The organism is Pantoea sp. RIT413 (assembly GCF_003057675.2).
Classification (GTDB): domain Bacteria; phylum Pseudomonadota; class Gammaproteobacteria; order Enterobacterales; family Enterobacteriaceae; genus Pantoea; species Pantoea eucrina.
Map to the genome: position 1 here is coordinate 1 of NZ_QBJB02000004.1, position 230,686 is coordinate 230,686.

Annotated in this window: 193 protein-coding genes, 2 tRNA genes, 2 pseudogenes, 1 riboswitch and 1 other annotated feature (1 of these 199 cut by a window edge); of the genes and pseudogenes, 84 read left to right on the forward strand and 113 right to left on the reverse strand. The window is 56.4% G+C overall.

Annotated features, from left to right (window positions below):
* Window positions 1-124: 124 nt before the first annotated feature.
* Window positions 125-1,000: a hypothetical protein gene (locus tag DBY66_RS07260; protein WP_108569554.1), complete on the reverse strand. Its 876-nt coding sequence runs from the start codon at window positions 998-1,000 to the stop codon at window positions 125-127.
* 182 nt (window positions 1,001-1,182) lie between these two features.
* On the opposite strand from DBY66_RS07260, the gene DBY66_RS07265 reads away from it, so the two are divergent.
* The 3 genes from DBY66_RS07265 to DBY66_RS07275 are packed head-to-tail and all read left to right on the forward strand — an operon-like array spanning window position 1,183 to window position 4,133.
* Window positions 1,183-1,842 (forward strand): TetR family transcriptional regulator, encoded by a 660-nt coding sequence (locus DBY66_RS07265; RefSeq protein ID WP_104085360.1) that lies wholly within the window; start codon window positions 1,183-1,185, stop codon window positions 1,840-1,842.
* A gap of 60 nt (window positions 1,843-1,902) precedes the next feature.
* On the forward strand, window positions 1,903-3,285 hold the full coding sequence (locus DBY66_RS07270; RefSeq protein ID WP_094112142.1) for a D-arabinono-1,4-lactone oxidase: 1,383 nt from the start codon (window positions 1,903-1,905) through the stop codon (window positions 3,283-3,285).
* A 20-nt stretch (window positions 3,286-3,305) separates the two neighbouring features.
* Window positions 3,306-4,133: a glycosyltransferase family 8 protein gene (locus tag DBY66_RS07275; RefSeq protein ID WP_108569553.1), complete on the forward strand. Its 828-nt coding sequence runs from the start codon at window positions 3,306-3,308 to the stop codon at window positions 4,131-4,133.
* 241 nt (window positions 4,134-4,374) lie between these two features.
* On the opposite strand, the gene DBY66_RS07280 is transcribed toward DBY66_RS07275, so the two are convergent.
* Window positions 4,375-5,397: an LLM class flavin-dependent oxidoreductase gene (locus DBY66_RS07280; RefSeq protein ID WP_039385272.1), complete on the reverse strand. Its 1,023-nt coding sequence runs from the start codon at window positions 5,395-5,397 to the stop codon at window positions 4,375-4,377.
* A 216-nt stretch (window positions 5,398-5,613) separates the two neighbouring features.
* On the opposite strand from DBY66_RS07280, the gene DBY66_RS07285 reads away from it, so the two are divergent.
* Together DBY66_RS07285 and DBY66_RS07290 are read left to right on the forward strand one after the other, a co-directional pair.
* Entirely contained in the window at window positions 5,614-6,399 is a 786-nt protein-coding gene (locus DBY66_RS07285) for a PhnD/SsuA/transferrin family substrate-binding protein (RefSeq protein WP_039385276.1), read from the forward strand.
* Window positions 6,400-6,467: 68 nt separating this feature from the next.
* Window positions 6,468-7,535, forward strand: a complete 1,068-nt coding sequence (locus tag DBY66_RS07290) for a LacI family DNA-binding transcriptional regulator (protein WP_039385279.1) — start codon at window positions 6,468-6,470, stop codon at window positions 7,533-7,535.
* Between the two features lie 36 nt (window positions 7,536-7,571).
* Here the strand turns inward: DBY66_RS07290 and DBY66_RS07295 are convergent, their stop codons facing one another.
* The 3 genes from DBY66_RS07295 to dacD form a co-directional block, all read right to left on the reverse strand.
* On the reverse strand, window positions 7,572-7,892 hold the full coding sequence (locus tag DBY66_RS07295) for a DUF496 family protein (protein WP_039385998.1): 321 nt from the start codon (window positions 7,890-7,892) through the stop codon (window positions 7,572-7,574).
* Between the two features lie 171 nt (window positions 7,893-8,063).
* Window positions 8,064-9,122, reverse strand: coding sequence for an FUSC family protein (locus DBY66_RS07300; protein ID WP_039385281.1), 1,059 nt, complete (start codon window positions 9,120-9,122; stop codon window positions 8,064-8,066).
* A gap of 174 nt (window positions 9,123-9,296) precedes the next feature.
* Window positions 9,297-10,463 (reverse strand): serine-type D-Ala-D-Ala carboxypeptidase DacD, encoded by a 1,167-nt coding sequence (dacD, locus tag DBY66_RS07305; protein WP_175540440.1) that lies wholly within the window; start codon window positions 10,461-10,463, stop codon window positions 9,297-9,299.
* A 198-nt stretch (window positions 10,464-10,661) separates the two neighbouring features.
* Between dacD and sbcB the strand changes: the two genes are divergently transcribed.
* Complete coding sequence (sbcB, locus tag DBY66_RS07310; protein WP_108569552.1) at window positions 10,662-12,083, forward strand: exodeoxyribonuclease I; 1,422 nt, start codon at window positions 10,662-10,664, stop codon at window positions 12,081-12,083.
* 63 nt (window positions 12,084-12,146) lie between these two features.
* Here sbcB and DBY66_RS07315 read toward each other — a convergent pair whose 3' ends face one another.
* The 3 genes from DBY66_RS07315 to DBY66_RS07325 form a co-directional block, all read right to left on the reverse strand.
* Complete coding sequence (locus DBY66_RS07315) at window positions 12,147-14,687, reverse strand: autotransporter outer membrane beta-barrel domain-containing protein (protein WP_158531830.1); 2,541 nt, start codon at window positions 14,685-14,687, stop codon at window positions 12,147-12,149.
* A 1,203-nt stretch (window positions 14,688-15,890) separates the two neighbouring features.
* The gene (locus tag DBY66_RS07320) at window positions 15,891-17,249 is read right to left on the reverse strand and encodes an APC family permease (protein WP_104085170.1); all 1,359 of its coding nucleotides are present in this window, start codon (window positions 17,247-17,249) and stop codon (window positions 15,891-15,893) included.
* Window positions 17,250-17,619: 370 nt separating this feature from the next.
* Window positions 17,620-19,035 (reverse strand): glutamine synthetase family protein, encoded by a 1,416-nt coding sequence (locus DBY66_RS07325; RefSeq protein ID WP_039385294.1) that lies wholly within the window; start codon window positions 19,033-19,035, stop codon window positions 17,620-17,622.
* Window positions 19,036-19,244: 209 nt separating this feature from the next.
* Between DBY66_RS07325 and puuD the strand changes: the two genes are divergently transcribed.
* Both puuD and DBY66_RS07335 read left to right on the forward strand, forming a co-directional pair.
* A complete protein-coding gene (gene puuD, locus DBY66_RS07330) occupies window positions 19,245-20,006 on the forward strand; it encodes a gamma-glutamyl-gamma-aminobutyrate hydrolase (protein WP_108569609.1) in 762 nt (253 codons plus the stop codon).
* Window positions 20,007-20,016: 10 nt separating this feature from the next.
* Window positions 20,017-21,294 carry an FAD-binding oxidoreductase gene (locus DBY66_RS07335; protein ID WP_108569550.1) on the forward strand — a complete coding sequence of 426 codons (1,278 nt, stop codon included), beginning with the start codon at window positions 20,017-20,019 and terminating at the stop codon, window positions 21,292-21,294.
* Window positions 21,295-21,327: 33 nt separating this feature from the next.
* Here DBY66_RS07335 and DBY66_RS07340 read toward each other — a convergent pair whose 3' ends face one another.
* Entirely contained in the window at window positions 21,328-22,155 is an 828-nt protein-coding gene (locus DBY66_RS07340; RefSeq protein WP_039385302.1) for an SDR family oxidoreductase, read from the reverse strand.
* Between the two features lie 181 nt (window positions 22,156-22,336).
* Here DBY66_RS07340 and hisL point away from each other — a divergent pair, with 181 nt between their 5' ends.
* The 13 genes from hisL (at window position 22,337) to DBY66_RS07405 (ending at window position 32,901) form a co-directional block, all read left to right on the forward strand.
* Window positions 22,337-22,384 (forward strand): his operon leader peptide, encoded by a 48-nt coding sequence (gene hisL, locus DBY66_RS07345; protein WP_100396937.1) that lies wholly within the window; start codon window positions 22,337-22,339, stop codon window positions 22,382-22,384.
* Window positions 22,360-22,481, forward strand: a sequence feature (His leader region). Its footprint overlaps the gene before it by 25 nt.
* A gap of 55 nt (window positions 22,482-22,536) precedes the next feature.
* Entirely contained in the window at window positions 22,537-23,436 is a 900-nt protein-coding gene (gene hisG, locus DBY66_RS07350) for an ATP phosphoribosyltransferase (protein ID WP_039385304.1), read from the forward strand.
* A gap of 3 nt (window positions 23,437-23,439) precedes the next feature.
* On the forward strand, window positions 23,440-24,747 hold the full coding sequence (gene hisD / locus DBY66_RS07355; RefSeq protein WP_108569549.1) for a histidinol dehydrogenase: 1,308 nt from the start codon (window positions 23,440-23,442) through the stop codon (window positions 24,745-24,747).
* On the forward strand, window positions 24,744-25,820 hold the full coding sequence (gene hisC / locus DBY66_RS07360) for a histidinol-phosphate transaminase (RefSeq protein WP_108569548.1): 1,077 nt from the start codon (window positions 24,744-24,746) through the stop codon (window positions 25,818-25,820). Before hisD ends, hisC begins: the two co-directional genes overlap by 4 nt.
* Window positions 25,817-26,884, forward strand: coding sequence for a bifunctional histidinol-phosphatase/imidazoleglycerol-phosphate dehydratase HisB (hisB, locus tag DBY66_RS07365; protein ID WP_039385309.1), 1,068 nt, complete (start codon window positions 25,817-25,819; stop codon window positions 26,882-26,884). Before hisC ends, hisB begins: the two co-directional genes overlap by 4 nt.
* Entirely contained in the window at window positions 26,884-27,474 is a 591-nt protein-coding gene (hisH, locus tag DBY66_RS07370) for an imidazole glycerol phosphate synthase subunit HisH (RefSeq protein WP_039385312.1), read from the forward strand. Before hisB ends, hisH begins: the two co-directional genes overlap by 1 nt.
* Window positions 27,474-28,211: a 1-(5-phosphoribosyl)-5-[(5-phosphoribosylamino)methylideneamino]imidazole-4-carboxamide isomerase gene (hisA, locus tag DBY66_RS07375; RefSeq protein ID WP_039385314.1), complete on the forward strand. Its 738-nt coding sequence runs from the start codon at window positions 27,474-27,476 to the stop codon at window positions 28,209-28,211. The genes hisH and hisA overlap by 1 nt, the downstream gene beginning before the upstream one ends.
* Window positions 28,193-28,969, forward strand: a complete 777-nt coding sequence (gene hisF / locus DBY66_RS07380) for an imidazole glycerol phosphate synthase subunit HisF (protein WP_108569547.1) — start codon at window positions 28,193-28,195, stop codon at window positions 28,967-28,969. Before hisA ends, hisF begins: the two co-directional genes overlap by 19 nt.
* Window positions 28,963-29,574, forward strand: coding sequence for a bifunctional phosphoribosyl-AMP cyclohydrolase/phosphoribosyl-ATP diphosphatase HisIE (hisIE, locus tag DBY66_RS07385; RefSeq protein WP_071667989.1), 612 nt, complete (start codon window positions 28,963-28,965; stop codon window positions 29,572-29,574). Before hisF ends, hisIE begins: the two co-directional genes overlap by 7 nt.
* 439 nt (window positions 29,575-30,013) lie before the next feature.
* The gene (locus tag DBY66_RS07390) at window positions 30,014-30,349 is read left to right on the forward strand and encodes a helix-turn-helix domain-containing protein (protein ID WP_039385326.1); all 336 of its coding nucleotides are present in this window, start codon (window positions 30,014-30,016) and stop codon (window positions 30,347-30,349) included.
* Window positions 30,336-30,812 carry a YbaK/prolyl-tRNA synthetase associated domain-containing protein gene (locus tag DBY66_RS07395; RefSeq protein WP_039385330.1) on the forward strand — a complete coding sequence of 159 codons (477 nt, stop codon included), beginning with the start codon at window positions 30,336-30,338 and terminating at the stop codon, window positions 30,810-30,812. The genes DBY66_RS07390 and DBY66_RS07395 overlap by 14 nt, the downstream gene beginning before the upstream one ends.
* 64 nt (window positions 30,813-30,876) lie before the next feature.
* Window positions 30,877-31,674 carry an ABC transporter substrate-binding protein gene (locus DBY66_RS07400; protein WP_039385333.1) on the forward strand — a complete coding sequence of 266 codons (798 nt, stop codon included), beginning with the start codon at window positions 30,877-30,879 and terminating at the stop codon, window positions 31,672-31,674.
* A 111-nt stretch (window positions 31,675-31,785) separates the two neighbouring features.
* Complete coding sequence (locus DBY66_RS07405) at window positions 31,786-32,901, forward strand: succinylglutamate desuccinylase/aspartoacylase family protein (protein WP_039385336.1); 1,116 nt, start codon at window positions 31,786-31,788, stop codon at window positions 32,899-32,901.
* A gap of 39 nt (window positions 32,902-32,940) precedes the next feature.
* Here the strand turns inward: DBY66_RS07405 and wzzB are convergent, their stop codons facing one another.
* The 24 genes from wzzB to wbaP all read right to left on the reverse strand — a co-directional run bounded on the left by wzzB (window position 32,941) and on the right by wbaP (window position 60,808).
* Window positions 32,941-33,948, reverse strand: a complete 1,008-nt coding sequence (wzzB, locus tag DBY66_RS07410; protein ID WP_108569546.1) for an LPS O-antigen chain length determinant protein WzzB — start codon at window positions 33,946-33,948, stop codon at window positions 32,941-32,943.
* A 68-nt stretch (window positions 33,949-34,016) separates the two neighbouring features.
* A complete protein-coding gene (gene gndA, locus DBY66_RS07415; RefSeq protein ID WP_039385340.1) occupies window positions 34,017-35,426 on the reverse strand; it encodes an NADP-dependent phosphogluconate dehydrogenase in 1,410 nt (469 codons plus the stop codon).
* Window positions 35,427-35,526: 100 nt separating this feature from the next.
* On the reverse strand, window positions 35,527-36,609 hold the full coding sequence (locus tag DBY66_RS07420) for a glycosyltransferase family 4 protein (protein WP_108569545.1): 1,083 nt from the start codon (window positions 36,607-36,609) through the stop codon (window positions 35,527-35,529).
* Window positions 36,609-37,364: a glycosyltransferase family 2 protein gene (locus tag DBY66_RS07425; protein WP_108569544.1), complete on the reverse strand. Its 756-nt coding sequence runs from the start codon at window positions 37,362-37,364 to the stop codon at window positions 36,609-36,611. The genes DBY66_RS07420 and DBY66_RS07425 overlap by 1 nt, the downstream gene beginning before the upstream one ends.
* Window positions 37,365-37,367: 3 nt before the next feature.
* Window positions 37,368-38,435 (reverse strand): EpsG family protein, encoded by a 1,068-nt coding sequence (locus tag DBY66_RS07430; RefSeq protein WP_108569543.1) that lies wholly within the window; start codon window positions 38,433-38,435, stop codon window positions 37,368-37,370.
* Between the two features lie 10 nt (window positions 38,436-38,445).
* Window positions 38,446-39,444 (reverse strand): stealth conserved region 3 domain-containing protein, encoded by a 999-nt coding sequence (locus DBY66_RS07435; RefSeq protein WP_108569542.1) that lies wholly within the window; start codon window positions 39,442-39,444, stop codon window positions 38,446-38,448.
* The gene (locus DBY66_RS07440; RefSeq protein WP_108569541.1) at window positions 39,437-40,651 is read right to left on the reverse strand and encodes a flippase; all 1,215 of its coding nucleotides are present in this window, start codon (window positions 40,649-40,651) and stop codon (window positions 39,437-39,439) included. Before DBY66_RS07440 ends, DBY66_RS07435 begins: the two co-directional genes overlap by 8 nt.
* Window positions 40,648-41,685 carry a glycoside hydrolase family 99-like domain-containing protein gene (locus DBY66_RS07445; protein ID WP_108569540.1) on the reverse strand — a complete coding sequence of 346 codons (1,038 nt, stop codon included), beginning with the start codon at window positions 41,683-41,685 and terminating at the stop codon, window positions 40,648-40,650. The genes DBY66_RS07440 and DBY66_RS07445 overlap by 4 nt, the downstream gene beginning before the upstream one ends.
* Before the next feature lies 1 nt (window position 41,686).
* Window positions 41,687-42,244, reverse strand: a complete 558-nt coding sequence (gene rfbC / locus DBY66_RS07450; RefSeq protein WP_108569539.1) for a dTDP-4-dehydrorhamnose 3,5-epimerase — start codon at window positions 42,242-42,244, stop codon at window positions 41,687-41,689.
* Between the two features lie 5 nt (window positions 42,245-42,249).
* On the reverse strand, window positions 42,250-43,125 hold the full coding sequence (gene rfbA / locus DBY66_RS07455; RefSeq protein ID WP_108569538.1) for a glucose-1-phosphate thymidylyltransferase RfbA: 876 nt from the start codon (window positions 43,123-43,125) through the stop codon (window positions 42,250-42,252).
* A gap of 46 nt (window positions 43,126-43,171) precedes the next feature.
* The gene (rfbD, locus tag DBY66_RS07460; protein WP_108569537.1) at window positions 43,172-44,059 is read right to left on the reverse strand and encodes a dTDP-4-dehydrorhamnose reductase; all 888 of its coding nucleotides are present in this window, start codon (window positions 44,057-44,059) and stop codon (window positions 43,172-43,174) included.
* Complete coding sequence (gene rfbB / locus DBY66_RS07465) at window positions 44,059-45,144, reverse strand: dTDP-glucose 4,6-dehydratase (protein WP_108569536.1); 1,086 nt, start codon at window positions 45,142-45,144, stop codon at window positions 44,059-44,061. The genes rfbD and rfbB overlap by 1 nt, the downstream gene beginning before the upstream one ends.
* 429 nt (window positions 45,145-45,573) lie before the next feature.
* The gene (gene galE, locus DBY66_RS07470) at window positions 45,574-46,587 is read right to left on the reverse strand and encodes a UDP-glucose 4-epimerase GalE (protein ID WP_039385367.1); all 1,014 of its coding nucleotides are present in this window, start codon (window positions 46,585-46,587) and stop codon (window positions 45,574-45,576) included.
* Window positions 46,588-46,631: 44 nt separating this feature from the next.
* Window positions 46,632-47,528 (reverse strand): UTP--glucose-1-phosphate uridylyltransferase GalF, encoded by an 897-nt coding sequence (gene galF, locus DBY66_RS07475; protein WP_065648921.1) that lies wholly within the window; start codon window positions 47,526-47,528, stop codon window positions 46,632-46,634.
* A 380-nt stretch (window positions 47,529-47,908) separates the two neighbouring features.
* Window positions 47,909-49,132, reverse strand: coding sequence for a glycosyltransferase (locus tag DBY66_RS07480; RefSeq protein WP_039385372.1), 1,224 nt, complete (start codon window positions 49,130-49,132; stop codon window positions 47,909-47,911).
* A 3-nt stretch (window positions 49,133-49,135) separates the two neighbouring features.
* Window positions 49,136-49,420, reverse strand: a complete 285-nt coding sequence (locus tag DBY66_RS07485) for a hypothetical protein (RefSeq protein ID WP_108569535.1) — start codon at window positions 49,418-49,420, stop codon at window positions 49,136-49,138.
* Window positions 49,421-49,920: 500 nt separating this feature from the next.
* The gene (locus DBY66_RS07495) at window positions 49,921-52,131 is read right to left on the reverse strand and encodes a phage tailspike protein (protein WP_108569533.1); all 2,211 of its coding nucleotides are present in this window, start codon (window positions 52,129-52,131) and stop codon (window positions 49,921-49,923) included.
* A gap of 58 nt (window positions 52,132-52,189) precedes the next feature.
* Window positions 52,190-53,224: a glycosyltransferase gene (locus DBY66_RS07500; RefSeq protein WP_108569532.1), complete on the reverse strand. Its 1,035-nt coding sequence runs from the start codon at window positions 53,222-53,224 to the stop codon at window positions 52,190-52,192.
* 75 nt (window positions 53,225-53,299) lie between these two features.
* Complete coding sequence (locus tag DBY66_RS07505) at window positions 53,300-54,052, reverse strand: glycosyltransferase family 2 protein (RefSeq protein WP_104085192.1); 753 nt, start codon at window positions 54,050-54,052, stop codon at window positions 53,300-53,302.
* Window positions 54,053-54,117: 65 nt separating this feature from the next.
* A complete protein-coding gene (locus DBY66_RS07510) occupies window positions 54,118-55,035 on the reverse strand; it encodes a glycosyltransferase family 2 protein (protein ID WP_094111749.1) in 918 nt (305 codons plus the stop codon).
* A gap of 275 nt (window positions 55,036-55,310) precedes the next feature.
* Window positions 55,311-57,488, reverse strand: coding sequence for a tyrosine-protein kinase Wzc (wzc, locus tag DBY66_RS07515; RefSeq protein ID WP_039385383.1), 2,178 nt, complete (start codon window positions 57,486-57,488; stop codon window positions 55,311-55,313).
* Between the two features lie 12 nt (window positions 57,489-57,500).
* Window positions 57,501-57,935, reverse strand: coding sequence for a protein-tyrosine-phosphatase (locus tag DBY66_RS07520; RefSeq protein WP_039385385.1), 435 nt, complete (start codon window positions 57,933-57,935; stop codon window positions 57,501-57,503).
* Between the two features lie 9 nt (window positions 57,936-57,944).
* The gene (locus DBY66_RS07525; RefSeq protein WP_175540437.1) at window positions 57,945-59,075 is read right to left on the reverse strand and encodes a polysaccharide export protein; all 1,131 of its coding nucleotides are present in this window, start codon (window positions 59,073-59,075) and stop codon (window positions 57,945-57,947) included.
* A 299-nt stretch (window positions 59,076-59,374) separates the two neighbouring features.
* Complete coding sequence (gene wbaP, locus DBY66_RS07530) at window positions 59,375-60,808, reverse strand: undecaprenyl-phosphate galactose phosphotransferase WbaP (RefSeq protein WP_039385388.1); 1,434 nt, start codon at window positions 60,806-60,808, stop codon at window positions 59,375-59,377.
* Window positions 60,809-61,591: 783 nt separating this feature from the next.
* Between wbaP and DBY66_RS07535 the strand changes: the two genes are divergently transcribed.
* Window positions 61,592-63,160, forward strand: a complete 1,569-nt coding sequence (locus DBY66_RS07535) for a TerC family protein (RefSeq protein ID WP_108569531.1) — start codon at window positions 61,592-61,594, stop codon at window positions 63,158-63,160.
* A gap of 611 nt (window positions 63,161-63,771) precedes the next feature.
* Here the strand turns inward: DBY66_RS07535 and asmA are convergent.
* The 3 genes from asmA to udk all read right to left on the reverse strand — a co-directional run bounded on the left by asmA (window position 63,772) and on the right by udk (window position 66,934).
* Window positions 63,772-65,568, reverse strand: coding sequence for an outer membrane assembly protein AsmA (gene asmA, locus DBY66_RS07540; protein WP_108569530.1), 1,797 nt, complete (start codon window positions 65,566-65,568; stop codon window positions 63,772-63,774).
* 59 nt (window positions 65,569-65,627) lie between these two features.
* A complete protein-coding gene (gene dcd, locus DBY66_RS07545) occupies window positions 65,628-66,209 on the reverse strand; it encodes a dCTP deaminase (protein ID WP_039385394.1) in 582 nt (193 codons plus the stop codon).
* A gap of 86 nt (window positions 66,210-66,295) precedes the next feature.
* Window positions 66,296-66,934, reverse strand: coding sequence for a uridine kinase (udk, locus tag DBY66_RS07550; RefSeq protein WP_039385396.1), 639 nt, complete (start codon window positions 66,932-66,934; stop codon window positions 66,296-66,298).
* 233 nt (window positions 66,935-67,167) lie between these two features.
* Here udk and DBY66_RS07555 point away from each other — a divergent pair, with 233 nt between their 5' ends.
* From DBY66_RS07555 to yegD, 3 genes are all read left to right on the forward strand, one after another.
* Entirely contained in the window at window positions 67,168-67,779 is a 612-nt protein-coding gene (locus DBY66_RS07555) for a phosphatase PAP2 family protein (RefSeq protein ID WP_039385398.1), read from the forward strand.
* Between the two features lie 118 nt (window positions 67,780-67,897).
* Window positions 67,898-70,462 (forward strand): diguanylate cyclase, encoded by a 2,565-nt coding sequence (locus DBY66_RS07560; RefSeq protein ID WP_104085195.1) that lies wholly within the window; start codon window positions 67,898-67,900, stop codon window positions 70,460-70,462.
* 71 nt (window positions 70,463-70,533) lie between these two features.
* Window positions 70,534-71,886, forward strand: coding sequence for a molecular chaperone (gene yegD / locus DBY66_RS07565; RefSeq protein WP_104085196.1), 1,353 nt, complete (start codon window positions 70,534-70,536; stop codon window positions 71,884-71,886).
* Between the two features lie 43 nt (window positions 71,887-71,929).
* Here yegD and DBY66_RS07570 read toward each other — a convergent pair whose 3' ends face one another.
* Window positions 71,930-73,264 carry a carbohydrate porin gene (locus DBY66_RS07570; protein ID WP_108569529.1) on the reverse strand — a complete coding sequence of 445 codons (1,335 nt, stop codon included), beginning with the start codon at window positions 73,262-73,264 and terminating at the stop codon, window positions 71,930-71,932.
* 213 nt (window positions 73,265-73,477) lie between these two features.
* The gene (locus tag DBY66_RS07575; RefSeq protein ID WP_039385402.1) at window positions 73,478-74,440 is read right to left on the reverse strand and encodes an aldo/keto reductase; all 963 of its coding nucleotides are present in this window, start codon (window positions 74,438-74,440) and stop codon (window positions 73,478-73,480) included.
* A 245-nt stretch (window positions 74,441-74,685) separates the two neighbouring features.
* Between DBY66_RS07575 and DBY66_RS07580 the strand changes: the two genes are divergently transcribed.
* The 8 genes from DBY66_RS07580 to yegS all read left to right on the forward strand — a co-directional run bounded on the left by DBY66_RS07580 (window position 74,686) and on the right by yegS (window position 88,614).
* The gene (locus DBY66_RS07580) at window positions 74,686-75,891 is read left to right on the forward strand and encodes an MdtA/MuxA family multidrug efflux RND transporter periplasmic adaptor subunit (protein WP_094111744.1); all 1,206 of its coding nucleotides are present in this window, start codon (window positions 74,686-74,688) and stop codon (window positions 75,889-75,891) included.
* Window positions 75,891-79,013, forward strand: coding sequence for an MdtB/MuxB family multidrug efflux RND transporter permease subunit (locus tag DBY66_RS07585; protein ID WP_039385406.1), 3,123 nt, complete (start codon window positions 75,891-75,893; stop codon window positions 79,011-79,013). The genes DBY66_RS07580 and DBY66_RS07585 overlap by 1 nt, the downstream gene beginning before the upstream one ends.
* Complete coding sequence (gene mdtC / locus DBY66_RS07590) at window positions 79,010-82,087, forward strand: multidrug efflux RND transporter permease subunit MdtC (RefSeq protein WP_039385407.1); 3,078 nt, start codon at window positions 79,010-79,012, stop codon at window positions 82,085-82,087. Before DBY66_RS07585 ends, mdtC begins: the two co-directional genes overlap by 4 nt.
* A 395-nt stretch (window positions 82,088-82,482) precedes the next feature.
* Window positions 82,483-83,880 (forward strand): multidrug transporter subunit MdtD, encoded by a 1,398-nt coding sequence (gene mdtD, locus DBY66_RS07595; RefSeq protein WP_039385408.1) that lies wholly within the window; start codon window positions 82,483-82,485, stop codon window positions 83,878-83,880.
* The gene (baeS, locus tag DBY66_RS07600; RefSeq protein ID WP_039385410.1) at window positions 83,880-85,262 is read left to right on the forward strand and encodes a two-component system sensor histidine kinase BaeS; all 1,383 of its coding nucleotides are present in this window, start codon (window positions 83,880-83,882) and stop codon (window positions 85,260-85,262) included. Before mdtD ends, baeS begins: the two co-directional genes overlap by 1 nt.
* Before the next feature lie 9 nt (window positions 85,263-85,271).
* The gene (gene baeR, locus DBY66_RS07605) at window positions 85,272-85,979 is read left to right on the forward strand and encodes a two-component system response regulator BaeR (RefSeq protein WP_039385412.1); all 708 of its coding nucleotides are present in this window, start codon (window positions 85,272-85,274) and stop codon (window positions 85,977-85,979) included.
* Between the two features lie 136 nt (window positions 85,980-86,115).
* The gene (gene yegQ / locus DBY66_RS07610) at window positions 86,116-87,486 is read left to right on the forward strand and encodes a tRNA 5-hydroxyuridine modification protein YegQ (protein ID WP_039385414.1); all 1,371 of its coding nucleotides are present in this window, start codon (window positions 86,116-86,118) and stop codon (window positions 87,484-87,486) included.
* Window positions 87,487-87,714: 228 nt separating this feature from the next.
* Window positions 87,715-88,614 (forward strand): lipid kinase YegS, encoded by a 900-nt coding sequence (gene yegS, locus DBY66_RS07615; RefSeq protein ID WP_094111873.1) that lies wholly within the window; start codon window positions 87,715-87,717, stop codon window positions 88,612-88,614.
* 74 nt (window positions 88,615-88,688) lie between these two features.
* Here the strand turns inward: yegS and DBY66_RS07620 are convergent, their stop codons facing one another.
* Window positions 88,689-89,810: a Gfo/Idh/MocA family oxidoreductase gene (locus tag DBY66_RS07620; RefSeq protein ID WP_039385417.1), complete on the reverse strand. Its 1,122-nt coding sequence runs from the start codon at window positions 89,808-89,810 to the stop codon at window positions 88,689-88,691.
* A 264-nt stretch (window positions 89,811-90,074) separates the two neighbouring features.
* Between DBY66_RS07620 and DBY66_RS07625 the strand changes: the two genes are divergently transcribed.
* A tRNA-Asn gene (locus DBY66_RS07625) sits at window positions 90,075-90,150 on the forward strand.
* 58 nt (window positions 90,151-90,208) lie between these two features.
* Here the strand turns inward: DBY66_RS07625 and thiD are convergent.
* Window positions 90,209-91,009 (reverse strand): bifunctional hydroxymethylpyrimidine kinase/phosphomethylpyrimidine kinase, encoded by an 801-nt coding sequence (thiD, locus tag DBY66_RS07630; protein ID WP_108569608.1) that lies wholly within the window; start codon window positions 91,007-91,009, stop codon window positions 90,209-90,211.
* Between the two features lie 69 nt (window positions 91,010-91,078).
* Window positions 91,079-91,175, reverse strand: a riboswitch (TPP riboswitch).
* 190 nt (window positions 91,176-91,365) lie between these two features.
* Here thiD and DBY66_RS07635 point away from each other — a divergent pair.
* Window positions 91,366-91,569 (forward strand): hypothetical protein, encoded by a 204-nt coding sequence (locus tag DBY66_RS07635; protein WP_104085202.1) that lies wholly within the window; start codon window positions 91,366-91,368, stop codon window positions 91,567-91,569.
* A gap of 57 nt (window positions 91,570-91,626) precedes the next feature.
* Here DBY66_RS07635 and ahpF read toward each other — a convergent pair whose 3' ends face one another.
* Both ahpF and ahpC read right to left on the reverse strand, forming a co-directional pair.
* Window positions 91,627-93,195, reverse strand: coding sequence for an alkyl hydroperoxide reductase subunit F (gene ahpF / locus DBY66_RS07640; protein WP_071668018.1), 1,569 nt, complete (start codon window positions 93,193-93,195; stop codon window positions 91,627-91,629).
* 71 nt (window positions 93,196-93,266) lie between these two features.
* Window positions 93,267-93,830, reverse strand: coding sequence for an alkyl hydroperoxide reductase subunit C (gene ahpC / locus DBY66_RS07645; protein WP_039385421.1), 564 nt, complete (start codon window positions 93,828-93,830; stop codon window positions 93,267-93,269).
* Window positions 93,831-94,091: 261 nt separating this feature from the next.
* On the opposite strand from ahpC, the gene DBY66_RS07650 reads away from it, so the two are divergent.
* Window positions 94,092-94,538, forward strand: coding sequence for a GNAT family N-acetyltransferase (locus DBY66_RS07650; protein WP_108569607.1), 447 nt, complete (start codon window positions 94,092-94,094; stop codon window positions 94,536-94,538).
* 1 nt (window position 94,539) lies between these two features.
* Here the strand turns inward: DBY66_RS07650 and apbC are convergent, their stop codons facing one another.
* Entirely contained in the window at window positions 94,540-95,652 is a 1,113-nt protein-coding gene (apbC, locus tag DBY66_RS07655) for an iron-sulfur cluster carrier protein ApbC (protein ID WP_094111871.1), read from the reverse strand.
* Window positions 95,653-95,814: 162 nt separating this feature from the next.
* Between apbC and metG the strand changes: the two genes are divergently transcribed.
* The 6 genes from metG (at window position 95,815) to sanA (ending at window position 102,814) form a co-directional block, all read left to right on the forward strand.
* The gene (metG, locus tag DBY66_RS07660) at window positions 95,815-97,848 is read left to right on the forward strand and encodes a methionine--tRNA ligase (RefSeq protein WP_108569528.1); all 2,034 of its coding nucleotides are present in this window, start codon (window positions 95,815-95,817) and stop codon (window positions 97,846-97,848) included.
* Between the two features lie 167 nt (window positions 97,849-98,015).
* Window positions 98,016-98,402, forward strand: coding sequence for a CidA/LrgA family protein (locus DBY66_RS07665; protein ID WP_039385425.1), 387 nt, complete (start codon window positions 98,016-98,018; stop codon window positions 98,400-98,402).
* The gene (locus tag DBY66_RS07670) at window positions 98,395-99,087 is read left to right on the forward strand and encodes a CidB/LrgB family autolysis modulator (protein ID WP_108569527.1); all 693 of its coding nucleotides are present in this window, start codon (window positions 98,395-98,397) and stop codon (window positions 99,085-99,087) included. Before DBY66_RS07665 ends, DBY66_RS07670 begins: the two co-directional genes overlap by 8 nt.
* Before the next feature lie 124 nt (window positions 99,088-99,211).
* Complete coding sequence (cdd, locus tag DBY66_RS07675; protein WP_039386013.1) at window positions 99,212-100,108, forward strand: cytidine deaminase; 897 nt, start codon at window positions 99,212-99,214, stop codon at window positions 100,106-100,108.
* 157 nt (window positions 100,109-100,265) lie between these two features.
* A complete protein-coding gene (locus DBY66_RS07680) occupies window positions 100,266-101,963 on the forward strand; it encodes an NAD-dependent malic enzyme (RefSeq protein WP_108569526.1) in 1,698 nt (565 codons plus the stop codon).
* 131 nt (window positions 101,964-102,094) lie between these two features.
* Window positions 102,095-102,814 carry an outer membrane permeability protein SanA gene (gene sanA, locus DBY66_RS07685; RefSeq protein WP_094111868.1) on the forward strand — a complete coding sequence of 240 codons (720 nt, stop codon included), beginning with the start codon at window positions 102,095-102,097 and terminating at the stop codon, window positions 102,812-102,814.
* 67 nt (window positions 102,815-102,881) lie between these two features.
* Here the strand turns inward: sanA and mglC are convergent, their stop codons facing one another.
* From mglC to folE, 6 genes are all read right to left on the reverse strand, one after another.
* Window positions 102,882-103,892 (reverse strand): galactose/methyl galactoside ABC transporter permease MglC, encoded by a 1,011-nt coding sequence (mglC, locus tag DBY66_RS07690; RefSeq protein WP_039385433.1) that lies wholly within the window; start codon window positions 103,890-103,892, stop codon window positions 102,882-102,884.
* A gap of 18 nt (window positions 103,893-103,910) precedes the next feature.
* A complete protein-coding gene (gene mglA / locus DBY66_RS07695) occupies window positions 103,911-105,431 on the reverse strand; it encodes a galactose/methyl galactoside ABC transporter ATP-binding protein MglA (RefSeq protein WP_071668024.1) in 1,521 nt (506 codons plus the stop codon).
* A 69-nt stretch (window positions 105,432-105,500) separates the two neighbouring features.
* A complete protein-coding gene (gene mglB, locus DBY66_RS07700; protein ID WP_071668025.1) occupies window positions 105,501-106,496 on the reverse strand; it encodes a galactose/glucose ABC transporter substrate-binding protein MglB in 996 nt (331 codons plus the stop codon).
* A 307-nt stretch (window positions 106,497-106,803) separates the two neighbouring features.
* On the reverse strand, window positions 106,804-107,844 hold the full coding sequence (galS, locus tag DBY66_RS07705) for an HTH-type transcriptional regulator GalS (RefSeq protein WP_039385437.1): 1,041 nt from the start codon (window positions 107,842-107,844) through the stop codon (window positions 106,804-106,806).
* A 141-nt stretch (window positions 107,845-107,985) separates the two neighbouring features.
* Window positions 107,986-109,146 carry a DUF418 domain-containing protein YeiB gene (gene yeiB, locus DBY66_RS07710; RefSeq protein WP_108569525.1) on the reverse strand — a complete coding sequence of 387 codons (1,161 nt, stop codon included), beginning with the start codon at window positions 109,144-109,146 and terminating at the stop codon, window positions 107,986-107,988.
* Between the two features lie 47 nt (window positions 109,147-109,193).
* Window positions 109,194-109,859 (reverse strand): GTP cyclohydrolase I FolE, encoded by a 666-nt coding sequence (gene folE / locus DBY66_RS07715; protein WP_039385439.1) that lies wholly within the window; start codon window positions 109,857-109,859, stop codon window positions 109,194-109,196.
* A 305-nt stretch (window positions 109,860-110,164) separates the two neighbouring features.
* Between folE and DBY66_RS07720 the strand changes: the two genes are divergently transcribed.
* Genes DBY66_RS07720 through fghA form a run of 3 tightly spaced genes read left to right on the forward strand, consistent with a single transcriptional unit; the run spans window position 110,165 to window position 113,119 of the window.
* The gene (locus DBY66_RS07720; RefSeq protein ID WP_039385440.1) at window positions 110,165-111,091 is read left to right on the forward strand and encodes a LysR family transcriptional regulator; all 927 of its coding nucleotides are present in this window, start codon (window positions 110,165-110,167) and stop codon (window positions 111,089-111,091) included.
* A gap of 49 nt (window positions 111,092-111,140) precedes the next feature.
* The gene (locus DBY66_RS07725) at window positions 111,141-112,265 is read left to right on the forward strand and encodes an S-(hydroxymethyl)glutathione dehydrogenase/class III alcohol dehydrogenase (RefSeq protein ID WP_039385441.1); all 1,125 of its coding nucleotides are present in this window, start codon (window positions 111,141-111,143) and stop codon (window positions 112,263-112,265) included.
* Between the two features lie 11 nt (window positions 112,266-112,276).
* Entirely contained in the window at window positions 112,277-113,119 is an 843-nt protein-coding gene (gene fghA, locus DBY66_RS07730; protein ID WP_104085208.1) for an S-formylglutathione hydrolase, read from the forward strand.
* A gap of 55 nt (window positions 113,120-113,174) precedes the next feature.
* Here the strand turns inward: fghA and DBY66_RS07735 are convergent, their stop codons facing one another.
* The 5 genes from DBY66_RS07735 to DBY66_RS07755 form a co-directional block, all read right to left on the reverse strand.
* Complete coding sequence (locus DBY66_RS07735) at window positions 113,175-113,963, reverse strand: ABC transporter ATP-binding protein (RefSeq protein ID WP_094111860.1); 789 nt, start codon at window positions 113,961-113,963, stop codon at window positions 113,175-113,177.
* Window positions 113,963-115,042, reverse strand: coding sequence for an iron ABC transporter permease (locus DBY66_RS07740; RefSeq protein ID WP_039385458.1), 1,080 nt, complete (start codon window positions 115,040-115,042; stop codon window positions 113,963-113,965). The genes DBY66_RS07735 and DBY66_RS07740 overlap by 1 nt, the downstream gene beginning before the upstream one ends.
* Window positions 115,043-115,478: 436 nt before the next feature.
* Window positions 115,479-116,945 carry an amino acid permease gene (locus DBY66_RS07745; protein WP_071668031.1) on the reverse strand — a complete coding sequence of 489 codons (1,467 nt, stop codon included), beginning with the start codon at window positions 116,943-116,945 and terminating at the stop codon, window positions 115,479-115,481.
* A 132-nt stretch (window positions 116,946-117,077) separates the two neighbouring features.
* Window positions 117,078-117,944, reverse strand: a complete 867-nt coding sequence (yieE, locus tag DBY66_RS07750; protein WP_108569524.1) for a DNA-binding transcriptional regulator YeiE — start codon at window positions 117,942-117,944, stop codon at window positions 117,078-117,080.
* A gap of 9 nt (window positions 117,945-117,953) precedes the next feature.
* Window positions 117,954-118,331 carry a YkvA family protein gene (locus DBY66_RS07755; protein ID WP_039385465.1) on the reverse strand — a complete coding sequence of 126 codons (378 nt, stop codon included), beginning with the start codon at window positions 118,329-118,331 and terminating at the stop codon, window positions 117,954-117,956.
* Window positions 118,332-118,434: 103 nt separating this feature from the next.
* Between DBY66_RS07755 and DBY66_RS07760 the strand changes: the two genes are divergently transcribed.
* Together DBY66_RS07760 and nfo are read left to right on the forward strand one after the other, a co-directional pair.
* Window positions 118,435-119,475 carry a YeiH family putative sulfate export transporter gene (locus tag DBY66_RS07760; RefSeq protein WP_108569523.1) on the forward strand — a complete coding sequence of 347 codons (1,041 nt, stop codon included), beginning with the start codon at window positions 118,435-118,437 and terminating at the stop codon, window positions 119,473-119,475.
* Window positions 119,476-119,531: 56 nt separating this feature from the next.
* Window positions 119,532-120,380: a deoxyribonuclease IV gene (nfo, locus tag DBY66_RS07765; protein ID WP_071668034.1), complete on the forward strand. Its 849-nt coding sequence runs from the start codon at window positions 119,532-119,534 to the stop codon at window positions 120,378-120,380.
* Between the two features lie 48 nt (window positions 120,381-120,428).
* On the opposite strand, the gene fruA is transcribed toward nfo, so the two are convergent.
* From fruA to DBY66_RS07785, 4 genes are all read right to left on the reverse strand, one after another.
* Window positions 120,429-122,132 (reverse strand): PTS fructose transporter subunit IIBC, encoded by a 1,704-nt coding sequence (gene fruA / locus DBY66_RS07770; protein WP_108569522.1) that lies wholly within the window; start codon window positions 122,130-122,132, stop codon window positions 120,429-120,431.
* 19 nt (window positions 122,133-122,151) lie between these two features.
* Window positions 122,152-123,090 (reverse strand): 1-phosphofructokinase, encoded by a 939-nt coding sequence (gene fruK, locus DBY66_RS07775; RefSeq protein WP_039385473.1) that lies wholly within the window; start codon window positions 123,088-123,090, stop codon window positions 122,152-122,154.
* On the reverse strand, window positions 123,087-124,217 hold the full coding sequence (fruB, locus tag DBY66_RS07780) for a fused PTS fructose transporter subunit IIA/HPr protein (protein WP_094111138.1): 1,131 nt from the start codon (window positions 124,215-124,217) through the stop codon (window positions 123,087-123,089). The genes fruK and fruB overlap by 4 nt, the downstream gene beginning before the upstream one ends.
* Before the next feature lie 274 nt (window positions 124,218-124,491).
* Window positions 124,492-124,746, reverse strand: a complete 255-nt coding sequence (locus DBY66_RS07785) for a YkgJ family cysteine cluster protein (RefSeq protein WP_071668037.1) — start codon at window positions 124,744-124,746, stop codon at window positions 124,492-124,494.
* 150 nt (window positions 124,747-124,896) lie between these two features.
* Here DBY66_RS07785 and yeiP point away from each other — a divergent pair, with 150 nt between their 5' ends.
* The 9 genes from yeiP to yejF all read left to right on the forward strand — a co-directional run bounded on the left by yeiP (window position 124,897) and on the right by yejF (window position 135,669).
* On the forward strand, window positions 124,897-125,469 hold the full coding sequence (yeiP, locus tag DBY66_RS07790; protein WP_065648868.1) for an elongation factor P-like protein YeiP: 573 nt from the start codon (window positions 124,897-124,899) through the stop codon (window positions 125,467-125,469).
* A gap of 121 nt (window positions 125,470-125,590) precedes the next feature.
* Window positions 125,591-126,565 carry a GTP-binding protein gene (locus DBY66_RS07795; protein ID WP_108569521.1) on the forward strand — a complete coding sequence of 325 codons (975 nt, stop codon included), beginning with the start codon at window positions 125,591-125,593 and terminating at the stop codon, window positions 126,563-126,565.
* A 46-nt stretch (window positions 126,566-126,611) separates the two neighbouring features.
* Window positions 126,612-127,319: a phosphatase PAP2 family protein gene (locus DBY66_RS07800; protein ID WP_071668039.1), complete on the forward strand. Its 708-nt coding sequence runs from the start codon at window positions 126,612-126,614 to the stop codon at window positions 127,317-127,319.
* A gap of 514 nt (window positions 127,320-127,833) precedes the next feature.
* Window positions 127,834-128,409, forward strand: a complete 576-nt coding sequence (mepS, locus tag DBY66_RS07805) for a bifunctional murein DD-endopeptidase/murein LD-carboxypeptidase (RefSeq protein WP_071668040.1) — start codon at window positions 127,834-127,836, stop codon at window positions 128,407-128,409.
* 208 nt (window positions 128,410-128,617) lie between these two features.
* Window positions 128,618-130,183: a cyclic di-GMP phosphodiesterase gene (locus DBY66_RS07810; RefSeq protein ID WP_108569520.1), complete on the forward strand. Its 1,566-nt coding sequence runs from the start codon at window positions 128,618-128,620 to the stop codon at window positions 130,181-130,183.
* Between the two features lie 62 nt (window positions 130,184-130,245).
* Window positions 130,246-132,048, forward strand: coding sequence for an extracellular solute-binding protein (locus tag DBY66_RS07815; RefSeq protein WP_108569519.1), 1,803 nt, complete (start codon window positions 130,246-130,248; stop codon window positions 132,046-132,048).
* Between the two features lie 10 nt (window positions 132,049-132,058).
* Entirely contained in the window at window positions 132,059-133,066 is a 1,008-nt protein-coding gene (gene yejB / locus DBY66_RS07820; protein ID WP_108569518.1) for a microcin C ABC transporter permease YejB, read from the forward strand.
* Window positions 133,066-134,088: a microcin C ABC transporter permease gene (locus DBY66_RS07825; RefSeq protein ID WP_108569517.1), complete on the forward strand. Its 1,023-nt coding sequence runs from the start codon at window positions 133,066-133,068 to the stop codon at window positions 134,086-134,088. The genes yejB and DBY66_RS07825 overlap by 1 nt, the downstream gene beginning before the upstream one ends.
* Complete coding sequence (gene yejF / locus DBY66_RS07830; RefSeq protein ID WP_104085216.1) at window positions 134,089-135,669, forward strand: microcin C ABC transporter ATP-binding protein YejF; 1,581 nt, start codon at window positions 134,089-134,091, stop codon at window positions 135,667-135,669. It abuts the gene before it with no gap.
* A gap of 10 nt (window positions 135,670-135,679) precedes the next feature.
* Here the strand turns inward: yejF and DBY66_RS07835 are convergent, their stop codons facing one another.
* From DBY66_RS07835 to rsuA, 3 genes are all read right to left on the reverse strand, one after another.
* Entirely contained in the window at window positions 135,680-136,006 is a 327-nt protein-coding gene (locus DBY66_RS07835; protein WP_071668046.1) for a hypothetical protein, read from the reverse strand.
* A gap of 370 nt (window positions 136,007-136,376) precedes the next feature.
* A complete protein-coding gene (locus DBY66_RS07840) occupies window positions 136,377-137,570 on the reverse strand; it encodes a Bcr/CflA family multidrug efflux MFS transporter (RefSeq protein WP_039385496.1) in 1,194 nt (397 codons plus the stop codon).
* An 11-nt stretch (window positions 137,571-137,581) separates the two neighbouring features.
* Window positions 137,582-138,304 carry a 16S rRNA pseudouridine(516) synthase RsuA gene (gene rsuA / locus DBY66_RS07845; RefSeq protein WP_039385498.1) on the reverse strand — a complete coding sequence of 241 codons (723 nt, stop codon included), beginning with the start codon at window positions 138,302-138,304 and terminating at the stop codon, window positions 137,582-137,584.
* 192 nt (window positions 138,305-138,496) lie between these two features.
* Between rsuA and DBY66_RS07850 the strand changes: the two genes are divergently transcribed.
* On the forward strand, window positions 138,497-140,251 hold the full coding sequence (locus DBY66_RS07850; RefSeq protein ID WP_108569606.1) for a DEAD/DEAH box helicase: 1,755 nt from the start codon (window positions 138,497-138,499) through the stop codon (window positions 140,249-140,251).
* A 130-nt stretch (window positions 140,252-140,381) separates the two neighbouring features.
* Window positions 140,382-140,666 carry a 50S ribosomal protein L25 gene (gene rplY / locus DBY66_RS07855; protein ID WP_039386023.1) on the forward strand — a complete coding sequence of 95 codons (285 nt, stop codon included), beginning with the start codon at window positions 140,382-140,384 and terminating at the stop codon, window positions 140,664-140,666.
* 56 nt (window positions 140,667-140,722) lie between these two features.
* Here rplY and yejK read toward each other — a convergent pair whose 3' ends face one another.
* Window positions 140,723-141,727 (reverse strand): nucleoid-associated protein YejK, encoded by a 1,005-nt coding sequence (gene yejK, locus DBY66_RS07860; protein ID WP_108569516.1) that lies wholly within the window; start codon window positions 141,725-141,727, stop codon window positions 140,723-140,725.
* 158 nt (window positions 141,728-141,885) lie between these two features.
* On the opposite strand from yejK, the gene DBY66_RS07865 reads away from it, so the two are divergent.
* The 4 genes from DBY66_RS07865 (at window position 141,886) to DBY66_RS07880 (ending at window position 144,488) form a co-directional block, all read left to right on the forward strand.
* Entirely contained in the window at window positions 141,886-142,113 is a 228-nt protein-coding gene (locus DBY66_RS07865; RefSeq protein WP_039385503.1) for a YejL family protein, read from the forward strand.
* A 22-nt stretch (window positions 142,114-142,135) separates the two neighbouring features.
* Window positions 142,136-143,887, forward strand: coding sequence for an LPS biosynthesis-modulating metalloenzyme YejM (yejM, locus tag DBY66_RS07870; RefSeq protein WP_071668047.1), 1,752 nt, complete (start codon window positions 142,136-142,138; stop codon window positions 143,885-143,887).
* Window positions 143,888-143,959: 72 nt separating this feature from the next.
* Window positions 143,960-144,036, forward strand: a tRNA-Pro gene (locus DBY66_RS07875).
* Window positions 144,037-144,284: 248 nt separating this feature from the next.
* On the forward strand, window positions 144,285-144,488 hold the full coding sequence (locus DBY66_RS07880) for a hypothetical protein (protein WP_039385513.1): 204 nt from the start codon (window positions 144,285-144,287) through the stop codon (window positions 144,486-144,488).
* Between the two features lie 70 nt (window positions 144,489-144,558).
* Here DBY66_RS07880 and DBY66_RS07885 read toward each other — a convergent pair whose 3' ends face one another.
* The 3 genes from DBY66_RS07885 to apbE form a co-directional block, all read right to left on the reverse strand.
* Window positions 144,559-146,211: a multidrug ABC transporter permease/ATP-binding protein gene (locus DBY66_RS07885; protein WP_108569515.1), complete on the reverse strand. Its 1,653-nt coding sequence runs from the start codon at window positions 146,209-146,211 to the stop codon at window positions 144,559-144,561.
* 86 nt (window positions 146,212-146,297) lie between these two features.
* Window positions 146,298-146,939 carry a DNA oxidative demethylase AlkB gene (gene alkB, locus DBY66_RS07890; protein ID WP_039385509.1) on the reverse strand — a complete coding sequence of 214 codons (642 nt, stop codon included), beginning with the start codon at window positions 146,937-146,939 and terminating at the stop codon, window positions 146,298-146,300.
* 12 nt (window positions 146,940-146,951) lie between these two features.
* The gene (gene apbE / locus DBY66_RS07895; RefSeq protein WP_104085362.1) at window positions 146,952-147,983 is read right to left on the reverse strand and encodes an FAD:protein FMN transferase ApbE; all 1,032 of its coding nucleotides are present in this window, start codon (window positions 147,981-147,983) and stop codon (window positions 146,952-146,954) included.
* A 137-nt stretch (window positions 147,984-148,120) separates the two neighbouring features.
* On the opposite strand from apbE, the gene DBY66_RS17925 reads away from it, so the two are divergent.
* Both DBY66_RS17925 and DBY66_RS17930 read left to right on the forward strand, forming a co-directional pair.
* Window positions 148,121-148,237, forward strand: a complete 117-nt coding sequence (locus DBY66_RS17925) for a response regulator (RefSeq protein WP_190289134.1) — start codon at window positions 148,121-148,123, stop codon at window positions 148,235-148,237.
* A 145-nt stretch (window positions 148,238-148,382) separates the two neighbouring features.
* Complete coding sequence (locus tag DBY66_RS17930) at window positions 148,383-148,544, forward strand: hypothetical protein (RefSeq protein ID WP_166714014.1); 162 nt, start codon at window positions 148,383-148,385, stop codon at window positions 148,542-148,544.
* 91 nt (window positions 148,545-148,635) lie between these two features.
* On the opposite strand, the gene ompC is transcribed toward DBY66_RS17930, so the two are convergent.
* The 4 genes from ompC to DBY66_RS07915 all read right to left on the reverse strand — a co-directional run bounded on the left by ompC (window position 148,636) and on the right by DBY66_RS07915 (window position 155,280).
* Window positions 148,636-149,739, reverse strand: coding sequence for a porin OmpC (gene ompC, locus DBY66_RS07900; RefSeq protein ID WP_039385507.1), 1,104 nt, complete (start codon window positions 149,737-149,739; stop codon window positions 148,636-148,638).
* A gap of 448 nt (window positions 149,740-150,187) precedes the next feature.
* A complete protein-coding gene (locus tag DBY66_RS07905) occupies window positions 150,188-151,333 on the reverse strand; it encodes an HlyD family efflux transporter periplasmic adaptor subunit (protein WP_071668050.1) in 1,146 nt (381 codons plus the stop codon).
* Window positions 151,320-153,452, reverse strand: coding sequence for a type I secretion system permease/ATPase (locus DBY66_RS07910; protein WP_108569514.1), 2,133 nt, complete (start codon window positions 153,450-153,452; stop codon window positions 151,320-151,322). Before DBY66_RS07910 ends, DBY66_RS07905 begins: the two co-directional genes overlap by 14 nt.
* 52 nt (window positions 153,453-153,504) lie before the next feature.
* Window positions 153,505-155,280, reverse strand: a complete 1,776-nt coding sequence (locus DBY66_RS07915; protein WP_108569513.1) for an Ig-like domain-containing protein — start codon at window positions 155,278-155,280, stop codon at window positions 153,505-153,507.
* Window positions 155,281-155,841: 561 nt separating this feature from the next.
* Between DBY66_RS07915 and DBY66_RS07920 the strand changes: the two genes are divergently transcribed.
* From DBY66_RS07920 to rcsB, 3 genes are read left to right on the forward strand one after another with little or no spacing between them, the layout of a single operon-like run.
* Window positions 155,842-156,996: an MFS transporter gene (locus DBY66_RS07920; protein WP_039385523.1), complete on the forward strand. Its 1,155-nt coding sequence runs from the start codon at window positions 155,842-155,844 to the stop codon at window positions 156,994-156,996.
* 22 nt (window positions 156,997-157,018) lie between these two features.
* Window positions 157,019-159,673, forward strand: a complete 2,655-nt coding sequence (gene rcsD, locus DBY66_RS07925) for a phosphotransferase RcsD (protein WP_108569512.1) — start codon at window positions 157,019-157,021, stop codon at window positions 159,671-159,673.
* A 1-nt stretch (window position 159,674) separates the two neighbouring features.
* Window positions 159,675-160,325: a response regulator transcription factor RcsB gene (gene rcsB, locus DBY66_RS07930; RefSeq protein WP_033750421.1), complete on the forward strand. Its 651-nt coding sequence runs from the start codon at window positions 159,675-159,677 to the stop codon at window positions 160,323-160,325.
* A 46-nt stretch (window positions 160,326-160,371) separates the two neighbouring features.
* On the opposite strand, the gene rcsC is transcribed toward rcsB, so the two are convergent.
* Together rcsC and gyrA are read right to left on the reverse strand one after the other, a co-directional pair.
* Window positions 160,372-163,224 (reverse strand): two-component system sensor histidine kinase RcsC, encoded by a 2,853-nt coding sequence (rcsC, locus tag DBY66_RS07935; RefSeq protein ID WP_108569511.1) that lies wholly within the window; start codon window positions 163,222-163,224, stop codon window positions 160,372-160,374.
* A gap of 166 nt (window positions 163,225-163,390) precedes the next feature.
* A complete protein-coding gene (gene gyrA, locus DBY66_RS07940; RefSeq protein ID WP_039385529.1) occupies window positions 163,391-166,030 on the reverse strand; it encodes a DNA topoisomerase (ATP-hydrolyzing) subunit A in 2,640 nt (879 codons plus the stop codon).
* Window positions 166,031-166,206: 176 nt separating this feature from the next.
* On the opposite strand from gyrA, the gene ubiG reads away from it, so the two are divergent.
* The 4 genes from ubiG (at window position 166,207) to yfaE (ending at window position 171,101) form a co-directional block, all read left to right on the forward strand.
* Window positions 166,207-166,953: a bifunctional 2-polyprenyl-6-hydroxyphenol methylase/3-demethylubiquinol 3-O-methyltransferase UbiG gene (gene ubiG / locus DBY66_RS07945; protein ID WP_039385530.1), complete on the forward strand. Its 747-nt coding sequence runs from the start codon at window positions 166,207-166,209 to the stop codon at window positions 166,951-166,953.
* Window positions 166,954-167,358: 405 nt separating this feature from the next.
* Window positions 167,359-169,644 carry a class 1a ribonucleoside-diphosphate reductase subunit alpha gene (gene nrdA / locus DBY66_RS07950; protein ID WP_039385532.1) on the forward strand — a complete coding sequence of 762 codons (2,286 nt, stop codon included), beginning with the start codon at window positions 167,359-167,361 and terminating at the stop codon, window positions 169,642-169,644.
* 63 nt (window positions 169,645-169,707) lie between these two features.
* A complete protein-coding gene (nrdB, locus tag DBY66_RS07955) occupies window positions 169,708-170,838 on the forward strand; it encodes a class Ia ribonucleoside-diphosphate reductase subunit beta (protein WP_039385534.1) in 1,131 nt (376 codons plus the stop codon).
* Window positions 170,839-170,840: 2 nt separating this feature from the next.
* A complete protein-coding gene (yfaE, locus tag DBY66_RS07960) occupies window positions 170,841-171,101 on the forward strand; it encodes a class I ribonucleotide reductase maintenance protein YfaE (RefSeq protein ID WP_039385536.1) in 261 nt (86 codons plus the stop codon).
* A 352-nt stretch (window positions 171,102-171,453) separates the two neighbouring features.
* Here yfaE and DBY66_RS07965 read toward each other — a convergent pair whose 3' ends face one another.
* Both DBY66_RS07965 and elaB read right to left on the reverse strand, forming a co-directional pair.
* Window positions 171,454-172,650 carry a nicotinamide mononucleotide deamidase-related protein YfaY gene (locus tag DBY66_RS07965; RefSeq protein ID WP_108569510.1) on the reverse strand — a complete coding sequence of 399 codons (1,197 nt, stop codon included), beginning with the start codon at window positions 172,648-172,650 and terminating at the stop codon, window positions 171,454-171,456.
* A gap of 153 nt (window positions 172,651-172,803) precedes the next feature.
* Window positions 172,804-173,124 (reverse strand): stress response protein ElaB, encoded by a 321-nt coding sequence (elaB, locus tag DBY66_RS07970; RefSeq protein WP_039385541.1) that lies wholly within the window; start codon window positions 173,122-173,124, stop codon window positions 172,804-172,806.
* A gap of 288 nt (window positions 173,125-173,412) precedes the next feature.
* Between elaB and DBY66_RS07975 the strand changes: the two genes are divergently transcribed.
* Window positions 173,413-175,071, forward strand: a complete 1,659-nt coding sequence (locus DBY66_RS07975) for a glucan biosynthesis protein (protein WP_108569509.1) — start codon at window positions 173,413-173,415, stop codon at window positions 175,069-175,071.
* A gap of 29 nt (window positions 175,072-175,100) precedes the next feature.
* Here DBY66_RS07975 and DBY66_RS07980 read toward each other — a convergent pair whose 3' ends face one another.
* The 15 genes from DBY66_RS07980 to lrhA form a co-directional block, all read right to left on the reverse strand.
* On the reverse strand, window positions 175,101-175,553 hold the full coding sequence (locus tag DBY66_RS07980) for a GNAT family N-acetyltransferase (RefSeq protein WP_039385547.1): 453 nt from the start codon (window positions 175,551-175,553) through the stop codon (window positions 175,101-175,103).
* A 135-nt stretch (window positions 175,554-175,688) separates the two neighbouring features.
* On the reverse strand, window positions 175,689-177,146 hold the full coding sequence (gene nuoN / locus DBY66_RS07985; RefSeq protein WP_039385550.1) for an NADH-quinone oxidoreductase subunit NuoN: 1,458 nt from the start codon (window positions 177,144-177,146) through the stop codon (window positions 175,689-175,691).
* A 6-nt stretch (window positions 177,147-177,152) separates the two neighbouring features.
* Window positions 177,153-178,673: an NADH-quinone oxidoreductase subunit M gene (gene nuoM, locus DBY66_RS07990; RefSeq protein ID WP_039385553.1), complete on the reverse strand. Its 1,521-nt coding sequence runs from the start codon at window positions 178,671-178,673 to the stop codon at window positions 177,153-177,155.
* A gap of 224 nt (window positions 178,674-178,897) precedes the next feature.
* Window positions 178,898-180,733, reverse strand: a complete 1,836-nt coding sequence (nuoL, locus tag DBY66_RS07995; protein WP_094111123.1) for an NADH-quinone oxidoreductase subunit L — start codon at window positions 180,731-180,733, stop codon at window positions 178,898-178,900.
* On the reverse strand, window positions 180,730-181,032 hold the full coding sequence (gene nuoK / locus DBY66_RS08000; protein ID WP_013509877.1) for an NADH-quinone oxidoreductase subunit NuoK: 303 nt from the start codon (window positions 181,030-181,032) through the stop codon (window positions 180,730-180,732). The genes nuoL and nuoK overlap by 4 nt, the downstream gene beginning before the upstream one ends.
* Entirely contained in the window at window positions 181,029-181,580 is a 552-nt protein-coding gene (nuoJ, locus tag DBY66_RS08005) for an NADH-quinone oxidoreductase subunit J (protein ID WP_039385563.1), read from the reverse strand. The genes nuoK and nuoJ overlap by 4 nt, the downstream gene beginning before the upstream one ends.
* A gap of 10 nt (window positions 181,581-181,590) precedes the next feature.
* Window positions 181,591-182,133: an NADH-quinone oxidoreductase subunit NuoI gene (nuoI, locus tag DBY66_RS08010; RefSeq protein WP_039385566.1), complete on the reverse strand. Its 543-nt coding sequence runs from the start codon at window positions 182,131-182,133 to the stop codon at window positions 181,591-181,593.
* 11 nt (window positions 182,134-182,144) lie between these two features.
* Complete coding sequence (nuoH, locus tag DBY66_RS08015; RefSeq protein WP_039385568.1) at window positions 182,145-183,122, reverse strand: NADH-quinone oxidoreductase subunit NuoH; 978 nt, start codon at window positions 183,120-183,122, stop codon at window positions 182,145-182,147.
* Window positions 183,119-185,842 carry an NADH-quinone oxidoreductase subunit NuoG gene (gene nuoG / locus DBY66_RS08020; RefSeq protein ID WP_108569508.1) on the reverse strand — a complete coding sequence of 908 codons (2,724 nt, stop codon included), beginning with the start codon at window positions 185,840-185,842 and terminating at the stop codon, window positions 183,119-183,121. The genes nuoH and nuoG overlap by 4 nt, the downstream gene beginning before the upstream one ends.
* A 112-nt stretch (window positions 185,843-185,954) precedes the next feature.
* Entirely contained in the window at window positions 185,955-187,295 is a 1,341-nt protein-coding gene (gene nuoF, locus DBY66_RS08025; RefSeq protein WP_039385572.1) for an NADH-quinone oxidoreductase subunit NuoF, read from the reverse strand.
* A complete protein-coding gene (nuoE, locus tag DBY66_RS08030; protein ID WP_039379025.1) occupies window positions 187,295-187,810 on the reverse strand; it encodes an NADH-quinone oxidoreductase subunit NuoE in 516 nt (171 codons plus the stop codon). Before nuoE ends, nuoF begins: the two co-directional genes overlap by 1 nt.
* 2 nt (window positions 187,811-187,812) lie before the next feature.
* On the reverse strand, window positions 187,813-189,612 hold the full coding sequence (gene nuoC / locus DBY66_RS08035) for an NADH-quinone oxidoreductase subunit C/D (protein WP_039379028.1): 1,800 nt from the start codon (window positions 189,610-189,612) through the stop codon (window positions 187,813-187,815).
* A gap of 116 nt (window positions 189,613-189,728) precedes the next feature.
* Window positions 189,729-190,406, reverse strand: a complete 678-nt coding sequence (locus DBY66_RS08040; RefSeq protein ID WP_039379030.1) for an NADH-quinone oxidoreductase subunit B — start codon at window positions 190,404-190,406, stop codon at window positions 189,729-189,731.
* Window positions 190,407-190,421: 15 nt separating this feature from the next.
* Complete coding sequence (locus DBY66_RS08045; RefSeq protein ID WP_108569507.1) at window positions 190,422-190,865, reverse strand: NADH-quinone oxidoreductase subunit A; 444 nt, start codon at window positions 190,863-190,865, stop codon at window positions 190,422-190,424.
* Window positions 190,866-191,513: 648 nt separating this feature from the next.
* Window positions 191,514-192,437: a transcriptional regulator LrhA gene (gene lrhA / locus DBY66_RS08050; RefSeq protein WP_039379035.1), complete on the reverse strand. Its 924-nt coding sequence runs from the start codon at window positions 192,435-192,437 to the stop codon at window positions 191,514-191,516.
* A gap of 960 nt (window positions 192,438-193,397) precedes the next feature.
* Between lrhA and DBY66_RS08055 the strand changes: the two genes are divergently transcribed.
* On the forward strand, window positions 193,398-194,615 hold the full coding sequence (locus tag DBY66_RS08055; RefSeq protein WP_039379037.1) for a pyridoxal phosphate-dependent aminotransferase: 1,218 nt from the start codon (window positions 193,398-193,400) through the stop codon (window positions 194,613-194,615).
* Window positions 194,616-194,735: 120 nt separating this feature from the next.
* Window positions 194,736-195,335, forward strand: a complete 600-nt coding sequence (gene yfbR / locus DBY66_RS08060; protein WP_039379039.1) for a 5'-deoxynucleotidase — start codon at window positions 194,736-194,738, stop codon at window positions 195,333-195,335.
* Between the two features lie 15 nt (window positions 195,336-195,350).
* On the opposite strand, the gene DBY66_RS08065 is transcribed toward yfbR, so the two are convergent.
* The gene (locus DBY66_RS08065) at window positions 195,351-196,010 is read right to left on the reverse strand and encodes a sugar phosphatase (RefSeq protein WP_071668057.1); all 660 of its coding nucleotides are present in this window, start codon (window positions 196,008-196,010) and stop codon (window positions 195,351-195,353) included.
* A 28-nt stretch (window positions 196,011-196,038) separates the two neighbouring features.
* Window positions 196,039-196,494 carry a terminus macrodomain insulation protein YfbV gene (gene yfbV, locus DBY66_RS08070; protein WP_186368972.1) on the reverse strand — a complete coding sequence of 152 codons (456 nt, stop codon included), beginning with the start codon at window positions 196,492-196,494 and terminating at the stop codon, window positions 196,039-196,041.
* Window positions 196,495-196,829: 335 nt separating this feature from the next.
* On the opposite strand from yfbV, the gene ackA reads away from it, so the two are divergent.
* Window positions 196,830-198,032, forward strand: coding sequence for an acetate kinase (gene ackA, locus DBY66_RS08075; protein WP_108569506.1), 1,203 nt, complete (start codon window positions 196,830-196,832; stop codon window positions 198,030-198,032).
* A 71-nt stretch (window positions 198,033-198,103) separates the two neighbouring features.
* Window positions 198,104-200,248, forward strand: coding sequence for a phosphate acetyltransferase (pta, locus tag DBY66_RS08080; protein ID WP_169713301.1), 2,145 nt, complete (start codon window positions 198,104-198,106; stop codon window positions 200,246-200,248).
* 78 nt (window positions 200,249-200,326) lie between these two features.
* On the opposite strand, the gene yfcD is transcribed toward pta, so the two are convergent.
* Window positions 200,327-200,872 carry an NUDIX hydrolase YfcD gene (yfcD, locus tag DBY66_RS08085; protein ID WP_039379079.1) on the reverse strand — a complete coding sequence of 182 codons (546 nt, stop codon included), beginning with the start codon at window positions 200,870-200,872 and terminating at the stop codon, window positions 200,327-200,329.
* A gap of 328 nt (window positions 200,873-201,200) precedes the next feature.
* Between yfcD and DBY66_RS08090 the strand changes: the two genes are divergently transcribed.
* A complete protein-coding gene (locus tag DBY66_RS08090; protein ID WP_039379083.1) occupies window positions 201,201-202,112 on the forward strand; it encodes a TIGR01777 family oxidoreductase in 912 nt (303 codons plus the stop codon).
* 13 nt (window positions 202,113-202,125) lie between these two features.
* Here the strand turns inward: DBY66_RS08090 and DBY66_RS08095 are convergent.
* The 4 genes and pseudogenes from DBY66_RS08095 to dalD all read right to left on the reverse strand — a co-directional run.
* Window positions 202,126-202,359: pseudogene (locus DBY66_RS08095) on the reverse strand (SDR family oxidoreductase); the annotation flags it as partial.
* Window positions 202,360-202,594: 235 nt separating this feature from the next.
* Window positions 202,595-203,874: pseudogene (locus DBY66_RS08100) on the reverse strand (MFS transporter).
* 27 nt (window positions 203,875-203,901) lie between these two features.
* Window positions 203,902-205,371, reverse strand: a complete 1,470-nt coding sequence (gene xylB, locus DBY66_RS08105; protein ID WP_108569505.1) for a xylulokinase — start codon at window positions 205,369-205,371, stop codon at window positions 203,902-203,904.
* A gap of 10 nt (window positions 205,372-205,381) precedes the next feature.
* Window positions 205,382-206,776 carry a D-arabinitol 4-dehydrogenase gene (gene dalD, locus DBY66_RS08110; protein ID WP_108569605.1) on the reverse strand — a complete coding sequence of 465 codons (1,395 nt, stop codon included), beginning with the start codon at window positions 206,774-206,776 and terminating at the stop codon, window positions 205,382-205,384.
* A gap of 196 nt (window positions 206,777-206,972) precedes the next feature.
* Between dalD and DBY66_RS08115 the strand changes: the two genes are divergently transcribed.
* Window positions 206,973-207,920 (forward strand): sugar-binding transcriptional regulator, encoded by a 948-nt coding sequence (locus DBY66_RS08115; RefSeq protein WP_108569504.1) that lies wholly within the window; start codon window positions 206,973-206,975, stop codon window positions 207,918-207,920.
* 103 nt (window positions 207,921-208,023) lie between these two features.
* On the opposite strand, the gene hisP is transcribed toward DBY66_RS08115, so the two are convergent.
* The 15 genes from hisP to DBY66_RS08190 all read right to left on the reverse strand — a co-directional run bounded on the left by hisP (window position 208,024) and on the right by DBY66_RS08190 (window position 222,274).
* Complete coding sequence (gene hisP / locus DBY66_RS08120) at window positions 208,024-208,797, reverse strand: histidine ABC transporter ATP-binding protein HisP (protein ID WP_039379092.1); 774 nt, start codon at window positions 208,795-208,797, stop codon at window positions 208,024-208,026.
* Between the two features lie 8 nt (window positions 208,798-208,805).
* Window positions 208,806-209,522: an ABC transporter permease gene (locus DBY66_RS08125; protein WP_039379094.1), complete on the reverse strand. Its 717-nt coding sequence runs from the start codon at window positions 209,520-209,522 to the stop codon at window positions 208,806-208,808.
* On the reverse strand, window positions 209,519-210,205 hold the full coding sequence (locus tag DBY66_RS08130; RefSeq protein WP_039379095.1) for a histidine ABC transporter permease HisQ: 687 nt from the start codon (window positions 210,203-210,205) through the stop codon (window positions 209,519-209,521). Before DBY66_RS08130 ends, DBY66_RS08125 begins: the two co-directional genes overlap by 4 nt.
* Before the next feature lie 196 nt (window positions 210,206-210,401).
* Entirely contained in the window at window positions 210,402-211,184 is a 783-nt protein-coding gene (gene argT / locus DBY66_RS08135; RefSeq protein ID WP_039379096.1) for a lysine/arginine/ornithine ABC transporter substrate-binding protein ArgT, read from the reverse strand.
* A gap of 274 nt (window positions 211,185-211,458) precedes the next feature.
* Window positions 211,459-212,028, reverse strand: coding sequence for a UbiX family flavin prenyltransferase (locus tag DBY66_RS08140; protein ID WP_039379099.1), 570 nt, complete (start codon window positions 212,026-212,028; stop codon window positions 211,459-211,461).
* Window positions 212,029-212,164: 136 nt separating this feature from the next.
* Window positions 212,165-213,682 (reverse strand): amidophosphoribosyltransferase, encoded by a 1,518-nt coding sequence (gene purF / locus DBY66_RS08145; RefSeq protein WP_108569503.1) that lies wholly within the window; start codon window positions 213,680-213,682, stop codon window positions 212,165-212,167.
* A 36-nt stretch (window positions 213,683-213,718) separates the two neighbouring features.
* On the reverse strand, window positions 213,719-214,204 hold the full coding sequence (gene cvpA, locus DBY66_RS08150; RefSeq protein ID WP_039379104.1) for a colicin V production protein: 486 nt from the start codon (window positions 214,202-214,204) through the stop codon (window positions 213,719-213,721).
* 249 nt (window positions 214,205-214,453) lie between these two features.
* Complete coding sequence (gene dedD / locus DBY66_RS08155) at window positions 214,454-215,215, reverse strand: cell division protein DedD (protein WP_108569502.1); 762 nt, start codon at window positions 215,213-215,215, stop codon at window positions 214,454-214,456.
* Entirely contained in the window at window positions 215,205-216,473 is a 1,269-nt protein-coding gene (gene folC / locus DBY66_RS08160; RefSeq protein WP_039379108.1) for a bifunctional tetrahydrofolate synthase/dihydrofolate synthase, read from the reverse strand. The genes dedD and folC overlap by 11 nt, the downstream gene beginning before the upstream one ends.
* Window positions 216,474-216,644: 171 nt before the next feature.
* Entirely contained in the window at window positions 216,645-217,553 is a 909-nt protein-coding gene (gene accD / locus DBY66_RS08165; RefSeq protein ID WP_039379111.1) for an acetyl-CoA carboxylase, carboxyltransferase subunit beta, read from the reverse strand.
* A gap of 132 nt (window positions 217,554-217,685) precedes the next feature.
* Complete coding sequence (locus DBY66_RS08170; protein WP_039379114.1) at window positions 217,686-218,348, reverse strand: DedA family protein; 663 nt, start codon at window positions 218,346-218,348, stop codon at window positions 217,686-217,688.
* A 34-nt stretch (window positions 218,349-218,382) separates the two neighbouring features.
* Window positions 218,383-219,189 (reverse strand): tRNA pseudouridine(38-40) synthase TruA, encoded by an 807-nt coding sequence (truA, locus tag DBY66_RS08175; protein WP_108569501.1) that lies wholly within the window; start codon window positions 219,187-219,189, stop codon window positions 218,383-218,385.
* Window positions 219,189-220,199, reverse strand: coding sequence for an aspartate-semialdehyde dehydrogenase (locus DBY66_RS08180; RefSeq protein ID WP_065648816.1), 1,011 nt, complete (start codon window positions 220,197-220,199; stop codon window positions 219,189-219,191). The genes truA and DBY66_RS08180 overlap by 1 nt, the downstream gene beginning before the upstream one ends.
* 92 nt (window positions 220,200-220,291) lie before the next feature.
* Window positions 220,292-221,443: a 4-phosphoerythronate dehydrogenase PdxB gene (gene pdxB, locus DBY66_RS08185; RefSeq protein ID WP_108569500.1), complete on the reverse strand. Its 1,152-nt coding sequence runs from the start codon at window positions 221,441-221,443 to the stop codon at window positions 220,292-220,294.
* Between the two features lie 57 nt (window positions 221,444-221,500).
* Entirely contained in the window at window positions 221,501-222,274 is a 774-nt protein-coding gene (locus DBY66_RS08190) for a helix-turn-helix transcriptional regulator (RefSeq protein ID WP_104085237.1), read from the reverse strand.
* A gap of 93 nt (window positions 222,275-222,367) precedes the next feature.
* On the opposite strand from DBY66_RS08190, the gene DBY66_RS08195 reads away from it, so the two are divergent.
* On the forward strand, window positions 222,368-223,258 hold the full coding sequence (locus DBY66_RS08195; RefSeq protein ID WP_108569499.1) for a DMT family transporter: 891 nt from the start codon (window positions 222,368-222,370) through the stop codon (window positions 223,256-223,258).
* Here the strand turns inward: DBY66_RS08195 and DBY66_RS08200 are convergent.
* Window positions 223,245-224,621 carry a sensor histidine kinase gene (locus DBY66_RS08200; protein ID WP_108569498.1) on the reverse strand — a complete coding sequence of 459 codons (1,377 nt, stop codon included), beginning with the start codon at window positions 224,619-224,621 and terminating at the stop codon, window positions 223,245-223,247. The two genes, DBY66_RS08195 and DBY66_RS08200, sit on opposite strands and share 14 nt — an antisense overlap.
* Window positions 224,612-225,283 (reverse strand): transcriptional regulator TctD, encoded by a 672-nt coding sequence (tctD, locus tag DBY66_RS08205; RefSeq protein ID WP_104085240.1) that lies wholly within the window; start codon window positions 225,281-225,283, stop codon window positions 224,612-224,614. The genes DBY66_RS08200 and tctD overlap by 10 nt, the downstream gene beginning before the upstream one ends.
* 120 nt (window positions 225,284-225,403) lie before the next feature.
* On the opposite strand from tctD, the gene DBY66_RS08210 reads away from it, so the two are divergent.
* The 4 genes from DBY66_RS08210 to flk all read left to right on the forward strand — a co-directional run bounded on the left by DBY66_RS08210 (window position 225,404) and on the right by flk (window position 229,496).
* A complete protein-coding gene (locus tag DBY66_RS08210; protein ID WP_108569497.1) occupies window positions 225,404-226,381 on the forward strand; it encodes a tripartite tricarboxylate transporter substrate binding protein in 978 nt (325 codons plus the stop codon).
* A gap of 11 nt (window positions 226,382-226,392) precedes the next feature.
* Window positions 226,393-226,824, forward strand: a complete 432-nt coding sequence (locus DBY66_RS08215; protein WP_108569496.1) for a tripartite tricarboxylate transporter TctB family protein — start codon at window positions 226,393-226,395, stop codon at window positions 226,822-226,824.
* A 12-nt stretch (window positions 226,825-226,836) separates the two neighbouring features.
* Complete coding sequence (locus DBY66_RS08220; protein WP_108569495.1) at window positions 226,837-228,345, forward strand: tripartite tricarboxylate transporter permease; 1,509 nt, start codon at window positions 226,837-226,839, stop codon at window positions 228,343-228,345.
* A 119-nt stretch (window positions 228,346-228,464) separates the two neighbouring features.
* Complete coding sequence (gene flk, locus DBY66_RS08225) at window positions 228,465-229,496, forward strand: flagella biosynthesis regulator Flk (RefSeq protein ID WP_108569494.1); 1,032 nt, start codon at window positions 228,465-228,467, stop codon at window positions 229,494-229,496.
* Between the two features lies 1 nt (window position 229,497).
* Here the strand turns inward: flk and DBY66_RS08230 are convergent, their stop codons facing one another.
* Window positions 229,498-229,941 carry a rhodanese-like domain-containing protein gene (locus DBY66_RS08230; RefSeq protein ID WP_108569493.1) on the reverse strand — a complete coding sequence of 148 codons (444 nt, stop codon included), beginning with the start codon at window positions 229,939-229,941 and terminating at the stop codon, window positions 229,498-229,500.
* Between the two features lie 86 nt (window positions 229,942-230,027).
* Between DBY66_RS08230 and DBY66_RS08235 the strand changes: the two genes are divergently transcribed.
* Window positions 230,028-230,686: the 5' portion of a PLP-dependent aminotransferase family protein gene (locus tag DBY66_RS08235; RefSeq protein ID WP_108569492.1), read on the forward strand. Its footprint extends 778 nt past the window's final position; 659 of the gene's 1,437 nt are visible here — the first part of the coding sequence; the start codon lies at window positions 230,028-230,030; its stop codon lies beyond the right edge, outside the window.

Genomic DNA, 230,686 nt, shown 5'->3' on the forward strand with positions numbered 1-230,686 from the left:
GAATTAGAAAAGCCCGCTCAGGGAAACCTGAGCGGGCTTTTTGCTATGTTGCGTTTTGATGTGGTACTGGCTGGTAGTGTATCAGGCTGGCCAGAAGGGTCAGGCTTTGGTAGCAATGGAAGAGTTAACTCACTTTAACCGACAGGTCTTTGTGGTTTCGCATATTGTGATAAAGAGTTGTATTGCTTTCGGTATCTCCTTCAAGCGTGGAATATTGACTCAACGTGTCGCTGTCTGAATATATACTCGAAGAATATCCTGTAGCAGGACCGAGATCAGACTCAGAATTTTTTCGAAATTCGATAAAAGAAACTATATCATTGCTTGTTATGCTTTTTTCTAAGGTATTTATCTTTGGTTCTGGTTCATTGCTAACAGAAGGTTTAGTATTATTATTCATTCCTGATAATTCATCATATTCACGTTTTAACCTATCTGTATTCTCTTCAGTTGTAATTAATTTTATCTGAGGAGGCACATTACTAAGAATCGAAAAAATATCCTTCGCATTCAAATTAGCTTCATGAATATCTGTAAGATTAATTTCTCCTGATGGCATAAGAAGATCATTATCCCTGCTGAGCCCTAATTTTTCTCTGAGCATGATCGATGAACAGAGAGCAGTAAAATTGCTGTCAGGTACAAAACCCTCTGCTTTTTCGCTTCCTCTGGATACGATAATCTGCATTGCGTTATACCGGCTATCAGGCCTTAACGTAATATCCATTTTATTGAGATGTAGCTCTATTTTTTCCATATTTTGCAGTGAATCTGGCGTAACTTTTCTATCACGAAGTTCGGTTCTGAGTTGAGCTATCACTGACTTATAGACTTCCTCCTTTTCTCTTCTGACTCCGCCAAATGTAAAAATATCAACAACACGCTCCAGCATACTTTTTGGCCGGGTAACATCTTTCATATTCAATTCACTGCCGATGCCCATCGCATAGGCGCTAAGCCGGGAAGCTTCTTTGGTACTGATTAAAGAGGGAACTGACATAATTTCTCCTGAACTGCGTCTAAAAAACAGCCCTATAGTAAAAATGATCTCCTCTCTGCGCGCTCTCTAAATTCGCTCCTTACGGCCTGAAATTCACCGCTGGCTTCGCGCCACACGTACTGCTGTCCGGGCTGGAGTATGCCTGTGTTATCATGGGGTTTTTAATCAACGCTGTGAGAACCATGTCTGAGACCCCCGGTAAACGCAAAAACGATCCGGAAGGATTAAAGCGCCGTATCATTGCGGCTGCGCTCTCTGTTTTCGCCGAATATGGCCTGCCGGGCGCGCGCATGGAGCAGATTGCAGCGCTGGCGCAGACCACGAAACGCATGGTGGTTTATCACTTCACCAGCAAAGAAGCGCTCTACATTGAGGTGCTGGAGCAGGTGTATCGCGCCATGCGCGAGCATGAAACCAGCCTGCAGCTTGCCACACTCGAACCGGAACAGGCGATGATCAAACTGGTTGAGGCGAGCTTTGATTATCATGTGGCGCACCCGGACTTTATGCGGCTGGTCTGCAGCGAGAACCTGCTGCGCGGGCGCTATATCATGCAGTCTGAGCGGATCAAAACGCTTAACCGCAGCGCGCTCGATCTGCTTGAAGCGATACTGACGCGTGGCCAGCAGCAGGGGCTGTTTTACCGCGACCTTAACAGCGTGGATGTGCACCGCCTGATCAGCAGTATCTGCGTGCATCATGTGTCGAACCGCTACACCTTTCATACGCTGTTCACGCCTGACGACAGCGAAGCGGAAACCATCCGCCGCAACCGCCAGCTGGCTGTGGCGGCAACGCTGCGTTACATTCGCCAGGCCCCGTCGTCTGCGGGTTCGCTGTGATGGTCTACGCTTGATCTCATCAACGGGACCGTCACAGACCTGAGACTAAGGAACACTGAAGTGAACAAAGATGCCCTTCTCTATCCGTTACGCAACACCCAGGATACTGAACATGATACGGCCCTGTGGAACTGGGCGCAGAACTCTGTCGTGGGCCAGCGTCAGCAGCTGCATCAGCCGCAAACGGAAGCTGAGCTACAGCAGCTGCTGCGCGATACGCGCGGAAAAGTGCGTCTGGTCGGCAGCCGGCTGTCGCCAGGCCGGATGCTCTGCGTGCAGCCTGATGACCTGCTGCTCGACCTGAGCGCCTTTACCGGCGTGGTGGCTGAAGATGACAATTCCATCACTTTTGCAGCCGGTACGCTGCTGCAGGAAGTTTACGACACCTTAACCGCACGCGATCGCATGCTCGCCTCTTCGCCGGGCGTGATTGCCGTTCAGACGCTGGCCGGCGCGCTGGCGACCGGCACCCACGGTCAGGGTTTACAGCAGAGTTCACTGGCCGATGAAGCGCTGCGCATCCGTATGGTGCTGGCTGATGGCAGCGTACGCGAGTTTACGCGCGGTGAGCCCGAGTTTCCGGCAGCGCAGGTTGCACTGGGTTCGCTTGGCGTCGTGACGGCGGTTACGCTGCGCACCCAGCCGTTTCGCTTATTTACCTGCTACAAGTTTGCCGTCAGTGCCGATGGACTGGAGCAGGATCTGCTGAAGTGGAATAGCGACTATGAGCTGAGCAAAGCCTGGTGGTTTGTCGATGACAACCTGATGCACGTCTGGAACGCTGAACAGGCAAGCGATGAGGATACGCAGGCCTGGCACGCCAACGGACGTCAGGTGATTGAGCATGGCGATAACGCCGACAGCAGCCTGAACCATACGATCGATCAGACGCTGGCGCAAATGCACCGCGATACGCAAATCCACGGTAAAGGCGGTAAACAGTTCCGCACCGTCACCCGGTTCCGCGATTTCACCGATGTCAGCGGCGATATTTATCAGCTTTTTTGTCGCGGTATTGCGGTGCCGCAGATCAACGTAGAAATTGCCGTGCCGCTCGATAGAACGCCGCAGGTTATCAGCAAAATCAAAGCCTGGTACGCTGAGCATCAGCCGCATATGCACTATCCGATTATCCTGCGCTGCACCGGCGCCTCGGAGGGCTGGCTGAGCCCGTCACATCAGCAGCCCTCCTGCTTCTTTGGCTTTGTAGTCTACTACGCGGATGATGGCTCGCTGTCGCAGGAGGGCCTGCATTTTCTGACGGAGGTGGAGAAGCTGCTGGCTGCCGAAGGCGGACGTCCGCACTGGGGGAAATATTACGATCCGCAGCGCTATCAGTGGCGCGATATCTATCCACAGTGGGATGCGTTCCGCGCGGTGCGTGAGACGCTGGATCCTGCCCGTCGTTTCAGTAACGACTATACCACCGCGCTTTTTGACTGATGTTTGTACAGGGAGAGAGTATGTTCGCCTGGGTAACGCTGCTGACGCAGCCCGATTATGTTATTGGCGTGAAAGCGCTGCACCGTTCGCTTCAGCGCAGTGAAACCCGCTGGCCGCTGGTTGTGATGGTAACGGATGCAATCGATGCTGACACGCGCGCTGCGCTGCAGACTGCGGGCTGCGTGATCCATCCGGTCGCACCGCTGATGCCTGACAGCGCGCTGGAGCAGCACTACGCCTCGGCACAGTTTGGCGAGGTGTGGAGTAAACTACGCGCGTGGGAGCTGACCGACTATGAGCGCGTGGTCTTTCTGGATGCCGATATGCTGGTCCTGCAGAATATGGATGAGCTGTTTACGCTGGATATGGGTAAGTATGCGCTGGCCGCCTGCCACGCCTGCCGCTGTAATCCAAACCAGATTGCGAGCTATCCGGCCAGCTGGCAGCCGGAAAACTGTCACTATACCTGGCATGACCGGGGTGAAACGGCGCCCGCCACGCTTGATGCTTATCTCAATGGCGGTTTCCTGGTGCTGAAACCGGATAACGCTGTGTTCAGCTGGCTGCAGCAGAAAGTGCAGGAGATTGACGATCTTAAGCGCTATCCCTTCTCCGAGCAGGATCTGCTGAATGAGGTGTTTGCCGGACGCTGGCTGCCGCTCTCTTATATCTATAACGCGCTGAAGACGCTGCCATTTCAGCACAGCGCTATGTGGCAGCAGGATAAGGTTAAAAACCTGCACTATATCCTCGCCAAGCCGTGGAAGCGCGATCTCAATCAGCCAGAAGAAGAGCGCGACCGCTATTATGCGCTGGACAAGCTGTGGTGGGAGCGCGGTACCGCATAGCGGCGCCGGTTTTCATCGGCGGCCAGGGCGCCATGAATGGCGCCCCTACAATGATGGTGTACCGTAGGGGCCGCATTTATGCGGCCCTGGTTTTATACGCGGTCAGGGCGCCATGAATGGCGCCCCTGTAATGGCGGTAAGGGCCGCATTATTGCGGCCCTGATTTTACGCGGCCAGGGCGCCATGAATGATAATGCAACGTAGGGGCCGCATTTATGCGGCCCTGGTTTCAAACGGCCGGTTAACGCCAGCCGAGCGCCGGGGCGACGTGGGTGAGGATGCTGTCGATAACGTGCGCGCAGTAATCAACGCCGAGCTGATTTGGAATTGTCAGCAGCAGCGTATCTGCCTCTGCGATGCCTTCATCTTCTGCCAGCATCTTTATCAGGCGATCCGGCTCGGCTGCATAGCTGCGGCCGAAGATGGCGCGCGTCTTCTCATCCAGAAAACCGACTGAATCCTGATCCTGACCACCGCGGCCAAAATAGGCGCGATCGGTATCATTCATCAGCGCAAAAATACTGCGGCTCACCGACACGCGCGGCGTGCGCTGATGGCCTGCGGCAGCCCAGGCTGCACGGTAGGCACGGATCTGCTGCGCCTGCTGCACATGGAAGGGTTCGCCGGTTTCATCATCTTTCAGGGTAGAACTCTGCAGGTTCATCCCCTGCTCTGCGGCCCAGACGGCAGTGGCGTTTGAGCCGGAGCCCCACCAGATACGCTCGCGCAGCCCTTCAGAGAACGGCTCCAGGCGCAGCAGCCCTGGCGGGTTCGGGAACATCGGCTGCGGATTTGGCTTTGCAAACCCCTCACCGCGCAGCACGTCCAGCAGCGCCTCGGTATGCCGGCGTCCCATATCTGCATCGCTCTCGCCGGCGCGGGGATCAAAGCCAAAGTAGCGATAACCCTCAATCACCTGCTCCGGTGAACCGCGGCTCAGTCCGAGCTGCAGACGGCCGTTAGAGATCAGATCGGCTGCGCCCGCATCTTCTGCCATATAGAGCGGATTTTCATAACGCATATCGATAACGCCAGTCCCGATTTCAATGCGGCGGGTTTTCGCCCCCACCGCCGCCAGCAGCGGAAACGGCGAACTCAGCTGACGGGCAAAATGGTGGACGCGGAAGTAGGCGCCGTCGGCCCCCAGCTCTTCTGCCGCCACCGCAAGGTCGATAGACTGCAGCAGCACATCCTGCGCCGAACGGGTGGCAGAATGGGGTGACGGCGTCCAGTGACCAAATGAGAGAAAGCCAATTTTTTTCATGTTTCAGTGCTCCCCGCCGGCGACAGGACCGCCTGGCGTTACGTGTGCATAAATCGATAAACAAAGGGTACGCCAGCGCGGCAGGCAGTGATAGCCAATAGTTTTCGTGCGCATCTTCAACTTTTTTGTACAACCGCAGCCACCCTCTCGCTTATCAATCTCAGCTATCCTTAAACACTGATTTGCCGAACAGGCTGATGCACTCAGGGATGCCCTATGCACCTTATCTCTTTACCTATGTATGACATCGACAGCGCGACGACGGCGGCGACAACCAGCGCGCTGCTGAAACTGCTGGCAAAACGCGATGTGACAGCAGAGGTGGTCGCCCCGGACGATCTGCTTACCCACTGGCGCGACGACAATCTGCTGCTGAGCCAGACCTGCGGCTATGCGCTGGTCAGTCAGCTGCCGGAGGTACAGCTGGTTGGTACGATGCAGTCGTGCGCAGCGGGCTGCCAGGATCTGCGTTATCGCAGCTGGCTGGTGGTGCGCCAGGCGGAGAACGCCCGCATGCTGGAAGATTTTCGCGGACGCCGTGCCGTATGCAACAGCGCTGACTCACACTCCGGTTACAACGCCCTGCGCTATGCGATCGCACCGCTTGCAGAGAACGGTAAATTTTTTGCCGAAACGCACTTCAGCGGCAGCCATCAGCAGTCGCTGGCGGCGCTGCGCCGCAATGAAGCGGATATCGCCGCCATTGACTGCATTACCTGGGCGCTGCTGCAGAAGTATCAGCCGCAGGCGCTGGCCGATGTGACAATTATTGGCGAGACGCCGCTCTGCCCGGCCCTGCCGCTTATTACCTCTTCCCGCACCGATAGCCTGCTGCTGGAAAAACTGCGCAGCGCCTTATTTGAACTGGCCAACGTTGAGGATTTTAAACCGCTGATGCAGGCTAACCTGCTGGCCGGTTTCTCCGTGCCCCGCCGCAGCTACTATGATGAGGTGCTCGCGTGGGAGCAGCAGGCGGCAGCCATGGGCGTTACCCGGCTCTGAACAACGCGGGAACAGGTGACTAACGGGAAAATTTGTTACACTCGCCGCAGTCAATTCAGGAGAATGTAATGACCGCGCGCTCTGTAACGCTGGATGATGTCGCCCGCCTGGCCGGCGTCTCTTATCAAACGGTTTCCCGGGTACTGAACCATTCGTCGCAGGTCTCGGCACGCACGCGCGCCCGGGTAGAGGCGGCGATGGCAGAACTCAGCTACGTACCCAACCGGGTGGCGCAGCAGCTGGCGGGAAAGGCAACGCGCACGCTGGGACTGGCCACCAGCGATCTGGCGCTGATGGCGCCGGCGCAGATCGCCTCTGCGATTCAGCAGCGGGCCGCGGCGGCGGGATATCACCTGGTGATCGCCATGGCTAACGCGCAGAGCGCCGCATCCGATACGGTCAATGAGCTGCTGGCGCAGCGCGTTGATGCCCTGCTGATTAACCTGCCGCTGGATGCCGCACAGGCGGCGCAGATTCAGCAGCAGTGCGGCAGTAAACCCGCCCTGTTTCTTGATGTCGAAACCTGCGCGCCGGTGCCGCAGTGTCAGTATCAGAGTAGCTGCGGGGCGCGGCAGGCTGTGGATCATCTGGTGGCGCTGGGGCATCGTGAAATTGGCGTGCTGAACGGTCCGGCGCGCTCAGCCTCTGCCCGCGCACGTTTTGCGGACTGGCAGCGGGCGCTGGCACAGCATCAGCTGCAGCCTTATTGTGTTCTGGAGGGTGACTGGAGCGCGGCGTCCGGCTATCAGGCACTGCTCACCCTGCTGCCGGATCGGCTGCCGCAGGCGCTGTTGGTGGCTAACGATCAGATGGCGCTGGGTGCGATGCGCGCGCTACACCAGCACGGCGTGGCGATCCCGGCGGATATCTCGCTGATTGGTTACGATGACACCGCAGAGAGCGCCTGGTATCAGCCACCGCTGACCACCATCCGGCAGGATCTGCAGCAGCTTGGGCGTATCAGCGTGGACCGGATCCTGGCGCAGCTGGCCGGAGAGACGCTGCCTGCGCCGTTGCTCGAGACCGGGCTGATTCTGCGCGAAACCACGGCCGCTCCGCAGCAGGATGGCCTGGATAACAGCGAAATTGCCCGCCAGCTGCAGGTCCTGGCGCAGGCATTAAAAAGGTCGCCATAATGGCGACCTCGTCACAGTGAAACCTTACTGCCGCACTTAGTGTCCTTTCGGCTCACCCATGCTTTTCAGTTTTTTCGACAGGTCGCGACGCTCTTTCGACAGATCGGCGTTTTTAATGATGTACTCATCCACGCGATCTTCATAGTCCACGCGCATAGAGGCGATAATCTCCTGGATCGCCTCCACGCTCATGCCGGGTTTGATATATTCACTCAGGTTATCCAGCAGCAACACACGTTTCTGGTTATCACGGATTTTCTTTTCGTTATCGTGAATTTCGCGCTGCAGTTTGTTTTTACGACGAAACATACGCACAAACTCCAGCACGTCCTGAAATGATTGCTTGGCATTTTCCATGTTGGCACCTTTCTTAAGGCCTGCAGCAGCAGGCGGAATAGTCATATAACGTCAAGAGTTGTAGCTTAGCGGCTGTTGAGCCGGGTTAGCAATTCTCACAGCAAATTTCAGACTGGCTCTTATCTTAGCGCAAAGAAAGGGCGATTCGCACTAAGTGGTTGCCGGAGAAAACTATTTACGCAGCGCCAGCCGGACCAGATCGGTCATGCGCTCCAGCTGCCGCGCCTGCTCCAGGCTCAGCCAGACGTAGCCGTAAATCGCCGTGGTTTCAAGCTGCGCGCTGCCGCTGGCGATCAGCGCCTCCAGCTCCTGCACTATCTCCTCCAGGGCGTGGCTGTTTGCGATAACCTGTTCCGTCTCGCCTTTTTGCAGCAGCAGCGCCAGCGCGTTCAGCGTCTCTTCAGTCATCTGCTGGGTACGCCGCAGCGCAGGTGCACTGAGCAGCAGCAGATGACTCTCGCGTGAGGCCCACCAGGCTTCAATCTGCATCTGCATGGTATTGACCATGTTACGGTTGATGGTCTGGATCGCTTCAAACACCGATTTTGGAATACGCGTCTCTTTACTGGCGGGCTCAAGCAGCGCGCGCATTCTGATCACGCTGCTGAGCAGCTTCTGAAAGCGCGTATTGAGACGCGGCTTCTCGACCAGATTAGGGGAAAAGCCGGCGTGATGGATCTTTGCCATGCTGACAAACGCATCTGAAAGCTGTATACGCCAGTGGATATAGGCGCGCTGCGCCCAGATGGCACTGAACAGCAGCGCCATCAGCGAGCCTAAAATCACATCGCCGCCGCGCCACAGCGCCACGGTGAAATCACCGGCTGGCGCCCCTACTACCACGCCGAGCGTGATGCCAATCAGCAGCGCCATGTAGGGATGTTTGCCCAGCGTCAGATAGCCACAGACAATCATTACCGCAAAGCACCAGACCAGCATCAGCGGCAGCGAGATCAGCTCCAGCTTCAGCGCAATCAGTCCGGAAATCAGCCCGGCAAAGGTTCCGCTGATGCGCTGAATCACGCGCGGCAGCACGTTTCCCCAGGTTGAGATAGGTCCCATTACCACCACCAGCGTAATCAGTGGCCAGGTACCTTCGGGAATATTTGTCAGCCTGACAAACAGAAAGCAGAGCACAAAGGCGATTGCGATACGCACGCCGTGTACGGCGCGGTAGTGGCGGTAGAACCAGAATTCAATCGACGAGACAGGCTTGTCAGCGCGTAACATGGTGATCCGGAAACGGGAAAAATTTGCGCGCTATGTTACCCTGGCATGGCAGCTGGCTTCAGCCCCTGCCGCCGCTTTTTCCCGCTTTTTTTCTATCCGTACGTATCAGGTAACCGTGGCGTTACATTCTGCTTTCAATAAAGAAACGCAGCGATAACGCCACGGTTAAACCTGTCAGAGTTTACGCTTCACGTAGTCGCTGATACGGGTAAGAATGCCCGCCTCTTCAACCGTCTGCAGCGCATAGAGCGGATAGCTCGCCAGCTGTTTGTCTTTATCCAGTACCTGAATCTCACCAATCTGCTCGCCCGCTTTCAGCGGCGCGGTAAGATCTTTGCGATCGATAACATATTTCGCCATCACGTTAGCCACTTCGCTGCGCGGCAGAGACAGATAGATATCCTGCGTGGTGCCTACCTCGACTTTATGCGGATTGCCGTACCAGACGTTTTCGTTGCCGATCTTCTTACCGGCATGGAACAGCTGCACGGTATCGAAGTTGCTCTGCCCCCACGTCAGCAGCTTGCGCGCCTGCTCTTCGCGTCCTTTGGAACTTTTGCCGCCCATGATCACCGCAATCAGCCGGTGACGCCCTTCAACACTGGAGGCAACGATATTGAACCCGGCGCTCTCGGTATGCCCGGTTTTCATGCCGTCGACATGCAGATGCTGATCCCACAGCAGGCCGTTACGGTTGTTCTGCGTAATGCCGTTGTAGCTCAGGGTCTTTTCGCTGTACATGGCGTAAAAGTCCTGCTCGCCATTAATAATGGCGCGCGACAGCACCGCCAGATCGCGCGCTGTGGTGTGCTGGCCCGGCGCATCGAGGCCGTGCACGGTTTCAAAATGGGTATGCGTCAGACCGAGCTTCTGTACATAGTGGTTCATCATGGTGACAAAACTTTCCTGGCTGCCGGCGACATAGTCTGCCAGCGCCACGCAGGCGTCGTTGCCGGAGTCGATAATGACCCCGCGCATCAGATCGCGTACCGTGACTTTATCGCCTGGCTTGAGGAACATCAGCGAAGAGCCTTTAAACACCGGATTTCCGGCCGCCCAGGCATCTTTGCCTACGGTGACAACATCATCCCGGGTAATTTTCCCCTGATCGACGGCGCGATCAACCACATAGCCGGTCATCAGTTTAGTCAGGCTGGCGGGATTACGCTCCGCATCCGGATTGCCGGCAGTGAGGATCTGCCCGGTGGTAGCGTCCATTAATACCCATGATGCGGCATCAATACCCGGCGCCGTCACGGGAAACGCCAGGCTGTCATCCGCCTGCGCTATTGATGCCACAAACACTAATCCAGAAAGAGTTACCCACACACGCCTTTTCAACACATCGTCCTCAGTTTAAAAATGAATTTACCGCCGCACGTTGTACGGCAAATAGCGCTTTGATATCTGAATAAATTGAAAAAAAGTATGTCCCGTACAGAAAAAACTCAGGTCCGCCCGCAGTACAGCGGATGAGGGTTGTACTGACTGAAACGCCCGACTATTCTGTGGGTTGATTTTTCAATCCAGGATAACGCCGTGCCCGCCTCTGAGTTCACCTTTCTGTTCCATGATTATGAAACCTTCGGGAAGAGCCCGTCGCTGGATCGTCCGGCCCAGTTTGCCGGCCTGCGCACCGATGCCGACTTTAACCCGATGGGTGAACCGCAGGTGTTCTACTGTCAGCCTGCAGATGACTATCTGCCGCAGCCGGAAGCGGTGATGATCACTGGCATTACGCCGCAGGTTGCGCGCGCGCGCGGCGTTACGGAAGCGGAGTTTGCTGCACGTATCCACGCGCTGTTTACCCAGCCCAATACCTGCGTGATCGGCTATAACAACGTGCGCTTTGACGACGAAGTCACGCGCAACATCTTCTACCGCAACTTTTTTGATCCCTACGGCTGGAGCTGGCAGAACGGCAATTCGCGCTGGGATCTGCTGGATGTGATGCGCGCCTGCTATGCGCTGCGCCCGGAAGGGATTGTCTGGCCGGAAAATGATGAGGGCTTTCCCAGCTTTAAGCTGGAGCATCTCACGCAAGCCAACGGCGTGGCGCACGAACAGGCGCACGATGCGATGTCGGATGTATGGGCGACGCTGGCGATGGCAAAACTGGTCAAAGAGAAGCAGCCAAAGCTGTATGCATTTCTGTTTGCGCATCGTAATAAGCAGAAGCTGATGACCCTGATTGATATTCCGCAGATGAAGCCGCTGGTTCACGTCTCCGGTATGTTTGGCGCCGCGCGGGGCAATACCAGCTGGATCGTGCCGCTGGCGTGGCATCCTGATAATAAAAATGCGCTGATTGTGGCGGACCTGGCGGGTGATATGACGCCGCTGCTGGAACTGGAGCCGGACGCGCTGCGCGAGCGCCTCTATACGCGGCAGAGCGAACTGGGCGATGCGGCTCCGGTGCCGATCAAGCTGGTGCACATCAATAAGTGCCCGGTGCTGGCCCCGGCCAGTACGCTGCGCCCGGAGGATGCGGAGCGGCTCGGGATCGATCGCCAGCACTGTCTGGCGAACCTCGCCCTGCTGCGCCAGCACGTCGACGTACGCGAAAAAGTGGTGACGCTGTTTGCTGAAGCGGAGCCGTTTACGCCGTCGGAGGATGTTGATGCGCAGCTCTATGACGGCTTCTTCAGCGATGCCGATCGCGCCGGCATGAATATTCTGCGTCAGACGGCGCCGCAGAACCTGCCCGCGCTGGATCTTACGTTTAACGACGCGCGCGTCAATCCGCTGCTGTTCCGCTACCGGGCGCGTAATTTCCCCGGCACCCTCGACGATCGCGAGCAGCAGCGCTGGCTGCAGCATCGCCGCGAAGCGTTAAATCCAGAGCGGGTACAGGCGTTTCTTCTGGAGCTGGAGTCGCTCGCCAGCCTGCACGAAGAGGATGCGGATAAGATGGCGCAGCTGAAAGCGCTCTATCACTACGCTCAGGCGCTGGTCTCCTGAGGAGAGGCGCTGCGGCGGCAGGGTGTTGCCTGCCGCCGCAGGCCCGTATCAGGCCGCACAGGCTCAGAACCGGTAACTGATGCTTATCGCTGCCGCCGTATCTGACCAGCCTTTGTCGCCCACCTGCTGTCCGATGGTGCCTTTTACGCCAAAGCCGCCGCCCAGCGCCCCGTCTATTCCCACGCGCGCCTCCGCGATGTTGCGGCTGCCGCTCTGCGAAACGCTGACCCCATCCATCTGCACCGCATACTCGCGCGTGTTGTGGATCCAGTTCACCTCCGCGAACAGCCCGAACTGGCGTCCGGTGTTATCGTCCAGCTGCGAGTGACCTTTCATGAACGCCTTCATTCCCAGACTGCTGCTTATGTTATCCTGGCCTGAACCCTGCACCAGCGTACCGTTGCGCTCGGTATGATCATCCGCCTTAATTCCTGACCAGCTCACCCGCGCCTGCGGCTGCAGAAAGAATGCCGTGCGCGCTTCTTCGCCTAGCGGGATCACGTAGCCGGTGGAGAGTGAGGCGCTCAGCCCTGCTGACCGGTATGATTCGCCCGCCTCATCTTCGCCATTTACGCTGTTGTTAAACCGGCTGTACTGCAGCGTGCTGTCTGCCCACAGGCCCTTTTCGTCCGTGCCCTGCGCGAACCAGGTCCCGTAAAGGCCGGTAGTGTACCCGTTAACCTGCCCCCGGGCCCGGTAGCCGGTGATGGTTGATGCGGTGTTGCTTTTGCTGTTGCCGTAGCCCGCCATCAGACCAAAACGCGCCGTTTCCGTCGCCGCCACATCACCGCCCAGCATCGTCACGCTGCTGTTAGCGCGGGTTGAAAGCTGTCCGCCGCCCGCGTTCAGGCGGTTATGATCGCCCGATGTGCGCAGCCACAGCGAAGTATGCTTCTCTTCCCCCGTGACCGGATCAAGGTACCAGGTGCCCTGGCGGTCGTTCATGCGTGTGTCGAACAGCGTCGAAGCCGTGGCCAGGTTTGCCGCATAGGCGCCCCCCTCCGGACGCAGCACCATGACGCCTTTGCCGCTGCCGTCGCTACCGCTGCTGCCCCCGCTGCCACTGCCGTTATCACCACCGCTGTTATCACCGCTGCCGCCATCACCATCACCGCCACCATTATCGCCACCGCTGCCGTTGCCCTCTTCTTCATCCGGAATAATGGGAAGCCCGGTTTCAAGATCCGTACGGTTGGTGAGATACCAGTCCCGGTTCCCGCGCACCAGACGGTAGTCGTAGGCGCCCGCCACGATGCGGCCCTCTTGCGTAAAGGCGCTGCTGTCCGCGCTGCCCTCTACCTCAATCAACGTAATACCGTTCAGCGTCTCTGCGCCGCTACCGCCCAGATTATTCACCCGGACCCGGGTAGTGCCGGTTACATCACCGGTCACGACCAGCCGATCTGAAGTGGCGCTGTCGTCGCCCAGTTCAGTACCAAACAGCAGCAGGCCGTTATAGCCGGTGTAGTTGCCGTTTACGGTCAGCACCGCACCGGCGCTGCTCCCGGCAAGGTTGATGGTACCGGCGTTGATGATGTCGCCCAGCGTCCGGCTAAAGCCGTTAAGGTCAATAAGACCGGTGCTGTTGTTTGTCAGGGTGTCAGTGTGAAGCTGCGTACCGCTGCCGGTAATCAGCACGGTGCCGTCGTTAACGAAAGTGCCTGACGTAAAGCCAGCACCCTCTTCAAGCTGCAGGATGCCGGCGTTGTCATACTGGCCGGAGAGACGCATGCTGCTGCCTGCGCCACTCAGCAGCATAGTGCCGCCGTTCGTCACGCGCCGGGTGGTAACTGCTGCGCCGCCAGTGACGCTGAAGTCAGCATTGCTGGTCAGCCCGTCTGCGAGCGTGAGCGTGGTCCCGGTATCTCTGAGCATGACCCGGCCATTATTAGTCAGCGCAGCTGCAGTGATTTTTGCGCCGGATGCCGCCTCAACAGCGCCCACATTTGTAAACGGTCCGGTAATATTAAGCGTTGTATTCTCGCCAGCCACTGACAGCCGTCCGCTGCCTGTATATCCTGCATTCATATTCACAACGGTTGGTGATGCTGAACCGCTTACGATGACGGTGCCGTCGTTGGTTACCTGCCCCAGATCCTGGCTTAGGCCATTCAGGTCCAGCGTACCTGTGCCTGACAGGCGATAGCGGGAGTTTCTGCTTAAGGCGTTGGCCGCTCCCGCGCGCAGCACTCCGCCGGTTACAGAGGTGGTGCCTGAATAGCTGTTCTGATTAGCCAAAGTAGTGGTGCCGGATAACACGGCGACATCCCCGTTGCCTGTGAGAGCATGGGTAAAAACATAATCTGAACCGGTGTGATCAAATACCACGCCTGCACGCGATGATGACGTTGAAGCCAGGGCAATTGAACGGGTTAAACGGGTATTGATCACGCCTGGCCCATTTATTCCATTTGTGGCATCACCAATCTGGAGGGTTGCCGGGGCTGAGCCTGAGCCTCCGGTTAAGCTGAAGGTATTTGCCGTCAGAGTGCCGCCTCCGGCAAGCAGCAGGCGCCCCCCGGTCTGAACCATATTGCCCGTCAGATCGGCTAATCCACCGTTCAGAACCTGCAGGTTGGTTCCAGTGGCAATCAGGTCAGCCACCTGCAGAGTTGAGTTCGCGCCGTTGACGCTTATTAAACTCCCGTTCGCTATTATATTTTTTGGAGGGGCATTACTACTGGTCCCCGCCCGTATATCGAGCAGACCGCCATTGTCTATATTAATAGTACTGTTTGTTAACCGCTGGTCATCCACGAGTATGCTTGAATGCATCCTCAGGTATGAACCTTTACCAGAAACGTTAATTGTGCTGCCGTCACTGATTAAACCGTTTATTTGCGCAACATTGCCTGTTGCACCATCCAGTATATTGAGCACCGATCCCTTATCTAATGAATAATTATTATCGAAATTATACAAGTTAAAGTGTGAACCGCTGCCTCTGGCCGTCACGGTGCCATAGATCTCACTTCGCTGTAGATAGAGACGGCCGCCATTGCTCACCAGCACTGAACCTGCGCCCGGCGCGCTGCTGTCACCGAGGCTCATGTCAAAAGAAGTGAGATGAGTAGTCGCGCCAGTCAGCAAAAACGTGCCAAACCGGCCTACTCTGATAATGTCTGAAAGGCTGGAAAACGATCCATCAGAGAGGGTTGCCGTTCCCGTGGCTAAAATACCAATATTGCCTGAACAGCCTCCCGATGGCTGACAGGTGAGAGATGAATCGCCTGAGTTAGAAACCTGAGCCCGGGAGACAGGCACGCTGCAGAGAGCAGCCCCGAGGATGAATTGACAGCCTGTCGCTGTAACGAGCCTGAGAAGCGCCATTTAATATTCCTTTTAAAAGGACACAGAGAGTAATATTGATAATTATTCAATCCTGCTAAATAAAGCACAATCAATTTAGTCAAAAAATAAAGCAACTTTACATAAGTCAGCTTATGAATTAGCAGAAGCACGCGGGCAGATATTCTTATTGATATTTTTTTATCTTATTAAGTTGTGAATAAAATAAAAAACTGTGATTTATTCGCGAAAAGGTGTTAGCAGACTTCATTACGCGGCTCAGTGGCTTAATAAAGCTGTGTGGCGTGTTATCGACGATGTAGCAGTGAGCGTTAGGTTTCACCATCGCCCGGCCCGCCGGGATAGTGGCGTCATTATGCTGCTGCTGAGGGACGAGTAATGATGAACAAAGAGTTGGAAGCACAGAGAGGAAACGGCAGGCGCAGGTAACGGATATCAGGAGGCAGGTACTGCAGAGAGCAGACCGGGTGCGCATCGCTGCGCACCCGGTCACGAACATCACACTTCTTCGCTGAACTGCGGGACCGGATTACGGAAAGTACGGGTTACGAACGCCAGGTAGATGATACCAATTGCGCCCCATACCAGACCCAGCACCATGGAAGTCTCTTCGAGATTGATCCAGAGTGCACCCACCGTCAGCGCGCCCATCACAGGCAGCACCAGATAGTTGAGATGGTCTTTCAGCGTCTTGTTACGCTTCTCACGGATCCAGAACTGCGCGATCACAGAGAGGTTAACAAAGGTAAACGCGACCAGCGCACCAAAGTTGATCAGCGCCGTAGCGGTCACCAGATCAAAGTTGATAGCCAGCAGTGCCACCGCGCCGACCAGCAGTACGTTCAGTGACGGCGTGCGATATTTTGGATGCACGAAGCCAAAGATACGCTGCGGGAAGACGCCATCGCGGCCCATCACGTACATCAGACGTGAAACGCCTGCGTGTGCTGCCATGCCTGACGCCAGCACGGTCACCACGGAGAAGATCAGGATCCCGATCTGCAGCGCTTTACCGGCCACAAACAGCATGATTTCAGGCTGTGACGAGTCCGGATTCTGGAAACGCGAGATATCCGGGAAGTAGAGCTGCAGGAAGTAGGAGACCGCGATAAAGATCACACCACCAATCAGCGCCGTCAGGAAAATGGCGCGCGGAATGGTGCGTTCAGCATCTTTGGTCTCTTCCGACAGCGAGCTGATGCCGTCAAAGCCGAGGAACGAGAAGCAGAGAATCGTCGCACCGGTGATCATCGGCACCACCTGAGCATGCTCAGACCAGAACGGCTTCGTGCTCACCAGCGTACCGGAGCCAATACCGTGCGCCACACCGTAAACCACCATACCGGTGATCACGGCCATGACTACAACCTGCAGCACCACGATGACGCTGTTAAAGTTGGCCACGGTTTTGATACCACGCAGGTTGGAGATGGTCATAAAGGCCACCAGCAGCACAACGAAAATCCACGACGGAATGCCCGGCACCAGCGACTCAAAGTAGCTTTTTGCCAGCAGGATGTTGATCATCGGCATGAACAGATAGTCCAGCAGCGATGACCAGCCCACCATAAAGCCGACGTGCGGACTGATGGCTTTCTGAGCGTAGGTATAAGCGGAGCCCGCAGATGGGAAGCGGCGTACCAGCTTACCGTAACTCACAGCCGTAAACAGAATCGCAATCAGGGCGAAAGCATAGGCGGTGGCGACGTGGCCGTCGGTTAAACCTGACACAATGCCGAAGGTATCAAACAGGGTCATTGGCTGCATATACGCCAGGCCCATCATGACGACCGGAAGCAGGGTCAGAGTTTTTTTCAGATGTGCACGCTGAGGTGCGGCAGAGGTATTAAGCGACATTGTTCAGACCCCCTACAGCAGCAACTGATGTCAGTTGTACCACAGGGATACTGCGCAACGTGCTGCAGTGAGAAGTGATATTAGTGTTTGCGATTGTCGCCGCGCCGTAATCATCACGAAAGCGAGAACCAGCCAGTGCTGGTGCAATTGTAAACAGTCCCATCTTTGTTCCTCAAATCTCACGCAGAAGCGTGTTTCGGTGTCTATCTATCCGGATACGTGTCCGGCCTCGGTTATGTATGTATTAAAAACATTATGCAAAAAAATAACCGACGCTCAATGCGTCGGCTATGTTCTGTCTTTTGCAGGGGGCATATTTTGCCCCAACTTATACCATCGACACAAGACGTTAACGCAATTCTTCTGTACGTCAGGCGTTCTTTAGCATCCAGTCAATCTCTGTAGCGGTAATCAATCGCTCAAACTCGCGCAGCTCACACTGCTTGCAGCTATGCCACACGCGGCTGAAACGCTCTCCCAGCAGCTTCTGCAGCGGGTAGCTGCTCTCAAACTCATAGAGTGCGTCGCTCTGGCGAATCGGCAGTGCCAGCCCTTCCGCCGCATGTCCGTTTCCGGTCACCGCATGAGGTAAAGGTAGCTGATTATCCAGACCGTGCAAAATACCGGCAAGAATTGTTGACACGACCAGATAGGGATTTGCATCCGCACCCGCTACACGATACTCCACGCGATGGTTCTCTTTGTCGCCGCACGGAATGCGCAGCGCCACGGTGCGATTGTTATGTCCCCACGACGCCTGCAGCGGCACAAACGACTCTGGCGAGAAGCGCCGGTAAGCATTGACGTTGGGCGCCAGCAGCGCCATTGACGCCGGCATCAGGTCAATCATGCCCGCCAGCGCGCGCTTCAGCAGCGGCGAGTTGCTGCCATCATCGAGAGAGAAAGCGTTATGATCCGCCGCGTCGAGCATGCTGATATGTACGTGCATACCGCTGCCGGCATACTCTTCATAGGGCTTCGCCATAAACGTGGCGGTCATACCGTGATTTTCCGCTACCTGTCGCACCAGCCGCTTCAGCAGAACCGCGTCATCACACGCTTTGAGAATATCCTGCGTGTGATGCAGATTGATCTCAAACTGCCCCGGCGAGGCTTCTGCCAGTGCCCCATCGGCCGGGATCCCCTGCCGCTGCGCCAGCGCGTCGATATCGCGCAGCACGTCAGCAAAATGGTCGAGATTATCCACGGAGTAAACCTGACAGTGCATGTTGCGCTCTGCGCTGCCCGGCGAGCACGGTGGCTGAATAAAGCCGCCGGCGTCACGTTGCTTATCAACCAGATAGAACTCCAGCTCTACCGCTACCACCGGAAACAGCCCGCGATTGCGCAGCTGCTGCCACAGCCGGTTCAGCACGTTTCGGGGTTCAACGTCAAAGGGAGTGCCATCTTGGTTGCACATCGTCAGCAGCAGCTGGGCAATGCGTTGCGGATCGGAAGCAGAAGGGATAAGCGTGCCAGGAACAGGAATACAGAGGTTGTCGGGTTCGCCAAGTGCCTGTCCGAGACCGGCTTCCTCAACGGTGTTGCCGAGAATATCCATGGCAAAAACAGAGGCGGGAAAGTAACACCCTTTTTCCAGCTTTGGCAGCGCGGCAACCGGAATGCGCTTACCGCGAAAAACACCATTTAAATCATTTAACAGGATATCGACATACTGCGTTTCGGGATGGCGTTCCAGCCAGGTTTTCACCTCCAGCTGGAACGCGCTTGTTCGCTTCTCTTCACTGTGCCGCGTGAAATCTTCTACTTCCACGATATTCGTCATATACCACCCGCCAGTTACCGTTAATGAGGTTTGCGCGATGCTTTAATTCCGAACTACAGCTCTAACATAGCGCCAACACAAATAGTGTGCAAATGTAACAATCTGGTTTGCAGTTCGGCGCGGGCAGATTAGATTGAGAATAACAGGCTCGCTTAAACGCCTGCCTGAATTTGCCGGCAGAGCGTCAGCACTCTCAGCGTGGTAACCCGATGATAACAGATGCTGTAAAACCGCTGATCGGAATAGTGATGTGCCAGAACATGGCCGGTCCCCACCCCGCTCAGACGCTGCACAATAAATATCCGGATGCGGTGGTCGCGGCCGGTGGCGTACCGCTGCCGCTGCCGCATCAGCTGCTGCAGGCACCAAAGCTGCTGGCGCAAAGCATGGCGCTGCTGGACGGCCTGCTGCTGCCCGGCAGCCCCAGCAATATTGAACCCTGGCACTATGGCGAAGCGGGCAGTGAAGCGCACAGCGATCCGGGGCGCGATCGCCTGGCCTTTGCGGCCATTACCTGGGCCACCAGCCGGCAGATGCCGCTGCTGGGTATCTGTCGTGGCCTGCAGGAGCTGGTGGTCGCCAATGGCGGCGCGCTCTATCGTCAGCTGCATCAGGTTGACGGGTTTCAGGATCACCGTGAAGACCCCGCCCGGCCGCTGTCGCAACAGTACGCTGCGGCGCATCTGGTCACGCCGGAACCGGGCGGGCTGCTGAGTCAGCTGCCTGACTGCCAGGCCCCCTTCGCCGTTAACTCACTGCATGCGCAGGGCGTACGCACGCCGGGTCCGCAGCTGCGCATAGAAGCACGCGCCGCAGATGGCGTGATTGAGGCGGTGAGCCTGCGTCATCACCCTTTTGCGCTGGCGGTACAGTGGCATCCGGAGTGGCAGTCTGAGCAGAACCCGGTTTCACGCCAGCTGTTTGCTGCTTTTATTCAGGCCGCCAGCGATTATCACCAGGCACGACCCTGAGGAGGATGTGATGCACCATGTGGAGAGCTATTACGCAGCCAGCGCTAATCCGCACGCCCCCTGGCCTGCGCTGCAGGAGAGTATTCAGTGCGACGTCTGTATTATCGGCGGCGGCTTTACCGGTCTCTCCTCGGCGCTGTTTCTGACCGAAGCGGGCTACGACGTGGTCGTGCTGGAGGCGGCCACCATCGGCTTTGGTGCCAGCGGACGTAACGGCGGTCAGGTGGTTAATTCCTATAGCCGCGACGTGGATGTGATCGAGCAGCGCTACGGTAAAGATACCGCCGCGATGCTCGGCAGCATGATGTTTGAGGGTGCCGATATTATCCGCGACCGTATCGATCGCTACGCCATCAGCTGCGACTACCGGCCGGGCGGTATTTTCGCTGCCCTCAACCCGCGGCAGATGGGCCACCTGCATCGTCAGCAGGCGAGCTGGGCGCGCTACGGCAATCAGAGCCTGGAGCTGCTGGATGAGCGCGGCATCCGGCGGGAAATCGCTACCGATCGCTATGTCGGCGGTCTGCTGGATAAGCGCGGTGCGCATCTGCATCCGCTGAACCTGGCGCTGGGAGAAGCGGAGGCGATCCGCCGCCACGGCGGGCGTATTTATGAACACTCCGCCGCCCTCGCCGTGCACTACGGCGCACCGCACCGCATTACCACCGCGCACGGGGAGGTGCATGCTACCTTTGTGATCTTTGCCGGCAACGCCTATCTGCCGGCGCAGCTGGAGCCGCGCCTGAGCCGCAAAAGCATGCCGTGCGGCTCGCAGATTGTGACCACTGAACCGCTGAGCCGCGACCAGGCGCTCGGGCTGCTGCCTAACAACTACTGCGTGGAAGATTGTAACTATCTGCTCGATTACTTTCGTCTTACCGCGGATAACCGTCTGCTGTATGGCGGAGGCGTGGTATATGGCGCGCGCGAACCAGCTGACATTGACGCTCTGATCCTGCCCAAGCTGCAGCGCACATTTCCGCAGCTGCGCAATATCAAAATCAGCCACCGCTGGAGCGGTAATTTTCTGCTGACGCTGTCGCGGATGCCGCAGTTTGGTCAGCTGGAGCGGAACGCCTATTTTATGCAGGGCGACAGCGGCCATGGCGTAACCTGCACGCATCTCGCCGGCAGGCTGATTGCCGAGGTGCTGCGCGGTCAGGCGGAGCGGTTTGATGCCTTTGCCCGGCTGCCGCATCTGCCATTCCCTGGCGGACGCCGGTTTAAAGTTCCTCTGACGGCAATGGGCGCCGTATGGTATGCGCTGCGCGATCGGCTGGGCGTCTGAGCCGCAGCGGGAGACGCAGATCTCCCGCCGGGTTTATGCCAGCGGCATGCGTGCCGGATCGGGGTAGCGATACTCAAAGCCGAGCTCATCGCAGATTTTTGTGCCATCAATCAGTTTGCCGGTCGGGCGGCCGGACTGCGCACTGAACGTGGGCGGCACCAGGCCCAGCTTCTTTGTCACGTCAGGATAAAACGTATCCCGCGACGGATGATGCGGCGCGCAGAGGTTGTAGGTGTGCCCGCCTTTTGGCCGCTGCAGCAGCAGCATAATCGCCTCTACCACATCATCCAGATGCACCAGGTTCACGCCGTGACTGCCCTGTTCCAGCCCGGTTTTCCCGGCCAGAAAGCGACCAGGATGGCGATCCGGCCCCACCAGACCGGCGAGCCGCAGAATATCCACGCTGGTGCCCGGCAGGCCGTGCAGCCAGTGCTCCAGCTCGACCAGTGTTTTGCCGGCGACTGTCTCCGGCTGGAGCGCGCTCTGCTCTTTCATGATCCCCTCACCTGCGCCGTAGACCGAGGTGGAGCTGGTGAAAATAATGCGCGGCACCCGGCTTGCCAGCGCCGTGTCCACCACGTTTTGTACCGCCTGCATATAGGCGTCAGCCCCCTGCACGGTGCGGCTGGCCGGCAGCGTAACCACCAGCGCATCCACCTGCATCAGCGCCTCAAGTTCGTCAGCATCACACTCAATTTCCGGCGTCAGTTTCAGCTGATACGCCTCAATGCCGCAGCGCCGCGCGGCTTCAACGCCATCCGGCGTGGTTTTTGTGCCGGTCACTTCCCAGCCCCGCGCCGTCAGCGCCATTGCCAGCGGCATCCCCAGCCAGCCCAGACCCGTAATCGCGACTCGTTTCATCTCTGCTCCTGCTGTTGCGCGCCATCGTTATCTCATCTTAGAGCGGCGCCGCCCGGCAAACCAGCGCAAAGTGTTGCGGAAGGTTCCGTAAACTGACGTTAAAAAAGGGTTGCCAAGCCGCGCCATCTTCGCTAGGTTAATCAGCACGCAAATGAATACTCATTCAGCAACGGAATTTATTATGACACGCGTTCAGTTCAACCATCATCACCACCATCACCCTGACTAGTCTTTCAGGCGATGTGTGCTGGGAGACGTTCAGGATCTTCCAGTGGTGCGAGCGCAAAGAGAGCCCCCGGAAGATCATCTTCCGGGGGTTTTTTTTATGGGCGAACGCAAACGTAACACGTTCAGACAGGATCAAATAAGAGGACAGGAACCATGTTAGATAACACCCGTTTACGCATAGCTATGCAGAAATCTGGCCGTTTAAGTGATGAATCACGCGAACTGCTGGCGCGCTGCGGCATCAAAATCAACCTTCAGCAGCAGCGTCTGATTGCGTTTGCGGAGAACATGCCTATCGATATCCTGCGCGTGCGCGATGACGATATTCCCGGTCTGGTGATGGATGGCGTGGTCGATCTCGGCATTGTCGGTGAGAACGTGCTGGAAGAGGAGCTGCTGACCCGCCGCTCACAGGGTGAGGATCCGCGCTACTTTACGCTGCGTCGTCTGGATTTCGGCGGCTGCCGCCTGTCGCTGGCGATGCCGGTAGATGCCGACTACACCGGTCCGCAGTGCCTGAACAACGCCCGTATCGCCACCTCCTATCCACATCTGCTGAAACAGTATCTCGACAAACAGGGTATCCCGTTTAAATCCTGCCTGCTGAATGGTTCAGTAGAAGTCGCGCCGCGCGCAGGCCTGGCTGATGCGATCTGCGATCTGGTCTCTACCGGCGCCACGCTGGAGGCCAACGGCCTGCGTGAGGTCGAGGTGATCTACCGCTCCAAAGCGGTACTGATCCAGCGCGACGGCGAGCTGCCGGCTGCCAAGCAGGCGCTGGTCGACACCATGATGACGCGCATCCAGGGCGTGATCAAAGCGCGCGAATCAAAATATATCATGCTGCACGCGCCGAGCGAGCGGCTGGAAGAGGTTATCGCCCTGCTGCCTGGCGCCGAGCGCCCTACCGTGCTGCCGCTGGCGGGCGAAGTGAGCCGCGTGGCGATGCACATGGTCAGCAGCGAGACGCTGTTCTGGGAAACCATGGAAAAACTGAAAGCGCTGGGCGCCAGCTCGATCCTGGTGCTGCCGATTGAAAAAATGCTGGAGTAACCGATGAGCACCCTGATGACCCCAATCAGCTGGCAGCAGTGCGACGCCGCACAGCAGCAGGCGCTGCTGCAGCGTCCGGCCATTGCCGCTTCTGCCACCGTCAGCGCCACCGTGCAGAACGTGCTGGCGGAAGTGAAATCGCGCGGCGACGCGGCACTGCGCGACTTCAGCGCGCAGTTTGATAAGGCGCAGGTCAGCCAGCTGCGCGTCTCTGCGGCAGAGATGCAGGCCGCCAGCGCACGCCTGAGCGACGAGCTTAAACAGGCGATGGCGGTTGCCGTGCGCAATATTGAGACCTTCCACAACGCCCAGATTCTGGCCACGGTGGATGTCGAAACGCAGCCCGGCGTGCGCTGTCAGCAGATTACGCGGCCGGTGCAGTCGGTAGGCCTCTATATTCCGGGCGGCTCTGCGCCGCTCTTTTCCACCGTGCTGATGCTGGCAACGCCGGCGCGCATCGCTGGCTGCGGCCGCGTAGTGCTCTGCTCGCCGCCACCGGTTGCCGATGAAATTCTCTATGCCGCACAGCTGTGCGGCGTGCAGGAGGTGTTTCAGGTCGGCGGCGCGCAGGCGATTGCTGCTCTGGCTTTCGGCACCGAATCGGTGCCGAAAGTGGACAAAATCTTTGGCCCGGGCAACGCCTGGGTGACGGAAGCGAAGCGTCAGGTCAGCCAGCGGCTCGACGGCGCGGCTATCGATATGCCTGCCGGCCCCTCTGAAGTACTGGTGATCGCTGATGAAGGGGCGACGCCCGCGTTTGTCGCCTCTGACCTGCTGTCGCAGGCGGAACACGGTCCTGACTCTCAGGTGATCCTGCTGACGCCGTCGCAGAGGCTGGCCGAAGAGGTGGCACAGGCCGTTGAGGCGCAGCTGGCCGCACTGCCGCGCGCCGCCACCGCGCGTCAGGCGCTGGCGAGCAGCCGCCTGATCGTGGCGCAGGATCTGGCGCAGTGCGTGGCGATTTCAAACCAGTATGGTCCGGAGCACCTGATCATTCAGACGCGCCAGCCGCGCGATCTGGTCGATGCTATCACCAGTGCCGGTTCGGTATTTCTCGGCGACTGGTCACCGGAATCTGCCGGTGACTACGCCTCGGGCACTAACCACGTCCTGCCAACCTATGGCTATACCGCCACCAGTTCCAGCCTCGGACTGGCAGATTTCCAGAAGCGGATGACGGTGCAGGAACTGACGCCGCAGGGCTTTATGAACCTGGCCGCCACCATTGAAACCCTGGCCGCCGCCGAGCAGCTTGATGCGCACAAAAACGCCGTTACCCTGCGCGTTGCCGCCCTGAAGGAGCAAGCATGAGCACTGAAATTGAAACGTTAGCGCGTGCTAACGTCCGCGCCCTGACGCCCTACCAGTCAGCGCGTCGCCTGGGTGGCAACGGAGATGTCTGGCTGAACGCTAACGAATTTCCGCTGCCGGTGCCGTTTGAGCTGTCACAGCAGACGCTGAATCGCTATCCGGAGTGCCAGCCGCGGCTGGTGATTGAGCGCTATGCCGCCTACGCCGGTTTAACCCCGGAGCAGGTTCTGGTCAGCCGCGGCGCTGATGAGGGCATCGAGTTGCTGATGCGCGCGTTCTGCGAGCCGGGCAAAGATGCCATTCTGTTCTGTCCGCCGACATATGGTATGTACAGCGTCAGCGCCGAAACCATCGGTATTGAGTACCGTACCGTGCCGGCGCTGGACAACTGGCAGCTTAACCTGCCGGCCATTGCCGGTAAGCTCGATGGCGTAAAAGTGGTTTACCTCTGCAGCCCGAACAATCCGACCGGTAACCTGATCAATCAGGATGATATCCGGGCGCTGCTGGACATGACCGCCGGTAAAGCGCTGGTGGTAGCAGACGAGGCGTATATTGAGTTCTGCCCGGCCGCAACGCTTGCGGCGTGGCTGCAGGCGTATCCGCATCTGGTGATCCTGCGCACGCTCTCAAAGGCGTTCGCGCTGGCGGGTCTGCGCTGCGGTTTCACCCTGGCTAACAAGCCGGTTATCGATCTGCTGATGAAGGTGATCGCACCTTATCCGCTGGCCACGCCGGTCGCTGACGTTGCGGCGCAGGCGCTGAGCGAGGCGGGCATTGCGCTGATGCGTCAGCATGTCGCTGAACTCAACGCGAACCGCGCATGGCTGTATGAACAGCTTCCGCAGCTGCCCGTGGTGGAGCAGGTGTTTCCGAGCGAGACCAACTACATTCTCGCGCGCTTCACCGACTCGCCAGCCGTGTTTAAATCGCTGTGGGATCGGGGCATTATTCTGCGTGACCAGAACAAAAATCCCGGTCTTGCCGGATGCCTGCGCATCTCAATTGGTACCCGAACCGAGTGCGAGCGCCTGATCGCCGCGCTGCAAGCCTTTTCCGTGGAGCAAGCATGAGCCAGAAGATCCTTTTTATTGACCGTGACGGCACGCTGATTGCCGAGCCGCCGTCTGACTTTCAGGTAGATCGCCTGGATAAGCTGGCGCTGGAGAAAGATGTGATCCCCGCGCTGCTGGCGCTGCAGGAAGCGGGCTACCAGCTGGTGATGATCACCAATCAGGATGGTCTGGGTACCGAAAGCTTCCCGCAGGCCGATTTCGATGCGCCGCATACGCTGATGATGCAGATCTTTACCTCGCAGGGAATCAACTTCAGCGATGTGCTGATCTGCCCTCACCTGCCCGCCGATAACTGCGACTGCCGTAAACCCAAAACCCGGCTGGTTGAGGCGTGGCTGGCAGAGGGCGCGCTGGATAAAACCAGCAGCTATGTGATTGGCGACCGTCAGACCGATCTGCAGCTGGCGGAAAACATGGGCATTCAGGGCCTGCGCTACGGCGCCGAAGGCGAGAGCTGGGCCTCCATTCAGGCGCAGCTCACCAAACGCGACCGCTATGCGCTGGTCAACCGCAACACCAAAGAGACGCAGATCAAAGTGGAAGTGTGGCTCGACCGTGAAGGCGGCAGCAAAATCAACACCGGCGTCGGCTTTTTTGACCACATGCTGGACCAGATCGCGGTACACGGCGGCTTTCGCATGAATATCGACGTCAAAGGCGACCTCTATATTGACGATCACCACACGGTGGAGGATACCGGCCTGGCGCTGGGCGAAGCGCTGCTCAGGGCGCTGGGCGACAAGCGCGGCATTGGCCGTTTCGGCTTTGTGCTGCCGATGGATGAGTGTCTGGCGCGCTGCGCGCTCGATATCTCCGGCCGGCCGCATCTTGAATACAAAGCGGAGTTCAGCTACCAGCGCGTAGGCGATCTCAGCACTGAGATGGTCGAGCACTTCTTCCGCTCGCTCTCCTACGCCATGATGAGCACGCTGCACCTGAAAACCAAAGGCCGTAACGATCACCACCGCGTGGAGAGTTTGTTCAAAGCCTTTGGCCGCACGCTGCGCCAGGCGATCCGCGTCGAGGGGAATACCCTGCCGAGCTCAAAAGGAGTGCTGTGATGAACGTGGTCATTCTCGACACCGGCTGCGCCAACCTCTCGTCGGTCAGATGGGCGATTGAGCGCCTCGGCTATACGCCTGAAGTGAGCCGCGATGCCGATGTGGTACTGCGCGCCGATAAACTGCTGCTGCCGGGCGTCGGCACCGCACAGGCGGCGATGAACCAGCTGGCAGAGCGCGAGCTGATTGATCTGATCAAAGCCTGTACGCAGCCGGTGCTGGGGATCTGCCTCGGTATGCAGCTGCTGGGACGCGGCAGCGATGAGAATGGCGGCATCAGCACGCTGGGTATCGTTGATGAGCCGGTGGCGCTGATGGATACGCAGGGCCTGCCGCTGCCGCACATGGGCTGGAATCAGATCACCGCCAAAGCGGGACACCATCTGTTCCGCGATATTCCGGATGGCAGCTACTTCTACTTTGTGCACAGCTACGCGATGCCGGTTAACGCCGCCACGATTGCGCAGTGTGACTACGGCCTGCCTTTTACCGCCGCACTGCAGAAAGATAACTTCTTTGGCGTGCAGTTTCACCCCGAGCGCTCCGGCAAAGCGGGCGCGCAGCTGCTGAAAAACTTTCTGGAGATGTAATGATTATCCCCGCGTTAGATTTGATTGATGGCAAGGTGGTGCGCCTGCATCAGGGTGACTACGGTCAGCAGCGCGACTACGGCAGCGATCCGCTGCCGCGCCTGCAGGAGTATGAACGCCAGGGCGCCGGTGTGCTGCACCTGGTGGATTTGACCGGTGCAAAAGATCCGGCTAAGCGCCAGATCCCGCTGCTGACCACGCTGCTGCGCGGCGTCAGCGTACCGGTGCAGGTTGGCGGCGGCATTCGCCAGCGTGATGATGTGGCCGCCCTGCTTGCCGCCGGGGCCACGCGCGTGGTGGTCGGCTCAACGGCAGTCAAACAGCCGGAAGAAGTGAAAAGCTGGTTCAGCGAATTCGGTGCCGACGCCATCGTGCTGGCGCTGGATGTGCGCATCGACGCGGCTAACCGTAAAGAAGTGGCGATCAGCGGCTGGCAGGAAGCGGCGGGCGTTACGCTGGAAGAGGTGATTAGCTGGTATCAGCCGGTGGGCCTGAAGCATGTGCTCTGCACTGACATTTCACGCGACGGCACGCTGAGCGGCTCTAACGTAGCGCTGTATAAAGAGGTGTCTGCTGCTTTTCCGGACATCGCCTTTCAGAGTTCCGGCGGCATCGGCTCGCTGGCGGATATCGCCGCGCTGCGCGGCAGCGGTGCGCAGGGTGTGATCGTCGGTCGTGCCCTGCTGGAAGATAAATTTACGGTAGCGGAGGCGATTTCATGCTGGCAAAACGGATAATCCCCTGTCTGGACGTGCGTGACGGACAGGTTGTAAAAGGCGTGCAGTTCCGCAATCACGAAATCATCGGCGACATTGTGCCGCTGGCGCAGCGCTACGCGCAGGAAGGGGCCGACGAGCTGGTGTTTTATGACATCACCGCCTCATCGGATGGCCGCGTGGTCGACAAAAGCTGGGTCTCCCGCGTAGCGGAAGTGATCGACATTCCGTTCTGCGTCGCGGGCGGCATCAGAAGCGAGGAGGATGCCGCGCGCATTCTGCAGTTTGGCGCTGACAAAATATCTGTCAACTCCCCGGCGCTGGCCGATCCGACGCTGATCACCCGTCTCGCCGACCGTTTTGGCGTGCAGTGCATAGTAGTGGGTATCGATACCTGGTTTGATGAGGCGAGCGGTAAATATCACGTTAACCAGTATACCGGTGATGAAGCGCGTACCCGGGTAACGCAGTGGGAAACCCTTGACTGGGTGCGGGAAGTGCAGAAGCTCGGCGCGGGCGAGATCGTGCTGAATATGATGAATCAGGATGGCGTACGTAACGGCTACGATCTGGTTCAGCTGCAGAAGGTCCGCGAAGTGTGCAACGTGCCGCTAATCGCGTCCGGCGGTGCCGGCACCATGCCGCACTTCCTTGACGCCTTTACGCAGGCAAACGTTGATGGTGCCCTGGCGGCGTCGGTGTTTCATAAGCAGATTATTAATATCAGTGAGCTGAAAAACTTTCTGATCGACAACGGTGTGGAGATTCGCGCGTGTTAACAGCAGACCAACTGGCCCGCCTGGACTGGGTCAAAACCGCGGGCATGATGCCCGTTATCGTGCAGCACAACGTCTCCGGCGAAGTGCTGATGCACGGTTATATGAATGAGGCGGCGCTGGAAAAAACGCTGGCGGAAGGCAACGTCACCTTTTTCTCGCGCACCAAAGAGCGGCTCTGGACCAAAGGCGAATCCTCCGGCCACTTTCTGCAAGTGGTGAGCATTACGCCAGACTGTGATAACGATACGCTGCTGGTGCTGGCGAACCCCATCGGACCGACGTGCCATCTTGGCACCTCCAGCTGCTTCTCGCCTGCCGCCCCGGAGTGGACGTTCCTCTATCAACTGGAGCAGCTGCTGGCGTCGCGGAAAGATGCCGATCCTGCCAGCTCCTATACCGCCAGCCTCTACGCCAGCGGCACCAAGCGTATTGCGCAGAAGGTTGGCGAAGAGGGCGTGGAGACCGCGCTGGCGGCCACGGTGAACGATCGTCATGAACTGACCAACGAAGCCTCCGACCTGCTCTATCACCTGATGGTGCTGCTGCAGGACCAGGATCTGGATTTAAGCGCGATCGTTAACAATTTGCGCGTCCGTCATAAGTAACCAATTGTGCAACATGCTGCTCAAAATTAGTAACCAGGAATTATTGTGAGCAGCATTCTTCTCAAAAAAAGTAAATCCAGCTAATATTGAGCAATATATTGCTCAAAGAGGGCTGGTTATGCTGACCTTACAACTTTGCCTTGACGGAGTCTGGCATGATGCTGCCATGCTCAATGTTAAAGCCCCCCAGCCTGGTCGTGGCAGCGAAGCATTACTGGCTTATGACTTTACCTATGCAATAGTACAACTGGCATCTGATTGCACAACGTCTGAACTATCTGGTCTCTGAGAAAAGGTTACTGGAGGCGCTACGTATACTAGCGAAAAAGCTGACTGGTCTTAAGGTGCGCCTGGCGCAACGCGGTGTGCCTGCGTCAATTCTCGAAATGCCCGGCGTTGGCTTCAATTTTCTGGATGAGCGCATCGCAGGGTGGAAATTATGATGAAAACCATGACGCCGTTTGAACGTGAAGCGTTATTCCTGGCGTTATTACGTCAGTCGATTGAAGAAAAAGCCAGCCACGGCAAGTTACTTATGCAACTCCGCAAACAGGTGCTGGGATTTTCACAGGATCGCTATGCGGCGCTGGCTGGCATCAGCCGGCGTACCCTGTCAGATATCGAACAGGATAAAGAGAGCGTAACCCTGAATGTGCTGAATCGCGCTTTCAGGCCGCTGGGGCTGGAAATGGGTTTGTTGCCACAACAATCTCACATGCGGCAAACGCTGATTGCGCTGCTGGCTCAACAGGGCGCATCCCATGACCACCCATGAAAAACTTATCGCCCTGCTCGACCAGCACGGCGCTCAATATCGCCTGCTGGAGCATGCAGCGAACGGGAAGTGTGAAGCAGTGGCGGCTTTGCGAGGTACAGAGGTGGGCCAGGGTGCGAAAGCGCTGGTGTGCCATGTCAAAGGTAACGGTATCAAGCAATATGTACTGGCGGTGCTGCCGGCCGATCGGCAGGCGGACCTGAGTAAAGTGGCGGCTGCGGTGGGTGGACGTCGTGCCTCGCTGGCCTCCCCGGCAGAAGTGGATGCCCTGACCGCCTGTGTATTTGGGGCGATTCCACCGTTTAGCTTTCATGAAGATTTACGGCTGGTAGTCGATCCGCTGTTGTTTGAACGCTATGGCGAAATCGCGTTTAATGCCGGAGTGCTGGAGAGATCCGTAGTGCTGAATATTAACGATTACCAGCGGCTGCATAATGGTAACGTGATGAAAATAATCCTCTAATTGCCATCCGCCACCGCGGGGGGTACTCTCGGAATACCCGCTTTTACAACAGAAGAACCCGTTTATGGCACACTCCCGTTTTACCGCGCGTCTGCGCAATACCGCAGCGCTGGCGCTGCTGGCTGGCTGCGCTTTTGGCGCGCAGGCAAAGATTGATCAGGTGCGTTTCGCGGTTGATCCGACCTATCCGCCGTTTGAGTCCAAAACCCCGCAGGGCAAGCTGGTGGGGTTTGATATCGATCTGGGCAACGCGCTGTGCGCGCAGATGCAGGCCAAATGCGTCTGGGTGGAAAGCCAGTTTGACGGCATGATCCCGGCGCTGAAGGCGCGCAAGTTTGACGCTATCCTCTCCGATATGGGCGTGACCGAAGAGCGCCTGAAGCAGATCGACTTTACCGAACCGATGTATGACACGCACGTGCAGCTGATAGCGCGTAAAGGCTCCGGCCTGCTGCCGACCGCAGAGTCGCTGAAGGGCAAAAGCGTGGGCGTGGAACAGGGTACGGTGCAGGAGCGTTATGCGCGCGCTAAATGGCAGCCGCACGGCGTCAATGTGGTGCCGTATGGCGACCAGGCTCAGGTGGAAAGCGACCTCATCTCCGGCCGTCTGGACGCGGTGTTTACCGACGCTGCGCAGGCGGCTATCGGTTTTCTGAAACATCCACAGGGGAAAGATTTTGCGCTGGCCGGCCCGATTGTGCAGGACCCGCTGATTGGCCCTGGCACCGCTATCGGCCTGCGTAAAGGCGACACTGAACTCAAAGCGGCGCTCAACGGCGCGTTTGATGAGCTGAAGAAAAACGGCACATTTGACACTATCCAGAAGCGCTACTTCGCGACAGATATCTCTGTCCAGCCGTGAATCTCCGGCGGCGCGTTTGCCGCCGCTTTTTTAACGGAACTATACTCTGTTCAGTCACCTTAACAGGCATGCGCGCTACTGCAGCCTCAGAAACAGGACACCGGCCGCCCTATGCAACAACAACATCATCCATTACTGAGCGCCTCGCTGGGCACCCAGCGAGAGATAGTCAGCTTTCATTTCGGTACCGACTCGCAAAAGCGCGTCTATATTCAGGCCGCCCTGCATGGCGATGAGCTGCCAGGTATGGCGGTTGCCTGGTATCTTAAACAGAAGCTGCTGGCGCTGGAGTCCGCCGGCAAGCTGAAAGCGAAAATCACGCTGGTCCCGGTAGCCAATCCGCTGGCGCTGGGTCAGCACTGGCACGGCACGCATCTGGGGCGTTTTCATACTCTCTCTGGCCAGGATTTTAACCGGCGCTTTCCGGCGCTGGGTGAGAAGCTGGCCGCTGAACTGGCGGGGTCTTTGACGCAGAGTGAATATGAAAACAGACGCCTGATCCGCGATGCCATCGACCTTTACTACCGCGATCAGATAGCCAGAACCGAGCTGGAGTCGCAGCGCTATACCCTGATGCGTATGGCAAGTCAGGCCGATCTGATGATCGACCTGCACTGCGACTGGGATGCGCTGCCGCATCTCTATACAACGCCTCACGCCTGGTCTGAAGTGGAACCGCTGGCGCGCTGGCTCGGCAGTGAGGTGCAGCTGCTGGCGCAGATTTCCGGCGGTGAGCCGTTCGACGAAGCGTGCTGCGAACCCTGGCTGACGCTGGCAAAACGCTTTGGCGATGACTACCCGATGCCGCGCGGTCTGCTGCCGGTGACGCTGGAGCTGCGCGGCGTCGCCGATGTCTCTGCGGAACAGGCGGAAAAAGATGCCGATGCAATCATTAATGCGCTCACCGAAAGCGGCTATATCAGCGGCGATCCGGGCGTCTCTCCTGCCCTGCGCCATCCGCCCACGCCGCTGGCGGGCTGTGAATATATTCATGCGCCCTACTCCGGCCTGCTGCTGAACCGGCGTAAGCTGGGTGAGTGGATTAAACCGGGGGAAGTGGTGGCAGAAGTGATCGATCCGGTCAGCGACCACATTACGCCGCTGGTTGCTGAGTATGGCGGCGTGCTCTACGCCAGAAACCTGACCAAATTTGTCACGTCCGGAATGCTGGCGGTGCGGCTGGCGGGGGAAAGTGCGGGACGCAGCGGTGAGCTGCTGGTGATGTGACGGCATAAAAAAACCGGCTCAGGGGCCGGTTTTTTTATTTTAGTGACGACTGCGGTAGTTGCTGACGATGCTGCGGCCAACCACGATAGCCGAACCCAGCACGCCGCCCAGGATCAGGGCTAACAATACGGTAAGGGTCTTTTTCGGACTGTCGCGGCGAATCGGCAGGTCAGCTTCAGCGATATAGCGGAACGACTGCAGGTTGTCTGCCTTGATGGTGACGTGCGTAATAGAGAGCAGCGCGCGCTCGGCACTGTAATAGTCATCATCAAAATCGAGCGGCTTGGTCGCTTCATTGGTTACCATCGCCCGTAACGGTTCACTGCCCAGCAGATAGAGCGTGTCATCAGAGAGATACTCTGCCTGACTCAGCTGTGATTTTGCGAGGCCGGCCGCTTCCGCCACCTTCAGCGCCTGATTAATCACATCAAGACGATGCTGTTTTTTGTTAATGGCGATCTGCTTGTGCGCATCCAGAATTTCTTTCAGCTCTTTGGCTTTTACGCCCAGGCTATGTTTTAGATCCTGACCATAATCGCTGACGACTTCATTATTTACAGTCGTAAGATACTTTTTCAGCTGCGCCTGCGCTTCTTTTGCGCTCTGCGCGACAAAAGAGATAGTCAGCGCATCATTACTGCCTTTATTCACCTGGTTGATTTTTAATGTTTCAGGCTCTTCCTGATTTGCCAGGGCGCCAGCGAGCGCATTCATTGAGGCGCTAAAGCGGCCAAATAGCTGGTTTTGCAGATCGGTAACTGACGGTTTTTCCTGGATGTTTTGCGCATAAAGCACGCTCAGCGTGGCGTTATAGCTGGCAACCTGTCCCGCTGAAGGCTGCGTAACAATGGCCTCAGACGTCCATTTTTCCTTCGCCACGCTTAAATAGACAATGCTTAACAACATCGTCACTACCATCGTCACAATAATTATCCATTTGCCTTTCCACAGCTGGACAATTATGTCGAGCAAATCTATTTCATCATTATTGTTTGAAGCCAGAACGCCCGGATCGTTATTCAGTCCGGGCTTATTGTTTGCATTCATAAATTCATTACTCGCCAATCATTATCAGCATAAAAAAACACCTCCCGGACGGGAGGTGTTAAGGATAGTTACTCTAACCACTCGGTGTGGAATACACCTTCTTTATCGGTACGCTTGTAGGTATGCGCACCAAAGTAGTCGCGCTGCGCCTGAATCAGGTTAGCAGGCAGCACCGCTGAACGGTAGCTGTCATAGTACGCGATAGCTGCGGAGAAGGTCGGGGTCGGGATGCCGTTCTGTACTGCATAAGCCACTACATCGCGTAGCGCCTGCTGATACTGGTCAGCGATATCTTTGAAGTATGGCGCTAACAGCAGGTTGGCGATATTGGCATCGGCAGCATAGGCGTCAGTAATTTTCTGCAGGAACTGTGCACGAATGATGCAGCCGGCACGGAAAATTTTCGCGATTTCACCATACTGCAGATCCCAGCTGTACTGCTCTGATGCCGCACGCAGCTGTGAGAAGCCCTGCGCATAGGAGACAATTTTGCCCAGGTAGAGTGCGCGACGCACTTTCTCAACGAACTCCGCTTTATCACCGCTTACTGCCTGCGCCTGTGGACCGCTCAGGACTTTGGAGGCAGCAACGCGCTGCGTTTTCAGTGAAGAGAGGTAGCGGGCAAATACAGATTCAGTGATCAGCGACAGCGGCTCACCCAGATCCAGCGAGCTCTGACTGGTCCACTTACCGGTGCCTTTGTTTGCTGCTTCATCCAGAATCACATCAACCAGGTAGTTACCCTCTTCATCTTTCTTGGTGAAGATATCTTTGGTGATGTCAATCAGGTAGCTGCTCAGCTCGCCGTTGTTCCAGTCGGTGAAGGTTTCAGCCAGCTCTTCATTGCTCAGACCCAGCGCACCTTTCAGCAGCGCATAAGCTTCAGCAATCAGCTGCATATCGCCATATTCGATACCGTTATGCACCATCTTCACATAGTGACCAGCGCCGTTCGGGCCGATATATGCTACGCAGGCGTCGCCATCTTCTGCACGGGCAGCAATCTTATCGAAGATAGGAGCAACCAGTTCATACGCTTCTTTCTGACCGCCAGGCATGATAGAAGGACCTTTCAGCGCGCCCTCTTCACCGCCGGAGACGCCGGTACCGATGAAGTTAAAGCCCTGCTCGCTGAGCTCCTGATTACGACGGATGGTGTCTTTGTAGAAGGTGTTACCGCCATCAATCAGAATGTCGCCTTTATCCAGATGTGGCGTCAGCGATGCGATAGTTTTATCTGTCGCTTCACCCGCCTGCACCATCAGCAGAATACGACGCGGTTTTTCCAGCGACTCAACAAACTCTTCTACGGTGTAAAACGGAGCAAGTTTCTTACCCGGATTCTCAGCAATGACTTCATCGGTCTTTTCGCGTGAGCGGTTGAAGATAGAAACGGTGTAACCACGGCTTTCGATGTTGAGAGCCAGGTTACGGCCCATTACTGCCATCCCTACTACGCCGATCTGTTGCTTAGACATTTTGACTCCTTAAGTCTTAATGAATAGTTTTAATTCTTAAAAACTATTCGATACACGCTAAATCAATATATCATATACGAACACAGAAATTATACACTTACTATTTATTAGCTTCTGAAACCAGACACTTCCATTTATCGAAAATTGGATCCAAATTAAAATCAGCCGATCTGATTTTAGACAATGAAGAATACTCAACTCTTAAAGGCTTACTTTGCATCAACTGCTCTAATTTTAATTGGTAGCCTTTAATATCATTATCTTGTATCAAAACCCCGTACTTACCATTTTCTAAAATCTCTCCCGGACCTGTGGGGCAATCAAATGATATACATGGTAAACCACATTCCATTGCTTCAGTGAGGACCATGCCAAAACCTTCAAATCTCGAGCTAAAGGCAAAGATAGAATAATCAGGATATATTTTTTCCAGATTATCAACACTACCCATCAGCTTGACGTTTTCAAGGCCATAGCTTTGAATTTTATCTTCAAGCTCATTTTTATAATTGCCAACCCCATAAATATGCAATTGCCATCCCGCAACGTTTTTATTGGCTTGGCTAAATATATCAATAAGCCGGTCAAAACCTTTTTGATATTCTAATCTTCCAACAGCAATAATTTTCTTCTCATCAAGAGATGTGCATTTTTCTGCGGTAAAACTTAGCGGGTTAGGTAAAAAGCAAACATTATCAAGATATTTTGAGAATAATAACACGTCATTTTTATTAACACATACGACTTTTTTAAACTTCCTATAAATAAAATTTCTTATTAGTTGCACCTTTTTCCCATAATAAGAATAATGAACATGCTCTATGACAACGCAATTACGAAAAAACGCAAAAGGATATAATAAAAAAGCAAGAGGGAACGTATTAATGATAAACACGCCCTCTTTATATTTCAGCATATTACGATACAAGCGGAATAATGATTTGATATGAGAAAAAAATCTGGTAAGACTCTTTGGCTTACCTGAATATGGCTTATTATTTATAAAGCTTAAATTTACCCCCGCATCGAGAGTATAATTTATAACATTATTAGTATTATACAGAGAAACTATATTAACTTCGAAATCATCTTTAGAAAATTTATTTGCGAGTAGGGAATTGACTCGTTCAATCCCACCAATAAAAGTAACATCGGCAATCAAAAGTGTAACTTTTTTATTCATTATTTTCTGCCTCTGTATTTACGCTGTTTCATCAATCCGTTTACTATGTAGCAACATAAATAATAAACGCGCTTAAAGTAGTTTGATTCGAATCTCGACAAGACCTTCCACTGACGAAATATCTCTTTAAATTTATTAGCAGAAATAGATTTTTCAGAAATTCTGTATGTAGCGAGCACTTCATTAACATTGTAAGCACATACTTTTTTGTTTTGTAGTAAGTTTAGCCACAAGTAATAATCTTCTTTAGCTGTATTAGGAAAAAGCACTTCCTGGAAAAATTTTTTATCCAGCATTACTGTTAAGCATCCAATAGAGCATGTTTTTAACAGATCATTATAGCTAATTTTAGCGGGAGCTAAAAAACATCCTTTTACCCTTCCATCAACGAGAACATTATAGTTGCAAAAAGAAAAATGACACTGCCTGGCAATCATAAAAGATAACTGTCGCTTTAGTTTATTTTTATGCCATAAGTCATCACTATCTAAAAAAGAAACAAATCTTCCAGCAGTTTTCTCAAGACAAGAATTTCTTGCGCCGGCAGCTCCCTTAGCAAATGAATTTTCAATTAATTTTATTCTGGAATCTTTAAATGAATTGACTATACTTTTCGTATTATCAGTTGATGAATCATCACAAATTAACAGCTCCCAATGAGTATAGCTTTGTTCAATAACAGATTGTATAGAATCCATTATGGTTTTCTCAGCATTAAATGCTGGCATTACTATTGAAATCAATTCATTTTTCATATTTTACTGGAATATAGTTTGGTAAGGGGAGATACCAATGCCGCCTTCGTCGTTATTTATACTTACCTGAACAGTGCGTATATAAAACGCAGTTAATAATATAATTACAAATAAAACAAACGACTGCTTAATCACTTTGCTTTTAAAGCCGGATAAAATATAAGGTCCCACCATAAAGCTTACAAAGATAAAAACATCAGCAACGCGACTAAAAATATGTATATTGATTGATATTAAATTAGCTCCGACTGCAGCCAGACTTAGCCAACTTAATATATTATTTTTCTTATAGCTTATTTGCAATCGCTTTGCAAAAAAGAGGTAGCATGCTGGCAGGAAAGTTTTTATAAAAACACCTACTCCGCTTCCTAGTTCAGGCTTTTCTATAAAATAGCTAGTTAAATAAAAACCATATTTAGATTGTTGTATAAATGGTATGTTTAAAATATTAATTATTTCATTAGATAGTATGAATGAGCATACTAAAAGAGGAAGTGCAAGCTTTAAACTAACTCTTATACCCATTATAGATACGAGGTATACAGGAAGCATTAGCAACATAGAAACATGGAAAAAACTAGCAATTATAATAGTTAAAAAGCATATGGTTTTTTTTCCATCTACATATTGGGTTACTCCCCAAGCTATTATAGCAACTCCAATTGCCTGTCTGATTAAGGACATTGAAGGCAAGTAAAAAAGGCAAACAAAAATATAAAATGCGAAGAAAGCATTTTCTTTTTTTATTGCCATAAAACTGAATAACAAAATTATAAAGCTTGTTATTACCATGACCCATTGTGGGCTAGCATTAAGATACATTACGATAAAATTAATTATGTAGTAACCGTATTCAGTCGCTACATAACCGAGCCTAACGGACTCAACCATCCTTATGTATCTATAATAATCTGTACCGACACCATATCTGACGGCTGCAGGAACCCACAAAATGAGAAATATGATAAGGAGAAAAAAAAATGAAAACTCACTTTTCGAATTTTGATAGCAAAAAGCAAAAACTGCTGAGAAAAGCAATACCAATATATATATAGAGTAGGTTTCTAACATTCATCAACCATTATTTCTCAAACTTCGATTTATGAGGAAGTTTTTTGGAAAAGACAGAATCCAAACCTTTAGTAATTAATTCAAAGTTGTTTACATCACCATCATTTATCACTATCAGCTTAAGCTTTTTATTATTGATTGCTTTTTCAAACTGTTCTAGGCTATGAGTACTTATATCCATATAAACAGAATCTAACAATGTATTTTTAACTATAAAAGAACCATTTACTAATTGCCAATATCTAAATAAATATTGATTTACATCACCTAAGCTTCTAAATCTTGAAGCGTTTGTTCGCTTTAGTAATCCTTCTTCAGCTTCCCATACTTCTTTGAAAGTTTTTTTAACATATGGCGCGGGTAGGTGGGTATCTTTAATACCAACAAAACTTGGCCACATTAACAAACATAAAGTTCTTAATAAATTCGCACCGTAACGAACATTAATCCATTTAAAGAAGTTATTTTTCAAAACCTGATTTTTTTTAAAATTTTTGTTAATTGCTTCTAGGTTATTTAAAATAATATGAGATAAACCACCGGGAGTAACAGCATTAAGTATAGCACAATCTTTCGGACGCCCTTTTTCGAAGAAATAATCTTCTTCTATTTTATTAATTATAAAAAAATCGTCATTGAAATATACAAAATGCTCACTTAACCCATCAATAAGATGAAGATTGTTTTCGATAACATGCGAATTGAAAGTTGGCAGATACTTTTTATCAATGTAATCCTCATGCTTGACGATATTCAACTTCTCATGGCTTTTATTTAACCATTCTGGCAAATGACCATACGTTACAAAGTGAATTTTCCTTACCCAAGGAGCAAATTCCTCTACTCCTCTAAACCAATACTTTAGTAATTGATTGTCTCTGTATCTTAAAATTCTAGCATCTGCACTTTCATTATCATTCACATAGCTTTTAAAATCATGTTGCCATCGTTCATCATCAGCATTAACCCATGTGATAACAAAATCTATTCCTTCTTCCAGATTATTCATATTGCCTTCTGATATATTTAAGTAGTGTGTAAGCCATTATCGTTACTAAAATAAACTCAGTTATTATAACCGATGCCAACATGCCGATTAGACCATACTGTATGGTAAGGAGAGGAGTATATAAGCAATGTAAAACAGCCCCAAGGCAATATATTTTCAGCAAACTCTTTTCTTTACCAACCGTAATTAATCCCCATTGCGCGATGACAATTGAAACAGACACTATGAAAATTAAAACTGAGCTCCACTTAAATAGCGTACCAGAATAAGAAAACCTTTCTCCAAAATATAAAATTGCAACATCTTTCCCTGCAAAAAAAACCACTAGAGAAATAGCAAAGGAAAATAAAATGAACATCCCGCCATATTTTTTAAGCTTTTCTCCTATGGGTTTACTATCTTTATTTATTCGCGGGAATATAACTTGCTGAATCGGAATAAATAAAGCCTGAACTGCACCCCGAAGCCGGTCAGCAGCTGAATAAATCGCTACTGAGCGCGCATCGTAAAAATGCCCGACCAGTATTACATTAAAAGTCGTATAAAAGCTAATGGCTATTTGAGAGATAAATATATGCGACCCTGACTTTAATTCAATCAAGCTATGCCTGAGAGAAAAACCTGTATATTTTACCAACTTTCTTTTACTTATTATGCAAAGACTAATTAAGCCCATAGAAAAATATGCCAGAGAAAAAGCTAGTGCGGCATACTCAATATCATCAGGCCCTTTCACAGCAAAGATTAGCATTAAAAAGGATATCACTTTTGACAAAATTGATATCCAGGTAATACCTCGCATTAATTCCATCCCCTGAAATAGATAAAGAGGAAATGAAACACTGCCTACAACAGCCAGAAAAAGGATAAAGCATACTGTTTTAATATGTTGATACATTGGTACAAACATTACTATCACGATTAATGAAATAAAACATAAACTTAAAAGAACAAGTTTTGCATTAATTGTATTTGTAAATGTTTTGCTAAGCTCATCGTGGCTTGATGCTTGTGCTATTTTCTTAGTAGAACTTAAGTTGAACCCGTAATCAGTAATAATTATAAAATACTGGATTAATGCCTGCCCTAAAATCAAATGACCATATGGAACTTCACCTAGCGTTCTTACTAAATATGGAAGCGTAACCAAGGGGAATAAATAATTAACCCCTTGGACTAAAAAAAGATAAAACAAATTCTTTTTCATTTTAGATATTTACTTAAAATTTTAAGCGCTTCTTCTCCATTTATGCTGTCTGGCTCAACAATATTCCCTTCCGCCCACTCATTCCAAGACTTTAAAAAAACATATTCTTGTTTATTATTAAAAATCATTGCCGCTCGCACATTTTCTTCAAAGGTAACCATATTAAAATTGTCATAAAACACGCCCAGCTTACCATGGCGGATGGTTGTATCCCAACCAGAAAAAATTATTGGTATTTCTTTATCTGTAGATGGCGTACGATTCCATAGTGGAATTATCATCTTTTTATAATCATATTTAATTGGCCCTAAAAAGGAAAGTCGATGTTTTCGAACAAGCTTTTCAACCACGCGCTGCAAAAAATTCCTATTTTTATACATTACCCTTGAGTCAAGGCAAGCGTTTAACTTTTCAGCATGTTGATCATCAGTTTTTGTAAAATCGCCAATAAAATACACTCCATCAAATCCATTTTTTTTAGCTAACTCTTGCCAACAGTCAATAAAAATATTTAGATCAGGTATTTTTTGAGGATCAAATATAGTAACAACAGGTCTATTATTATCTTTTAAATAGTACTCATTTTTAAAATGAGGTAACGCATAAGAAAAAAAATCCTGATAATCTTTTTCACCTAAATATTTTTGCTCTTTCAGCAAAATACCTTTAGTTTTATTAAACCAACTATGATTAGCCCATCCTATGCAATATTTAACTTTAATACTATCTTTTAATATATTTTCTAATGGCTTCTGAAGTATGGTTTCCCCTTCTCCAAACCAGTATGTCCAGATACAGAAAGCCTCTACACCACTTTTGCTAGCTAGCTCATACTGTTGCTCCATTACTTTACTATTATCCAATGAATAGTATCCCAATGGCTCAACTGGCTTTTTTATCTCCTGGTTTTTAAAGTAAGTCTTAGCTTTTTTTAACGCCGTCCACTCTGTAAAACCAGGCCCCCACCATTCATTATTTTCTTTTATTTCGTGAAATTGCGGGAGATAATAAGCAATTATTTTTTTATTTGACATCTTAACCCCACAATTCCATTTTTGTGTAACTTTCAAATGACATATTTTCATTATCTTTGGCAGAGAGCATCACGTTTCCGTTTTCAAACCATTTTATCCCTAAATCACTATCATCCCAGGATATTCCATGCTCTGCATTAGCATTATAAAAATTAGTTGCTTTATAAACAAATTCTGCACTTTCGCTGATTACCTGAAAACCATGTGCAAATCCTTCAGGTATCCACAGTTGCTTTTTATTTTCAGCAGAAAGCATTACCCCCACCCACTTACCATAAGTTTTGGAGTTCTTCCTGATATCCACAGCAACATCAAAAACTTCTCCGGCAACACATCTAACCAGCTTACCCTGCGCATAAGGGGCCGCCTGGAAATGTAATCCTCTGACAACGCCTTTAACAGATCTGGAGTGATTATCCTGAACAAAATTAATTTCTTTACCTACAATCTCATTGAAAATTTTTTGATTAAAACTCTCCATAAAAAACCCGCGTTCGTCACCAAACACTTTAGGCTCCAGGATAAGCACATCTTCAATTTCAGTTTTGATTACATTCATCTTATTTATACACTTTTAATCATTTTAAGAAGATATTGCCCATAGCTATTTTTTGACAATGGCTTAGCAAGTTTTTCCACCTGATTTTTATCTATAAAACCGCTGCGGTATGCAATTTCTTCAGGACATGCCACTTTCAAACCCTGTCGCTGTTCAATTGTCTGGATAAAATTACTTGCTTCGATCAGACTCTGATGCGTTCCCGTGTCCAGCCATGCAAAGCCTCTTCCCATCATCGCAACCGAAAGTTTACCTTGTTGCATGTAAAGATTATTGATATCTGTAATTTCCAGCTCACCGCGAGGTGATGGCTTAAGGCTCCTGGCCAGTCTGACAACGTCGTTGTCGTAAAAATAGAGACCCGTTACTGCATAATTGCTTTTTGGCGTTTTCGGTTTTTCTTCAAGAGAAATAGCTTTATCATTCTCATCAAACTCAACAACGCCATAACGTTCCGGGTCGTTGACATGGTAAGCAAATACGGTTGCTCCTGAAGTTTGATCAACCGCTTTCATTAGCTCTTTTGGAAGGTCGTGTCCGTAAAATATGTTATCGCCCAGAACTAAGGCACAACTGTCATCGCCAATGAACTCTTCACCAATGATAAATGCCTGTGCAAGACCATCCGGGTTCTCCTGCACCTTGTATTGAAGCTTCAATCCCCATTGACTGCCATCGCCCAGTAGCTGTTCAAAGCGCGGTGTATCCTGCGGGGTGCTGATAATCAATATCTCTCTGATATCGGCCAGCATCAGTGTAGTAAGCGGATAGTAAATCATAGGCTTGTCATAGACAGGCAACAACTGTTTACTCACGGCCATTGTTACGGGATACAGACGCGTGCCAGAGCCGCCAGCGAGGATAATACCTTTACGAGCCATATTTTTTCTCAGAGTATTGATGTGATCTGTTTAATGAATACGTATCTTACGTAAGAATCTCTTGAATAACGTAGCGTACGCCATCCTGCCAGGGGGGCATATTCAAACCAAAACTTTTTTCAAGCCTTGATAAATCTAAGCGAGAATTGAGTGGCCGTTTTGCCGGAGTGATATATTCAGCAGTTTTGATGGGAATTAATTTCCTGATTTTAAGCCCGGTGCTATATTTTTCTGACTCTGTAAAAATTAATGATGCATAATCAAACCAGGACGTTTCACCGGCTGCAGCGAGGTTATATATTCCACTCAGTTCCGGATTAGCCTGAATCATGCGTAATGCATGAGCCGTAATGTCAGCAATAAGCGCAGCGCCAGTAGGTGCTCCAATTTGATCGTTGATGATGTTGAGTGCTTCTTTTTCACTGCCCAGTCGCAACATCGTTTTAATAAAGTTATTGCTTCGTGACGCATATACCCAGCTGGTGCGAAAAATCAGGTATTGTATATCTGCTGCAGTTATAGCCTGCTCACCGGATAGTTTTGTTTTACCATATACATTACGTGGTTCAGGTTTGTCGCTCTCTCGCCACCGGTTCTGCCCTTCTCCTGAATAGACATAATCAGTAGAGTAGTGAATCAGAATAGCATCAAGCTTTTTCGCTTCTTCAGCCATGACTTTAACACTGATACTGTTGATCAGTTCAGCGAGATCGGGTTCAGATTCAGCTTTATCAACTGCAGTATAAGCAGCAGCATTGACAATGATATCGGGACGCAGGTTTTGTATGCTTTTGCGAATTTCTTCCGGTTGCGTCAAATCACCACACCACTCAGTTGAACGGGTGCTTAATGCAGTGATTTTTCCCAGTGGCGCAAGTGCACGTTGCAGCTCCCAGCCTACCTGTCCGGTTTTACCAAAGAGAAGGATGTGCATTAGTTGCGATCCTTATAGTTCTCTGACAACCATTCGCGATAGTTCCCGCTTTTAACGTTATCAACCCACTCGCTGTTCGCCAGATACCACGCCACCGTTTTCCTGATGCCACTCTCAAACGTCTCTGCCGGTTTCCAGTGAAGCTCGCGGGTAATCTTACTGGCATCGATTGCATAGCGCCTGTCGTGACCCGGACGATCGGTGACGTAGCTAATCTGATCTCTGTACGAGCCTGCTTTAGGCATCAGCTCATCCAGCAGCTGACAGATGGTCAATACCACATCGATATTTTTCTTTTCGTTATAACCACCGATGTTATAGGTTTCCCCCACTTTGCCCGCCGTTACTACGGTGTAAAGCGCGCGCGCATGATCTTCTACATAGAGCCAGTCACGGATCTGATCGCCTTTGCCGTATACCGGGAGCGTTTTACCTTCAAGCGCATTGAGAATAACCAGCGGAATAAGCTTTTCCGGGAAGTGATAAGGGCCGTAATTGTTTGAGCAGTTGGTTACCAGTACTGGCAGGCCATAGGTGCGCTGCCAGGCGCGGACCAGATGGTCACTGGAGGCTTTAGACGCAGAGTAAGGACTGCTTGGCGCATACGGAGTGGTTTCAGTAAACAGCGGCAGCGGTGCATCCTGTTGCCATTCGTCCGGATGCGGCAGATCCCCGTAAACTTCGTCAGTCGAAATATGGTGAAAGCGGAAAGCCGCTTTGCATTCTGCGCTCAGCGCGTTCCAGTACTGACGCGCAGCTTCAAGCAGCGTGTAAGTTCCGACGACATTGGTTTCGATAAACGCTGCTGGACCGGTAATTGAGCGGTCAACATGACTTTCAGCCGCGAGGTGCATGACCGCATCTGGCTGATGTTTTGCAAAGATAGCTGCCATTGCCTGTGCATCACAGATATCGGCCTGCTCAAAAGCGTAACGCGCTGAATCTGCCACGGTGACCAGCGACTCCAGATTGCCGGCATAGGTCAGCTTGTCGACGTTGACGACAGAATCCTGCGTAGCATCAATGATGTGACGCACTACGGCAGAACCAATAAAGCCTGCACCGCCTGTAACTAATATTTTCACGCTTGTCGTCTCTCCTGGCCGATCCTGAAAAAAACCACGCTACCGCCCCTGGCTTACAGCTACCAGAATACTCATACGCTTTTGCTTTCAGCGCAGCCGGCAAAAAGCACAGAACATATTTAACAAATGTCGATTGTTAAGGCGCAGTTTAAAAATAGTGATTCGATTTTCGTATGTTGATACACGAGTTACAAGCGTTAAAGAGTTAGTTTGTCAGGTGGCTGAATAAAAATTAGGCCAGAACGCGTTAACAGACTATTTATTAAACAGCTTTTTTACTGCATGTTAATAAAAATATGCACCGAGTTCAGCTCCGGGCTTTGAGCATCTATGAAACGCAAAATGGGATAACCGCTGAGTTGGTCTTAACCCGCAGTTACCCCATTCATAAGTCTCTGTTAACTGTATATGCCTTACCGGCTTATAGAGTTATCTGAATCCATTCGGATTCTTCGACTGCCAGTTCCACGTATCGCGCATCATCGCGTCGATGCCGCGCGTGACGCGCCAGTCGAGTTCATTGTTCGCCAGCGTTGCATCTGCCCAGAAGGCGGGCAGGTCGCCGTCGCGGCGCGGTTTGAACTCAAACGGGATCGCTTTGCCGGAAGCCGCTTCGAACGCTTTGATCATCTCCAGCACGGAGAAGCCAACGCCACCGCCGAGGTTGTAGGCTTTATAGCCCTCAACCTTGCTGAGGTGATCCAGCGCTTTCAGGTGCCCTTCTGCCAGATCGACAACATGAATATAGTCGCGCTGTGCAGTGCCGTCTGGCGTCTCATAGTCGTTACCGAATACGCCGAGCTTGTCGAGACGGCCAATCGCCACCTGCGCAATGTACGGCAGCAGGTTGTTCGGAATGCCGGTCGGGTCTTCGCCAATCTCGCCAGACTCATGCGCGCCTACCGGATTAAAGTAGCGCAGCGCGATGGCTTTGAATTTGGGTTCCGCTTTGGCGAAATCGCGCATCACAAACTCGGTCATCAGCTTGGAGGTGCCATAAGGACTGGTGGTGCCGCCAATCGGCGTGGTTTCCACATAAGGAACCGGGGCGTCAGCACCATATACGGTGGCTGATGAACTGAAGATAAAGTTCCAGACGCCCGCGTCACGCATCTCTTCCAGCAGGACCACGGTGCCGGCTACGTTGTTTTCGTAGTATTCCAGCGGCTTACGCGTGGATTCCCCAACGGCTTTCAGCGCAGCGAAGTGGATCACAGCAGAGATGCTGTGGCTGGCAAACAGATCGCGCAGGCAGGCGCGGTCGCGGATATCGCCTTCAACGAATACCGCTTTTTTACCCGCCAGTTTTTCAACGCGGTTAATCGCTTCGCGTGATGCATTGCAAAGGTTATCCAGAACTACCACGTCGTCACCGCGCTCCAGCAGCGCCAGTACCGTATGGGATCCGATATACCCTGCCCCGCCCGTTACCAAAATAGCCATGTCTACTCCTTGGAAACCGCGCAGGCTGCGCGGTATGGGAATGCTTACTTATCCAGAATCTTATGAATCGCTTCGCGGAAGTCGCGGCCCTGTGCGTTGCTGCGCAGGCCATAGGAGACAAACGCCTGCATGTAGCCGAGTTTACGGCCGCAGTCGAAGCTGGTACCGGTCAGCAGCTGGGCATCAACCGGTTTGGTTTTGCTCAGCGACGCGATGGCGTCAGTCAGCTGGATACGGCCCCATGCGCCTGGCTCGGTTTTCTCAAGCTCAGCCCAGATGTCTGCAGACAGAACATAGCGACCTACTGCCGTCAGGTCAGAGTTCAGCTCAGCGGCATGCTCCGGCTTTTCAACGATGCTGGTGATCGTACTGATATCGCCCGGGTTGTCGATAGGCTGCTCGGTGGTCAGCACGCCATACTCAGAGAGATCTTCATTCGGCATATGTTTTGCCAGAACCTGGCTGCGGCCGGTCTCTTCAAAACGCGCAACCATGGCGGCCAGGTTATAGCGCAGGTGATCGGCAGTAGAGTCATCCAGCAGTACGTCTGGCAGCACAACTACAAACGGGTTGTCGCCAATCATCGGACGCGCGCAAAGTACGGAGTGACCCAGACCCAGCGGATCGGCCTGACGAACGTTCATGATGGTAACGCCTGGCGGGCAGATAGACTGCACTTCGCTCAGCAGCTGACGCTTAACGCGCGCTTCCAGCAGGGCTTCCAGCTCGTAGGTTGTATCGAAGTGGTTTTCCACCGCATTTTTGGAAGCATGGGTGACCAGCACAATCTCCTTGATGCCTGCCGCCACGCACTCGTCAACGATATACTGGATCATTGGTTTGTCGACGATAGGCAGCATCTCTTTTGGAATGGCTTTAGTCGCAGGGAGCATATGCATACCGAGGCCCGCAACCGGGATTACTGCTTTAAGCTTGGTCATATTTGTTCCATTTTATGAAGTGTAGACATGCATCGATTATGCAGGAATGGCCGCTCGGGCAAGTATAATCTTTATCTGAAAAGCCGACACTAACTCTCTGTCACAGCATCAAAAATTAGTTATTTCAGGCGATGAGCAGCGGTAATTTTTCGGGCAAATTCAAGCGCTAAAGGCGGTGAAAAGCGTGACGTAAATAACATTCGGGCATGGGGTTGAGACCGTCGTTTTTCAGAATGATACGACGTGCATAGGATGGTCAGACAATAAACAGGGGCGCCGTGAAGAGCGCCCCTGCCGGTTGGATTCTGAGCCAGCGCGCAGGTGACCGGCATTGTCATGCAAATGACCCTGCCGATAGCCTGCCCGGACGTTCATTCTGCTTACACCATCTGCTCCAGAATTTTCGCCAGTTCCCCGTAGGCAATGTGCTGGTTAAACTCTGTTTCCACTTTATGACGCGCGGCAGCGACTACCGGTGCCACATCTATGTCCCCGCGCGACAGACGCAGCAGCGTGGCAGCCAGCTCGTCAGCATCGTTCTCAGAGACCAGCCAGCCGCTGACGTTGTTCTGGATCAGCTCCGGAATGCCGCTGTGGTAGGTGGATACCACCGGCAGCCCTACCGCCATGGCTTCCATCAGCGCTACGGGGATCCCTTCCATATCACCGTCGGCGGCCGTTTTTGAAGGCAGGAGAAAAATGTCAGCGTCGTTGAGCGCCTGGCGGATCTCCTCCTGCGGCTTAAAGCCCGGCATGCTGACCATCTCTTTCAGGCCGGCACGGGCGATATGTTCGCGCATCATCCCTTCCTGCTCGCCATTGCCGATAATGGTGAATTCAAACTGGCCGCCTTTGTCGCGCAGAATTTCACTGGCTTTGACCGCAACGTCCAGCCCTTTTTTCTCGGTCAGGCGCGCCACAGAGACGATGCGCAGCGGCTGGTGAAACGCTTCGCGCGGCCGGAAGTTAAATTTCTCCGGCTCAATGCCCATGCGCGTCACGTGCACTTTTTCGCGCGGACAGCCCATCTCAATCAGCTTGTTCTCCCACAGGTGACTGATAGGCAGCATCAGCTCGCTCTGCTTAAACAGATTGACGTAATCCTGCTTGTGCTCTTCCAGAATATGGCGACGTGAGATATCAGCGCCGTGGAATACGGTTGCCTGCTTGCCTTTCAGCACGCCCAGTTCGCGCAGCTTGTTAGCCAGCGCGCCGGCGTAGCCAAAATGCACCAGAAAGACATCGGCGGTGAAGGTCTGTTTCGCATTAGCGACAATCGCCGGCAGCAGCAGCTTCTTCGCCTGTGCACCGTAGCGGCCCACGTTAAGCGATTTGATCAGCGCCGGTTTGGCAATCTTCGGCAGCATCAGGCCGATACGCTGCGTGAGCTTGTCGAGGTTCGATACCTTCTCTTCCGGCAGCAGATAGTGTGTTTTTGCCGCCAGGTTATAGTCGTCGAACGCGGCGTGACGGTTGATCATATCACCCGGAAACACCGAGATGATTTCAACGTCATAGCCGGCATCAATAAAGTGAGTTACCTGGTTGAGGACAAACGTCTCAGAGGCAACCGGAAAACGCATGGTGAAAAAGGTTAACTTCATCACTTACCCCAGTACAGTCAGAAGTTCTTCGGTGATGCGGTTGCCTGTTTCACGCGCCTGCGCGACCGCGGTATTTACGTTAAGTTTTACATTGCCGTCGTCAGCCAGCACGCTCTTACGCTTTACGCGAGCCATCAGGCTCCGGGGCGTTTTCTGCTGCTGATAACAGCAGGCCGGATCGCTATCCTGCTCTGCGTACGCTGCCTGCAGTAAGTCAGTCATCCCGTGCAAAATTGCGCCATCACCGCCATTCCCGCAGGTATGATTACCCGCCAATAAAATCCTCATACAAACTCCAGATGTATTTTTGTAATTCTTACAAGCCGCCGCTTCTGTCCTGAGCAGCAAAGTGAACTCTGGCAAAAAAAACTGCAATGGGACAACGCCCGAAAAGTAATGCCAACTGCCTGTTATCTAACCTAAAGCTTCTTACGTGATTTCAGGGGCGCATAAATGCGCCCCCTACATCAGCCCGCAGGGGCGGCATGCATGCCGCCCTGGGTCAGCCGATTCCGCATCCAGGGGCGCATAAATGCGCCCCCTACATTTCCCGTAGGGGCGGCATTCATGCCGCCCTGGGTCAGCCAATTTCGCATCCAGGGGCGCATAAATGCGCCCCCTACATATCGCGTAGGGGCGGCATTGATGCCGCCCTGGGTCAGCCGATCCGGCATCCAGGGGCGCATAAATGCGCCCCCTACATCAGTCCGCAGGGGCGGCATTCATGCCGCCCTGGGTCAGCCGGTCCCGCATCCAGGGGCGCATAAATGCGCCCCTGGAGCGTTTATTTATCCCTTAAGGGCGAAATAAGGCATCGCAACCTGCTCGCCGTTGATCACTACCGACACAAACCCTTTTGGCTGACGCGTATCCACCTGCTCCGGTTTCAGCTCGCGTGACGCCATCAGCAGATCGCCCTGCTCATTGCCGCCGATGCCCGCTTTACCGTTATGCAGACTAAAGCGCTGCGGCGCCTGCTGGCTGCCGTTGCCTGGCGTGCCTTTGACCATCGTGGCGTCAACGCGCGCGCAGCGTCCGGTCATAAAGCGATCTTTGGCGGTGCTTTTTATCAGCACCACGGTGGCCGGCGTCCAGCCTGCCAGTCTGACCCAGACTTTGGTATCGGTGTCGGAACGTGCCACCAGCCGCACTTCCAGCACCGGGGAGCTGCCTTCGGCTGACCAGCTCGCCTCCGCTTTCTGCGTTTTGCGCTGCAGCTGGATCACCGCCCGTCCGCCGGTCTGCTTGCCGCCGGTCACCTCCATCATCGGCGCATTATCGGTGCCGGGGCTGAACTGTGACTGGCCAAACAGCTCAATCTCCCAGCTGTCGCCCACGTCCGGCGAGTAGAAGTTGCCCAGCTCAAACCACGTCGCCTGGTTGGTGTTATTACTGAGGCGGAAGCGCGAGGTGATGTAGTTATATTTAAGGCTGCCGTCGATGGCGACGCCATAAGACTCCACGCGGGTAGAGCCCATCTCCCAGATGCTCAGCCAGCGCTCACCCTGCAGCGAGTTGTCGATCCAGCTGCCTGACTGCAGATTCGTCTGGCGCATATTGAGACGTGAGTTGCGCGCATTAAGCGGGTTTTTGCAATCCTCCAGGCTCAGCGCGTCGATAATCCACTGTCCGTTAGAGATATCGCCAGGATGCTCGCTGTGCTCAATCCAGCCGTTATGAATAATCGACTGGCTGCAGCGCGGCAGGTTCAGCACCATCCCGCCGGTACAGCGCTGGGCGTTAAAGTTAGAGAGCTCTATCGCCGTGCTGTGATCCCAGGCGCCCGCTTTCTGACCTGACCAGCCCGCTTTGATAACATCGCCGGTGCAGGTATCGGCATACCACTGGTCAATTTTGCAGTCGAGCGTATCGAGCAGGCTGATTGAGGTGCCTCCCACGCGGTTGAAGCGCAGGCAGGCGCCGCGAAAGAACTGGCCGCCCGGACAGGTATTGCTGAACAGTCCCTGCCGGTTGGGCCGCTTGTCATTCTGGCCGTTGAAGTTGAGGTTGGAGATCTCAGTCCAGCGCGCTTTGACTTTAAACACAAAGTCGGAGCGGCCATCAGAGACCAGCGTGGTCGCCGGAAAATAGCCAAAGTTAACCATCGCGCCGGAGATACGGAAAAAGCGCTGCTCCTCCTCGCCGAAGTCACAGCCGGTGACAAAGAACTTACCGGCCGGAAACTGCACGCAGATTGGCTGACTGTTATCGAGCGACCACTGATACATCGCTTTGATGGCCGGCGCCGCATCCGTTTTGCCGTCGGCGATAGCGCCGAATTCAAACAGCGTCAGGCGGTTAAAATCTTCCACCACGCGCCGCCAGTAAAAACCGCTGCCGCTGAAGATGACGCCATCATCATCGCGCGCGTCGCCGTACGTCCCGACAAATTCACCGCCACCCACTTCCAGCCCTTCATGCCAGCTCTTGAGCTTGATCTTGGCGCCGGCAAACAGCGGGCGGGTTTTACGCAGCTCCTCAACGGAGGGGATCTCGCCAATCAGCTGATAGCCGTTTGGCTGGGCCAGACGCTGGCTGAAATTATTCTGGCCGGGGCGTGAGACATCGGTGATGGAGAAGAGCGTGTTTCCTTCGCTGTCTTCCACCGCCATGGAGTGCGCCGGATTGGCAATCAGCGCAGCGTTATCATGAATAAACTGCGCAAAATTACCTTTGTTCAGCGCGATCGGCTGGCTGATTTGCGCCACTTTACCGCTGGCGTCGCGCAGATACACCGGTATCTGATTGCCTTTCTGGCTGGCGTCGCTGCCCGCTTTACCGATCCACAGCCTGCCTTCAAAGTTCTGCCAGAACTGCGGCGGCATGGTATAGACATTTTCCGGCGTAAGGATGGGCACATCGCCCTGCGGCACGCTGGCCGGATCGACCGGCTTCAGCGCGGGCTGGCCGCTTTTCGCCGCATAGCTGGAAAACGCGCTTACGGAAAGCGCGGTGACAATGGAGGAGGCGGCTGCCTGCAACACTTCTCTTCTTTTCATGCTGATAATCCCGTGGTCAAAGTCAGTGTGTCCCGGCAGGCATAAAAAGGCGTGACGCTTATACCAGCGCCAGCCAGCTCTGTTTGATCTGATTACCGTCAAACTTGAGTGCGGTCTCTTTTGTCTTATCGCTCATAGCAAAGAACAGGGCGTCATCGCTGGCAAGCTGTTCCATCCGCGCCAGAAAAGCGGCTTTATCGTTCATCGGCACCAGGAAACCATCTGCGCCGTGGTTGATGATCTCCTGCGGGCCGGTCGGGCAGTCATAGGCAACCACCGGCAGGGACCAGGATTTCGCCTCCAGCAGCACCAGCGGCAGCCCTTCATAGCGCGACGTCATCAGCGCCATATCGCTGTCGCGGTAGTAGTCATTGATGTTGCTGACCTTGCCGACAAAGTTCACGCTGTTGGTAATGCCGAGTGCGGCCGCCTGCTCATGCAGCTGCTGGCGCAGCTCGCCATCGCCGGCAATCGCCAGCGTCCACTCCGGATGCTTTTTGCTGAAATCTGCCCAGATATCCAGCAGCAGATCGAACCCTTTCTGGTGATCAAGCCGCCCGACCGCCAGCGCCTGGCGACTGCGCTGACGCCGTTCAAAGTCTTTGTACACCACCGGATTGGGGATCTGCTGACTGCGGATATGCCAGCGGCTGAAGACCTGCTGATCTTTATCCGTCAGGACAATCACGCGATCGTGGTAGCGCAGCAGCAGCCACTTCATGAGTTTGATCGGCTTACTGAAAGAGTTGATAGCGATATGCTCGCAGGCGTAGGACTTAAAGGTTTTTTTCTTCAGCATCATCAGGTTCCAGAACGCAAACATGACGCTCAGACGGCCCATACTGATGAGAAAAACGCTGTCGAAGCCTTCCTGATGGATACGTGCTACTACGCTTTTAATCGGGTTGCTGTGGCCTTCAAAACTGACGATCTCTTTTACATGTGTAAAGGGGTAAAAGGTTTCGCCATGGCCCTCAAGGGAGTAAACAGTGACGGCGTGCTCTTCACCGAGGCACTCTGACATGAAGTTACAGATGTTCTCGGTGCCCGCATAGGAGTAGGCATCTTTGATCACCAAAACGACTTTTTTCATTTAACGCTTTCCACCTCAAAAATAGTGAACGTAAAACCCCTACTGGCTGCATGACTGCACGCAAACATGCGGATTTCAGCGATGCTTCAGGGCGAAAAGGACGCCATTCACCATATACCAGGTGTAATAGTAATAGACTTTTAATGGGTTGTTTTTGTAGATAATTCTTAATAATTCCAGGTGCCATTTCGCCGCTTTATTTTTGTTGCGCGACAGCGAATCACCCAGCTCGTAATAGTTCACCAGCGTTTTGCGGATCACCCGCGCCTGTTTGTAGCGGGAGAAGAGCTCATACAGGAAAAGAAAGTCTTCATGCCCTTTGCGCTGGAAGAAGATCCCCTGCGGCGGACGACGGAAGCAGACGGATGAAAAGCAGACGCGATACTGCTTCTTCACGAAATTATCCTGCTGCAGGTACGGTTTGCCCCAGGTGATATCGTGTTCGGCGCTCTGCGTTTTATAGTGGTAGTGGGTAATAACGAAGTCATCACCGGCGGCAATGGCGGCAGCCTGCTCAGCCAGCTTCTCAGCGTGCCACTCATCATCGCTGTCGAGAAACGCGATGATCTCTTCGCTGGCAGCACGCAGTCCGACGTTGCGCGTTTCTGCTGCGCCCTGGTTAACCTCATTGCTGAGGATAGTAATGCGCGCATCCTGGCAGTGCTCACGCACCAGGGCCAGAGAGTCATCCGTGGAGGTGTCGTTAACCAGATAGAGATGCCAGTCGCTGTAGGTCTGTTTAACAATCGACTCTACCGCGCGCAGTACCGTTTTACGTGCGTTATACATCGGCATCACAATACCGATGGTGCCAACATGATTTGTCATTTTTATTGCCCGGAGTGTCAGGAACCAAAAAAATTGCTCCCGCGCAGGGAGCAAGTGAATGTGTGTCAGGAGACCGCTTTTCTGCCGCCAAACCGCGATTTCACCTTATCCTTCAGGCGATTCATAAAGTAGGCGCGGTTGTCGCGGTTGGTCAGGAAAAAGTAGCGGGCAAAGCTCAGGCTCGCCTGCAGCGATTTACCGTCCATCTTGTAGCGCAGCGGCAGTTTAAATGCCTTATAGGTATGGACGTCTCGCGTCGTCAGATGCGGCTTCATGCTATCCAGCCAGAAGTAGGAGTATTTCACCGACTCCCCTTTATGCTTAGAGCCAAATTTGGTCACCAGGTGATAGGTTGCCAGCGGTTTGGCAATCATCACAAACTCGTAGCCCATGCGATCGGCGCGGATGCAGAAATCGTAATCCTGATGGCGGATGTAGCGCGTATCGAACTGGATTTTCAGCGCATCCTCGCGCTTCAGCACGATGGTACTGGTCTGGATAAAGCCGTAGCAGCCAAACAGATATTCAGCGACGGTCTCATTTTTGCCCGGCGCCTGCATCGGCATCACTTTCAGAAAGTGGCCATCCTGGTGGATATTGACCTGGCTGAAAATGACGTAGCGTGACCGCCCCTGCGCTTCCAGACGCGCAATGGTGTCGCGTACCTCTGCAAGTTTGTTCGGGTGCCACTCATCATCCGCATCGAGGAAGCTGATAAAGTCGCCTTCAGCCAGTTCAATACCTTTGTTACGGGCGCCGGCGCCGTTGAGTTTGACCTCAGAGAGCTCCAGCTTAATTGTCAGCTCCTGATAGCGCTCACCCTGCACCACCTGCGCCAGCTCGGCCGCATCAGCTGATTTGTCATCCACAATGATGACTTCAAAATTACGATAGCTTTGCGCTTTAACGCAGTCGAGCGTGGTGATAATCGATTTCGACGCGTTATACGCCGGAATAACGATTGAGAAGCGAATGTCCTGCATTGCCAGCACCTCTTAAACAGCTGTTCCAGATCCAACGGTAGCGCGAGCAGGCCATGGAAAGAAATCGGTTTTATTCCGAAAAATCATACCGTTATTACTCTTTCTTCTGAGGATGCCGCGTACCATTACGGAAATACCAAAGATTGTGCTGTGTGTCTGTTTTGCGGTGCAACACGCACCAAAAAGGGGTGAGCCCGAAAAGGCCCTGCCCTGCTGTAAGCCGCTATTCTTCACCATAAAAACGGGGCGGATAAACCGCCCCGTGAAGGTGTTATTTAGCTTTTGGCTTCTTTGCCGTATTCGTAGTTGTAGTAGTCGTAGCCATAACCGTAGGCGTTTGACGCTTTGCGTACCACGGCGTTGAGGATCACGCCCTTGATCTCGATGCCGTTCTGCGCAAAGCGCTTGTAGCTGACATCCAGTTCTTTCGTGGTGTTGGTCTCAAAGCGTGCAACCATCAGCGACGTTCCAGCCAGCTTACCAATGATGGATGCATCGGTAACCGCCAGAATTGGTGGGGTATCGATCAGCACCAGATCATAGTTCTTGCTCGCCCACTCCAGCAGCTCACCCATACGACGATGCATCAGCAGTTCAGACGGGTTAGGTGGCACCTGACCGCGTGGCAGGAAATCAAAGCCGTAGACGCCGCGCTGAATCATCGCCGGAGAGAACTCAGTCTTGCCGGAAAGGACGTTAGAGAGGCCCTGCTTGTTATCCGCACCCAGCAGCTCATGGGTATAGCCGCGACGCATATCACCATCGATAAACAGTACGCGCTGACCCGCTTTGGCGACCAGGGTTGCCAGGTTGGCACAGACAAAGGTTTTACCAATGCCCGGGCTGGCGCCGGTGATCATCAGGATGTTGTTCTTCGCTTCCATCATCGCAAAGTGCAGGCTGGTACGCAGGCTGCGAATCGCTTCGATGGAGAGGTCAGTCGGGTTACCCAGCGCCAGCAGCGTATTGTGCGGATCGCTCTTCTCTTTGTGACCGCGACGCGCCAGGGCTTCGGTATCTTTCTTGCGCTGCCACTCAGAGAGCGGGACGCTGGCGTAGACGTTCATGCCCAGCTCTTCCAGCTGCTCAGGATTGTCGATACCGTGATGGAACAGCGCTTTCAGCAGCACCAGACCAACCGAGAGCACCAGACCGAGAATCAGACCAGCCAGTACAATCAGCGTTTTCTTCGGTGCAACCGGGCTACCGGCCGTTTCAGCGTTATCGATGATACGCACATCACCTACGGTGCTCGCCTTGCTGATCCCCAGCTCCTGCTGACGGTTCAGCAGCTGCATGTAGATCTCCTGACCGGACTGTACGTCACGCGTCAGTCGCAGGATCTCCTGCTGCGTCTGCGGCATAGAGGAGATGCGCTTGTTCAGCTGAGCCTGCTCCGCTTCCAGCGTTTTGCGTTTATCCAGCAGCGCGCGGTAGGTCGGGTGATCTTTGGTAAACAGCTGCGATACTTCCGCTTCACGGAAGGTCAGCTCGTTCAGCTGGCTCTGCACGCTGACAGAGGTATCCAGAGCGGATTTGGCTTCCAGCGACATATCCACTGACGCGTTCTGACGACGGAAGGTGTTCAGCTTATCTTCCGCATCATCCAGCTTGGCGCGCACCTGAGGCAGCTGATTGCGCAGGAACTGCAGGCTCTTTTCCGCCTGTTCAGATTTACGCTCAACGTTCTGCAGCAGGTAGTTGTTGACGATCTGGTTCAGGACACGACTCGCCTGCTCCGGATCTTCATCACGATACTCAAGGCCCAGTACGCCGGTGCTTTTGCCTTTATCGGCTACGGTCAGCGCGCCCAGAACGGTTTTAATCGCCTGCAGGTCGGTCAGTTTCGTGACGCTGAAGGTCGTGCCTTCATCCGCCTGAATACCGCTGACCAGCATAGTGACTTCGCCATGCTGCTCCAGCTGACCCACGCGGCCCTTGAACAGCTCGTCGCCGTCGCTGCTTACGGTATAGGTATCTGCACCGGTTACTTCCAGCTCAACGGTACGCTTATCGATGCTGCGCGGGATTTCCAGGCGTGAGATAGCGATCTGGCCTGGCTTGTTACCCATCAGGCGCGACAGGCCTTTACCGATAACCGGGAAGTAGTGCTGCTGCACCACGCTGTCCAGGCCCAGGTCCTGAACGGTTTTACCGATAACCATACGGGATTCAAGGATCTGAATCTCGGTATCGGATGCCGGCATGGCTGGCAGAACGTCGGTCAGGTCGTTCAGCACCGAAGCGGTGTTCTTCTGCTCAACCTGAACCATGGCGTCTGCGCTATAGATTGGCGTCGCAAACAGTGTGTAGAGCGTTGCCACCAGCATAAAGAAGGCGGTAACGGCAACAATGATCCAGCGGTGATCAACCAGCTGTCCCACAAGATGCGCCAGATCCCATCCATTCGAATCTTCTTTTGGCGCGGTCATGACCTTGTTTTTAATATTCATGGATAATCCCAACTATCGGCTTAATACGTTGACCCATTTCTGGGTTGCGTTGTCCAGTAACCCGTACACAGCGTCGAAGGCCTCACGGCTCTTTCGGTACGGGTCCGCAATTTCCTGTTGATTAAGCCAGTGCCCCAGCAGCATCGTTTTTCCGCGCGCGGCGGGATCGATGCGGTTGACCTGCTCAATGTGGCGCTTCTCCATCACCAGAATCAGGTCGAAGTCACGGCACATCTCTGCCGTTAACTGCTGCGCCTGATGTCCGTCGAGCGAGAGGCCATGTTCAGCGGCAACCTCACTGGCCATCTTATCGGCCGGGTACCCTTCCAGGGCACCCAGGCCCGCCGAGGCCACGCGCGTTTGCGGCAGTGCACGCTTCAGCAGCCGCTCGGCGGTTGGCGAACGGCAGATGTTACCCACACAGACCACTAACACTGACTTAATCATGGTAAAACCTTAGTTCGACCAGTTGCGGAAGCGCAGCGCTGACGAGCTTGCATCGTCGATACCTACGATGGTCGGCAGCAGTCCGGAGATAACGCGGTTCCAGCGGGTAATCGGTGTCGCGGTGACGTAGACGATGTCATACGGTTCCAGCTGGAACTCCGTACCCATCACCATTGACGCCGCATCCTTGGTATTCAACTGATAGATGTTGGCGATTTTGGTGCGGTTCGCGCCGCGAATCGGACGGATAACGAACACGCCGGTTGCATCAGAGGTGGTCTGATCCATACCCTGCGCGTTGCCCAGTGCTTCTGCCAGCGTCATGCCGCTGCGATCCATCTTCAGCGTAGCCTGCTGACGCACTTCACCCATCACAAAGACTTTCAGGTCGTCATTACGCGGAACGTAAAGAATGTCGCCCGGATAGAGCAGATGGTTCTGGCTGAGGTCGCCATTTTGCATCAGCGCCTGCAGCGAAATCCGCTGCTCGCGGCCGTTATGCGTCAGCACGACGTTGCGCCAGTCAGCATCAGCGGCCAGGCCGCCCGCGGCGTTGACCGCATCCAGCACGGTAAGCGGCACGTTGGTAATCGGCTGCTGACCGGAAGTGGTCACCGACCCGGTGATATACGCTTTCTGCGAGCGGAAAGCCGCCAGGTTGACATCTACCTGCGGGCTTTCAATGTACTGCGCCAGACGACGCGCAATCTCCGCACGCACTTCCGTTACGGTGCGACCCGCAACGCGTACCTTGCCGATGTACGGATAGAAAATCGTGCCGTCAGCCTGTACCCAGTTGCCGGTGTCGCTGGCGCTGCGATACTGGCCGGCCGGGGTCGTCAGTTCCGGGTGATCCCAGACGGTGACATTCAGCACGTCGCCCACGCCGATGCGGTATTCGTAGCTCTGAATCTCGTTCTGCAGCTGTGGGTTAGCCTGTGCAACCAGTGGCTTAGGACGCATCTGTTCAACCAGACGAGGAGTCATCGGGAAGACGTTTACGTATTTATCGATGTCAAAGTTGCTATCCTGTTGCTCAATGACATCTTTTCCGCTGGTCGTAAGGTGCGAACCTGGTTCAATGGTGCACCCGGAGAGAAAAGTTGCGGATACCAGTAAAGGTATCAATTTAGTTTTCATTATCATCTGGTTATTCGCTATCAGTTAATGATTGATAGAGGCGAAAACGCCGCTGTGTAAGCGTCTTACAAAAATTTAATTTAACGGGTTAAACACTGAAACTGTGGGTCATTATCATTGCTCCCTTGGTTTTTATGTTGTCACCGTGCCCCCGGACGACATCAATTAAAGCGGAATAGTGCAGCTCAACAACCTCTCCGCTTTAATCAGGCTCGATAATGGCAGTGTTCAGATAACAAGACTCCCAGCACCGGCAGTTATTCAGCGAGAGAGATACCCTCCCCCGCCTTCGCTGTCTATCAATATGCGCCGTCGCGCTTAAGCACTACGCCGACTGTCTTAAACAGAATCGCGATGTCATTCCACAGCGACCAGTTTTTGACATACCACGAGTCGAAATAGACGCGTGTTTCGTAGTCAACGTCGTTACGACCGCTGACCTGCCACAATCCCGTCATGCCTGGCTTCGCCATCAGGTAGTAATCTACATCCCCGGCATAACGGCAGAGTTCATCTTCAATCACCGGACGCGGCCCGACAAGGCTCATGTCACCACGCACCACGTTCCACAGCTGCGGCAGCTCATCCAGACTGGTTTTACGGATAAAATGGCCGACTTTGGTAATACGCGGGTCGTTTTTCAGTTTGAAATCTTTATCCCACTCCGCTCGCGCAACCGGATCGGTGCGCAGCACCTCCTCCAGCACTTCTTTGGAGTTAATCACCATTGAGCGGAACTTCAGGCATTTAAACTTACGTCCGTTCATACCGACGCGTTCGTGACCGTAAATCGGCGGTCCGCCATCGCGGCCAACCATAAAGCCGAGGACCAGCAGCGCCGGCGACAGCGCCACGATAATACCGAGCGCACCAACGATATCGAACGCGCGCTTGAGGAAGCGCGAGGTACGCTTCGCCAGGTTATTGTTTACACGCAGAATCATCACTTCGTGGCTGAAGATATAGGCCATATCCGTACCATAGAGCGGTACACCACGCAGCGTCGGAATAACGGAGACTGAACGGCAATTGTGCATAGCCAGGTTTTTCAGCCACAGATCGCGATGCTGACTCTGCTCAGACTCAACCGCAACGATAAACTGCGTTTCGCTGTTGGTTAACTGCCAGAGCTCAGCTTCGTTATGCAGTACCGGTACGCCGGAAATGCTGGCCTGCGGACAGCTGCCGTCGACATCAAAGAAGGCGATAACGTCAAAGCCCATCACCTCTTCACTCTGCAGCGCCTGCCAGGCTTCCTGTGCGTTACGGCTGCTGCCAATGATGATGGTCTGCTTTTTCCACATACCAAAATGGTTCAGTACCCGTTTGGAAACGGCACGCGCCACCGGGATCAGGATCAGCGCCAGAATCCAGGTGAGTACCCAGACAAAGCGCGACATCTGCCACTGCGATAATGCAGAAATAGACAAATCGATAACCGAGAAAATAAACACGGTACGAAATATCTCTTTCAGCTCAAACCAGAAAGGTTTGCGGTAAGTGTAATGGCGCAGACGAACCCAGAACCAGCCCGTACAGATAATTGACAGACAGATGTGAGTAGCAATTTTTAAATTGAGATCTTTTTCAGAGATATCAGCCAGTGGCGAGTCAGATAATGAATTAATCAGGGCGAGTGCAATAAACAACGCCGCGTTAAAACAAATTAAATCTGAGCACGCCAGTAAAAATTTGGTCAGAAGACTTTTATATGTAAATTCGTTATCGCGCATATTTAACTCTTTTATTTTATTTCCCTAATCCCTAACGCTACAGGCCTGTGTAATAAATGAGCGATACTCAGTCGGAGCCTGTTGAGCAAACTGCGGCGAACTCCCCGGTATTTAGGTCAATTCTCTATTGCTTTTCGCCAGAAAATTGTGATAAATACCAACGGATTAGTCTGAGTTCCATTGCCGCTACACCAGACAGTTCATTTCCTGTTTAAGCCGGTTCAGGCACGCTACCGCCCCTGGCTGTCGCTGCCAATACCGCCTGCTCATCCTGTTTTGCGCTTTTTTAACCATTTTTCCAGGATAACTCCTGGCAGGATCGTGCAGGTTCACAATTCACAACTTTAAAATGCATTACCCTGCGCTATTAACCAGATTGGCGCAGACATTTACTGACACGTTGCTATACTAGTTATTACTGGCTTGTTTACAAGTAGGGCCCGTGCCCCCTGTGCTATTTTAGGAAAAAGACTACCAGCCATTAGTAATGACGCCACATCTGCCGCGCAATCAGCGGTGAAAATTCAGAATTATTCGGATATACGATTGGTAAAATGTACGCGGCAAACCTCACCACCTGGCATAACAATTAATTGTGCGCGACGCCCCTCCTCCTGCATTCTTAATCCATACATTTTGCTTATTTTGCCTGCTGCACTCTGAACATTTTCCCGATTGACACGTATAACCTTATACCAGCAGGGTCGGCAGGGTTTTGCCCTGTTTCCGGCCATTCACTATCATCAGATTAAACCCATTTTGAGACATTACGGTGACATGAGTATGTGGGAGTGGATCCTTGATCCGTCGCTCTGGGCGGGATTAGTAACGCTAATCATTCTGGAGCTGGTGCTGGGCATTGATAACCTGGTGTTTATTGCCATTCTGGTCGAAAAGCTGCCGCCGCTGCTGCGCGACCGGGCGCGCGTGATTGGCCTGATGCTGGCGCTGCTGACCCGCCTCGGGCTGCTGGCCTCGCTTTCATGGCTGGTCACGCTGACACAGCCTCTGCTCACCCTCTGGCAGCATAGCTTCAGCGCACGCGATCTGCTGCTGCTGCTGGGCGGTATTTTCCTGCTCTATAAAGCGACCACTGAGCTAAATGCGCGACTCGAAGGGGGTGACGATGAGGGTGGTCAAAATAAGAACGGCGCTAAATTCTGGCCGGTGGTGGCGCAGATCGTGGTGCTGGATGCCATTTTCTCCCTCGACGCTGTCATCACAGCAGTGGGCATGGTCAATGAGCTGCCGGTAATGATGGCCGCGGTCACCATCGCTATTCTGCTTATGCTGCTCGCCAGCAAGCCGCTGACGCGTTTTGTGAATAGTCATCCCACGATTGTGATCCTCTGCCTGAGCTTTCTGCTGATGATTGGCTTCAGCCTGGTTGCAGAGGGGTTTGGCTTTGTTATTCCCAAAGGGTATCTCTACGCCGCTATCGGTTTCTCTATTCTGATTGAAATGCTCAATCAGCTGGCGAGCTTTAATCGCCGCCGCTTTTTGTCAGCCGGCCGTCCGCTACGCCAGCGCACGGCCGAAGCGGTCCTGCGCATTCTGCGCGGAGAGGCGCAGCGTGCTGAACTGGATGCGGATACGGCCTCGCTGCTGAGCCACAGCGATGAAGGCGCTCTGTTTAATCGTCAGGAGCGGCTGATGATCGCCCGGGTGCTGGGGCTGGCGCAGCGGCAGATCAACACCATTATGACCTCCCGGCACGATGTGGAATCGGTTGATTTAAGTGAAGCGCCTGAAGAGATTATGGCGAAGCTCGATCGCAATCAGCACACGCGTATTCTGGTGACGGAAAATGGCCGCGATCCGCTGGGTGTGGTGCACGTTATCGATCTGCTGCATCAGTCGCTGCACAGTGATTCCCTTGACCTGCGCGCGCTGATCCGTCAGCCGCTGGTGTTTCCGGAACGGGTAACGCTGCTGCAGGCGCTGGAGCAGTTTCGCCAGGCGCGCACGCATTTTGCCTTTATTGTCGATGAGTTTGGCTCCGTCGAAGGCGTGGTGACGCTGAGCGACGTGATGGAGACGATCGCCGGTAATCTGCCTAATGAAGGAGAGGAGCTGGATGCGCGCTACGATATTGAACCCGGCCCGCAGGGAGGCTGGATCGCAAACGGGCATATGCCGCTGGACGATCTGGCGCTTTATGTCGCGCTGCCGGTAAATGATAAACGCGATTATCACACGCTGGCCGGCCTGCTGATGGACACGCTGCAGCATGTCCCCGAAGAGGGTGAAGAGCTGCGGATAGGAGATTACCTGCTGCGCGCGCTGCAGGTGGAGAATCATCGGGTACAGAAAGTGGAAATTATGCCGCATCCTTTATCAGAAGCGCCGTAGACAGCGCCCCATTCGGGATCCACAACGCGGCATCCGGGCGCCGTAAACGGCGCCCCTACAAAACGTAGGGGGCGCATTTATGCGCCCCTGGTGTATTTATGTGTCTCTGGCGTGTTCGCGCCCCAGTCGCAATCCACACCCCGGCATCCGGGCGCCATAAATGACGCCCCTACAACCCCGTAGGGGGCGCATTTATGCGCCCCTGGCGTGTTGATGCGCCCCTGGCGTTTTTATGCGCCCCTGCCGTATTCGCGTCCCAGTCAGAATCCGCAACCCGGCATCCGGGCGCCGTAAACGACGCCCCTACAAAACCGTAGGGGGCGCATTTATGCGCCCCTGGTGTGTTGATGTGCCCCTGGCGTGTTCGCGCCCCAGTCAGAATCCGCAACCCGGCATCCGGGCGCCGTAAACGGCGCCCCTACAAAACCGTAGGGGGCGCATTTATGCGCCCCTGGCATGTTCGCGCCCCGGTCAGAATCCGCAACCCGGCACCCGGGACCCATAAATGGCGCCCCTACAAAACCGTAGGGGGCGCATTTATGCGCCCCTGGCGTGTTTATGCGACCCAGCCGTGTTGATGCGCCCCTGGTGGTTAACGCGCACCTGCCGTATTAATGCGCTCCTGACGGGTGGCGATCGAGCCATTGATTAAGACGCGATTTCGCTTCGCTCTGCAGCTGCTGGCGCACAACATCATCTATCGGCAGCGAATATTGCAGTTTGTCCCAGCGACCATACATACGGAGCGGAATGGGCTGCTGATTCAGGACTTTTGCCAGACGCTCGTCCCCTTTCCAGCCGCGCAGCATCATATTGATGGTGACATCCAGCTGCTGTTGCACAACGTCAACGGTTCCGCGCGTCTGAAGCGCCAGCTGGCTGCTGCCGCCCTGCAGATCGGTAAACGCTACTTTTCCCTGCTGCAGGCTGATATGGCCCGCCAGCTGCTGTATGCCCTGGCTATCAGGCTGATCGTTGGTGACCTCACTACTGGCGCGCGCGACGGCGCGGCGTACCATCTGTTGCAGATTAAGCTGCGTAAGCTGCAGATTGGTGGCCTCAAGATCGGCACTGCCCTGCCAGTTCTGCTTCGCCTCTTCTACACTCAGCCCGGCTCCACTCACCTTACCCTGCAGCGATAGCGTCCCCTCAAGCGCAGCGGGCAGCGCCAGCGCTTTCAGCAGAGGGGCAATCGCAATATTCTCCAGTTCAGGCTGAAACGCAGCCCGGGTAACCGGCTGCCGGATATCAATCTGACCCGGCAGCGAGAAATGACCGTCACCCAGCCGGCCCTGTAACCGGCTGAGCGTCATCAGACCCTGCTGATTGCTGGCGTCGATCTGCAGGTTACTGAGCGTCAGCCCGCGCCACTGGCTCTGGTCCGCCTTCAGGGCAAGCTGCAGATCGAGCGTATTAAGCGGTGAATCGGCGTTATTGCGCAGTACCGGTTCCGCAATGACCGGCGGCTGCACCGGCGCGGCCTGCACGGTCCCGCTGCCGCTGCTGACCGGGGTACTGACGGCGAGGTTATCGATGTTTAGCGAGGTTGCATGCAGCGCCAGGCGCAGCTGCTGCGGCATTGCAATGCGTCCTTCCGCGCTGCCCTGCAGCGTACTGTCATTGGCGGTAAGCTGCATATCGGCCAGTGAGAACTGCTGTTTATCGGCATTCCATATCGCTTTTCCGCTCAGCGCGCCTTTAATTCCCTGCACCGGCAGGTTCGCGCCATCCAGCGCATAATCAAGCTGCGCCAGCTCGCCGCTGACCTGATGCGGATAGCGTGAGACATCCATCTCGCCCTGCAGGGCAACGCTGAGGTTGCGCTGGTTACGCGACAGGCGCGTGCTCAGCTCAATGTGGTTCTGTTTGCGGCTGTCCTGATCCAGGCTCAGATTAAGATTGCGGAAGTTGTACTCTTCTCCGCCCGGCTGCTGCCAGATAAGCAGGCTATCAGCCACGCGAAGTTTCGCAATGGCCAGGCTCCAGCTCTGTGAGGCGGCTAATGCCGGCTCGCTGTCGCCAGGCCCGATGGGGGCGCCGCCAGGCTTCTGCGGCGCGCTCTCCGGCGTGGCGCGGATAATCGCGTTTTTCAGCATTACCTGACTGACGCTGAGCTGATGCGTGAGCAGCGGCCAGAGGTCGACGTCCAGCCGCATATTTTCGGCGGTCACCAGCGGCTGGCTGGCACCGGGTGCGGTGAGGCTCATACGTCCGGAAAGAATGCTGAGCTGAGGCCAGACGTGCCAGCGCAAATCGCTGCCCGTGACCAGCTGATAACCACTGCGCTGCTCTACCTGTTTTACCATGTAGGCGCGAAAGTCATTGGGGTTAACCAGTAGTACCAGTGCGGCCATCCCTGCCACCACTACCACTAACAGGATGGCCAGCGTGGTTATCAATCTTCTCATTGCATCCTCAATGTGATGATCCGCGCCTCGTCAGCCCTGCCCGGGCGCGGGTACAGCGATTAATCTTTATCGATACGGCTGGCGTCAGCACCCTGCTGACCGCGATATTTTGCATCTTCACGCCGGTTATAGGGACGTGCGGCCGGGCCCGACAGCGGTTCAAAGCTCAGCGCTCCAATCAGCATACCGGGACGCAGCGCCAGCGGCAGCTTGCCGGAGTTGTAAAACTCCAGCACGATACGCCCCTGCCAGCCCGGATCGATGCGGTGTGCCGTAACGTGAACCATTAACCCTAGTCGTGCCAGGGAAGAACGTCCATCCAGCCAGCCAACCAGATCGTCCGGAATGGTCACCGACTCCAGCGTCACCGCCAGCGCCAGCTCACCCGGATGCAGGAAAAACGCTTCGCCATCCGGTAATACAATCTCGTCACTCATCACCCGATCCAGCGCGGCGCTTACCGCCTGCTTGGGTCCGCTCAGATCGATAAAGGCGGCAGTATGGCCGCTGAAGGTACGAAACCCGTTACCCAGCCGCACATCTACCGTGGCGCCGTTAATGCGTTCCACCGGCGGACGCGGCTCAATGGCCAGCTTGCCGCTGTCGAGCCAGGCTTCAATATCGCGATCGCATAATCTCATCGCAGTAACTCCCTAATTAAAGTGTAGCGAAAGGCCGCCAGCACGGTGACAGCCCTGACGCATTCGATCCATGCCGAAACAGCGTATTAAAGATACTGATTAATTTTCGCTTTGAGAATATCGATAGCGATACGGTTCTTACCGCCGCGCGGCACAATAATGTCGGCGTACTGTTTGGAAGGCTCGATAAACTGCAGGAACATCGGACGGACCGTTTTCTGATACTGATTCATGACGGAATCCATAGAGCGACCGCGTTCATTCACGTCGCGCTTCATGCGGCGCATCAGACAGATATCCAGCGGGGTGTCGACAAAAATAGAGAAGTTCATCTCCTGACGCAGGCGCGCGTCAGTGAGCAGCAGAATGCCCTCAAGGATAATCACTTTTTTTGGCTTCAGATGAATGCTTTCGCTGGTGCGGGTATGTTCAACGTAGCTGTAAACCGGCAGATCGATATCCTGTCCTGACTTGATCGCACGCAGATGCTGCAGCAGCAGATCGTGATCCATCGCGCTCGGATGGTCATAGTTGGTTTTTACCCTCTCTTCCATGGTGAGGTGGCTTTGATCTTTATAGTAGGCATCTTCGGGGATCACACCGATATGCTCGTCACCGACCTGGTCACGGATTTCACGAAAGAGCGTGCTGGCAATAAGGCTTTTTCCGGATGCAGATGCACCTGCGATGCCAACGATCACGCACTGATGGGACTTGTCAGTCATACTTTTTTGAGACCTGATAACTGGGAGCACGCCTCTGCCGAAGCAGCAACGGGCCAAATGAGAGGGTTTGGTGGCGGCAATTATAGGTATTTCGCCGGTTTGACGCCAGAGTAAATGCGGCGGCGCCCTTTTTCAGAAAATCTCCTTTTGGCAGGCAGCCGCTGAACCGATAGACTGTCGGGCTGCCCGCGCCCGGTTTGTGCGGGTCGCCCGTTAGCCCTGCAAGGAAAAATATGAGCTGGAGAACACTGACCTATTTTGGCGACAGCATGCTGCTGATCCCCACCGCGGTGATCATCGCCCTGGTGCTGCCGTGGAAAAGCAGCAGTCAGCGTACCGTCTGGTACTGGCTGCTGGCGTTTGGTCTCGCCGGGCTGCTGGTCAGCCTGTCTAAAATTATGTTTCTTGGCTTTGGCATCGGCAGCGCACGCTTTAACTTCACCGGCTTCAGCGGCCACAGCGCGATGTCCTCCACGCTCTGGCCGGTAATGATGTGGCTGATCTCCGGGCGCTGGTCCACTTTCTGGCGCGCCGTGACGATCGCCATCGGGTATGCGATCCCGCTGATGGTGGGTTTCTCCCGCCTGGTTATTCATGCGCACTCCGTCAGTGAAGTGCTGGCGGGCCTGCTGCTCGGTTTTACCCTGAGCAGCGCGTTTCTCATCAGCCAGCGCCGCACGGTATTGAAAGGCTTTAGCGCCCTGCAGGTTGGCGTCGCCTTCCTGGTGCCGCTGCTGCTGATGGGTCACGGGCGCGTCGCCACCACGCAGCAGTTCCTGGAGCGTCTGTCGGTCAAGCTCGCCGGACTGGAAAAACCGTTTAAGCGTGCCGACCTTTTTCGCTGACAGCGCCATGACTTAAGCCAATTCAGCGTAAAGATCCTGTCTGAATGTGCTAGCATGCAGGGCAGAAACTGACTGGCGTATTTTCCCCATACCGGGTTGCGCGCTGCTGGACTGGTACATGATTGTTGAGATAGTCACCGCGCAGGATAAATCGCCAGGCCGCTGGCTGACTGCCGTTACGCTGAGCATACTGGCTTTTCTGCTTACGCTGTTTTGTCTGGAGCTGATTGTGGTCAGCGGTCGTATTTCGCCGCTGTGGTACTCAACGGCGCTGATGACCGGCGTCGTTTTCCGCGCGCCGCTAAAACATATTCCGCTGCTGCTGGCGGGCTGCGTCGCGGGCACCGCGCTGGCAAATCTGCTGGTTATTGGTCCCGCGCTCAGCAATGCTAAATTTGCCCTTCTGAATCTGATACAGGCGCTGCTGGCCGGCGGCATGCTGCGTCTGCTGCTGAACCGCCGCGCGCCGCTGAACGCCCTGCCCGACTGGATCCGCTTTGCGCTCTGCGCCGGCCTGCTGGCTCCTCTGCTGGGCGGGCTGATTGCGATCTGGCTGCTGCAGGTGGATCAGCAGGCGCTGCTTCCCTTCTTCTCCACCTGGGTGATTTCGGAAGTGATCGGCGTGCTGGCGTTTGGTCCGGTGGTACTGCTGTGGCCCGCTAAGCCGCTGCGTGAACTGATCGCGCCGGGCCGCCAGCTGGAGACCCTGCTGACGCTGCTGGTTACCCTGCTCGCCAGCTATCTCTCCCTGCGCTTTCTGCCGTGGCCGTTTACCTTTATCGTGGTGATCCTGTTCTGGTGTGCGGTCCGGCTGCCAAAATTTGAAGCGTTCCTGCTCTGCTTTATTAATGCCAGTTTCATTTCGCTGCTGCTGGCGCTGGACTGGGTCAACCCGGTACAGAGTGGCGCTTCGCCCGGTCTGGTCTCTGCCTGGCTGCCCTTTCTGCTGGTGCTGCTGCCCAGCCATGTCATGGCGCTGATCATGGACGCCTTCCGGCGCGAGAAAAACCATATCACCGAGAGTGAAGCGCGCTTCCGCAATGCGATGGAGTACTCTGCTATCGGTATGGCGCTGGTCGGCACCAACGGAAAGTGGCAGCAGGTGAACCAGTCACTTTGCCGTACGCTGGGTTATCGCGCCTATGAACTGACGCAGCTGACCTTCCAGGAGATCACCCATCCGGACGATCTGCACAGCGATCTGCAGCTGATGGAGCGTCTGCTGGCGGGCGACCTGATGTCCTATACCTTTGAAAAGCGCTATTTTCGCAAAGATGGCGAGATCGTCTGGTCGCGTCTGACCGTCTCTATGGTGCGCGACGCGCAGCAGCAGCCGCTCTATTTTATCGCGCAGATTGTCGATATCTCCGAGCTGCGGCAGAGCGAGCAGCGCAACCGCCAGCTGATGGAGCGCATTACGCTGGCCAATGAAGCGGGCGGCATCGGCGTCTGGGAGTGGAACCTGAAAACCGGGGAGATGCTCTGGGACAAGCGCATGTATGAGTTGTTTGCACTGGATCCGCAGCAGAAACCCACGTATGACCTCTGGCTGCATCTGGTCGATCCTGCCGAGCGCGAAAGCCTGGCGCTGATTGTGCAGCAGGCGATTGAGCGCCGCTCGGCCTTTCATCTTGAGTATCGTCTCAACCTGCCGCACGGCGTACAGTTTATTCGCTCAGAAGCGAATCGTATCCTGAGCCAGGATGGACAGATCGAGCGCATGCTCGGGATCTGCCAGGATATCACCTCACTGCGTACCCTTAATGACGCGCTGTTCCAGGAAAAAGAGCGTATGGCGATCACCCTGGATTCGATTGGCGAAGCGGTGATCAGCACCGACGATGAGATGTGCGTGACCTTTATGAACCCCGTTGCTGAAAGCCTGAGCGGCTGGCCGCAGGAGCAGGCGGCCGGCACGCCGCTTGGCGAGCTGCTGAATATCACGCGCGGCGCTGACGGCCCGCGCATCGACAATCTGCTGCTCTGTACGCTGCCGGATGAAAAAATCTCTCCGGCGCTGGATGAGGGGCTGGTGCTGCATACGCTGGCAGGCGCGCAGATAGAGATCCACTACAGTATTACGCCGCTGAAAACCCTGGCCGGCAGCACCATTGGGGTGGTGATGGTCATTCAGGATGTCAGCGAGTCGCGCCAGATAATGAAGCGTCTGAGCTATAGCGCGTCACACGACATGCTGACGCAGCTGCCTAACCGGCCCAGCTTTGAAGATCGGCTGAAACGGCTGGTGAATGATGCGGCCGTCACCGGCACGCCGCATGTGCTGGTGTTTATCGACCTGGATAAATTTAAAGCGGTTAACGATACCGCCGGCCATGCGGCGGGGGACGCGCTGCTGCGCGAGCTGGCGGTGCTGATGCAGCAGCAGCTGCGCAGCAGCGATATGCTGGCGCGCCTCGGCGGCGATGAGTTTGGCATCCTGCTGCCGCACTGCGAGGTCGATCAGATCCGCGATCTGGTGCAGGGCATCGTGAATGTCGTCAATAACTATACATTTTACTGGAAAACGCATCCTTACCAGGTGGGTGCCAGCGCCGGCATCACGCAGATTGATGCGCGCAACTGCCTCAGCAATGTGGTGATGTCGCAGGCCGATGTCGCCTGCTACAGCGCCAAACATGCCGGGCGCGGTCAGTATCAGGTTTATCAGGATGCAGAGAGATAAAGCACTGCATATTGCCAGCATGACCAGCCTGCGCTAAAGTCGCCCCCTTTTTTTCTGGCATGGGGCATAAGATGTATATCGGTTTTGACTACGGCACAGCGAACTGCGCTATTGCAGTAAGCGATAACGGCACGCCGCGGATGCTGGCGCTGGAAAATGACCAGCCGCTGCTGCCCTCAATGATCTGCGCCCCGGTGCGCGAGGCGATCAGCGAATGGCTGCATCGCCACCATCAGGTGCCCACGCCCGCGAGCGAAAACACCGCCCTGCTGCAGCGCGCGCTGCGCTACAACCGCGAAGAAGATATCGAGATAACCCCTGGCAGCGTGCAGTTTGGCCTGACCGCGCTGCAGCAATATATGACAGAGCCGGAAGATGTCTGGTTCGTCAAATCACCGAAATCCTTTTTGGGCGCCTCTGGCCTGAAGCCGCAGCAGATCGCATTTTTTGAAGATCTGGTGTGCGCCATGATGCTGCATATCCGCCAGCAGGGTGAAGCGCAGCTCGGGCAGCAGATCAACCAGGCGGTTATCGGTCGCCCGGTCAACTTTCAGGGGCTGGGCGGTGACGATGCCAACCAGCAGGCGCAGGGGATCCTGCTGCGTGCGGCACAGCGCGCCGGCTTTCGTGACGTTGAGTTTCAGTTTGAGCCGGTGGCCGCCGGGCTGGACTTTGAAGCCACGCTGGACAAAGAGACGCGCGTGCTTGTGGTCGATATCGGCGGCGGCACCACCGACTGCTCCATGCTGCTGATGGGGCCGGAGTGGCGTCAGAAAGCTGACCGCCACGCCAGCCTGCTGGGGCACAGCGGCTGCCGCGTCGGCGGCAACGATCTCGATATCATGCTGGCGTTTAAAACGCTGATGCCGCTGCTGGGTCTGGGCGGCAGCACCCGCAAGGGCACGGCGCTCCCCGCCCTGCCGTGGTGGAACGCTGTCGCAATTAACGACGTTCCGGCACAGAGCGAGTTCTACTCCGCCGCCTGCGGTAAGCTGCTGCAGGATCTGGTGCGCGATGCAGAAGAGGGAAACCGCGTGGCGCATCTGCTCAAAGTATGGCAGCAGAAGCTAAGCTACCGGCTTGTACGCGCGGCTGAAGAGAGCAAAATTGCGCTCTCAGCGCAGGCGGAAACGGATGCGTCGCTGGCGTTTATTGCGCAGTCGCTGCAGGCGGAGATCAGCGCGACGCAGCTGGAAGAGGCGATCAGCCAGCCGCTGGAGCGGATGCTGGAGCAGGTACAGCTGGCGCTGACCACCAGCGAGACCCGACCGGACGTGATCTATCTTACTGGCGGCAGCGCACGCTCGCCGCTGCTGCGTGCGGCGCTGCAGCAGGCGCTGCCCGATACCCCGATTGCCGGCGGCGACGACTTTGGTTCGGTGACCGCCGGACTGGCGCGCTGGGCAGAGGTGATGTTCCGCTAGCGGATCGTAACAGGAGGCGCAGCCTGCGCCTCCTCCCTGCCCGTCAGAAGTTGATATTGGCTGAGATGCCGCCGACAAAGGCATCTTTTACCTCTCCGACCGCGCCCGGCGCCACGACATACTGCAGGTTAGGCCGCAGCTGCAGCCACTTCGCCAGCTGCGCATTGTAGTAAATCTCATAGTTGTATTCCGATCCCGCCTGCAGCGGCAGATAAGCCGGGCTGTCAAAGCGCGTTTCACCACTGGCTGCGTTCTGCTGGCGCAGGGCGCGGCTGTAGGCGCTGTTAACGTGAATACGCGCGGCACCAATACCGATTTCATCCTGCGGACGCGCATCAAGCGGCCCCTTCCAGGTAAAACTGATGGACTGATAATTATCGGTTTTCGACGTCTTACGATCGTTCATGACCGCCTGCACCGTTACCCCCAGTCCGCGGCTGGCGTCTCCGCCCTGCGCGGTCAGCTGCTGCTGCAGCAGCAGGTAGCCGCCATAAGCGTGATCCTGACGCTGATAGCCCCCATCCCGCCAGCTGCCGTAATTATCCCCGTTTACGGATGAGTAGTAATAGCCGAGTCGATAGTTGCCCGGCAGCCCCGCTGCGCCCAGGGTCGGTTTCCAGCCCAGCTCGACCGGCACCAGATTGCCTTCTGAATGACGGGTATCCAGGCGGAAACCGTCGCCGCGATCGTAGTTGGCGCGATTCTGGTTGTAAAAGCCGACCTGGAAGAAGAGTTCGGGCGTGATATTCGCTTTCAGGCGTCCGCCCCACTGTGAAACCGGCCAGTTAAACCAGCGGTCGCCGCGCCAGTTGCCTGCCTGACCACTGCCAAAGGCAAGGTTCTGAAACCTGCTGTCGAGGCTGTCAAAATCTTCTCCCACGGTGACCCGTCCGGCCTTGAGATTAACCCGGTTGTCAAACAGCCCTTTGCTCAGCCAGAACTGTGTCAGACGCCACGTCTGGCCGCGGCCATAGACCTCCTGCACGGAGGAGAGCATGCCGGTGCGGCGATCGGCTACCTGATCGGAGATGTTACGCCCGTCGCGATTAGTGACGGTGACCTGGAACTGCGCATCCTGCCAGTCGAGCAGCTTTTGCAGATCGAGATTCGCGCCAAACGCCCACTGATCGCTGTAGCGCATTGAGGTGTGGCTGTCTGCTCCGCCGCCAAGATTGGCGGCGCTCTCCATGGTGTAATTTACGTCAAACTTCACGCCGGCACTCTCCAGCTGCGTGCGGCTGCCGTTCCAGTCGCCCAGCATCCAGGGCGAATCGTAGCTGAATGCATCTGCCGCGACGGCGGCAGAACTGAACATAGCCAGCATCAGCGTGCCCGCAGCCAGCTGCGGCAGCGGGTGCAAAGCAAAAATTTTTTTCATCGTTGTTATCTTCTGCAAAGTTATAAGGAAAACCGCGCAGAGGATAGTGCCGGGCAGCAGCAGGGTTTTGCAATTTCGTGTGGATTTACGCCTGCTCAGTCAGTGGATTAGCGCATTTGTGATGAATATCTAAGATTTAAACATTCAAAGTGTGACAGTGACTATTGATTGCTCTGTATCAATATACGAGGTGCCGCAGCACCCCGGGCGGGATCAGAGGTGACTGGCGCGCGCCAGCTCCTCAATTTCCTGTTTGCTCAGCTCCAGCTGGGTGGCTTTTACCAGCTCATCCAGCTGCGCCAGCGATGTTGCGCTGACAATCGGCGCGGTAATGCTGGGACGCGCAATCTGCCACGCCAGCGCCACCTGCGTGGCTGACGCATCGTGTGAGGCAGCGATATCCTCCAGCGCCTCAATAATGCGGCTGCCGCGCTCATTGAGATATTTTTCCACTATCGCCTGACCGCGCGGGCTTTTACCCGCATCCTGCGGCTTTTTATATTTGCCGCTGAGAAAGCCGCTCGCCAGCGAGTAGTAGTTGATCACGCCAAGACCGTTTTTCACCGCCACCTGCTCCAGGCCGTTCTCATACCCTTCGCGATCGTAAAGGTTATATTCCGGCTGCAGCGTTTCATAGCGCGCCAGCCCCTCTTTGCTGCTGACATCCAGCGCCTCCTGCAGACGCGCTGCGGAGTAATTTGAGGCGCCGATAGCGCGTACCTTGCCCTCTTTGATCAGGGAATCAAACGCTTTCAGGGTATCTGCCAGCGGCGTCTGCTCATCATCGCGATGCGCCTGATAGAGATCGATCACGTCCGTCTGCAGCCGGCGCAGGGAATCCTCTATCGCCTGGCGGATATACGCAGGCTTCAGCCCGGTTTTTTCCGGCGACAGCTCCATGCCGACTTTAGTCGCCAGCACGATGCGATCGCGTTTGCCGCTCTGCTTTAACCATTTGCCGATGATCGCTTCCGATTCACCTCCCTGATTACCCGGCACCCAGCGGGAATAGACATCCGCGGTATCGATAAAAAACAGGCCATTTTCGACCAGCGCATCCAGCAGTGAAAAGGAGGTCTTCTCATCGACTGTCCAGCCAAAAACGTTACCACCAAAAGTCAGGCGCGGAACGGTAATACCGCTGTCGCCCAGCTGACGGGTTGCAGGTTGTTTCATTGCGCTCTCCCTGGTTAAACGAGATAGGTTTGTCTTTAAGCGTAGCAAATGAAAAAGTCGCACCGGGGTCTATTCATGCCAGAATAGTGTCAGAACCGGGAAATCCTTTACGCCGCGCTGAGCAGATATTCTTAATTCCTTCAATTTTCGCCTGGCGCAGGCGGCTACACTTATTTTCGTTTGCGCTGTCCGGATGTCGGGCAAGCGTATCAGGAAAGCGACATGGCTGGAGAGCACGCAGAGTAATGAAGAGTCGAACCAAAACAGGTCTGTTAATTCTTATCGCGCTGGCGGTAGCGGCTGGCGGTTATTACGCCTGGCACTCGCGCGCCACGCCAGCACAGCCGGCGCAGGCTAAAGAGAAGCGCGGTGGAGCAAACCGGCCAGCCGCGCCGGTACAGGCGGCAACGGCTGAACTGCAAAGCGTGCCCTACTATCTGAACGGCCTCGGCACCGTCACCGCTGCAAATACGGTTACGGTGCGCAGCCGCGTTGAGGGGCAGCTGATGGCGCTGCATTTTACGGAAGGCGAGCAGGTGGCTGCCGGCACGCTGCTGGCTGAGATCGACCCGCGCCCGTATCAGGTTGCTCTCACGCAGGCGCAGGGCCAGCTGGCCCGGGATCAGGCCACGCTGGCGAATGCCCGCCGCGATCTCAGCCGCTATGAGAAGCTGTCGAAAACGTCCCTGGTATCGCAGCAGGATCTCGACACCCAGCGCGCGCTGGTGAGCGAGACGCTGGGCACCATTAAAGCGGATGAGGGCAACGTTGCGAGCGCGCAGCTGAATCTGACCTACAGCCGCATCACCGCGCCGATTGCCGGACGTATAGGGTTACGCAAGGTCGACATCGGCAACTACATTACCACCGGCGACACCGATGGCCTGGTCGTGATCACCCAGACGCATCCGATTGATGTGGTATTCAGCGTGGCTGAGAGCTATATCAGCCAGATCCTGAAAGCGCAGAAAAGCGGTCAGCCGCTGGTGGTGGAGGCCTGGGATCGCAGCAACACCACGCTGCTGACGCAGGGCACGCTGCTGAGCCTGGACAACCAGATCGATACCACTACCGGCACCATTAAGCTGAAAGCACGCTTCAGCAATGAAGATGATACCCTGTTTCCCAACCAGTTTGTTAACGCACGTCTGAAAGCAGATACGCTGCAGAACGCCGTGACTATTCCGGCCGCCGCGCTGCAGATGAGCAATGAGGGCCACTTTGTCTGGGTAGTTAACAGCGAAAACAAGGTCAGCAAGAAACGCGTCACCGCCGGACTGCAGGATAGCCAGAAAGTGGTGATCAGTGCCGGACTGGAAGCGGGCGAGCGGGTCATCACCGACGGCATCGATCGCCTCACTGACGGCGCAACGGTTGACGTCGTGGCGCCACAGAGTACGGCAACAGAGACCACGCGTGCCGCGCAGCCAGCCCGGGGAGAGCGTCAATAATGCAGGTGCTGCCTCCTGACGCTGGCGGCGGTCCGTCACGTCAGTTCATTTTACGCCCGGTCGCCACCACGCTGCTGATGATTGCGATTCTGCTGGCGGGCCTGCTTGGCTACCGCTTTCTGCCGGTATCCGCCCTGCCGGAAGTGGACTACCCCACTATTCAGGTTGTCACGCTCTATCCCGGAGCCAGTCCGGATGTGGTCACCTCGTCGATTACCGCACCGCTGGAACGCCAGTTTGGCCAGATGTCCGGGCTGAAACAGATGGCATCGCAAAGTTCCGGCGGCGCCTCGGTGATCACGCTGCAGTTTCAGCTGTCGCTGGCGCTGGATGTGGCGGAGCAGGAGGTTCAGGCGGCGATAAACTCCGCCACTAACCTGCTGCCTGGCGATCTGCCTAATCCGCCCGCCTACAGCAAAGTCAACCCGGCCGATCCGCCTATCATGACGCTGGCGGTCACCACGACCAGCCTGCCGCTGACGCAGGTGCAGGATATGGTGGAAACGCGCGTGGCGCAGAAGATTGCGCAGGTCTCCGGCGTAGGCCTGGTTACCCTTTCCGGCGGACAGCGTCCGGCGGTGCGGGTCAAAATGAATGCGCAGGCGCTGGCAGCGTTAGGACTGACCAGCGAAGATGTGCGCACGGCTATCAGCAACGCCAACGTCAACTCAGCGAAAGGCAGCCTTGATGGCCCGGCGCGATCTATCACGCTGTCAGCAAACGATCAGATGACATCGGCTGAGGATTACCGCCGCCTGATTATCAGCTACAGCAACGGCGCGCCGGTGCGACTGGGCGACGTTGCGACCATCGAATCGGGCGCAGAGAACAGCTGGCTGGGTGCCTGGGCTAACCGCCAGCAGGCGATTGTGCTGAACGTCCAGCGTCAGCCCGGCGCCAATATTATCAACACCGCTGATAATATCCGGGCGCTGCTGCCATCGCTTACCGCCACGCTGCCCAAATCGGTCGACATGAAACTGCTGACCGATCGAACGACCAATATTCGCGCCTCGGTATCTGATACGCAGCATGAGCTGATGCTGGCCATGGCGCTCGTGGTCATGATCATCTACCTGTTTCTGCGCAACGTACCGGCTACGATCATTCCTGCCGTGGCGGTACCGCTTTCGCTGATTGGTACGTTTGCGGCCATCTATTTTATGGGCTTCTCGATCAACAACCTCACGCTGATGGCGCTGACTATCGCCACCGGCTTTGTGGTGGATGACGCCATTGTAGTGATCGAGAATATTTCACGCTATATCGAGAAAGGCGAGAAGCCGCTCACCGCCGCGCTGAAAGGGGCGGGAGAGATCGGTTTTACCATTATCTCGCTCACCTTTTCGCTGATTGCGGTGCTGATCCCGCTGCTGTTTATGGGCGATGTGATTGGCCGGCTGTTTCGTGAGTTCGCCGTCACGCTGGCTATCGCCATTCTGATCTCAGCCGTGGTGTCGCTGACGCTGACGCCGATGATGTGCGCGCGCATGCTGAGCGCGGAGTCGCTGCGCCGGCAGAACCGCTTCTCACGCGCCAGCGAGGCGCTGTTTGAGCGGGTCATTGCCGGTTACGGGCGTGGACTGACGCGCGTGCTGCAGCATCCGTGGCTGACGCTCAGCGTGGCGCTCGGCACGCTGCTGATGACGGTGCTGCTGTGGGTGGCGATCCCGAAAGGCTTCTTCCCGCAGCAGGATAACGGCATTATTCAGGGCACCCTGCAGGCGCCGCAGTCGGTCTCTTACGCCAGCATGGCGCAGCGCACGCGCGATGTTGCCTCAGCGGTGATGAAGGATCCGGCGGTTGAAAGCCTGACCTCTTTTGTCGGGGTGGATGGCACCAATCCTGCGCTTAACAGCGCCCGGCTGCAGATCAACCTCAAGCCGCTGGATGAGCGCGACGACCGCATTCCGGTGGTGCAGGCGCGGCTGCAGCAGGCGGTGGCGCAGATCCCGGGCGTCTCGCTCTGGCTGCAGCCGGTGCAGGATCTCACCATTGAGACGCAGAGCAGCCGTACCCCCTATCAGTTTACGCTGCAGTCTGGCTCGCTTGACGCCCTGAGCAGCTGGGTCCCGGCGCTGATCGGCCAGCTGGAAAAGGCACCGCAGCTGCGCAACGTCAGCAGCGACTGGCAGGATCAGGGGCTGGAAGCGTATGTGCGCGTTGACCGCGACAGCGCCAGCCGGCTCGGGATCACCATGGCTGACGTCGATAATGCGCTGTATAACGCGTTTGGTCAGCGGCTGATCTCAACGATTTACACGCAGGCAAACCAGTATCGCGTGGTGCTGGAGCAGCATAATGCGCAGACGCCGGGACTGGCGAGCCTGGAGGGGATCCGGCTTAAAAGCAGCGACGGCGGCAGCGTACCGCTCAGCGCTATCGCCAGCACAGAGGAGCGGCATACCGCTCTCAGTATTAATCATCTCGATCAGTTCCCGTCCGCAACCTTCTCTTTTGACGTGGCCGATGGCTATTCACTTGAGGAAGCGCTGCAGGCCATTACCGCCGCAGAAGGGGCGCTGGGTATGCCGGCGGATATCGTCACGCAGTTCCAGGGCAGTACGCTGGCGTTTGAAGCCGCGCTGAGCAGCACCGTCTGGCTGATTGTGGCGGCCGTGGTCGCAATGTATATCGTTCTTGGCGTGCTGTATGAGAGTTTTATTCATCCGATTACCATTCTCTCTACCCTGCCCACCGCGGGCGTCGGCGCGCTGCTGGCGCTGATGCTGAGCGGTAACGAACTCGATATCATCGCCATTATCGGCATCATTCTGCTGATCGGTATTGTAAAGAAAAACGCCATTATGATGATTGACTTTGCGCTGGCGGCGGAGCGTGAACAGGGCATGGCGCCGCGTGACGCTATCTATCAGGCCTGCCTGCTGCGCTTTCGCCCGATCCTGATGACCACGCTGGCGGCGCTGCTGGGCGCGCTGCCGCTGATGCTCAGCACCGGCGTCGGCGCTGAGCTGCGCCATCCGCTCGGCATCGCCATGGTGGGCGGCCTGATCCTCAGCCAGATCCTGACGCTGTTTACCACGCCGGTCATCTATCTGCTGTTTGATCGCCTGGCGCACGCTACCCGCAGGCGCTTCGGTCGTCCGGAGGCGCAGTCGTGAAGTTTTTTGCCCTCTTCATTCACCGCCCGGTCGCCACCATCCTGCTGACGCTGGCGATTGCGCTGGCGGGGATGCTTGGTTTTCGTCTGCTGCCGGTCGCCCCGCTACCGCAGCTCGACTTTCCGGTAATTATGATTTCGGCCTCGCTGCCGGGTGCCTCACCGGAAACCATGGCCGCCTCGGTGGCCACGCCGCTGGAGCGCTCGCTGGGGCGCATTGCCGGCGTCAGTGAAATGACCTCGACGAACTCACTGGGCAGCACGCGCATCATTCTGGTGTTTGATTTTGACCGCGATATTAACGGTGCCGCGCGCGATGTGCAGGCCGCGATTAATGCGGCGCAGAGCCTGCTGCCGTCGGGCATGCCGAGCCGGCCTTCTTATCGAAAAGCGAACCCCTCGGATGCGCCGATTATGATCCTGACGGTGACCTCGGACGACTATAATCCGGGTCAGCTCTATGATTACGCTTCGACGCAGCTGGCGCAAAAACTGTCGCAGATTGAGGGCGTCGGCGACGTCACGGTAGGCGGCAGTTCGCTGCCCGCCGTGCGCGTCGATCTCAATCCGCAGGCGCTGTTTAATCAGGGCGTGTCGCTGGATGCGGTACGCAGCGCCATCAGCAACGCTAACCAGCGGCGACCGCAGGGCGCAATCGACGATCGCCAGCAGCGCTGGCAGCTGCGTACCAATGATGAACTGCAGAGCGCCAGCGCCTATCAGCCGCTGGTGGTGCACTATAACAACGGTGCGGCGGTTCGCCTGAGCGATGTCGCCAGCGTGCAGGATTCGGTGCAGGATGTGCGTAACGCCGGGATGACCAACGGCAAGCCGGCGGTGCTGCTGGTGATCCGTAAGTCGCCGGACGCCAATATTATCGATACTGTGGATCGCATTCGCGCTGAGCTGCCGGTGCTGCACGATTTCATTCCGGCGGCGATCGATCTGCAGATTGCCCAGGATCGCTCACCGACTATCCGCGCTTCGCTGCATGAAGTCGAGCAGTCGCTGGTGATTGCCGTGGTGCTGGTGATTCTGGTGGTGTTTCTGTTCCTGCGCGACGGCCGGGCCACGCTCATTCCTGCTGCGGCGGTGCCGGTCTCACTGATTGGCACCTTTGCTGCCATGTATCTGTGCGGCTTCAGTCTTAACAACCTGTCGCTGATGGCGCTAACCATCGCCACCGGGTTTGTGGTGGATGATGCGATTGTGGTGCTGGAGAATATCGCCCGCCACGTTGAGGCTGGCATGAAGCCGCTGCAGGCGGCGCTGACCGGTGTCCGCGAAGTGGGCTTTACCGTGCTGTCGATGAGCCTGTCGCTGATTGCGGTGTTTCTGCCGCTGCTGATGATTGGCGGCATTATCGGACGCTTCTTTTCGGAATTTGCCATTACGCTGTCGGTGGCGATTCTGATCTCGCTGTTTATCTCCGTCACGCTGACGCCGATGATGTGCGCGTATCTGCTGAAGCCGCAACCGGCACAGCCTGCCGCGCCCGGGCTGTTCAGCCGGCTGCTGCAGCGGACGCAGGATGGCTATGCCCGCTCGCTGCGCTGGGTGTTACGCCACGCCATCTGGGTACTGCTGCTGCTGGGCGGCACGGTAGCGATGACCGTCTGGCTGTTTATTACGATACCCAAAACCTTTATGCCGGAACAGGATACCGGTCGCCTGAGCGGTTTTCTGTCTGCCGATCAGAGCATCTCGTTTCAGGCGATGCGCGGCAAGCTGGAAGATTTTATGAATATCATCAAAATGGATCCGGCGGTGGATAATGTCACCGGCTTTACCGGCGGCCTCGGCACCAACAGCGGCCTGATGTTTGTGGCGCTGAAGCCTCTCTCTGAGCGCAGCGAAAGCGCCCAGCAGGTGATCGCCCGCCTGCGCACCAAACTGGCTAAGGAGCCGGGGGCCAGCCTCTATCTCAACGCCGTACAGGATATTCGCGTCGGCGGACGGGAGTCGAACGCCAGCTATCAGTACAGCCTGCTGTCGGATAACCTTGCCGATTTGCGTGAGTGGGAACCCAAAATCCGTAAGGCCTTCTCTGCCCTGCCGCAGCTCACTGACGTTAACTCCGACCAGCAGGATAAAGGCAGCGAAATGGCTATTACATACGATCGTGAAAGCATGGCGCGCCTCGGCATAGACGTTTCAGCCGCCAACGATCTGCTGAACAACGCCTTTGGCCAGCGTCAGATCTCAACCATTTATCAGCCGCTGAATCAGTACAAAGTGGTGATGGAGGTGGATCCGCGCTATACCCAGGACATCAGCGCGCTCGACCAGATGTTTGTGGTCAGCAGCGACGGCAAAGCGATTCCGCTGAGCGGTTTTGCCCACTGGCAGCCCGCTAACGCACCGCTCTCCGTCAACCATGAGGGGCTTTCTGCAGCGACAACCATTTCGTTTAATTTGCCGGAAGGCGTGTCACTGTCGCAGGCCTCCGCGGCGATCGATCGCGCCATGACGGTGCTGGGGGTGCCCTCCAGCGTGCGCGGCAGCTTTGCCGGTACCGCGCAGGTGTTTCAGCAGTCGCAGTCCAGCCAGCTCTGGCTGATGCTGGCAGCCATCGCAGCGGTCTATATCGTGCTGGGCATTCTGTATGAGAGCTATGTGCATCCGCTCACGATTCTGTCGACGCTGCCGTCGGCCGGAACCGGCGCGCTGCTGGCGCTTAAATTGTTTGATACGCCGTTCAGCCTGATTGCGCTGATTGGCATTTTGCTGCTGATAGGGATTGTGAAAAAGAACGCCATCATGATGGTCGACTTTGCGCTGGAGGCGGAACGACAGCAGCAGCTGAGCCCGCGCGAGGCGATTTTCCAGGCGTGTCAGCTGCGTTTTCGCCCGATTCTGATGACCACGCTGGCCGCGCTGTTTGGCGCCCTGCCACTGGTGCTGACCAGCGGCGACGGTGCTGAACTGCGGCAGCCGCTGGGCATCACCATCGCCGGCGGCCTGGTGGTAAGCCAGCTGCTGACGCTCTACACCACGCCGGTGGTCTATCTGCTGATGGATAAATTACGCCGCCGCAAAGCCGTCACAGAGCCAGCAACCACCCGAATTTCGTAGGGGGCGCATTAATGCGCCCCGGGAAAACAACGCACACGAAACCCGGGCGCCATTAATGGCGCCCCTACAGGGGGACGTGCCTTCTGGTTTCCGTAGGGGGCGCATTTATGCGCCCCTGGCAAACGAACGCACATGAAACCAGGGCGCCATTAATGCCGCCCCTGTGGGGGTTTTGCAGGGGGCGCCTTCATGCGCCCCGGGGCAACTGAACGCGCACGGAACCAGGGCGCCATTAATGGCGCCCCTACGGGAGTTTTGTAGGGGGCGCATTTATGCGCCCCTGGGCAAACAACGCGCACGAGCCCAGGGCACCATTAATGGCGCCCCTGCGGGGACGATTGCTGCATTAATGCACCCCGGGGTAAACAAACGCGCCTTATGCTGGAGGAGAGAAGATGAACAAACCTGCCACCACGGTACGCTGGCAGCTGTGGATTGTGGCGTTTGGCTTTTTTATGCAAACGCTGGATACCACCATTGTCAATACCGCGCTGCCCTCAATGGCGCGCGATCTCGGCGTCAGCCCGCTGCATATGCATTCCGTTATCGTCTCTTACGTTCTGACGGTTGCGGTGATGCTGCCGCTGAGCGGCTGGCTGGCTGACCGTTTTGGCGTGCGTAACATCTTTTTCAGCGCGATTGTGCTGTTCAGCGTCGGATCGCTGTTCTGCGCGCTGGCTGCCACGCTTAACCAGCTGGTAGTGGCGCGCGTGGTTCAGGGTATCGGTGGCGCAATGATGGTGCCGGTGGGCCGCTTAACGGTCATGAAAATTGTGCCGCGCGAGCAATATATGTCCGCCATGACCTTTGTTACCCTGCCGGGCCAGATTGGCCCGCTGCTCGGTCCGGCCCTCGGCGGCGTGCTGGTTGAGTACGCCAGCTGGCACTGGATTTTCCTTATCAATATTCCGGTCGGCATTATTGGCGCTGTCGCCACGCTGATGCTGATGCCGAACTACACCATGCAGACGCGCCGGTTTGATTTTGCCGGTTTTCTGCTGCTGGCGGCCGGCATGGCGGCGCTGACGCTGGCGCTGGATGGCGGCGGCAATGGCGCGCTGCTGCCCGGCTTCCTGATTCTGGCGGGCGTGCTGTCGCTGCTGTTTTATCTGATGCACGGCCGCCACAACGACAACGCGCTGTTCAGCCTGCGACTGTTTGATAACCGCCTCTATTCGATTGGTCTGCTGGGCAGCTTTACCGGGCGCATCGGCAGCGGCATGCTGCCGTTTATGACGCCGGTATTTCTGCAGGTAGGTCTGGGTTTTACGCCGTTTCACGCCGGGTTAATGATGATCCCGATGGTGCTGGGAAATATGGGCATCAAGCGGGTGGTGGTGCGCATTGTTAACCTGTTTGGCTATCGCCGCGTACTGGTGGGAAGCACGCTCGCGCTGGCGCTGGTCGTGGCGCTGTTTGCCGTGGTCGCGCTGGCTGGCTGGATCTGGCTCCTGCCGCTGGTATTACTGCTGCTCGGCATGGTCAATGCCCTGCGCTTTTCCGCTATGAATACCCTGACGCTGAAAGATCTGCCGGACGATCTCGCCTCCGGCGGCAACAGCTTACTGTCGATGATTATGCAATTGTCGATGAGTATCGGCGTCACGCTGGCGGGTCTGCTGCTCGGCGCTTTTGGCCAGCAGGCTGCCGCGGGCAGCGACATGGCGCAGCAGACGTTTGCCTGGACCTGGCTCTGCATGGTGGTCGTCATCGCCCTGCCGGCGCTGGTGTTCTGGCGGGTACCGGAAGCACTCAGTAAAAATGTTGATCTCAGAACCAGGAGTAAAAAGTGATGGCGCGTTTCCGGCCCGGCATTGGCGCCAAACTCTTTATGGCGATTTTTGGCACCTGCATGCTGGTCATCATTACTATGCACTGGGGCGTACGGCTCAGCTTTGAGCATGGCTTTGTTGACTACATCAAAAAAGGCAACGAACAGCGGCTGACGCTGCTGAGTGATGCGCTGGCAGATCAGTATGAGCAGCACGGCAGCTGGGATTTTCTGCGCCAGAACGATCGGCTGATCTTCACCATTCTGCGCTCGCTGGAGCAGAACCCAGGCAGCCACAATCCGCTGCCGCCGCACGGCTGGCGCACGCAGTTCTGGATCATCGATCAGCAATATAAGGTGCTGTCAGGCCCGCGCGCCCCGATTCCGCCAAAAGGGCCGCGGCGTAACATCACCACCAGCAGCGGTAAAATTGTCGGCTGGGTAATTGCCTCTCCGGCGGAAAACCTGACGCGCAGCACCGACATCAATTTTGACCGGCAGCAGCGCCAGACCAACTGGATGATCGTCACACTCTCCACTCTGCTGGCGGCGCTGGTCACCTGGCTGCTGGCACGCGGCCTGCTGGCGCCGGTTAAACGGCTGGTAGAGGGCACCCATCAGCTGGCTGCGGGAAAATTTGCTACCCGGGTTGAGGTGGATAGCGGTGATGAAATCGGTCAGCTGGCGCGCGACTTTAATCAGCTGGCGCAGTCGCTGGAGAAAAATGAGAGTAATCGCCGCGCGTTCATGGCGGATATCTCCCATGAGCTGCGCACGCCGCTGGCGATCCTGCGTGGTGAACTGGAAGCGATTCAGGATGGCGTCCGGCAAGTCACGCCCGAGGCGATAAGTTCGCTGCAGAGTGAAGTGGTGGTACTGACCAAGCTGGTGGATGACCTGCATCAGCTTTCGCTCTCCGATGCGGGCGCCCTCGCCTATCGTAAACAGCCGCTGGATCTGGTTAACCTGCTGGAGGTGATCGCCGGCAGCTTTGCCGGACGCTATCGCACGCACCAGCTGACGCTGCAGCTGCAGCTGCCTGCTGAAGCCAGCAGCTTTGGCGATCCTGACCGCCTGATGCAGCTGTTTACGAATCTGCTGGAAAACAGCCTGCGCTATACCCATCCCGGCGGCGAGGTCCGCATCACCATGCGGCAGCAGGAGAATCAGTGGCTGCTCTGTATTGATGACAGCGCGCCCGGCGTAGCGGCGGCGCAGCGGGCGCAGCTGTTTGAGCGCTTTTTCCGTGCGGAAAACTCCCGCAATCGCGCCAGCGGAGGGTCCGGCCTGGGACTGGCTATCTGTAAAAATATCGTCGAGGCGCACGGCGGCACGATTTCTGCGGAGCACTCTGATTTAGGTGGCGTGCAAATCAGGCTAAACTTGCCCTATGTTCCCCAGTAGAAAGCCCGTATGAGCCCGGAAAATAGCGATCCACTAATTCTTGTTGTTGAAGATGAACCCAAACTGGCGCAGCTGATGATCGATTATCTGCAGGCGTCAAACTACCGCACGCACCATATTGCCAATGGCGGCGAGGTACAGGCCTGGCTGCAGCACACTACGCCAGCGCTGATGCTGCTCGATCTGATGCTGCCAGGCTGCGACGGCATGACGCTGTGCCGCGAGATACGCCGCCACTCCGATCTGCCGATTATTATGGTCACCGCCCGTACCGAAGAGATTGATCGCCTGCTGGGGCTGGAAACCGGCGCGGATGACTATATCTGTAAGCCATTCAGCCCGCGCGAAGTGGTGGCGCGGGTGAAAACCATTCTGCGCCGCGCGCGTAAATCGCCGGAAGAGACGCAGCAGGCGTCGCTGCTGCTGATTGATGAGGGCCGCTTTCAGGCCAGCTGGCGTACTGCGCCGCTGGAGCTGACGCCGGCGGAGTTCCGCCTGCTGAAAACATTGTCGCTGGAGCCAGGCAAAGTCTTTTCCCGCGAGCAGCTGCTCAATCAGCTTTATGATGATTACCGCGTGGTAACTGACCGTACCATAGACAGCCATATCAAGAATCTGCGCCGCAAGCTTGAGGCGCTGGATGCCGATCAGCCGTTTATTCGTGCGGTATATGGCATCGGCTATCGCTGGGAAGCGGATATGTGCCGGCTGGCATAGCCTGTTATTGATCCCGATCAATTTACTTCACTCCGCACCCTGCCTACAATTTCCGCCTCTTTTGCAGAGCCGCACGCCGCGGCTTCTGCTGTGGCCATCCGCGATGGTCAGCTGACCTGACATCAGTGAGTCTTCCATGTTTAAACCTGAACTGCTCTCCCCGGCGGGAACGCTGAAAAATATGCGCTACGCCTTTGCCTACGGCGCTGACGCCGTTTATGCCGGCCAGCCGCGCTATAGTCTGCGCGTCCGCAATAATGAATTTACGCATGACAATCTGGCACAGGGGATCGCCGAAGCGCACGCGCTGGGTAAAAAGTTCTATGTGGTGGTCAATATCGCGCCGCATAACGCCAAACTGAAAACCTTTATTCGCGACCTTACACCGGTGGTGGCGATGCAGCCCGACGCGCTGATCATGTCCGATCCGGGACTGATTATGCTGGTGCGCGAGGCGTTTCCGGCGATGCCGATCCACCTTTCCGTGCAGGCCAACGCCGTCAACTGGGCCACGGTGAAATTCTGGCAGCAGATGGGGCTGACGCGCGTCATTCTGTCACGCGAGCTGTCGCTGGAGGAGATTGCGGAGATCCGCACGCAGGTGCCGGAGATGGAGCTGGAGATTTTTGTCCACGGCGCGCTCTGCATGGCCTACTCCGGTCGCTGCCTGCTCTCCGGCTATCTCAACAAGCGCGATCCAAACCAGGGCACCTGTACCAACGCCTGCCGCTGGTCGTATAAGGTCTCAGAAGGCCAGCAGGATGAGGTCGGCAATATTACCGGTATCCATGAACCGGCAGAGCAGCAGGCTCCCGTGCCCGGCCACAACGCGCCAACCGACCGGTTGTTTCTGCTGGAAGAGAAGATGAAACCGGGCGAGGTGATGAGCGCGTTTGAAGATGAGCACGGTACCTACATCATGAACTCAAAAGATTTGCGTGCGGTGGCGCATGTGGAACGGCTGAGCGCAATGGGCATTCATTCGCTGAAAATTGAAGGGCGTACCAAATCGTTCTACTACTGCGCGCGCACCGCGCAGGTCTATCGCCGCGCGATTGACGACGCCGCAGCGGGTAAACCTTTTGATACCTCACTGCTCGCCACGCTGGAAGGTCTGGCGCATCGTGGCTATACCGAGGGTTTCCTGCGGCGTCACACCCACGACAGCTACCAGAACTATGAGCAGGGCTTTTCCGTTTCTGAACGTCAGCAGTTTGTGGGCGAATTTACCGGCGAGCGGCGCGGCGACCGGGCGCAGATTGCGGTGAAAAACAAATTCCTGCAGGGCGATGTGGCAGAGATCATGACGCCGCAGGGCAACCTGACCTGCACGCTGGAGGCGATGGAAAACGATCGCGGCGAGGCGGTCACCGTCGCTCCTGGCGACGGTCATCGGGTCTGGATCCCGGTGCCGGCAGAGGTGGATCTCCGCTTTGCGCTGCTGCTGCGCAACCTCACTGAAGGCAATACCACCAGCGATCCGCACGGCAAAAATCGCACAAAATGAAAAAAAGGCGGCGAAGTTAGAACAGGATCACAGACGGTCACAGCGCCGCGCTTTAGAATCCCGCCTGCTGCTAATGAGTAACAATATCCAGCGTGCACGACCAGGAACCACCTCATTTACCCGCCCGGCTCCCCCGCGCGGGTTTTCTTTTTTCAGCGCCTGCCGATAAAGTTCCCGCCGCAGCTATGCTATAACCACATCCCTGTCTCACGTTTCAAGGAACTGAAGATGCACACTACACCGCTCACGCTGCTGATCCTGAATGGAAAAGGCGCCGGCAATGAAGATCTGCGCGCGGCCGTTAATACGCTGCGCGAAGAGGGCTTTAATCTGGCCGTGCGCGTCACCTGGGAAAAAGGTGATGGCGATCGCTATGTACAGGAAGCGGTTGCTCTGCAGGCGGAAACCGTTGTTGCAGGCGGCGGCGACGGCACCATTAATGAGATTGCCACCGCGCTGGCCGCTATACCCGAGGCCTCACGTCCGGTACTCGGCATTCTGCCGCTCGGCACCGCCAACGATTTTGCCACCAGCGTGGGCATTCCGGCGGAGATGGAGCCGGCGCTGCGCCTTGCCGTGGTGGGTAAAGCCACCGCTATCGATCTGGCGCGGGTGAATGGCGACCGCTACTTTATCAATATGGCGACCGGCGGCTTTGGTACGCGTATTACCACTGAAACGCCGGAGAAACTGAAATCCGCGCTGGGTGGCGTCTCCTACTTTATTCACGGCCTGATGCGCGTGGATGCGCTCAAACCTGACAGCTGTGAAATCAGCGGGCCTGGCTTCAGCTGGCAGGGTGATGCGCTGGTTATCGGTATCGGTAACGGTCGTCAGGCGGGTGGCGGGCAGCGCCTCTGCCCCGATGCGCTGATCAACGATGGTCAGCTTAACCTCAGCATTGTTACCGCGCAGGAGCTGCTGCCAACGCTGCTGCATTCGCTGACGCGCGATGATGAGAACCCCAATATTGTGTCGGCTCAGCTCGACTCGCTGACTATTCGTTCGCCGCATGAGATGACGTTTAATCTGGACGGTGAGCCGCTGAGCGGCAGCGAGTTTACTATCGACGTGCTGCCAGGCGCGCTCAGCTGTCGCCTGCCGCCCCAGTGCGCGCTGCTGGCCTGACGCCGCACGCATCGCCGGGTGCGCTTTGATACGCACCCGGTGGTTTGCCGGGCAAAACGGCTTAACCTCCCGTGTTACACCTTCATCCAGCGCCGCTCAGCTGCCGAAACTGCGATGGCTTCCAGCACTTTCTGTACCTGTAACCCTTCGGCAAAGTCTGGCCACATGCGATCGCCTGCCGCAATGCCGTTGATCAGATCGCGGATCTCCACGGTTTTCTGATCGTTAAACCCGATACCGTGCCCGGCGGAGACGCAGAAGCTGGCGTAGTCGGGATGCGCCGGTCCGGTGAGCAGCGTTTTAAAGCCCTGCCGTCCGGCTGGTTCGTCGTGGATATAGAGCGCCAGCTCGGCCATACGCTCCTGGGTATAGCGCAGCGTACCCCGGGTGCCGGTGACCACATAGGTCAGCCCCATCTTGCTGCCACAGGCAATACGTGAAGTCTCAATCACGCCGTGCGCGCCATTGCTGAAGCGCAGCAGCGCGCTGGCCTGATCCTCATTCTCGACCGGCAGCAGACGCGCAGGATTTTTAGGGTCGGGGCGCTGCGCGATTACCGTCATCATGTCGCCACTGACCTCCTCAATGTCGCCCACCAGATAGTGCGCCATATTGACGATGTGCGCGGCCAGATCGCCGAGTGCGCCCAGCCCTGCCAGTTTTTTCTGACAGTGCCAGTCCAGCGGCGTCTGCGGGCTGGCGAGGTAATCTTCATTATGCGTGCCGTAAAAGTGCACCACTTCACCAATCTCGCCGCGCGCGATGATCTCCCGCGCCAGCTGGCTGGTCGGATTTTTCATGTAATTAAAACCCACCAGCGTTTTTACACCCGCCCGCTCTGCCGCCTGCACCATCTCCTCTGCATCCGCCACGCTCAGCGACAGCGGCTTTTCCGAGTAGACATGTTTGCCGTGGCGGATCGCCTCCAGCGCCATCTCTTTATGCAGGAAGTTGGGCGCGCAGATATCGACAACGTCGATCTGCGGATCGCTGACCAGCTCGCGCCAGTCGCCGGTGGAGCGGGCGAAGCCAAACGTGGCCGCCTGCTTTGCCGCCAGTGCCGGATCGACTTCAGCCAGCATCTCCCGCACGATCTCACCTTTCAGGGCAAACACCGTGGGCGCCTGCGCATAGGCGATAGCGTGACACCGCCCGATATATCCGCTGCCGATCATTCCTATTCTGACTCTGTTCATGCTGCACCCGTGAAAAGTGGAGGAGGTTTCGCGGAATATATGTTTCATTTTTTGGCGCCACAATGGCGAAATGAAATATCTGTGATCATTGATGTGGAGCACACGACAAAATCAACAAATCCCGCTGTAATTTTGCAGTACTTTGGTGATATTCCTCACATTAAGTCAGGCAGTGGCGGTTTATTCAGCAGTCAGTAAAAATTTTGCAAAAGGGCTTTGACACGCAGCAGGCTGCCCGATATTATGCGCCCCGTTCCACACAATTCCTCTGTAGTTCAGTCGGTAGAACGGCGGACTGTTAATCCGTATGTCACTGGTTCGAGTCCAGTCAGAGGAGCCAGATTCTTAAAAAAAGCAGCCTGTAAGGCTGCTTTTTTTATGCCTGCGTGTTATCCGCCCTACCACCAGTGATGAAAGTGGTGCACCGGCCCGATGCCCTTTCCTGCCTCCAGCGAATCGGCCTGCAGTAGCGCCTGCTGCAGCCAGCCTTTTGCCGCCGTCACCGTATCAGCCCAGCTCTCATGACGCGGCCGCAGCGCTGCCAGCGCCGCCGAGAGGGTACAGCCGGTGCCGTGAGTATGGCGCGTCGCTACGCGCGGGGCCGTAAAGCGGAAACGTCCGCTGCGGGTAATCAGCCAGTCCGGGCTTTCCGCATCCTCCAGATGTCCCCCTTTCATCAGCACCGCGGCACAGCCGAGATCGAGCAGCCCCTCCCCCTGCTGCTGCATGGTGCGCTCATCGCGGGCAGGTGTTATTTCCAGCAGCGCCGCGGCTTCCGGCAGATTAGGCGTGATCAGCGAAACCTGCGGCAGCAGCCGCTCACGCATCGCCGCCACCGCCTCTGGCGCCAGCAGCGCATCGCCGCTTTTGGCAATCATTACCGTATCCAGCACCACAAACGGCAGCCGCGCGCGCGCCAGTTTCTCTGCCACCACCGCCACAATAGCGCTCTCTGCCAGCATGCCGATTTTTGCCGTATCGATACGGATATCGCTCAGCACCGAATCCAGCTGGGCGGCGACAAACGCCGGTGAAATGTAACAGACCGACTGTACGCCACAGGTGTTTTGCGCCACCAGCGCGGTAATAACGCTGGTGCCGTAGGCGCTGAGCGCAGAAAAGGTTTTGAGATCGGCCTGAATGCCCGCGCCGCCGCTGGGATCGGTGCCGGCAATGGTCAGGGCATTTATACGGGGCAAGCCGCGCGGTAAAACAGAGGAAGGGTGGGTCATCATAGCGCTCCTGTCAGGCGTACAGGAAGGCGAATGCGCGCAGGCATCTGACTTCCCTACGCTGGCATTATCCAGATCAGGTAATACGGGTATTTCTCAGCCTTCACAAAGAAGGGCACCCCGAGTCATGGTGTCTGTTACGACACACCGGCAGCTTAGGGGAAGCGATCGCACGAAGCAAGCCGCAGAGAGCAGAAAGCTTGATCTGCGCGGTAGCAGAAGCAGACAGACCGCTGGAGTGACCGGTTTATTGATACAGCGCAAGCCGCGACAACGCGGCAGCATGCTTAATCTGCTGCCGGATCACCCTGCCGGATATCACCATGCTTAACCTGCTGCGCCATCTTATTCCGCACGCTCACCGCTGGCATCAGATTACCATCAGCCGCCACGGCGTCCTGAATCCTGCCGGACGTTACTGTCAGGCTACCTTTATCACCGCGCGCTGTCGCAGCTGTGGTGTGCAGCTGCATAAGCTCTACTACCGCGACCTCAGCGATAGCGAAGCGCGCCGCTGGCTCGGCTGATTTAGCGCAAAAAAAAGCCCCGCAGCAAGGTGCGGGGCGCGGGCCGGACAGCGAGATTTACTGTGCTGGCTGGGTGCGGATCAGATAATCAAAGGCGCTGAGTGACGCTTTAGCGCCCTCGCCGCTGGCGATGATAATCTGCTTATACGGCACTGTGGTGCAGTCGCCGGCGGCAAATACACCTTTCAGGCTGGTTTCGCACTTCGCATCGATAATCACTTCACCCATGCGGTTGCGCTCTACCGCGCCTTCAAGGAAGCCGGTATTAGGCAGCAGACCAATCTGAACAAAGATGCCGCTCAGCGCCAGCTCGTGCGTAGTCTGGGTGGTGCGATCCAGATACGCCAGCCCGGTGACTTTGCTGCCGTCGCCTTTAACTTCGGTGGTCTGGGCGTTAAGGATCACGTCGACGTTTTTCAGGCTGCGCAGTTTATCCTGCAGCACTTTGTCAGCGCGCATTTCACCGGCAAACTCCAGCAGCGTAACGTGCTCAACAATACCGGCCAGATCGATGGCCGCTTCCACGCCGGAGTTACCGCCGCCGATAACCGCGGTACGCTTGCCTTTAAACAGCGGGCCGTCGCAGTGCGGGCAATAGGTCACGCCTTTGGTGCGATACTGATCTTCGCCCGGTACGCCCATGTTGCGCCAGCGCGCGCCGGTGGCGATGATGATGCTGCGTGATTTCAGCACCGCGCCGGAAGCGGTTTCAATGGCGTGCAATCCCCCTTCCTGCGCGGCGGGAATCAGTTTAATAGCGCTCTGTGTGTCAATCACATCTACCGCGTAATCATCGACGTGCGCGCGCAGTGAACCCGCCAGCTTCGCCCCTTCTGTTTTTGGTACAGAGATGTAGTTTTCAATATCTACCGTATCCAGTACCTGACCACCAAAACGCTCGCCCATCAGGCCGGTGCGAATACCTTTACGCGCGGAGTAGATAGCCGCTGCGGCGCCTGCCGGACCGCTGCCGATAATCAGGACTTCATAAGCATCACGCTTATTCAGCTCTTCTGCCGCACGCTTGTCAGCGTTGGTATCAACTTTTCCGACGATTTCGGCCAGGCTCATGCGGCCCTGTCCAAACTCTTTGCCGTTCAGATAGACGGCCGGCACGCCCATGACGTTGCGCTCGGTAATTTCATTCTGGAACACGCCACCATCAATGGCGGTGTGGCTGATACGCGGATTCAGTACCGCCATCAGGTTCAGCGCCTGCACCACATCCGGGCAGTTATGGCAGGAGAGCGAGTAGTAGGTTTCAAAGTGCAGATCGGTATCAAGTGACATCACCTGATCCAGCAGACTCTGCGCCTCTTTAGAGGGGTGTCCACCGGTCTGGAGTAGCGCCAGCACCAGTGACGTAAATTCATGACCCATCGGCGAGCCGGCAAAGCGCGGACCGCTCTGGCTGCCTGGGTTGGTGATCAGAAACGACGGTTTGCGTACCGGACGATCGTTCTCTTCACGGAAGCTGACTTTGTCAGAGAGCGCGGCAATATCTGCTAACAGCGTACGGATCTCAGCAGATTTGGTGCCCTCATCCAGGGTAGCAATCAACTCAACCGGTTTCGTTAGTTTCTCAAGGTAAGCCTTAAGCTGGGTTTTTAAATTGGTGTCGAGCATAGTGAGTTCCTGTGAAGAAAATCGGGTGCCGCAGCACCCGATAAAAAAGAGACCGAATGGCGTCAGGTAACTTAGATTTTACCGACCAGGTCCAGTGACGGAGCCAGCGTGGCGTCGCCCTCTTTCCATTTAGCCGGGCAAACTTCGCCTGGGTGAGAAGCCACGTACTGTGCAGCTTTCACTTTGCGCAGCAGGTCAGAGGCATCGCGGCCAATACCTTCAGCAGTGATTTCGATCGCCTGAATGATGCCTTCCGGGTCAACGATGAACGTACCGCGATCGGCCAGACCTTCTGCCTCACGCATAATTTCAAAGTTGCGGGTCAGCGCGCCGGTTGGATCGCCGATCATGGCATACTGAATCTTACCGATGGTCTCGGAAGAACCGTGCCAGGCTTTGTGGGTAAAGTGCGTGTCAGTAGAAACGGAGTAGATATCTACGCCCAGTTTCTGGAACTCTTCGTAGTGGTCTGCAACGTCACCCAGTTCGGTCGGGCATACGAAGGTGAAGTCAGCCGGGTAGAAGAAGAAAACACTCCATTTACCTTCAACGTCTTTCTCGGTTACGTCGATGAATTCGCCGTTTTTGAACGCTGCGTTTTTGAACGGTTTAATTTTGGTGTTAATGATTGACATAGTGACCTCCGTTAAAAAGATGTGATGCAGGCTACAGTTTTTTCAGGCCAGGTGCTAATACGCAGACGTTATCAATCAGATAAACAAAAGCTATCAATGCAGCGAGACCAGATCCGGTGCGGCTTGCCGCGGCATTCTACACAGAAAAGCGGCGGCGATAACAGGCTTTCTCAGAATGCGGCTAAACTGCTATTTTTTTTACAGGCTGGCACGCATGACCGCGTGCCATAAGCGATGCTTGCGATTCAGGAGACCCCGCACGTGAATATCCGACCTTTTCAGGAGAGCGATCGCCCGTTTCTGCGCACGCTGTTTCTCGCCGCGCGCCGGCACAGCTGGACGTGGCTCAGCGGTGATGCGTGGCAGCTGGAGGATTTTGATGCGGTGATTCTGGGTGAAACGGTGCTGGTAGCGGAGATCGGCGGCGAACGCGCGGGTTTTGCCGGTATCCTTGATAACGACAATTTTCTGCACAGCCTCTATGTTGACCCGGCGTATCAGGGTCAGGGTGTGGGCAGCGCGCTGCTGCAGCAGGTTACAGCACGCTTTACCTCAACCGGCGCGCTGAAATGTCTGGCTGCGAACCGGGCCGCGCTGGCGTTCTACCAGCATCACGGCTGGCAGCGCGTCGCCAGCGGCGAAGGCGAACAGGGTACCTATGTGCTGATGCACTATCCGCTGGCGGGGCGCGCCAGCGAAACGGCGTGAGCTACACCGCCCGGAAGGCGATATCGCCCGGGATCACCTCACCCTGCCAGTAAAGCTGAGCGGCTACGCGCCCCGCCAGCTGGCGATAGAGGGCGGTAAACTCGCTCTCTGGCCGGCGGATCACTGTAGGCGTCCCGTCATCCAGGTCTTCCCGCAGGTGAATATGCAGCGGCAGCTGTGCCAGCAGGCGGGTGTGGTAATCCTGTACCAGCCGCTCAGCGCCGCCGGTGCCGAAAACAGGCTCATGATGGCCACACTCACTGCAGATATGCATGCTCATGTTCTCCACCACCCCCAGCACCGGCACCGCCACTTTTTCAAACATCACGATGCCTTTGCGCGCGTCCAGCAGCGCGATATCCTGCGGGGTGGTCACCACCACGGCGCCGGTGACGGGTACGCTCTGCGCCAGCGTCAGCTGGATATCGCCGGTGCCGGGCGGCATATCGAGAACCAGATAGTCGAGGTCGGGCCACAGCGTCTCGTTGAGCAGCTGCAGCAGCGCCTTGCTCGCCATCGGTCCGCGCCACACCATCGCATTATCGTCCGTAACCAGATAGCCAATTGAGTTGGTCGCGAGCCCGTGCGCCATAATCGGTGCCATGTGCGTGCCGTCAGGCGATGTCGGACGCTCCGCTTCCGTTCCCAGCATATTCGGAATGGAGGGACCGTAAATATCCGCATCCAGCAGCCCCACGCGCGCCCCTTCGGCGGCCAGCGCCAGCGCCATGTTAACCGCCGTACTCGACTTGCCGACGCCGCCTTTGCCGGAGCTGACCGCAATGATATTTTTCACGCCGTTCACGCCCGGCTGATTTTTTACCCGCTTCAGGGTGGCGATATCGTGACGCAGACGCCAGTCGATGGCGCGCGCCTGCGTCAGCCGCAGCAGCTCCGCGCTGACCTGCGCTTTGAGATCCTCAAACGCGCTGCGCCAGATAAACGGCATAACCAGCTCGATATGCAGTTTTTCATCCAGCAGCGCCACGTGCCGCAGCGCTTTCAGCGTAGTGAGATTCTGCTGCAGCGTGGGGTGCGTAAATGCGCTCAGCACGCCGCTGACCACGGCACGCAACGCTTCAGGTGAATGATAATCCCGGGATTGTGTGCTCATCCCCTCTCCTTATTTCATCATGACGCCAGAATGTAGCGGTATAAGGTCAATCATATCAGAGCAGCGCGAAAAAGAGCGCGACGCGCCTCCTGTGTTTACGCCGGAGGGTGCTTCGGTTAACATCTAACCCCGATTTTTCATTAACGGAAAGCTACGCAAATCATGACTCAAGTCGCTAAAAAATTACTGGTAACGTGCGCCCTGCCGTACGCAAACGGCTCTATCCATCTTGGTCACATGCTGGAACACATCCAGGCTGATGTATGGGTCCGTTACCAGCGAATGCGTGGCAACCAGGTTTACTTCATCTGCGCAGACGATGCGCACGGCACGCCGATTATGCTGAAAGCACAGCAGCTGGGCATCACGCCGGAGCAGATGATCGCCGAGATGAAGCAGGAGCATGAAACTGACTTCGCCGGCTTCAATATCAGCTATGACAACTATCACTCAACGCATGCCGATGAGAATCGTCAGCTGGCTGAGGTGATCTACACGCGCCTGAATGAAAATGGCTTTATTAAGAAGCGCACCATTTCGCAGCTCTACGATCCGGAAAAAGGGATGTTCCTGCCCGATCGCTTTGTGAAAGGCACCTGCCCGAAATGTAAAGCGGCCGATCAGTATGGCGATAACTGCGAAGTGTGCAGCGCCACCTACAGCCCGACCGAGCTGATTGAGCCGAAGTCAGTGGTATCCGGCGCTACGCCGGTACTGCGTGACTCCGAGCACTTCTTCTTTGATCTGCCGGCGTTCAGCGAGATGCTGCAGGCGTGGACGCGTTCCGGCGCGCTGCAGGAGCAGGTCGCCAATAAGATGCAGGAGTGGTTTGAGTCGGGACTGCAGCAGTGGGATATCTCCCGCGATGCGCCCTACTTTGGCTTTGAGATCCCGGACGCGCCGGGCAAATATTTCTACGTCTGGCTGGATGCGCCAATCGGCTACATGGGCTCGTTCAAGAACCTGTGCGACAAGCGCGGCGATATCGACTTCAGCGAATTCTGGCAGAAAGATTCCGCGACCGAGCTTTATCACTTTATCGGTAAAGATATCGTCTATTTCCACAGCCTGTTCTGGCCGGCAATGCTGGAAGGCAGCGGTTTCCGCAAGCCGACCAACCTGTTTGTGCATGGCTATGTCACGGTAAACGGCGCGAAGATGTCAAAATCGCGCGGCACCTTTATCAAAGCCAGCACCTGGCTGAAGCATCTTGATGCCGACAGCCTGCGCTACTACTACGCGGCCAAGCTCTCTTCGCGCATTGATGATATTGACCTGAATCTGGAAGATTTCGTGCAGCGCGTTAACGCTGACGTAGTGAACAAAGTCGTTAACCTGGCTTCGCGCAACGCCGGTTTTATCACCAAACGCTTTAACGGCGAGCTGGCCGCTGAACTCGCCGATCCGGCGCTGTACCAGACCTTTGTGGCGGCATCAGAGAAGATCGGCGAAGCGTGGGCGAACCGTGAATATAACCGCGCTATCCGTGAGATCATGACGCTGGCCGATCTGGCGAACCGCTATGTTGATGAGCAGGCACCGTGGGTGGTGGCGAAACAGGAAGGCCGCGACGCTGACCTGCAGGCGATCTGCTCAATGGGCATCAACCTGTTCCGCGTGCTGATGACCTGGCTGAAGCCGGTACTGCCGTCGCTGAGCGAGCGCGCTGAGGCGTTTCTGCAGAGCGAACTGAGCTGGGATGGCATCGCGCAGCCGCTGCTGAATCACAGCGTGGCACCGTTTAAAGCGCTCTATGGCCGCATTGAGATGGCAAAAGTGGAGGCGCTGATTGAGGCATCGAAAGAGGATGCGGCGGCAGCCAGTCAGCCTGCGGTGAGCGGCCCGCTTGCTGACGCGCCGATTGGCGACACCATCACCATTGATGATTTCGCCAAAGTCGATATGCGCGTAGCGCTGATTGAGCAGGCGGAACTGGTTGAGGGTTCAGACAAGCTGCTGCGCCTGCAGCTCGATCTCGGCGGTGAGAAGCGTCAGATCTTCTCCGGCATTCGTGCTGCCTACCCCGATCCTTCGGTACTGGTGGGCAAGATGACCATTATCGTGGCCAACCTGGCACCGCGTAAGATGCGCTTTGGCGTATCGGAAGGGATGGTGCTCTCAGCCGGCTCTGGCGGCAGCGATCTGTTTGTGCTCTCGGTGGACAGCGGCGCACAGCCCGGCATGCCGGTTAAGTAATCGCTTTTCTTTTTTTACAGCCCTCTCCGCTGCGAAGAGGGCTGCTTTTCCGCTCCCGCCTCCTTCCTGAACGACCCTCTGCGCCAGTTCTGCCGCGCACGCAGGCCGGACTCTGGCACGCTAAGCGCGTAATGCGTATGATGTAAAACAGATGACCGAAGCCGGAGATGTCTGACGTGTTAACTGCCTGCTGGCGCTATCTGCGCGCCTTTATGATTATCTATGCCGCGCTCTATGCCGGTATCGCGCTCGCCGCCCTGCTTCCCTTTACTATTCCCGGCAGTATTATCGGTATGCTGCTGCTGTTTTTACTACTGGGGCTGCAAATTCTGCCGGTCCGCTGGGTAAAGCCCGGCTGCCATCTGCTGATCCGCTATATGGCGCTGCTGTTTGTACCGATAAGCGTCGGCGTCATCAGCTATACCGATGTACTTTCCGCGCAGTTTGGGCCGATTGTGGTCTCCTGCCTCACCAGTACGCTGATGGTGCTGGTGGTGGTGGGTTTTAGCGCTGAACGCCTGCAGCGCCCGAAACAGGAGCAGCCGCATGAGTGACGCCTGGTGGTCTCTGCCGCTGACGCTGGCTGCTTATTTTGTGGCGCGCCGGCTGGCGGCAAAGCTCAAAATCTCGCTGATTAATCCGCTGCTGGTAGCCATGGCCATCATTATTCCGGTGCTGCTGCTGACGCATACCCCCTATACGCGCTATTTTGCCGGCAGCGCACTGCTGAATCAGCTGCTGCAGCCAGCGGTCGTGGCGCTGGCGCTGCCGCTTTATGAGCAGATGCATCAGATCCGCGCACGCTGGAAAACCATCATCAGCGTCTGCTTTATTGGCAGCCTGACCGCCATGGTATCCGGCACGGCGATGGCGCTGTGGCTGGGCGCCACACCGGAGATCGCTGCGACGCTCTTACCCAAGTCAGTCACCACCCCGATTGCGATGGCGGTCTCTGCCTCGCTGCACGGTATTCCGGCCATCAGCGCTATCTGCGTGCTGATCGCGGGCGTATTTGGTGCCGTATTCGGGCACATGCTGCTGAACCTGCTGCGCATTCGCAGCAAAGCATCGCGCGGCCTGGCGATTGGCAACGCGTCACATGCGCTGGGCACGGCGCGCGCGGCGGAAATCGACTATCAGGAAGGGGCGTTCAGTTCACTGGCGCTGGTGATCTGCGGCATCATTACCTCTTTACTGGCACCGTTTATCTTTCCGCTGCTGCTGGCGTGGTTTGGCTGAAAGTTTGCGAGAGATCTCGCAAAGTTGAAACAACTCAATGAGCTTGCATTGTCATAGCGACATGGATCACATATAACTCAGCAGGCGGCGCCCCGCCGCTGATGAGTTAATGAGGCCTGACACCATGCACCCACGATTCTCTTCCGCTTTCTCCGACCTGCCGGCTGCCCTGCAGCAGGCGCTGCAGCCGCTGCTGGACGCGCCCGATTTTCACGGCGTGCTCCGCCCTGACGAGTTGATACAGCTGCAGCAGGTCACCGGACTGGAAGAGGATGCGCTGGCGCTGGCGCTCCTGCCGCTCGCCGCCTGCTGTGCGGTTGCGCCGCTCTCGCGCTTTAACGTTGGCGCTATCGCGCGTGGCGTCAGCGGCCACTGGTATTTTGGGGCAAATATGGAGTTTCGCGGCGCCACGATGCAGCAGACGGTACACGCTGAGCAGAGCGCGATTACCCACGCCTGGCTGCGCGGTGAAACGGCGCTGGCGGCCATCACCGTAAACTACACGCCGTGTGGCCACTGCCGTCAGTTTATGAATGAGCTGAACAGCGGTACGGCGATCCGTATCAGTCTGCCGGGCCGTGACGTGAACACGCTGGCCCACTACCTGCCCGATGCATTTGGTCCTGCCGACCTCAATATTACCGAACGGCTGATGACGCCGGTTGACCATGCCTTTGCCCCTGCCGGCGATGCGCTGCAGCAGGCGGCAATCCGGGCTGCCAGCCAGAGCCACGCGCCTTATAGCTTCAGCTACAGCGGCGTGGCACTGGAGAGCCACAGCGGCGCCATTTACAGCGGCCGCTATGCGGAGAATGCCGCCTTCAACCCGAGCCTGCCGCCGCTGCAGGCCGCGCTGATCCTGATGAATATGCATCATGAACCACTGGAAACTATTCGCCGCGCGGCGCTGGCCGAGTCTGCAGAGGGTACGCTGACGCAGGCGGACGCCACGCGGGCGACGCTGGCCGCGCTCGGCTGCCGTGAGCTGACGATTACTTTAGTTTCAAAAACATCCGTTTAGTGATCCTTTTACCGCTTTTGTGACCTGCTGTTAACAAAAGCTGTACATCTGCCGGAATTTTCATAGGATCGGGCGCCAGACCTTCACAATAATCAGATCTGGCGTGACCTTTTCGTAGCGATACGTCAGCAAACACTGCAACCGGAGCAAACATTGCATGGAACTCGAGTACGAAAGTAAACGCCCGCTCTATATCCCCTATGCGGGTCCGATTCTGCTGGAATTTCCGCTGCTGAATAAAGGCAGCGCCTTCTCTCTGGAAGAGCGAAACGAATTTAATCTTAATGGCCTGCTGCCGGATGCGGTTGAGACTATTGAAGAGCAGGCGGAACGCGCCTGGCGTCAGTTCCTGGATTTCAAAAACAACAACGACAAGCACGTCTATCTGCGCAATATCCAGGATACCAACGAAACCCTGTTCTACCGCCTGCTGGATAATCATCTTGAAGAGATGATGCCGATTATCTACACCCCGACCGTGGGCGCGGCATGCGAGCACTTCTCCGAAATTTACCGTCGCGCGCGCGGCGTATTTATCTCCTACAACAATCGCGATCGCATCGAAGACATGCTGCAGAACGCCACCAAGCAGAATGTGAAGGTTATTGTGGTCACGGATGGCGAGCGTATTCTGGGCCTGGGCGACCTCGGCATCGGCGGCATGGGTATTCCGATTGGTAAACTGTCGCTCTACACCGCCTGCGGCGGCATCAGTCCGGCTTACACCCTGCCGGTGGTGCTGGATGTCGGAACCAATAACCCGCAGCTGCTCAACGACCCGCTCTATATGGGCTGGCGTCATCCGCGCATTAGCGGCGAAGAGTATGAGTCGTTTGTGAATGAATTTATTCAGGCGGTGAAACGTCGCTGGCCAAACGTCCTGCTGCAGTTCGAAGATTTTGCACAGAAAAACGCCATGCCGCTGCTGCAGCGCTATCGCGATGAAATCTGCTGCTTCAACGACGATATTCAGGGCACCGCAGCCGTTACCGTTGGTACCCTGATTGCCGCCAGCCGCGCCGCAGGCAGCCGCCTGTGCGAGCAGAAAGTGGTTTTCCTCGGCGCCGGTTCTGCAGGCTGCGGTATCGCTGAACAGATTATTGCGCAGATGAAATCGGAAGGGCTGAGCGATGATGAAGCGCGTTCGCGCGTCATGATGGTTGACCGCTTTGGTCTGCTTACCGACAAGCTGCCAAACCTGCTCGACTTCCAGAGCAAGCTGGTGCAGAAAAGTGACAACCTGAAAGCCTGGGACGTCACCAGCGACACGATTTCGCTGCTGGATGTGGTGCGCAACGCGCAGCCCGATATTCTGATCGGCGTATCGGGCCAGCCAGGCCTCTTTACCGAAGAGATCATTCGCGAGATGCATAAGCACTGCAAACGCCCTATCGTGATGCCGCTCTCTAACCCGACGTCACGCGTGGAAGCGACGCCGGCGGATATTATCGCCTGGACCGACGGTGCCGCGCTGGTTGCCACCGGCAGCCCGTTCTCACCGGTGACCTGGAAAGGCAAAACCTATCCGATTGCCCAGTGCAATAACTCCTATATCTTCCCGGGCATCGGACTCGGCGTGATTGCCGCGGGCGCAACGCGCGTGACCGATTCCATGCTGATGACCGCCAGCCGCGCGCTGGCTGACTGCTCGCCGCTGGTTAACGACGGCGAAGGTCCGGTCCTGCCGGAGATCAAAGATATTCAGGGCGTCTCCAAACTGATTGCGATGGAAGTGGGCAAAGCGGCACAGCTGGCTGGCGTTGCCGTGGTAACGTCGGAGGATGTGCTCTCTAAAGCGGTTCACAACAACTTCTGGCTGCCGCAGTATCGCCACTACCGCCGTACCTCTATCTGATCGCCTCAGCGCCGGATTTCGATCCGGCACTGCCGAAAAAAACATCAGCCAGCCGGGGTGAGCTTGCTTAGCCGCCCCGGCTCAAGTAGCCTTGAAGCACCCTGAATCCTGCCTGTTGAGTTGCCGCGCGCATGCTGAAACGCGTTTTCTTTGCTCTGATCATCATCATCTTAGCGATGGTGGCGACCGCGCTCGGCCTTGATCGCTGGATCAGCTGGAAAACCGCGCCGTTTATCTATGAAGATGTCGCCTCGCTGCCGCATCGTCAGGTTGGCGTGGTACTGGGCACCGCGAAATATTATCGTGCCGGCGTCATTAATCAGTATTACCTCTATCGCATGCAGGGCGCGCTCAACGCCTATAACAGCGGCAAAGTTAACTACCTGCTGCTGAGCGGCGACAACGCCCAGCAGAGCTATAACGAGCCCGCCACCATGCGACGCGATCTGATTAAAGCTGGCGTCGATCCAGCCGATATCGTGCTGGATTATGCCGGTTTTCGCACGCTCGACTCCATTGTGCGCACGCGCAAGGTGTTTGACACCAACGACTTCATTATTATCACCCAGCGCTTTCACTGCGAGCGGGCGCTCTACATTGCGCTGCACCTTGGCATTCAGGCACAGTGCTATGCCGTACCCTCGCCGAAAAATATGCTGTCGGTGCGCGCGCGCGAAGTCGGTGCCCGGCTGGGCGCGATGGCCGATCTCTATCTGATGAAGCGCGAGCCGCGTTTTCTCGGACCGCTGGTGCCAATTCCGGCAGTGCATACGGTGCCGGAAGATGCGCAGAGCTATCCGGCGGTCACGCCTGAACAGCTGCTGGAGCTGGAAGAGAAGCTGCGTAAGTAGCCTTTGCTGCGGCCGGCAGCCATAAAAAAAGGCTGCGCCAGCGCAGCCTTTTTCCGTTACTTCACGCTTATTTCTTGCGCGAGTATTTCAGTGAATCCAGCGCCACGGCGAAGATAATGATGCCGCCCTTGATGATGTACTGCCAGTAAGGGTTCACGCCGATGTAAGTCAGGCCGTAGTTGATTACGGTAAAGATAATTACCCCGGTCACGACGCCTGCGACCGTACCCACACCGCCGGCGAAGGAGACGCCGCCCACCACGCAGGCGGCAATCGCATCCAGCTCATACATAAAGCCGAGGTTGTTGGTGGCGCTACCAATACGGCCCGCTTCCAGCAGACCGCCAAACGCATAGAACACACCTGACAGGGCATAGACCAGAATCAGGTTGAACGGCACGTTAACGCCTGAAACTTTTGCCGCTTCCGGGTTACCGCCAATCGCAAAAATGTTTTTACCGAAGCGGGTTTTATTCCACAGGATCCAGACAAACACGATAGCGATAATGGCGTAAAAGGTGATAAACGAGAGCTTGAAGTCACCAAAGCGCAGGAAACCCTGGGTAAAGGTGGAGAAGCCCGCGTCAAAGCCGGCGATCGGCGAGGCACCGACAAAATCGTAGTAGAGGGAGTTAATACCATACACGATGATCATCGTACCCAGCGTGGTAATAAACGGCGTTACCTTGAGGTATGCGATGATCACGCCGTTTACCAGGCCAATCACGCCGCCGATAATGCACACTACCAGAATAACCAGCGGAATCGGCATGGTTTCCAGATGCGGGAAAACCTTGTTCGCGTTATCCATCGACTGCAGCAGCGTCGCCGCCACTACCGCCGCCAGGCCAACCTGCCGCCCGGCGGAGAGGTCAGTACCCTGAGTCACAATCAGCCCGGCCACGCCCAGCGCGATAATAATACGCACCGACGATTGCGTCAGGATGTTACTCAGGTTCATTAAACTTAAAAACGTCGGATCCTGAAAAATAATAATCGCCAGCAGAACAAACAGGACGACGTAAATACCGCCCTCTTTTAACCAGGTTAGCGCATTCTTTTTAGTAGTCGCTTTCATTTTAAAGCCCTTGCTTCATTAAAGGTGTAATGACGCTAAACGCAGGATTTCATTCTGCGAGGTCGTTTTTGTATCGACAATACCGGCTACCTGACCGTTACTCATTACCAGAATACGATCGGTTATACCCAGCAGCTCTGGCATTTCTGAGGAGATAATAATAATGCCCTTCTCTTTTTTGGCCAGTTCTGAAATCAGCTGATAAATTTCAAATTTAGCCCCTACGTCAATACCGCGCGTAGGTTCATCAAGCATTAATATTTCCGGCTGGGTCAGCAGCCAGCGGCCAATAATGACCTTCTGCTGGTTACCGCCTGAAAGCGAGCCAATCTGCGTATGGTGACCTGGCGTTTTTACCCGCATCGAGTCAATAACCCACTGGGTATCGCTCTTCATACGCTTATTATCAAGCAGGCCGATACTGGATTTATATTTTTTAATATTGGAGATAAGCGAGTTAAAGCCGATATCGAGATAGGCGTAGATCCCGGTGGAGCGACGCTCTTCTGTCACTAGCGCAAAACCGTGGTTAATCGCCTCGTTTGCACTGTGGTTGTTGATCGCTTTGCCGTGCAGCCGGATAGTTCCGCCCGACTTCTCGCGAATGCCAAACAGCGTCTCAACGATATCGGTACGCTTGGCACCCACCAGTCCGGCGATACCGAGGATCTCTCCTTTATGCAGGTCAAATGAGATATCACGAATCGAGGGCTGACGCAGTGAAGTGAGGTTGCGGACTTCCAGAATCACCTCGCCCGGCACGTTGCTCTTATCCGGGAAGCGCTGATTGAGCGAACGACCCACCATCATGGCGATGATCTTATCCATATCCAGCCCTTCCAGCGACTGAGTGGCGATCCACTGTCCGTCGCGCAGAATGGTGATCTCGTCGCACAGCTGAAAGATCTCTTCCATCTTATGCGAGATATAGACAATACCGCAGCCGCGATCTTTTAGTTTACGAATAATAGTAAACAGGTGGTTAACTTCTTTTTCCGTCAGCGAAGAGGTCGGTTCATCCATAATGACAATTTTGGCGTCATAGGAGAACGCTTTGGCAATTTCAATCATCTGCATCTGCGATACAGAAAGATTCGCCACTTTATCGCGCGGATCGATATCAATATCGAGTTCATCAAAGATCGCTTTGGTATCGCGATACATTTTGTCCTGATCGACAAATGGCCCTTTACGCGGGTAGCGACCCAGCCACATATTATCCATCACGCTGCGCTGCAGCACGAGGTTTAATTCCTGATGCACCATTGAGACGCCATTTTCCAGCGCTTCTTTGGAGCTTTTATAGTCAATCTCCTGGCCCTGAAAAAGAATACTCCCCGTATCTTTTTTATAGATGCCAAATAAGCACTTTAATAATGTCGATTTTCCGGCGCCGTTTTCACCCATTAAGGCATGGACGGAGTGCGGCCGCACTTTCAAATTCACATTATCTAAGGCTTTCACCCCTGGAAATGATTTCGAGACATTCGTCATCTCCAGCAGATATTCACGCTGTGTGGTCGGATTCTCACTGGCCATAATTTACCTGGCTAAAAAAAGCGTATGCAGATGCAATAAGGCGCGGCAAATTGCCGCGCCCGGAATAGATTACTTCGCAAACTGAGAGAGGTTCTCTTTATCTACGGCGACATAAGGCACGCGAACCACTTTATCTTCCATCTTGAAGTTAGTGCCCGCGGTTGGCTCTTTGCCATCTGCCAGGTTCTTCGCGATATCCAGCGTGGCTTTCGCCTGGTTTTCCGCATCGTTCAGCACGGTACCCGCCATCGCACCCGATTTCACCAGCGCCAGCGCTTCTGGCAGCGCATCAACACCAAACACCGGAATGCTTGATTTGTTGTGTGCTTTCAGCGCTTCAACCGCGCCCATTGCCATTGCATCGTTGTTGGCAATGATCACTTCAATTTTGTTAGCGTTCGGACCGGAGAGCCACGCATCGACTTTATCTTTCGCCTGAGCGGTATCCCACATTGCGGTATCCATCGCCAGCTGCTGCGTCTTGATGCCATCTTTGTTCAGGGTGTCGATAACATATTTGGTACGCGCTTCAGCATCCGGGTGCCCTGGCTCGCCTTTCAGCAGGACAAACTGAATCTGTCCATCTTTGTTCAGATCCCAGGCTGGCGTCGATTTCCAGTGCTTCTCAATCAGCTCGCCCTGTTTGATACCTGACTCTTTTGAGTCTGTACCGACATAATAGGCTTTCGGATAGCTGGCCAGCACTTTGGCGTTCGGCTCTTTGTTGAAGAACACAATTGGTACGTCATTGGCTTTTGCTTTGTCGATGACTACCGCTGCCGCTGCCGGATCTACCAGGTTAATTGCCAGCGCTTTCACGCCCTTGGCCATCAGCACGTCAATCTGATCGTTCTGTTTGGACTGGTCATTCTGCGAGTCATTCATCAGCAGCTGAATGCCGCCCAGCGTTTTCGCCTCTTTCTCGATATCCTTACGCACCATTGACATGAAGTTGTCATCATATTTGTAAATGGTCACGCCAATGCGGGTATCGGCGGCGTGTGCAGTTGCACCAAACATCATGCTGGCAACCAGTGCTGTGAGCGTGAAAACCTTCTTATTCATGGTATCTCCGGTTTTAATTATGCAGGGTATTTCATTGCGCCCTGCTGCCTGCGGGCAGCGAACGCAGTCGGTTGAAACGCTATCATTCTGGAGCAGGCGCGGGCGTTAGCCGGACCGCTCTCCCTATCCTGACTTCCCTGTACGTAACCGCTTCCTGAAGAGTGTTGTGAACCATTTCAATCGGCTACTGAAACCTGTCCGGAGAGGCGTGACCCGGCGTTTCATGATGTTTCAGTCCGGTAAGACGCTGCCATCATAGTGAGCGGTCTGGTAATTAACTGTGAATGTAATCACATATTGGAAACGGTTACATGGCGCTATCGCCTGGATTAGTGATCGACTCCACAATTTGTCGCTGGGCCACTGAGTGACGCCGCACCAGCGTAGGCATGAAGCAGTGCGATGCCTGAGGATCCAGCTCACCGGCTGCGCCTTTTAGCGCCAGCTCTGTTGCCAGTTTTGCCATAGAAACAATGGGATAGCGTACGGTTGTCAGCTGGGGATCGGTGTAACGGGAAATAGGAATGTCATCAAAACCGATGACAGAAAAATGCTGCGGCACCTGAATGCCGTTATCTTTCAGCGCCGTCAGGGCGCCAGCCGCCATGCCATCGTTATAGGAAAACACGGCGGTCAGATGCAGATTGCGCCCGAGCAGCTCCACCATCGCGGCTTCACCGCCCTGCATATCGGGTTCAGCATGGGCGATCCACGCCTCTGCCGGCTGGATACCCTGCTCTGACAGCGCCTGCAGCCAGCCATCGCGGCGCTGGGCCACATCTTCAATCGGGTGGCTGGAGCTGAGATAGCCGATACGCTGATGCCCCTGCTGCAGCAGCATGCGGGTGGCAACCTGCGCACCGGTTACATTGTCGAGACAGACGCAGCGATGCTCGTAGCCGCGGATCACCCGGTTAACCAGCACCATTCCCGGCACCTGATCCATAAACTGCGTGAGTTCAGCGTCTGAAAGCGTTTTCGCATGTACCACCAGCGCATTGCAGCGCTGACGGATCAGCACCTCAATGGCGTGTCGCTCTTTATCTTCCTGATGCCAGGAATTACTGATGAGAACATGCTTATGCACCCGCTGCGCCACGGTATCCACCGCTTTCACCAGCGCGCCAAAAAAGGGATCGGAGACATCCATGACAACGACACCAATCGTGTCGCTGACCTGGGTGGCGAGCGCCTGTGCGTTGGCGTTCGGACGATAGCCCAGCGATTCCACCGCCTGCAGCACGGCGTCGCGGGTATCAGAGGTGACGGCACTGCTGTTATTGAGCACGCGCGACACGGTGGCAACAGAAACTCCCGCCAGTCGGGCGACATCACGAATCGTTATCATGCAGCGGTTCCACAAAGGCTGAAAGACGCGACGGGCGCGTAATAGCGCTATAGTGTCAGGCCGCAGACTTCAGCTACGTGAAACAGCTCACATCAATGAAAACGGTTACATTGCTTTATACGATCTTTGTGATGCAGGTCATTATCTGACAGGCGGCACTGCGGTGCCGGTTGCAGAGAGACGCTGCGTCAGCCAGCGCCACAGCCACTCCAGCGGCCCCTGACGATAATAGCGCAGCCAGAGCGCTGAGAAGAGAAGATTGACTACCCAGATAACGGGCACCAGCGCCAGCAGCTGTAACCGGTTAAAGTGCAGGAAGAGATCAAACCGGTAGAAAAGCGTGGTACAGATTAGCGTCTGTAACAGATAGTTGCTCAGCGCCATGCGCCCCACTCCCTGAATCAGGTTGCATAGCCGGTTACGCGCGAGCGCAGGCCAGAAGCCGAGACAGAGCGCCGCATAGCCGAGGCTGATAAAAGGCGAGGCGAGATCGCGCGGCACCTGCAGATAAAAGCTGGTCCAGCGCTGCGCCCACTGCAGCTGCCACTGCGCAACGATACCCGGCACCGCGATTAGCCAGCCGGTCGTCAGCAGCAGCAGTGCGGCGCGCCGGTAGTGCTGCAGGCTGAACTCACCGGTCAGCCAGCCGCAGCGCAGCAGCGCGGCACCCATCAGCATCAGCCCCGCCAGCTGCCAGCCATACTGGGATGCCAGCGCCATCAGGCCCGATGCGAGCAGATCGAGCCGGTTGCGTACCGCTTCCCAGCCGCCCACCAGCTTCCAGTAACTTTCATACTCCAGCACAGCGGCACCCGGCTGCCAGCCGCTGCTGCTCTGATTGCCGGAGATCGCTCCGAAGATAAGCAGCACCGCACAGCCGACCAGATAGAGCAGCACGCCGGTCTGAAACAGCGCACGCTCAGAGGGCACTTCACGCAGCAGACGCCAGATAATCAGGCCGATAAGCCCATAGTCGAGGAGAATATCCCCTTCCCAGAAGAAAACGCCGTGGATAAACCCGAGCAGCACCAGCAGCGTCAGGCGCGTGCTGATCCAGCGCTTACCGCGGGGGATCTGCAGCGCCAGTCCGGCGCCAAACAGCAGTGCAAACAGCGTGAGGAATTTCAGCTGCGCCAGCCCGTCCAGTATCGCCCAGGTCCAGGCATCCTGCGGCGTAACGCTGCCCTGCCAGGCGGGATTAAGATAGGCGGCTGACGGCAGGCCAAAGCCGGTAATATTGAGCAGCAAAATGCCCAGAACCGCGCATCCGCGAATAAAATCCAGCGCCTGGTAGCGTTGCATTGCGGCCCTCAGCCATCAAAAAAGGCGGCACCGGGGCCGCCTGGGGATCAGATATGACGTACCGCGCGCAGGAACTCCTGACGCGTATTCTGGCTCGATTTAAACAGCCCGCCCAGCGACGTGGTCGTGGTTGCGCTGGTCGCATCTTTCACGCCGCGCGCTTTTACGCAGTAGTGAACTGCATCAATCGACACCGCCACGTTAGTGGTGCCAAGCAGCGTCTGCAGCGCGACCAGCACCTGCTGCGTCAGCCGCTCCTGCACCTGCGGGCGCTGGGCGAAAAACTGCACGATGCGGTTGATTTTCGACAGGCCAATCACTTTGTCTTTGGGAATGTAGGCCACCGTCGCCTTGCCATCGATGATCACAAAATGGTGTTCGCAGGTGCTGGTCAGCGTGATGTCACGCACCGTCACCATCTCGTCCACTTTCATTTTGTTTTCGATGACGGTGATTTTCGGGAAGTTGGCGTAATCGAGACCTGAGAAAATCTCATCCACATACATTTTTGCGATGCGATGCGGCGTCTCCATCAGGCTGTCATCTTCCAGGTCCAGATTCAGCAGCTGCATGATTTGCGTCATGTGACCGGCAATTTCACGCTTGCGCGTTTCGCTATCCATTTCGCGCACCGGGGCGCGTAACGGCGTTTCCAGACCGCGCGCCAGCAGCGCTTCATGAACCAGGGCGGCTTCCTGACTTAAGGTGCTCATCGTTCTCATTCTCCGGCAGGTGATGCGCCCGCGGAACATAGCCCGCGGGGGAAATTCTGAGCGCGTATTGTGAAACACAACGCAGGCTTAATCCAGTAATCAATCTGATTGGCAATCAGCACGTGCGCGTGCGCGGCACCAAAAGGCGCAAAAAAGCGGCTGTTGCTGTCGCTATCACTACACTTATCAGCAGCGCGCCTGGCTAAACTGCAAAAGCGGCAATAACGCACTTGCCAGCCGCCGGCGGGCAGTTTAGACTCACAAAATATGAATAACATTGCACTTGTTGTTTACGGGATGAGAAGATGGATTTAGTTCAGCTGCGAATGTTCTGTTGTGTAGCCGATACCGGTTCTCTGGCGCGTGCCGCTGAACAGCTGCATCGCGTGCCCTCTAATCTCACTACGCGCCTGCGCCAGCTGGAAGAGGAGATCGGGGTTGACCTGTTTATCCGCGAGAAGCAGCGCATGCGTCTGTCACCGATGGGGCATAATTTTCTCAACTACGCCCGCCGTATTCTGGCGCTGAGCGATGAAGCGCTGAATATCGCCCGCGCCGGTGAGCCAGGCGGCAATTTTGCTTTTGGTTCAATGGAGAGCACGGCAGCTACCCGCCTGCCGGCGCTGCTGGCCGCCTATCATCAGCGCTACCCGGCGGTGGCGCTCTCCCTGGTGACCGGCACATCGGGCGATATCATCGACAAAGTGCGCGCCGGCACGCTGGCGGCGGCGCTGGTTGATGGTCCGGCTCCCTATGATGACCTGAACGGCTGTATCGCCTTCAGCGAAGAGATGGTGCTGATCTCCAGCCCTGAACATCCGCCGATCCTCAGCGCACGCGATACCCAGCAGGATACGCTGTTTGCCTTTGGCAACAGCTGCTCCTACCGCACCCGGCTGGAGAGCTGGTACCGCGACAGCCAGAGCGCACCGCGCAACGTCATGGAGATCCAGTCCTATCACGCGATGGTTGCCTGCGTGGCGGGCGGCGGCGGCGTGGCAATGCTGCCCGCCTCCGTGCTGGCGCAGATGCCGGCGCGCGAGCGGGTACAGGAGCACGCGCTGCCGCCGCTCTATCGCGATACCGCTACCTGGCTGATGTGGCGACGCGATGCGTTTACGCCAAACGTCGAGGCGCTGAAATACCTGATTATTGATATGTTTGATGACCGGCCACAGCACGACGGCCTGCTGCATCCGCTGCCGGACAGCGAGCAGACGCTGCTGAAATAAGTAATGACCACCAGGGCCACTGGCCCGCATCTACCGCAAGAGGGATTGCATGAACATGATTAAAACCCGTGCCGCCGTTGCCTGGGCACCTGGCGAGCCGCTGAAAATCGAAGAAGTGGATTTGATGCCGCCGCAGAAAGGCGAAGTGTTAGTACGCATCGTTGCTACCGGCGTTTGCCATACCGACGCCTATACGCTCTCCGGCAAAGATCCGGAAGGCGTTTTCCCGGCCATTCTCGGTCATGAAGGTGGCGGCGTGGTGGAAGCGGTGGGCGAAGGGGTTACCAGCGTGGCGGTGGGCGATCACGTTATCCCGCTCTACACTCCGGAGTGCGGCAAATGTAAGTTCTGTCTCTCCGGCAAAACCAACCTCTGCCAGGCGATCCGCGCCACCCAGGGCAAGGGACTGATGCCGGATGGCACTACGCGCTTCTTTAAAGATGGCCAGCCTATTTTCCACTATATGGGCACCTCTACTTTTTCCGAGTACACCGTTGTACCGGAAATCTCGCTGGCGAAAATCAGTAAAGAAGCTCCGCTGGAAGAGGTGTGCCTGCTGGGCTGCGGCGTGACCACCGGCATGGGCGCGGTGATGAATACCGCTAAAGTTAAAGCGGGCGACACCGTGGCAATTTTTGGTCTCGGCGGTATTGGCCTCTCGGCGATCATCGGTGCGCAGATGGCAAAAGCGGGCCGCATTATCGCTATTGATATCAATACCAGCAAATTTGATTTGGCACGCAAGCTGGGTGCCACCGACCTGATCAACCCGAAAGATTACGATAAGCCTATTCAGGATGTCATCGTTGAGCTGACCGATGGCGGCGTCGATTTCTCATTTGAGTGTATCGGTAACGTCAACGTCATGCGTTCGGCGCTGGAGTGCTGTCATAAAGGCTGGGGTGAGTCGGTCATCATCGGCGTGGCCGGTGCCGGTGAAGAGATCTCCACCCGCCCGTTCCAGCTGGTCACGGGCCGCGTCTGGCGGGGTTCCGCGTTTGGCGGCGTGAAAGGCCGCAGCCAGCTGCCGGGTATCGTGCAGGATTATCTGGATGGCAAGTTTGCGCTGAACGATTTCATCACCCATACCATGGCGCTGGATGAGATCAACGACGCCTTTGATCTGATGCACGAAGGGAAATCGATTCGCTCTGTGGTGCACTTCAACAAATAACCGGAGGCGTTATGGCATCCACGCTGGAACTGCTGGAAGAACACCGCATCTTCGGCGGCTGGCAACAACGCTGGCGACATCAGTCATCGGTGCTGAACTGCCCGATGACGTTCAGCATTTTTTTACCGCCGCCCAAAGCTGATACGCCGCCGCCTGCGGTCTGGTTTCTCGCCGGACTGACCTGCAGCGACGAAAATTTCACCACCAAAGCGGGCGCGCAGCGCGTGGCCGCAGAGCTGGGTCTGGTGCTGATTATGCCGGACACCAGCCCGCGCGGGGACGCGGTGGCTAACGATGAGAGTTACGATCTCGGCCAGGGCGCCGGCTTCTATCTCAACGCAACGCAGCAGCCGTGGGCGGCGCACTATCGTATGTTTGACTACCTCAGCGAGGAGCTGCCGGCGCTGCTGGCGGATAACTTCAAGCTGAGCGATCGGCAGTCGATTATGGGCCACTCAATGGGAGGACACGGTGCGCTGGTACTGGCACTGCGCCTCGGCGGACGCTTTGCTTCCGCTTCAGCCTTTGCACCGATTGTGAATCCCTGCGACGTCCCCTGGGGGCAAAAGGCGTTTACTGCCTATCTCGGCGACGACCGCCAGGCGTGGCGGGAATGGGACAGTTGCCTGCTGATGCAGGAGGCGGAGCAGCGTCTGCCGCTGCTGATCGATCAGGGCGACGGCGATCAGTTTCTCGCGGACCAGCTGCGTCCGGAGCGCCTTGAGGCGATTGCGCGCGAACAGGGATTCCCGCTGGAGCTGCGCATTCAGCCGGGTTACGACCACAGCTACTTCTTTATCGCCACTTTTGTGGAAGATCACCTGCGCTTTCACGCGAAACATCTGCTGGTATAACAGCATCGCCCTGCAGGGCGATGCTGCACAGGGCGCGCAGCCTGCGCGCCCTGCCTTACATCAGCGACTCTGCCACCAGCCCGTCAATCATTACCTGTGGCATGCCCTGCGAGCAGTGCTCAATCCGGCCGCGCACGCCATACACCTGCGCCAGCGTCTGCGGCGTAATCACCTCTGCGGGTATGCCATCCGCCAGACGCCGGCCCTGCTTCAGCATTAGCGCGTGGTCAGCATGCCGCAGCGCAATATTGATATCGTGCACCACCACCACCGTGACCATATTGCGCAGCCGGGTTTCGCGTCGTACCAGATCCATCACGTGAAACTGATAGTTGAGATCCAGCGCGCTCAGCGGTTCATCCAGCAGCAGCAGCTCCGGCCGGCGGATCAGCGACTGCGCCAGACCTACCAGCTGTTTCTGCCCGCCTGAGAGCTGATCGAGGTAGCGCATCGCCAGATGAGCGATACCCAGCTGCTCAAGCAGCGCCATAATTTCTGCTTCGCTGTCCGCACTATGGAGGCCGCCCGAGGCGCGCTGCGCCACGATAATCGATTCCAGTACGTGCAGATGAACCCCGGCCGGCAGCGTCTGCGGCAGGTAGACCACCCGCTTTGCTCGCTGCGTGAAGGGCTGCGCCATTAAATCAACGCCGTTCAGCCAGAGTGCGCCCTCGCCTTTACCCAGGCCCGCCAGCGCGCGCAGCAGCGTGGATTTACCGCAGCCGTTCGGGCCAAGCAGCACGGTGATTTTGCCGCGCGGCAGCGTGGCAACGTCCAGATTGTCGATCACCTGACGCTTAGGGTAACCGGCGCTGAACTGCTCAATACGTAAGCCTGAATCCATTACACGCTCCCCCGGTGACGCAGAATAATACTCAGAAAGAAGGGAACGCCGACCAGCGAGGTCACGATCCCCACCGGAATAATCACGCCCGGGATCAGGTTTTTCGACGCAACCGAGGCCAGCGACAGCACCAATGCGCCCACCAGCGCGCTGGCGGGCAGATAGTAACGATGATCTTCGCCAAACATCATGCGGGCGATATGCGGGGCGACGAGGCCGATAAAGCCAATCGGGCCGACAAAGGCTACTGCCAGCGCCGAGAGAATGCTGATGCGTAACAGCGTTGCCAGTCGCAGACGGCGCACGTCGATACCAAAACTAATGGCGCGATCTTCCCCCAGCCGCAGTGCGGTCAGCTTCCAGCTGCTGAGCATGGAAAACGGTACCAGCAGCGCAAACGCAGCGCTCAGCACGCCCAGCTTTTCCCACGATGCGCGCGCCAGGCTACCCATGGTCCAGAACACCAGTCCCTGCAGCGTATCTTCGCTGGCGATAAACTGCATCATGGAAACCAGGGCGTTGAAGGTAAATACCAGCGCAATACCAAACAGCACCACGCCGGAGGTCGAGACTTTGCTCCAGCGCGTAATGCCATCCAGCATCAGCGCGGCAAACAGCGCAAACACAAAGGCGTTAGCGGAGATAAACCACTGATCGGAGAGGCCGGGAAAACCGACGCCGAGGATAATTGCCAGCGCGGCACCAAAGGCTGCAGCGGAAGAGACGCCCAGCGTAAAGGGACTCGCCAGCGGGTTGTTCAGAATGGTTTGCATCTCGGCACCCGCCAGTCCCAGCGCCAGCCCGACAACCACGGCCATCAGCGCATAGGGCAGACGGATATCCCAGACGATGACGCGGGTACCGGCATCCATCGCGGCCGGATGCAGCAAGGTCTGCCCGAGCGTTTCCAGCGTAAGCCCGGCCGGGCCAAGGGTGAAATCGAGAATAACCGAGGCGAGAATAGCAACAACCAGTACGCCAGTCAGCAGCAGTCGCTGACGCAGCACCTGACGATAACGTGTCAGGGTGTCAGCTTCAGGGGGGTGTTCCGCTATCAGCACGGAATCTGTCGTACGCATGAGTCTACCTGTATAGCCGTAATCATAACGGCTGACACAATAGAGCAGGTGATAATAATTATCAATTATATCTCTGTAACAAAGCTCAAACCGGCAGGGATGCATCAATATGCCAGGGACGCATAAATGCGTCCCCTACGTACCGTGCAATTGTAGGGGCGGCATTGATGCCGCCCTGGTCCGGGTGTATCGTTTGAAACCCGGGACGCATTCATGCGTCCCCTGCGTACCGTGCAATCACAGGGGCGGCATTTATGCCGCCCTGGGTTGGGTGAATCACCTGAAACCAGGGACGCATTAATGCGTCCCCTACGTCTGGTTTGGGTGCAACCGTTGGGGCGGCATTAATGCCGCCCTGGGTTGGGTGAATCGCCTGAAACCAGGGGCGCAAAAATGCGCCCCCTACGTCTGGATTGGAATGCCGCCACGCCAGGTTTTACTGTTTGAAAACCGGGAACTCCATCTCGCTATATTTCACTACGCGGCTGCCGCGTGTCAGCCGGTAGCCCATCCAGATAATCAGAAATAGCGGGATACCGATATAAGTTGCCGCCACACCGTACCAGTCGATGGTGTCGGCGAGGAACGCCTGATAGTTCTGCCCCAGCGTAATAATCAGGCAAAGCACAAAGGCGAAGACAGGACCCAGTGGGAAAAAGCCGGAGCGGTAAGGTAAATCGGCCAGATCGCGCCCCTGCGCTTCATAGCCGCGACGGAAACGATAGTGGCTGATGGCAATGCCCAGCCAGGCGATAAAACCGGTCATACCTGAGGTATTAAGCAGCCACAGGTAAACTTCCTGATTACCAAACTTTGACGTCAGGAAGCAGAGACCAGCTACTACGGTCGTCGCAATCAGCGCATTGCGCGGCACGCCGCCTCTGGAGAGTTTTGCAAAGATGCGCGGCGCTTTGCCCTCACGGGCGAGATTAAACAGCATGCGCGTTGAGGCGTACATACCGGAGTTACCCGCTGAAAGCACCGACGTCAGGATGACTGCGTTCATGATCGCCGCCGCTGAGAGCAGACCGGCATTCTGGAACACCAGCGTAAACGGGCTGACGCTGATATCGGTCACGTCATTATGCAGCAGCTGCGGATCGGTATAGGGCAGGATCAGGCTGATGATCAGAATCGCAAACACATAAAACAGCAGAATACGCCAGAAAACCTGCCGCACCGCGCGCGGAATATTTTTGGCCGGATCTTCAGATTCACCGGCGGCGATGCCGATAAGCTCGGTGCCCTGAAAAGAGAAGCCGACAATCATCGCCACGCCGATCATTGCAGAAAACCCGCCGGCAAAAGGCGCATCGCCCACGGTCCAGTTGTGCCAGCCTGCATGTTCCGCACCGCGCATAATACCGGTGATCATCAGAATCCCCACCACGATAAAAATAACGACGGTGGCGACTTTAATCAGCGAGAACCAGTACTCTGTTTCGCCAAAACCTTTAACCGAGATGAAGTTAATCAGGAACATCAGGCAGAGAAAAGTGGCGCTCCAGATCCAGCCTGGCGTATCGGGGAACCAGTAGTTCATCACCAGCTGCGAGGCGACCAGATCAACAGCAATGGTCACCGCCCAGTTGTACCAGTAGTTCCAGCCCAGCGCGAAGCCAAAGCCCTCTTCAACATATTTTGCGCCATAGGTGGCAAAGGAGCCGGAAACCGGCATAAAGGCAGCCAGTTCGCCGAGGCTGGTCATCAGAAAGTAGACCATCAGCCCAATCAGGGCATAGGAGAGCAGCGCGCCGCCGGGTCCGGCCTGTGAAATGGTGGCGCCGGAAGCGACAAACAGGCCGGTACCAATGGAGCCGCCGATGGCGATCATAGTGAGGTGGCGCGCTTTTAATTCACGGCGCAGCCCAGGTTGTTGTGTTGTTTTTGAGTCATTATGCATGTGTAAACGCTATGCCGGATAAAAATAAGGCGCGATTGTAGCAGCTAACCCTGCGCTGTATAGCATTCACCTCGGGTTATTAGTTACCTTCATGATCGGCGGGCGATTATTAGCAGCACCCGCCGCCGCCGGCTATTCACAGCAGTAGGCAAGAAAGCGGTTGAGCGCGTTTGAGAGATGTTTTTGCCGGTGGTGAATGCGGTAGAGCGTGCGCGTCAGGCGCGGCAGCGGAACCGCCACTTCTGCCAGCGTGCCCGCTTCCAGCAGGTCGGCAATGACCCGGCGCGACAGGCAGCTGATGCCCATGCCGTGCCGTACCGCATGTTTAATCGCTTCGGAGTTACCCAGTTCCATACCCAGCTGAAACTGCGGCAGATGCGACAGCAGCTGGTAATCAACAATTTCACGCGTGCCGGAGCCGCGTTCACGCAGGATCCACGGTGCCGCCGCCAGGCTTGCCAGCGTCACCGGCTGCTGCAGCAGCGCCGAGTCGGGTGCTGCAAACACCACCAGCTCATCTTCCAGCCACGGCGTGCTGATGATATCCGGCTCGTGACACGGTCCCTCGATCAGGCCGATATCCACGCGAAAATCTGCAACGGCCTGAATCGCATCCTGACTGTTGCCGACGCTCAGCTCCAGCGGAAGTGCGGGAAAATCGCGCCGGTAGGCGGCAATCATGCCCGGCAGCAAATAGTTACCGATGGTACTGCTGGCAAACAGCCGGATCGCCCCGCTATCTTCGCGGAAGAGCTGCTCAATTTCACCCGCCTGCTCCAGTAGTCCGACGGCGCGCGGATAGAGCAGCCGCCCATGCTCATTCAGCACCAGCCGCTTGCCTACGCGATCGAACAGCTGTACTCCCAGCTGGTTTTCGAGATCCGCCAGCGCCGCGCTCACCGCCGACTGCGACAGTGACAGCACCTGCGAGGCCTGGGTGGTGGAACCGCTCTTCAGCACCTCAGTAAACACTTCAATCTGGCGTAGCGTAATATGCATGCTTGCTCCTCAGGCCATATAGCGCTGTATCAGCCAGACGATAATGCCGATCCAGATCAGCAGGATCAGGCCAAATCCGGCGCGACTGACAATTTTTACTCCGCGCGCGCGCTGTACTTCCGCGCGTTCAGCGCTGCTGATACGAATATCGCGCGGCAGCAGGCGCAGCAGAATAATCACGCCAAGCGGTACAATGATGGCATCATCCAGCAGACCAATAATCGGGATGAAGTCCGGAATAAGATCAATCGGGCTGAGCGCATAGGCCACCAGCCCAAACGCCATCAGTTTGAACCACCATGCCGTACGCGGGTCGCGACAGGCAAACCACAGCGTCAGGACATCCCGCTTTATCAGCTTTGCCCAGCGGCGCAGACGCACAAACATAGCCTTTCTCCTTATCACTTATTCCGGTCGATTATAAAGATATTATCAATTTCACTTTTATATCAGAGAGGCGCAGGCTATTGCCATACTCAGGAGGTGGTTAATGGCTGAATTTAGCATAATAAAACCGGTGCTCCCGCCCTGCCGGGTGGTGGCGGGTCTGGCACTAACGGCGGCGCTGGCAGGCTGCGCCGCCTGGCTTACCTTGCTGCCGTGGCTGTCTCACGCCGGTCTGGGCGCGCTGACGCTGGCGATCGTTGGCGGCATTATTGCCGGCAATACTTTTTACCCGCGTATCGCCAGCCACTGCGACAGCGGTGTGCTGCTGGCAAAACAGCGCCTGTTGCGCCTCGGCATTATTCTTTTTGGTTTTCGCATCACCGTTCAGCAGATAGCCGGCGTCGGCCTGCGCGGCGTGATTATCGATACGCTGATTATCGGCACAACGTTCCTGCTTACCTGCCTGGCTGGCATCCGGCTGCTAAAGATGGATCGCGAGACGGTGTGGCTGATTGGTGCCGGCAGCAGCATCTGCGGTGCGGCGGCGGTGCTGGCGACGGAACCCGTGGTCAAAGCTGACGCCTCGAAAGTGGCGGTGGCGGTGGCAACCGTGGTGCTGTTTGGTACCGCCGGCATCCTGCTTTATCCCGCGCTGTTTGCACTGCTGCCCGCTGTCAGTGCCGCGCAGTTTGGCATCTTTACCGGCTCCACGCTGCATGAGGTGGCGCAGGTAGTAGCCGCCGGGCACGCCATAGGCGCTGAAGCAGAGAATATGGCGGTGATCACCAAGATGCTGCGCGTCATGATGCTGGCCCCTTTCCTGCTGCTGCTGGGCAGCTGGCTCCGGCAGCGCGGCCCGCGCACGGCAACGTCTGCACGCAGCTTTCCGTGGTTTGCACTGCTGTTTATCGCGGTCGCGCTGGTTAATTCACTGCAGCTGCTGCCAGCCGGAGTGGTTAGCGCGCTGAACCAGCTGGCCAACCTGCTGCTGGCGATGGCGATGGCAGCGCTGGGTCTGACCACGCGCTTCTCCGCGCTGAAACAGGCGGGCGCAAAACCGCTGCTGCTGGGGCTGATGATGTTCTGCTGGCTCATCGTCGGCGGCGGCGCGCTGAATTTGCTGGTGCAACATTTCATGGCATAGCCGCTTCCGCTATCATGTGCGCCTTGCTTTAGTTAACGCCCATACAGGAGAGCGGCATGAAATATATCGGTGCACACGTCAGCGCATCCGGCGGCGTGGATCAGGCAGTGATCCGCGCCCATGAGCTGGAGGCCACCGCCTTTGCGCTCTTTACAAAAAATCAGCGTCAGTGGAAAGCCGCACCGCTCTCTGCGCAGACCATTGACGCGTTCAAAAGCGCCTGCGCGCGGTATAACTACTCTTCCGCGCAAATCCTGCCGCACGATAGCTTTCTGATCAACCTGGGTCACCCGGAGGCCGAAGCGCTGGAGAAATCACGCGCCGCGTTTCTGGATGAGATGCAGCGCGCTGACCAGCTTGGCCTGACGCTGCTGAACTTCCACCCCGGCAGCCATCTGCAGCAGCTTGATGAAGAGACGTGCCTGAAGCGCATCGCCGAATCGATCAACATCACGCTGGATAAAACGCAAAATGTCGTCGCGGTGATTGAAAATACCGCCGGCCAGGGCAGTAACCTCGGCTATCGCTTTGAGCATCTTGCGACCATTATTGCGCACGTCGAGGATAAATCGCGCGTGGGGGTTTGTCTTGATACCTGTCACACCTTCGCCGGCGGATACGATCTGCGCACCGAAGCTGACTGTGTCGCTACCTTTGCCGAATTTGAGCGCGTGGTGGGCTTTAACTATCTGCGCGGTATGCATCTGAACGATGCCAAAAGTGCCCTTGGCAGCCGCGTCGATCGCCATCACAGTCTGGGTGAAGGCAACATCGGCAAAACCGTGTTCAGCTGGCTGATGAAAGATGCGCGCTTCGATAACATTCCGCTGATCCTGGAAACCATCAATCCCGATATCTGGAAAGATGAGATCGCCTGGCTTAAAGCTGAGCAGCACGCCGGATAGCGGACAATAAAAAAGGGAGCCTTAGCTCCCTTTTTTATGTCCGTCGGGTTACGCAGCTTTCGCCAGCTCCTCTTCCGGACGCTTCAGCACGGCGTAACCGAGACCGGCAATCGCGGTACCGATGATAATCGCCAGCAGATAGCCCAGCACCGGCGTAATCGCACCCGGGATCAGCAGCACAAACAGACCGCCGTGAGGTGCCATCAGCTTCGCGCCAATCGCCATTGAGATGGCGCCGGTCACGGCTCCGCCAATGATGCAGCACGGCAGCACGCGCATCGGATCGCGCGCCGCAAACGGAATGGCCCCTTCAGAGATAAAGCAGAGACCCAGCACCAGCGCCGCTTTGCCGCCCTCCTGCTGCCCTTTATTGAACTTGCGGCGTGCAACCAGCGTCGCCAAACCCATCGCCAGCGGTGGCACCATGCCCGCAGCCATAATCGCGGCCATCGGCGCATAGGTTTGCGAACTCAGCAGCCCGACGCCAAACGCGTAGGCCACTTTGTTGACCGGACCGCCCATATCGGTACACATCATACCGCCAAGAATGGCGCCCAGCAGCACGGCGTTTGCGGTGCCCATGTTGGCCAGCCAGCTGGTCAGGCCGCTCATGATACCGGCAACCGGTTTACCCACCACGTAGATCATCAGCAGGCCGGTGATCAGGCTCGCAACCAGCGGAATAATGAGAATGGGCTTCAGGGCTTCCATACTCTGTGGCAGCTTCACTTTGCTGCTCAGGAACTTCGCCGCATAACCGGCGATAAAGCCAGCGATAATACCCCCCAGGAAACCGGCATTGATGCTGGTGGCAATCATGCCGCCAATCAGGCCAGGCGTCAGGCCAGGACGATCGGCGATGGAGAATGCAATAAAGCCTGCCAGTACCGGCACCATCAGCGCAAATGCGCTGCCGCCGCCGATCTGCATCAGCGCTGCTGCCAGCGTGCCCGGCTCTTTAAACGCGGTGATCCCGAACGCAAACGACAGCGCAATGCTCAGGCCGCCTGCAACCACCATCGGCAGCATGTAGGAGACACCGGTCAGCAGGTGACGGTAGGCGCCCGCTTTCTCTTTGCTGTCGCCCTGTGCGCTGGCGCTCTGGCTGCCGGAAGGCTGATAAACTTTCGCCTCCGCCTGCGCTTTATCCAGCTCCTGCGCCGTTTTCTTCAGCGCCAGGCCGGTGGAGGTGCGGTACATCGGCTTACCGGCAAATTTCGCCAGGTCCACATCGATATCCGCTGCCACGATCACCAGATCGGCGGCGGCCACCTCTTCCGGAGTGATCGGGTTGCCCGCGCCAACGGAACCACGGGTTTCGACTTTTACCCACCAGCCGCGTTTTTTCGCTTCCGCGTCAATCGCTTCTGCCGCCATAAAGGTGTGTGCGACGCCAGTCGGACAGGCGGTAACGGCGACAATGCGCTTTTGCGCGCTGGCCGTAACCGGTGCTGCGGCAGCCCCGGCTGCCGGTGCGGTTGCGGGCTGCCAGCGCTGCGCGTTTGCCTGCGCCTGTGCTATCGCCGCCTGAGGATCGCGCAGCGCCTGCTGCACATCAACGCGCGCTACGGATTTGCCCGTCAGCTGCGTATCTTCCGGAATATTGTCGCCGGCAACCAGGATCAGTTCGGCTTCAGCGGCAGTGCTGACCAGCTCCAGTCCGGCCTGTGCTGCTGCAGCACGCAGACGTTCGATAGCCAGATGTGCGGAGGCCAGTCCCAGTGAAGAATCTTTTATCAGCAGCGTTTTCATTATCATCGCTCTCCTGCTGTTAGTTAACGGGTTGTAAGTCGACGCGCGCCATCATCGCGGCCAACCGGGTACGATCGGCTACGCCGACGTTGCTCTGGCTGACAGCCATTGCCGCCACGGCGGTAGCCAGTCGCAGCGTATGTTCGCTGGATTCACGCATCAGCAGGCCATAAATCAGGCCGCCGACCATGGAGTCACCGGCACCGACCGTGCTGACAACCTCACAGACCGGCGGTTTTGCCAGCCATTCGCCAGATGCGTTGACCCAGAGTGCACCTTCTGCGCCGAGCGAGATCACCACGTGAGCAATGCCCTGCTCGCGCAGTTCATGCGCCGCGTTAATCACATCCTGCAATTCAGGCAGCTTGCGGTTAGCCCAGATCTCCAGCTCGCGCCGGTTTGGTTTAACCAGCCACGGGGCGGCTTTCAGACCCGCAACCAGCGCATCACGGCTACTGTCAAAAATGATGCACGGACAGAGCGTACGCAGATCGCTCATCCAGCGGGTAAACGCCTCTGGCGTCACGCCGCCCGGCAGGCTGCCGCTGACGCAGACCATATCGAACTGGCCGAGCCAGGTGAGTGAATCTGCGGTAAAGCGCTCCCAGTCCTGCGCGGTTACTTCAAAGCCGGAGAAGTTGAGGTCGGTTACCTCGCCATCTTTCTCTGTAAGCTTTACGTTGATGCGGGTACGCCCCTGCACGACCTGAAAGCGATTGGCTATTCCCAGCTCGCTGAACAGCTGCTGGAAGCCATCCTGATTTTCCCGGCCAAGAAAGCCGCCGACGGTGACGTCGATGCCGAGATCTTTGAGTACTTTGGCAACGTTGATCCCTTTGCCTGCTGCATGCAGGCCGGTGGTTTTGACCAGATTGACTTCACCGCGCTCTATCTCCGGCGTAAAGCCAACCAGGTCATACGCCGGGTTCAGCGTAATGGTGGCGACGCGACGGCTCATGCTGCCCCCTCGCCCAGACCGGAATTAATGGCCTCTTCGATAGCCTGCATCGCCTGCGGCGCATCATCACCGCTGGCGGTAAAGCGCAGGCGATGGCCTTTCTTCACGCCCAGCGCCACCACTTTCATCAGGCTGCGGCCGTTAGCGGGCTTACCGCTGCCGTCAAGGTTGGTAACCGTGACATCACTGTTAAACTGCTTGATAACGCTGACCAGCGCAGTGCCCGGACGCGCATGCAGGCCATGCTCATTGCGAATGGTAAATTCTGCGGTCAGCACTTCAGCGGCTTCATCCACTTCGCTGGTGAGCAGTGCCAGTACGCCGGCTGCATCCGCTTTCAGCAGACGTTCAGCTTTATTGTTCTGCAGCAGGTTACTCAGGTAGCCCAGCACCTCCAGCGGACGCTCATCCACTGCGGCAACCGTCAGCAGCAGCGCCACGCGCTCGCCCTGCCGGTCAAACGGCACCGCCGGGCGGCTTACCGCGACAGCGCTGCCCAGGTTACCCTGCGCGCTGTCGTTCAGCCAGATCCCCTGCCCCAGACTCAGCGGCGTGCGGGAGATAACGTCGGTGATAAATGCGGCGTCAACCGCGCCTGCCGCCTGCAGACGACCGGCATTCAGCGCCTGCAGCGTGATCAGATCGCTCGCCGCGACATCCACCGCAATCAGCGAGGTATCAAAGGTAAATTCAGCTCCCTGCTTCTCACCCATCAGCAGCGCACGCAGATCCTCAGCAGAGGCCGTTTTTAGCTGCTCTGCCACGCTGTCATCGCTTAACACATGCGTCAGCTGACGCAGCAGCGCCAGATGCTCATCTGATTTAGCGGCGATGCCGATAGCCACATAGGCAATCTGCCCTTCGCCCCACTCTACGCCCTGGGGAAACTGAAAAACCTGTACGCCGGTTTTCAGCACCAGGTCACGGGTGTCGGTGGTGCCGTGTGGAATAGCGATGCCGTTGCCGAGAAAGGTGCTGGTCTGCTGTTCGCGAGCCAGCATGCCGCTGACATAGCCTTCAGCAACGTTGCCTGCTGCGGTCAGCGCGGCGGCAACCTGACGAATAGCGTCTTCTTTTGTCTGTGCCGTGGCGCCGGTATGGATGGCCTGAACTTCGAGCTGGAACATATCTCTCCTCGCTTGCTGAATTGAATCGTTTCAGCTTAATGGCGAAAAAACACGCTGCATCACAGCCACTTAGCCGCAACTACAACGCTGAAACGTTTCAGGGAATATGGTACAGGCGGCTCTTCGAGGCAAGAAAATGCGTAAACCAAAGAACAGATCTTTGACGCTACGCACACTTCATCGGGAAATTAAGATTTTTCGCACGCCTCAGCTGATGAGTTTGCTGAAAGTAAAGGCGGCGGGTGGGGCAGATTTTCAGCAGGCTTACAGCTTTTCAGGGTGCCGTCTCTGCCTCAAGCTGCAGCAGATAGATCATTGCGTCATCCCGGCTGCTGCCACACATTTCCGGTCCAGGCTGCAGGCCAGCACAGACGGCCGGACGCAGCGGCGAACCAAACAGCTGGCAGCGCTGCTGCGCATCCAGCTGAACGCAGGGCGTATTGGCGGGCTTGCCATGAGGCATACCCGGAATAGGTGAAGAAATTGAGGGCGCGGTGCAGCAGGCACCGCACTGGTCGCGGCATAACATGAAGCGCTCCGGCAGAGATTTCGCGGCGACAATAGCAGCCCCGCCTGCTGAAAGCTATGTGCAGATAACAATTTTACAGGGCCTTACTTGCCTGTTTCCGGTCGCGCGCGTAACGTGACGCGCACCTCTCTTTTCTGAGTAAATAACATCATGCCTAAGGCAAACGAAATCAAAAAAGGAATGGCCGTGACCTGGAACGGCAAGCTGTTGCTGGTGAAGGATATTGATGTGCAGAGTCCCAGCGCACGCGGTGCAGCCACGCTCTATAAAATGCGGTTTACCGATGTGCGTACCGGCCTCAAGGTCGAAGAGCGGTTTAAAGGCGACGATATTATCGATGCCATTCAGCTGAGCCGTCGCCCGGTGACCTTCTCTTATATCGACGGCGACGAATATGTCTTTATGGATGATGAAGATTACACGCCCTACAACTTTAAGCAGGAGCAGATTGCCGAAGAGCTGCTGTTTATCCCGGAGGGTGGTATTCCCGGTATGCAGGTGCTGACGATGGAGGGCCAGGTACTGGCGCTGGAGCTGCCGCAGACGGTGGATATGGTGATTGCTGATACCACGCCCGGCATCAAAGGCGCCTCTGCCAGCGCGCGCACCAAACCCGCGGTGATGAGTACCGGCCTCTCGGTGCAGGTGCCTGAATACCTCAGCAACGGCGACCGTATTCGCATTCACGTAGCTGAACGACGCTATATGAGCCGCGCTGACTGATCGCTGCGTTGTCCGCGCCCGGCAGGTTGTTATACTATAACAACATCCGGCGCGGCCCGCGTTACCGGCCGCGCGCTCAGTTCACTGCCTGCCAGACAGCAGCAGGCCACAGGGAGAAACTATGACGCGCGTCAACCTCATTACCGGCTTTCTCGGCAGCGGTAAAACCACCACGCTGCTGCATCTGCTTGCGCATAAACCGGCCGATGAAAAATGGGCTATTCTGGTCAATGAGTTTGGCGAAGTCGGTATAGACGGCGCCCTGCTGGCCAACCGCGGCGCTGAACTAAAAGAGATCCCCGGCGGCTGCATGTGCTGCGTTAACGGTCTGCCGCTGCAGGTCGGGCTTAATATGCTGCTGAAACAGGCGAAACCCGATCGTCTGATTATCGAACCCACCGGCCTTGGCCATCCCAAACAGTTACTTAATATGCTGCGCGCCGCCGTCTATCAGCCGTGGATAACGGTGGATGCGACGCTGACGCTGCTCGATCCGCGTCAGCTTGCTGATGCGCGCGTGGCCGCAAACGAAAATTTTCGCGATCAGCTCACTGCCGCTGACATTATCGTCGCCAGTAAAAGCGATCGCTGGCAGCCGGAAGATCGCCAGCGTCTGGCGGACTGGCAGCGGGACAATCTGGGCGATCGCCTGCTGACAGAGACAGCCTGGGGGAAAATAGATCCGGCGCTGCTGACACACCCTGCACAACACGATCGCCCGGTTCCGGACGCACTCCACCACGCTCACAGCACCCGCCCGCAGGGACTGGCGGCGCTGAAACTGGAGGGTCAGGCGCGCTGGCGGCGTGCGTTAAATGAAGGTCAGGGCTATGCTTCGTGTGGCTGGATTTTCGATGAAGAGACGCAGTTTGATACCATTCCACTGCTGGAATGGGCGCGACGTGCGCCGGTCGATCGGGTAAAAGGCGTGCTGCGTACGCCAGATGGCCTGGTGAACGTTAACCGACAGGGGGACGATCTGTTTATTGAAACCCGTCCGGTCGCGCCTCCCGACAGCCGTATTGAACTGATCCATCATCAGCCAGCCGACTGGAATGCTCTGCAGACCTCGCTGTTGAAGATTCGTTTAAATTAATTGCGATAGGTTTGCCCGTTATTTCACTTTTTGGGTGTTACTTTTTATGCGCGCAACACGTCTTGTCACCATCCTGCTGCTTAATGCGCTGGGTGTGATGCTATTTCTCTCGTGGTATCTGCCAGCCAATCACGGTTTCTGGTTCACTATCGATAAAGGGATCTTTTTCAGCTTCAACGATCTGATGGTCGATCACCACGCATTTGCCGTCCTGGTGGCGATTACCAACTATCGCGGTTTTGATGCGGTTTCACTGCTGGCGATGGGGCTGCTCTACCTCGCCTTCTGGCGACGCGAAACGCCTGAAGGCCGTCGTCGTATGCTGGCTATCGGGATAACTATGCTGCTGACGGCAGTTTTACTTAACCAGCTGGGACATCTGCTGCCGGTGAAACACGCCAGCCCGACGCTGTTTTTTGATAACGTCCATCGCGTCAGTGAACTCACCGGTATTCCGGCAAAGGATGCCTCGCGCGACAGTTTTCCTGGCGACCACGGCATGATGCTGATTATTTTTGCCTGCTTTATGTGGCGCTATTTCGGCTTCCGGGCATTTTTAACCGGCGTGCTGATTGTGGTGCTGTTTGCCCTGCCGCGCATAATGGCCGGCGCCCACTGGTTTACCGATATTGCCGTGGGTTCGCTGTCGGTAATATTAGTTGGACTGAGCTGGTGGTTATTAACGCCGGCCAGCGACAAACTGGTGGCGTGGCTATATCGCACGCTGCCTGGCAAATATAAGCCACGCGGGTAATTGTTTAGCGCAGGTAACCGGAGAGCAAAAAGTGACCCGCCTGCGCTTATTGAATGTTTAAAAAACTATTAGCAACCTAACAGTTTGCCATCAAAAGAAAACATGATGGCAAACAAGCCTTAACATTTTCTCTTGCTATCCCCTGTCCAGTCAGAACCCGCTGAAAATCAGCGCTAACGCCGGAATTACCTGCTTAAGCCGCCGCTTATTTGCGCATTAATTACGCCCGATTGGTGATAAAGTAGCCGTTCAGTGAATGTTTTAATTTACATCAAAAAAACCTATAGAAATTTATATAAAACCACTCGCCACGGGGTCTGTAATCAGTTAACCTCAAGCTCGATTACCCTGGTGCAGCATAAAATGTGGTGGCAAACTGAGCGAAAAATGTGTGCATTAACACATTTTAGTAATTAAGGATTTGTCTTAGACCGCTGTACTTATTAATCTCAACCCGTTTTGTCATCTGGCTGGCGACATTCTGTCGTAAGGACATCGAAGGAACACACGTATAATGGTCAAGTCTCAACCAATTCTGAGATACCTCAGGCGGATCATTCCCGCGGTAGCATTAGCAACACTTTTATCAGCATGTAGCAGCAGCCATAATGGCCAGAATGCGAAAAACGAGAATCATGAAGTTAACAACCACAATGGTTTTTTACTTCAGGCGTCTCAGGACGAATTTGAACAAATGGTGCAGAATGTGGACATCAAGTCCCGCATCATGGAACAGTACAGCGACTGGAAAGGTGTTCGCTATCGCTTAGGCGGTGACACCAAACGTGGCATCGACTGTTCTGCTTTTGTTCAGCGCACCTTTCGCGACCAGTTTGGTCTGGAACTGCCCCGCTCAACCTATGAGCAGCAGGATACGGGCAAAGGCATTTCACGCGGTAAACTGCGTCCGGGTGATTTAGTGCTGTTCCGCGCCGGCTCAACCGGGCGACACGTCGGCATTTATCTGGGTAATGATAACTTTGTCCACGCTTCTACCAGCAGCGGCGTCATGATTTCAAATCTTAATGACAGCTACTGGAAGACGCGCTACCGCGAAGCACGACGGGTTCTGGCTAAAAATCAAAGCTAACCCCTCTCTCCGATGATTCTCTCAGCCAGAGAAAACAGAAACGCTGCCCCGGCAGCGTTTTTTTATTGCGGATATCTACTCCGCTGAAATCCAGTTGGTAATCAGAAATATAACAAGACTTTCCTGGCATCCTCGTTATATTCTCACAGCCTCTCCGGTGCAGCCTCAGACGGTTTACTCACATGGCAATATCAGGAACATTGACACCATGCCACTGTCGCGGACGCTGAAACCGCACGCTACGCACATGCGCAGTCTGTTCCGGAAGAGTGCGCTGGCAGGCATGGTTTCGTTTACTCTTTTTATCACCATACTGCTTACGCTGACCTGGCATAAACGCCAGCAGCAGCATGAACTGCTGCTGCAGCACAGCGCGGACGACCTGCAGCAGATGCTCGCAACGCTGACCGACACGCTGCGTCCGCTGCAGCAGTATACGATGCTGGATTGCAACAGCGTCAGCCGTGAACTCACCTCGCGTGCCGCCTTTGCAGATAATATCCGCGCGATTCTGCTGGTGCGGGACGGCCTCGCCTGGTGCTCATCGGCCACCGGCGCCTTCAGGCTGCCTGTTAGTGAGATTTCACCCGCCACCGAGCTGGAGAGCGATCGCGATATACGGCTGCTGCCGGGCACCCCGCTGCTGCCGTCGCGTCCGGCGCTGGCGCTGTGGCTCAAGTATCCCGGCGGCGCAGAGAGCGGCATCCTGACAACGGTAAATCTCTCTCTTGCGCCCTACCAGCTGCTCGCCTCTTATCACCCTGAAATCACCGGCATGGCGCTGGTTATTGGCAACAATGCGCTGAAGAGCGACGTCAGCCACGCTATTCCGCGCCGCGACCTGCCAGCCGGACTGACCGCCCTTACGCTGCCGCAAAGTGATATCCGCTTTGTTCTCTATGGCAGCACGCTGGCAACGCGCGACTATCAAATGACGCTGCTGACCGGCGTCCTGTTTGCGCTGATGATCGGCTGTCTGACCGGCGTGCTGCTTAACCGCCACCAGCGCCCGGCGCGCGAGATCATGCTGGCAATCCGGCGCGGGCAGTTCTACGTTGAATATCAGCCGTTAATCATGGCGCATAACGGTCAACCCTACGGCGTGGAAGCGCTGCTGCGCTGGGCGCATCCCATAGAGGGCACGATCCCGCCCGATGTGTTCATCAGCTATGCCGAAGCGCAGAACCTGATTATTCCGCTCACCCGGCATCTGTTTTGCCTGGTCGCGCGCGATGCGCATAGCCTGAGCCAGCAGCTGCCGCGCGGTACGCGTCTGAGCCTGAACCTCTCCCCGCTGCACCTTGCCGCCGACAGCTTTCGTCACGACGTTCAGACGTGGATTGCCGCAATGCCTGCGGACCACTTCAGCTATGTGTTTGAGATCACCGAGCGCACCATGGTGAAAGAAGCCAACGCCGGAGAGGTGTTTGCCTGGCTGCACGCTAACCAGTTCAGCATTGCCATCGATGATTTCGGCACCGGACACAGCGCGCTGATCTATCTGGAAAAGTATCCGTTTGATTATCTGAAGATAGATCGGGGATTTGTTCAGAGTATCGGCACCGAGACGCTGACCTCGCCGGTGCTGGACGCCGTGCTGCTGCTGGCTAAGAAGCTCAATCTCAAAACGGTGGCGGAGGGCGTGGAGACGCGCGAACAGGCCAGCTGGCTGGTCAGCCGCGGCGTGACGCATTTGCAGGGCTACCTGTTCAGCCGGCCGCTGCGGCCGGAAAAGTTGATCAGCTACTATCAAAACTTTCCGCGTTTCGGGTAAGGTGGCTTAACACGCTTACCGGCCGATCTGAAGCACAGACTATTCGGGAGAGTATTTCACTTATGCTGCGTCTGATAACTCTGCTGCTCTGCTGCGTGCTGACGCCGCTGCGCGCTGAGCCGGTACGTGAAGGCTATGCGTTTGCAAAGCTGGGGGTGCCGCGCTACGCGGTCAACTTTACCCACTACGCTTATGCCGATCCCGCTGCCCCGAAAGGCGGCAGCATGACGCTGGCGGTGGTCGGTACGTTTGATAACTTCAACCGCTTTGCTTCACGCGGAAATCCGGCCGCCGGCACAGAGACACTCTACGATTCGCTGTTTACCACCTCAGATGATGAGCCCGCCAGCTACTATCCGCTGATTGCTGAAGTGGCACGCTATCCTCAGGATTACCGCTGGATGGAGGTTACCCTCAATCCACACGCCCGCTTTCAGGATGGCACGCCCATCACCGCCCGCGATGTGGCCTTTACTTTTCAGAAGCTGATGCGCGAAGGCGTTCCGCAGTTTCGCGTCGCGTTCCGCGGCACGGAAGTCACTGCACTCAATCGCCTTACGGTGCGCATCACGCCACCGCGACCGGATAAAGATCGCATCCTGAGCTGGCTGACGCTGCCCGTGCTGCCGCAAGCGTTCTGGCAGAGCCGCAAATTTAATGAGCCGCTTGGCTACCCGCCGCTCTCCAGCGGACCCTACCGGATCTCTGCCTATAAGGCGGGCCAGTTTGTGCAGTACAGTCGGGTAAAGGATTACTGGGCCGCCGATCTGCCGGTCAATCGCGGACGCTTTAATCTGGATACGCTGCGCTATGACTACTATCTCGATGACAACGTCGCTTTTGAAGCTTTCAGGGCGGGCGCTTACGATTTGCGCGAAGAGCTGTCGGGAAAAAAGTGGGCGACGCAGTATAAGGGCGGGCCATTTGCAGAACAGACAATCGTAAAACTGACCACGCCTCAGGACGCCGCTACGGATACCCGCTGGCTCGCCTTTAATAATCAAAAAACGCTGTTTGCCGATCGCCGGGTACGCGCGGCGTTAACGCTGGCCTTTGATTTTGAGTGGATGAATAAGGCGTTGTTTTACCACGCGTGGCGCCGCCCCGGCAGCTATTTTCAGAACACAGAATATGCGGCTGCCGGCTATCCCGACGCGGCACAGCTGCAGCTGCTGGCGCCGTGGAAAGCGCAGCTGCCGCCTGCCCTCTTCAGTGAAATCTATACGCCACCGCGCTCGGATGGCAGCGGCTATAACCGGGCTAATTTGCTGCGGGCGATGCAGCTGCTGGAAGAGGCGGGCTGGGAGATCCGCAACCGGAAGCTGGTCAATCGCCAGAGCGGTGAACCGTTCCGGTTTGAGATCCTGCTGCGCAGCGGCGCGCAGAATGAGTGGGCGCTGCCCTGGCAGCACAGTCTGGCCCGGCTGGGCATCACGGCCACCCTGCGCCAGGTCGACAACTCACAGTTTCTGCGCCGGCTGCGCGAAGGCGACTACGATATGATTCAGACGCTCTATTCGGCTGCGCCGTGGCCTGCTGCCAGCCTGCGCGTGAACTGGCAGTCAGAGTATATCGACTCATCGTGGAACAGCGCGCGCGTTAAAGATCCCGTGGTCGATCACTTTATCAAAGAGATTGTGGCGCACCAGGGCGATGAGCAGGCGCTGCTGCCGCTGGGTCAGGCGCTGGATCGCATTCTGCTCTGGCAGGCGTATATGATACCGATGTGGTTTAGCGCTGAGCAGCGCCTGGCTTACTGGAATAAATATGCTTATCCCGCCGTCCGGCCCGCTTTCGCAACCGGGCTGGAAAACTGGTGGTACGATGTCAATAAAGCCGGGCGGCTGCCGGCCGATCGACGTTAAGGAGGCTGGCTTGGGTGCTTATCTGCTGCGCAGAGTATTGCTGGTGATCCCGACCCTCTGGGCGATTATCACGCTGAATTTTTTTATTGTGCAGTTAGCACCTGGCGGCCCGGTCGATCAGGCGCTGGCCACTATTCAGTTTGGCTATACCACCGGGCTGCCGGGCAGCAGCGACAGCAGCGCGCGCGGTGCGTCGCTGCGCGACAATCCGGGTGACAATCAGTATCGCGGTGCACGCGGCCTCGATCCGGAAGTGATTGCTGAGATCACCCGGCGATACGGTTTTGATAAGCCGCTGCTGCAGCTGATCAAAGAGAGCCTGCCGGTTTCTGTCAGCCTGGGACTCTGGAGCACGCTGATTATCTATCTGGTCTCCATTCCGCTCGGGATCCGGAAAGCGGTGCATCACGGCAGCCGTTTCGACGGCCTGAGCAGCCTGCTGATTATTATTGGCTACGCTATTCCGGCCTTTATTTTTGCCATCATGCTGATCGTGCTGTTTGCCGGCGGCAGCTATTTCAACTGGTTTCCGCTGCGCGGTCTTACCTCTCCGCAGTTTGCCTCGCTGCCGTGGTATGGCAAAGCCCTCGACTACTTCTGGCACATTGCGCTGCCGGTGCTGGCCACGGTCATCGGCGGATTTGCCACGCTTACCATGCTGACAAAAAATGCGTTTCTGGATGAAATCCGCAAGCAGTATGTCATGACCGCGCGCGCCAAAGGCCTGGATGAAAAACGTATCCTTTATGGTCACGTGTTTCGTAACGCCATGCTGCTGGTGATCGCCGGCTTTCCGGCCACGTTCATCAGCCTGTTTTTTACCAGTTCGGTGCTAATCGAAGTGATGTTTTCTCTGAATGGCCTCGGGCTGCTGGGCTATGATGCCACTATCCAGCGTGACTATCCGGTGATGTTTGGCACGCTCTACATCTTTACGCTGATTGGCCTGCTGATGAATATTGTGAGCGATTTAACCTACACGCTGGTCGATCCGCGCATCGATTTTGAGGCGCGCTGATGGCTCTCTCTGCGGTGCATCGCCAGCGCTGGCAGCGTTTCTGTCACAACCGCCGGGGTTACTGGTCGCTGTGGCTTTTTCTGCTGATTTTCCTGTTGTCACTGGCCGCTGAGCTGCTGGCGAATGAAAAACCGCTGCTGGTGCGCTACCAGCAGCGCTGGTATGTGCCGCTGCTGGTTGATTACAGTGAACAGGATTACGGCGGCGTATTTGCTACCGCCGCCGACTATCAGGATCCGTGGCTGCAGCAGCGGATTGCGCAGCAGGGCTGGGCACTCTGGGCCCCGATTCGCTTTAGCGACAGCACAATCAACTTTGCGACCCGTTCGCCCTTCCCTTCGCCTCCGTCGGCGCAAAACTGGCTGGGCACCGATGCCAGCGGGGGCGATGTGCTGGCGCGCCTGCTCTATGGCACCCGCGTCTCTCTGCTATTTGGCCTGCTGCTGACGCTCTTCTCCAGCGTTATCGGTATTATTACCGGGGCGCTGCAGGGCTATTTTGGCGGCCGCATCGACTTAGCCGGCCAGCGGCTGATTGAAGTCTGGTCTGGCATGCCAACGCTGTTTATGCTGATCCTGCTTTCCAGCGTGATCCAGCCTGGCTTCTGGTGGCTGCTGCTGCTGACGGTGCTGTTTGGCTGGATGAGTCTGGCCGGCGTGGTGCGGGCCGAGTTTCTGCGCACGCGTAATTTTGATTATGTGCGTGCCGCCCGTGCGCTTGGCGTCAGCGACAGCCGTATTATGCTGCGCCACATTCTGCCCAATGCGCTGGTAGCGACCCTGACCTATCTGCCCTTTATTTTGTGCGGCGCCATTACCACCCTGACCTCGCTCGATTTTCTCGGTTTCGGTTTGCCGGTGGGTGCGCCTTCACTGGGCGAGCTGCTGCTGCAGGGCAAAAATAATCTGCAGGCAACGTGGCTCGGGCTGTCCGGTTTTATTGCGCTGGCGCTGCTGCTGTCGCTGCTGATTTTTATCGGCGAGGCGGTACGCGATGCATTTGATCCGGCGCGGGGAGGCTGAGTGGATCTGTTAACCATTAATCATCTTGCGGTGGCTTTTCAGCAACAGCGGGTCGTACATGATGTTTCACTGCGCCTTGCGGCGGGCGAGACGCTGGCGCTGGTCGGAGAGTCGGGCTGCGGGAAAAGCGTGACCGCTCAGTCGGTGATGCGCCTGCTGCCGCAGCCCGCGGTAAGTTATCCGCAGGGCGAAATTCTGTTTCAGGGTCAGGATCTGCTGCAGGCCAGCGAACGCACGCTGCGCGGCCTGCGTGGCAACCGTATGGCGATGATTTTTCAGGAGCCGATGGTGTCGCTCAATCCGCTGCATACGATTGAAAAACAGCTGAACGAAGTGCTGGCGCTGCACCGGGGCATGCGGCGTGAAGCGGCACGCGGCGAGATCGTTGCCTGCCTCGATCGCGTCGGTATCCGGCAGCCGGTGAGCCGCCTGCGCGATTTTCCTCATCAGCTCTCCGGAGGCGAGCGCCAGCGCGTCATGATCGCCATGGCGCTGCTGACGCAGCCGCAGCTGCTGATTGCCGATGAGCCCACCACGGCACTGGATGTGACCGTGCAGCAGCAGATTTTACAGCTGCTGCGCGAACTGCAGCGCGAGCTGAATATGGGCATGCTGTTTATTACCCATAACCTCGCTATCGTGCGTCAGCTGGCACACAGCGTTACCGTGATGCGTGCCGGACGCGTGATGGAGCAGAATCGCTGCGCCGCGCTGTTCCGGCAGCCCCGGCACCCCTATACGCGCGAACTGCTTGCCGCTGAACCCACCGGTGAACCGGTACCGCTGAAAGCGACACCGCTGCTGCTTCAGGTCCGCAATCTGCAGGTAAGTTTTCCGCTGCGACGCGGCTGGTTCAGGCGCAAAACAGAGGAGAAGCAGATACTTAAGCAGCTGAGTTTTTCGCTGCATCAGGGCGAGAGCCTGGGTCTGGTAGGTGAATCAGGCTCCGGCAAAAGCAGCACGGGGCTGGCCCTGCTGCGTCTTATCGCCGCACGCGGTGAGATCTGGTTTGCCGGCCAGCCGCTGCATCAGCTGACGGCCAGAGAGCTGCTGCCGCTGCGCCAGCGCATTCAGGTCGTTTTTCAGGATCCCCACTCCTCGCTCAATCCGCGCATGACGGTGCAGCAGATTATTGCTGAAGGTCTGGCGGTACACCGGCCGGAGCTTAGCGCAGCGCAGCAGGATGCCCGCGTTATTGCCGTTATGCAGGAAACCGGGCTCGATCCCGACAGCCGCAGCCGCTATCCGGCAGCATTTTCCGGCGGGCAGCGGCAGCGTATTGCGATTGCACGTGCGCTGATCCTTGAGCCACAGCTGCTGATACTTGATGAGCCGACCTCCTCACTGGATCGTCCGGTTCAGCAGCAGATCCTGACGCTGCTGCGACGCCTGCAGGCGGATCGTCAGCTGACCTATATTTTTATCAGCCATGATATGCAGGTAGTGCGCGCGCTCTGTCATCAGCTGGTGGTTCTGCGGCAGGGAGAGGTGGTTGAACAGGGAAAAAGCGCGGTGCTGTTCACTGCGCCAGCGGCAGCTTATACACGCCAGCTGCTGGCCTCGGCGCAAATGAGCAAATGAGGGGCGGGGATCAGCGTCCGTTAAAATCTTCTGCAATGGCCACGCCCTGATTTTTCAGGCAGCAGCTTGCAGCACTTTCGTTAATTCGCTGGATCAACAGGCAGGGGTGCCCTTCACAACGGGCAATTTTGCACTCCACCTGAATCTGCGCCAGCGTTTCGCGCAGCTGCTGCAGAATATCCAGCGCCAGCGTGCCTTCATGGCTCAGTAATCTCAACGCAACCAGATCTTCATCGTTAATGCCGCTGGTGGTTTCCAGAAGTTCAATTTCGCCTAACTGATCTGCAGACCAGCGATAAAGCTGTGGCAGACGATGCACAACAGAGAGCTGCAGCATGGTGTTCCCCAAAGATGTTAATCCTGTTTCCGGCCTGAACCCTGTGCCCGCAGCCGGAAATCCCACCTCAAATCAAAAAACGGATGTCAGTGATGACCTTCTCGTTTTAAATACAAAATCATAGAAAAAATACATTATTTGCGAGCATTCTCGCAGTTAAGCTTATGTGTACCGCGATCGCCAGATGCAGACAACCAGTTTATACGCATTAGCGTTACTTTTTTGTCTAAAAATTTTCACATCACGGAAACATTAAGCATAACGAATAGCTGGCGTTTAGCGAGCATGGTTCTCTTTTTTTGCCTGAGAGGAGAAATATGCCGGGCGCGCATGAATACGCCAGGGCCGCATGAATGCGGCCCCTGCGGGATTAGGTGGTTTTACGTGGGCGGGCAGCGTAGCTGAACAGGATAATAGAAAGGGTGGCGCACAGCGCGATGGTTGCTACCATTGGCCATGCGCTGTTCATACTGACCAGCGACAGCAGCGCGCCCACCAGACCACCGACGCCAAAGCGCAGCGTGCCTGCCAGCGACGAGGCGGTCCCCGCCATGTGCGGAAACTCATCGAGTACAATTGCCATGGCGTTAGAGGAGACAATAGAAACGCAGCCGATAAACATCGCCACGCCCAGCACCAGCGGCAGAAAGCCGAGCTGCAGCGCGCTGACAATCAGCAGCCAGATGCCCATAGCAAACTGAATGGTCAGCCCCAGGCGAAACATCTTCAGCGGACCAAAACGGCGCACCGCGCGGCTGTTAATCAGCGTCATCACAAAAAGAAAGATGATATTCAGGCCGAAGTAGTAGCCAAAATCCTGCGGCGATACGTGGTTGACCTCGATATAAACAAAGGGACCAGCGTTGAGAAACGCAAATAAGCCGGCAAACGAGAAGCCGCTGGCCAGCATATAGCCGAACACCCGCTTATGCCGTACCAGCGCCACAAAATTGCCCAGCATCGTACGCAGATGAAAGCGCTGACGCTGCTCCGGCTTCAGGGTTTCACGCACCTGCGTCACCACCAGCACGGTCGTGATCAGTGCCGCAATCGCCAGCGCCCAGAAAATAGCGTGCCAGCTCCAGATAAGCAGCAGCCAGCCGCCCAGCACCGGGGCCACCAGCGGCGCGATTGTGGTGATCAGTAGCACAAAGGACATCATGCGCGAGAAGTCCTCTTTTGAATAACTGTCGCGCATCAGGGCGTTGATCACCACGCTGGCGGCAGCGGCAGAGAGACCGTGCAAAAAGCGCATCAGGATCAGCTGATCGATAGAGCCGGAGAGTGCGCAGGCGGCGGCGGCACAGGCGAAAATCAGCGTACCCAGCACGATGACCGGCTTGCGGCCATAGCTGTCCGCCAGCGGACCATACACCAGCTGCCCGATAGCGAAGCCCAGGATGTAGAGGTTCAGCGTCATCTGCACGCTGCCTGCGGAGACGGCAAATTCGCGGGCAATCTGCGGCATAGCGGGCAGATACATATCAATGGAGAGCGGCATCAGCATCGCCAGCAATCCCAGAATCACCACTAATCCTGCCGGGGAGTTTTTCTCCTTGCGCACCTTGTACTCCGTTATTTGTGCTGTTTCAGTTCGTCTGGCAGACCGATGCTGTCAACCTCTTCAGGGGTCAGTTCGCGATATTCCCCCTCTTCCAGCGCCTCATCCAGCACAATCGAGCCGATACTTTCACGATGGAGCGCAACCACATGGTTCCCCATCGCGGCAAACATGCGCTTAACCTGATGATAGCGCCCTTCGCCGATTGTCAGTCGCGCCGCTTTTTCATCGAGGATCTCCAGCCGGGCTGGCCTGGTCAGCGTCTTCTCATTGTGCAGCTGGATACCGGCAGCAAACGTCTCCACCAGTGCCGGATCGAGCGGCGCTTCCACCTCAACCAGATAGGTTTTTTCTAAATGGTGACGTGGTGAAGTGATGCGATGCGACCACTGGCCATCATCCGTCAGCAGCACCAGACCGGTAGTATCGATATCGAGTCGGCCGGCGGCGTGCAGCTTATAGGCTGACGGCTCCTCAATAAAATAGAGGATAGTGGGATGATCGGGATCGTCTGTGGAGCAGACATAGCCCTGCGGCTTGTTCAGCATAAAGTAGCGTGGCCCCTGCTGTACCACCAGCGGGTTGCCATCGTAGGCAATATCATCTTCCGGCATCACTTTGTACGCGGTATCGCGCACAATTTCGCCATTGATGGTGATCTTTCTGGCGCGAATTTCGCGGCCAGCGATAGCACGGCTAACTTCCAGTTGCTGAGATATGAATTTGTCGAGTCGCATGAATTCGCTTTTGCCTGTTACTGCGGGGGAAAAACTGAAACGGTGCCTGTGCGCAGAATACGTCGGCCAGGATAACCGTTAAAAAAGTGCGGGCAGTATAGCCTGAAGCTTTGCCTGCTAATAGTGCCGATCCTGCGTTTCATCCGCTTACATGGCATAATACGCCTCTGATCCAGAAAAAAGTTTATGCTGATGGCCTTTACACTTCGTCCCTATCAACAGGAAGCGGTTGATGCAACCGTTGCCCACTTCCGGCGCCATACCACGCCGGCGATGATTGTGCTGCCCACCGGTGCCGGTAAGAGCCTGGTCATTGCTGAACTGGCGCGGCTGGCGCGTGGCCGGGTGCTGGTGCTGGCACACGTCAAAGAGCTGGTCGAGCAGAACCACAGCAAGTATCAGGCTTACGGGCTGGAAGCGGATATTTTTGCGGCCGGGCTGCAGCGCAGGCAGAGCGAAGGCAAAGTGGTATTTGGCAGCGTACAGTCCGTGGCGCGCAACCTTGACCGCTTCGACAGCGCCTTTTCACTGGTAATTGTCGATGAGTGTCATCGCATCAGCGACAATGAGGAGAGCCAGTATCAGCAGCTCTTCAGCCACCTGCGCCAGCATAATCCACAGCTGCGCCTGCTGGGACTGACCGCCACGCCGTTCCGGCTGGGCAAAGGCTGGATCTATCAATTCCACTATCACGGCATGGTACGCGGCGATGAAAAAGCGCTGTTTCGCGACTGCATCTACGAGCTGCCGCTACGCTACATGATCAAACACGGTTTTCTGGTGCCGCCGGAACGTCTTGATATGCCGGTGGTGCAGTATGACTTCAGCCGGCTGGTGCCGCAGAACAGCGGCCTCTTCAGCGAAGCGGATCTTAACCGTGAGCTGAAACAGCAGCAGCGCGTCACGCCACAGATTATCCGCCAGATCGTTGAGTTTGCCGACGATCGGCGCGGCGTAATGATCTTCGCCGCCACGGTTGAACATGCGCGCGAAATTCTGTCGCTGCTGCCGGAGAACAGCGCGCTGGTCTCGGCAGAAACCGCGGTGAAAGAGCGTGACCGGCTAATTCAGCAGTTCAAAGCGCAGCAGCTGAAGTTTCTGGTTAACGTGGCGGTACTGACCACCGGCTTCGACGCACCGCACGTGGATTTAATCGCGATTCTGCGCCCGACTGAATCCGTCAGCCTCTATCAGCAGATAGTCGGACGCGGACTGCGCCTGGCCCCGGATAAACGCGATTGCCTGATCCTCGACTACGCCGGTAATCCGCACGATCTCTTTACGCCGGAAGTGGGTGCGCCAAAAGGCGCCAGTGACAACCAGCCGGTGCAGGTGTTCTGCCCTGCCTGCGGCTTTGCGAATACCTTCTGGGGAAAAGCCACCGAAGACGGGCATGTGATTGAGCACTTTGGTCGTCGCTGTCAGGGTATCCTGGAGGATGATGAGGGCGGTCGTGAGCAGTGCGATTTCCGCTTTCGCTTTAAAAGCTGCCCTGACTGCGGCGCTGAAAATGATATCGCCGCACGGCGCTGCCAGCAGTGCGACAAAATTCTGGTCGACCCCGATGATATGCTGAAAGCGGCGCTGAAGCTGAAAGATGCGCGGGTGCTGCGCTGCAGCGGCATGACGCTGGCGCATGGCCGTGATGACAAGGGCGAATGGCTGAAAGCGACCTATTACGATGAAGATGGCAGCGACGTCAGCGAACGCTTCCGGCTGCAGACGCCCGCGCAGCGAAAAGCATTTGAGCAGCTGTTTATGCGCCCGCACCAGCGCGCGCCTGGCGTAGAGCTGGGCTGGCAGCAGGCGGCCGACGTGGTCGCGCTGCAGCCGCTGCTGCGGCATCCTGACTTTGTGGTGGCGCGTGCCCGGGGACAGTTCTGGCAGGTGCGGGAGAAAGTGTTTGATTACCAGGGGCGCTTCCGCCGCGCCAATGAGCTGCGCTAGATGGCAGAATCATTTGCCCCCCTGCCCCGATCCGGCTATAATCCCGCCCGCTTTTGCATCCGCACAAGCGTTTGAATAACCGTCCTGTTGCTGGGTCGCCTGTAGCAGGAATTATTGAAGAGAAATAATGATGTTCACTATCAACGCAGAAGTACGTAAAGAGCAGGGTAAGGGTGCGAGCCGCCGCCTGCGCACAGCTAACAAGTTCCCGGCTATCATCTATGGCGGAAATGAAGCTGCAGTTTCTATCGAACTGGATCACGACGCCGTGATGAACATGCAGGTTAAGCCTGAGTTCTACACCGATGTGCTGACGCTGGTTGTTGACGGTAAAGAAACGAAAGTTAAAGTTCAGGCTGTTCAGCGTCACCCGTTCAAGCCAAAACTGCACCACATCGACTTCGTTCGCGCGTAATCGCAGACGAAATCGGAAAAAACGCCGCCTCTGCGGCGTTTTTTTATGCCTGTAATTTACTTCCCGCCGGTGCGGCGCTGTAGCTGATCGCGCAGGTTGGGCGGCGTGCCTTTGATGGTCAGGGTATCGGTTGCCGGATCCCAGAAGATACGCTCGCCAAGCAGCAGTGCGTCAAAATTAAGCGTTAATCCGCCACCGCTGCCGGAGAGTTTTGTCAGCTGGCGCAGCGTGCTGCGGTCGGCCGGAAAGTGCTCCTCCAGCTCATAGCCCTGCTCCTGCGTAAACGCCTGAAAGCTTTTCTCCCCCAGCGGTGGCAGCTCCTGTGAGAGATCGTCCAGCGCAATCTCCTCTCCCGCCTGCAGCTGTTCGTTACAGTAGCTGTAGACCTGCTGACGGTAGTTCTGCCGCTCGTTCTTATCCAGATTTGACTCAGCACAGTAATCATCGACCGCCTGCAGCAGGCCGCGGTTCTGCGCTTTGGTGTCGAGACCGACGCTGGCCCCGAGGAAATCCATGAAAAAGTCAGCTACTTTACGTCCGACGCGACCCCGCAGAAAAGTCAGATAGCGCGTTGACTCCGGGCTGGTTTCCCATTCGGTCAGATCGATACGCGCGACGATATCAGCGTGATTGATATCGAGATAGTGCGTACTGCTGATATCCAGCTGTTCGTTAACGCGCATGCTCGACTGGCTGTTCAGCACCGCAACCAGCAGATACTCTACCGCCAGATAGCGGTAGTGCATAAACAGCACCACGCCACCGTCAGCAAACGGATATTTGCTCAGCTCATCGCGCAGGCGTCCGGTGGCAGCCCGGCTGAACGCCAGGAAGTCATCCTGCCCGCGACGACAGTTGCGCAGCGCGTCGGCCAGCTCGCTATCTTCATTGAACAGGCCATAGGCTTTGCTTTTGGCGCTGTACACGCGATGCAGCTCTTCGGCCATACTGCTTACCGCCTGCGTTACCGGCAGCAGCGTATCCCGCAGTACCAGCTCCAGCTGATTCTCGTCGCGTTTGATTAACTGATGCAGGGCAATCTGGTCAATATCCAGACTCATGATAGACTCTCCTTTAAACTCAGGCGCGTATTCAATCACTGCCCGCCGTCGCTTTCAACTGCGTACGCAAACCGATCGCTTTGCTTGCGATAAAAGTGCGGAAAAAATCGCATAGTTACGGTACTATACCGCCTTTTCACACTTGATTAGTCGACGATATGCCACAATCATCCCGTTATAGCGACGAGCGCGTTGAGCAGCTTCTCGCACAGCTGGCGCAGATTCTTGAAAAAGATAAAGCGCCTCTCGATCTTTCCCTGATGGTTCTGGGAAACATGGTCACCAATTTGATTAACACAGACATCGCACCAGCCCAGCGCCGTAGCCTGGCCCGGTCATTCGCGGAAGCGTTGCAGTCTTCCGTGCGCGATGATAACGCTCATTAATTTGCAGATCTGACTCCTATATATGGTAACCAACCGGCAGCGCTACCGTGAAAAAGTCTCCCAGATGATTAGCTGGGGGCACTGGTTCGCGCTGTTTAATATTCTGTTTGCGCTGGCTCTCGGCAGCCGCTACCTGTTGGTCGCTGACTGGCCCTCCTCACTGGCGGGCCGGATTTACGCCTTTACCAGCTGGATTGGCCATTTCAGCTTTATCGTTTTTGCCGCCTATCTGCTGATTATTTTCCCGCTTACCTTTGTGGTGATGTCGCAGCGTCTGCTGCGGGTACTCTCCGCGATTGTTGCCACCGCCGGGCTGACGCTCATTATGGTGGATGGCGCCGTGTTTAACCGCTTCCACCTGCACCTTAATCCGGTGGTCTGGGAGCTGGTGGTTAACCCCGATCAAAGCGAGATGGCGCGTGACTGGCAGCTGATGTTTATCAGCGTGCCGGGCATTTTTCTGGTGGAGATGCTGTTTGCCACCTGGAGCTGGCAGAAGCTGCGCAGTCTTAACCGACGCTCATTTGGCAAGCCGCTCGCCGCGCTGTTTATCAGCGCCTTTTTTGCCAGTCATCTGCTCTATATCTGGGCCGATGCCAATTTCTATCGTCCTGTCACCATGCAGCGCGCCAATCTGCCGCTCTCCTATCCGATGACCGCGCGCCGCTTCCTGGAGCGTCACGGGCTGCTGGATGCGCAGGAGTATCAGCGCCGTCTGGTGCAGCAGGGCGATCCTGAAGCGCTGTCGGTCCAGTATCCGTTAAGCGATATCACCTTCCGTGACGGCGGAACAGGTCATAACCTGCTGGTGCTGACGGTCGATGGCGTAAATAACGCCACGCTCGACAGCGCACTGCCGTCGCTGAAGCAGTTTGCCGCTGAGAACGTGCGCTTTACCCGGCACTACAGCGCCGGGGTGCAGCCTGAAAAAGGGGTGTTTGGCCTGTTTTACGGCATCTCTTCCAGCTATATGGATGGCGTGCTGGCATCGCGCACGCCGTCGGCGCTGCTGAACGCGCTGAACGCGCAGGGCTACCAGTTTGGCCTGTTCTCCTCTGATGGGTTTAATCAGCCGCTCTACCGGCAGGCGCTGCTGGCGGACTATACGCTGCCGGAAGCGACCTCGCAGCCTAACAGCCAGACCGTCACGCAGTGGCAGAACTGGCTCAATGGTCAGAAAAACAGCCGCTCTCCGTGGTTCTCCTGGGTCGCGCTGAACGGGATAAGCGCCAGCGGCGACAGCACGAAGGCGCGTCAGCGCAGCTATCTGCGCCAGGCGGGCAGCGTGGATGAGCAGATCGCTGCGGTACTGACCACGCTGCAGCAGCGCGACCTGCTGAAAAATACGGTGGTGGTGATCACTGCTCAGCGTGCGGTGACCTTTAATAACAGCGATAACCCGGGCAACCGCGCGATGCTGCAGATCCCGCTGGTGGTGCACTGGCCTAATACGCCAGCGCAGACTATCGATCGCCTGACCGATCAACAGGATGTGATGACAACGCTCATGCAGCGTCTGCTGCACGTGCGCACCAGCCCGGTCAGCTATTCGCAGGGTGAAGATCTGTTCGCCGCCCAGCGCAGCCATAACTGGGTAGCCAGCAGTGAAGATGGCAAACTGGTGATCACCACGCCATCGGTGACGCTGGTGCTGAATAACAGCGGCAGTTATACCGCGTGGGACGCCAGCGGTCGTGAGCTGAAGGATCATAAGCCGCAGCTGGCGCTGCTGCTGCAGGTGCTGACGGAAGAGAAGCGCTTCACGGCAAACTGATTAAATATGAGGCAGTTAACGCTGACGCATCTTGCAATCGGCTGGGGAATCAGTAGTATGGTTTTCCACGTTCGGCACGTAGCGCAGCCTGGTAGCGCACTGTCATGGGGTGTCAGGGGTCGGAGGTTCAAATCCTCTCGTGCCGACCAAATTATCCCGAAAAAAGCAGCCTTTATGGCTGCTTTTTTTATGCCTGTCAGGGCTGGCATGCCTGTTTATCGCGCAGTACCGGCCGATACCGTTATTCCGGAAATTCTCAGGCTTTCAGCGCGTTGCTGCTGCACCCGATCGCGATCACACTTTGCCTCTTCCGGAACAGGCTTTCATCAAAGCGCAACAAAAGTGTCATGAAGATCCCCTACTCTGATGCTCTCATTTATTTGATGGGAAATCGATTATGGTCATCAAAGCAAAAAGCCTGCAGGATGCAGAGGAGCTTCTGCATTCAGGCATCAGCAAAGTAGAGCTGGCCTATGATATCGGCAGCGACGACTTCTTTCGTCTGGCGACTCACTGGTGCGATCGTGGCGCCCGCATCACCCGCGGCCATCAGCACTTTGTTGTTCAGCTGAAAAGCTTTGCCATCCCGCCCAATCACTGACGCTGCCGCATGCCGCCTGTGTGCCATGACCGGCCTGATGGCCGGTTTTGATGAGTGTTACCCGCTGACGTTAACGACCGGTATCCGTTCGCTCCACCGCATCGAGCGTGGCCAGATCGCGCTCGCGGCCGCTGAGTTCCACCAGCTGTCCGTTGCGCATCTCCAGCAGCCTGTCGGCATGGGTAAAGTAGTGATCGTCATGGCTGATAGCAAACACCGTTTTGCCTGACGCCTGCAGCCAGGGCAGCAGCTCGCGGTAGAAAATCCGGCGGAAATGAGGGTCCTGGTCGGCGGCCCATTCATCCAGCAGCAAAATATCCCGCTCTTCCGCGGCCGCCAGCAGCAGCGCCAGGCGCTTGCTCTGCCCTTTCGACAGCTGCAGATTCAGCACCCGGTTGCCATCCAGCTGCAGTTTCTCGCTCATTTTCAGCCGCTCCAGCCAGCGCTGAACCAGTGCCGGATCGGCCGGTTCGCCGCCGCGGCCAATCAGGCGGTCAAACAGGTGCACGTCGGTAAATACCGCTGAAAAGTGCTGCCGCCACAGATCGGATTGCTGACTGCTTATCTCTTTACCATCCAGCAGCAGGCTGCCGGCGTGCGGCTGATAGAGGCCGGTCAGCAGCATCGCCAGCGTGGATTTCCCGCTGCCGTTGCCGCCAATAAGGAACAGCAGTTCGCCGCGTCGCAGCGTCAGATTGATCGGCCCCACCGCAAAGCCCTGTTCGCCATAGTGAAAGCTGACGTCGCGCAGCTCCAGCGTCTGCCATGCGCTGGCCGGTGCCGGGGCGCTGAAGGCAGGCTCATAAGGCGCCAGATCGAAGCGGTTGAGTTTGCGAAACGCGACCTGCGCGCTGAGCAGCGTGGGCAGCGCGCCGACGGCTGAGATCAGCGGCGTGCGCAGGAACAGCAGCGTCAGCGAATAGGTGGCCGCTACGGCCGTGTTGGCCCAGCCGAGACCGTTTGCCATAAAGAACACGATACCGATGCCGCCCAGCATCATGATGTTAGACCAGTTAACGGCGCTGAGATGGAAGGTGTCGGCGCGCACAATATGATGGCGATAGCGACCCGCATTCGTCTGATAAACCGTATCGTAGATCAGACGCGCCCGATCGCGGTTAAGCTGCAGCTCTTTGCGCCCCTCAATAATGGTCTGGAAATCGCGATAGAGATCATCTTCGATATCGCGCAGCTTTGCCATATGCTGGTAGACGCGCGAAACCAGCAGCCAGCCGCCCACCAGCGTGATCACCAGCCACAGCATAGTGACCAGCAGCATTTCCGGCGAGAGCCAGGCAAGGTAAATCGCCGATCCCAGCGTGATGATAATGCCCTGAATCAGCTCCGGCAGCCGGACAAAAGCGATGGTAATGGCCCGCACGTCGCTGGTCAGTCCGGCCAGCAGCTGAGCGCTGCCCAGCTGTTCGATGCGCTCAACGTTAGTATCGAGGATACGCTTGATGAACTCGCCCCGCAGCCGCCAGACAAAATGGTGCCCCAGCTGCGTCAGCGCCAGCTGCGAAGCGAGCGTGACCGCCATCAGCAGAAACAGCTGACCGAGAAATGCCGGCAGCACCGTTGCGTCGCTATTGATCGCCACAATCAGCTCATTATTGATATAAGCGATCAGGCCGATACCGAGTGCGGCACTCAGCAGGGTAAGAAAAAGAACGCCGGTAAACGGCCAGCAATACTGACGAAAAACCACCTGAAGCAATGCCATCAATCTGTTCCAAAGGTCAAAAAATGCTGCCTGCAGTTTAATGGCCCGTCAGATGATAGCAAGAATAATTCTCATTCCCTGTTACGTTAGTTTGCCCGGCGGAAAGTGAGATTATAGCGGACGGCCCCCGCCGCGGGATGCACGCCTGGTTTAAGCGGCAGAATACCGTGATAGCGCAGCCGCGACGGCCCGCCCCACACCACGATATCACCATGCTCCAGCAGCACGCGCCGGGTGGCGTCGCCGCGCGCAAAACCGCCAAACTGAAATATCGCCGGCAGCCCCAGCGAGACGGAGACGATCGGCTGACGCAGATCGCGCTCATCTTTGTCCTGATGCAGCGACATTTTTGCCCCGGGCGTATAGCGGTTGATCAGGCAGGCGTCTGGCGTAAAGTGACTAAACCCCGCTTCCTGCGCGCACTGCTGCGCCAGCTGACGAAACAGCGGCGGCATTGCGGGCCAGCGCTGGCCATTGCTGACATCCTGTTCGCTGTAGCGATAGCCGCGCGCGTCGCTGAACCAGCCAACATCGCCGCAGTTGGTCATCGCCACGGACATACGATAGCCTCCCGGCGTGATGCGGTGCGTAAAAGGATGCTGCGCCGCAACGGTTTCAATCGCTGCCAGCAGCGCAGGTGCATCATCGCGGGCGCGGCGGCGCAGAATGACCGCGCCTTCTGCCAGTGGCTCCTGCCACGGCGCTTCATCGCTAAACAGATCCAGCATCACGGCCTCCGGTTACGATTTATCGATAAGAAATGTTTTAAAGCCGGGCGACATCCAGTGGCTGAAGCCGTCGCCCTCTTTGGTGATTAGATAAACGGCCAGATGCTCTTTCAGCGCCAGCGCTTTTGCGCGCGCGGTGCCCAGCACCATCAGGCCGGTATCCCAGCCATCCGCTTCCAGCGCCGTAGTGGCGATCACCGTGGCAGAAACCAGTTTATGCTGAACGGGCCGTCCGGTTGCGGGATCGATGACGTGTGAAATGCGTTTCCCGTCCAGTTCATAATAGTTGCGATAGCTGCCGGAGGTGCTGATGCCGTGCCCCTGCAGGTCAACGCGCGCCTCGACCGCGTTTTCTCGATCGGTGGGTTTCTGAACCGCCACCCGCCACGGCTGCTGGCTGGCATTACGACCGCGGCTGAGCACGGCTCCGCCGACCGACACCAGATAGTTGGTTATTCCCTGCTGCTCCATCAGCCGCGCCAGATGATCGGTGGCGTAGCCCTCGCCCACGGTTGAGAGATCCACATACAGCCCCGGCAGATCTTTCTGCAGCCACTGCCCGCTTACGCTCTGGATCACCCGCAGATGCGAGAGGCCGGTTTCAGCTCTGGCCGCCGCGATCGCTGCCACATCAGGCTGATGCGCCGGCTGCCCGACGGGTCCGAACCCCCATAAGTTCACCAGTCTGCCTGCCGTGATATCCATGGCACCTGCGGTTTTGGCACCAATGCGCAGTGAGAGAGTCACAATATCCGCCATATCCGCGCTAACGGGCTGCGGCTCTGTCCCCTGATACTGGTTGAAGCGCGACAGCACTGAGGTGGTTTTCCAGGTAGAGATTTCACCGTCGTCGCGATCGAGCTGCTGCTGAATCGCCTGCTGCAGCGCCTCTTTACGCTGCGGATCAACGCCGGCGAGCGTAACCCGCCATACGGTGCCCATGGTTTTTCCCTGCAGGACCAGGGGTTCACGTTGCGGTGCGCGGTCGCAGGCCGTCAGCCCGGTCACGATCAGAGCAGTCAACAAAATATTCCGGAAATGCATCGGTTCCTCATCTGTTACACGGAAATACAGCGTATTACAAAGCATAAACTGCGGGTAATTTACGCTAAATCTCATTGAATTAACGCCGGTCATGCTGCAGGCTTTACCACCAGGCATACCACCTTTAAGGAGCACAGATGATGTATGTATTAATCGCCGCCCTCTCCGCCGCGCTGTTCCTGTACGGCAGTTATCGCAGCTGGCAGCACGCGCGTCAGCGTTCACTGGAGAGCTATAGCGCACGTCGACGTTAAGTACTGCACCATTATTACCCACTCTGCACTGCTTCAGGGCTGACGCAGTGTAACAAACCCCGCCCGAAGCGTGTGACGCTGAGAGCGGCAGCATGGCATAAATGCTGCATTGTTGAGAGCAGGTTTATTCTCAGCGAGGTGCAGCATGGCGATGTCAAAAACGCAGAGTGAAAAGTGGCAGCGGTGGCTGAGCTTTTCTGCTTTCACCCTGGCAGGTATTGCGCTGGAGGGCAGCCAGCCGGCTGCGGCAGTGCAGGCTGAACCGCGTCCGGCGGCAAAAGCCCGGCGCTGGCGCAGTGTGCAGTAGTTCAGATGCTGTGCCTGCCTGAGGCGGGTGCTGCAGATAAGAAGCGGGCAGGAAAGGTGGCGCGCAGCCCGCCGGGCCGCGCGCCAGAGGCTCAGAACTGGTAAACCAGGCCCAGCGCCACAATGTCATCGGTGTTGATACCGGCATTGTTGGTAAAGTTGTTGTCATCCAGCAGATTGATCTGGTAATCCACATAGGTCGACATGTTTTTATTGAAGTAATAGGTCGCGCCCACGTCGATATATTTTTTCAGGTTCTGGCTGCCATAACCTTCAATATCTTTACCGCGTGAATTGACGTAAGCCAGCGACGGACGCAGACCGAAGTCAAACTGATACTGCGCAACCACTTCCCAGTTGTCCGCTTTGTTCGCATAACCGAAAGCGTCAGAATCAACTGAGCCAAAACGCGTCGCGTTGTAAGAGCGGGTATACATCGCAGCCAGATAGATATTGTTTGCGTCATATTTCAGGCCGCCGGTATAGGCTTCCGCTTTATCGCCCTGGCCCAGTACGCCTGCGGCATTCTGGTTATTGGTGCGATCGGACTGGAACATAGCACCGCCCAGTGCCAGACCATTACCCAGATCATAAGTGGTGCTCAGACCCCAGCCGTCGCCGTTTTCGCCCAGCACATCACGGCCAGAGGTGGATTCAGTCGGGTTATCATTTTTGCCCTGGTACTGAACGGCCACGTTCCAGCCATCCACCAGACCAAAGAAATTATTATTGCGGTAGGTTGCCATACCGTTACCGCGCTGGAACATAAAGTTGTCCGCGCCATAGGTATCGCCACCAAACTCCGGCAGAACGTCAGTCCATGCGCCAATATCATACGCAATGCCGTAGTTGCGACCGTAATCGAAAGAGCCAGCGTCACCAAAACGCAGACCGGCAAAGCCGACGCGGGTATAGCTGTCTTTAGTGCCTTCGCTTTCAGCCGTGTTCAGCGCGGCCTGGTATTCCCACTGACCGTAACCCGTCAGCTGATCGGTCACCTGAGTTTCACCTTTAAAACCAAAGCGCAGGTAAGACTGGTCACCGTCTGAGCCATCGTTGTCAGAGAAGTAGTGCAGACCATCTACTTTGCCGTAGAGGTCGAGTTTGTTGCCATCTTTATTATAGATTTCGGCTGCGCTTGCTGAACCCGCCACCAGCAGCGCCGGGATCATCAGGGAGAGAACGCGACGATTCATTTATTTACCCTCGGTTATGTGCCTTTATAGTTATGCCACTGCAAACTGAATGTTAAAAATTCAGCCGGCAATTCATTGTTGTTTTATAGCGGGCAATAATCTATCACGAAAATGATACTAAATTTCCGAAAGTGTTTCATTTGATTACAAATTTATTGCCAGATGTAAATATCGTGGAACTAATAATCAGCACATATTGACAAAAAATAAAGCACGAATAAACAAACCGGATTAAATTCCTTCGCATTCAAATAGCTACATTAATTTGATGCCGCACTGAATGATAAAACTTTGTTGCTGCCAGCCTCTACAATTATCCACGCTATCATCATTTATTTTATTATTATCTTCATTCATCCCGAATGAGTGTTTTACCCTGATTCCCGCCGGACATATTTGTCCGGCATTTTTTTATCTGCGCTATTTCCCCGCCAATATAATAATGCATTCAGCGCTCGCGCAGCGCTTCGGCCGCTTTATTCAGCGGCTTGAGCAGATAATCCAGCACCGATTTTTGTCCGGTTTTTATCTCCACATCTGCCAGCATACCCGGCAGCACAGGAAAGCGCTGACCGCGCCGGCTGGTAAGCGTTGCCGTCTGTGTCCGCACATAGACCCGAAAATAGGGTGGCTCGCGCAGGTCGCTATCCTGCAGCGTATCCGGAGAAACGCTCTCGACGATGCCCGGCAGATCGCCATAAATCGCGGTATCGTACGCGGTAATTTTGACCGTTGCGGGCAACCCGGCCCGGATCCAGGCGATATCGCGTGGCGCAACGCGTGTCTCGATCAGCAGCCGATCCTCTAGCGGGACAATCTCCATCAGTTTACCGCCCGGCTCTACCACACCGCCCGGCGTGGTAATAGCGATAGCTTTGACGATGCCATACACCGGTGACAGCAGCGCGGTGCGCGTCAGCTGATCTTCTCTGCCTGCCGCAACCTGCAGCTGCGCATCCAGCTCTGCGCTGTTTTTGACCTGCTCCTCATGCGTTCGCACAGCGTAGTCATTATGCACCTCGTCGATTTTTCCCTGCAGATCGCTGACCTGGCGCCGCAGCCGCAGCGCTTCAACTTTACCTGCCGCACCGCGCGCCACCAGCGGTTCAGTCAGATTGAGTTCCGCCTGTACGAGCTTTAGCGACTGCTGAAGGTTTTGCAGCGTTGTCGTCAGGTTTTGCCGGCGCGACTCATAGAGCTGAGTTTCACGGGCGACCAGCTGCGGGTAACGGCGAATATCCGCGCTGAACTGCAGGGGACGATCGCTGAGCTCAGCATCCAGCCGCTCTGCTGTCGCCCGCAGTGTCCGCACCCTGGCGCTCGCTTCCCCGTAGCTGGACTGGTAGCGGGCGGGATCGAGCGTGGCCAGCAGCTCCCCCTTACGGACAATATCGCCTTCGCGCACGCTGAGCTGTTTGAGGATCCCGCCATCCAGATTATCGATAATCTGCGCCCGGCTGGAGGGCGTGACCTTGCCGCTGCCTGTTGTCACCTCATCCAGCACGGCAACGTGCGCCCAGATCAGCAGCAGCAATAGCGTGAGCGCGCAGAGCCAGATAATGCGCGACGACGCCGCCTCGTTATCTCTGTTCATCTGCTACCTCCGTCCGTGAAGCGCTGCGCTGCAGAATGGCATCGCGCGGGCCATCAGCCACAATCTCGCCGTTCTTCATCACAATGATGCGATCGACCAGCCCCAGCAGCGCCGGACGATGCGTGACCAGCACCAGGGTACGCCCCGGCAGCCACTGCGCCAGCTGACGGATCACCTGCGCCTCCAGCGGTTCATCAAGCGCCGCCGTCGGCTCATCCAGCAGCACGATCTGTGGCTGACGCAGCACCATTCTGCTGAGCAGAATCATCTGTCGCTGGCCGCCAGACAGCCCGCGCCCTCCTTCATGAATGAGGCGGTCAAGCGCGGCAGCATCCTGCTGCAGCAGCGATAACGCGCCGCTTATGCGCAGCGCCTGCAGCATCTCCTGTTCAGTGGCGTGCGGATTGCCCAGCAGCAGGTTCTGCCGCAGCGTACCGAAAAACAGGCGCGAATCCTGCGACAGCCAGCCGAGCTGCCGCCGCAAATCTGCCGGATCGAGCTGCTGCATGCTGACGCCATCGATTATGATGCGCCCGCTGTCGGGCAGCGCCTGCCCGGCCAGGATTTTCAGCAGGGTCGATTTACCGGCTCCCGCTCCGCCGACAATCGCGATGCGCTCACCGGGACGGATTGTCAGGCTCCCGATAGCAACCGCACGCAGACTGCTTTCATCATAGTGATAGCGCACCTGCTGCAGCTCATAGTGTCCGCGGAGCACCGCCGCATAAGCCGGCACGCCGCTCTGCGGCTGATCAACCGGCTTTTTAAGCAGTTCATTAAGTCCGGTCATGGCGCTGCGCGCATGCTGCCAGCGCGAAAATACCAGCGTCAGCTGCATCAGGGGAGCGAGCGTACGCGCGGAGAGCAGGCTGCTGGCCACCAGCGTACCGGTAGTGATCTGATTGTTCAGGATCAGATAGACCCCGGCGACCAGCATCCCCGCGTAGGTCAGCTGCTGCACGCTGCCCGCCCAGCCGGTAAGACGCGCGCCCCACAGCCGCTGCTGGCTGGCGAGCGTGGCGCTGACTTCGTGGGTCTGTTCCCACTGCCGCTGAAACCCGGCCTCAGCCTGCAGCGCCTTGATATCCTCTACCCCTTCCAGCGTCTCCACCAGCAGCGCCTGCCGCAGAGCACTTTCACGCTGGCCCTCTTTAGCCAGCCGCGCCATCGGGATCTGTACCAGCAGCCCCGGGATCACGATCAGCGGGATCGCCAGCAGCGGCACCAGCACCAGCCAGCCGCCAATCGCGGATAAAATCACCAGAAACAGCACCACAAAAGGGATATCCGCTGCGGCACTTACCGTCGTAGAGGTCAGTAATTCACGTACCTGCTCAACCTCACGCAGCTGAGCAATAAAAGCCCCGGTGGAGCGCGGCCGCGCCTCATTGCGGATGCGCAGTGCGCGGGCAAAGAGTTGCGCAGAGAGAGCCAGATCGATCCGCTTTCCCATGCCGTCAGCAACCCGGGTACGCGCCAGCCGGATCAGATATTCCATCAGCGCCGCCAGCATCACTCCGCCAAACAGCACCCATAGCGTGGGTTGTGACCGGGCTGGTATCACCCGATCGTACACCTGCATTGAGAACAGGATCCCCGCCAGCGCCAGCATATTGCTGACCAGCGAGGCGAGACTGATTTCCACCAGGCGTCGCTTCATTGGCCGAAAATGCTGCCATAACCAGTGTGGCTGCCAGGGACGAACAAACTCATCCATGCGCGCATCCCGTGCGCGGGTCGCCAGCGTAATCACGCCTACTTCCGGCTGCGCCTGTGCCAGCAGGTCACTCAGCGGAGCTGAGCGCAGGCCGTCACCGCCTGCGCTCAGCCAGTAATGCACCCTCCCCTCATCATCTGCCGCTTCTGCAAGCGCCAGCGTGCCGTCGTTAAGGCGCAGCAGCAGCGGCATTACGGCCTGCCGCCAGCGCAGCCTGCGGGCGCTGACAAACTGCAGCGTCAGCCCCATATGCTGCGCCAGATCTGTCAGCTGCGCCTGCGGTGACGCCGCGGCCAGCCACTGAAGCTGCAGGCGACGGCGATCGGTGGCGATCCCCAGCGCGGCCGCAGCCCGGTTTAGCGCGGCAATCGCTTCGTCGCGCGTATGCAAGGGTGAACGCATCCCTGGGTCGCCTTTTAGAAAAGAGTGATGTCCTGCGTGTGGCGCAGATAATTTATATCAGTGCCGCTACCGGCTGCTGCTGCAGATGATCGGCCAGCGTCCAGGCAGCATCGCTGCTGCCGTAGTAATGGTCAGGCTCACTCCCCGCCGCTGCGGCATCCGGTATGGCCTCTCCGGCACCGTAGTGCGCCAGCAGAGAATCGATAGTGGTCGCGCTGAAATCTGTGCTGCCGGCGTCCTCTACCGTTACCGTCCGGACAGCGCTGGCCAGATTGCCCGCTTTATCCTGCGCGCTGACGCTCATCTGATAGCTGCCCGGCTCCAGCGTCGCCAGCTGACCCGCCAGAATGGTCAGCGACCACTCTCCGCTCTCATCCACTGCGGCGCTGTAGTGCCGATCGCCCAGCGTGACGGTGACCAGGCTTCCCTGCGTCAGATGGTCAGAGCTACCCTGAATAAGGTGCCAGTGATCCATGTCGCCGGGCGCGATGACGCCATCGCCAAACGGCTGCTGCAGGGTCAGCGATGGCAGCTGGTGAACCGCCACGGTGAACAGATCGCTGAGCGTCTGGCTGTCGTGATTACCGTAGCTGTCCCAGCGTTCGGCCATAGCGCTGACCGGTCCATCCGGCAGCGCCTGCAGGTCGGCCACGCTGAGCGTTACCATGCCATTGACTGGCGTATAGGCCTTACCGTTGAGCGTAAGCTGGTTGACACCCTCAAGATAAAAGCTCAGCGGCTGCTGCGCTTCCTGTGCGTTAAGGAAGGTATCGCCGCCAATATTCATTTCACAGTAGATGTCCGGCAACGTCGTCACGACATTCAGCTCCAGCGTGGTGTCGGTGCTGTTGCCGGCGGCGTCGAGCGCGTAAACGCGGACTTCACCGAGCGAAATAAAGCTGCTGACCTCGCCGGCAGGAACGATCGCCTGCCAGTGACCCTGTGCATCAATCGCGGCGTGATAAACGTTATCCCCGACGCAGAGCTCCAGCTTCTGGCCCGGAGTCAGCGCCGAGAGCGTTCCGCTCAGCATCAGATCCTGCTGGCTCTCAGCAAAGTTAATGACGTTGTCAGCGGTAACGCTGTCAAAGCTGATATGCGGCAGGCTCTCCGGATGGGTTACCAGCGTCAGCTCATGCTGTACCGTGCTGGTTTTGCCATTCGGCTCGCGGGCGCTGACCTGCAGCTGATAAACGCCATCCGGCAGCGCGTGCAGATCCTCCGGCGTAAACGTTGCCTGCCATGCGCCGTGCTCATCAACGAGAGCAGTGGTGCTTCTGTTTCCCAGCGTCAGCGTGACATGGCTGTTAAGCGGCATATGCGTCACCAGTCCGCTCACCTCCACGCCGTAAATGCCCTCCGCTACGCTAATCGCGTTATCACCACTCACGGGCGCCACGCTGATCTCCGGACGGAGCGTTTTATCCACATAGACGCCAAACCCGACTTCGGTGGCGGTGCTGTTACCCGCTTTATCGCTGATGGTCAGCGTCAGGCTGTAGTTGCCATCCGCAAGACCCTGTAATATCGAAGGCGGCATGGTTGCATGCCAGTAGCCCCAGTGGTTGACCGTGCTGTGCCAGCTTTCGCCATTAAAGCTGAGCGTGACCGTTGCGCCTGGCTCCTGCTCCGCGCGTCCGCGCAGGTAAATGGCGCGATTGCTCTCCCAGGCGGCGATCACGCCATCCTGCGCCAGCGGTTCATAGGGATGTAGCGCGGCCGGTGGCGTGGTATCGCGGTGCTGCCGGCTGGTCATAATCGGGCTGACACGTTCAGCGCCAGAGGTAAATAACGACGCAAACGATGAAGTGGATTGGCCTGAAAACATAGGTAACCTCGTTACGGAGTATGCATTGCACCAGTGATTACCTGTATTAATGTTTCAGGCAGATCGGTGCGCCATACAGGCCATAACAGCATGGCCCGTTTCACCTGATGAAAACGGGTTACCCGCAGGTAACAAGGTTAAAGGTATGACGTTAAATGCGCGCTCCCGGCCGGGCTGGCGTGCGTGGCGATCTTGCTATAAGCGGCCCCTTCAGCGGTGGCCTGCTTTATCTTAGCGCGCTTTACCGGCTGCTGTCTGGTGGCAAAAATCCGGAAAATGGCTGTAAAACGCGCAACCAGCGAAAACCATAGTCAGCCAGTGATCTCTCGCTTATTGCATCAGTATATGTCATCAATCACCTGACTTAATTTGCGTTATGTCACTTAATATCTGTCAGGCAGTACCAGGAAATATCTGGAAAAAATTCTGGCCCGGGCAAATATCGGTAAGATGTCCGATTCCTGTGCAGCAGCAGGCAACGCAAATTGCGCGTTAATTCCGCTGCACCGCCTGCATTGATGCTAAACTTCGACGCTTTAACAGCGGATCAAAATAACGACTATGACTGCACTGGACGCCGCACAGCCAGCCAAACTGCATCAGCGTGTTAATTTCGGCACGCGCACTGTTTTCCTTATCGCCGGGTTGAGTATGTCTGCCTGGGCGCCGCTTGTGCCTTACGCCAGCCAGCGTCTGCAGCTGAGCGGAGCCTCCCTCGGCGGGCTTTTACTATGTCTGGGCATCGGTTCGCTGGCCGCTATGCCGGTGACGGGGGCGCTGATTGGTCGTTTTGGCTGCCGCCGGATTATGACCTGCTCTGCGCTGCTGATTCTGGCGGTGTTGCCGCTGCTTGCCACGCTGGATCATCTCTGGGCGATGGCGTTTACGCTGATGCTATTCGGCGCCGGACTCGGCATGCTGGATGTGGCGATGAACGTGCAGGCGGTTCACGTGGAAAAAGCGGCGGGCAAGCCGATGATGTCAGGCTTTCACGGCTTCTTCAGCCTCGGCGGCATTATCGGCGCCGGTGCGGTGAGTCTGCTGCTGGGTGCCGGGCTGACGCCGCTGCAGGCCATCGCGATTATGATGGTGCTGATCGCCGTGCTGCTCTGCTGCAGTCTGCCAACCCTGATGAGCGAGCGGCTGCGTCAGGCTGATGAACCCTGGCTGGTGATCCCGCGTGGCTGGGTCGCTTTTCTCGGCTGCCTCTGCTTTATTCTGTTCCTCGCCGAGGGTGCCGTGCTCGACTGGAGCGCCCTGCTCCTGCTGCAGAGCCCGGGCCTCAGCGTAGCCTATGCCGGACTGGGCTATGCGGTGTTTTCGGTTGCCATGACGATTGGCCGGCTGACCGGCGACAAAATCATTCAGCGCTTTGGCCGCTATCACGTCATGCTTACCGGCGCGCTGGCAGCCAGTGCAGGTATGACGCTGGCCGTGCTGGTCCCCTGGCCGCAAACCGCACTGCTGGCGTTTCTGCTGGTCGGATTCGGGCTGGCGAATACAGTGCCGATGCTGTTTAATGCCGCCGGTAACCAGCAGGCCATGCCTGTCAACCTGGCGATATCGGCCATGACAACGTTAGGCTATGCGGGTATTCTCTCAGGCCCGGCGTTAATCGGCTTTATTTCCCAGTGGCTCACACTAAGCGGTGCATTCCTGCTGATTGCTCTGATGCTGCTGGCTGTCGCCGCCAGCGCACGCCGGGTTACGCGTTGATTGCAGGATCCTGAGACTCACTATGCTTTATAAATTTCCACTGACTTCCGGTAACGTTACGCGTTTTGTTGTCGTGTTTAACCTGGTGCTGCTGCTGGCGCTGGGCGCCGTGGTGCACAATAGCGTCAGCGCCTGGATTGCCGAAAAGCGTTATGCCATGGCTGACCTGGCGCGTGATATGCAAAAACGCATCGACGCTTACCGCTTCGCCACCTGGCAGATTTACGAAAATCTTGCCACCAGTGCGGCCGGCTCTGCGCCAAACAGCACGCTGCAGGAGACCCGGCTGCGCCCGGATGTTTACTATCTGGAAAAAACGCGCCGCAAAACGGAAGCGCTGATTTTCGGTTCGCACGACGGCAGCACGCTGGATATGACTATGCGTATGTCCGGCTATCTCGATACTTTATGGGGTGCGGAAAACCCGGCATGGTCGATGTATTTTCTGAACGGTCAGGATAATAGCCTGATCATGATCTCTACCCTGCCGCTGAAAGATATGGCAACGCGCTACAAAGAGAGCGCGCTAAATACGCTGGTCGACAGCCGCCGGGCTGAGATGCTGCAGCAGGCTAACGCCCTGGATGAGCGCGAGAGCTTCTCTCCACTGCGTCATTTTACCTGGCAGAACGATCACTACTTTACGCTGCGCACCACCTTTAACCAGCCGGGTCATCTGGCAACGGTGGTAGCTTTCGATCTGCCGGTTAACGATCTGGTGCCGCAGAACCTGCCGCTGGAGAATTTTCAGCTGCGTCAGGATGCGACCCCGGGCAGCAGCACTGATGACGGCAGCGACGGCACGACCAGCGTTACGCTGGTTAACCCGGATCTGGAGATCGCTGCCTCGCTGCCCAGCACGCCGCTGCAGCTGGTTTATCGCGTACCGCTGGTTAGCCTTGCGCTTGATATGCTGCATAACCTGATGTGGCCGCTGCTTATCAACCTGTTGCTCTTCCTGCTGTCGATTGCCGGCGTGACCCTGCTGCGTCAGCAGGCGCTGCGCCCGAATGAGAATCAGAGCGCAGAGCTCGATTCGCTGCGTATGCTGAACGAAGAGATCGTCGCCAGCCTGCCGGTCGGGCTGCTGGTGTATGACTTCGCCACTAACCGCACCCTGCTAAGTAATAAGATTGCCGATCACCTGCTGCCGCACCTGAACCTGCAGAAGATTATCAATATGTCCGATCAGCATCAGGGCGTGCTGCAGGCGACTATCAATAACGAAGTCTATGAGATCCGTCACGCACGCAGCGTGCTGTCGCCGCACACGCAGCTGTTTATGATGCGCGATCAGGATCGCGAACTGCTGGTTAATAAGAAGCTGCAGAAAGCACAGCAGGTACTGGACCGCAATCACCAGATGCGCCAGCAGCTGATGCAGCAGCTTGGCCATGCGCTGAACCGCCCGCTGCAGGATATGGTGACGCGGCTGGTGCAGCTCAGCCAGCGCAGTGACGATGAGAGCGTGCTGGATCTGCTGGATGAGAGCCAGCGGCTGGCCCGCCTGGTCGATGATATCGTGCTGCTGAACCGGCTGGAAGCGCATGACTGGTCGCCGGAAACCAGCCCGTTTAATCTGCAGGATCTGCTGGATGAGATTGCGCTGGAGAGCCTGCCGCTGCTGCGACGCAAGGGCCTGACGCTGGTGGTAAACAACCAGCTGGCGAATGATGAAATGCGCAGCGGCGATCGCCGCGCGCTGCGTAAGGTGCTGACCACCCTGATGCATTATGCGCTCACTACCACGCAATGGGGAAAAATCACGCTGGAAGTGAAAACGCCAGCGAACAAGCCTGATGTGCTGCAGCTGCAGCTGGTCGATACCGGTTCCGGGCTAACGGCGGATGAACTGACCAACGCCGATTTCCCCTATCTTGGTGAGACGTCGCAGGATCGTTTTGGTCAGGCCTCCGGAATGGCCTTTTTCCTCTGTAAACAGCTCTGCAAGCAGATGGGCGGCCAGTTAGACATTATCGCTAAACCCGATATCGGCACGCGCTATAACATCCAGCTGCCGCTGACGCTGCAGCTGCTGCTGGAGGAGCAGGAAGAAAAATTACTGGAGGGCGTGACCGCTCTGGTCGATATAGCAGTGGAGGATGTACAGAAAATCGTCTGTCGTCATCTGGAGAACTGGGGCGCTAAGTGCCTGACCTCAGATGAACGGCTCTCGGGTCAGGAGCATGATGTCCTGATCACGGACGACCCTGAACATCTCAGCGGCTGGGCATTACTGCTGGCGGGCGATGAGCTGGGGCATCACGCCCTGAACGACAGACAGTATCGCGTGAATTATAACCTCAGCAACGCCCTGCTTGACGCACTGCTGGCCCTGATTGAAAAGCAGCTGGCCAGTGATTTGATGGAGGAGAGTGAAGAAAATGAGGCTGGCACACCGCTGTTAAGCGGCGGCTATTTCCAGCTGTTTACCGAGACAGTACCGCCTGATGTCAGGAGACTGTATACTGAAGCGTCGGATAGCGACTATCCTTCTCTTGCTCAGACAGCGCATCGCCTGAAAGGCGTTTTTGCCATGCTCAATTTGCTGCCGGGTAAACAGCTTTGTGAAGCGTTAGAACAGCACATTAAAATGTGCGACGATTTAACCATTAAAAATACCACCAGTGAAATTGACGCTTATGTCAATCAACTGCTGCAGCAAGGTAACCAATAAGATGAATAACCTGAACGTAATTATTGCCGACGACCATCCCATTGTTCTGTTTGGTATCCGTAAGTCTCTGGAACAGATTGAATGGGTTAACGTAGTAGGTGAGTTTGAAGACTCCACAGCACTGATCAACAGCCTCTCCAAGCTGGACGCGAATGTTCTGATCACCGATCTCTCAATGCCTGGCGAGAAGTATGGCGACGGCATTACCCTGATCAAATACATCAAGCGTCACTATCCCGATCTTTCGATCATTGTTCTGACCATGAATAACAATCCGGCGATCCTGAGTGCCGTTCTGGATCTCGATATTGAAGGGATTGTGCTGAAACAGGGCGCTCCGACCGATCTGCCAAAAGCGCTGGCCGCACTGCAGAAAGGCAAAAAATATACGCCGGAAAGCGTTGCCAAACTGCTGGAGAAGATCAGCGCAGGTGGTTACGGTGACAAGCGTCTGTCGCCGAAAGAGAGTGAAGTACTGCGTCTCTTTGCTGAAGGTTTCCTCGTCACTGAGATTGCCAAGAAGCTGAACCGCAGTATCAAAACCATCAGCAGCCAGAAGAAATCAGCCATGATGAAGCTGGGTGTGGATAACGATATCGCACTGCTGAACTACCTCTCCTCGGTCAGCGCCACGCAGATCGACAAAGATTAATCTTTGCAGGCGGCCCGCAGGCCGCCCGTTCGCTTAATCCCCTGCCCTACGCCTGACGACCGGTACGCACGCGGGCAGCGTAGTGCGCCAGAGTGACTTTCAGCTCATCCAGCGTCACCGGTTTCGACAGGCAGTTATCCATACCGGCATCCATACAGCGCTGCTTCTCTTCCGCCAGCGCGTTCGCCGTTACGCCAATCACCGGGAACACGTGCCCCAGCTGGCGCAGCCGCTGCGTCAGGCGATAACCATCCATATTCGGCATGTTTACGTCGCTCAGTACGATGTCGATATGATTGCGACTCAGCACGTTAAGCGCATCAACGCCATCCTGCGCCGTTTTGGTCTGATAGCCCAGCGTACCGAGCTGCTCCGACAGCAGCATACGGTTGATGGGATGATCATCCACAATCAGAATCATAATATCTTCATTGCTGCTCGCATTCTCTGCCGCAGGCGGCGGCAGCGGCGTGGTGGTATCGCTGTCAATCGTGATGCGATAGATACGACCCAGCAGCAGCGGCAGGTCGTGCAGCGTTGCGCTGCTCTGCACCCAGACGCCCGGCGAGCGCTCCTGCGGCATATCGATATGCTCACCGCAGATCAGAATGCGCGCGCGCACCGCCTGCGCCAGTGAATCGTCGTGATCGCTTATCACCACATCATCGCTTTCTGCCTGTCCCTGCCAGGCTGCCGCTTTCAGTCCCTGCTGCTGCAGCAGGCGCAGCAGAAACGCAGCGAGATAGTCGTTGCGCAGGTCAAGCCAGATCGCTTTCTCCTGCAGGCCATCCAGCAGCGGCGGCGCCGGCTGCTGCCCGGCGTAGATCGGAATACGTACGATAAACTGGCTGCCCATTCCCGGTTCAGAATCGACCTCAATATCGCCATCCATCATGTTGATCAGTTTTTCGCAGATTGCGAGTCCCAGCCCGGTGCCCTGGAAGTTGCGCTGCACGCCGGAGCCAACCTGGAAGAAAGGATCGAACAGCCGCGTCACCTCTCTGGCAGGAATGCCGACCCCGGTATCGCGCACGCGGAAGGCAAGATAGCCCTCTTTAACGTAGGCGTGCAGAATAATGCAACCGGTATGGGTAAATTTGATGGCGTTATTAAGCAGGTTGGAGATCACCTGCTGCAGCCGCAGCGGATCGCCATCCAGCGCCAGCGGCACGTTGTTTTCCATAAAGACATAGAGCGTAAGACGCTTGCGCACCACCAGCGATAAATAGTTGCTGGTGATATGGTTAATCACTTCGCGCGGTGAGAAAGGACGCGGCTCAATTTTCAGCTGCTCTGACTCTATCTTCGAGAAGTCGAGAATGTCGCTGATAATTTTCAGCAGCAGGCTGGAGGAGTTGTTCATGGCGGTGACCAGCGACTCCACCCCTTTGGGCAGGCTTTTGGTCTGCAGCAGATCGAGGTTACCGATGATGCCGTAGAGTGGCGTACGCAGTTCATGACTGACGGTTGCGAGGAACATCGATTTCGACTGGCTCGCCTGTTCAGCGGCGTGCGCCATCTCCTGCAGCGACTGCTCCATACGTACGCGGGATGAGACATCAACCAGCACGCAGATGGCCACATTTTCATTGCGGTAGCGCGAATGCACAAAGCTGATCTGCAGGTTGGTATTGCTGCCGGTCAGCACATCAACAAAATTCACCTGCTGGCCGCTGATAATTTCATTAAGCCGCTGGCGATCCTCCTGCGTCAGCAGCGTAAGATAGTTGTGCGCCAGTTCGTTGCTCAGAATATTGGTGCCATCGCTGGTGCGCAGAATGCAAATTCCTACCGGTGCCGACGCGACAATTTTCCGGTTGAACTGCTCATGCTCCTCCAGCCGGTGCGCGTTATCTTCCGCCGGCAGGAACATGCGGCGCTCAAATATCCACGCCAGAGTAAAAAGCACAATCGCACTGAAGATGTTAAGCAGCAGCGCGTTAAGCAGCAGCAGCCGCAGCTGATCCACCATTACCGACGTGGGCAGAGACCAGATGATATTCAGATCTGACGGCGGCAGCGGCTTTTTCAGCACCAGCTGGCGGTAGCTGTCGAGGTAGCCAAACCAGGTGCTCTCATCGGGCAGATCGTCCAGCGCGTAACCGGGTCCGCTGCGGCGGCTGCTCAGCAGCGGGCGGTAATTTTCATCGGTAATGGTCGCCACCAGCGGCAGTCCGCCGGGCTGAACAAATTCATCCAGCCGGATATTCTGCTCAACGCCCAGCAGCGCCTGAAGTTTGTTGGCGACGTAAACCGGGACGACCATATAGAAGTTGCCGCTTCCGGGCTGCGTGCTGTCGGTGATCCAGTACATCGGATTGCGCCGATCTTCCTCATTGCTGTTGCGATAGTGCAGCACATGTTCGCGCAGCGCCTTCATGCTGCGTTCCCGATCTAACGGATTGCTGCTGCCAATGGTGAAATCAGCCAGGCACTGGCTCTCACCGCCGATAAAAAACACGCGATTCAGCTCATAGGCCGCAGCAAAATTGCTTTTCCAGTAGTTGATATAGTAGCTGAGCGAGTCGAGCGAGTTGCGCCAGGTGTTGCTCATTGAGGTGCAGTCACCGTCGGAAAAGAGCGGCGTAAACTGCGGCAGCGTGCTTTTACCGGCGGGCATGGCGTTGAGCATGTCCAGCCCGTTAGCGCTGCTGCTAAGACGATTTTCCGTGATGTACTTCAGTTCCCGCATGACGTCAGCCGAGTGCCGGACGTACCACTCTGCTTTACCATAATTCGTCGCAAACTCCTGGCGTATTCCGTTCTCTTTTTCATGCAGCACATTGATGATGTAGAAGGTGGTCAGCAATGCACCCAGCGACCAGAGCAGCAGCGCCAGCGCCCGGAAAAGATAGCGCGAGATACGAAGCGTGGTGCGAAAGGAGACGAGATATTTCAAGAGAGGCTCACTGGCGGTAACGGTTAACAGGACCCAAAAAGGTGCACATACACTAGCTTTATCGCTGCGAAAAAGCCAGTTGGTGCAGAGGTGCGGGGCGAAAACTCAGATAATAAAACGGCAGGTCGGTTGCCCTGACCTGCCGCTGATAAGGTGCTTCAGACGATTATGCGTCGTCTTCTGCGTCCGGTGCCTCGTCATCGCTGTCGACTTCCGGCGCGATATCCTCTTCGCCTTCCGCCACGCTGCCGTCGATGGCATCCAGCTCCTCTTCTTCAACCGGCTCCGCCACGCGCTGCAGGCCAACCACGTTCTCATCTTCCGCGGTGCGGATCAGGATCACGCCCTGCGTGTTACGGCCGACCACGCTGACTTCCGATACGCGGGTGCGTACCAGCGTGCCGGCATCGGTGATCATCATAATCTGATCGCCGTCTACCACCTGTACCGCACCGATAACCGGTCCGTTACGCTCGGTAACTTTGATCGAGATAACGCCCTGAGTGGCACGCGATTTCGTCGGATACTCGCTGTTAGCCGTACGCTTACCGTAACCATTCTGCGTAACGGTGAGGATCGCGCCCTCTTCGCGCGGCACAATCAGCGACACCACTTTATCGTTCTCTGCCAGCCTGATACCGCGCACGCCTGAGGCTGAACGCCCCATGGCACGCACTGCACTCTCAGCAAAGCGCACAACTTTACCGCCAGCGGAGAAGAGCATCGCTTCATCATTGCCGTTGGTCAGCGCTACGCCAATCAGCTCATCATCTTCACGCAGGTTGATGGCGATAATGCCGGCGCTGCGCGGACGACTGAACTCCTGCAGCGCGGTTTTCTTCACCGTGCCGCTGGCCGTCGCCATAAAGATATTGAAGCCTTCGGTATACTCACGCACCGGCAGAATAGCGGTAATGCGCTCGTTAGCTTCCAGCGGCAGCAGGTTGACGATAGGACGCCCGCGTGCGCCACGGCTCGCTTCCGGCAGCTGATAAACCTTCATCCAGTAGAGACGACCCCGGCTGGAGAAGCAGAGAATCGTGTCGTGGGTATTAGCCACCAGCAGGCGATCAATGAAGTCCTCTTCTTTGATACGTGCGGCTGATTTACCCTTGCCGCCGCGGCGCTGCGCTTCATAATCTGACAGCGGCTGATACTTAACGTAGCCCTGGTGCGACAGGGTGACGACCACATCTTCCTGGTTGATCAGATCTTCGATATTGATATCCGCGCTGTTGGCGGTGATCTCAGTACGGCGCGCATCGCCAAACTGATCGCGCATCGCTTCCAGCTCTTCGCGGATCACTTCCATCAGGCGGTCAGCACTCTGCAGAATGTGAATCAGCCCGGCAATCTGCTCCAGCAGCTCTTTGTACTCATCAAGCAGTTTCTCATGCTCAAGGCCGGTCAGTTTCTGCAGACGCAGATCCAGAATCGCCTGAGCCTGCTGCTCGGTAAGATAGTAGCGGCCATCGCGAATACCAAATTCAGGCTCCAGCCACTCCGGCCGCGCAGCGTCATCGCCGGCACGCTCAAGCATGGCGGCAACATTGCCGAGATCCCACGCCTGTGCCAGCAGAGCGCCCTTCGCTTCTGCTGGCGTCGGCGCGCGACGGATCTGCTCGATAATCGGATCGATATTCGCCAGCGCAATCGCCAGACCTTCAAGGATATGGGCACGATCGCGCGCTTTGCGCAGTTCGAAGATGGTGCGACGCGTCACCACTTCGCGACGGTGGCGCACAAAGGCTTCGATGATATCTTTCAGCGGCATGATCTTCGGCTGACCCTGATGCAGAGCCACCATGTTGATGCCGAAAGAGACCTGCAGCTGCGTCAGCGAATAGAGGTTGTTCAGAACCACTTCACCCACGGCGTCGCGTTTGACTTCAATGACAATGCGCATACCGTCTTTATCAGACTCATCGCGCAGCCCGCTGATCCCTTCAACGCGCTTCTCTTTAACCAGCTCGGCAATTTTTTCAATCAGGCGCGCTTTGTTAACCTGATACGGGATCTCATTGACAATAATGGTTTCGCGACCGGTTTTGGCATCGGTTTCGATTTCGCCACGCGCGCGAATGTAGATTTTACCGCGCCCGGTACGATAGGCCTCTTCAATACCACGACGGCCATTGATAAAGGCTGCGGTCGGGAAGTCCGGACCGGTGATGTGCTCCATCAGCCCTTCTACGCTGATGTTTTCATCATCGATAAAGGCGAGGCAGCCGTTGATCACTTCAGTCAGGTTATGCGGCGGAATGTTAGTTGCCATTCCCACGGCGATACCGGAGGAGCCGTTTACCAGCAGGTTAGGAATTTTGGTTGGCAGCACTTCCGGGATCTGCTCGGTGCCGTCGTAGTTTGGCACAAAGTCGACCGTCTCTTTTTCCAGATCGGCCAGAAGCTCAGAGGAGATCTTCGCCATACGGACTTCGGTATAACGCATCGCTGCGGCGGAGTCGCCATCAACGGAACCGAAGTTACCCTGACCGTCAACCAACATATAGCGCAGGGAGAACGGCTGGGCCATACGGACAATACTTTCGTATACAGCAGAGTCACCGTGCGGGTGATACTTACCGATAACGTCACCTACCACACGGGCAGATTTCTTATAGGCTTTATTCCAGTCGTTACCCAGTTCGCTCATGGCGTAAAGCACGCGGCGATGCACCGGCTTCAGGCCATCACGGACATCGGGTAAGGCTCGGCCAACAATGACCGACATGGCGTAATCGAGGTAGGAGTTTTTCAGCTCTTCTTCGATATTGACCGGTGTAATTTCTCTCGCAAGGTCGCTCATGGAGCCGCTATCCCTCTACTTAATCCCGGATTTTAAAGGTGCGAAAGTATATCACATTGCTTACGTACGGTGAACGTAAAGCGGGGTTTTCTGGCGCTTTTCGTTCACGCTGAGAGATGCCACCTGACGTTTAAGCGTTTATACTCAGAAGATATTTTGCCAGGAGTCGTTATTCAATGAGTGAACAACCGCAGGAAAGCCGTCAGAACGTCGATCACAGCGAGATTGCCAAGTTTGAAGCGGTCGCTTCGCGCTGGTGGGATCTGGAGGGTGAATTTAAGCCGCTGCACCGTATTAACCCGCTGCGTCTGGGCTGGATTGCGCAGCACAGCAACGGTCTGTTTGGTAAAAAAGTGCTCGATGTCGGCTGCGGCGGCGGCATTCTGGCAGAGAGCATGGCGCGTGAAGGCGCAGACGTAACCGGGCTGGATATGGGCGCGGAACCGCTGGCAGTCGCGCGTCTGCATGCTGAAGAGAACGGCGTCAGCGTCGATTATATTCAGCAGACGGTAGAGGATCATGCGAACAGCCATGCTGGCCAGTATGACGTAGTGACCTGCATGGAGATGCTGGAGCACGTACCCGATCCGCGCTCGGTTGTTATGGCCTGCGCCCGTCTGGTAAAACCAGGTGGTGAGGTCTTTTTCTCCACGATAAACCGCAATCCTAAAGCCTGGCTGCTGGCAATCTTCGGCGCCGAATATGTGCTGCGCATGCTGCCGCGCGGTACGCATGACGCCAAAAAGTTTATCCGCCCGGCTGAATTACTGGACTGGGTAGACGAAACCACACTGCGCGAACGCCACATGATTGGCCTGCACTATAATCCGCTGACCAACAAGTTCCGTCTCGGACCGGGTGTGGACGTGAACTATATGATTCATACCCACGCTCAGGCTGATGCCGCAGGCGAAACACGCTGATAACAGAGGCCCGCTCTGCGGAGCGCGCCTCTCTTCTTCATCCCCGCTAGCCGATCTTCTCCGTTTCGTCTCTGCCTTAATGACGGGTTCCGCGCCTTTGATTGAGATTTACGCGCTCAGTCATACTATTAAAAAAAAGTATGAAGCCGTTGACAGCTAACCCAGGCCTTATGCCACGCGGATCCAGGATTTTTCCCGGCTACCAGGACTGATTCTTTGCCAAAAATCAACTCTTGTTAAGCAAAGAATGCTGACTAAAATACTCACCATATAGTTAGTAAAACTTCCCGAACCCCCTATATATAGTGTTTATCCACAGGCTTACTCACAGCGAGCGGCTTGTGCATAGACCTTGTGAATAGTTAGGGGATAATTTCCTATTTCATGGACAGGTAAACACGCGACATGAACCAAAGTCTGCTCGTCACCAAACGCGATGGCCGTCAGGAACGCATTGATCTCGATAAAATTCACCGTGTACTCGACTGGGCGGCTGAAGGGCTGAACAATGTTTCAGTTTCTCAGGTTGAACTGCGCTCCCACATTCAGTTTTATGATGGCATCAGAACCTCTGATATCCATGAAACCATCATCAAAGCCGCAGCCGATCTGATTTCGCGCGATGCGCCAGATTACCAGTATCTGGCAGCACGTCTGGCTATCTTCCATCTGCGTAAAAAAGCCTATGGCCAGTTTGAGCCACCGAAGCTTTACGATCAGGTCGTGAAAATGGTGGAGCTGGGCAAATATGACCGCCACCTGCTGGAAGATTACAGCACCGAAGAGTTTGAGCTGATGGACAGCTACATCGATCACTGGCGCGATATGAACTTCTCTTACGCTGCGGTTAAGCAGCTGGAAGGAAAATATCTGGTGCAGAACCGCGTCAGCGGTGAGATCTATGAGAGCGCGCAGTTCCTGTATATCCTGGTCGCAGCCTGCCTGTTCTCAAACTATCCACGCGATACGCGCATGAGCTACATCAAGCGCTTTTATGACGCGATCTCCACCTTCAAGATCTCGCTGCCAACGCCAATCATGTCTGGCGTGCGCACCCCGACCCGTCAGTTCAGCTCCTGCGTTCTGATTGAGTGCGGCGACAGCCTGGACTCTATCAACGCCACCTCCAGCGCTATCGTGAAATATGTGTCACAGCGCGCCGGCATCGGTATTAACGCAGGCCGTATTCGTGCGCTGGGCAGCCCGATCCGCGGCGGCGAAGCGTTTCATACCGGCTGTATCCCGTTCTATAAGCATTTCCAGACGGCGGTGAAATCGTGCTCTCAGGGCGGCGTGCGCGGCGGTGCAGCGACGCTGTTCTACCCGATGTGGCATCTGGAAGTGGAAAGCCTGCTGGTGCTGAAAAACAACCGTGGCGTGGAAGGTAACCGCGTGCGCCACATGGACTACGGCGTTCAGATCAACAAGCTGATGTATACCCGCCTGCTGAAAGGCGAAGATATCACCCTGTTCAGCCCGTCAGATGTCCCGGGCCTGTATGATGCGTTCTTCGCCGATCAGGAGGAGTTTGAACGTCTCTACACCAAATATGAGAAAGATGAGAGCATCCGTAAGCAGCGCGTAAAAGCGGTCGATCTCTTCTCGCTGATGATGCAGGAGCGCGCCTCAACCGGTCGTATCTACATCCAGAACGTCGATCACTGCAATACCCATAGCCCGTTTGACCCGGCGATTGCGCCAGTGCGTCAGTCCAACCTCTGCCTTGAGATTGCGCTGCCAACCAAGCCGCTTGAAGATGTGAATGATGAGAACGGCGAAATTGCGCTCTGTACGCTTTCCGCCTTCAACCTCGGTGCCATCAACAGCCTCGACGACCTCGAAGAGCTGGCGGTGCTGGCGGTTCGCGCGCTCGATGCGCTGCTTGATTATCAGGACTATCCGATTCCGGCAGCACAGCGTGGTGCCATGGGTCGCCGTACGCTGGGTATTGGCGTCATTAACTACGCTTACTACCTGGCGAAGCACGGCGTACGCTACTCTGACGGCAGCGCCAACAATCTGACGCACAAAACCTTTGAGGCTATTCAGTACTATCTGCTGAAAGCATCAAATGAGCTGGCTAAAGAGCAAGGCGCCTGCCCGTGGTTTAAAGAGACGACCTATTCACAGGGTATTCTGCCGATTGATACCTATAAAAAGGATCTGGACGCCGTCTGCAATGAGCCGCTGCATCTCGACTGGGAAGCGCTGCGTGAATCGATCACCACGCACGGCCTGCGTAACTCCACGCTCTCTGCCCTGATGCCGTCAGAGACCTCTTCGCAGATCTCTAACGCCACTAACGGTATTGAACCGCCGCGCGGCCACATCAGTATTAAAGCGTCTAAAGATGGCATCCTGCGTCAGGTGGTACCGGAGTATGAGCGTCTGAAAGATCAGTATGAGCTGCTGTGGGAAATGCCTTCTAATGATGGTTATCTGCAGCTGGTCGGCGTGATGCAGAAGTTTATCGATCAGGCGATCTCCTCAAACACGAACTACGATCCGGGCCGCTTTGCCAACGGTAAAGTACCGATGAAACAGCTGCTGAAAGATCTGCTTACCGCCTATAAGTTTGGTGTGAAGACGCTCTACTATCAAAACACCCGCGACGGCGCAGAAGATGCACAGGACGATCTGGCCCCGTCGATTCAGGATGATGGCTGCGAAAGCGGCGCCTGCAAAATCTAACCGGCGACGCGTACTTATGTCAGGGCTGGCGCTGCCAGCCCGCTTCACTTTTTGGACTTAGTCATGGCTTATACTACTTTTTCACAGAATAAAAACGATCAGCTGAAAGAGCCGATGTTCTTCGGCCAGTCCGTGAACGTGGCGCGTTTCGATCAGCAGAAATATGACATTTTTGAAAAGCTGATTGAGAAGCAGCTCTCTTTCTTCTGGCGTCCGGAAGAGGTCGACGTCTCACGCGATCGCATCGACTACCAGGCACTGCCGGATCACGAAAAGCATATCTTCATCAGCAACCTGAAGTATCAGACGCTGCTCGACTCTATCCAGGGCCGCAGCCCGAACGTCGCGCTGCTGCCGCTGATCTCTATCCCGGAGCTGGAAACCTGGATTGAGACCTGGGCGTTTTCTGAGACCATTCACTCACGCTCTTACACCCATATTATCCGCAACATCGTCAACGATCCGTCGCTGGTGTTTGATGATATCGTCACCAACGAGCAGATTCTGGCGCGCGCGCAGGATATCTCAAAGTACTACGACGATCTGATTGAGATGACCAACTACTGGCATCTGCTGGGCGAAGGCACGCATCAGGTTGCCGGTAAATCAGTCACCGTCAGCCTGCGTGCGCTGAAAAAGCAGCTCTATATCTGTCTGATGAGCGTTAACGCGCTGGAAGCGATTCGCTTTTACGTCAGCTTCGCCTGCTCATTCGCTTTTGCCGAACGTGAACTGATGGAAGGCAACGCCAAAATCATCAAGCTGATCGCGCGCGATGAAGCGCTGCACCTGACCGGCACCCAGCATATGCTGAACCTGCTGCGCAGCGGTGAAGACGATCCGGAGATGAAAGAGATTGCTGCGGAGTGCCGTGAAGAGTGCTTCGAGCTGTTTAAGAAGGCGGCACTGCAGGAGAAAGAGTGGGCAGAGTATCTGTTCAGCGGCGGCTCAATGATTGGTCTGAACAAAGATATTCTGTGCCAGTACATTGAGTACATCACCAATATCCGTATGCAGGCGGTGGGTCTCGATCTGCCCTTCCAGACCCGCTCCAACCCGATTCCATGGATCAACTCCTGGCTGGTGTCTGATAACGTGCAGGTAGCACCGCAGGAAGTAGAAGTCAGCTCCTATCTGGTGGGTCAGATTGACTCTGAAGTAGGCGAAGACGACTTCAACGATTTCCAGCTCTGAGCATGAGCCGCGCTGTTGTTATCCTGCGCAGTTCAGGCTCCCGCCTGGAGTGCGCAGATGAACATCCTAATCTGCTGACCACGCTTGAGGCACATAATCTCTGCGTGGAGTTTCAGTGCCGTGAAGGCTACTGCGGCTCCTGCCGTATGCGCCTGGTACGGGGCGAAGTCGATTACGCTGAAACCCCGCTGGCTTTTATTCAGCAGGGTGAAATCCTGCCCTGCTGCTGTAAAGCTCGCGGCGAGATTGAGATTGAGCTGTAACCGCCATTTCTGCTGATAGATCTCCCCGCTATTAGCTTCAGGTAAGTCGTCAGAGACGTTACCCCTTGCTGCACCGGCATGAATCCATCCCTGGAGCCTGCCGCCGCGCCGTCCTGGCGCGGAGGCTGCTGCAAGCGGCAACGTCTCTCACGCCCCTGAGGCATATCTACTGCTGCCAGCAAACTTCAGCTTACCGCAGCACCAGCGCTGAGGGGCAGAGGGGATGTCAAGCTAAGCCGGACGTCACGCGGCATGGATGCCGCGTGCCGAGGCCCGCAGGGATGCGGGTTTTGCCGATCCGGGCGTGCTTAACATCCCCTCTGCCCATGCTGATGCTTGCTGCATAAAATATTTAATGCTTTACCGTCTCCAGGATGTCGAGCCAGCCGTGTCCGGTTGAAACTTCACTGCCGTGCAGCCAGCGACGCAGCATGTTCATTGCCATCATCGCCACCACTTTCTGCCGGGTTTCCTGATTATGCCGACCGTGTGAAAACTTCACCCGCTGTCCCCAGCCCGCTTCCGGCGTCTGCAGCGCAATCGCGATCTCTCCTTCGGCCAGTTCACCGACAGAGAGCGCCAGAGCGCTGCCCTGCTCTGCCGCCAGCGCGCGTGTCCGCTCAACCTGTGCTTCAAGTGTTTCTGCCTGCGGCGCCAGGATTTCGCCAGCGCTTAGCGGCACGTCCGCAGCGGCCAGCTGCCAGTGCAGAAAGCCGGCGGTATACTGCTCACTGGTGGCGAGGCGGAACTCACGCTGCTGCAGCTCACGCGCCAGCAGCGCGGGCAGCCCTTCAGTGCCTTCGAAAATCGTACATTCGGCCAGCAGCAGCTTTACCTGCTGCCAGACCTGCTCCATCGCCACGCGCGCACTGGCAGGCCCGGTAAGCTTGATTTCGATAATCGGCATTGAAGAGCGGTAACCCATTACCACCCCTTCGGGCAGCGCCAGCGGCTCCAGCTCAGCCGCAATATCACTCTCGCCGCGACCAAAGGTCGTCAGGCGCAGGCAGAGCGGGGGTTCAGGCAGGGTAAAACGTGCTTTCAGGCGCGGAATAATCTCCTGCTCCACCATCACTTTGAATTCTGACGGCACGCCCGGCGTAAAGAAAATCCAGCAGCGGTTGAGCTGGAGTGCGAAACCACAGGCGGTACCCACCGGGTTATCGATAAGCGTGGCGTTAGCCGGGATTTCAGCCTGTTTGCGATTGCTGGCGGCCATCACGCGACCGCGACTGGCAAACCAGGCTTCCATTTTTGCCAGCCATTCTGTCTGCAGCACCAGCTCGCAACCGCTGGCGGCCGCGGCGGCCTGCGCGCTCAAATCATCAGAGGTCGGCCCCAGTCCCCCGTTAACAATCAGCACATCTGCCACCTGGCTACGGCTCTGTAATGCATCAATCAGCGACGGCAGCGCATCACCCACGGTCATGCGGCTGGTCATCGGCAGGCCATGCTGAAACAGCACGTCCGCCAGCCAGGCGGCGTTGGTATCCACAATTTGTCCATGCAGCACTTCATCGCCCGTGGCGAGCATCTCAACACGTATCACGTTGCATTCTCCTTGTCCTGGTTACGCTTTACTGTAGAAAGCAGGCGAGGTAAACACAATCATCAGGAAGGGAAATCGGGAAAGAGATCGTAAATAGCGAAGAAAGTATGGCAGGCGAAGCCGGGCGCAGCGTTGCGCGCGCCCGGCAGCGTATTAACGACGGGCCAGCAGTAAACCTACAAACAGGCCTGCAGCGGCGCCAATACCCACGCCCTGCCACGGTTTTTCATGCACGTAATCATCGGCACGATAGGCCGCCTGTTTGGCACGATAGTAGTAGCTGTCCGAAGCCTGACTGACGCGGCTCTTCACATCTTCCAGCGCCTGCTCAGCTTTTTGTTTGAGTTCAATATACTTCTGATCGGCCGGATCGCCGGACGCGCGCAGCACTTCTTCAAGCGTTTCAGTTAACAGCGCCAGATCGTCGTCAATACCTGATTCATAACGGTTATCAAATTGGTCTGAAGATGACATTATGCGGTTCCTCCGTGTTCATAACGTGTCGATTAACTATAGCCATAAATCATAACTTTGCTGGCCGAAATTGCGTCTGTGCGCTCCGTAAAAACGTGACGGCTTTGTAAAAACAGGCCGGATACCCCTGAGCGACAGAGAATCTGCTTCGTTTATTTGATTAATCTGATAAATTTTCCGGCGAGTGAATTTTTTGATTGCGCCACTGTCGTAACCCCCTGTAGCCCGACGCTAACCGTCTGGAAACAGACACAATACACCCGAGCAGCTAAGGATTAGAATTCCGGCATGAATCGTAGAAAATTTGTGAAAGCGTCCGTCGCTCTGTCAGCCCTGAGTGGCATGACCGGGCTCTCCTCGCTGTTTGCGCAATCTGCATGGGCCGATGACGGCATCGCCGACGGCAAAGCCGTGCGCTTCGATTTTGATGTATTGAAACAGAAGGCCGCCGCGCTGGCGAAAAAGCCCTGGGGCGGTGCGCCCGGTGCGCTGCCTGACACGCTGGCGACCCTTACGCCGCAAGCGTACAACGAAATTCAGTATGACGCTCAGCACTCGCTGTGGAACAATGTCGCCGATCGCGAGCTGGACGTGCAGTTTTTCCACGTCGGCATGGGATTTAAACGGCGTATCCGCATGTTCTCTGTTGATGCGGCCAGCCGCGAAGCACGGGAAATCCACTTTCGCCCGGAGCTGTTTAAGTATCATGACGCCGGCGTCGACACGCAGCAGCTGGCGGGTAAAAACGATCTCGGCTTTGCCGGTTTCCGCGCGTTTAAAAAGCCGGAGCTGGCGCGGCGTGATATCGTCTCTTTCCTCGGGGCCAGCTACTTCCGCGCCGTGGATGAAACCTATCAGTATGGCCTCTCCGCCCGCGGCGTTGCTGTTAACACGTTCAGCAACGGTCAGGAGGAGTTTCCTGATTTCACCGCGTTCTGGTTTGAAACGCCAAAAGCAGACGACACTACCTTTGTCGTGTATGCCCTGCTGGATGGTGCCAGCCTGACCGGTGCCTACAAATTCACCATTCACTGTGAAGAGAAACGCGTGGTGATGGAAGTGGAAAACCACCTCTATACACGTAAAGCGATTCGTCAGCTCGGCATTGCGCCGATGACCAGTATGTTCAGCTGCGGTACCAACGAACGCCGCATGTGCAACACCTACCATCCGCAGATCCATGACTCCGATCGCCTGGCGATGTGGAGCGGCAGCGGTGAATGGATCGCCCGTCCGCTTAATAACCCGCAGCGCCTGCAGTTCAACGCCTATAAAGATGAAAACCCGCGCGGCTTTGGTCTGCTGCAGCTGGATCACGACTTTAAAAATTATCAGGATGTGATCGGCTGGTACGACAAACGCCCGAGCCTGTGGGTCGAGCCAACCGGCAAATGGGGTAAAGGCGCGATTAATCTGATGGAGATCCCTACCACCGGGGAAACGCTGGATAACGTGGTCTGCTTCTGGCAGCCAGAGGAGCCGATTCAGGCGGGCAGCGAGCTGAACTTTGGCTATAAGCTCTACTGGAGCCAGCTGCCGCCGGTGCGCAGCGATCTGGCGCGCGTGGATGCGACCCGTACCGGCATTGGCGGTTTTCCCGAAGGCTGGGCGCCGGGTGAACATTTCCCGGAGACCTGGTGCCGCCGCTTTGCCGTAGATTTCATTGATGGCGACCTGAAAGCAGCCGCTGCCAGGGGCATTGAGCCGGTCATTACCGTTTCATCAGGCACGTTCAAACAGGTAGAGATCCTCTACGTTGAACCGATTAACGGTTATCGCATTCTGTTTGACTGGTATCCGAACAGCGATGCGACCACGCCTGTGGAGATGCGCCTGTTCCTGCGCACCAACGATGAGACGCTGAGCGAAACCTGGCTCTACCAGTATTTTCCGCCACCGCCCGATCAGCGTAAATATACCGATGACCGGCAGATGACGCCGGGCTGATAACGATAACGGCGAGGCTTCCCTCGCCGTTATATTTTCTGCATGCCGATATGCGGAATCTCATCTTCAAGGTAAACAGCAGTGACCGCCTGAAAACCGAGCCGACCATAAAACCCCTCAAGGTGCGCCTGCGCCGACAGATAAATTGCCTGCCCGGGCCAGTGCGTTTCACAGCTGTTCAGCACCTGTTCCATCAGCCGGTAGCCCAGCTTCAGCCCGCGCGCCTCTTCAGAGACAATCACCCGCCCCACAACGACTGCCTTATCCGGCTGCGCGGGTGTCAGTATGCGCGCGCAGGCCAGCAGCTTCCCTTCAAGAAAACCGAGGATATGACGGTTTTCTGCAGCCAGATCCTGGCCATCCAGATCCTGATAGGGGCACTGCTGCTCCACAATAAAAACCCGGTTACGCAGCGCCAGCAGCGTATAGAGTTGCTGTGCCGTCAGTTCCTGGTGGTGGCAATCAAGCCATGCTATTTCCACAGATATCCTCCTCTTCAAATGACAATATTCTGAGACTACTCCGCCGGCCGAAGTCACACCATGATGGTAGCGGCCATCGATACAGATAAAAAAAATCAGGCCCGGAGGCCTGATTTTCGTCAGCAGAATACATCGTTACATCAGCGGTTGCGCCATCTGCACCAGCCTGATGAGCGGCTGCGGATAAACACCCAGCAGCAGCACCAGAATGGCGGAGATCAGGACAACCACACCACCCGCGGTAAACGCCCAATTAGCAGGCGTATCACGCGTATGCAGCTCTGGCGGGGTGAGATAGAGGCTCACCGTTACGCGCAGATAGTAGTACAGGCCGATGGCGCTGCCGGCAACGACTGCAGCAGTCAGCCACCAGAGATGCGCATTCACACCGGATGCGATAACGTAAAACTTACCGATAAAGCCCAGCGTCATCGGAATACCCGCCAGCGACAGCATCATCACCGTCATGACCGCTGAGAGTACCGGACGATGCCAGAACAGGCCGCGATAGGAATAGAGCGAGTCAGCATCCGGACCGCGATACGGGCTGGACATCAGGCTGACCACGCCAAACGCACCCAGGCTGCTGAACAGATAACCCGCCAGGTAGACGCCAGCCGTTTCCAGCGACAGCTGATGCGTTTTCACCGCAATCAGCGCGACCAGCAGATAGCCGAGATGAGCGATAGAGGAGTAGCCGAGCAGACGCTTAATGTTGCTCTGCGAAATCGCCATCAGGTTACCCACCAGGATAGAGACAAAGGCGATAATCCCCAGCACGGTGCGTACCGCTTCGCTGTCGGTCAGCGGCGCGTACATAAACAGGCGCATAATGACACCAAAGATAGCGATCTTGCTGGCGGTTGCCAGGAAGGTCGATACCGGTGCAGGCGCGCCCTGGTAAACGTCCGGCGTCCAGAGGTGAAACGGCACCAGCGACAGCTTAAAGCCCAGGCCGATAATCATCATTCCCAGTCCCACCAGCAGCAGCGGCTGCTGGATCATGCTGTCGGTCAGGCTGTTACCCAGCTGAACAAAGCTCAGGCTGCCGGAATCGGCGTAGACCAGCGCAATACCAAACAGCAGAAACGACGAGGCGGCCGCAGAAAGAATGGTGTATTTCAGCGCCGCTTCCAGCGAACGTTTCTGCCGGAAGGCGTAGCCAATCAGGCCAAACAGCGGCAGGGAGAGCAGCTCAATACCGATAAACAGCGCGGCGAGATGGTTGGCACTTGCCAGCACCACGCCACCCAGCGCGGCAATCAGCACCAGCAGGTAAAACTCATCCTTGTTATCCGGGAAGCCCGCCAGCCAGGGATAGGCGAACGTACAGGTCGCCAGACTCGCCAGCATCACCAGCGCGGTATAAAACATGGAGTAGCCGTCAACGCGCAGCAGCGGCGTGACATCCATTGCGCCCGCCTGACCAACAAACCACAGCGACACCAGCGCAAGGTTCAGGCCAATAACGGTCAGCGTGGCATTAACGAAGTGGTTGCGTCGCCACGCAATGGACAGCATCACCACCACCACCGTCAGTCCGACGATCAACAGCGGCAGTAGCGCGATCAATTGTTGAGGAGTTATTGTCATGGCGAATTACGGCCTTGTAGTTGAAATTGAAGCGGTAAACCACTGCTGAATATTACTCATCGCAGCATGGGACGTATCGAGAATCGGCTGCGGGTAGACACCCAGCAGCACCAGCAGCACGACCAGCACGCCGATGGTGGCAAATTCGCGTACTGACATGCCCGGCAGCGGCTCTTTCGATTTCGCTTCGCCATAGTAAGCACGCTGCATCATGATCAGCGAGTAGACCGAGGCGAACACCAGCCCAAAGGTGGCAATCACGATAATCACAGGCACGACCTGGAAGCTGCCGGTCAGGATCATGAATTCGCCCACAAAGTTGCCGGTCCCCGGCATGCCGAGATTCGCTACCGCAAAAAAGAGTGACAGACCCGGGATCCATTTGATTCGCGACCACAGACCGCCCATCTGACGCATATCGCGGGTATGCAGACGTTCATACAGCTGGCCGCACAGAATAAACAGTGCCGCGGCTGAAAGACCGTGAGCAATCATCTGGATAACCGCGCCCTGGAAGGCCAGCTGGCTGCCGGTATAGATCGCGATCAGCACAAAGCCCATGTGCGAAATCGAGGTATAGGCGATCAGACGTTTAATATCGGTCTGCGAGAACGCCATCCAGGCACCATAGAAGATGCCGATAATGCCAAGCCACATCGCAATCGGTGCAAATTCAGCTGAAGCGTTCGGAAACAGCGGCAGGCTAAAGCGCAGCAGACCATAGGCTGCGGTTTTCAGCAGAATACCGGCCAGATCGACGGAGCCGGCAGTCGGCGCCTGACTGTGTGCATCGGGCAGCCAGCCATGAAGCGGCACCACCGGCATTTTCACCGCAAAGGCGATGAAGAAGCCCAGCATCAGCAGCCATTCGACATTGCGTGACATCGGCGTTTTCAGCAGTTCTTCATAGCTGAAGGTCCAGACGCCGGTCGCATTGTAGTGCACAAACACCAGCGCCAGAATCGCAATCAGCATCACCAGACCAGACGCCTGGGTGTAAATAAAGAACTTGGTCGCCGCCGTGATACGGGTTTTACCATCCGACGCTTTATGTCCCCAGAGCGCGATGAGGAAATACATCGGCACCAGCATCATCTCCCAGAAGAAGAAGAACAGGAACATGTCGATGGCAAGGAATACGCCGATAACGCCGCCCAGAATCCACATCAGGTTGAGGTGGAAAAAGCCCTGATACTTCTCAATCTCATTCCATGAGCAGAGGACTGCCATCAGGCCCAGCAGACCGGTCAGTACCACCATCAGCAGTGACAAACCATCAATTGCCAGGTGGAAGCGAATACCAAAGCGCGGGATCCACGCAACATCAAAGCTTGATTGCCACTGCGGCAGACCGCTGGCCTGCGTCAGCGAATAGCCCCCCTGCAGCCACAGCTGCAGGCCAAGCGCCAGCGTGAGCCCCATGGTGATCAGGGCGATCCAGCGTGGTACTTTTGCGCCAAGCCGTTCAGCCAGCCAGCAGAGCAGGCCCCCGACGAAAGGTATTATTATTAGCCAAGGTAATAGCACGGCATACTTCCCTTTTTTTAACCTGGTTTCGAGCTATCCTGCTTGCCCGTTTCGTTTCCGGCAGTGCCTGCAATCTTTACGTACATCAGTACGCTCCGGTTGCTGTGCGCTGGCGATAACGAAACGGGCTGCGCCGATTACGCTTCGTCATTCAGGCAATTTTCACATTCGCTATCAGGAAGAGAAGCAGTTTCTGTCATCTTCTCTTCCAAGCCCATCAATCTTTACATCACCAGCATCAGGGCAAGCACCACAACGGCACCCACACTCATGGAGGCAACATACCAGCGCAGATACCCGTTCTCGCTGACAACCAGACCTTTATTACCAATACGCGACAGCAGCGCAGGCAGGTTCATCAGTGAGTTCAGCGGATCGCGCTGCAGCAGCCAGGCGATACCGAGATAGGGTTTGACAAAGACTTTGTCATACAGCCAGTCAAAGCCCCACGCGGCAAACCACCAGGTGCCGAAGAAGCGGCCCGGTGCGCTGTTGGCTACGCGGGTCACCAGCTGACGCTTGCCCAGCCAGAGTGCAGCAGCAATCAGAATACCGCTGACAGCGACCAAGCCTGAGGCGATCTCCAGTGCCATTTTGCCGTTTTCACCAAATTCATTTTCCGGCAGTACGCCTGCCAGCGGAGGCGTTATCAGCGCGCCAATGAAGGTGGAGAGAATCAGCAGCACAATCAGCGGCAGATGATGGGTAATGCCTTTACCGGCATGCGCGTGGATCTTCTCTTCGCCGTGGAACACGATAAAGATCATGCGGAAGGTATAAATAGAGGTAAGGAATGCCCCGACCAGACCGGCAACCATCAGATTGATGTGACCATTAGCCAGCGCACCAAACAGGATCTCATCTTTACTGTAGAAGCCTGCGGTAATAAGCGGCAGCGCAGCCAGCGCGGCACCGCCCACCAGGAAGCAGGCATAAACCAGCGGAATGCTCTTGCGCAGGCCACCCATTTTGAAGATGTTCTGCTCATGATGGCACGCCAGAATAACGGAGCCAGACGAGAGAAACAGCAGCGCTTTAAAGAATGCGTGCGTCATCAGATGGAAAATCGCCGCATCCCACGCCTGCACGCCCAGCGCCAGAAACATGTAGCCAATCTGACTCATGGTTGAGTAAGCCAGGACGCGCTTGATATCGGTCTGAACCAGCGCAGCAAAGCCCGCCAGTACCAGCGTGATAGCCCCGACAATGCCCACCAGGTGCAGGACGTCAGGCGTCAGCAGGAACAGGCCGTGGGTACGGGCGATCAGATAGACGCCCGCCGTTACCATGGTTGCCGCATGGATCAGCGCTGAAACCGGCGTCGGACCCGCCATCGCATCCGCCAGCCAGGTCTGCAGCGGCAGCTGAGCCGATTTACCTACCGCGCCACCCAGCAGCATCAGGGTCGCCCACTGCAGCATGCTGTTGTCGGCGGCAAAGTGTGCCGGTGCCAGCGCCATCAGCTCGCGGAAGTTCAGCGTGCCGAGTTCGTTGTAGAGAATAAACAGCGCAAAGGCCAGGAACACATCGCCCACGCGGGTGATGATAAAGGCTTTCATGGCCGCTTTGCCGTTGTCCGGATTGCTGTAGTAGAAGCCGATCAGCAGATAGGAGCAGAGCCCTACCCCTTCCCAGCCGAGGTACATCAGCATCAGGTTATCAGCCAGAACCAGTACTACCATGCTGGCGATAAACAGGTTGGTATAGGCGAAGAAGCGCGAATAGCCCTCTTCACCACGCATATACCAGGAGGCGAACATATGGATAAAGAAGCCGACGCCGGTGACGACAGAGAGCATGGTCAGCGACAGGCCATCCAGCACCAGGTTCACTTTAATGTCAAAGTTGCCAACCTGCATCCAGGTCCACAATGCCTGCGTAAACGGCTGTTGCCCCTGACTGAAAAACTCCATGCCCGCATAGAGCGTGGTCAGGGCTGAAAGACCGACCGACCCCATTCCGACAGCGGCTGACAGGTTCTCCGACCAGCGGCCCCGGGAAAACGCTAACAGCAAAAAGCCAATTAGCGGAAACAGTACAGTTAAATAGAGAAGATTCATCCGCGCATCTCGCTCACTGTGTCAATGTTCAGCGTCTGACGACGACGATAGAGCTGCAGCAGCAGAGCCAGGCCAATACTCGCTTCCGCTGCCGCAAGGCTGATTGCCAGGATATACATCACCTGACCATCTGCCTGTCCCCAATAGCTGCCCGCTACCACCAGCGCCAGCGCTGCGGCGTTGATCATGATCTCCAGACCAATCAGCATAAAGAGCAGATTGCGGCGCAGCACCAGCGAGGTCAGGCCGAGAACAAAGAGCACCGCAGCCAGAATCAGGCCATGTTGTAATGGGATCATGCCTGTCCCTCCTTATTGGATGCTGCATCCGTGACGCGATGGCTCATCACTTCAGCGTGACGATCGTCGCGACCGATATGGAAGGCCACCACCAGGCCTGCCAGCAGCAGCATTGAAGCCAGCTCAACTGCCAGAACATACGGGCCAAACAGGCTGATACCGACCGCTTTTGCATCGATAACCGTGCCATCAATACCCTGATCGGTGGCGGTGAGAATAGCGTAAACCATCACCACCAGCAGCAGCGCTGAAACGATGCCGGGTCCCACCCAGAGCGAGGGCTTAAGCCACTCGCGTTCCTGCTCCTGCTGCTGCTTGCCGAGATTAAGCATCATCACCACAAACACAAACAGCACCATAATGGCACCGGCGTATACGATAATTTCCAGCGCGCCTGCAAAGTAGGCACCCATGGCAAAAAACGCGCCAGCAATCGACAGCAGCGAAACAATCAGGTACAGCAGCGCGTGTACCGGGTTCGTATGCGTGATAACGCGCAGCGTCGTCAGCACCGCCACCAGTCCGCAAAGATAAAACGCAAATTCCATACCTGGCTCCTTAAGGTAGTAACCCTTTGACGTCGATCGGTTTGGCTTCGTTTTCCGCGTCGCCCTTCTCTTTTCCGTCGATCGCCATACCCGCCATACGATAGAAATTGTATTCCGGGTATTTGCCGGGTCCCGAGATCAGCAGATCCTGCTTCTCATACACCAGGTCCTGACGCTTAAACTCACCCAGCTCAAAATCAGGGGTCAGCTGAATCGCAGTGGTCGGACAAGCTTCTTCACACAGGCCACAAAAAATGCAGCGTGAAAAGTTGATGCGAAAGAATTCCGGATACCAGCGGCCATCCTGCGTCTCTGCTTTCTGCAGCGAGATACAGCCGACCGGGCAGGCTACTGCGCAGAGGTTACAGGCAACGCAGCGCTCTTCACCGTCAGGATCGCGCGTCAGCACAATGCGACCACGATAGCGCGGCGGCAGATAGACCGGCTCTTCCGGATACATCTGCGTTTCGCGTTTGGCAAAGGCGTGCATGCCGATCATCCAGATACTGCGCACTGTCGTGCCGAAGCCAACGACAATATCTTTTAATGTCATCTCAATACCCCTTACTGCGCGTTGTACAGAATCACTGCGGCGGTCGCCAGCAGGTTCAACAGCGTCAACGGCAGACAAACTTTCCAGCCGAACGACAGCACCTGGTCATAGCGTGGACGCGGCAGCGCAGCACGGATCAGGATAAACATCACCATGAAGAACGCCGTTTTCAGGGCGAACCAGATGAATGGCGGCAGGAAAGGTCCATGCCAGCCGCCAAAGAACAGCGTGACAATCAGCGCGGAAACCGTGGTAATGGCGACATATTCACCCACAAAGAACAGACCGAACTTCATACCGGCATATTCAATATGGTAACCGTCAGCCAGCTCCTGTTCCGCTTCCGGCTGGTCAAACGGATGACGGTGACACACCGCTACCCCGGCAATACAGAAGGTCACAAAGCCAAAGAACTGCGGAATGATGTTCCAGAGGTGCGTCTGGTTTTCAACAATCGCATTCAGGTTAAACGATCCCGCCTGCGCCACTACGCCCATCAGCGACAGGCCAAGAAACACCTCATAGCTCAGCGTCTGCGCAGAGGCACGCATCGCACCCAGCAGCGAGTATTTGTTGTTACTCGACCAGCCGGCAAACAGCACGGCGTAGACGGCCAGACCCGCCATCATCAGGAAGAACAGCAGACCGATGTTCAGATCCGTGACCATCCAGGTGGGTGAAACCGGTACAATCGCAAAGGCCAGCAGCAGCGATACAAAAGCAATAACCGGTGCCAGAGTAAAGATGAAGCGGTCGGTAAACGGCGGTACCCAGTCCTCTTTAAAGAACATTTTGATCATATCCGCCGCCAGCTGGAGTGAACCGCCCCAGCCGACACGGTTAGGTCCGTAGCGGTTCTGCCATAAGCCGAGCAAACGACGCTCGGCAAAGCTCATGAACGCCCCGCAGGCTACCACGACCAGCAAAATTACAATCGCCTTAACCACCTGCAGAATGATGTCGATAACGTCCGATGTCAGCCAGCTCATTGCGCAGCCTCCTGCAGTTGATCAATTTGCGCATGCGCAAGGAACGGCGGCACACCCGGCATGCCGAGCGGCAGACCAATCTGACCCGGCTGCAGGAAAGCGGAGAAGCGTACCGGCAGGCGCAGTGTTTCGCCAGCGCAAACCAGCTCTGCGGCAGCGCCGTGATTGACGCCAAGCTTCTCTGCATCCGTTGGGTTAATCACCAGCTCAGCCGGCACCATACGCTTCTGGAATGTCGGAGAGCGCTGCGTCATCTCTTCACTGCCAAACAGCCGGTAGTAAGGCGCAACGCGGAAATGGCTGCCGCTGGCAAACCGCTCCGGCACGTTGCTAAACCACGGCAGTGAGCCTTCGCCCGCTTCAAACAGCCGGACACCCGGATCGCCATTCCGCAGTTTGCCGCCAACTTCATCCTGGAATTTGTTCCACGCCTGCGGTGAGTTCCAGCCCGGCGCCCAGGCAAAGGGGATCTGCGAGCGCGGTGCTTCAGGCTGGTTGTTCCCTTCCATTGAGAAGGCAAACATAGTGTCTTTATCCTGCGGCTGACGTGGCTCATGTACGCTGATATTGGCGCGGGCGGCAGTACGACCGCTGGCGCGATGCGGTGAACGCGCCAGCTTCTGACCGCGAATGCGGAAGCTGGCATCCGGTGCCGCATCTTTGATGCCTTTCAGCTGTGGCAGCGCAATAATCGCCGCATCAATCACGTGATCCAGCTGCGTCCAGTCGATATGACGGCTCTCCAGCGCGCTGTGCAGCGAATGCAGCCAGCGCCAGCTTTCCAGCATCACAATGCTGTTGTCATAGTAAGCGGGATCGTAAACCTGGAAGAAGCGCTGCGCGCGACCTTCATGGTTGATTGAGGTGCCATCACTTTCAGCGAAGCTGGCCGCGGAGAGCACCATACCGGCTTTCTCCAGCGTGGCGGTCCGCTGATGGTCAACCACAATCACGCCTGACGCCTTCTGCAGCGCAGCGTCGACGCGGGCTTTCGGTGCATGGCGATAGAGATCGTTCTCCAGCACCACCAGCGCATCCGCTTCGCCGTTTGTCAGCTGATCCAGCGCCGCATCCAGCGAGTAACCGCCCATCATGCCCAGGCCCATGCTATTAGCCGCGCCGGCCAGCAGGGTTATCCCTACATCAGCACCGCGGGCTTTCAGCGCTTTCGCCACGTTTGCAGCCGCCTCAATCATCGCGGTCGTGCCGGAGTGGGTGCCGGAGATAATCAGCGGCTTTTTCGCCCCTGCCAGCGCCTGCACTACCACATCAATTTTGCTGCTGAGTGACTTATCGATATCACTTACCGCGGGTGCGCTCTCATCCAGCGCGCTGGCGATGGCAAACCCGAGGCGCGCCTGATCTTCTACCGGGGCGCGATAGCTCCACGCCGCGATATCATCCAGACGGGTTTCATCGACGTTAGTGACAAACAGCGGATGTTTCGCATGCTGACCGATATTCAGGATGGCGGCGATCTGCCAGTCTGCAACTTTCTGCGCGGCTGCCATCTCGCGTGCTTTGCCTTTTACGGCCTGGCGCACTGACAGCGCGACGCGCGCGCCCACCTGCGTCAGATCTTCGCCCAGCACCAGCACGGCATCGTAACTTTCCATTTCGCGCAGTGAAGGCGTATAGATACCGCTGTTCTGCAGCACGTTCAGCATCAGTTCAACGCGCGCCTGCTCTCCTGCCGGCATACCGGTTGAGAAGTTGCCGGCACCCACCAGCTCACGCAGGGCAAAGTTGCTCTCGATGCTGGCGCGGGGTGAGCCGATACCGATCACGCGTTTCGCCTGGCGCAGCATGTCAGCCGCAGCGTTAACCGCCTGCTCTGCGTTCAGCGTAATCGTATCGCTGCCGCGCAGTTGATGCGGGTGACGCGGGCGATCTTTGCGGTTGACATAGCCATAGCCAAAACGACCGCGATCGCAGAGGAAGTAGTGGTTTACCGTACCGTTATAACGGTTTTCAATACGACGCAGCTCGCCATAGCGCTCGCCGGGACTGGTGTTACAGCCGACGCTGCACTGCTGGCAGATGCTGGGCGCAAACTGCATATCCCATTTACGGTTATAGCGCTCAGAGTGCGTTTTATCGGTAAACACGCCAGTCGGGCAGATCTCAACCAGGTTACCTGAAAATTCGCTCTCCAGCGTGCCATCTTCCGGACGACCAAAGTAGACGTTATCGTGTGCGCCATAGACGCCCAGATCTTTGCCGTCAGCATAATCTTTGTAATAGCGAACGCAGCGATAGCAGGCGATACAGCGGTTCATCTCATGGGAGATAAACGGACCAAGATCCTGATTCTGGTGCGTGCGCTTGGTAAAGCGATAACGACGGAAGCTGTGGCCCGTCATTACCGTCATATCCTGCAGATGACAGTTACCGCCCTCTTCGCAGACCGGGCAGTCGTGCGGATGGTTCGTCATCAGCCACTCTACGACGCTTTCACGAAACTCTTTCGCTTCGCCATCATCAATAGAGATAAAAGTGCCATCCGATGCCGGTGTCATGCAGGACATAACGAGGCGGCCGCGGGTATCTTCGGCATTCTGGAATTGCTTCACCGCACACTGGCGGCAGGCGCCTACGCTGCCGAGCGCCGGATGCCAGCAAAAATAGGGAATATCAAGGCCCAGAGAGAGACACGCCTGTAGCAGGTTGTCCGCTCCGTTCACATCATATTCTTTACCGTCTACATGGATTGTAGCCATAGTGAACATGCTTCCGTAAGGCTCGTCCGGGGACGAGCGTTAAACATCAAATTCTGTTATCCCGCTTTTCAGCCGGACTGGCGTCTGGCGCCTTCCGTCTACGGTGGTCTGCTTACCAGCGCGTTTTCAGCAGGTTAGGCTGAATACCGCCGATAGAACGGGTATTGCCAAACACCTGCGGCGCAATGCCGGCTTCAAACTCTTCACGGAAATATTTAATTGCGCTCTGCAGAGGCTCAACCGCGCCTGGTGCATGCGCACAGAAGGTTTTACCCGGGCCCAGCTGACGGCAAAGCTGCAGCAGCGTTTCGATATCACCCGGCTGCCCCTGCTTCTGCTCCAGCGCGCGCAGGATCTTGACGCTCCACGGCAGGCCGTCGCGGCACGGCGTACACCATCCGCACGACTCACGGGCAAAAAACTCTTCCAGGTTACGCACCAGCGACACCATATTGATCTCGTGATCCACCGCCATCGCCAGCGCCGTACCCAGACGGCTGCCCGCTTTACCGATGCTGGCAAACTCCATTGGCAGATCGAGATGCTGGTCGGTCAGAAAATCGGTTCCGGCACCGCCTGGCTGCCACGCCTTAAACTTCAGGCCATCGCGCATACCGCCGGCATAATCTTCCAGAATCTCGCGGGCGGTGATGCCAAACGGCAGTTCCCAGACGCCAGGGTTTTTAACGCGGCCGGAGAAGCCCATCATTTTGGTGCCGGCATCTTCACTTTTAGACAGCCCTTTGTACCACTCCACGCCGTTCAGGAAGATAGCTGGCACGTTGGAGAGTGTCTCAACGTTGTTAACGCAGGTTGGCTTGCCCCAGACGCCGGCGCTGGCCGGGAACGGTGGCTTTGAGCGCGGGTTAGCACGACGCCCTTCCAGCGAGTTGATCAGCGCCGTCTCTTCACCGCAGATATAGCGGCCCGCGCCGGTGTGAACAAACAGTTCAAAATCAAAACCGGTGCCGAGAATATTTTTACCGAGATAGCCCGCTTCTGTAGCTTCGGCGATGGCGCGACGCAGGTTCTCTGCTGCTTCAACATATTCACCGCGCAGGAAGATGTAGCCGCGATAAGCTTTTAGCGCGAAAGCACTGATCAGCATGCCTTCCACCAGCTGATGTGGCAGCTGCTCCATCAGCAGGCGGTCTTTATAGGTGCCTGGCTCCATCTCATCCGCGTTACACAGCAGATAACGGATATTCATGGACTCATCTTTTGGCATCAGACTCCACTTCAGGCCGGTGCTGAAGCCCGCACCGCCGCGCCCTTTCAGGCCAGAGTCTTTGACCGCCGTAACGATTTCATCCTGGCTCATGCCGTTCAGCGCTTTTTCGGCGCCAGCGTAGCCATTTTTGCTGCGGTACTCTTCCAGCCAGACCGGCTGCTTGTCGTCGCGCAGACGCCAGGTCAGCGGATGCGTTTCCGCAGCACGAATAATGGGTTTCATCATTGATACTGCTCCAGTAGCGAGGCGATACCTTCCGGCGTCAGGTGAACGTGCGTATCGTCATTCACCATCATGGTCGGCCCCTTATCGCAGTTGCCGAGGCAGCAGGTAGGCAGCAGCGTAAAGCGGCCGTCTGCCGTTGTCTGGCCGGGTTTAATATGAAGATTCTGTTCCAGCGCTGCCTGAATGCCCTGATAACCGGTAATGTGGCACACCACGCTGTCGCAGTAGCGGATCACGTGACGGCCAACAGGCGTACGGTAAATCTGGCTGTAGAACGTTGCCACGCCTTCGACATCGCTGGCCGGAATACCCAGCACATTAGCAATTGCGTGAATAGCGCCATCCGGCACCCAGCCCCGCTGTTTTTGCACGATCTTCAGCGCTTCAATTGAGGCTGCGCGCGCATCCTCGTAGTGATGTTTTTCATGCTCAATAGCGTGGTGCTCGGCCTCGCTCAGCACAAAGACCTCATTCGGGTCGATGGTTTGAATGGCAATTTTTTGATCGTGCATAATTAGCGGTCCACGTCTGACATAACAAAATCGATACTACCGAGGTAGACGATGAGATCGGATACCAGGCTGCCGCGGATCACTGACGGGATCTGCTGCAGGTGCGGGAAGCTTGGCGTGCGCACGCGGGTGCGGTAGCTCATGGTGCTGCCGTCGCTGGTCAGGTAGTAGCTGTTGATCCCTTTCGTCGCCTCAATCATCTGGAACGATTCATTGGCGGGCATCACCGGTCCCCAGGAGACCTGCAGGAAGTGGGTGATCAGGGTTTCAATGTGCTGCAGCGTACGCTCTTTCGGCGGCGGCGTGGTCAGCGGATGGTCCGCTTTGAACGGCCCTTCCGGCATATTGTTCAGGCACTGCTCCAGAATACGCAGCGACTGCCACATCTCTTCCATTTTCAGCTGTACGCGGGTGTAAGCATCGCTGATGCCTGCGCCAACCGGAATTTCAAAATCGAAGTTTTCGTAGCCTGAATAAGGACGCCACTTACGCACGTCAAAGTCGAGACCGGTTGCACGCAGACCCGCACCGGTTGTGCCCCACGCCAGCGCTTCATCCATATTGTAAGCGGCTACGCCCTGTGAGCGTCCCATCAGCACGGTGTTGCGCAGTGCCGCTTTGTCATACTCTTTCAGGCGTTTTGGCATCCAGTCGAGGAACTCACGCAGCAGACGCTCCCAGCCTTTCGGCAGATCGTGCGCCACACCACCGATACGGAACCAGGCGGGATGCATGCGGAAACCGGTAATCGCTTCCACGACATCATAAATTTTCTGACGATCGGTAAACGCAAAGAACACCGGCGTCATTGCGCCAACGTCCTGAATAAAGGTTGAGATGTAGAGCAGGTGGCTGTTGATACGGAACAGCTCAGAGAGCATCACGCGAATGACGTTAACGCGGTCTGGTACCGTGATCCCGGCCAGTTTCTCTACGGCGAGTACGTAAGGCATTTCATTAACACAGCCGCCCAGATACTCGATACGATCGGTATAGGGGATATAGCTGTGCCAGGACTGCCGCTCGCCCATCTTCTCGGCACCGCGATGGTGATAGCCAACGTCAGGTACGCAGTCGACAATCTCTTCACCGTCGAGCTGCAGGATGATACGGAAAGCACCGTGCGCAGAGGGGTGGTTCGGGCCAAGGTTAAGGAACATAAAGTCCTCATTGGCCGTGCTGCGTTTCATGCCCCACTCTTCTGGTTTGAACGTCAGCGACTCCATCTCCAGATCTTCTTTCTGCTTAGTCAGCGTAAAGGGATCGAACTCAGTCGCGCGCGCCGGATAATCTTTACGCAGCGGGTGCCCTTCCCAGGTCTGCGGCATCATAATGCGCGTCAGATGAGGATGCCCCTGGAACGTAATGCCAAACATCTCCCAGGTCTCGCGCTCATACCAGTTGGCGTTGGCGAAAATAGTGGTGATGGTTGGCACATTCAGATCGTTTTCAGATAACGCCACCTTGAGCATAATGTCGCGGTTACGTTCAATAGAAAGCAGATGATAGAAAACGGAAAAATCCGCAGCAGGCAGGCCTGCGCGGTGGGTACGTAAACGCTCATCAAAGCCATGCAGGTCATACAGCATGACATAGGGCTTAGGCAGCTTGCGCAGAAACGTTACAATTTCCAGCAGCTGTTCGCGCTTTACCCAGACTACAGGAATGCCGGTGCGGGTTGCCTGAACAGTAAAGGCGTCCGGCCCAAAACGATTACGCAGCTCGCCGATCACCGGGTCATCCAGGTGCTCACGGGTTTGCCATGCTGGCTGAGCGAGATCTTGCGTGGTCAAATCTGTCATACGTTACTCACCATTCCGGCCTGTTATCAGGCACTCAAAAGAAGGCGTCAGGATGGCGGCACACACTACGTTGTCATTTTCTGCTGTGGCCGTTACTCCATCCGTGTACGGGATACTTACACTTCGTCCGGGGTTCTCAGGTTAGTGACGGCAATGCGCTCGCCACGTTTCCTTTCACGTTCAGACTGCATGTTGGCGCGATATACACCCTGGTCACCGACTACCCATGAGAGTGGACGGCGCTCTTTACCGATCGACTCACGCAGCAGCAGCAGCGCCTGCATATAGGCTTCCGGACGCGGCGGGCAGCCCGGAATGTAAACATCCACCGGCAGAAATTTATCCACACCCTGTACGACAGAATAGATGTCATACATCCCGCCTGAGTTAGCGCAGGCACCCATAGAGATCACCCATTTAGGTTCCAGCATCTGATCGTACAAACGCTGAATAACGGGTGCCATTTTGGTAAAAGGCGTACCGGCAATAACCATAAAGTCAGCCTGGCGCGGCGAGGCGCGCATAACTTCAGCGCCAAAGCGTGCCACGTCATGCACCGCAGTAAATGACGTGGTCATTTCTACGTAGCAGCAGGAGAGGCCAAAGTTATAGGGCCAGAGAGAGTTCTTACGACCCCAGTTCACCATGTCATGCAGAGCGTGTTCCAGCTTGCCCATATAAACGCTACGGTGAACGTGCTGTTCCAGAGGATCGGTAACAATCTCCTGTTTCTGCAGAGGATAGCGATCGCCATCCCCGCCGTTCGGGTCTACGCGTGTCAGCGTGTAGTCCATCTTATTGCCTCGCTTTTACTGCTTATGAGGGTTGGTGTGACTGTGGCTGACCGGGTTTGATTTGACCACTACGCGACGACGCGCAGGAGCCCAATCCAGCGCGCCGATGCGAACCAGATAAACCAGGCCTGCCAGGAGCACCAAAATGAAAATTGCGGCTTCGACAAAGCCGACCCAGCCGCTTTCGCGAATGGAGGTCGACCAGGCGTATAAATAGAGGGCTTCCACGTCGAAAATAACGAAAAACATGGCAACCAGATAGAATTTTGCAGAGAGGCGGATGTGGGTATCGCCAACCGATTCAATACCAGACTCAAACGGGGTGTTTTTGTAACGCGCTTTAGCACGTCCACCAAGCAGCCAGCCGCCGGTTAACATAAAGGCACAAAGGCCAAATGCGATCACAATAAATACAATAAACGCCCAGTGATGAGCGATGACTTCGGTGGTTGTTGACATACGCTTTGCTTACTCATCAAAAGTGGCGATGGCATCCTGCACTGTTGCAGCAAACACACCACATCGATTCAAGGGAAGGATAAAAACCTTATAAACGTTGCTGTCTTTCCTGATTAGGCAGCAATTTTATGGGGTTTTTTACTCCTTTCTATAACCTTTTGTCAACTTTGACAAAAGTATCCAAACATTATTTTACACCCGCATCATATTATTAACATATACCCTCATCAGCGCCAGCTAAATCGCTTCAGTTTGTGCGGTTAATTTCAGTGTAGCGGGGTTTTACATGCATGGATCGTGCGTTTAACACTCACATTTTGACAGGTCTTCCGCAGATTTCCCTCTCCCTGACAGGGTTATTTTTTTGATCCAGAACACACTTCTGCGCTTTTAGCTCTAAAAAGCAGCGCATATGGCAGGATCGGTTAGAGCAAAGAAGGCATTTTTTGATAAAAAATTTCTAAAATGACGGGAATTGAAACAACTGCTCGTTTTTCGGAAAGCCTGATAATTATCGGCCATAAAAATGCTTATCTGGCCCCGGATAACAGGCAAAAAAAAAGCCTTAGTCGCAGTTACGCCGACTAAGGCTTTTTTATAGCAATTATACAGCGCGTAACGCGCGTATTACTGCAGTGTCGCTACGGCTTACTCTTCATCATCCAGCAGCAGTGAGCTATCCGGATTTGCACTGAGATTGTAAGGATCGTTCGTCGATTGCATGGCGTTGAAAATGGCCAGCGCCAGTTCATTATCGCTGTCAGCGTTACGGCACAGCAGGTATTGCGTATCCGGTAACACTGGCAAACCTTCGGCTGCGCCCATTACGCGCAACTCAGGACTCATCATTTCAACCGGACGTGCCGTTACGCCCAGACCGGCTTTAACGGCCGCGCGCACTGCTGCCAGCGTTGATGCCACGTAAGAGATACGCCATGGAATACCCGCTTCGTTCAGATGGTCTATCGCCATATCGCGATACGGGCTTGGTTCATCCAGCAGTACCAGAGGAATCGCTTCGCCGCGCTGGAAAATATAGTCAGCGGCACAGTACCAGAGCGTTGGTGAAGTACGCAGTACCTGATGCGTGAAGTTACCCGGGCTGGACGTGGTCACAACCAGATCGACTTCTCCCTGGTTCAGCATCTCCATCATAAACGGGTTACGTTTTACACGTACATCGATGGCGAGCTTTGGATAGACTGACGTCACCCGGTTCAGCAGGAAAGGCAGAATGGTATCTGACGTGTCATCAGAGGCTCCGATAGTCAGAACGCCCTGAATATTGCTGTACATGAGTGAGGTGCAGGCTTCGTCATTAAAACGCAGGATTTTCCTGGCATAGCCAAGCAGCTGGATACCGTGCTCCGTCAGAAGTTTGTTACGTCCATGTCGGGCAAACAGCTCTTTACCTACCAGTTGCTCCAGACGTTGCATCTGCTGGCTTACCGCTGACTGGGTTCTGCACACGGCCGCCGCCGCCGCTGCAAACGTATTCAGGTCTGCAACAGCAACAAATGTACGCAGCAGATCGAGGTCGAGATTCAGTATCGGACGATTTGCATTAGTCATGATTTTTTTCTTCACTTTATAAGATTTTTAGAACTACTACCCTGGTGTATTGCCACAAAATCAAAGAGATAAGTGGCAATGGTGCTTACTGACAATCTCCAGAGGAGATCGTCTTAAAACCGAGTTCAGGCGGGTAATGACGAGCGTACGTTCTCTGGCAGCAGAGAGGCGGCGTCATTAGAGACAGAACAACTTCAGGGCCAAAGACAAGAGTCGTACCGGTGCTGGAAGCTGTGTAGTTGCCTGGTTGCCTGCATAAAAGGTTGCAGAGCAAAAAAAGAGATAACACGTTGTTATGTCGAAACGAAGCCATAAAGTGCTTCAAATAATAAATTATACTTAATCATTTTTACGCTTTAAAGGGAAATGTTTTCGTGCAAAACATCAAATTTTTTGCTTAATAAGCCCGTTTAGTCCCTCCGGCAACGCCAGGGTCAAATTTTGACCATCTGGTTTGTAAACTTATTTGGAGCGATAAAGTTACAGAAAAACGCTCATTGCCCGCCAGTATTGCGATCGTACCCGTTGCTATTCGCGCAATTTCTATGCTGAGACTGCGCATAAGAATGCAGATATTGCCGCTGCGCCATGCATGAGTTAACGCCAGCTGAATAAAACAGCATCATTTAGCAAGATACGCTTAACTATTTCATTGCGCAGCTAATCATTAGTATGGAAAGCATAACCCGGTTTTCTTATGACAGAGGGGCAGCTGGCGTAGCCGTTACAGGCAAATCGCATCGCTATTTACCAAAATAATAGTCTTTTAAATTAACCACAGGCAGTCATAAAAACCAATTTAACCGGCATATCACCATAATTACGCTACCCACACCGGGAATCTGTCTCAATCACGCCAAAAGCCGCTGCCACCCTTCTTTTGTTATCGGGAGAGGAGTAAATTGGGCAGGTTTTAACTGGGTGGCGGGTTAAAGGACTCTGCCCGAAAAGGCGGCAACGATGAATTTCCAAATTGATAAATCCGGTAAGCTGGAAAATGTCTGTTACGACATTCGCGGACCGGTACTAAAAGAAGCAAAGCGACTTGAAGAAGAAGGCAACAAGGTTCTCAAGCTGAATATTGGCAACCCAGCGCCGTTTGGTTTTGAAGCACCTGATGAAATTCTGGTCGACGTTATACGTAATCTGCCTGGCGCGCAGGGATACTGCGACTCCAAGGGGCTCTACTCTGCTCGTAAAGCCATTATGCAGCACTATCAGGCGCGTGATATGCGCGACGTTACCGTTGAAGATATCTATATCGGCAATGGGGTATCAGAGCTGATCGTGCAGGCGATGCAGGCGCTGCTCAATAGCGGCGATGAGATGCTGGTGCCGGCACCGGATTACCCACTGTGGACGGCAGCCGTTTCACTCTCCAGCGGCAAAGCTGTCCATTACCGATGCGATGAGTCAGCCGGCTGGTTTCCGGATCTGGATGATATCCGTAGCAAAATCACACCGCGCACGCGTGGAATTGTGATTATCAACCCCAATAACCCGACCGGCGCGGTTTACAGTAAAGAGCTGCTGCTGGAGGTGGTAGAAATAGCGCGTCAGCATAACCTGATCATCTTTGCTGATGAAATCTATGACAAAATCCTCTACGACGATGCGCAGCATCACTCCATTGCGGCGCTGGCACCCGATCTTCTGACGGTGACCTTTAACGGTTTGTCTAAAACCTATCGCGTGGCCGGTTTTCGTCAGGGCTGGATGGTGCTAAACGGGCCGAAAAAGCACGCCAAAGGCTATATTGAAGGCCTGGAAATGCTCGCCTCTATGCGCCTGTGTGCCAACGTGCCCGCTCAGCATGCGATTCAGACCGCGCTGGGAGGCTACCAGAGCATCAGCGAGTTTATCGCCCCTGGCGGACGGCTCTACGAGCAGCGCCAGCGCGCCTGGGAGCTGATTAACGATATTCCCGGCGTAAGCTGCGTTAAACCGCAGGGCGCGCTTTACATGTTCCCGCGTATCGATCCGAAAAAATTTAATATTTATGACGATCAGAAGATGGTGCTCGACTTCCTGCTGCAGGAAAAAGTGCTGCTGGTACAGGGCTCCGCCTTTAACTGGCCACATCCGGATCACGTGCGCATTGTTACTCTGCCGCGGGTAGACGATCTGGAGATGGCGATCGGCAAGTTTGGACGTTTTCTGCAGGGTTACCGGCAGTAAGTCACCTTCTGCTGCAGCCAGCCAGGCGCTTAACCTGTCATGTACCTGGCTGCAGTCAGGTATATACTGTATGCATTCCGGGGAGGGGTTTCCTCCCCGCTGTGCTGACAGGATGCTGTAATGACTCAAAGCCACTTTTTCGCTCACCTCTCCCGCCTGAAACTCATCAATCGCTGGCCGCTGATGCGCAATGTGCGTACAGAAAATGTCTCTGAACACAGCCTGCAGGTCGCGATGGTGGCGCATGCGCTGGCAGTGATCAAAAATCTGAAATTTGCAGGTGAACTCAATCCCGATCGTATTGCAATGCTGGCGCTCTATCATGATGCCAGTGAAGTGCTGACCGGCGATCTGCCAACGCCGGTTAAGTATTACAACGCGCAAATTGCGCATGAATACAAAAAGATTGAGAAAATTGCCCAGCAAAAGCTGATTGAAATGCTGCCGCCCGAATTGCAGGAAGCGTATCGGCCGCTGATTGATGAACACCACTATAGCGCGGCCGAACAGGCTGTGGTGAAACAGGCTGACGCTCTCTGCGCCTATCTGAAATGCCTTGAGGAGCTCTCTGCCGGCAACCATGAATTTTCACTGGCTAAAACACGGCTGGAGAAGACCCTGACCGAGCGGCGTTCACCTGAAATGGATTATTTTATGGAGGTGTTCGTCCCGAGCTTTACTCTGTCGCTTGATGAGATTTCACAGGAGACCCCGCTCTGAGCGAGCGGGTATCATTCAGGCGCGCAGGCTCAGCGAAAAGGCGCCGGTGTCGTTCTGCGTAATTTTCAGCGTGCTCAGATCGGGCAGATTAAACAGAACCTGGTTCAGACCAGGCGTATCTGCCGCTGGATCGATGGCGATCACTGCGCTGCCGGCCGCAAGGCCTGCCGCAATACCTGCGGGCGCATCTTCTACCACCACACATTCAGACGGATGCAGGCCCAGACGCTCAGCACCCAGTAAATAGGGTTCCGGATCGGGCTTGCCGCGCCGGATATCGTTAGCCGTAATAAACACCGCTGGCAAAGGGAGCTCAGCTGCGCGATGCCGGGCGTGGGCTACCGGCACCGAACCGGAGGTGACAATCGCCCAGGGGATGTTCTGTTCATTAAGCTGCGTCAGCAGCGCGCGCGCGCCGGCTATCTCCCGTATGCCCTGCGTATCCCGGGCTTCCTGCTGCTCCAGCCAGTGAAATTCCGCCTGGATGGCGGCCTCACTCTCGCCGCGCATGAAATGGCGCAGTGAATCGATAGCGGGTTTGCCGTGAATATAATCGAGTACCACCTCAGCGCTGAGCGCATGACGCTCGCCCCACTGCGTCCAGCAGCGGTTTACTGCCGGCAGTGAATCCACCAGCGTGCCATCCAGGTCAAACAGAAATCCTTTAAAATTCACCTGCTGCTCCTTATCCGATTGTGCAGAATTAAAGATCGTCCAGAAAGGTGCGATCCAGCTGTCTGAACGCCCGTTTAAGTACATCAGCCAGCGCCTGATAGGTGGGCTTTCCCTCTACCGGTGCAATCGCCTGCCCCGCCTCTTCCAGTTTGCTGCGGACTTCGTTGAACCACTGCAGCAGCGCAGGCGGCAGCGGCGTACCGGCTCGTTTACCCAGCCACCACAATCCCTGCATCGGCAGGCTGCAGGCAAACAGCGCGGTGGCGATGGCTGGCCCCAGCTGCCCGCCCAGCGCTATCTGCCACGTCAGGGTAAATACGGCCAGCGGCGGCATAAAACGGATGGCAAAGCGGGTCGCCGTAACGACCCGGTTTTCCGGAAATACTGGCGCCAGACGTTTATCCGCAGGCCAGGTTTTCATGTAGTGTTGTCCGCGCTGAAATAAGCCAAACCAGCCCGGATTACCTGCGTCATTCGCCATTATGCACCTCAACTAATACTGCATTATTTAAAATAAATTTGTAACTACACAACTTTACGTGACATCCTTCAAAACATTTTGTTTTTGCAGGTGACAGTGGGTATTCTGACGCCGTTTTCAGTAACATTACCGGAAGCTGCCGCCTGATTAAAGCACAGCCAGAGCCAGGTATTGCTACAACGCTTTAAAAAATTTGCGTAAAATTACCGAATTTTTTTGCGTGTCGTTTTCTTTTTAGCTGGCGCATGATGTTAATCATAAATCGCCCCGCTCTCATGGGCTACGCTGTTAGTCTGATTGCGTTATTTTTAGCCACTATTTAACAAATAGGTACTTCCATGTCGACGAAGTTAGTACTGGTTCTGAACTGCGGCAGTTCTTCTCTTAAATTTGCTATCCTCAATCCAGCTACCGGCGATGAGTACCTGTCGGGACTGGCTGAATGTTTCCACCTGCCGGAAGCGCGGATTAAATGGAAGCTGGAAGGCAGCAAGCAGGAAGCACCATTGGGTGCAGGCTCAGCCCACAGCGAAGCGCTGAACTTCATCGTTAAATCTATTCTGGCACAAAAACCAGAGCTTTCGGCACAAATCGCTGCAATCGGCCACCGTATCGTACATGGCGGTGAGCGACTGACCCAGTCCGTCATCATTGATGAGGCGGTCATTCAGGGCATTAAAGATGCCTCTTCTTTTGCACCGCTGCACAATCCGGCGCATTTAATCGGCATTGATGAGGCGATGAAAAATTTCCCGCATCTCTCTGATAAGAATGTGGCGGTTTTTGATACGGCTTTCCATCAGACAATGCCTGAAGAATCGTATCTCTACGCCCTGCCTTATCATCTCTATCGCGAGCATGGCGTACGCCGCTACGGCGCTCACGGCACCAGCCACTATTATGTGACGCAGGAAGCGGCAAAAATGCTGAACAAGCCAGTCAGCGAGCTGAATATCATTACCTGCCATCTTGGCAATGGCGGCTCTGTTTCGGCTATTCGCAACGGTCAGTGTGTTGATACTTCTATGGGCCTGACGCCACTTGAAGGTTTAGTCATGGGCACCCGCAGCGGTGACATCGATCCGGCCATTGTTTTCTTCCTGCATGACGCTCTGGGTATGAGCGTTGATGCAATCAACAAGCTGCTGACCAAAGAGTCAGGGCTGCTGGGCCTGACGGAAGTAACCAGCGACTGCCGCTACGTTGAAGATAACTATGCGACTAAAGATGATGCAAAGCGTGCGATGGATGTTTTCTGCCATCGCCTGGCCAAATATATCGGCAGCTATACGGCGCTGATGGATGGTCGCCTGGATGCAGTCATCTTTACCGGCGGTATTGGCGAAAATGCTGCTCTGGTACGCGAACTGGCCCTGGGCAAACTGGGTCTGCTGGGCTTTGACCTTGATCACGAGCGCAATCTGGCTGCCCGCTTTGGCAAATCCGGTTTTATCAATAAAGAGGGTACCCGCTCTGCACTTGTCATCCCGACCAATGAAGAGCTGGTGATTGCGCAGGATGCCGCGCGTCTGACGGCCTGATCCCTTTCTTCTCCGTCAGCTCAGGCTGACGGAGCGATTTTGACACCCTGTAACACCGCGAGGTTTTTAACGTGTCACGTACAATTATGCTTATCCCCACCGGCACCAGCGTCGGCCTGACCAGCGTCAGCCTTGGCGTGATCCGCGCAATGGAGCGCAAAGGCGTGCGCCTGAGTGTTTTCAAGCCGATTGCACAGCCGCGCGCCGGTGGTGACCGACCGGACCAGACGACCACCATTATTCGTAAGAACTCCGCTATTCCTGCCGCTGAACCGCTGCAGATGTCACGCGTTGAGTCACTGCTGGGTTCAAACCAGCAGGATGTACTGATGGAAGAGATCATTGCCAACTACCACGCCACGGCCAGAGAAGCAGAGGTGGTGCTGGTCGAAGGTCTGGTGCCGACACGTAAGCATCAGTTCGCTTCGGCGCTCAACTACGAGATCGCCAAAACGCTGAACGCAGAGATTGTTTTTGTGATGGCGCTGGGCAATGACTCGCCGGCTCAGTTAAAAGAGCGTATTGAGCTAAGCCAGAGCAGCTTTGGCGGCAGTAAAAACAAAAACATCACAGGCGTTATCATCAACAAGCTGAATGCCCCGGTTGATGAGCAGGGTCGTACCCGTCCCGATCTGTCAGAGATTTTTGATGACTCCTCTAAAGCCAGCGTAGCCAACATCGATCCGAAACAGCTGTTTGCCAACAGCCCGCTGCCGGTGCTGGGCTGTGTGCCATGGAGCTTTGACCTGATCGCCACGCGCGCTATCGATATGTGCCGCCACCTCAACGCGGAAATCATCAACGAAGGTGAAATCGAGACGCGCCGCGTTAAATCTGTGACCTTCTGCGCACGCAGCATCCCGCACATGCTGGAGCATTTCCGTCCCGGCTCACTGCTGGTGACCTCGGCCGATCGCCCTGACGTACTGGTTGCTGCCTGTCTGGCAGCGATGAACGGTATTGAAATTGGTGCCATTCTGCTGACCGGCGGCTATCAGATCGAAGCGCCTATTGCCCGTCTGTGCGAGCGCGCTTTCCAGACCGGCCTGCCGGTGTTTATGGTGAAAACCAACACCTGGCAGACGTCGCTGAGCCTGCAGAGCTTCAACCTGGAAGTACCGGCTGACGATACGCAGCGTATTGAAAAAGTGCAGGAGTATGTTGCCGGCTTTATCAACGCCGACTGGGTTGAGTCGCTGACCGCCACTTCCGAACGCAGTCGTCGCCTGTCGCCTCCTGCTTTCCGCTATCAGTTGACCGAACTTGCACGTAAAGCGGGCAAACGCATTGTCCTGCCGGAAGGCGACGAACCGCGCACGGTTAAAGCGGCGGCAATCTGCGCCGAACGCGGCATTGCCACCTGCGTCCTGCTGGGGGATCCGGATGAGATCCAGCGCGTGGCGGCGGCTCAGGGCGTGGAGCTGGGCACCGGCATTGAGATTGTCGATCCGAAAGTTGTGCGCGGAAACTATGTGCCGCGCCTGGTTGAGCTGCGCAAAAGCAAAGGCATGACGGAAGTCGTGGCGGAGGAGCAGCTGGAAGACAATGTGGTGCTGGGTACCATGATGCTGGAGAGCGGAGAAGTGGATGGCCTGGTCTCTGGCGCGGTGCACACCACTGCCAATACCATTCGTCCGCCGCTGCAGCTGATCAAAACTGCGCCCGGCAGCTCGCTGGTTTCATCCGTGTTCTTTATGCTGCTGCCGGAACAGGTACTGGTTTACGGCGACTGCGCCATCAACCCCGATCCTAACCCGGAGCAGCTGGCTGAAATCGCGATTCAGTCTGCAGATTCCGCCAGCGCCTTTGGTATCGATCCGCGCGTAGCGATGATCTCTTACTCAACCGGCAACTCCGGTGCGGGCAGCGACGTTGAGAAAGTGCGCGAAGCCACCCGCATTGCGCAGGAGAAGCGCCCCGATCTGGTTATTGATGGTCCGCTGCAATATGACGCGGCCATTATGGAAGATGTTGCCAGGTCCAAAGCGCCCAATTCGGCGGTTGCCGGACGCGCCACGGTCTTTATCTTCCCGGATCTCAATACCGGTAACACTACGTACAAAGCGGTGCAGCGCTCTGCCGATCTGATCTCTATCGGCCCGATGCTGCAGGGCATGCGTAAACCGGTCAATGACCTGTCACGCGGCGCGCTGGTCGATGATATCGTCTACACCATCGCCCTGACGGCCATTCAGTCGCAGCAGGCGGAAGGATAAGCTCTCCTCCCCTGCTCAGGTATAAAAAAAGCATGCGCCAGGCGCATGCTTTTTTTTCGCGTCGTGCAGATACAGCGGTCAGCTTTCGCTGTTCTGCTTGCTGCGTGCTGCATCGCTATTACGGCTCAGCCACAGCGAGAGCGCTTTCAGTGAATCGTCGGTAAACTCATCGCAGCGCGCCGTGATCTCTTCTGGCGTCATCCAGAAAATCTCATCAACTTCACTCTCCTGCATCGCAAACGGACCGTGAGAAACACAGCTGAACAGCCCGCCCCAGACGCGGCAGTGCTGATCTTCAAAGTAGAATTTGCCGTGTTCAGCGAAGGGTACTGCCGCGATCCCCAGCTCCTCTTCCGCTTCGCGCCGTGCAGATTCGAGCATCTCTTCACCGCTCTGCACCACGCCACCCGCGGTGGCATCCAGCATACCGGGCATGAAATCTTTGGTTTCTGTGCGACGCTGTACCAGGATCTTGCCCATACCATCATGAACCACGATATAGGTGGCGCGATGGCGCAGACACTGTGCCCGCATCTGTGCCCGGCTGGCCTGCGCAATCACTTCGTTCTCTTCGCTGACGATATCCACCCACTCAATAGCGTCATCTGCCGTTTGATCCACCATCCGTAACCCTTTTGACGTTTCAGCGTGCGCGGCACGCGTCGGTTTTTTTATTGCTTTATCAGAATGCGCGTAAGGTAAAGCGTTCTTATCACTGTCGCAAGCGCTTAGCGTGCTTTGCCCGATCCCGCCAGCCTCAGCATAAGCAGCCGGGGTGCCACATCTTTACCGGCTTTTTTCACCTAAGGCAATAATCTGCTGGTCGGATCTTTGCCTCTCCGGCAGCGTCAGGGCCGCTTTTTCCCTCACGCTGCAGGCGCTGTCACACTCACTCTCCGCTTCTCTTCTATGCTCAATGCTGAGCAGATAATAATTTACAGGGAGGCTCACGATGCAATTACTGATTACCGGCGGCACCGGGTTGATTGGCCGCCACCTGATCCCGCGACTGCTGCAGCTCGGGCATCAGGTGAATGTAGTGACGCGTGACGTGGCAGCCGCGCGGGAAAAACTCGATGAGCGCGTCAGGCTCTGGTCCGGACTCGATCAGCAGTCCGACCTTAATGGCATAGAGGGCATTATAAATCTGGCTGGCGAACCTATCGCTGATAAGCGCTGGAGCGCCAGCCAGAAGCAGCAGCTGTGCGAAAGCCGCTGGCAAATCACTGAACAGCTGGTTTCACTGATCCACGCCAGCAGTACTCCTCCCGCGTTTCTAATCTCCGGTTCAGCTACTGGCTTCTATGGCGACAGCGGCGAGGTCATTGTGACCGAAGAGGATCCCGGTCAGGATGAATTTACCCATACGCTGTGCGCGCGCTGGGAACAGCTGGCGCTCAAGGCCGAGAGCGAGCAAACCCGGGTCTGCCTGCTGCGTACCGGCGTTGTGCTGGCGCGTGAGGGCGGTGCGCTGGAAAAGATGAAACTGCCTTTTCGTCTTGGCGTGGGCGGGCCGATTGGCAGCGGCAAACAGTATCTGCCGTGGATCCATATTGATGACATGATCGATGCCATCATCTGGCTGATGGATCACCCGTCGCTGCGCGGTCCGTTCAACATGGTTGCCCCCTATCCGGTGCGTAACGAACAGTTTGCCGCGACGCTGGGACAGGTCATGCACCGGCCCGCTTTTATGCGCACGCCGGCGGCCGCCATCAAACTGATGATGGGTGAATCAGCAGTGCTGGTGCTGGGCGGTCAGCATGTGCTGCCCAAACGGCTGGAGGCGTCCGGCTTTACCTTTCGCTGGTATGATTTACAGCAGGCGCTGCAGGATGTGGCGGGATCACCGCCCCGTCCATAACCATCGAAGCGGCTCAGGCCTGCTTCGGCTGGCTATTCGACGCCGTCAGACCTCCGTCGACCGGCAGGTTAACGCCGGTGATATAACGCGCGTCATCGCTGGCGATAAAAGCAGTTGCGCTAGCGGTATCTTACGGCTCACCAGCGCGGCGCTGCAGAATGCGATCATAGAAGCGTTAATGCAGCGCCTCATCTCTTTTTATCTCTTCGGTAAGATCGGTGAGAGCAAAGCCAGGGCAAACGGCGTTGTTAACCAGCATATCGACGCGCCCATATTGCCGCTGCGGCACCCATGCCGGCTCCGGTGATCACCACCACTTACTCTGCAAAGCGCGACATCTTTCCTCCGGGTTATTTCGCGGTTGACACGGCTAAGCCTGACAGCCAGTACGCTGAGTTCAAGCGAAGCCTGCAGATTTAACGTGCCGCTTAGCTGAGGCAATAACCTGCGGATATTCAAATAGTGCACTTTTTCGTACAGTCTCAACTGCGCTGCTGCGCGATACGTGATTTCACTGCGGATGCTTCCCGGGTGTGTCCCGGTTGCGGCACGCGAATAATAAACGTCAGCACGCCGGCAAACACATACAGCCCGGTGTACGCCCATACCACGCCGACGATATCGAAGAACGGCAACATAACTGAAGCAATCGCCGGTGCCACAAAGTTGCTGAGGCCTGCCGACAGATTGTAAATCGAAACGGCTGCGCCTTTATGATGCGGTTCAAGCGTCGGGAACACGGCGGTCATTGGCACAAATGCCGCGACAAAAATCCCCAGCATCACCGCCGGAATCAGCGCGACCCAGAAATTGTGGCCGGCATACAGCGGCAGGTAGTAAAACGCCAGGCTGGAGATCGCCATACCGAGGCAGCCATACCAGCGCACCTGGCGGATCCAGCCAATTTTCTCGCCGATGATGCCCCAGAAGATGTTGGTGAAAATGGTGACAAAAAAGAACACTGCCCAAATCTGCAACCATTCAGAGATGGTAAAGCCGAGACGATCAACAAACAGCAGCGGCATGATAATCGCAAAACCAAACAACGATAGCGTATTGATGATGCGAATCAGACAGGCGTAAAACACGTGCTGGTTGGTGAACAGAATGGTCACTGCGCGTGACATTTCGGTCATTTTGTCACGCAGCGGCAGATTCACACGCGAACGGTCCACCGGCACATTGCGCAGGCTGAAAAAGGCCAGTACGCCGCCCGCCGCTACCCAGCCAATCGCCAGCCACAGCGTGCCGGTTTCACCCAGCATCGGGATAGTCAGGCTGGGCAGATAGCTGCCAACCACGCCAATGCCGACCGAATACATCGCCCAGAACCATCCGGTGGCGGCAGCCAGTTTCTCGCGCGGCAATACCTGCACCAGCATCATCATGAAGGAGTAGATGAACAGCGGATAAGCCAGCCCGCGAATGCCGTAAAACAGCACCATCAGCGGATAATTGCGCAGGCCAAGACCGAGCGACATAAACAGCGTGTGCATCACTATCCACAGCACAAAGCCAATCAGCATTGCACGTTGCGGGGTAATCAACTCCGCAACCACGCCGGAAGCCCAGGCCGCCAGCGCCGCCGCCAGTCCGTAAAAGGTAAACACCAGCGCCGACTGGCCCGGCGTGAAGCCCATGTCAGTAATATGGCGGGAGAGAAACGCCATTTCGAAGCCGTCGCCCGCCATAAAGATGGCAATCGCGAGGAAGCCCCGGAACATTTTTTCGGTAAGCCAAACCAGTAATCGTTCGCTTGCATCACCATCTTCCTCTGTTCAGTAAGCCGTCAGGCAGGCAGCAGCGCGCGTGCCTGCTGTTGTTGAGCGTAGAGTTCGCGGAACAGGCGCAGGCGCTGCTGCAGCACCGCACCGCGCGCCGCATCGGGCTGGTAACGCGCCTGAACCGGCGGTTTCAGGCATACCTGCTGCTCGTTGCCGCCGGCACTGAGCCAGGCCAGACGCGCGGCCCCAAGAGCGCCCGAGGCGCTGGCTGGATGAGTGACGATCGGCAGCTGCAGCACATCCGCAATCAGCTGTGCCCACAGCGTGCTGCGCGCGCCGCCGCCGGTCAGGCTGCACTGGGTAATTTGTCGCTGCGCATCGCCCAGCACCGCCAGTCCGTCCGCCAGGCCAAACGCTACGCCTTCAATCACCGCATAGCCCAGCAGCGCACGCGGCGTTTCGTGGCGCAGATTGAAGAAGGCGCCTGAGGCATCAGGATCGTTGTGCGGTGTACGTTCACCCGAGAGATAGGGCAAAAACAGCGGTGCGCGGCGGCACTGCTCCGCGCTCAGTTCTGCCATCTCTGCCATTAGCTGGTTCTCGCTCACCGATAACAGCTGGCACAGCCAGCGCAGACAGCTGGCAGCACTTAGCATCACGCTCATCTGATGCCAGCGCCCCGGCAGCGCGTGGCAAAAAGCGTGCACGCCAGATTGTGGATCGGCCTGCAGACGGTCGTTAACCACGAAGATCACGCCGGATGTGCCGAGTGAGATAAACGCATCGCCGGGATTAACCGCGCCAACGCCTACCGCAGAGGCCGCGTTATCACCGCCGCCGCCTGCCACGCTCACCGTGGCGGACAAGCCCCAGGCGCGGGCAACATCTTCACGCAGCGTGCCGCTGACTGCACTTCCCTCCACCAGCGTGGGCAGTTGCGCGCGCGTCAGTCCGCTTATCGCCAGCAGTTCATCTGACCAGTCGCGCTGTGCCACATCCAGCCACAGCGTGCCCGCCGCATCGGACGGCTCGCTGACGAATGCTCCGGTGAGCCGCCAGCGCAGATAATCTTTCGGCAGCAGCACTTTCGCGATGCGCCGGAAGATCGCGGGTTCATGCTCAGCCACCCAGTGCAGTTTGGGGGCGGTAAAGCCCGGCATGATCATGTTGCCGCTGATGTGCATCATCTGCGGATGTCGGGTGCGCAGCGTCTCGCACTCGGCGGCGCTGCGCGTGTCGTTCCACAGTATGCACGGGCGCAATACCTGGCCGTCGGCATCCAGCAGCACTGCGCCGTGCATCTGGCCGGAGAGACCAATGGCGCGGATGGCGTGCCAGGCATCCGGCACCTGTTGTCGCAGTGCGGCCAGCACCTGTTCGCACGCCTGCCACCAGCTTTCCGGATCCTGCTCAGCCCAGTGCGGATGTGGACGCTGCACGCTAAGCGTGGCATGGCTGGAAGCCACAATGTCGCCCTGCGCGTTGACGATCAGCGCTTTGAGTTCGGAGGTGCCAATATCAATGCCGAGATACATCACACGCTCCTTATACCGCTGCCAGCATCTGTTCAGGCTGTTTCAGCCAGCGCTGCAGATCCGCTACCGTACGGTGCATCAGCGTGTGAAATGCGGCATCATCCGCCAGTTCAGCAAACAGCGCTTTGTCGCGGATAAACACGTCCAGCGCATCGGCGGCCGCAAATTGCTGATGCAATGCCTCTGCCTGCAACGCGCCATCCTGATAGGTATAAGGCAGATCGTCAGCGGCCCAGCGCTGCAGAAACAGGAAGAACAGCGCCGGCAATACCGCCGTAGCGGCGGGCTCCGCGCCGCGCTGCCAGGTCTCACGCAGCGTCGGCGTTACCATGCCAGGGATTTTTGACAGGCCATCCGCGCCGACGCGCTGGTTGGTATCTTTGATATAGGGATTACTGAAGCGCGCCAGTACCACATCGCGGTAATCGGCGAGATCGAGCGGACTCGGCGTGAGCGACGGAATAACATCCTGGGTGATGTAGTCGTGCGCCAGCTGATAAATCGCCGACTGGCGCGTGCTGTCGTCAATGTAATTCAGTCCGGTAAGCGTGCCCGCCCAGGCAATCGCCGCGTGCGTGGCGTTGAGAATGCGGATTTTCGCCTCTTCCCACGGTAACACACTGTCCACCAGCTCAACGCCCACTTTCTCCAGCGCCGGGCGACCGGCGATGAAATTGTCTTCGATTACCCATTGAATGAAGGATTCAGCCATCACGGCCGCGCCATCCTCCTTACCGGTAGCGGCCCTGACGCGTTCCGCCACATCGGATGTCGGGCGCGGTGTGATGCGGTCTACCATGGTGTCAGGCGACGTGGTGTTATCACGCACCCAGGCCGCCAGCGCGATATCGCCTTTCGCCGCCAGAAATGAGAGGAACCCGTGGCGGAAGCGCTCTCCGTTGTGGCGCAGGTTATCGCAGCTCAGCAGCGTAACCGCTGCGCCGCCGCTGGCCATACGCTGCTGCAGAATCCGCGTCAGCGCGCCGTACAGCGTGCGGATTTCACCGTGAATATCAGCCTGCACGTCCGGCTGCGCCAGATCCAGCTCATGCTCTGGCGTCAGGTAGTAACCGGCTTCGGTCACGGTAAAGCTGATCACGCGGGTGTGCGCCTCTGCGCCCTGGGCGACCAGCGCACTGATGTCACTGTCCCACGGCAGGATTTTGCGCAGCGAGGTGATGGTTTCATACGCGCGTTCGCCCTCTGGCGTGACAGTCTCCAGCACATACTCGCCGTTCTGCGCCTGCAGCTGATTGAGCTGTACCGCTGCATCATTGCGGATGTTGCCCAGCGCAATGCTCCAGCTCTCATCACCCTGCTCACGTAGCTTGTGCAGATACCACGCCTGATGGGCACGGTGAAAGGAGCCAGCACCGATGTGCATCCATACTAAATTCGTCGTCATAATCGCCTCTAAGTAAGCTTTTGCCATTGCGAAGGGCATTTGCCCGATACGACGTAGCATAGTCGTCGGCTAACATTTTGTTCTGCGAGATGCATCACAATTAATACATTTGCTCTTATTTAGGGCTTTTGCCCGATTAGCACTTGTGTCTGATTCCGCGATAAACTGACGCTTCAGTTTTCAACGGAAGCGCGTGATGAGCAGAGAAGAGAAAAAGCAGGAGCTGGCGGCGCGGGCGGCATGGATGTATTACGTCGCTGGCGTAACACAGCAGGAGATTGCGCGCGCGCTCGGCTTATCGCGTCAGGTGGCGCAGCGGCTGGTGTCAAGCGCACGGGAAATGGGCATGGTCAGCGTCAAAATCGATCATCCGGTTACCCACTGTCTGCAACTGGCGCACGAGGTGCAGACGAAATTTGGTCTTGATCTGTGTCGGGTGGTGCCCTCTGCCCGTCTGGAGGATGACGCTATTCAGCAGATGCTGGCCGTTGAAGGGGCCTCAGTGATGAGCCAGTTTATCAGCGAGGAGCAGCCGCAGGTGTTCGGCATTGGATCCGGCAAAACGCTGCGTTCGATGATCGACGCGCTGCCGTGGATTGAACGACCACAGCATCAGTGCGTGTCGATGATTGGTGCGATTGCGCGCGATGATTCCGGAACGCGTTACGACGTGCCGCTAAAGATGGCTGAGAAAATGCAGGGAAAATATTTTTTTATCCCCGCGCCGCTCTATGCCGACACGCCCGAAGACAAAACTATGTGGGTGCAGCATCAGGTCTACCAGCGTGTGACGCAGCGCGCCCTGCAGGCGGACGTTGCGTTTGTTGGCATTGGTGAAGTGCAGCCGGGCTGTCCGCTAAATGCCGAAGGCTTTATAACCGATGTGCAGGTCAGAGCGCTTAACACGCGTGGCGTGGTAGGTGAGATGCTTGGCCATTTCTTTAATCAGCAGGGCGAGCGGGTATGGGGCGAAACTGATGCGCTGCTCACCAGCGTGCTGCTGGAGAGTCAGACGCAGCGGAAGATTATCGGCTTTGCCGGCAGCGCACGGAAATATCCGGCCATTCGCGCCGCGCTGTTGGGTGGGTGGATCTCCGGGCTGGTGACCGACGAAGACACGGCGCTGAAGTTGCTTGGCGGGTGATTAAAACGTTTTTGCGATACGTAGCGGCGCGATTTATCGCGCGGGGTTGATTGCCAAATGGCAAACAAGTGCGCCATGAATTGCGCCGCTACGGCTCAGCAGCCTATTTTAACGAGCCTTTTAAAAACTGCTGCAGGCGCGGACTCTTTGGATTGCCAAACAGCTCATCGGGCGTCCCCTCTTCCTCAATTTTTCCCTGATGCAGGAAAATCACATGGTTAGAGACGTGGCGGGCAAACTCCATCTCGTGCGTGACCACAACCATGGTTTTTCCCTCTTCCGCCAGCTTCTGCATAATACGCAGCACTTCGCCTACCAGCTCGGGGTCGAGCGCTGAGGTCGGTTCATCAAACAGCAGCACTTCCGGTTCCATTGCCAGCGCACGGGCAATCGAGACGCGCTGCTGCTGGCCACCAGAGAGATGTACCGGATATTTTGCCCGCGCGCGCGCATCAATCCCGACTTTATCCAGATATTTAATCGCCCGTTCGCGCGCTTCCGCCTTGCTCAGACCAAGCACCTGAATGGGTGCTTCAGTCACATTATCCAGCACCGTCATATGACTCCAGAGATTGAAGTGCTGAAACACCATGGTGAGGCGCGTGCGCAGCGAGCGCAGCTGCTCCTTGTTCGCCACTTTCAGCTGGCCGTCGGTATCACGCACCAGCGCAATCTGTTCGTTATTAACAGCGATAGCCCCTTCGCTCGGCTTTTCGAGGAAGTTAATGCAGCGTAAAAACGTACTTTTCCCGGAGCCGGAAGAGCCAATGATGCTAATCACATCGCCGGCATTGGCGCGCAGTGAGACGCCTTTCAGAACTTCATGTTCACCGTAACGTTTGTGCAGTTCGGCAACCTGTAATTTATTTTCAGCCATAGTGATACTCAGTGCGACGAAGAGGGTTTCACATGTGCCAGAAAGCGGCGCTCCGCAAGGCGGAACAGGCTAATCAGCACATAAGAGATAATCAGATAGAGCACGGCAGCGAGCCCAAACGCGGTAAACGGCTGATAGGTGGCCGAGTTAATATCACGCGCGATTTTCAGCAGATCCGGCACGGTCGCAGTAAACGCCAGCGCGGTGGAGTGCAGCATCAGGATCACTTCATTGCTGTATGCGGGCAGCGCGGTACGCAGCGCGGAGGGCAAAATGATGCAGCGGTAAAGCTTTACGGTTGAAAAACCGTAGGCGCGCGCCGCTTCAATTTCGCCATGTGGCACAGCGCGGATGGCGCCCGCAAAGATTTCAGTGGTGTAGGCGCAGGTATTCAGCGTAAATGCCAGCAGCGTACAGTTCAGACCGCTGCGAAAAAAGGCGTTCAGCAGCTCAGATCCTTTCACCACTTCCAGCGTATACATGCCGGAGTAGAACACCAGCAGCTGGACGTAGAGCGGCGTGCCGCGAAACACATAGGTAAACAGCCAGACCGGGGTTGAGATAAACCGGTTGGGTGATACGCGGGCGATGGCCAGGATCACAGCCAGACAGCCGCCGAGCACAACAGAAAGAATAAGCAGCCACAGCGTGATCGCCACGCCGGTGAAGCGATAGCCATCGGTCCAGAGCAGTTGTTTCCAGTACTCCTGAATAATCTCAATCATAATTCTGCCCTTTTTACCCCGACCGAGTAGCGGCGCTCAAGCCACCACAACACGCCATTAGAAAGCGTGGTAAACACCAGATAGATCACCCCTGCCACAATGGCAAAGTAGAACGGCTGCCAGGTACTCTTGCCCGCCAGCTGCGTCGCTTTGACCACATCCTCCAGCCCCAGCAGCGACACCAGTGCGGTAGCCTTGAGGATCACCTGCCAGTTGTTTCCGATGCCGGGCAGCGCAAAACGCATCATGGCCGGAAACAGAATGCGCCGGAACGTCTGCGAGCCGGTAAAACCAAAGGCGGTAGCGGCTTCAATCTGTCCCTTCGGCACCGCCAGAAACGCGCCGCGAAAGGTTTCAGTAAAATAGGCGCCGTAGATAAACCCGAGGGTAATGATACCGGCCACCATCGGGTCGATATCAAACTGCGCCAGGCCCAGCGCGTCAGTTACCGCGTTGAGCGCAATCTGCAGCCCGTAAAAGATCAGCAGCATCAGCACCAGATCGGGCACGCCGCGGATCAGGGTGGTGTACCCCTCCGCAATGATGGCCAGCGGCCGGCTGCGCGACAGTTTGGCACCCGCCCCGAGCAGGCCGAGGATAACCGCCAGCAGCACGGCGCTCAGCGCCAGCTCCAGCGTCACCAGCGTGCCTTTGAGAATGACTTCAGAATAGCCGTACAACATGATTTCGATCCTGTCGTGAGAGGAAAATAACACACGCTGCCCGGGAAATAGCGGACAGTCCTGACCAGGGATATGAATCACGGAAGGATAGCGGCAAGCGTATGAACCCCGGGAGTTTACATAAGTAAGCGCCCGGAGTGAATAGTTATGGCCCCGGTTCCTGTCACTCAACCCGCAGTATCAGGAAACAGGTCGATCAGTCACCGTAGACGTTGAAATCGAAATATTTTTTCGCAATCTTGTCGTAGGTGCCATCTTTGCGCATCTCATTAAACGCCTTATCGATGGCGGCTTTAAGATCGCTGTCATCTTTGCGCAGGCCCATGCCGGTGCCTACACCAAAGATTTTGTCATCTTTCACCGCCGGGCCAGCAAACGCATAGTTTTTGCCTACCGGCTGCTTCAGAAAGCCTTCGCTCGCCTGCACTTCATCCTGGAAAGCGGCATCAATGCGTCCGGCGTTCAGGTCCTGATAGACCAGATCCTGATTTGCATAAGGCGTCACGGTAACGCCCTTCGGCCGCCAGTATTGATTCGCATAGGTTTCCTGCGTGGTACCCTGCAGCAGACCGATATTTTTGCCCTTCAGCGATTCAATCGTTGGCTGCAGCGGAGAGCCTTTTGCCGCCACCAGACGGGCGTTAGCCGCATAGAGTTTTTCCGAGAAGCCAATCTCCTCCTGACGCTTTTCGGTGATAGAGAGCGACGAAATAATGGCATCAATTTTTTTCGCTTTCAGCGACGGAATAAGCGCATCGAAATCACTTTCCACATAGGTACATTTGGCCTGAATGCGTTTGCAAATCTCATTGGCAAGGTCGATATCAAACCCCACCAGCTGGCCCTGGGCATTTTTTGACTCAAACGGCGGGTAAGTTGGATCGGTCCCGATACGCAGCGACTGCGGTACTGCGGCAAAAACGCTGGCGGTGCCGGTCATTGCCAGCAGCAGGGAGAGAGCCAGAACTCGCTTTTTCATAGTTTACCCTCAAGTGACGTGCTTATTGTTATGTGGTGTGATGTGTGTTTTGCGCTGAATGGATTGCAGTTTTCATGCCAGGTCTCAGAGCTGGCGATGCAGCATGCAGGCGCGCTAACGAGAGCGTCGTAACGGGACGCAGAGAGTTCGTTATGAAGGGAATATAACAGCGGGATGCAGAAGAAAAAGCGAGTTTGCTAACTTTTAGTGCAGATTATGCACGAAGAGTGATCGACACCGCGAATTTGCACATCCATTGTGCAGCGCGCAACGTTTATGCGCCATTCCAGCGCATAAACAGATCTTCCGGCAGCGTGATATCAAACTGATCCACCACGCGATTAACCGTCTGGTCGACCAAATCCTCAATACGCTGCGGCCGGTGATAGAAAGCCGGCACCGGCGGCATGATCATCGCGCCCAGTTCAGCCGCCGTGGTCATCATACGCAGATGACCGACGTGCAGCGGGGTTTCGCGTACGCAGAGCACCAGGCGGCGCTGCTCTTTCAGCACGACGTCAGCGGCGCGCGTCAGCAGGCTGTCGCTGTAGCTGTGTACAATGCCGGAGAGCGTTTTCATTGAGCACGGCAGGATCACCATACCCAGCGTTTTAAATGAGCCGGAAGAGATGCTTGCCCCGATATCCCGCACGTCATGCACCACGCTGGCAAGCGCCTGCACATCCCGCACGCTGTAGTCAGTTTCCAGCGCCAGCGTCTGGCGCGCTGCCGGGCTCATCACCAGATGGGTTTCCACTTCCGGCACCGATTGCAGCACCTGCAGCAGCCGCACGCCGTAAATTGCGCCGCTGGCGCCGGAAAGACCCACGATGAGACGTTTCATAACTCTGCCTTACTCTGTTCAGAATCGGCAATGATAGCCTGCCACAGGCAAAAATGCGCTGGCGCCCGGTGAAAAAGCGCAAAACAGACGGGGCAGACTTTCGCCTGCCCCGCGGGAGTGCCGGATAAAAGCTCAATCAGCCTTCGTTATGGATCTCCAGCCCTTCCACTTCGTTCTGACGCTGCAGCGCTTTGGCGTCGTCGTTACGCAGCGACTGCAGATACTCGAGGTATTGCTGATCCACATCCTTAGTGACGTAAACGCCGTTGAAGACGGAGCACTCAAACTGCTCAATGTCCGGATTCTCTTCGCGTACCGCTTCGATCAGATCGTTCAGATCCTGGAAGATCAGCGCATCCGCCTTAATCAGCTTGCGGATCTCCTCCACCTCACGGCCATGGGCAATCAGCTCGGTAGCGCTTGGCATGTCGATGCCATAGACGTTTGGAAAGCGGATCTCCGGTGCAGCCGACGCGAGATAAACCCGTTTAGCACCCGCCTCGCGCGCCATCTCGATAATCTGTTCAGAGGTCGTACCGCGCACGATAGAGTCATCCACCAGCAGCACATTTTTATCGCGGAACTCTGCACGGTTGGCGTTGAGCTTACGGCGAACGGCGCTGCGGCGCAGATGCTGGCCCGGCATGATAAAGGTACGGCCCACATAGCGGTTTTTCACAAATCCCTGACGGTAGGGCTTGTTCAGGATGCGCGCAATCTCCAGCGCGGTATCGGTCGAGGTTTCCGGAATCGGAATCACCACGTCGATATCGAGATCTTCCCACTCCCGGGCAATTTTTTCCCCGAGCTTGGTGCCCATGCGCACGCGCGCACTATAGACGGAAATCTTATCCAGGAAAGAGTCCGGGCGGGCAAAATAGACATATTCAAACAGGCAGGGATTACTTTTCGGGTACTCTGAACACTGGCGGGTCGAAAGCTGGCCCTGTTCAGTGATATAGACCGCTTCACCCGGCGCAACGTCACGAATGAACTCAAATCCCAGCGTATCCAGCGCCACGCTCTCCGAGGCAACCATATACTCTGTGCGGCCATCCTGCATGTCGCGCTTGCCGAGCACCAGTGGACGAATCCCGTTCGGATCGCGAAACGCCACCATACCGTGTCCGATAATCATCGCCACCACGGCATAAGCGCCACGCACCTGCTGATGCACTGCCGCTACCGCGGCAAAAATGGTTTCCGCATCGAGCGGATAGTGCTGAAAGCGATCCAGCTCCTGCGCAAAAATGTTGAGCAGGATCTCTGAATCGGAGGTGGTATTAACGTGACGGCGACCGGTCTCAAACAGCTGTTTGCGCAGCTCATGCGCATTGGTGAGATTGCCGTTATGCGCCAGCGTAATACCGTAAGGGGAGTTAACGTAAAACGGCTGCGCTTCAGAGGCGCTGGAGCTGCCGGCGGTAGGGTAACGCACGTGGCCGATACCGATATTGCCCTGCAAACGCTGCATGTGGCGCGCTTCAAACACGTCGCTGACCAGACCATTTGCTTTGCGCAGACGGAAGCAGTTCAGCGCATCGATAGTACAAATGCCGGCGGCATCCTGTCCGCGGTGCTGCAGCACCGTTAACGCGTCATAGATCGACTGGTTTACTGGCATAAAACCGGTGATACCAACAATACCGCACATATTGTCATTTCCTCATTAGCCGCACTCCCGATGGTGTCACCGGGGTAAAAAACTTGACGTGCTTTTCAGGTAATCAAAAAACCACCTGATGATATAACTGAACTGGGGAATGAGCTGAGACTGTTGCCAGTCCGGGCTTTTTGAAAAGCCGGTGAATGTATCAAGGAAGAAAAGAATGGCGGAAACAATCAGCACGCCACGCAACGCCCCGAAACAGACCCCCAACACCCTGTCGGTTCCCGACAAGCCGGTTTTCTCAACCAGCGAGCCGATCACATAGTTCACGATGGCACCCACAATCAGGGTGGCAACGAATAACACCGCAATTGCGATGCCGTTGCGAACCAGTTCGTCGTTAAAACCTGTAAACCAGACTGCCAGGTAGGCGTAGTAATGACTGGCGACAAAAAACGCGCATCCCCAGGTAACAAGAGATAAGGCTTCCCGGACAAACCCGCGAATCAGGCTGACCAGAGCCGAAAAACCAACTACCGCAATAATGACGTAATCAATCCAGATCATGAACGCTTCCAGTACAGTGCTTCGCACCCCTGCATCCAGTTCGGGGCGCATTCTAACAGAAAAAGAAAACGTTTGCGTAGCCTTTTCCCGTTCGCGGTGATGAAAAAGGGCGAGGAAAAATAATTCCATCGCCCGTTACTATCAGCAATATTTAAATAGCTGATTTTAAAGTTAATTAACTGCTTTAACCCGGCATTTACGCGCTATAAGCCACGCCTGTTACTGCTATCGGCGTGGCTTATCAGCCTGTCAGCGCACGCTATAAGGTTTCACCACGCCGCCCAGTCCGGAAACGCTCTGCAGCTCGCTCAGCGAACTTTGCAGCTTCGCTTTAGAGGCGTCAGGTCCGACGTAGATACGGGTGATTTGCCCCTGCACCGGCGATGACGGCACGGTAAAGGCGCGGTAGCCAGAGAGCCGCAGCTTCGCCACAATCTCGTCCACTTTCGCAGCGTTCTTCAGTGCGCCAAGCTGTACCACATACGCCTGCCCCGCTGGCGCGCTGGCTGGCTTCGACGTTTCTGCCGGCTTGCTCTGCTCCGCTGCTTTTGGCTGCTCTGCGGGTTTTTGCGTCTCCACCGGCTTCGGCTTCGGTTGCTCTGCCGGCTTCGGCCTGCTCTGCTCGGTGGTTTTAGGTTTCGTCTGCTCAGCCGGTTTCTGCTGGGTTCTGGGCTGCGTCTGCTGATGCACCGCCGGTGGCGTGACTACGCTCGGCTGGCTGTTCTGCACCGGCTGCGCGCTGCCGCTGACGGCCGGATTTTGCGTGGCCTGAGTGGTCGCTGACTGCTGCGCAGCACCGGCGCCTTCCGGCGGCTGCGACGGCAGCGGCTGCGTGACCGGCGGCACCATTTCGCTATCCTGCTGATCGTCAGGTTTTGGCACCAGCGGAATCGCTGCAAACTCTTCCTTATAATGCTTTTTCTTACCGTCCAGCAGGCCCGGCAGCACAATGACACCAATCGCCACCAGGATCACCGTGCCCACTAACCGATTTTGAAACTTACTCGCCACTGCCGTTCTCCGCTGCCATCGATTCCATAACCTGTGCTACGGTGTGAAATGATCCACACACCAGAATCACATCCTGCCGGCTGGCCTGCGCACGCGCCGCCCGCCACGCCGCATCAACGCTGGTATACGCCGTACCGCTCTCCAGATGCGCAAGCAGCTCCTCTGCCGATGCGCCACGCGGACCCGCCAGCGGCGCGCAGTACCAGTGCGTCACCTGCGGCGCCAGCGCAGCGAGCGTACCGGCAATATCTTTGTCGTGCAGCATACCCGCTACCGCATGAACCGTTCCGCCCGCGGGCAGCGCTGCCAGACGCGACGCCAGCCAGGCAGCCGCGTGCGGGTTGTGCGCGACGTCCAGAATCACCTGCGGCGCATGGCTTATGGTCTGGAAACGCCCTGCCAGTACCGCCTGCGGCAGATGCGCGCGGATAATGGCGTCAGGCACCTGCAGACCCGATGCGCGTAACGCAGCCAGCGCCGTGGCCGCATTCGGCAGCGGCACCTGCGGCAGCGGCAGATCGCGCAGCTCACCCTGCGCATCCTGCAGCATCCAGCTATCACTACCGCCCTGCCACTGCCAGTCGCGATTGACCTGATGCAGCACGGCACCGGTCTCTGCTGCCACCGCAGCGATGCTTGCCGGCATCTCCGCTTCGCCCACTACGGCAGGTTTACCGGCGCGGAAAATACCCGCTTTCTCCCGCCCGATACTCTCGCGGTCGGGGCCAAGCCAGTCCGTGTGATCGAGTGCGATACTGGTGATCACCGCCACATCACTGGCAACAATGTTGGTGGCATCAAGACGGCCACCCAGTCCGACTTCGAGGATCACCACGTCAAGATTCGCCTGGCGGAACAGATTAAGCGCAGAGAGCGTGCCAAATTCAAAATAGGTGAGCGAGGTATCACCACGCCCCGCCTCGATTTCAGCAAAGCTGGCGCTGTGCTGCGCCTCCGGCAGCTCCGCACCCTGCACGCGTACGCGCTCGGTGTAGCGCACCAGATGCGGCGAACTGTAGACGCCCGTACGGTAGCCTGCTGCCATCAGCAGCGTTTCCAGCGTGCGGCAGGTGGTGCCTTTGCCGTTGGTGCCGGCGACGGTAAAGATAAAGGGAGCGGGTTTCAGCAGGTCAAGCTGCGCGGCAACGCGCTGAATACGATCCAGACCCAGTTCAATCGCCTGTGAGTGAAGATGCTCAAGATAGTGAAGCCACGTGGCCAGCGGCGACGTGCCCTGAGGAGGCTGATGCGTGTTCATGAGTCCCGTCTGTTGCGTAGTACAGCTCATCGTTCAGCGCAGCGGCGGAAAGAGAGGCCTGCGCGCGGCTGATGGCTATCAACAGGCAGGAACCGGCACGGCTGCTCACTGAATAATGGGATGTACGGAATGAAAGTAAAAAGGCGCATCGCTGCGCCTTTCGGTTGCCTGTCAGGCGTCGTTGCTTTCTGGTTCCACCACCACCGGTGGCTCGCCATCCAGCTGCGGAGCCGGCAGGTTCATCATTTTTGCCAGCAGGCTGGCCAGCTTAAAGCGCATTTCCGGACGACGGATGATCATGTCGATCGCGCCTTTTTCAATCAGGAACTCACTGCGCTGGAAGCCCGGCGGCAGCTTTTCACGTACCGTCTGCTCAATCACGCGTGGACCGGCAAAACCGATCAGCGCTTTTGGCTCCGCCACGTTGAGATCGCCCAGCATCGCAAAGCTGGCAGAAACGCCACCCATGGTCGGGTCAGTCAGCACGGAGATATAAGGCAGACCGCGCTCCTGCATTTTCGCCAGGGCCGCACTGGTTTTTGCCATCTGCATCAGCGACTGCAGCGCTTCCTGCATACGTGCACCGCCGCTGGCCGAGAAGCAGATCAGCGGGCAGTTATCTTCCAGCGCCTGCTCTACGGCACGCACAAAGCGCGCGCCCACGACTGAGCCCATCGAGCCGCCCATAAAGGCAAACTCAAACGCCGCCGCCACAACCGGCATGCCGTGCAGCTGGCCTTTCATGACGATCAGCGCATCTTTTTCGCCGGTGTCTTTCTGGGCCGCTACCAGACGATCCTTATACTTTTTGGAGTCGCGGAACTTGAGCAGATCTTTTGGCTCCAGCTCGCTTCCCAGCTCAACCATCGACCCTTCATCCATCAGGCTATGCAGACGCTCGCGCGCGTGCATACGCATGTGGTGGTCGCACTTCGGGCAGACCTCAAGGTTGCGCTCCAGCTCGGCGCGGTAGAGCACCTGACCACAGCTGTCGCACTTGGTCCACACCCCTTCCGGGATGCTGGCTTTGCGCGTAGGCGTCGTGGTGCTTTTATTCAGTATGCGTTCAATCCAGCTCATTGATGACCTTTCTGTTTAATGCTGACCTGGTCCAGTCTTTTCGTTACTGCTGAAATCACCTTCAGCAGGCCGTAAATGTCGCTCATTAAACCACAACCTGTTCACGCTGTGGATAAAAATCTGGTGACGGGCTTACTGCGATTTCTGCTGACGCGCCTGACGGCGATGACGCCATACTTCAATCACGCCTGGCAGTATCGATACCACGATAATGCCGACAATCAGCAGCTTGAGGTTCTCCTGCACCACCGGCAGATCGCCAAACAGATAGCCAGCATAGGAGAACAGCAGTACCCACAACAGCGCGCCCGTAACGTTGAAGAGCGCAAAGTGGCGATAGGACATATGTCCCATACCCGCCACGAAGGGGGCAAAGGTTCGCACGATTGGCACAAAGCGCGCAAGTATAATGGTTTTACCGCCGTGGCGATCGTAGAACGCATGGGTTTTATCGAGATAGCTGCGGCGGAAGATTTTAGACTGCGGATTACTGAACAGCTTCTCACCAAACAGGCGGCCAATGGTGTAGTTCACCGCATCGCCGAGAATAGCAGCGATAACCAGCAGCGTGACCATCAGATGCACGTTTAAGTCGTTGCCCGGTAAGGCAGCAAGCGCGCCTGCCACAAACAGCAGCGAATCACCCGGCAGGAATGGCGTCACCACCAGACCGGTCTCGCAAAACAGGATCAGGAACAGGATGGCGTAGATCCAGATGCCATACTGCGCCACCAGTTCGGCCAGGTGCACATCAATGTGCAGAATAAAATCGACAACAAAATGGATAAACTCCATACCAGCTAACTCCCTGACACCCTACGGTTAAAAATTAATCTGCGAGGAACAGTGGTCCCGGCGCAGGCTGTGGTAACGCAAAATGGGACGGGTAATCCACCGCCACCAGGTATAACCCTTCCGCTTTCGCGGTTGCCGCTGCCAGCGTGCGATCTTTTGCCGCCAGCAGATCCGCTATCCAGCTCTCCGGCTGATTGCCATTGCCAACCTCTATCAGGCTGCCGACGATGTTACGCACCATATGGTGCACGAAGGCGTTCGCTTTGATATCGACAATGACAAATGCCCCCTGCCGTATGACGTTCAGATGGATCACGTTACGCCATGGCGTACGCGACTGGCACTGAACGGCACGAAACGAGGTGAAGTCATTTTCACCCAGCAGATGCTGACCGGCACGCTGCATTTTCTCTGCGTCCAGCGGATGGTAGTAGTGCGTCAGCCCGTTGCCGAGAATAGCCGGGCGCAGCCGCTGATTATAAATCACATAGCGGTAGCGTCGCGCGGTCGCGCTGAAGCGCGCGTGAAAGCTCTCCGGCACCGCTTTTACCCAGCGTACGGCGATATCTTCCGGCAGATTGGCATTGACGCCCAGCGTCCAGGCGCTGTCAGCGCGCCGGGAAGTGGTTTCAAAATGCACTACCTGACCGGTGCCGTGTACGCCTGCGTCTGTCCGCCCGGCGCAAAACACGCTGACGTCATGGTTCGCTACTTTCGCCAGCGCTTTCTCCAGCTTCTCCTGCACGCTGCGTACTTCATTTTGCCGCTGCCAGCCATAGTAGCGGCTGCCGTCATACTCAATGCCCAGCGCCAGCTTCAGGGTTGTCGCCTCCGCCTGCATCAGTAGAAATACTCCTGCACCAGCTTCTCCGCCGTTTTCACTGCCATCAGCGCGCCGCCAAAGCGTACGTTATCCGCCACCGACCAGAACTGCAGCAGCTCCGGAATGCCGTAGTCGTTGCGCAGGCTGCCAATGCTCAGCACTTCATTACCGGAGGCGTCGCCCACCTGCGTCGGGTAATCCCCCTCTTCGCTCAGGCTGATATCTTCCGCACGCGCCAGTTCATCACGTGCCTCTTCGGCAGAGAGCGGACGCAGATTTTCCAGATAAACGATTTGCGCATTACCGTAAAACACCGGCGCCTGCACGCTGCTCACGGCAATCGGCAGTCCCTCATCCTGCAGCACTTTACGCACCTGCTCCACGACGCGACGCTCGCTTGCCACGCTGCCGCTGCTGTCTGCCTGCTGCGGCAGCAGGTTAAATGCCAGCTGACGGCCAAAATAGTGTTCGTCAGGCGGAATGCCATTCAGCAGGCGCGCACTCTCGCCTGCCAGTCCATCCACGGCAGCTTTGCCCTGGCTGGATACTGACAGCAGGTTTGTTACCTGAATGCGGCTCAGCCCGGCGGTTTCAACCAGTGGCTTGATGGCGCATAACAGCTGGCTTACCAGTGCATCCGCCACGCTGATGATATTACGGTTGCGGTAGTCCGCCAGCACCTGCGGGTTCACATCCGGTACCACCAGCGGCACATCCGGCTCCAGCGCGAACAGATCGCTGCTGTCGATCACCAGGCATCCCTGGCTCGCCGCCTCTTCTGCGTAGCGGGCTGACGCCTCGCGACCGGCAGTGAAAAACGCCAGCTGCGCCTGGGTCCAGTCGAACTCAGCCGCATCCTGTACGCGCACCGAACGGCCGGCAAAACGCAGTGTTTCACCCGCGCTGTTTTCGCTTGCCAGCAGATGGATCTCACCAACCGGGAACTGGCGTTCCGCCAGCAGTTCCAGTACAGCGTTTCCTGTGGCGCCTGTTGCGCCCAGTAGCGCAATATTCCAGCCGTCAGACATGTTGGTTTACTCCAGACAATGACATAAAAACAGAAGGCGGTAATGATACCGCCTCATAATTCAGATTCGTTCCCGCTGTGCGCCGTGGCGCATCATTCCGGGAGGGAAGAGGGCTTTGGCAGCAGGCTGACGCGAAAGCCCAGCTGCTTCAGCATGCTGGCGCTGGCAGCGTTGTCGCAGATCACCTGCAGCGAAGACCACTCGCGGCGCTCCTCATACTGCCGGCGCAGCCGGTCAAACTCGCCCGGCTGGCCTGCGGCTTTACGCAGCGGCGCGTCGTCGCGGCGCACATCATACACCAGGTGTGCCAGACGTTTCAGCGTTGCCTGATCGAGTTCGCCGTGCAGCGTAATGCTGCTGAACTCCGGCTGGGGCAGCAGACTCTCCAGCGCCACCTGCTGCGGCTGACCGATAAAGGCGCTCCAGGCTTCAAAGACCTGCGTCGTACCACGCGCTTTGCCCTCCAGCGTGTAGCCCGCGATATGGGCGGTGGCGATATCCACGCGCGCCAGCAAATCGAGACTGAGGTCGGGTTCCGGCTCCCATACATCCAGTACCACGCGCAGATCGCCACGCATTTTCAGCACTTCCAGCAGCGCAGCGTTGTCAACCACCGGACCGCGGCAGGCGTTAATCAGAATGGTATCGGGCCGCAGCGCCATCAGCAGCGCCGCATCCGCCAGGTGCCAGCTTTTATAGCGCCCCTCTTTGTTGAGCGGCGTATGAAAAGTCAGGATATCCGCCTGTGCCACCAGCGTTTCCAGCGTATGAAACGGTCCGGTATCGCCACGATCGGCACGGGGCGGATCGCACAGCAGCGTTTTAACGCCCCAGGCTTCCAGTCGCGCCTGCAGACGGCTGCCGACGTTACCCACGCCCACGATGCCCACGGTGCGATCGCGCAGCGCAAAGCCGTCGCGTTCAGCCAGCAGCAGCAGCGCAGAGAAGACATATTCCACCACGGCGATAGCGTTGCAGCCTGGTGCGGCAGAGAAGCCGATGCCGGCTGCCTGTAGCGAGGCCTGATCCACGTGATCGGTGCCCGCGGTGGCAGTGCCGACAAATTTTACCGGCGTGTCCGCCAGCAGCGCCGCATTGACCGGGGTGACCGAGCGCACCATCAGCGCGCTGGCATCGCGCAGCTCCGCTTCAGGCAGCGGACGGCCCGGTACGGCAACCACCTCACCGGTGCGGCTGAAGAGTTCACGGGCATAGGGCATGTTTTCATCAACGAGAATTTTCACGGCGGTGGTCCTGTCTGCGGGAAATGAACGCCGGCTAGTGTGCCACAAAGGCGGCTGTTAGCCTAACCGGCTGCGATAGCGTTCCGGGGAGGTGCCCGCCTGCTGCTGAAACATAACAATCAGCGCCGAGGCGGAGCTATAGCCGAGTTCATGAGCGATAGCCTGCACGCTCTTGCCCTGCTCCAGCAGCGCAAGCGTGCGCAGAAAACGCAGCCGCTGCCGCCACTCGCTAAAGGACATTTTCAGCTGCTGCTGGCAGCGCCGCGCCAGCGTACGTTCTGTGGTAAACACGCGCTGCGCCCACTGCGCCAGCGTGGTGTTATCGCCGGGATTGGCCTCCAGCGCACGCAGTACCGGCGCAAGAAACTTATCATCTGAGGCGGGCAGATAGCTGGTATGCGCGGGTGCCTGGCGCAGGCGATCCAGCAGCACATCACACAGGCGCCACTCCGCCTCGCTCTGCGGCTGCGCCAGCGCGCGCTGCGCGAACTCATTCATAATCGCATGCGTTATCGCATCCGCCGTCAGCAGGCAGGCGCGCGTTGGCAGGCCGTGACACAGTTCGGCTGCCAGATTCAGGGTACGAAACTGTGCCTGACAGTGGTTATAGCTGCTGTGTCGCTGGCCGGGAGGGATCCATACCGGCATCTCAGCCGGGGCCAGCAGGCGCTCGCCTTCAATGTCCAGCTCCAGCACGTGGCGGGTAACAAAAATCGCCTGGCCCCACGCATGCTGATGCGGCAGATATTCGGTGCGCGCATGCGTCTGTTCGTAACGCATAAAAATGCGCGGCGCGTCAGCGGGCGGGCAATAGGCAACCTGAATAGTCATTCTGTCCGGTCATTAACAAATATTGTCCGATTTTAACTATCTGTTTTAAACCGGTCAAACGTATGCTGGCGGCACTTTTTTACGGAGCCTGTTATGAATCTGCTGTTCCCGCTCATTGCGGTGCTGATCTGGTCAGTCAACACCATCGTCAGCAAACTCTCGGCTGACGCTATCGATCCTGCTGCGATCTCTTTTTATCGCTGGCTGCTGGCGCTGCTGGTGCTGACCCCGTTCTGCCTGCCCGGCGTATGGCGGCACCGGCGCACAATAAAAAGTCACCTCGGTCAGCTGCTGCTGCTGGGGCTGCTTGGCATGGTGCTCTACCAGAGCCTTGCCTACTATGCGGCACACAGCGTGTCGGCGGTGATGATGGGCATACTCGGCGCCACCATTCCGCTGCTGACGATTCTGCTCAGCCTGCTGGTGCTGCGCCTGGCCCCCACGCGCGGTATTCTGCTGGGCGGTATTCTCTCGTTTATCGGTCTGGTCTGGCTGGTCAGCGGCGGCAACCCGGCTCAGCTGCTGGCGCAGCGTCCCGGTAATGGCGAAGTGATGATGCTGGCGGCCTCCACCTCTTATGCGCTCTATGGCGTGCTGACCAAACGCTGGGCGATCCCACTCCCCACCTGGCAAAGCCTCTATGTGCAGATTTTCTTCGGTGTTGTGCTGCTGCTGCCGGGCTTTCTGCTCGCGCCGGAGGTCGCGCTGACGCAGCAGAACCTGCCGCTGGTGCTGTTTGCCGGCCTGTTTGCCTCGATCGTGGCGCCCTTTTTGTGGATCCTTGGCGTGCAGCGGCTGGGTGCCAGCACCACCAGTATCTTTATGAACGTGGTGCCGGTATTTACAGCGCTTATTGCGGTGCTGTTTCTGCATGAGCAGCTGCACAGCTATCACTGGATTGGCGGCGGTATTACGCTTACCGGCGTGATCCTGGCGCAGCGGCTGAAGACGCCGCTGCGCCAGCCGGCCATCAGGGAAAGCTGACGGTGACCCGCAGTCCGCCCAGCTGCGGGCTGCGATCGAGACGCAGCCGCGCGCCGTGCCAGGCGCAGATATCTTTCACCAGCGCCAGCCCGATACCCGCACCAGGCTGCCCGCTGGGATCGAGACGTGCAAACGGCTCGAGCGCCTGCTGCTGCTGCGCAGCGTCTATACCGGGGCCGCTGTCTTCAATCTCCAGCTGATGCCCCTGCAGCCGTGCCGTTACCGTTCCCTGCGCCGGCGTATATTTAATCGCATTATCCAGCAGGTTGGCGCACAGTTCAGCCAGCAGCAGCGCGTCTCCCTGTACGCGACACGCCTCTTCGCCCTCGAAACCTAAATCAATCTGCTTGTGCCGCGCGGCGGTATAGCCGCTCAGGCACGCCTGCTGCACAATCTGACTGAGATCAACGCGGGTAAAGGGTTTATCTTCGCCGTGGCGCGCCTTGATCTGCGCCAGCTGCAGCAGCCGGTCAGTCAGCTCTACGGTATCGTTCAGCGTGTGGCGCATGCCCTGCAGGCTCTCACGCCACTGCTGCGGATCGTCACTGCTGAGCGCCACGCTGACCTGGGTTTTCAAAATGGTCAGCGGCGTACGCAGCTGGTGCGACACATCGGCGCTGAAGCGCTCCTGCCGCGCCAGCAGCCCGCGCAGCCGCTCCAGATGCCGGTTAAATGCCACAATCAGCGGCTGCAGTTCTGACCAGGGTACCAGCGACGGCAAGGGCGTCAGCTCTCCTGGCGCACGGCGCAGCATAATCCGCGACAGCCGGCGCAGCGGCCGCAGCACCCGGCGCAGCAACATCCCCGCCAGCAGCAGCGTGATCAGCACCAGGAAACTCTGGCTGATCAGCGCCGTACGCAGCAGGCTGTCGGCAAAGGCGTGCCGGGAGTTAAGCGTCTCCGCCACCAGTACCAGCGCCATGCCCTCTACCCCCTCTTCATTCACCGGCTGCCACAGCGCCGCCACCCGAATCGGCTGCCTGCGGTAATGCGCATCATAAAAATGCACCAGCGCCGGGTATGCATCAGAGAGCGGCGCGTTACGCGGCAGCAGCGGCAGATCGGGATAGCCGGAGAGCGTATTTCCCTGCGGGGAAATAACCTGATAGAAGAGCTGATCGTTCATATTGCGTTCAAAGCTGTCCAGCACCACCCAGGGCACATCCACTTCCAGATGGCGCTGGCGCACCGCCAGCCTTTCCGCCACGGTGCGCGCTGACGCCAGCAGTGAGCGGTCATAAGCCTGATTCGCTGCCTGCAGCGCGCTCTGATAATGGGTATAAACCGACAGCGCCCACAGCAGCAGCAGCGGTGCGCCCAGCCACAGCAGCAGTTCACCGCGCAGCGAGTGCATCAGCCGCACGGCTGCTGCTCCAGGCTGTAGCCGAGCCCGCGCAGCGTCACAATCGCCACATCGCTGCCGGAGAGCTTTTTACGCACCCGATGCACATAGAGCTCAATGCTCTCCGGACTGGCGTCGTCGGCCAGCGTAAACGTCTGCTCATAAAGATGCTGGCGCGATACCGGTCGTCCCGGCCGCTGCATCAGCGTGGAGAGCACGCTCGATTCGCGCGGCGTCAGCGACAGCGGCTTATGATTCAGCAGGAAATAGCCTTCGCTGTCGCGCTCCAGCTGTCCGAGCCGCTGGGTCTGCGCCGTCTGGCCGTGGCTGCGGCGCAGCAGCGCGCGCAGTCGCGCATCCAGCTCATCCAGCTCAAACGGCTTGGTCAGGTAGTCGTCGGCGCCGCCGTTTAAGCCCTGCACCCGCTGCGCCAGGGTACTTTGTGCCGTCAGCAGCAGCACCGGCACGTTCTGTCCGCGTTTGCGCAGCCGGGCCAGTACTGCCAGGCCATCCAGCCGTGGCAGTGACACATCCAGCACCACCAGCGCGTAGTCCTCACTTTGCAATATATGATCGGCGGCCAGCCCGTCCGCGACCCAGTCGACAGCAAACCCTTTTTGCGTGAGCGCCTTTTGCAGCCATGAGGCCAGTTCAGTGGTGTCTTCCACCAGTAAGAGACGCATATCACATCCTGTCATTTTTGCTGATAGCTGAAAGGTAAATGAAAGGTTACCGGTTTAACAATTCAGCAACCGAAAATGTTCGGTAGCAATCACAATCTGGAAGAATGACTGGAGCGAACCATGAAAAAAACAGGCTTTCTCATCCTCGCCACCTCCCTGCTGGCTTTTTCAGTGTCTTCGGCGCTGGCAGAGGCGCCAAAGCGCCCTGAGTGTATCGCCCCGGCTAAACCCGGCGGCGGTTTTGACCTCACCTGCAAGCTGATTCAGGTCTCCATGCAGGAGACCGGCCAGCTCACCTCACCCATGCGCGTGACCTACATGCCAGGCGGCGTAGGCGCGGTTGCCTATAACGCCATCATCGCGCAGCGCCCGGCCGAAGCGGGTACGCTGGTAGCCTTCTCCGGCGGGTCGCTGCTTAATCTGTCACAGGGCAAGTTTGGCCGCTATTCAGTCGACGACGTGAAGTGGCTGGCCGCCGTCGGCACGGATTACGGCATGGTGGCGGTACGTGCCGACGCGCCGTGGAAAACGCTGGGTGAGCTGATGGAGGCGATGAAAAACGATCCTAATAAAGTTGTGGTCGGCGCCGGGGCGTCTATCGGCAGCCAGGACTGGATGAAAACCGCCCTGCTGGCGCGCGAAGCCGGCATCGATCCGCGCAAAATGCGCTATGTCGCGTTTGAAGGCGGCGGCGAGCCGGTGACCGCGCTGCTTGGCAACCATATCCAGGTGGTATCCGGTGATATGAGTGAAATGGTGCCGCACCTGCAGGGCGGTAAAATGCGCGTGCTGGCGGTGATGAGCGACAAGCGCCTGCCGGGTGAGCTGGCCGATATCCCCACGGCTAAAGAGCAGGGGTATAACGTCGAATGGCCGGTGATTCGCGGCTATTACCTGGGTCCTAAAGTCAGCGATGCGGAGTACCAGTGGTGGGAAGATTCGTTTAAAAAACTGGTTACTACCAAAGAGTTCCAGCAGCAGCGCGACGCACGCGGTCTGTTTGAGTTCAACATGTTTGGCAGCGAGCTGGATGCTTATGTGAAAAAGCAGGTTGCTGACTATCGTGAGAAAGCGAAATCGTTCGGGCTGGCGAAATAGCGGAGGCGATAATGAGCGATCGTATTTTTGCCGTTGTCTGGCTGGCGCTCTGTATTGCCGGCCTGTTTATCGGCTGGCAGATCCAGAGTGAATATAGCTATGAGCCGGTCGGTCCGCGCCCTTTCCCGCTGCTGCTGCTCGGGCTGATGGCGATCTGCGCCGTCATGATGCTGCTGCGCAAGCCTGATGTCATACAGTGGCCCTCAGCCACCACGTTTAAAAAACTGATTGTCCTGTGCATTCTGCTGATGGCGTATGGCTGGCAGTTCGAACATCTGGGCTTTCCGCTCTGCACGACCCTGCTGACCTTTGGTATCGGCCTGCTGTTTGGTGCGCGCTGGTGGGCGGCGGCGATCTCTGGCGTGGTGATGGGCGTGGCGCTGTTTTACGCCTTCGACCGGCTGCTTGACGTAACGCTGCCGATGGGCAGCTGGCTGAGTTAACAGGAGTCAATAATGGATACCTGGTCTTTTCTGATGCAGGGCTTCGCCGTCGCTATGACGCCGGAGAACCTGATGATCGCCCTGATCGGCTGCTTTATCGGCACCATTGTCGGCTTACTGCCGGGGCTGGGCCCGATTAACGGCGTGGCGATCCTGATGCCGCTGGCGTTTGCTCTGCACCTGCCGGCTGAATCAGCGCTGATCCTGCTGGCTACTGTCTATATCGGCTGTGAATATGGCGGACGTATCTCTTCAATTCTGCTGAATGTGCCGGGTGACGCAGGTGCTATCATGACCGCACTGGATGGCTATCCGATGGCGCAGCAGGGTAAAGCGGGCGTAGCGCTCTCTATCTCCGCCGTCAGCTCGTTTGTTGGCTCCACCATCGCCATCATCGGCATCATTCTGTTTGCCCCGATTCTGGCGAACTGGTCGCTGGCATTTGGTCCGGCGGAATATTTTGCCCTGATGGTGTTTGCCATCGCCTGCCTCGGCAGCATGATGAGCCACAACCCGCTGAAATCGTTCCTGGCCGCCCTGATCGGTCTGAGCATGGCTACCGTGGGCGTCGATGCGAATACCGGTGTTTATCGTTTTACCTTCGACAGCATTCACCTTTCCGACGGCATTCAGTTTGTGGTGGTGGTGATTGGCCTGTTCTCGGTCAGTGAGATTCTGCTGATGCTGGAGTCTACCAGCGGCGGTCAGAAAGTCGTACGCGCCAGTGGCCGCATGATGTTCAATATGAAAGAAGCGGCCCAGGCAACCGGCGCCACGCTGCGCTCCTCCTTTCTGGGCTTTTTCGTTGGCGTGCTGCCGGGTGCGGGTGCCACTATCGCCAGCGCTATCGCCTATATGACGGAGAAGAAGATTAGCGGCAGTGACCAGTTCGGCAAGGGGGATATTCGCGGCGTGGCAGCACCGGAAGCAGCAAATAATGCCTCGGCGTGTGGATCATTTATTCCGATGCTGACGCTGGGCATTCCGGGTTCCGGTACCACGGCGGTGATGGTAGGCGCGCTGACGCTTTATAACATTACGCCGGGTCCGGCGATGTTTATCGAACAGCCTGACATTGTCTGGGGCCTGATTGCCGCACTGCTGATCGGCAACGTGATGCTGCTGATCATGAATATCCCGATGATCAATATCTTTGCCCGTATGCTGACCATCCCGCTCTGGTTCCTGGTACCTGCGATCGCCGCCATTTCCGCCGTCGGCGTGTATGCGGTGCACAGCACAACCTTCGACCTGCTGCTGATGGTGGGACTGGGCATCTTCGGCTATATCCTGCGCAAGATGGATTTCCCGATGTCGCCGCTGATCCTCGGCTTTGTGCTGGGGGAAATGCTGGAGCAGAACCTGCGCCGTGCGCTTTCAATCAGTAACGGCAACCTGCCTATTCTGTGGGAGAGTCTCATCTGCAAAGTGCTGCTGGTGCTGGCGGTCGCGGTCCTGGTGGTGCCATTCGTCTGGAAACGCTGGCGTCGCAGCCGCTTCAGAGCGGCAGAGGCGGAATAAATCCGCATCTTCTCGCTTTTCTGATACCAGCCCCCGTGGATTTCCCGGGGGCTTTTGCTATCATATGCCCCTCTTTTTCCGGCGCACCCGGATCTGACTCGTTTTTCAAGGATTCCGCCATGCAACCTCTCAGCGGTCCCGGTGTGCCCGCGGGCGATCGTTCTGCGCTTACCGGTGTTTCCGGCCCGGCCCGCCCCGGCGGTCCGGCTGGCGAACAGCCTCTCTCTCCGGCGCAGCGCACCACGCTGGAACGGCTCATTGTACGCATTATGTCTCTCAGCACCCTGAAAGCGCCTGAGCTGTGGGCGGGCGTACGCCATGAAGTGGGCGTGAAGAGCGATGCTGACTTTCAGTCGCGCCATTTTCCGGCTGCTGAACAGCACCTTAATCGTCGTCTGAGTCAGGTGCAGGACAGTCACGCCACGCGCCAGCTGCTCCAGCAGCTGCAGGATAAGCTGCCGCAGGGCAACAACCGTCAGGCGGTAAGCGACTTTATCCGCCAGCAGTTTAACCAGACGGTGCTGAGTGCGCTGAGCCAGGATCAGCTGCGGCAGGTGCTGACCATGCTGCAGAACGGCCAGATGGCGATCCCGCAGCCGCAGCAGAGCCGCAGTACCGATCGCACGCTGCTGCCGGCAGAGCAGCAGGCGCTGAACCAGCAGGTGACGCGGCTGGCGGCCACGACCGGCGAGTCGCCGGTAAAACTGCTGACCGACGCGCTGAAGCTGGTAAATCTTAAAAGCGGCGATCCGGTGCCGTCGCGGCACTTCCCGCTGCTGACGCAGTATCTGCAGGTGCGCCAGACGCTGGGGCAGCATAGCGCACCCACGCTGCAGCTGCTGGAAAGCTCGCTGAAGCAGCCGCTGAATCGTGATGAACAGCAGCTGCTGCAGGATTATAGCCAGCAGCGTTTTCAGGCGACGCCGCAAACCGTGCTGACCGCCGCGCAGTGTCAGGATCTGCTGAATCAGCTTTTCAGCCGCCGGGCTGAGCGCGGTGAAACGCTGCCGCTGACGGACAGCGTGCGCCAGCCACAACCTATCTGGGCACCGTTTACAGAGATCCTGCCGCGCCCGCTGGCGCAGCGCCCGGCGCTGTCGCTGATAATCGCAGTAGCGGTGGTGCTGTTTCTGCTCTGGCTGCTGGCCTGAGTCAGCAGCCGCACCCGGCCGCAGCGCTGTGCTGTGGCCACTCTCCCGCGTCGGTTCCCCACGTCAGCGGATGCCCGTCGCGCTTCCAGAAATCCAGCCCGCCAATAAGCTCCTTAACCTGAAACCCCAGTGCCGCCAGTTTCAGCGCCGCTTTGGTTGAGCCATTGCAGCCGATGCCATCACAGTAGGTGATATAGACCTTGCTGCGATCGAACGCCGCCGTGCTCTGCGCACTGATGGTACGGTGAGGAAACGAATGCGCGCCGCAGATATGTCCTGCAGCATAGTGTTCAGGGCTGCGGGCATCAAAAACAACAATGGCAGCCTCGCCGCGTGCCAGGTCTTCTGCCAGATCCCAGGCATCGGTGTAATAACTCAGCTTCTGCTGCAGATAGGCGTAACTCTCTTCCGCACTGGCGGCGGGATAGTGTAAGACAGCGGACATACTCTTCTCCTGTTGCGATGTGCACCCACTTTACGGCAAATTGGTCTCTGCAATGAGACCCTTTCTGTCAGAGTAATAAGACCATTATGTATCAGGAACTGGCCACGCTTTTTCAGCAGCAGGCGCAGGGTGGACGACGCGAGCGCCTCTGTCGCGCCCTGCGGCAGGCGATCGTCAGCGGCCAGCTGCGCCACGGTGAGAAGCTTCCCTCCAGCCGTCAGCTGGCCGCAGAGCTGTCAGTCGCGCGCGTAACCGCGGAAGCGGCCTACGCGCAGCTGGAAAGCGAAGGTTATCTGCAGCGCCACACCGGACGCGGTACTTTTGTCGCGATTACGCTGGCTCCGCCGCCAGATACGCCGTCAACCCGCCGGGCACCGCACTTCTCGCAGCGTGGCCTGCAGCTGCTGGCGACCGGCGGCTGTCAGGATCCGCCCTTCCCCGCCGCGTTTGCCGCCGGATCGCCTGATTTACGGGCTTTCCCGCATACGCAGTGGCGGCGCATCAGCAGCAACGTGCAGCGCCGGCTCGGCAGCCGCGTAATGGGCTACGGCGATCCGCTCGGCTACCTGCCGCTGCGCGAGGCGGTCTCGGAGTATCTGAGCCTGTCGCGCGGTATGCGCTGTCGTCCGGAACAGGTCATCATCCTGACCAGCTCGCAGCAGGCGCTGCAGCTGCTGGCGCTGCTGCTGCTGGATCCGGATGATGAGGTGTGGCTGGAGGATCCCGGCTATCCGGGGGCGCGTAA

Excerpts from the sequence above, each read along its gene's own strand:
- DBY66_RS07260 (WP_108569554.1), bottom strand. The coding sequence starts at position 1,000 with ATGTCAGTTCCCTCTTTAATCAGTACCAAAGAAGCTTCCCGGCTTAGC.
- DBY66_RS07265 (WP_104085360.1), top strand. The coding sequence starts at position 1,183 with ATGTCTGAGACCCCCGGTAAACGCAAAAACGATCCGGAAGGATTAAAG.
- DBY66_RS07275 (WP_108569553.1), top strand. The coding sequence starts at position 3,306 with ATGTTCGCCTGGGTAACGCTGCTGACGCAGCCCGATTATGTTATTGGC.
- DBY66_RS07280 (WP_039385272.1), bottom strand. The coding sequence starts at position 5,397 with ATGAAAAAAATTGGCTTTCTCTCATTTGGTCACTGGACGCCGTCACCC.
- DBY66_RS07285 (WP_039385276.1), top strand. The coding sequence starts at position 5,614 with ATGCACCTTATCTCTTTACCTATGTATGACATCGACAGCGCGACGACG.
- DBY66_RS07290 (WP_039385279.1), top strand. The coding sequence starts at position 6,468 with ATGACCGCGCGCTCTGTAACGCTGGATGATGTCGCCCGCCTGGCCGGC.
- DBY66_RS07295 (WP_039385998.1), bottom strand. The coding sequence starts at position 7,892 with ATGGAAAATGCCAAGCAATCATTTCAGGACGTGCTGGAGTTTGTGCGT.
- DBY66_RS07300 (WP_039385281.1), bottom strand. The coding sequence starts at position 9,122 with ATGTTACGCGCTGACAAGCCTGTCTCGTCGATTGAATTCTGGTTCTAC.
- DBY66_RS07320 (WP_104085170.1), bottom strand. The coding sequence starts at position 17,249 with ATGTCGCTTAATACCTCTGCCGCACCTCAGCGTGCACATCTGAAAAAA.
- DBY66_RS07325 (WP_039385294.1), bottom strand. The coding sequence starts at position 19,035 with ATGACGAATATCGTGGAAGTAGAAGATTTCACGCGGCACAGTGAAGAG.
- puuD (WP_108569609.1), top strand. The coding sequence starts at position 19,245 with ATGATAACAGATGCTGTAAAACCGCTGATCGGAATAGTGATGTGCCAG.
- DBY66_RS07335 (WP_108569550.1), top strand. The coding sequence starts at position 20,017 with ATGCACCATGTGGAGAGCTATTACGCAGCCAGCGCTAATCCGCACGCC.
- DBY66_RS07340 (WP_039385302.1), bottom strand. The coding sequence starts at position 22,155 with ATGAAACGAGTCGCGATTACGGGTCTGGGCTGGCTGGGGATGCCGCTG.
- hisG (WP_039385304.1), top strand. The coding sequence starts at position 22,537 with ATGTTAGATAACACCCGTTTACGCATAGCTATGCAGAAATCTGGCCGT.
- hisD (WP_108569549.1), top strand. The coding sequence starts at position 23,440 with ATGAGCACCCTGATGACCCCAATCAGCTGGCAGCAGTGCGACGCCGCA.
- hisC (WP_108569548.1), top strand. The coding sequence starts at position 24,744 with ATGAGCACTGAAATTGAAACGTTAGCGCGTGCTAACGTCCGCGCCCTG.
- hisB (WP_039385309.1), top strand. The coding sequence starts at position 25,817 with ATGAGCCAGAAGATCCTTTTTATTGACCGTGACGGCACGCTGATTGCC.
- hisH (WP_039385312.1), top strand. The coding sequence starts at position 26,884 with ATGAACGTGGTCATTCTCGACACCGGCTGCGCCAACCTCTCGTCGGTC.
- hisA (WP_039385314.1), top strand. The coding sequence starts at position 27,474 with ATGATTATCCCCGCGTTAGATTTGATTGATGGCAAGGTGGTGCGCCTG.
- hisF (WP_108569547.1), top strand. The coding sequence starts at position 28,193 with ATGCTGGCAAAACGGATAATCCCCTGTCTGGACGTGCGTGACGGACAG.
- DBY66_RS07390 (WP_039385326.1), top strand. The coding sequence starts at position 30,014 with ATGATGAAAACCATGACGCCGTTTGAACGTGAAGCGTTATTCCTGGCG.
- DBY66_RS07395 (WP_039385330.1), top strand. The coding sequence starts at position 30,336 with ATGACCACCCATGAAAAACTTATCGCCCTGCTCGACCAGCACGGCGCT.
- DBY66_RS07400 (WP_039385333.1), top strand. The coding sequence starts at position 30,877 with ATGGCACACTCCCGTTTTACCGCGCGTCTGCGCAATACCGCAGCGCTG.
- DBY66_RS07405 (WP_039385336.1), top strand. The coding sequence starts at position 31,786 with ATGCAACAACAACATCATCCATTACTGAGCGCCTCGCTGGGCACCCAG.
- wzzB (WP_108569546.1), bottom strand. The coding sequence starts at position 33,948 with ATGAATGCAAACAATAAGCCCGGACTGAATAACGATCCGGGCGTTCTG.
- gndA (WP_039385340.1), bottom strand. The coding sequence starts at position 35,426 with ATGTCTAAGCAACAGATCGGCGTAGTAGGGATGGCAGTAATGGGCCGT.
- DBY66_RS07420 (WP_108569545.1), bottom strand. The coding sequence starts at position 36,609 with ATGAATAAAAAAGTTACACTTTTGATTGCCGATGTTACTTTTATTGGT.
- DBY66_RS07425 (WP_108569544.1), bottom strand. The coding sequence starts at position 37,364 with ATGAAAAATGAATTGATTTCAATAGTAATGCCAGCATTTAATGCTGAG.
- DBY66_RS07430 (WP_108569543.1), bottom strand. The coding sequence starts at position 38,435 with ATGTTAGAAACCTACTCTATATATATATTGGTATTGCTTTTCTCAGCA.
- DBY66_RS07435 (WP_108569542.1), bottom strand. The coding sequence starts at position 39,444 with ATGAATAATCTGGAAGAAGGAATAGATTTTGTTATCACATGGGTTAAT.
- DBY66_RS07440 (WP_108569541.1), bottom strand. The coding sequence starts at position 40,651 with ATGAAAAAGAATTTGTTTTATCTTTTTTTAGTCCAAGGGGTTAATTAT.
- DBY66_RS07445 (WP_108569540.1), bottom strand. The coding sequence starts at position 41,685 with ATGTCAAATAAAAAAATAATTGCTTATTATCTCCCGCAATTTCACGAA.
- rfbC (WP_108569539.1), bottom strand. The coding sequence starts at position 42,244 with ATGAATGTAATCAAAACTGAAATTGAAGATGTGCTTATCCTGGAGCCT.
- rfbA (WP_108569538.1), bottom strand. The coding sequence starts at position 43,125 with ATGGCTCGTAAAGGTATTATCCTCGCTGGCGGCTCTGGCACGCGTCTG.
- rfbD (WP_108569537.1), bottom strand. The coding sequence starts at position 44,059 with ATGCACATCCTTCTCTTTGGTAAAACCGGACAGGTAGGCTGGGAGCTG.
- galE (WP_039385367.1), bottom strand. The coding sequence starts at position 46,587 with ATGGCTATTTTGGTAACGGGCGGGGCAGGGTATATCGGATCCCATACG.
- galF (WP_065648921.1), bottom strand. The coding sequence starts at position 47,528 with ATGACCAAGCTTAAAGCAGTAATCCCGGTTGCGGGCCTCGGTATGCAT.
- DBY66_RS07480 (WP_039385372.1), bottom strand. The coding sequence starts at position 49,132 with ATGAAGTTAACCTTTTTCACCATGCGTTTTCCGGTTGCCTCTGAGACG.
- DBY66_RS07485 (WP_108569535.1), bottom strand. The coding sequence starts at position 49,420 with ATGAGGATTTTATTGGCGGGTAATCATACCTGCGGGAATGGCGGTGAT.
- DBY66_RS07495 (WP_108569533.1), bottom strand. The coding sequence starts at position 52,131 with ATGAAAAGAAGAGAAGTGTTGCAGGCAGCCGCCTCCTCCATTGTCACC.
- DBY66_RS07500 (WP_108569532.1), bottom strand. The coding sequence starts at position 53,224 with ATGAAAAAAGTCGTTTTGGTGATCAAAGATGCCTACTCCTATGCGGGC.
- DBY66_RS07505 (WP_104085192.1), bottom strand. The coding sequence starts at position 54,052 with ATGACAAATCATGTTGGCACCATCGGTATTGTGATGCCGATGTATAAC.
- DBY66_RS07510 (WP_094111749.1), bottom strand. The coding sequence starts at position 55,035 with ATGCAGGACATTCGCTTCTCAATCGTTATTCCGGCGTATAACGCGTCG.
- wzc (WP_039385383.1), bottom strand. The coding sequence starts at position 57,488 with ATGAATATTAAAAACAAGGTCATGACCGCGCCAAAAGAAGATTCGAAT.
- DBY66_RS07520 (WP_039385385.1), bottom strand. The coding sequence starts at position 57,935 with ATGATTAAGTCAGTGTTAGTGGTCTGTGTGGGTAACATCTGCCGTTCG.
- DBY66_RS07525 (WP_175540437.1), bottom strand. The coding sequence starts at position 59,075 with ATGAAAACTAAATTGATACCTTTACTGGTATCCGCAACTTTTCTCTCC.
- wbaP (WP_039385388.1), bottom strand. The coding sequence starts at position 60,808 with ATGCGCGATAACGAATTTACATATAAAAGTCTTCTGACCAAATTTTTA.
- DBY66_RS07535 (WP_108569531.1), top strand. The coding sequence starts at position 61,592 with ATGTGGGAGTGGATCCTTGATCCGTCGCTCTGGGCGGGATTAGTAACG.
- asmA (WP_108569530.1), bottom strand. The coding sequence starts at position 65,568 with ATGAGAAGATTGATAACCACGCTGGCCATCCTGTTAGTGGTAGTGGTG.
- dcd (WP_039385394.1), bottom strand. The coding sequence starts at position 66,209 with ATGAGATTATGCGATCGCGATATTGAAGCCTGGCTCGACAGCGGCAAG.
- udk (WP_039385396.1), bottom strand. The coding sequence starts at position 66,934 with ATGACTGACAAGTCCCATCAGTGCGTGATCGTTGGCATCGCAGGTGCA.
- DBY66_RS07555 (WP_039385398.1), top strand. The coding sequence starts at position 67,168 with ATGAGCTGGAGAACACTGACCTATTTTGGCGACAGCATGCTGCTGATC.
- DBY66_RS07560 (WP_104085195.1), top strand. The coding sequence starts at position 67,898 with ATGATTGTTGAGATAGTCACCGCGCAGGATAAATCGCCAGGCCGCTGG.
- yegD (WP_104085196.1), top strand. The coding sequence starts at position 70,534 with ATGTATATCGGTTTTGACTACGGCACAGCGAACTGCGCTATTGCAGTA.
- DBY66_RS07570 (WP_108569529.1), bottom strand. The coding sequence starts at position 73,264 with ATGAAAAAAATTTTTGCTTTGCACCCGCTGCCGCAGCTGGCTGCGGGC.
- DBY66_RS07575 (WP_039385402.1), bottom strand. The coding sequence starts at position 74,440 with ATGAAACAACCTGCAACCCGTCAGCTGGGCGACAGCGGTATTACCGTT.
- DBY66_RS07580 (WP_094111744.1), top strand. The coding sequence starts at position 74,686 with ATGAAGAGTCGAACCAAAACAGGTCTGTTAATTCTTATCGCGCTGGCG.
- DBY66_RS07585 (WP_039385406.1), top strand. The coding sequence starts at position 75,891 with ATGCAGGTGCTGCCTCCTGACGCTGGCGGCGGTCCGTCACGTCAGTTC.
- mdtD (WP_039385408.1), top strand. The coding sequence starts at position 82,483 with ATGAACAAACCTGCCACCACGGTACGCTGGCAGCTGTGGATTGTGGCG.
- baeS (WP_039385410.1), top strand. The coding sequence starts at position 83,880 with ATGGCGCGTTTCCGGCCCGGCATTGGCGCCAAACTCTTTATGGCGATT.
- baeR (WP_039385412.1), top strand. The coding sequence starts at position 85,272 with ATGAGCCCGGAAAATAGCGATCCACTAATTCTTGTTGTTGAAGATGAA.
- yegQ (WP_039385414.1), top strand. The coding sequence starts at position 86,116 with ATGTTTAAACCTGAACTGCTCTCCCCGGCGGGAACGCTGAAAAATATG.
- yegS (WP_094111873.1), top strand. The coding sequence starts at position 87,715 with ATGCACACTACACCGCTCACGCTGCTGATCCTGAATGGAAAAGGCGCC.
- DBY66_RS07620 (WP_039385417.1), bottom strand. The coding sequence starts at position 89,810 with ATGAACAGAGTCAGAATAGGAATGATCGGCAGCGGATATATCGGGCGG.
- DBY66_RS07635 (WP_104085202.1), top strand. The coding sequence starts at position 91,366 with ATGCTTAACCTGCTGCGCCATCTTATTCCGCACGCTCACCGCTGGCAT.
- ahpF (WP_071668018.1), bottom strand. The coding sequence starts at position 93,195 with ATGCTCGACACCAATTTAAAAACCCAGCTTAAGGCTTACCTTGAGAAA.
- ahpC (WP_039385421.1), bottom strand. The coding sequence starts at position 93,830 with ATGTCAATCATTAACACCAAAATTAAACCGTTCAAAAACGCAGCGTTC.
- apbC (WP_094111871.1), bottom strand. The coding sequence starts at position 95,652 with ATGAGCACACAATCCCGGGATTATCATTCACCTGAAGCGTTGCGTGCC.
- metG (WP_108569528.1), top strand. The coding sequence starts at position 95,815 with ATGACTCAAGTCGCTAAAAAATTACTGGTAACGTGCGCCCTGCCGTAC.
- DBY66_RS07665 (WP_039385425.1), top strand. The coding sequence starts at position 98,016 with ATGTCTGACGTGTTAACTGCCTGCTGGCGCTATCTGCGCGCCTTTATG.
- DBY66_RS07670 (WP_108569527.1), top strand. The coding sequence starts at position 98,395 with ATGAGTGACGCCTGGTGGTCTCTGCCGCTGACGCTGGCTGCTTATTTT.
- cdd (WP_039386013.1), top strand. The coding sequence starts at position 99,212 with ATGCACCCACGATTCTCTTCCGCTTTCTCCGACCTGCCGGCTGCCCTG.
- DBY66_RS07680 (WP_108569526.1), top strand. The coding sequence starts at position 100,266 with ATGGAACTCGAGTACGAAAGTAAACGCCCGCTCTATATCCCCTATGCG.
- sanA (WP_094111868.1), top strand. The coding sequence starts at position 102,095 with ATGCTGAAACGCGTTTTCTTTGCTCTGATCATCATCATCTTAGCGATG.
- mglC (WP_039385433.1), bottom strand. The coding sequence starts at position 103,892 with ATGAAAGCGACTACTAAAAAGAATGCGCTAACCTGGTTAAAAGAGGGC.
- mglA (WP_071668024.1), bottom strand. The coding sequence starts at position 105,431 with ATGGCCAGTGAGAATCCGACCACACAGCGTGAATATCTGCTGGAGATG.
- mglB (WP_071668025.1), bottom strand. The coding sequence starts at position 106,496 with ATGAATAAGAAGGTTTTCACGCTCACAGCACTGGTTGCCAGCATGATG.
- galS (WP_039385437.1), bottom strand. The coding sequence starts at position 107,844 with ATGATAACGATTCGTGATGTCGCCCGACTGGCGGGAGTTTCTGTTGCC.
- yeiB (WP_108569525.1), bottom strand. The coding sequence starts at position 109,146 with ATGCAACGCTACCAGGCGCTGGATTTTATTCGCGGATGCGCGGTTCTG.
- folE (WP_039385439.1), bottom strand. The coding sequence starts at position 109,859 with ATGAGCACCTTAAGTCAGGAAGCCGCCCTGGTTCATGAAGCGCTGCTG.
- DBY66_RS07720 (WP_039385440.1), top strand. The coding sequence starts at position 110,165 with ATGGATTTAGTTCAGCTGCGAATGTTCTGTTGTGTAGCCGATACCGGT.
- DBY66_RS07725 (WP_039385441.1), top strand. The coding sequence starts at position 111,141 with ATGAACATGATTAAAACCCGTGCCGCCGTTGCCTGGGCACCTGGCGAG.
- fghA (WP_104085208.1), top strand. The coding sequence starts at position 112,277 with ATGGCATCCACGCTGGAACTGCTGGAAGAACACCGCATCTTCGGCGGC.
- DBY66_RS07735 (WP_094111860.1), bottom strand. The coding sequence starts at position 113,963 with ATGGATTCAGGCTTACGTATTGAGCAGTTCAGCGCCGGTTACCCTAAG.
- DBY66_RS07740 (WP_039385458.1), bottom strand. The coding sequence starts at position 115,042 with ATGCGTACGACAGATTCCGTGCTGATAGCGGAACACCCCCCTGAAGCT.
- DBY66_RS07745 (WP_071668031.1), bottom strand. The coding sequence starts at position 116,945 with ATGCATAATGACTCAAAAACAACACAACAACCTGGGCTGCGCCGTGAA.
- yieE (WP_108569524.1), bottom strand. The coding sequence starts at position 117,944 with ATGCATATTACGCTACGCCAGATTGAAGTGTTTACTGAGGTGCTGAAG.
- DBY66_RS07755 (WP_039385465.1), bottom strand. The coding sequence starts at position 118,331 with ATGTTTGTGCGTCTGCGCCGCTGGGCAAAGCTGATAAAGCGGGATGTC.
- DBY66_RS07760 (WP_108569523.1), top strand. The coding sequence starts at position 118,435 with ATGGCTGAATTTAGCATAATAAAACCGGTGCTCCCGCCCTGCCGGGTG.
- nfo (WP_071668034.1), top strand. The coding sequence starts at position 119,532 with ATGAAATATATCGGTGCACACGTCAGCGCATCCGGCGGCGTGGATCAG.
- fruA (WP_108569522.1), bottom strand. The coding sequence starts at position 122,132 with ATGAAAACGCTGCTGATAAAAGATTCTTCACTGGGACTGGCCTCCGCA.
- fruK (WP_039385473.1), bottom strand. The coding sequence starts at position 123,090 with ATGAGCCGTCGCGTCGCCACCATTACGCTGAACCCGGCGTATGACCTG.
- fruB (WP_094111138.1), bottom strand. The coding sequence starts at position 124,217 with ATGTTCCAGCTCGAAGTTCAGGCCATCCATACCGGCGCCACGGCACAG.
- DBY66_RS07785 (WP_071668037.1), bottom strand. The coding sequence starts at position 124,746 with ATGTTATGCCGCGACCAGTGCGGTGCCTGCTGCACCGCGCCCTCAATT.
- yeiP (WP_065648868.1), top strand. The coding sequence starts at position 124,897 with ATGCCTAAGGCAAACGAAATCAAAAAAGGAATGGCCGTGACCTGGAAC.
- DBY66_RS07795 (WP_108569521.1), top strand. The coding sequence starts at position 125,591 with ATGACGCGCGTCAACCTCATTACCGGCTTTCTCGGCAGCGGTAAAACC.
- DBY66_RS07800 (WP_071668039.1), top strand. The coding sequence starts at position 126,612 with ATGCGCGCAACACGTCTTGTCACCATCCTGCTGCTTAATGCGCTGGGT.
- mepS (WP_071668040.1), top strand. The coding sequence starts at position 127,834 with ATGGTCAAGTCTCAACCAATTCTGAGATACCTCAGGCGGATCATTCCC.
- DBY66_RS07810 (WP_108569520.1), top strand. The coding sequence starts at position 128,618 with ATGCCACTGTCGCGGACGCTGAAACCGCACGCTACGCACATGCGCAGT.
- DBY66_RS07815 (WP_108569519.1), top strand. The coding sequence starts at position 130,246 with ATGCTGCGTCTGATAACTCTGCTGCTCTGCTGCGTGCTGACGCCGCTG.
- DBY66_RS07825 (WP_108569517.1), top strand. The coding sequence starts at position 133,066 with ATGGCTCTCTCTGCGGTGCATCGCCAGCGCTGGCAGCGTTTCTGTCAC.
- DBY66_RS07835 (WP_071668046.1), bottom strand. The coding sequence starts at position 136,006 with ATGCTGCAGCTCTCTGTTGTGCATCGTCTGCCACAGCTTTATCGCTGG.
- rsuA (WP_039385498.1), bottom strand. The coding sequence starts at position 138,304 with ATGCGACTCGACAAATTCATATCTCAGCAACTGGAAGTTAGCCGTGCT.
- DBY66_RS07850 (WP_108569606.1), top strand. The coding sequence starts at position 138,497 with ATGGCCTTTACACTTCGTCCCTATCAACAGGAAGCGGTTGATGCAACC.
- rplY (WP_039386023.1), top strand. The coding sequence starts at position 140,382 with ATGTTCACTATCAACGCAGAAGTACGTAAAGAGCAGGGTAAGGGTGCG.
- yejK (WP_108569516.1), bottom strand. The coding sequence starts at position 141,727 with ATGAGTCTGGATATTGACCAGATTGCCCTGCATCAGTTAATCAAACGC.
- DBY66_RS07865 (WP_039385503.1), top strand. The coding sequence starts at position 141,886 with ATGCCACAATCATCCCGTTATAGCGACGAGCGCGTTGAGCAGCTTCTC.
- yejM (WP_071668047.1), top strand. The coding sequence starts at position 142,136 with ATGGTAACCAACCGGCAGCGCTACCGTGAAAAAGTCTCCCAGATGATT.
- DBY66_RS07880 (WP_039385513.1), top strand. The coding sequence starts at position 144,285 with ATGGTCATCAAAGCAAAAAGCCTGCAGGATGCAGAGGAGCTTCTGCAT.
- DBY66_RS07885 (WP_108569515.1), bottom strand. The coding sequence starts at position 146,211 with ATGGCATTGCTTCAGGTGGTTTTTCGTCAGTATTGCTGGCCGTTTACC.
- alkB (WP_039385509.1), bottom strand. The coding sequence starts at position 146,939 with ATGCTGGATCTGTTTAGCGATGAAGCGCCGTGGCAGGAGCCACTGGCA.
- apbE (WP_104085362.1), bottom strand. The coding sequence starts at position 147,983 with ATGCATTTCCGGAATATTTTGTTGACTGCTCTGATCGTGACCGGGCTG.
- DBY66_RS17925 (WP_190289134.1), top strand. The coding sequence starts at position 148,121 with ATGATGTATGTATTAATCGCCGCCCTCTCCGCCGCGCTGTTCCTGTAC.
- DBY66_RS17930 (WP_166714014.1), top strand. The coding sequence starts at position 148,383 with ATGGCGATGTCAAAAACGCAGAGTGAAAAGTGGCAGCGGTGGCTGAGC.
- ompC (WP_039385507.1), bottom strand. The coding sequence starts at position 149,739 with ATGAATCGTCGCGTTCTCTCCCTGATGATCCCGGCGCTGCTGGTGGCG.
- DBY66_RS07905 (WP_071668050.1), bottom strand. The coding sequence starts at position 151,333 with ATGAACAGAGATAACGAGGCGGCGTCGTCGCGCATTATCTGGCTCTGC.
- DBY66_RS07910 (WP_108569514.1), bottom strand. The coding sequence starts at position 153,452 with ATGCGTTCACCCTTGCATACGCGCGACGAAGCGATTGCCGCGCTAAAC.
- DBY66_RS07915 (WP_108569513.1), bottom strand. The coding sequence starts at position 155,280 with ATGTTTTCAGGCCAATCCACTTCATCGTTTGCGTCGTTATTTACCTCT.
- DBY66_RS07920 (WP_039385523.1), top strand. The coding sequence starts at position 155,842 with ATGACTGCACTGGACGCCGCACAGCCAGCCAAACTGCATCAGCGTGTT.
- rcsD (WP_108569512.1), top strand. The coding sequence starts at position 157,019 with ATGCTTTATAAATTTCCACTGACTTCCGGTAACGTTACGCGTTTTGTT.
- rcsB (WP_033750421.1), top strand. The coding sequence starts at position 159,675 with ATGAATAACCTGAACGTAATTATTGCCGACGACCATCCCATTGTTCTG.
- gyrA (WP_039385529.1), bottom strand. The coding sequence starts at position 166,030 with ATGAGCGACCTTGCGAGAGAAATTACACCGGTCAATATCGAAGAAGAG.
- ubiG (WP_039385530.1), top strand. The coding sequence starts at position 166,207 with ATGAGTGAACAACCGCAGGAAAGCCGTCAGAACGTCGATCACAGCGAG.
- nrdA (WP_039385532.1), top strand. The coding sequence starts at position 167,359 with ATGAACCAAAGTCTGCTCGTCACCAAACGCGATGGCCGTCAGGAACGC.
- nrdB (WP_039385534.1), top strand. The coding sequence starts at position 169,708 with ATGGCTTATACTACTTTTTCACAGAATAAAAACGATCAGCTGAAAGAG.
- yfaE (WP_039385536.1), top strand. The coding sequence starts at position 170,841 with ATGAGCCGCGCTGTTGTTATCCTGCGCAGTTCAGGCTCCCGCCTGGAG.
- elaB (WP_039385541.1), bottom strand. The coding sequence starts at position 173,124 with ATGTCATCTTCAGACCAATTTGATAACCGTTATGAATCAGGTATTGAC.
- DBY66_RS07975 (WP_108569509.1), top strand. The coding sequence starts at position 173,413 with ATGAATCGTAGAAAATTTGTGAAAGCGTCCGTCGCTCTGTCAGCCCTG.
- nuoN (WP_039385550.1), bottom strand. The coding sequence starts at position 177,146 with ATGACAATAACTCCTCAACAATTGATCGCGCTACTGCCGCTGTTGATC.
- nuoL (WP_094111123.1), bottom strand. The coding sequence starts at position 180,733 with ATGAATCTTCTCTATTTAACTGTACTGTTTCCGCTAATTGGCTTTTTG.
- nuoK (WP_013509877.1), bottom strand. The coding sequence starts at position 181,032 with ATGATCCCATTACAACATGGCCTGATTCTGGCTGCGGTGCTCTTTGTT.
- nuoJ (WP_039385563.1), bottom strand. The coding sequence starts at position 181,580 with ATGGAATTTGCGTTTTATCTTTGCGGACTGGTGGCGGTGCTGACGACG.
- nuoI (WP_039385566.1), bottom strand. The coding sequence starts at position 182,133 with ATGACATTAAAAGATATTGTCGTTGGCTTCGGCACGACAGTGCGCAGT.
- nuoH (WP_039385568.1), bottom strand. The coding sequence starts at position 183,122 with ATGAGCTGGCTGACATCGGACGTTATCGACATCATTCTGCAGGTGGTT.
- nuoG (WP_108569508.1), bottom strand. The coding sequence starts at position 185,842 with ATGGCTACAATCCATGTAGACGGTAAAGAATATGATGTGAACGGAGCG.
- nuoF (WP_039385572.1), bottom strand. The coding sequence starts at position 187,295 with ATGAAACCCATTATTCGTGCTGCGGAAACGCATCCGCTGACCTGGCGT.
- nuoE (WP_039379025.1), bottom strand. The coding sequence starts at position 187,810 with ATGCACGATCAAAAAATTGCCATTCAAACCATCGACCCGAATGAGGTC.
- nuoC (WP_039379028.1), bottom strand. The coding sequence starts at position 189,612 with ATGACAGATTTGACCACGCAAGATCTCGCTCAGCCAGCATGGCAAACC.
- DBY66_RS08040 (WP_039379030.1), bottom strand. The coding sequence starts at position 190,406 with ATGGACTACACGCTGACACGCGTAGACCCGAACGGCGGGGATGGCGAT.
- DBY66_RS08045 (WP_108569507.1), bottom strand. The coding sequence starts at position 190,865 with ATGTCAACAACCACCGAAGTCATCGCTCATCACTGGGCGTTTATTGTA.
- lrhA (WP_039379035.1), bottom strand. The coding sequence starts at position 192,437 with ATGACTAATGCAAATCGTCCGATACTGAATCTCGACCTCGATCTGCTG.
- DBY66_RS08055 (WP_039379037.1), top strand. The coding sequence starts at position 193,398 with ATGAATTTCCAAATTGATAAATCCGGTAAGCTGGAAAATGTCTGTTAC.
- yfbR (WP_039379039.1), top strand. The coding sequence starts at position 194,736 with ATGACTCAAAGCCACTTTTTCGCTCACCTCTCCCGCCTGAAACTCATC.
- ackA (WP_108569506.1), top strand. The coding sequence starts at position 196,830 with ATGTCGACGAAGTTAGTACTGGTTCTGAACTGCGGCAGTTCTTCTCTT.
- yfcD (WP_039379079.1), bottom strand. The coding sequence starts at position 200,872 with ATGGTGGATCAAACGGCAGATGACGCTATTGAGTGGGTGGATATCGTC.
- DBY66_RS08090 (WP_039379083.1), top strand. The coding sequence starts at position 201,201 with ATGCAATTACTGATTACCGGCGGCACCGGGTTGATTGGCCGCCACCTG.
- xylB (WP_108569505.1), bottom strand. The coding sequence starts at position 205,371 with ATGTATCTCGGCATTGATATTGGCACCTCCGAACTCAAAGCGCTGATC.
- dalD (WP_108569605.1), bottom strand. The coding sequence starts at position 206,776 with ATGACGACGAATTTAGTATGGATGCACATCGGTGCTGGCTCCTTTCAC.
- DBY66_RS08115 (WP_108569504.1), top strand. The coding sequence starts at position 206,973 with ATGAGCAGAGAAGAGAAAAAGCAGGAGCTGGCGGCGCGGGCGGCATGG.
- hisP (WP_039379092.1), bottom strand. The coding sequence starts at position 208,797 with ATGGCTGAAAATAAATTACAGGTTGCCGAACTGCACAAACGTTACGGT.
- DBY66_RS08125 (WP_039379094.1), bottom strand. The coding sequence starts at position 209,522 with ATGATTGAGATTATTCAGGAGTACTGGAAACAACTGCTCTGGACCGAT.
- DBY66_RS08130 (WP_039379095.1), bottom strand. The coding sequence starts at position 210,205 with ATGTTGTACGGCTATTCTGAAGTCATTCTCAAAGGCACGCTGGTGACG.
- argT (WP_039379096.1), bottom strand. The coding sequence starts at position 211,184 with ATGAAAAAGCGAGTTCTGGCTCTCTCCCTGCTGCTGGCAATGACCGGC.
- DBY66_RS08140 (WP_039379099.1), bottom strand. The coding sequence starts at position 212,028 with ATGAAACGTCTCATCGTGGGTCTTTCCGGCGCCAGCGGCGCAATTTAC.
- purF (WP_108569503.1), bottom strand. The coding sequence starts at position 213,682 with ATGTGCGGTATTGTTGGTATCACCGGTTTTATGCCAGTAAACCAGTCG.
- cvpA (WP_039379104.1), bottom strand. The coding sequence starts at position 214,204 with ATGATCTGGATTGATTACGTCATTATTGCGGTAGTTGGTTTTTCGGCT.
- folC (WP_039379108.1), bottom strand. The coding sequence starts at position 216,473 with ATGAACACGCATCAGCCTCCTCAGGGCACGTCGCCGCTGGCCACGTGG.
- accD (WP_039379111.1), bottom strand. The coding sequence starts at position 217,553 with ATGAGCTGGATTGAACGCATACTGAATAAAAGCACCACGACGCCTACG.
- DBY66_RS08170 (WP_039379114.1), bottom strand. The coding sequence starts at position 218,348 with ATGGAGTTTATCCATTTTGTTGTCGATTTTATTCTGCACATTGATGTG.
- truA (WP_108569501.1), bottom strand. The coding sequence starts at position 219,189 with ATGCAGGCGGAGGCGACAACCCTGAAGCTGGCGCTGGGCATTGAGTAT.
- DBY66_RS08180 (WP_065648816.1), bottom strand. The coding sequence starts at position 220,199 with ATGTCTGACGGCTGGAATATTGCGCTACTGGGCGCAACAGGCGCCACA.
- DBY66_RS08190 (WP_104085237.1), bottom strand. The coding sequence starts at position 222,274 with ATGACTATTCAGGTTGCCTATTGCCCGCCCGCTGACGCGCCGCGCATT.
- DBY66_RS08195 (WP_108569499.1), top strand. The coding sequence starts at position 222,368 with ATGAATCTGCTGTTCCCGCTCATTGCGGTGCTGATCTGGTCAGTCAAC.
- tctD (WP_104085240.1), bottom strand. The coding sequence starts at position 225,283 with ATGCGTCTCTTACTGGTGGAAGACACCACTGAACTGGCCTCATGGCTG.
- DBY66_RS08210 (WP_108569497.1), top strand. The coding sequence starts at position 225,404 with ATGAAAAAAACAGGCTTTCTCATCCTCGCCACCTCCCTGCTGGCTTTT.
- DBY66_RS08215 (WP_108569496.1), top strand. The coding sequence starts at position 226,393 with ATGAGCGATCGTATTTTTGCCGTTGTCTGGCTGGCGCTCTGTATTGCC.
- DBY66_RS08220 (WP_108569495.1), top strand. The coding sequence starts at position 226,837 with ATGGATACCTGGTCTTTTCTGATGCAGGGCTTCGCCGTCGCTATGACG.
- flk (WP_108569494.1), top strand. The coding sequence starts at position 228,465 with ATGCAACCTCTCAGCGGTCCCGGTGTGCCCGCGGGCGATCGTTCTGCG.
- DBY66_RS08230 (WP_108569493.1), bottom strand. The coding sequence starts at position 229,941 with ATGTCCGCTGTCTTACACTATCCCGCCGCCAGTGCGGAAGAGAGTTAC.